Below are 227,992 nucleotides of genomic sequence, written 5' to 3'. Positions count from 1 at the left end.
AGAAGATTCGGCCCTTCACGCTCGACATCGAAACGGACTCGACGATCACCCCCGACGAGAACGCCCAGAAGAAGCGCGCTACGGAATTCACCGCCGCGGTCGGCGGCATCCTTGCCCAGGCGGTGCCGGCTGTGAAGGAGGTTCCCCAGATCGCGCCGCTGATGGCTGAAACACTGAAGTACGTGGCCAGCCAGTACCGCGCCGGCCGCCAGCTCGATGCCGTCATCGACGAGTTTGCCGAGCAGATGAAGCAGATCGCGTCGCAACCCCAGGCGAACCCGGAGGGGGACGCAGCGCAGAAGACCGCTCAGGCCGACATGCAGGCGAAGGCGCTGGACGCCAAGATCAAGCAGGACACGTTTGCGCGCGACACCGACATCAAGGGCAAGCTCGCAGATCACGACGCCAAGATGCGCAGTTATGAGGCGTCCGAAAAGGTGAAGGCCATCCAGGTCGAAAGCCAGCTACGGGCCGAGAAGCACGCTCAGGACATGGAGCTTGGTCGCCTCGATGTCGAGAAGAAACGGCTGGAAGTCGCCAAGCTCGGAGGCCAGATCGACGCCCAGGGCCAGGCGGCGGAGATACACGCGGCCGAAGCCGCCCAGCGCATGACCGAACGCGCGATGGAACCCGTAGGAGCCGAGGAATGAGAGAGCGCCTGTGCCGCGTTTGCGGAGGCTGGCACGACGTTGATGCCTGGCCGCATAACTGCATGCCGGAGCGCAGTCCCGCTGCCTCTGACCTGCCGGTGCCTAACTACATTTCGGACGGCCTGAACGGCGTGCAGTCGATGCTGGACGGAAGGATCTACGACAGCAAGTCCAAACTCCGGGCGACCTACAAGGCGGCCGGGGTTGTCGAAGTGGGCAATGACCCGGCGCGCTTGCGTCCACGTCAGAAGCCGAAGCCGGACCGGAAGGCAATCCGGGATTCGGTCGAGAAGGCCGCCGCCCGGTTTAGCCGCGGCGAGCGCACATCCCCTCAATAAGCAATCCCTCAGACGGAGAATAGAAGATGTCGGACATCAATACCGGCGCAGCACCCGCTGCCGCTGAGCCCGCCCCTGTATCCGCCGAACAGGCTGTTCAAACCCCGAACCCGGTTCGTACCGATCCGCAGCCGCAGGCGAAAGCGGAGCCGGAGAAGAAGGAAGCAGACGCTCCCAAGCCATCGGCCCGCGAGGCCATCGCCAAGGCGCGCGAGAAGGTCAACGAGCAGGAGAAGGCGGAAGGCGCCAAACCGGTCAAGTCGGACGCGAAAGCCTCTGATCCTGCAAAGCCGGATACCAAGGACCAGGCGAAGAACGACGCCAGGGCCGACGCCACCAAACAGGCGGCCGACAATCGCGACGAGCGCGGTCAGTACAAGGCGAAAGACGCCGCGGCAGACGCTCAACAGCAGGCCGGCAAGGTTGCCGCGACCGATCAGCAGCAAGCGGCACAGAAGTCGCGCTATGAGGCGCCGAAGCGGTTTTCGTCAGACGTCGCGGCGACGGCCGACTGGGAGAAAGTGCCGGAAACGGTGCAGGCGGCTGTCCATCGGGTCCATCGCGAGATGGAAGAAGGCATCGCCAAATACAAATCCTCGCACGACCGGTATGAGCCGATCCGCGAGTTCGACGAGATCGCCAAGAAGAACGGCCATGAGCTTCGCGAGTCTCTCGGCAAGGTCGTCGAGATCGAGCAGGCCTTTGCCCGCAATCCAGTCGAAGGCTTCCAGAAGATCTGCGATCATTTCGGCATCAATAGCCGAAAGCTTGCAGCGCATATCGCCGGCATGAAGCCTGAGGACGTGCAGGTCCAGCAGGAAGGCACGATCAGCGACCTAAAGCGCGAGGTGGCCAGCCTCAAACAGCAGATTTCCGGCGTGAGCGACGGCTTTCAGAAGCAGCAAAGCGCTGCGACATCGAAGGAAGTCGAAGCATTCGCCGCCGATAACCCCCGTTTCTACGACCTCATGGGTGATGTCGCCTTCTTCCTGAAGAGCGACAAGGTCGACAAGGACCTTGAACCCCTGGCTCGTTTGAAAGCAGCCTACGAGCTTGCGGAACGGCTCAATCCCGATCCGAACTCCAAGACTGCAACTACCGCAACGGCCTCAGACGCCGACGCAGCAAAGGCCTCAGACGCCAACTCCGAAGCTCTCGCGGTTCAGACCCGCAAGGGCGAGAAGTCCATCTCAGGCGCTCCCACCGCTGGCTCAGACCCGGCGCACCGCGAGCCCTCCACCTCGATCAAGGACAGCCTGAAGCGCGCGTTCGCTCAAGCCGGCTGATCCATTTTCCCAAAAGGAGGGGCGTATGGCCCTAACATCTGTTGAAAAGAACCAGGAGATTTTGTCTCTGGCGCTCGAAGACCGTTCTTCGGGTTACCAGGACCTGGTCTCCAACTCGAAAGCCCTTCTCGCGGTCCTGAAGCGCAAGGGCAATTGGAAGTCCTATAGCGGCCCTCGTATCCGCGAACGCCTGCTCTATGCCAAGACCGGTTCGGCCGTCTGGTATAACGGCTTCGACTTCCTGAACCCGGTGCCGGCGGAGCTCTTCAACGACGCCGAATGGACGCCGAAGATGTGCGCCGTCGCCGTCACCCTGAGCAACGAGGAAATCCTCAATAACGAGGGTGAAAATCAGCTCATGGACGCGATGGAGGCCCACATTTCGGCGGCCGAAAGCGAATTGGAAGACGAAGTCGACCTTTCGCTACATGGCAACGGCACCCGCTTCGGCGGCAAGGAGCTCGGCGGCCTGCAGCTGGCGGTTCCAACCGTCGTCAACTCCGGTGTCTACGGCGGTATCGACCGCACGAATGCCATTTGGCGAACCTCGGCATTCGACGCGAACTCGTTCGCAACGGATATCGGCACCCAGGTGACCGCGACGACTGTCCGGCCGTTCCTGAACCGCATCATGACGCAGCGCTCCCGCAACAAGAAGGCAGCCGATCTGCTGCTGATGTCGCCGGAGCATTATGCTGCCTATGACGCGGCCACCATCGCGATCCAGCGCATCAACGACGAGACGGGCCTTGGCAAGCTCGGCTTTCAGACGCTGAAATACTTCGGCGCCGGTCGCCAGGCTGAAATCGTCCAGGAAGGTGGCATCGGCTCGAACATGCCGGCGAACACGACCTACGGGCTCGACACCGAGAACCTGCGCCTTCGCTACCACCCGGAACGAAACTTCAACAAGATCGGCCGCGCACTGATGCCGATCAACCAGGACGCCGTCGTCCAGTACATCGGCTTCATGGGCGAGCTCACGCAGACCAATCCGCTGTTCCAGTGGAAGCTCTACGACTCCAACCCGGCCGCGTAAGGAGGAACCTTCATGGCTTTCGTTTTCCACAATGTGAACCTCGGGCATCCTCCGATCGCCTCTCACCTTCCGGCCTCCACAGCGGCCGGACGGTCCACTCCCGGTCCATGGCTTGGCGATATCGCGACGGCCCAGGACCCGGACTACGGCACGGGCGAATTCATCTACCTCAAGGGTGTCGCCAGCACCACGCGCGGTTCGTGGGTCACCTACAATGCCGACGACTTCTCGACCACGCTGCTCGCTGCCAATGCGATCGGGCCGGTGGCGATTGCCATGGCTGATACCGTCGCCAACGAATTCGGCTGGTACCAGATCCAGGGCAAGGCGATCGGCAAGGTGCTTGCCGGTTTTGTCGACGATGCGAACGTCTACGCTACGGCTACGGCCGGTTCCGTTGACGATGCTGTCGTCGCCGGTGACCGCGTCCAGGGCGCCAAGGGTGCGTCTGCGATCGGCACGCCCTCCGCCGGCCTCGCCGAGTTCGAGATCAGCCGTCCGTTCGTCAACGACGCCCTAGCCGACTAAGGCCATTCAGCAGGACATGAGAAAGGCGGGGCTTCGGCTCCGCCTGTTTCTTTGCAACCTCTCAGACAGGAGTCTCGACGATGAGCGAGAACAATTCATCCCTGACCTATCCGGTCTTCAAGATGCTCAGCACGCAGAACGACATCGAAACTCGCAAGAAGGGCCGCCCGGTCTATGACGATCAGGAAGTCTGCGAGATCCGGTTCTCTGGCAACAAGCAGACTGTCGGCGTCTTCCCCGCGCATGAAATGTGCGAATGGGCCGACGATCCGCTGACGCAGGAGCGGACCCGGATCACCTATGCGCAGAAGTTCAATGAGCAGTACATGCGGTTCAAGAACGGCGAGGCCCAGGCCGCGCACGGGACGCCGCTCGAAGAGCTGGCATTCCTGACCCAGGGCAAGCGCCTCGAACTGAAGGCGCTGAACATCCACACAGCCGAAGCGCTGGCTGCTCTCGATGGCAACCCGCTGAAGATGCTCGGCATGAATGGGCGGGAGCTCAAGACACAGGCGCAGCTCTATCTCGACAGCGCCACCCGCCAAAACGACGCCATGTCGATCGCGGCCGAGAACGCCAGGCTGAAGAAGCGCTTGGCAGAGCTCGAAGGCAAGTCGAACACCCCGAAGAAGGGCAGCACCCCGAAGAAGACCGAAAAGGTAGCTGAAGAGGCCGCCGAGGCAGACGGCTCTGGCGGTGATGAAGCCGACAAGCCAGCCGAAACCGAGAACCCGTTCAGCGATTGGGACGCCGAAGATCTGGCAGCCTGGATCGTCGATGCCGAGCCCGGCTACGAGATCGATGGCCGTTGGGGCAGAGAGACCCTTGCCGAGAAGGCTAAGGAGCTCAACGACAAGATTGCCGCCGCGAAAGCCAAGAGCTGATCCATGACCATCCTGAGTGCCTGCCAGTCAGCGGCCATCCGGCTCGTCGGTCGCAAACCCACGACGATTTTCAGTTCGCAGAAGGCTTTCGAGCTGGAGCTTTCTGATCTCGTCCAGGAAGCGGCCGTCGATATCGCCAAGGCTTTCGAATGGCAGGCGCTTATGGTTCTGGCCGAGCATCAGGGCGACGGAACGACCACTGCATTCGACTTCCCGGCTGCATACGACCGCATGCCGGTGAAGGGCAATATCCATTCGGCGACCTGGCAGCAGTCGGGATATCGGCCGGCGCGCGACCGCGACCACTGGATCAACCTGCAGACCTATCTTTCGGCTGGTACGCCTGGCTTTTGGATCGTCCTCGACAAGAAGATGCAGATTTTCCCGCCGATGGGGCCGAGCGAGAAGGCCCAGTACTATTTCATCACCAGCGAGATCGCGAAAAGCGCTGCGGGTGACGGCAAAACGGTGATCAGCGCCGATGACGATGTCTTCAAGCTCGACGAACGCCTTCTAACCCTGGCGCTCATCTGGCGCTGGAAAGAGATGAAGGGCCTCGAATATTCGGAATCCATGGCAAATTACGAACGTGCATTGGCGCAGATCGGCGGCGCGGACAAGGGCAGGCGCATCCTGTCGGTCGGAACGCGCCGCACTTCGATCGATGCAGACCTCGCATTCCCCGGGACGATCATCCCATGAGAAAGCCCGCACCAAAGGTAAAGCCCCGTCGCGTCCGTCCCAAGAGTTTTCCAGCGGCAGTCGCCGGCTGGATCGCAAACCAGAACATCGCAAGGCCTGATCCGAATGCGCCGCAGGGGGCATGGGTCTACGAGAACATCCTGCCCACTGCGACCGGCGGCGAGATGCGCCGCGGCAACGACATATTCTCGACCATGCCGACCACCGCCAAGCCGGTACTGTCACTGTTCTCCTACAAGAGCGGCAATCTGCAGGCGCTGTTCGCCGCGAACGAGAACGAGATCGCGGACATCACCAGCGCGCCGACGAACAAGCTCACCGGCCTGACCAGTGGGGATTGGAGCGTCGTCCAGTTCGTGAATACGAACGGGCAGGCCTTCCTTCGTGGCGTCAACGGCAGCGACACGCCGTTCGTCTATGACGGTTCGACCTTCTCGACCACGCCCGCTTTGACCTTTGCCGTCGGCGTGACTGTGACAGCAAACCAGATGGCGCGCGTCTGGACCTACAAGAACCGCCTGTTCTTCATCCAGAAGGACAGCATGGATGCATGGTATCTGCCCGTGAACGTCATGGGCGGCGAGCTTGTGAAGCTGCCGTTGGCGGGTGTGTTCAATCGCGGCGGATCGCTTCTCTTCGGTTCCTCCTGGTCGATCGAGAGCGGCGACGGCCCGAACGAGTATTGCGCGTTCGTCACGACCGAGGGCGAAGTCGCGGTATTTGCCGGTGCAAATCCAGGGGATGCTGATACCTGGCAGAAGATCGGCGTTTACCGGATCGGAAAGCCGCTTGGCGCCAAGGCTTTCTTCCGCGGCGGCGGTGATCTGATCATTTCAACGTCGATCGGCGTGGTTCCGCTTTCACAGGCAATGCAGCGGGACTATGCGGCTCTTTCGTCTACCGCCATCTCCTACAACATCGAAACGGCCTGGAATTCGACCGTAGCTGAGCGGGATAGCGCCCCGTGGTGCTGCGAAATCTGGCCGGAGAAACAGATTGCGGTGATCGCGCTTCCGACGCTGACGGGTACCGCCCCGCAGATGTTCGTCGTCAATACTCGGACCGGCGCGTGGTCGAACTGGACAGCATGGGACGGTAACTGTCTGGAGGTCTTCAACGGCCGGCTCTTCTTCGGGTCGAAAAACGGGAAGATCGTGGAAGGTTTTACCGGCGGTACCGACCAGGGCATGCCCTACACCTCCACCTATATTCCGCTCTTCGAGGACATGGGCAATCCTCTGTCGAAGAAGATCATCCGCATGGCGCGGGCTGTTCTGAGAACAGCGATCAGCACCGACGTGCAGCTCACGATACAGGCCGATTATATCGTCAATCTGCCGGTGGCGCCGTCCGCTCCCTTGATCCCGGCCCTGAACGAGTGGGGCGCCGCGGTCTGGGGGCAGAGCGTCTGGGGCGAGGGTAGGGTCAAGGAGATACAGCAGGATTGGGAATCCGTACCAGGGGAGGGATGCGCTATCGCCCCTTGCGCGCGGATCACCAGCGGCTCGTCCATCCCGCTCGACACCGAGATCGTCCGCATCGACCTCACCTACGAGGAAACGGACATCGTCGCATGAACATCGTCACGGATGCTCGCGTCGCAGTTTTCGTCTCGCGGCTTGTCGAGAGGGCTTTCGTGCCGCCGTTCACAGCAATGGGCATTGAGCGGGACGGGGAGGTCGTTGGCGGGGTTATCTTCAACGTGTTTGAGGGCGCCGACATTCACGTCAGCGTGGCTGGTCGAGGCTTCTCGCGGGAGTTCGTGACGAGCGTCGGCGAATACGTCTTCCGCCAACTCGCGTGCGAGCGAATGACCGTCATCACTGAACAGCCCCGCGTGGTCCGGATCGCTGAAAAGCTCGGCGGCGAAATCGAAGGGCTCATCCGCAATCATTTCGGCCGGGACAGAGACGCAATTCTCGTCGGCATTCTCAAAGACGATTGGAAGTATTGATGGTCAGCACTCCCAAGGCTCCCGACCCGAAAGAGACAGCCGCCGCCCAGGCCGGCATGAATGTCGACACTGCCCAGGCGCAGCAGCTGACAAACATGATCGACCAGGTCGGCCCGGACGGTTCGCTCACCTATACCGCGAATGGGACGAACTCATTCGTCAACTCCCAAGGCCAGACCGTCCCTATTCCAAAGTACACGGCGACGACCACTCTTTCGGCAGCGCAACAGGCGATCAAGGACCAGACGGACAGCGCCAGCCTCAACCTCGGCACCATCGCCAACCAGCAGAGCGACTTCCTCAAGGATTACCTCTCGAAGCCATTCAAGGCCGACACCAGTGAGGCGGAAGCTCGTCTTGCTGAACTCGGTTCTGCTCGCCTCGATCCGCAGTTTGCGAAGCAGGAGGAGGCGCTTCGCACCAGGCTTGCCAATCAGGGGATCCAGGAGGGCTCCGAGGCCTGGAAATCGGCCATGGGGGATTTCAGCCAGGGCCGGAACGACGCCTACAACAACCTCTTTCTAACCGGACGCTCTCAGGCCATGAGCGAAGCGTATGCCGAGCGAAACCAGCCATTGCAGGAAATCGGCGCGCTCCTTTCCGGCTCTCAGGTCCAGAGCCCCCAGTTCGTCAACACCCCACAGGCAAGCGTGGGCGGCGTCGATTATGCGGGGATGGTCTCCGACAAATACAAATCAGACACCGCGGCGGCCCAATCGAAAATGGGCGGGCTTTTTGGTCTGCTTTCCGCGCCGTTCGGCATGTTCAGCTTCGGAGCTTGATAGATGGCAATTTCGAAAGCATTCGTCTGGGGCGAGGGCGGGGCGCAGCTCACGCCTGAACAGATTGCCAAGCAGCGCGAGATCGAGGACGCACTCCTGCAGCGTGGGGTCGATACGTCACCTGTCGGCAGCGCCTACGAAGGCTTGGCACGTGTTGCTAACGCTGCAGCAGGCTCGTTCCGCCGCGGTCGGCTGGCCCGGGCAGAGAACGAGAACAAAGCTTACGATGCCGCGGCGTTCAACAATATCGTCGGCCTTATGAACGGCGGCGGTGCAGCAGCGTCCCCATCGGCATCTGGTGCGGCGGTCACGCTTCCCGGCTCCGGCATTGCCAGTGAAATCAAGGCTACCGATCCGTCGATTGATGTTGCCGACAATGACATCTACTCGCCGTTCATCGATACAGTGAAGGCAGGCGGTCTCAGCAACCCCTATGGCCTGGCTGCCGTTGCCGCGACTGGCAAGGCGGAGAGCGGATGGTCTCCGAAGAATGCAAATCGCTCCTGGTCTGATCCCAGCGAGAACGGGCAGGGCGGGACGGCGGGTGGCGTCATGTCCTGGCGCGCGGAGCGGCTGCAGAACCTTTACAACTACGCTGCCTCGAAGGGCGAGAAGCCGGGAGCGATCAGCCCACAGACGCAGGCGGAGTTCTTTCTGAAGGAAGATCCGCGGCTTATCGCCAAGCTGAACGCCGCCCAATCACCGGACGAAGCAGCCGGCCTGATGGCGAATGCCTGGAAGTTTGCCGGATATGATCGACCGGGGGGCGAAGCCGCCCGCCGCCGCAGCTACGTGAATGCATATCTGCCGAAATTCCAGGGCGGCAACGAGGTGGCGAGCCTAGACCCGTCCGCAGGCATGGCGCCGGCCGCTGCCGCAATCGAACGACAAGCACCTGCGTCGGGCTATGTTGATCCCGTGATTTCCGCCCCCAACTATCGGCCGCCAGCCGCCGCGTCTCAGCCTGAACAGGCCGACGCAGTGCTTCCACCGCTGCCGAGCCGGGATATTGCGCCAGCGCCAGCCGTGGCTTCGGTTCCTCCCGTCCAGGTCGCTCAGGCGGCCCCGCCCGCTGTTACTGCGCCGAATGGAGCACCTATTCCCCCGGAGATCCTGCAGGTGCTCGGCGATCCGCGCGTAAGCCAGAGAACCCGCGGTATCGCGACCCTACTCCTTCAGCAGCAGCAGGCGCGCAACCAGGCGATCCTTGAGCAGCGATTGAAGCAGGCCGATCCCGGTTACCAGGCCGATCTGCGTCTCAAAACGATTCAGGCAGATCAGCTCGCCAACCCGAAGATCTCGCCGGCCGAACAGGCGCGCATCGACATGGACAAGGAGAAATTCGGCTACGAGAAACAGAGCGGTAGCGACAAGCTCGCCCTTGATCGCGAGAAGTTCAATGCCGATCGCGAAAACAACCGACTGACGCCAGACATCAAGGAATATGACGCCTACGCCGCTGACGAACGGGCGGCTGGGCGGACGCCGATCGGCCGGCTTGATTACCAGCAGGCCGTCAAAAAGGCGGGCTCGTCGTCAACCAACGTCACCGTCGGTGAGGGGGACAGCTTTTACAAGGAACTGGACAAGAAGAACGCCGAAACCTTCAGCACGCTTTCCCAGTCGGGCATGGAGGCCAGAGGCAAACTCGCACGGATCGATCGTCTCGAAGGCTTGATGTCGAATGCTCCGCAGGGTGCAATAGGCGCACTGAAGCAGGCGGCCGGCGAGTGGGGCATCCCGACCGAGGGCCTGAGCGATATCCAGGCCGCGAGCGCTCTGCTGGAAAAGATGGTTCCGGAACAGCGCCTGCCCGGTTCCGGCACGATGTCCGACGGCGATATCAAGATGTTTCGGGCATCTCTTCCTCGCATCATCAACCAGCCAGGCGGCAACCAGCTTATCTTCCAGACCATGCGCGGGATTGCGCAGTATGAACAGCAGATGGGTGAAATCGCCGATCGGGTCGCCAATCGCGAAATCAATCCCGCCGAGGGGCGCCGCCAGATCCAGGCTCTGGCCAACCCGCTCGCTGACTTCAAGATCCCGTCTGGCCCAACGCCGAATGAAGGCTTTCAGGACCGGCCAGACCTGGGGCCCGGTGTTCGTATCAGAAAGAAGGCTGACTGATGCCAACCTATGAAGTCGATCTCAACGGACAGACATTTGAAATCGAAGCGCCGGACGAGGCGTCGCTTTCCGTTGCCGTGAAGAAACTGCAGTCGAACGGGGGGGCGGCGGGCAAGGACAATGACCCCGGAGCATGGAGCGTCGACAATGTCGCGAGATCTCTTGGCCGCGGGGTCTTGGGTGTCGGATCGTATCTGGATGAGGCCAACGCCGCGACCAATGCCACCCTGGCGCCGATCGTCGACCCGCTGTTGCCGGACAGCTTTAAGAAGCTCCCCGGTGACACCTGGGGCGAGCGATATAATCAGGCGCTCGATATCCAGCGCGGCAAGGATGACGCTTTCGACGCTCAGCACCCCATTGCGTCTACCGGGTTGAAAATTGCCGGCGGCGTAGGCTCGGGCATAGGTCTCGTGAAAGCGGCCCCAGTCATTGGGAATATGGTGCTCGGCAATGGCGGCCGGTCTTTGCCTGCAAAAGTGGCGGCTGCTGTTGGCGCGGGAGGCAGCACAGGTTTCGTCCAAGGCTTCGGTGCAGGCGAAGACGGAGTTGCCAATCGTCTCAGACAGGCCGGCTTGGAGTCTGTAACTGGTGCCGGCACTGGCCTTGTCATGATGCCCGTCGCAGCCGGCGTGAACGCGGGGGTCAAAGCCGCGGCCAGAGGCCTGATCGGTGAAAGTGATGATGCGCTCTCGTCGATGACGCGTGAGGGACGCAACTACGTTACTAAGGAACTTGCAGATCCTGAACAGGTCGGCTGGTATCGCACTGAACTTGATCGCCTTGGACCGGATGCGATGCTCGCTGATGTCTCGCCCGACTGGCAGGGCGTTGCCCGTGGCGCTGCTGCCCGACCCGGAACACGCGGCATGATCGTCGATCCGCTGAACGAGCGCTCGGCGACGGCGAATACACGTCTCCGGGGTGATGTGGAGGCCAACCTCGGCCCAGATCCGATCCCATCAGCCATTGATCGGGAAATCGGCCAGAGCCAGGAGCAGGTTGGACGACAGTATGCGCCGATCTTTGCCGAGCGGTCGCCTTTCGATTTTACCCCGATCACCGACGATCTTGATCGGCAGATCACGACCTTGCGCGGCGATGCACAGCGCCAGCTTCAGCGCGTCCGCGGCATGCTGAACGAGTTTGGCGGCGAGGGCGTTACCAGCGATCCTTCCGTTGCCTTCCAAACACGCCAGGCGATCGATGGTGTATTGGCGACGGAACAGAACCCGAAGGTCATCAACGCGCTCACGGATGCGCGCCAGATGATCGACGACGCGCTCACCCGGTCTGTTCCTCGCATCAAGGAGGTGGACGCCAGCTTCTCCGAACTCGCCCGCCAGCGGGAGGCATTGGCGACCGGCCGGCCGATCCTCAACAATGAGGCTTCGGCAATGCGGCCAGTCGAGCTTCAGGAGGCATTGGTGCAGGGCGCGCAGCCCCAAGGCATGCAAGTCGGCCCGTCGGCCGTCCCGACCCGCATGCGGCAGGCCGCACTTGGCGAGGTACACCGGGCGATCGGCACCAAGGCCAACGACACCACAGCGTTGCGCAACATCGTTCGGGGTGAGGGTGACTGGAACCGGGAAAAGCTCGGGCTTCTCTTCGGTCAAGACAACGCCGATCGCGCCCTCGCTGCCATCGATCGGGAGACGGTATTCGGTGACACCGCCAATCGCGTTACGCGTGGTTCGGATACGGCAATGGGTACCCGTTTTACAAAGTTTCTCGACGATATCGAGAACGCGCAGGATATACCGGGCGACACGACGCTGACCGGCCTTGGCACGAAGGCAGCCCGCAGCATCATTCGCTCCCTCACGCAGGCCAAAGCAAGTGCGGACACCGGGAAAGTTGCTGAGGAAGTGGGGCGCTTAAGCGTTGCTCAGGCGAACGCGCGCGATGAGATCATTGAAGCGCTGATGAAACGCGGCAAGGAGAACCACCTGGATCAGCAGAGATTGGGCGTGATTAACGCGATCCTTCAGAGCGGCGGCCGGTCGGCCTATCCGTCTTTGGGGGTGCGCTGATTGCGGGCAGCATCCCAGCGCCCGATAAAAAAGCAGATCGGACCAGCGAGGACGGCGCCAGCAAAAAGCATCGTCAGCTCGGTTGGCAGCTGTTCAACTGCCCAACGGGTACTGAAGACGACAGGAATGGCGATTGCGACAATCAAAGCAGTCGCCACCAAGGCAACGATTTTGATCGCCCTGTGAGAAAGCTCGTTTTTGTCATGATCGATCTGCATGCGCTCACAATGGCGATAGACTTCTATTTTGTCCAGAAGCACCGGAGAGGACGACAGGAGCAATCGCCTGCTTCAATGCGCCGACCGTTGGTTCAATACCCACCCGGACGGATCATCGCCGCGCGATTTCCGCACAAAGTGCCATCTGCTGCGCGATCATAGTAGGAATAGCAGTTGCCGGGATACCTCGGCCCGCCGTAGCCACCCCCTCCGCAGTTGTGGTTTGCGCAGTATGCGACCGCTGCGCCACCAACAGCAATCACCGCCAGCGCCGCGCCTGCCTGATCCTGCTTCTGGACCATGCTCGGGCATTCGTATGGGTTGACGTTTCTGCGGGTCAGTTCGGCTACCATTTCGCGCGCGAAGTTGGGGTCCTGCGTTTGTAGGAGCGTCCGACAAATGTCGACCTTTGGAACACCTTTTGGATTTTGTCTGAAGGCTTCCTGAGAAGTGGTCGAGCAGCCCGCCAAAGCAAGCGAAAGCGATGCGGCTACGACCAGCCGCGTTGAAATTGCGATGTTCAAGATGTCCCCCTGATTGCTCACGGACATCTTCGCACAACCAGAGAAATAGTCGAATCCGAACCGCCAATATCGTTAAAGCGCCTCGCAATCGCGGGGCTGCTTCCGCTTGGAGATCCTGAATGCCCTATGATAGCAACGGCAACTACACGCTGCCTGGGAGCTATTTCGTCGAGAACGGCGATACGGTCCTGCCTGTTCAGCACAACCCGCCACTGGAAGACATCCAGGCCGCGCTCAGCAGCGTCATCTTGCGCTCGGGCGTTGCCCCGATGAGTGGCGATCTCAAAATGGGCTCAAAGAAAATCACAGGCATGGCCGCCGGCACAGCCGCGACCGACGCCGTCAACAAGGGCCAGCTCGATCAGGTTTCTTTTCGCTATTCGGTGAAGACCGGCAACTATAAGGGCCTGGTTACCGATAACGGTGCGCTTCTATGGTTCACCGGCGCCACCCCGACACTGACGCTCGACCCGGCGGCCACGCTTGGCGCCAACTGGAACGTGATGGTCAAAGCGGCTGGTGGTGACCTCATCATCGATCCGAATCTCGCAGAGCTCGTTAACGGTGTCGCGACCGTCACCATCAAGAACGGCACGCTTGGTCTCCTGATCTGCGACGGCACGGCTTTCAAGCTTCACACTGATCTGTCGACCAGCGGTGGCCTGATGTCCGGCGACGTCGACATGGGCGGCTACAACCTTACGAACGTGGTGCTGGGTGGATCTATCGGAGGCCCGCAGCTTCAAGGGTATTTCACCGGGCTTGCCGTCACCACCAATGCCAGCGACGCAACGAATGACTTCGATATCGCTATAGGCGCGGCCTCGGCGGACACCAGCCCATACTACCTCATGCAGCTCACCAGCGCGCTCACCAAACGCTCCGATGCTTCGTGGGCGGTTGGAAACAATCAAGGCGCGTTGGACACCGGCACGATCGGCAACAACACCTACTATATCCACGAGATCCAGCGACCAGATACCGGCGTCACCGATGCGCTCATCTCTCTCTCGTTGACCGCGCCCACGATGCCGACCGGCTACACGCGGAAACGACCGATCGCGACATTCACTCGCACCGCCGGCGTGAACGGACCTCCCAGGTCTTTGATTGACGTGGTGTCTACGCTGGGCGTCGGGCAGACGTATCAAACGTTCACGACGACTGGTGGTGTTGGTCGGCAGAACACCACGGGCAAGCCTATCCTGGTTTTCCTGCTGTATGGTGCCGGAACCACAGGTACATTTTCCGTTTCAACGGATGGCGGCACGTACAATCAGCTCTACGACCATTCGGGCGGTGCATCGCGCGCATCGACCTCAGTCATCATCCCGAATGGACAATTCTATCGAACGAACGTCGCGCAGATTGTATGGGAGCTGAGATGATGTCGGAAATCTGCTATTTCTCGCCATCCACCAATAACGCGTGGATGGTTGTCGAACCGCCTTCCGCCGAATTCCTGGCGGCGCATCCGTGGCCGGAAGATACTATGGAAGTACCGATGCCGCCGCCGGATGGGGGTGAGCCGCGATATATCGGCGGCGTGTTCGAATGGCAAGCCGTTGAGCCCGTTGAGGTTATCCCTGACGCTGTGACTGCCCGCCAGTTCAAGCTTCAGCTTCTCGCTGCTGGCCTTCTCGATCAAGTAGATGCTTGGATTTCCACGCAAGACCGGGCCACGCAGGTTGCTTATGAGTACAGCGGCACATTCGTTCGGAATGAACAGATGATGCAAGCGGGCTTCGAAGCCATGGGCTTCACCCCTCAGCAGGTCAGTGCCTTTTTCGTCGCAGCCTCAAAGCTATGAGGTGCCGACCGTTGCGCGGCGGGTGATTTCTAAAGAACTTGTGTCACGATCCAGGCGGGTATCCCCGCAATGATCACGCCGGCTAGCAGAGCCGAAATCATCTTGATCACATTGGCACGTCGCGCTCGCCGTGCGTCCCACTCATAAACCATCAATCCGCCCTCACGCCCTCGCTGTGCCAAATTGAAACACCGCTCGACCAAGGTGTCGAGTGGTTATTTAGGACATGGTAAAATTCGTGGATTGGATCATTGGCCAACAAGGGCCCGCACTGGTCCGCCAGGGTGAAGGCCCTCAACCCGACGCAGAACAAACAGGTTCCGAAAGAAGAGGGCTCGACCCGTTTTCCCCGTTCGAGCCCTCAATAGTCTCTTGGCGGTGGGAACATCGCACAGCTTATAGGATAGCGCATCACCCAAACAGGGTACACCGTGTGAGCTAGGCTCGCGCGCTGGATGCGCCTCTCTAACTCAACCCCAAAGGACATCACCATGAGCGTCATCACCGCCGCGCAAATCCGCGCGGCCGCAAAATCGCGCGTCAATGAAGGCAACATGAACTCCGTCCTGGTCGCGATCGACAAGTTTGGGCTGGATCTGGGGCTCAACCGCCCGCACCGCGTCGCGCATTACCTTGCGCAGCTGATGCACGAGAGCGGCGCCTTCCGCTTCGATCAGGAGGTGTGGGGACCGACGCCGGCACAGGCCCGGTATGACACCCGCACCGATCTCGGCAACACGCCACAAGCTGACGGCGACGGGTACCTCTACCGCGGCCGCGCCGGCATCCAGGTCACCGGCAGGGCGAATTATCAGGCCTTCCGCGATTGGTGCCGAGAGATGGGTTATAATCCGCCGGATTTCGTTGCCCAGCCGGATCTCGTCAACACCGATCCGTGGGAGGGGCTGGCGCCGCTATGGTACTGGTCGACCCGGAACCTGAACGCCTATGCCGATCGCAACGACATCGAGACGATCACCAAGAAGATCAACGGCGGTAAGAACGGCCTGGTCGACCGCATCGACTACTATGGCCGGATCTCGCTAGTTCTGCTGGGCTACCAGCCGACCGAGACGGACATCCGCCGCTACCAGTCCGAACGCGGTCTCGACATCGACGGCGACGTCGGGCCGAAGACACGCGCGGCCTTGCACAAGGATCTGCTCGCCCTGTCGGGAGCATCGGTGCAGATGGCGGCCTTCTCCGCCTCGCCTGTGATCGAAGAGAAGGCCGTGGTGCCGGCCGCCGTCGAGGCGCAGGTCAAACGCAAGTTCAGCCTGTTCGGTCTTTTTGGCGGCGGCGGATCGTTCGGTGGCCTTGGCCTGGCTGCCTTGGCCGGAATGGATTGGCAGGTGGTTGCGGTGCTCGCAATCGTCATCCTGATCACGCTGATCCTTGGCCTCTTGCTCCAGAACTCCGTCGTCTCAGCGGTCGGCAAGATCAAAGCTGCGGTGGAAGCATGATCACCGACAAGATCAGCATGGCGATCGGTGTGGCCGGCGGACTGGTGCTCGGCTTCGCCGTCTTCACCACCATCAACGCGGTCTGGTGGCTACCAGACGCGAAGGAGGAGGCGCGCGCCGTCGAGCGCGCCTCCATGCAGGCAGCAACCGACAAAGCAGTAGGAGAACTGAGCAATGAAGCTGACAAGGCTCGCTTTAACCGTCGCATGTGCCGTGAGCGCGGCGGCGTGTACCTCAACTCAACAGGTCAGTGCCTCGAAGGAGCAACTGTCCCGCACGGCTAGGGCAATTGTCGGCACGGCACTGATCGGCGCCAAAGGCGCAACACCAGTTGACCAGGAGGCCATCGATGACACGGTTGCCGGCGTGTGTGGGGCGGGTGTCTGGACGCCTGGGGAATGCCTGGCGCATGACCAGAAGACGGCCGGTAAGTATCCGGTCAATTGACCTTCTTGCCCGCCAAGTGGGTTACTGATCTGAAAATCTGCGAATAGTCGGGCGGCTTATCCCATGCGAGCTCTGATGAGCAACGGGGGCAGGGCATGCCCGCAGCGCCACAGCCGCAGCAGCGCGTTCCACTCCAAGCTTTTGTTGGATGAGCCTCGCAGACCCAGCCGGTATCCTGACATGATTTGCATTGTCGCATTCACGCGCCTCCTTTTCGCATCGGGGAAATGGAGTCGCCTGCCTCATGGTCAACGGGATCGAAACCAGAACAAACAAGCCAACTCAGACTGACGCATTGAAAAGGGCAGCGGGAATAATGACAGGGATTGATGATATGCAGCTTCCGAGAAAAGCAGCCAAACTAGAATGGAACCTTAATACGATCATCAACCTGATGACGTTGATCGGGATGCTAGCGGGCGGAATCTATATCTGGACGAACACGACCCGCGACATCGAAGACCTGAAGAAATGGCGGCTATCCCATGAGGACTATCACAAGGAGCGCCTCGCGGAGACCCGGGCACGAGAGGCCAGCTTCAACGAGCGCCTTCGCGCCGAGGAGGTCCGCGGCAATGATGTTGACCGAAAGATCGACAATCTCACCTATCGCGTTACGGTTGCCGAACAGTCTGCCGTCAGCATCACGTCATCCATCAAGGACCTCCAGACCGGCTTCAACAAGCAGGCGTCCGATATCCAGGTGGTGAAAGAGATTTTGCAGAGGATGGAGGCCGCGCAACAGGGCAGGACTTCGCGGTAGCCGTTCCCCATTACCACAAATCAATGAAGTCGGGGAGTGATGAGGTCCTAGCTAGGTCTAAAAGACAAACGCGAACGGGGAAATGGCGGAGATCCACGACGGTACAATTTTCTTCAATGTCCCGGAAACAAGCGCCAGGACCTGGACCGGGGTAACGCCGACATAGGTACAGTCACGCCCGCTTCGATATTTGAGGCGAAGTTCGCGTGCCGCTACATCATAGACCAAGCAGGCTACCCGCCTTCCAAACAAGTAAAAGTACTGCTTGTTGCTTTCCATCCCGCAATCCCCACGCTGTGCACAGCTACTACATCTATCAATTGTGACAAAAAATCGTCCACTGTAAAAGCAGAAATTTAGAAAGCCCAGCCTCGCAGACCCGCAGCGGGGCCCCCGCCGCGCGAGGAGGTTTCGAAAGCGGAATTTCACGCATCTTAACACCACCAAACCGAAAAATGCCGCGGGATTCGGCGACGGCCGAAGGGCCATCGTGCCGTCGAAGCGAGCCACATAAGTCGGTTCGCATCTCGTGGGAACCTGGGCTTTCAGGACCAGCAGCGTGACATCGACGAGGTGAAGACCGCACAAGGCAGCGTCTACGGCCAGCGGGATATTATCCTGGATCTTCGAGAGCGGCTTGATCGTGTCGAGAGGCAGCGGGCCGGCTCATCAGGAACTTAGCTAGTAGAGCCCGATTCGGTTCCGCTCGTAGATTATTGTCCGCGCCGCCATTTTCAGAGCCGCTGCGGCTGATCTAACCTCTCCGACGCGGGCAATATCCGCCGAGCGGTCCTTTACGTCAAAATTGCCACCACTGGCAGCTCGACGGAAATTCAGGTGAGCCGAGTCGATTCTGAGACCGGCAGTGGACACCCGTTGTTTAACAAACGAGATGAGGCCAGATATATCGTGTAACAGGCAGATAGTCTCCGAAACTTCAGGAGCCTCCGGGTTCCCAACTCTGCTCCAGACCTGAGAGGACGCCTTAGCACATTCGTTTGTCAGCTCTTCAAGTTCTTTGAGTGTAGCGTCAATGAGCTTCCGATTGTCGGTATAACGCTGCGTAAGAGCTAAGCCGAAAAGGCCGGTGATGCCCGTCGCCAGGCCACCTATAATGGAGACAAAAAGTGTCTGGAAGATATCAGGCATTCGTCGTCTGGTCGACGTAGGTCCTGATATCCTGTACATATATATCAAAGTTTGAGGATGCTATGAGCTTTATCCGGGACAGGAACTCTGTTGAGCTTATTTTGAGTTCCCGAATTGCTCCGCCGAATGCCTCCTCCAAAAAAGAGGAGGGATAACCCCGAGTGCCATCGAGTTCGATGACAACGGTTTCATAGTCCCTGAGCGCCGGAAGCAGAATTTTTTCGCGGAATTCTTGGCCAGACGCGGGGCCGTCAGAATAATAGCGGCCGCCCGGAGTACGCGAAAACTCCTTAGCTACGTTGATGATCTTCTCAGCCATCGATTTGAGCCCGCCCATCATTGTTCAATGCTCCACTCAATCAATGTGCCGCCGAGAGATTCGTGGTGGCTAGTCGCTTGAATGGTTTTTGTCAAGCTATCATACATCGCTTCCCCCCGGCCACTCACGATTCGAAGATAGCCCTTGTGATGGTCCAAAAGGCGCATGATTATGGGGAGGCCTCGGCCACGCTCCTTGAGGGTCGTTCGAGTCCTGCCATATTCCATAGCTGCTGCAATCATATTTCCATCGTCGGACTTCAACCCCAAACTCAGAAGGGGCCGCAGGTGTTCCCAGATGCCTGATCGAGGAAGGGTATGCGGAATACCTACTCCCAAATCCAAAACCGCGGCAGTAAGTCTTTTCTTTGATCTATCGTACGAACCTGTCATGAACCATGTGCCTTGCTCGACACCAAACCACTGGCCCTTTTCTGAATATGCGTGATGCTTTGAGTTTTTCAACGCTTCAATGAGGCCATCGTAAATGAAATTCTCGGCTGGTATGATGCCTGCTATTTCCGATAGGCAGTCGAGCAAGTGCCCGCACTTCTCCCCTGTTACCTCGGTATCGACGCTGAACTTTATTATATCGACGTCATCTTCCCTCGGGGGTAGGAATGATCGCTGAACATTGGGTGTGGCGAGCAGATCAAAAAGACCTAGTTCATGCAGCAGTTTCCGAACGGAAGGATTCCATTCATCCTGCCTTACAGCTGAGAACCGCAGACCCAAGAAACGCTGAATTCGATACAGTTCACCAGCCAACATCAATGCGGCGCCCGGTGCCAGAGATTTGAGCGCCGAAAACTCGATCCCAAAAGGTTGCCGGGAGAAAATCAGATCATTGTAAACCAGTGAGCGAAGATGACTGAAAAATCCAGCAACTTGATCGTAGTTCTGCCGAAGTGAAAAGTTGGACGGCGGCACAATAAACTCGTGTGGAGCATGGCTGCCGGGGGCAATGATGCGTGCTGGTGCGATTAAACTAAGCGGGCGAGCAACCCGGTTTAGTGGCTTATGCTGAGGGCGAACAGGCGCCCGAGGCTTCGACAAACTCAAAAATGAGTTCGTCGGCCGTGATTGAATGCGGCGGAGCTGCCTTCGAGCGCGACGAATGTGCCGGAGAATTGCCCGAGTGGTTAATTTTTTCAATGTGGCGCCTCGTTACAAAGGGGACCATATTCGCTACGGTCGTAAAAAGTCACGTCCATAATCGGTTGGTCGGCGCATTGGCCAGTTAGTGGTCCACTAATCTTTGTATCGGCCGGTATGAGGTCATGGATCATTCTTATGTCCGGCCCCAATCTGGATCTCCGTCCCCGTATCAAGCACGATATGCAGGTCCCGGATTATGCCGGCGGCATCGAGCAATGCGGCCTTGACCTGATCAGGCGATCGATTGCCCAACCCCAAGGCCACGGCTGTCGTCTGCAGGTCGATCACAGCGTCGGCCGCGGTATGGCCCCCGGGTATGCCGATTGTCTCCCGCATATCGCGGATCGTTGTTATCGCGCGATTGAGTAGCTGGCGCGCTTCATCACCGCGCAGCTTTTCGACCTCGTTCGCGGCCCGGACCAGCTCTGAAATGAAGTCGGTGGTCGAACTCATCAGCCATTGCCTTTGTAGGTCGCTGCACCCCGCCAAAGATTTAAAGCCTGCGACCACGTCCTACCCTTGGTCTCAATGCGCTGGCCCATGTATTGCCCTACGGCGTGCCATACGCTCTTTGAGCTTTGATGGAGGCTGACTGTGACTTCTTGATCCCAAATCTTTACGATTTTGTCCATTTTGCCCTCCCGCGACTATTCTACGAGTGCCGTCCCGGCTGATCAATGTAGCGCGTTCCCCGTTATCTTGCCGGAATGAAGCGCGGCGCCCGACTTTCATCGCTCAAAGCAAAGTCGGGACCTCTTCAATCGGACTGGTCGGCGGCTCCACGATCACCAGCATGTTTCCCGGTAGCGGCCGCTGCAGATGCTTGGCCTCCTCCCATGGTGCCGTAAGCCACAGGTCGACCTCTGCCGGCGTCGTGAGGATCGCCGGCATTGCCTTCTGATGGATCGGAGAAACGACCTCGTTGGGCTCAGTCGTCAGGAACCCGAACAGCTCATATTCCCGCTCTCCGTCTCGAACCTTGCGAATACCCCGCCACGGCGTCCAGAAACCGGCGAAGAACATCAAGGGGCGATCCTCGCTGCCGGCGAACCAGGCGTTCGGCACGCGGCCGCCCATGACCTTCCTGGCAGGGTCCGGTTCCGCGAAAGACGTGAACGGGACCACGCAGCGGCTGGTCGGGCCGAGCCAGCGTCTCCAGTGCGGCGAGCTGACGTTGCGGATGTTGGTGACGCCGGGGTCGTAGTTTTTCACGAAGGCCGGCGGCGATGGCATCCCCCATGTCAGGCTGGCGATTTCCCGCTGCCCGTCCTCTCCGACGCGGACGACCGGCGCCTGGTAGCCGGGATAGACATCAAGCGAGGGCTGGTTCCAACCGGCCTTGTCCCGGAAGGATTTGGTGAACTGCAGGACAGCCTCGCGGCTCGTGGTGACATTGTAGAGGTTGCACATTCGCTCTCACCGTTACAATTTGATATCGCGCCAAACCGGCCGCTTCACGGTCCTGATCTCGACGAGTTCCCGAACAGGAAATCCCTTGATCCTATCGCCAATGACCATTTCGAAGGACACTTCCATATAATCGTTCCTTCTGCATTTTTCGCAACGGAAGCGATGTTGAAGTTCCATCACGTGGCGGTCGCCGACAAGCTTCGCGATGTCCATGGGACGATAATTTCTTGTAATCTGGGGACGGCACCATTTGCAGGTCACCTTGACGAATTGCCCGTTCTGGTGGGCATCGAGCAACCGGGGGATCTTGGCTTCAGAATAGGGATGGGCACCGCCTTTGTATTCTACGCTGGGCACAGATCACCGCTCATAACGCGGCCGCCAGCCGCGGGCGAACCCTCGGCTTCCCGCGAACTCCGCCAACGCCAATTGCTTCCGCAAATGCCTGTTATCCTCCAGCAATGTCGCGATTGCCGCTCTGGCGTCGTCATCGTGCCAGGCGAGCACCGCCTCAACTTCCCATTGGATGTCGATCTCGGATTGCGTCTGCGGTTCGGGCTGCATGGTCGTCATCTGTCCACATTGAGCATAAGCGGAGCGTTGTCGGCATCGACCGCTTCGGCCACCCGCGGCTTCTTGGGCGCAGCGGGACGGCGCTTCGCCGGTTTCCTCGGCGGCAGATCGGACGAAAGCACCAGGGGTGCGGGAATGGAACAAGCATTACCGTCCGCCTCGACCGAGATCGCATCGGGTACGGGCTCAACCTCGACCGCAGAATTTGGCGGCAAGGACCGCGCCGGTTCGCTGGGAGAGCTGGCCGCTGGGTTTGGCTTGAACTCTATCATTTATGGCCCTTTTGCAGTTCTGAATTGAAGTCGAAGCCGATGATCCTGGGAGCATCTCGATAGCCCCGCACGCCGTCGCGAACCCGCTCGACGCTGCAAACTCCGAGCATTGGCCGGCCTTCGTTCTTCATCTGGTGGGTGAGCTGCTTCAGGGCATCCTCCGGGCCCGTACCGTTGCCCCAGTCGGTGAGCAGATTGTCTGGGAGTTCCGGAGTCGGCCCCACGCCGCTTTTCCAGAGTATGCGGAAGTCACCCGTCGACTTGCCAAAGCCCACCTCCAGCCAGGACATCGTGGGCCATTCGTCGTCAGGCAAAGTTCCGTATATATCGGCTCGGAAATACTCAAACGACTCGTCGCGCCGCTCTACCAGCCCTGCCAGCAGTTCCTTGCTGGGGTCATCGATCGGCCGAATAAATGCCCACATGTATTCAAGTTCATCTGCGGTGCCGTCGGACGGCGACGGTGAGATTGTTTCAGACATGGCTAGTCCTTCACGCCGAAGCGTGCTGAAGCTGTGGATAATATGTGGATAGCAACCCCAGTGGGCGGCTTGGATGTTCTAATTATGTTCTCATCTCGGGATGAGTCAACAGGGATTCGTTCTACGATTTTGCTGATGTGATACGGGGCTGGGAAACGCCCGCGAAAATTCCCAATATCTATCTAGCGTCGGGATATCTGGATAGACGATGGCGGCGCCCGCCCGCCGACATGGTCACGCCATGTGAGCTGTTTTTCGAGCCGCGTACTCGCTAGGAAGGGCGGAGTTTTCCTACAGCAATCTTTGAAACCGGACCGGCGGTATCCACTTGTACGCCCACAAACGGGATCGTATGCATATGGTGAACCTTAGTCACCGAGAACCCATTTCTCTTAAGAAGTTCGAGGATTTCACTAGCTAGCTGCTGCGAATCCAAATCGCCTACTACGCCGCCCAACTCGACCGGTCGTTCTTTTGGAAGGTTGGCGAGTAGCTGTCTTTTCACGCTAGCGATCGATAAAGCCAAAAGAATCTTTGCTGCTATGCCAGTTAGCAGACTGGATATTCCCAAAATGATAGCCGTCCAGCCTAGGAGAAAATCCCCGGCTGGAAACGTGTCTGGATAGGCTTGGCCTATTCCTGATAAGATGCCGGCAACGATACTGCCGACGGTGAGAACGCGAGTTATCATAGTTACTCAACCGTGTTGGTACCGCGATCTCTCGATCATCTTTGTAATTGGAACGTCCCCTTCGGAGTCAAATCCGGCAATAGATTACGAGCGCTCAGTCGCCCACAACACCTACACGCTTGCGATCGACAACAATGGTGTCAAGGAGCGAAGTCTTCTCGTTCAGGACCGCAAGCAGCCCTTCGGTATCGGGCCAAGCCAAAGTGAAGCGATATATGGCCATGGCCCCCAAAGGCTCTAGATCCGGGTCATGCCGCCTAAGTTCTTCACGCTCCGCCACGGCTTCGCGTTGGCAGTCCTCTAGAGAAGCCTCGAATCCCAAAGAGTCGTCACTGCCCGGTACGATCTGATACCCATATACAACCAGTTCCATTCCGTCTTCCTCGGCAAATCACCCGCATAGGTATAGCTTTCTACGAGGGTGGTGGAACTCTCAAAATTGAGGGTATCGGCTTGCTCTAGGTATCTGCGGTAAAACCGCGTTGAGGCGAGAGAGCAGCTTTGGCAGGGGACGGTTGGTGATGGCAACCCCAGTCACCGCCCAAGCGTCGTCACCGGCTCAATGCGGTATCTCTTCTGGAATTCCAGGAGAACCATTTCGAGCGTCGCCTCGAAAGCGCTCACGTCAAACTTCTTCGTTGTCGTTGGCTCGTGCAGATAGCGCCAGTCGATGAAGGCATCCTTGTGCTGACACAGCATGTGACGAATGTTGTAGTCGATGAAGACATGGTTGGGGTGGTACGGGACCACCGCCCTCTTGAACTCGGCGTCGAGTTTCGCTTGGCTTTCGGGCTTCAGGCGCTCGAACAGCTTTAGCAGGTCGTGCGATTTGGCAAATTTGGGATTGTCGTAGTCGAAAACGAACCACGCTTTGAGCGCCAATTCCATCGAGAGCGCCAAAAGCATCGGCTCAACGCCAATATGGTTGCTTTCGCTTAGGTCCGAATAATTTCCGAATCCCCGGTCTGGAAAAGTCCGAGTTTTCCTGAGTATCGCCCTAGCGGCATCTCCGATTCTGATGGCCGTCGAAAGGCGCGCACTCATGAGGGGTCCAGTGGGTTGATGTAGGCTGGGCTTAAACTTAACGACAACAAGGCGACGACCGCAATGGGCTAAGCGGACCAAGCGCCTAGTTCCGTCGTACGTCTATTCCAGCTTCCGTTTCAGCGCCTTCAGGAGAGCGTCCAGCTCTGCATTCGAGCCATGCGCCAACATGAGGTTGTCAGCCACCTCAATGATCGCCGTCAGAACCTCCGGCTCGTCCCATCCGGCCTTCACTGCGGCGTGGATCAAATCCTGCAGAGGGATCTCGATCGCCATCTGGCAGAACAGGTGCCTATTCTCATCTTTAACGGGGACGGTTGGTGAAGGAATGTCGATCATCGAGACGAAATAGAGCCCCAACGGCGTCGGCAAGCGGAATGGGAGACCGACCAAGCATCCAAGGGGAGGGTGTCGCGAGAGCGTGTTCGTGGGCGACGAACGATCTAATGAGGGACGGGGGATTAGCTCTCGCGACGGCAATAGAACTGGCTGCAGGCGCATTGGTTCCAGCACCAGCTACCTGACGCGCTACAGGGCAAAATCGTCGGGCAGGTCCTTCGTCGACTTTCGTTTCTGTCGGCCGGCCTCCCATCGCGCCAACGCTGCTTCAGCCTCTTCCTCACGCGAATGATTGTGCTGTTTGTACTGCGTGGCCGTGAAGGGCATCACGCGGGCGATGGTGCCGTCGCGTTCCAGCTCTACGGTGACGCCTTCGGAGTTGGCAATCTGGGCCATCCTTTTTAGTTCGGCAGCGGTGAAGAGCGTGCTCTTGGTCACAGCCTTATCTCCTCCACTTCCTCGTCACAGCTTTCAGGGCCGCCCGCAGCAAAGCCGGACTGCAGGTAAGTGCCGTTACCAGGCATAGCAAACACGGTAACGGCGAGGGTAAGAGGATCGATTTTTACCATCGAGCCAGACTTCTTGGCTGCCCGAAAGATCCGCTCTAGGTCGGCTTGACGGAAGGATGCTCTGGTTATTCGTACAGGGGGCAGATCAGGTCTGTTGCCCATCATCCGTTCTCCTAGGTTTGACAGCGGCCTGCGCTTCGAAATCCTCGACGTCTTGCCGGCGTATACGAAGCAACTTACCGCCGAGCTTGAAATTAGGTAGTTCACCCGAGGCGCAAAGGTTTCTGACATGACGTTCGGAGCACAGCCAGCGCTTTGCCAATGCCGCCGGCCCGTAGGCGTTCGGGAGGTGAGCAGGGACCGGCTTCTCGGCCTTCTGCAGTACCTTATCTGCGGGCAGCGCAGAAAACGCTATATCGAGTCCGAGCTTGTCCCAAACGCGGCACCCGTCGATTTGCTTCGGTCCCGGCATGCGGGCATCGCCGACCATCTTCTCGAACTGGACGACGTCTACGCCGATGTATCGCGCCGCTTCGTCGCGTGCCATGCCTCGCGGCGGATATAAAAAAGCTTCACCCCCCTTTGCCATAGCCAAGTCACTCCCAACTTCTAAAAAACTGAGATGGAGAAGGTCGAACCCGTGAAGGCTAGAAGCGTGCAATCTACTACAGAACACCGGCGCAAGCGATGGTCGCCGACCCTAATCCGATTGGCTGCCGATGTTGCCAGGGAAAAGGGCGTTGCAGTTCGACTTGAACCCGATGGCTCAATTGTCGTCGCGCCCGTGGACACGTCGGCGATCGATGTCGAGCCTAATAACGGGTTGAAGGATTGGTAGAATTATCTGGATTCGCGGTAAGCGCTTTTTCGCGAGCGAGCTGACGATCGGCTCCGCCGTCAACTCCAGCCAGTCATCACGCGGGGTGGTCGTACGCCTTTTGAAGTTTCCACAGCCGCCGCCCCTCCGCTGTGAGGGAGACCAGTTCATTTTTATCGGGAGTGCCGTCATCACTGGTCGCAGAAATAAGACCCCGCTCGGCGAGCTTCTTCTTCGTGCTCGGTCCAAACCCGGGGATCGCTTTGATAGGCACTTTCAATCCAGCCTTACGCGAAGCAAGCCAGCTTATCGCAGACCTCTCCAAAGAATTTAGTGGCGGTTGAATCGGCCCGTCTGCCCCTCGCAGGGCCGCAAGAAGTTTTTCAACCTTTTCCTCTTCCTCTCGCTTATCTTCGGCCTCGTGTTCGTCCCACAAGTCGTCATCAATATACCATTCCTTCAAAAGCGCCTGAACCGGCGGGGCGTTATCCACCGGTCGCAAGATGATAGCCCAGCCCTGGTGCCCATCGCGGTTATCGACAAAATAGCGGCGTTGCACCGAGAAGTTTTCCGGATCTCTGTGTCTCCAAGAAAAGCAAAGGGTATCGCCTACATTTGGGCAAGCCCCATAGCCCGAGAGAGGCGATTCCGAATGTGACAAAAGCGAGCCGTCCGGTTGCAGCACGTAAAGTCTGACGGTTGTCATTATTCCACACCCGCGATCTCTATTTAGGCTTCGCCAGCCGAACGCCAGCACCGCCGCCATTCTGAGCGATGAAGACAATCCCAGCCTCCACAAGCGTGGCTTCGATCGCGAGAATTGTGGTTTGGTGGCCTGACAGGTCCCCTTCCATTGCCTCTAGCCGCTTGATTGTCGGGACTGACACTTTGCACCGCTCGGATAGGTCTGCCTGCGACCAACGCAACAGTGCCCTCGCTGCCCGTACCTGCTCTGCTCTCACAAATGATCCTTTTTAGATTAAATGATACGATTGGGCTTGCAGCAATAACCCTAATGTATTAAATAATCTCTAAGGGATCAAATAGCAAGGAGAGACCGACGATGTTCAACATCAGCGCTAGCCGCGTCGGCGGGATCAGGTTCTTGAAGGTCGGAAGACTGACGTTCGCGTTCAGCGTCTCACGCGCTTATCGCCCCATCGGAGCCCGCTAAAGCGAAGTGGATCGGGAGGGAGCTCGAACTCCTCCCCGACCCAAGATCTCAACGAAACCCCTCGTGAAGGTAACGAAAATGACCATCAGCAAATCTACCACAGTCGCCGCCAGCCTGGAACCCACGATAAACCGCCGCAGCCTGCTTACCGGCATCGCCGCCGCGTCGGCTTCCGCCGCCGTCGTCGCAACACCTGCCCCGGCGAAGGCTGCAGCCGCTTCCACCGCCGAGAACCCCGCACTGCTGCAGGCTCACGGTGAACTGCTGGCAGCTCGCGCCGAGCATGAACAGGCAAAGACGGCGCTGGAATGGCTTGTCGCCGAATGGCGGCACCTGTGGCCGCTCGCGCCCGAAGACCTTTTGGGCGGCGCCAACGCACATTCGCCATACGGAAGCGGCGGCAATCCCGAGCGCGATATAGCCGGCCGGTTCTTGTTGCGGGACACGAGCGTCCTGACCAAACGTTTCAACGCCAAGCGGCGCGCCAAGGCCGAGGAAACATGTTTCCATGTCATCACTTCAGAGGACGCTCTGGAGAGCCTTGCATCTTGGGAGAAATGCAACCCGGTCGGCCGGACTGAAAAGTCTCTCGATCGCAACCGTGCCTACCGCGAAGATATGATCCGCAGATATCGGTCATTGATTCCGGTAGCTAAAGTCTATGAGGCGGAGACGGCACGGCTCAGGGCTGCATCGGGCGTCGATGCCGTGAAAGAGCGGATTTCAAACAGTGGCGTGAAGGCGGACAGCGCGGCTTCCAAAATCTCGCGCATTCCCGCCTTCACGCCCGCCGGCCTCGCGATCAAAGCAGAGATCCTTGCCGCCAGCCCCGTTTTCGCGTCGGAGATCGGGAACCGTGGGTTCCTCGGAGACACCGCCCGCTTGATCCAGGCAGTCATAGACATGGCAGGGAGGGCATGACGATGAAGACCAGGGAAGCCATCACGTCGGCTGACGTTGAGCGCAGCTATCTCATCCTTGCCTTGCTGGAGGTCACTCGCGGCGCTGCTGATTACATCAGTGATCAGGGCGAGACAGAGGGGAGTATGGGAAGCATCGTCGAGACGCTACGACATATCAGCCACCTGCAGGGTGAATTGCACGACGCGTTAGAGCGCGCCACCCGCGAAAGCGATGGAGAAGGCGAATGAGCATCACCCTCAAGAAGCGCAAGCAGCTCGACCAGTTCATGAGCCGCATCATGGAGCCCCTTCCCCAGGGGGCTCTAACGGATCTGGAATATAACCGGCTGCTTCGGGACGCGCGCCGGACGGCATGGCACAAGGGCGAAGCCACTCTGAGGCTCCATCATGCGCGCCTCGAAATCAATGACGCCATGCTGATCTTCGATCGCGTCGTGGCCGAGCAGCATCTAACGGCAGAGGATGAGGATGCGATCTACAGCAAGCGCGATCGGATGCTTGCCAACATGAAAGCGGCGACCGAGAGACAGATCAGGACGCCCGCGCCAGATCAGGCCGCTATTGAATGGAAGCGGCGGAGGATGGCAGACCTGTATTCGACCGCTCGAATCAGTCGGGAGGAGATTGCCGAGTTGATCGCAGCCGACGAGGCTTTCCTTTCGGCCCATCCAATCAAGAAGGGCCGAGCCTCCTAAGCAAATCGCAGTTCCCTGCCCTGCCCGCTTCGCGAATGGAGCGGGGTTTTTTGTGCCCGTATTTTGCCAATCACGGGAACGTGATCGAGCATTTTTGGGTGGATAGGCGAGGGGATCGGGTAAAAACGGGAATGGCTTATGTACTTGAAACTAATGCGAATATTGGTGGATAACTGGTGCCGCTTGCAGGACTCGAACCTGCGACCCCATCATTACGAATGATGTGCTCTACCACCTGAGCTAAAGCGGCACGGGCAGCGACCGGTTTTGCCGGGGCTGCGAGTGATGCGGCTGATACAGGCAATGACCTGCGATTTCAAGCGGGCTTTTTGGCTTCGCGACGATTTTCCTGGAAAGACGGTTATTATCCAGCCCTTAGTTTAAACTGCGAGGCGCTCGCGCGCCGCCCGGTATTCGTTTTCCAGCCGATCGACGAGTTCCGCGACCGGAACCACCGCCTTGACCGCGCCGACACCCTGGCCTGCCCCCCAAATCTCCTTCCAGGCCTTCGGTCCGCTGACCGCCTGGTCGAAATCCATCTTGGACGGATCGGCGACCGGAAGGGCGTCCGGGTCCATGCCGGTGGCGGTGATCGAACCCTTGAGGTAGTTGCCGTGGATGCCGGTGAAATAGTTGGAATAGACGACGTCGGCGGCATTCGAGTCGACGATCATCCGCTTGTAGCCCTCGACGGCGCGCGCCTCCTTGGTGGCGATGAAGGGCGAGCCGATATAGGCCATGTCGGCGCCCATGGCCTCGGCCGCCAGGATGCCGCCGCCGGTGGCGATCGCGCCGGCGAGCAGCAACGGCCCGTTGAACCATTCCCGGATTTCTTGCACCAGCGCGAAAGGCGACAGCGTGCCGGCATGCCCGCCGGCGCCGGCGGCGACCGCGATCAGTCCGTCCGCACCTTTGCGGATCGCCGAATTGGCGTGGCGGTTGTTGATGATGTCGTGCAACACGATGCCGCCATAGGAATGCACGGCGGCATTCACCTCCGGCACGGCGCCCAGCGAGGAGATGACGATCGGCACCTTGTATTTCACGCACATCATCAGGTCGTGCTCCAGGCGCTTGTTGGATGTATGAACGATCTGGTTGACGGCAAAGGGAGCGGCAGGCCTGTCGGGATTGGCGGCGTTATGGGTGGCGAGATCCTCGGTGATCATGGCCAGCCACTCGTCGAGCTGGCTTTCGGGCCGCGCATTGAGCGCCGGGAAGGCGCCGACGACGCCGGCCTTGCATTGCGCCAGCGTTAGTTCCGGGTGGGAAATGATGAACAGCGGCGACGCGATCACGGGCAGGCGAAGCCTGTCCTTGAGGACTGCTGGAAGCATGGATCAAAAACCTCCCGATTGACCTTTACGCAAACGTAAATCCGTCTACCAGATCGCGGAGGCCCCGAAAAGCCGGTGGAAAGATTTTCGAAGCAGATCGCCGGGAGGCCCGGCAAAGGCACCCGACATATCCTGTCCTTATTTTTGGCCATGGTGCAGTCGAATGCGGTGCTTGCAGTTCGGCGGCGGAGAGGTTACCGAAACGTAAACTCCCGCGCAGTGGGTAAGAGTATGAAGAAGGACCGGCAGTGAGCGGTTTGGAAACGGCCATCAGGAACGCACTGGATCGCTCGAACCGGGCGGACCGGGAGATCAGGGCGCGTATTTATCAGTCGGCGCGTCAGGCGCTGGACGCCGGCCTTCGCAAGCAGGGCGTTACCGACCGGCTGATCATCATGCAGCAGCATGAACTTCTGGAGCGGAAGATCCACGAGATCGAAATGAGTGAAGTCGAGCGCCTGGCCGAACCGGTGCCGGGCCCCGCCGTCGAGCTCGAACCGGAATTGCCATATGCGGCAGAACCGATGGCGGTGGAGTCTCCGGTCATGGAGGCTCGCCCGCGGCCGGAAACACAGCAACGGTCGGCGCCGCCGTCCGTCGCGCCGCCTGTCGATACTGTTTCTGGTGGGACGCGCGCGCCAGCTGCCGCGGCCATGTCTCCCGGCGATCTCGGCGGCGTCAGCCCCGCGCGCGGCGAGCGGATCGAAGCCGAGCCATTCGAACCGGCACCTCAGGCGAAAGCGGCAAAGCCAGGCAGGACGAACAGGAACGCCCGCCCGCCATCCGATAGCGGACTGGGCGTCCCCCCGGAGCGGGCCGCCAAACCGCGAAAGCGTCGCGGTTTCCTGTCGCATCTCCTGACCTGGGTCATCACCCTCGGCGTGGTTGGCGGCGCCTGCTGGTGGTTCTATCAATCCGGCCTTGTGCAATCGATCATCGAGGAAGCCACGAAGTCGGCGGACCGCTCGGTCGCCGGCCAGGGATCGGGAGGCCCGGTCGCCTTCGATCCGCGCCGCGGCTTCTCGGATGAATGGGTGGAAATCTTCGTGCCCTCCAAGGCGGCGGAAATGAAAGCCGGCGGCCAGGCGAAAATCGAGACGGTCGCCGCCTCGGAAGGGCAGGCCGTCCGCATCGCATCGGCAACGTCAGGCGAGGGCGGCGATGTCTCTGTCGAAGTACCACCGGAAGTGCTGCGCGAAATGGCCGGGAAGAGCTCGACGGTGGCGCTGACCCTGCAGTCGGGACAGAACAGTTCCGCGCAGCTGTCGGTCCGCTGCGATTTCGGAAGCCTCGGCAGCTGCAGTCGCCATCGCTTTACGGCAACGCAGGAGAAGCTGGAGGCCCTCTTCCGGGTAACCTTCGAGCGGTCGCTCGCGCCCAACCGGCCCGGTCGCCTGATCTTCAACAGCGGCATCGACGGCGCGGACCGGGCGGTGCTGCTCTATTCGGTGCGCATCCTGCCCGGTCAATGAGGTCTATTTCAGGAATTTCGGGCCGAAACCGAAGATCTTGTCGTCGATCTCGCCGACAGCGTCCTTGTCCTTGCCCTCATAGTCGAGCGATAGCAGGATGTGGCGGATGACGTTGAGGCGGGCGCGGCGTTTGTCGTTGGCCCGCACGACGGCCCACGGCGTCTCCTTGTTGTGGGTTTTTTCGAGCATCGCGTCGCGCTTCTCGGTATAGGCGTCCCACTTGTTGAATGCGGCGATATCCATCGGCGACAGTTTCCAGATCTTGAGCGGATCGCGGCGCCGGTCATGAAAACGCTTGAGCTGCATCTCGCGGCCGATATCCAGCCAGAATTTGAAGAAGATGATGCCTTCGTCGGAAATCGTGTCTTCGAAGCGCGGCACCGCCTTCATGAAATCCTTGTACTGCTCCGGCGTGCAGAAGCCCATCACCGGCTCGACGCCGGCCCGGTTATACCAGGAGCGGTCGAAGAGCACGATCTCCCCTGAGGTCGGGAAATGCGAGATGTAGCGCTGGAAATACCACTGGCCGGCCTCGGTCTCCGTCGGCTTGTTGAGCGCCACCACGCGGGCCGAACGCGGATTGAGATAGGCATTGATCGAAAAGATCGTGCCGCCCTTGCCGGCCGCATCGCGGCCCTCGAACAGCGCCATCATGCGCTTGCCGGTCGCCTTCAGCCAGAACTGCACCTTGACGAGCTCGACCTGCAGCTTTTCAAGCTGCTTTGCGTATTTGTCCTTGTCCAGCTTATCGTCATGGGGATATCCGCCGGAGCCAAGAGCACGTTCCTCGATCCAGGCCGGTAACACCGGGTCATCGATATCGAACCGCTTGAGCTTGCCGTTGATGTCGATATTGACTGCCCGGCTTTCGGTCTCATCCGCCATGATAATGCTCCCTCCGATCGATCCGCCGCATGGGGGCGGTAGCCGATATGTAACGCAAGTTGGAAATTCCGCTACAGTCCGGATAGCGTCATTTTTGCGATGCGCACTCGGAAGCGATGTATATCTGTCATGCAGGGGATATATGAGCGCGTGTTCAACCTGTGAAAGCTGCGAGTCTGTCTGTGGGGTCGGTACTGGAGAAATGGCGTCGGGGTCTGGGCACGCTTGCTGCGAGGGCTCGGCAGGAGCGACCGCTGTTGCTGCTTCTGACCCTTCTGGCAACGATCGCGTTCCTGGTCGGAATGGATTGGGTGGGCGTGCTCGTCGGCTGGCTGCTGCTGGTGCTGGTCGTTGTCGGGCGCAAGCCCGTCGTCCTTCCGCCGCCGGTCCCGGAGATCGTCGAGGAAGAGCAGCCGGATTTCCAGCCGCTGCCTCAGGTGGCCGCAACGCTCAGTGCGCTCGATATTCCGGCTTTCGTGCTGGGCGAGGATATAACCGTCCTCTACCAGAACAAGGCGGCCGAGAAGGCCTTTGGCACCCTTTCCCCCGGATCGCATCTTTCGGCCCGGCTGCGGTCGCCCGGCATTCTCGACATGGTGCGCGAAACCATTGCCACCGACGAGCCGAACCAGATCGAGCATTCCGAGCGGCTGCCCTCCGAGCGTGTCTATACCCTGCGCATCGCACCCATCGATCTCGGTCGGCCGATGCAGCAAAGCTCGGAAGCCGTGGTGCAGAAGCTCTATCTCCTCTCCTTCCGGGACATTTCGGAGTTGCGCCGCATCGACCGGATGCGCTCCGATTTCGTGGCCAACGCCAGCCATGAACTGCGCACCCCGCTTGCCTCGTTGCGAGGGTTCATCGAGACCCTGCAGGGGCCGGCGCGCTCCGATCCGGCCGCGCACGAGCGGTTCCTCGCCATCATGTTCGACCAAGCGACGCGCATGAGCCGCCTTGTCGACGATCTCATGTCGCTGTCTCGCCTGGAGCTCAAATCCCATATCGCTCCGGACCAGTCGATCGACCTGAAGCCGCTGATCGGTCATGTGCGGGATGCGCTCGTACCACTCGCCGACGATCTCGGGGTAGAGATCCGCACGCACCTGCCGGAAGGCAAGGTGGAGGTTCTGGGTGATCGCGACGAACTGGTCCAGGTTTTCGAAAACCTGATCGAGAACGCCTGCAAATACGGCCAGGAAGGCAAGTTCGTGGACGTCTATCTGCGCAACGGCGCCTCCGATCCGGTGGAAGTGACCGTTGTCGACCAGGGGCCGGGCATTCCGGCCGAGCACGTTCCGCGGCTTACCGAGCGCTTCTACCGCGTCAGCGTGGCCGATAGCCGTTCCAAAAAAGGCACGGGCCTCGGCCTCGCAATCGTCAAGCACATCCTCACCCGCCACAGAGCACGTCTGATCGTGAAGTCGGAAGTCGGCAAGGGAAGCGAGTTCACCGTCAGATTCTGACATAAAGCGCTCTCCCTGCAAAGCTGTGCACCGAATTTCCCCATAAATATCAGCGGCTTGATATGTCACAAATGTTTCACCGAACTGACATAAAAGAGAGGTGCTACAGCGGCTAAGACAAGCGGGCCGAGCGTTGGCGAGAGCGAGAGCCAGCGCCGTCCGCATTCACACAAGCCCATGACGGGAGATTCCTCATGAACATCCTTAAACTCTCTGCAGCTGCCTTGGTGGCCTCCGTTGCGTTTGCCGGCGCCGCCGCTGCACGCGACCAGGTCCAGGTTGCCGGGTCCTCCACCGTTCTTCCCTATGCGAAGATCGTCGCCGAATCCTTCGGTGAAGCCTTCCCGAAGTTCAAGACCCCGATCGTCGAGTCGGGCGGCACCGGCGCCGGTCTCAAGGAATTCTGCAAGGGCGTTGGCGAAGCCACGATCGACGTTGCAAACGCTTCTCGCCCGATCAACAAGTCTGAAGCCGAAGCCTGCAAGGCAGCCGGCGTCACCGACATCCAGGAAATCCGCATCGGTTACGACGGTATCGTTTTCGCGACCGCCAGCAGCAACGGCGACATGAAACTCGAGCCGAAGGACCTCTACAAGGCTCTCGCCGCTCAGGTCGTTGTTGACGGCAAACTCGTCGCCAACCCCTACAAGAACTGGTCGGACATCAATCCGACGCTTCCGAAGGGTCCGATCGCCGCCTACATCCCGGGCGAAAAGCACGGCACCCGCGAAGTTTTCGAACTGAACGTTCTGGCCGCAGGCTGCAAGGATGCCGGCGCAACCGACGTCATCGCCAAGGAAATCGCTGACAAGGCTGCCCAGGCCAAAGCCTGCGTTGCTGTTCGCAAGGACGGCGTTGCCGTGGACATCGACGGCGACTACACCGAGACCCTCGCTCGTATCGCTGCCAACAAGACCGGCGTCGGCGTATTCGGCCTCGCTTTCTACGAAAACAATGCCGACAAGCTGAAGGTCGCCACCATGCGCGGCATCAAGCCGACCTCGGCCACCATCGCCGACGGTACCTACCCGGTTTCCCGTCCGCTTTTCTTCTACGTGAAGAAGGCTCACCTGGGCGTCGTTCCGGGCCTCAAGGAATACGTCGAGTTCTTCCTTTCCGACGACATGATCGGCCCTGACTCGCCGCTCATCGAGTACGGCCTGGTTGCTGCTCCTGACGCACAGCGCGAACAGGGCCGCAAGGACTTTGCCGCTGGCAAGACCATGTAATCCAAAGACCGGCGCCGCTTTTGGCGGCGCCGTTTTCTCTTCCGATCGATGGCCTTTGCATCGGCGGAATCGTCGGTTTTGTGGCGATGGTGTTGCGCAGTGCGCGATGGCGAATGCGATCGGTTCCGATGAACGGAGCTGGGCGGTGATGGGTTGCCGCCGAAAGCGGTACGCCGGGGGATTATGATGAACACATCACTAATATTATTGATTTTGGCAATAATCGGCATAGCCGGTTACGTCACTGGTGCCCGGTATTCAATGGCACTGGTCGGAGGGATTTCCTCCAAACTTCATTCACGGCCCGGATATTACGGTTCTTTTGTCGCTGTCTGGGCGATCCTGCCGGCCGTCGTCATTCTCTTTGTCTGGCTGGTCGCCAGCCCGATCTATATCAGCTCCTCGGTCCGCGGTGCGTTTCCTGAAGAGGTGAAAACCCAATCGCAGGCCGAGCAGGGCCTGAGCTACGGCATGATCACTTCGATCGCCCGAGGCATGAATGCGCTGACCGGCGACGAGATTGCCCGCGTCGAGAATAATCCGGTCGAGCTGCGTGCTGCGCTTGGGGCCAAGGGCGTTCCGCTTGCGGGCGATCCCCAGCCCTTCATGGTCAAGGCCGCCGCTGTCCTGAACAGGATGACCTTCGTCAGCCGCATCCTCATGACGATCGTCGTATTGGCGGCTTCCGTCGGCGGGGCGTTCTTCGCCTATCGTCAGATTGCGCCGCGCTTCCGCGCCCGCAACCGAGTGGAAAAGGTGGTTCTCGGCAGCCTCGTCGTCGCCTCCTCGATCGCCATTCTGACCACGATCGGCATCGTCGCCTCGATGCTGACCGAAGCGGCCCACTTCTTCACCGCTATTCCCGCCTGGGAATTCTTCTTCGGCACGGTATGGGATCCGCGTTTTGCTGCTGCCGGTTCTGGCGGCTCCGAAGGTCAGTTCGGCCTTATTCCGCTGCTGCTCGGTACGCTCTATATCGGTTTCGTCGCGATGCTCTTTGCGGTTCCGATCGGTCTCTTTTCGGCAATCTACATGTCGGAATACGCCTCGCCGAAGGTCCGCTCGGTTGCGAAGCCTTTGCTCGAAGTGCTCGCCGGCATTCCGACCATCGTCTACGGCTTCTTCGCCTTGACGACCATCGGACCGTTCCTGCGCGATATCTCTTCGCAGCTGAACGGCCTCGTCACCGGCGACTATGCCAACTTCATTCAGGCACAGAGCGTTCTGACCGCCGGCTTCGTCATGGGCATCATGCTGATCCCCTACGTCTCCTCGCTGTCCGACGATATCATCACGGCGGTGCCGCGTGCCCTGCGTGACGGCTCGCTCGGCCTCGGCGCCACCCGTTCGGAAACCATCAAGAAGGTCGTCCTGCCGGCCGCTCTGCCGGGCATCGTCGGCGCGCTCCTGATGACCGCATCGCGCGCCGTCGGCGAGACGATGATCGTCGTGCTTGCGGCCGGTGTTGCCGCCCGCCTGCAGATCAACCCTTTCGAGCCAATGACGACCGTGACCGTCAAGATCGTCAATCAGCTGACGGGTGACCTTGAGTTCACCTCGCCGCAGACCCTGGTTGCCTTCGCGCTGGGCATCACGCTTTTCGCCATCACGCTTTGCCTCAACATCTACGCGCTTTATATCGTGCGCAAATACCGGGAGCAGTACGAATGACCGATGTGGTTTCTCCCGCCGCCGGCATCTCCACGGCCAAGTCCGTCCGTCGCGATATCGGCATCAAGCGCCGTTACGCCGCCGAGCGTCGCTTCCGTGCCTATGGCATCGCCGCGCTTTCCTTCGGCATCATCTTCCTGATGCTTCTCCTGTGGTCGGTGGTCTCCAAGGGTTACACCGCCTTCCAGCAGACCATGATCACCATGCCGGTCGAGTTCTCGCAGCAGATCATCGACCCGCAGAACGAACGTGCCACCAATCCGCAGAAGCTGATGACGGCCAACTATCCGGTCGTCGCCCGCAATGCTCTCGCCAAGCTGCTCAACGTCAGCGTCGACGACCGTGTCGCCGCCCGCGCGGTCGGCCAGATGCTGTCCGATGGTGTCCGCGTTCAGCTGCGTGACCTGGTCATAGCCAATCCGGCGATCATCGGCACGACGCAGACGGTAAGACTGCTCGCTTCCGGCGATATCGACTCGGCCTACAAGGGCCAGATCGACCTCGACGTCAGCCAGGAAAACCGCAAGATCAACGACCAGCAGCTCGGCTGGATGAAGCAGCTCTCTGACAGCGGAGCCCTTGCCAAGCACTTTAACGGCGGCATTTTCGTCAACGGCGCATCGAGCCGTCCGGAAGCAGCTGGCGTCGGCGTCGCGCTCATCGGCTCGTTCTACATGATGCTGATCGTGCTTGTCCTGGCGCTACCGATCGGCGTCGCCGCTTCGATCTATCTCGAGGAATTTGCCCCGAAGAACAAGTTCACCGATCTGATCGAGGTGAACATCAACAATCTCGCGGCCGTTCCCTCGATCGTCTACGGTCTGCTCGGTCTGGCGGTGTTCGTCAACTTCATGGGCCTGCCGCGTTCCGCCTCCTTCGTCGGTGGTCTGGTGCTCACCCTCATGACGCTGCCGACGATCATCATCGCGACCCGCGCGGCACTGAAGGCAGTGCCGCCATCGATCCGTGCTGCCGCCCTCGGGCTCGGCGCCTCGAAGATGCAGACGATCTTCCACCATGTCCTGCCGCTTGCCATGCCGGGCATCCTGACCGGCACCATCATCGGCCTCGCCCATGCCCTTGGCGAAACCGCACCGCTGCTCCTGATCGGCATGGTGGCCTTCGTCGCCAACTATCCGACCACGCCGCTCGACCCGTCGACGGCGCTGCCGGTCCAGATCTACATGTGGGCGAACGAAGCTGAGCGCGCGTTCGTCGAGCGTACCTCGGGAGCAATCATCATCCTGCTCCTGTTTCTCATCCTAATGAATGTTGGCGCAATTCTCTTGCGGCGTCGCTTCGAGCGGCGCTGGTAGAAGGAGTATGACAATGAATATGATGTCAGAATCGGCAGTAGAAAAGGCGCTGGACCAAAAGATGAGCGATGCTTCCCACAAGATGATCGGTAAGGACGTTTCTGTTTATTACGGCGAAAAGCGTGCGCTTTTCGACGTGAACCTCAACGTCCGCGAAAACACTGTGACGGCTCTCATCGGTCCTTCCGGTTGCGGCAAGTCCACCTTCCTGCGCTGCCTCAACCGCATGAACGACACGATCGAGAATTGCCGCGTCACCGGCAAGATCACCCTCGACACGGACGATATCTACGACAATAACATCGACGTCGTGGAACTTCGCGCCCGCGTCGGCATGGTTTTCCAGAAGCCGAACCCGTTCCCGAAGACCATCTACGAAAACATTTCCTACGGTCCGCGCATCCACGGTCTTTCCAAGAACAAGGCCGACATGGATCAGATCGTCGAGGCGAGCCTGCAGCGCGCCGGCCTCTGGACCGAAGTCAAGGATCGCCTGCATGAATCCGGCACCGGCCTCTCCGGCGGTCAGCAGCAGCGTCTGTGCATCGCCCGCGCGATCGCCGTGTCGCCGGAAGTCATCCTCATGGACGAACCCTGCTCGGCTCTCGATCCGATCGCGACCGCCAAGGTTGAAGAACTCATCCATGAACTTCGTGCCAACTACACGATCGTCATCGTGACGCACTCGATGCAGCAGGCTGCCCGCGTCTCGCAGCGCACCGCCATGTTCCATCTCGGCCAGCTCGTCGAGGAGAACGACACCGACAAGATGTTCACCAATCCCGACGACCAGCGCACCCAGGATTACATCATGGGCCGTTTCGGCTGATCCAGTCGACTGTGCCGCCTGAAAATCAATTTTGAGGACTAGAAGATGGCATCGACCCATATCCTGTCGGCTTATGACGACGAACTGAAATACCTGAGCCGCCGTATCTCCGAAATGGGCGGCCTCGCCGAGCAGATGTGCTCGGACGCCGTGCGCGCGCTGGTCAATTCCGATGCCGCACTCGCCCAGAAGGTCATCTCCGACGACGTGATCCTCGATCACGCCGAGCGCGAGATCGGCGACAAGGCGATCATCACGATCGCCCGCCGCCAGCCGGTCGCAGCCGACCTTCGCGAGATCGTCGGTTCGCTGCGCATCGCCTCCGATCTGGAGCGCGTCGGCGACCTTGGCAAGAACACCGCCAAGCGCGTCATCGCGGTTCAGGGCACCGGCGTTCCGCGCAAGCTCGCCCGCGGCCTGGAGCATCTCTCCGATCTCGCCCTCGTGCAGCTCAAGGACGTCCTCGACGTCTATTCGACGCGTTCGGCGGAAAAGGCCGAGGCGATCCGCAGCCGCGACGAGGAAATCGACGCGATGTACACCTCGCTGTTCCGCGAGCTCCTCACCTACATGATGGAGGATCCGCGCAACATCACCACCTGCACGCATCTGCTGTTCTGCGCCAAGAATATCGAGCGTATCGGCGACCACGCCACCAACATCGCCGAGACCATCTACTACATGACGACGGGCGCCCAGCCGGAAGGCGACCGTCCGAAGGACGACTCGTCGAACACGCTCGGCGCGATCACCGAATAGAACTGACGGAGCAGGCCAAGAATGCTGCCGAAAATCGCTGTCGTAGAAGACGAAGAAGCGCTGAGCGTGCTTCTTCGTTACAATCTGGAAGCCGAGGGTTATGAGGTCGATACCGTTTTGCGGGGCGACGAAGCCGAAATTCGGCTTCAGGAGCGGGTACCGGACCTCCTGATCCTGGACTGGATGCTGCCCGGCGTTTCCGGCATCGAACTCTGCCGCCGGCTGCGCATGCGCCCGGAAACGGAGCGCCTGCCGATCATCATGCTGACGGCCCGCGGCGAGGAGAGCGAACGTGTTCGCGGCCTCGCCACCGGTGCCGACGACTATGTGGTGAAGCCCTTCTCGACGCCTGAACTGATGGCCCGCGTCAAGGCGATGCTTCGCCGCGCCCGTCCCGAGGTGCTCTCCAGCGTTCTCCGCTGCGGCGATATCGAACTCGACCGGGAAACTCATCGCGTTCACCGCAAGAGCCGCGAAGTGCGCCTTGGCCCGACCGAGTTCCGCCTGCTGGAATTCCTGATGGCCTCGCCCGGCCGCGTCTTTTCGCGGTCGCAGCTTCTGGACGGCGTCTGGGGTCACGACATCTATGTCGACGAACGCACCGTCGACGTGCATGTCGGGCGTCTCAGGAAGGCGCTCAACTTCTCCAATATGCAGGATGTCATCCGCACCGTCCGCGGCGCGGGTTATTCAATGGAATCCTGAGAGGCGGCTTTAAGCCGCCTCGGTCTGCCGCTGCCATTCCGGCAGCGGAAAAATCCGGTCGTAGGCCCAGTTGAACACGAAGGCATAGACCACGTAGAAGACCGCGAACGACACGTCCATCGTCAGCGCATGGACGAGGCTTATACCGAGATACCAGGCGATCAGCGGCAGAAGCGTGATCAGCAGTCCAAGTTCGAACAGCACCGCATGCGCCACGCGTATGGCGGTGTTTTTCTGCGTGCCGCCGGTAAAGCGCTGCATCAGGTGGTCGAAGCCGAGATTGTAGAGATAGTTCCAGCCAGTGGCGATCGTCGCGCTGCCGATGCCGACCACGCCGATATCGGCGGCCGGCATGCCGAAGGCGAAGGAGCCGAGTGGTGTGATGAGAGCAAGCCCGATCAGTTCGAAGCTGATGGCATGGCGGATACGGTCGCGTGTCGTGCGCATGATGACCTCCTGGGGTGCTTTCCGGGCCGTCCCGGAGTTTCTGCCCGAATGGGGGAGGTCGTCCTCACTGTCTTTCAGATAGGTGGAATGCCGATCCGGAGCAAGGCTTGGCCGGCATATCTGCCATACACAACAAAAAGCGGGCCTGAGCCCGCCTTCGATTTCGCCTCGTGTCGCGCCGCCGCTCAGACCCGAGCGGCAACCTTGCGGCGCTCGTTGACCGGCTGGTAGGCAAGCTTTGCGTGGTAACCGCAATAGGGCGATGCATCCGGGGATTCACAGCCGCAGAAGTGGAAGTCTTCCTTGAGCGGGTCGCCGACCGGCCATTTGCAGGTGCGCTCGGTGAGTTCCGTCAATGCAAGGCGGCGGGAGATCGGCACGACTACGTTGGAGGCGGGACGATATTCCATCTCCTGGTAGGGTTCGATCTCGATCTCTTCCTTGACCATCGTCGCGCCGACGGCGCGGGTAACGGTCCGGGTCGTGACCCGCGACGCATAGTTCGGAGCCCGCGGCGCCGATGTCGTGCGCTTGGCAGCCGATGCGCGGCCGGTCGCAACCGTACCGCCAGCTTTCGCCCGGCCCGGCAGGCTGAGACGATGCACCTTGCCGATCACGGCATTTCGGCTTACGCCACCAAGTTGTGCTGCGATCTGGCTGGCGCTCAGGCCCTCCGACCACAATCTTTTGAGCTTCTCGACACGCTCGTCTGTCCAGTTCATGCCCGTTCTCCGCCTTTGAACGTTGCTGGCATGCAGAATCCTTCCACCTTTGCTGCGAAAATCATTTCGCAGCACCCACTATATCTATGCTTGAGGTGACTAGTTCCGCCGCATGCAGTCTAGTAATTGATCATTAACCTAGTGTGAGGCTGACTCCGTGGCAAGAGTCGGAGGAATCTGCGGGATTCGATTTCGTGGTTTTCCCCAACTTGCTGTGATGGAGAGTCTTTTTTGTCACAGAAGCCAGCGCCTGTCGGGTTCCGGTCGTAACGCGCCTAAAACACCGAGCTTTGTTGACATTGACGGCCTAAACCCCGATAGTGCCCCCGCCGCCCAGTGGGCGGCATTTTTGGTTTTTCTGGCCGGTTTTGTCGGCCTTTTTTGACTGCCTAGAGGAGTGATGTCGCCATGGCTGAAGCCGCGCTTTTCGACACGTTTGCCCGGGCTCCGCTGCGTTTTGAACGCGGCGAGGGCGTATGGCTTGTGACGGAAAGTGGAGAGCGATATCTCGACTTCGGCGCGGGCATCGCCGTCAATTCGCTCGGTTATGGCCACCCGCATCTCGTCGGCGCGCTGAAGGCGCAGGCCGACAAGGTCTGGCACACGTCCAACCTCTTCGAGCAGCCCGGCCAGGAGACGCTGTCGCGCCGCCTCGCCGACAACTCTTTCGCGGATAAGGTGTTTTTCACCAATTCCGGTGCGGAGGCGCTCGAATGCGCCATCAAGACCGCGCGCCGCTACCAGTTCGTGAAGGGCCATCCGGAACGCTTCCACATCGTCACCTTCGAGGGCGCCTTCCATGGCCGCACGTTGGCGACCATCGCTGCGGGCGGCCAGGCGAAATATCTCGAAGGTTTCGGCCCCAAGGTCGAAGGCTTCGATCAGGTGCCGTTCGGCGATATGGACGCTTTGAAGGCTGCGATCACCGATGCGACCGCGGCGATCCTCATCGAGCCGATCCAGGGCGAGGGCGGCATCCGGCCGGTTCCAAAGGAATTCTTGGCTGCGCTGCGGCAGATCTGCGACGACAACGGCCTGCTGTTGATCTTCGACGAGGTCCAGACCGGCGTCGGCCGCACCGGCAAACTGTTCGCCTATGAATGGACGGGCGTTTCGCCCGACATCATGGCGCTCGCCAAGGGCATCGGCGGCGGGTTCCCGCTCGGGGCCTGCCTTGCCACGGCGGAAGCTGCGTCCGGTATGACAGCCGGCACCCACGGCACCACCTACGGCGGCAACCCTCTGGCCATGGCGGTCGGCAATGCCGTGCTCGACGTGATCCTGGGGGACGGCTTCCTGGAAAATGTCCGCGACGTCACGTTGGTCTTGCGGCAGGGGCTAGCCAGCCTAAAGGATCGTTTCCCCAGCGTCATCGAGGATATCCGCGGCGAAGGCCTGCTGCTCGGCGTGAAGGCCAAGGTGCCGGCGGGCGACTTGGTTGCCGCCATGCGCGGCGAACATATGCTGGCCGTTCCGGCCGGTGACAACGTGGTGCGTCTCCTGCCACCGCTCACAGTCACGGCGGAGGAAGCTCGCGAGGGTCTCTCCCGCATCGAGAAAGCGGCGGAAAAGCTCTCCGCCTCGGAAATGAAGAAATCGGCCTGAGCGGGCAAAAAGGGGGATGCCGTTGTAGGTTTCCCACGTCACAGGGAACATCACATGGCATCTCCCAAGCATTTCCTCGATCTTTCCGCCGTTTCCCCGGCTGATCTGCGCAGCATTCTCGACGACGCGAAAATCCGCAAGCAGGCCACCAAGGCCGGGACGGCGGAAAAGCCGCTGGCCGGCAAGATGCTGGCGATGATCTTTGAAAAGCCTTCCACCCGCACCCGCGTATCCTTCGATGTCGGCATGCGCCAACTCGGTGGCGAGACGCTGTTCCTGTCGGGCACCGAAATGCAGCTCGGCCGCGCCGAGACGATCGGCGACACCGCCAAGGTTCTGTCGCGTTACGTCGATGCCATCATGATCCGCACCACGGATCACGCCCGTATGCTGGAGCTTGCCGAACACGCGACCGTACCGGTTATCAATGCCCTGACCGACGACACGCATCCCTGCCAGATCATGGCCGACATCATGACTTTCGAAGAGCATCGCGGACCGATCGCCGGCAAGACGGTTGCCTGGACCGGCGACGGCAATAACGTGCTGCATTCCTTCGTCGAAGGTGCTGCCCGTTTCGGCTATCGGATGAACATGGCTGTGCCGATGGGTTCGGAACCCGCCGACAAGTTCCTCAACTGGGCGCGCAACAACAGTGGCAACATCATGCTTTGCCATGATGCCGAAAAGGCGGTTGCCGGCGCCGATTGCGTCGTCACCGACACCTGGGTCTCGATGAACCAGGAGCACAAGGCGCGCGGCCACAACGTCTTCCAGCCCTTCCAGGTCAATGCCGACCTGATGAAGCGGGCCGACAAGGAGGCGCTGTTCATGCACTGCCTGCCGGCTCATCGCGGTGAGGAAGTCACCGACGAGGTCATCGACGGCCCGCAGTCGGTGGTCTTCGACGAGGCTGAGAATCGCCTGCACGCGCAGAAATCCATTCTCGCCTGGTGCTTCGGCGCGGTCTGAACGCAATGTCCCGGACGGTGCGGATGTGAAGAGCGGCGGCGATCGAACCTTGATTTCCGCCCCGCAATCCCCCATCTGTCGGCTTTCAACAATACGCCGTCTTCTGGACTGGCGTTTCAACACACATCGTCGACGTCTTTTCCTCCGGCCAGCGGTTCCGCTCGGGCTGGCGCTTGTGTAAAGGTTTTTGGGTCGGCGCGAAGGAGTGAAGGCATGGCGGAAGCGACTGTGGAACTCAACGAACTCGACTTTGCCGGAGATGACCGGGTCGTTCCATTTCAGGTGGACGGTCTCGACGTGCGTGGCCGGGCGGTCCAGCTCGGGCCGCTGCTCAACTCCATCCTTAGCCGCCATGATTATCCAGGCCCGGTCGCGCGGCTGCTTGCCGAGGCGATCGTCCTGACTGCTCTGCTCGGCACATCGCTGAAATTCGATGGCAAGTTCACGGTGCAGACCAAGGGCGACGGTCCCGTCGACCTGTTGGTCGCGGATTTCTCGACGCCCGACAGTCTTCGCGCCTACGCTCGATATGACGAGGAAGCTCTGGCCGCCGCCGTCACGGAAGGCAAGACTTCGCCGGCCGACCTCCTGGGGCACGGCGTACTTGCCTTCACCATCGACCAGGGCCGCGGCATGCAGCCCTATCAGGGCATCGTGCCGATGGACGGCTCATCGCTGGAGGAGATCGCCGGCGTCTATTTCCGCCAGTCGGAGCAAATCCCGACCAGGGTGCGCCTCGGCGTTGCCGAGCTCTTCGATCGCGATGCCGATGGTAAGCCGCGTCACAACTGGCGGGCAGGTGGTCTGGTCGCGCAGTTCCTGCCGCAGGCACCCGAGCGCATGCGGCAGCCGGACCTGCATGGCGGCGACGGCGATGAGCGCGATTTCGAATTCCCCGAGGACGATTCCTGGGCCGAAGCCCGCACGCTGGTGGAAACGATCGACACCGACGAGCTGACCGACCCGCGGGTTGCGATCGAGCGTCTGTTGTTCCGCCTTTTCCACGAGCGCGGCGTCCGGGTTTACGCGCCGCACCCGGTGTTCGACCGCTGCAGCTGTTCGCGCGACAAGATCAAGGGCGTCCTCTCGGGTTTTTCCGCCGAGGAGATTGAGGCAAGCGAGGAAGACGGCGAGATCGCCGTCACCTGCGAGTTCTGCTCGACCACCTATCGCTACAAGGCGGATGAATTCGCTGCAGCCTGAAAATCAGATGGCGGGAGTTTCCTCCCGCCGTTTTCGTTTCAGGGTATCTTGCATTCGAAGTTCGCTCCATCCTTCACATCGCCGTTGCCGGAGTATTTGGCCGATTGCGGGTAGGGGCAGAGCGGCCGGGTCGTCGCCTGTTTGCCATCTTTGATCTGGCTTGCCTGGATCACCGTCGGCGCTTTTCCGTTTTCCACCCAGTCCATCAGCGGCGTGAAGGCGTCGAAGACATCGGTGCCGTAGCCCGCGGTGCAATGGAACATGCCGGGCACCATGAACAGCCGGTAGAATTCCGCGGTCCGATCGGCACCCATCTGCTTGCGGACGGCTTCATAATAGTTCACGCCCATCATCGGGTTCAGCGCCGGATCCGACCAGCCGAAATAGGTGATCATCCGCCCGCCGCGTTTTTGGAACTCGCTGAGGTCGGGATTGGTCGCGTCGACGATCTCTCGGATCGCGCCGATCTTCGGATATTCGGCATCGAAGTCGAAGGTTTTCCAGTCGATCGCCTTTCCGGAGGCGGGCAGCATCGCCATGTTCTTGACGAAGGTCTCGCCATAGGCCAGCTGCCGGCTTGGTCCCTGTTCGGACACCATCCACATGTCCCAGCCGCTGACCCCGCTCGGATCGACACCCTCGGTGCCGAACTGCACGCCGGGGAAAATCGTCTCTCCCTTGATCTTCACACCGCCCGCCAGCGCCTTCAGCGTGTCCACCTGCGCAGGCGTGAAGCAGTCCGAACCGCCGGCCTCGCAGGTCTTCAGGTCCTTGGCCGGATCGAAATTGCATTGGCGCGGATCGGCGATCAGCCCATCCTTGGCACCGTCGATCGCATCGCATTTGTCCATAACCGCCTTGGCGAGCACCGGAAGCTGGGCGCGGCTGATCGGCGCCTTGAGGAGCGCTCGCGCATTCCAGACGCCCCAGATCTGCGTATTGGTGAGATCGAGGACCGGCGCTCCAGCGAGAATGCCATCGAAATCGCCCGGATAGCGTTGCGCCGCCATCAGCCCCTGGCGTCCGCCGGTCGAGCAGCCGTCCCAATAGGAGAAGGAGGGATGCCGGTCATAATAGCGCGCGGCGATCGCCTTGGCCGTGTCGACCGTCACATGCACGGCTCGTGAACCGTAGTCGATCAAGAGGCCGAGGTCCTGTGCAAAATCCCCGAGCTTATAGGTGACCGCATCATGGCCGGTATTCTGCTGGACGGTGAGAAAGCCTTTCGTAAGTGCGGCATTGCGGGTGGTGATCCGCGACGCTGCGGCAAGGTCTTCGCCGGCATATCCGCCATTGCCGAACATGTAGAGCCGGCGGTTCCAGTTGTCCGGAAGGGTGATTTCGAAACGGACCTGCGGCCGGATATAGCCCGTCACCTGGCAATGGCCTGGCACGTTACCGACACCCGCGACATGCGTGGCTTTCAGCGTCGCGACCTCGGCAAAGGATTGGCTGTTCAACATACCGCAGGCGATCTGCGGCGAGACCGTGGCGGAAGCGAAATCCGGCCGGTCCTTCTGGTCGATGAAACTGCTTTTGTTTTGTGCGAGCGCCGGCGTAAAGGCCGTAAGCGTCGTGAACGCGCAGGACGCCAGCAGAATGACCGGCAAAGCGGAACGTGCCATCAAGTACTCCTCCCAAAGACCGTTTGACGGTGCCAAGATGCCGCAGGAGGAAAGGGGTAACAAATAGAAAAACCGCCGCCACCCATAACCTGTAGGTTGTCGGCAGCGCGGTCTAGTTGAGGACGCGCATCAGGCCTGGTGAATCCAGCGAGAAAGCCGGGATCGTCACCTCGAAGGTTTCGCCGTCGTCGGTCTGCATGTCGTAGTGGCCGAACATCAGGCCGGACGGGGTGTCGAGCGGACATCCTGAAGAATACTCGTAGCTGTCGCCGGGCTTCAGCCGCGGCTGTTCACCGATGACACCAGGCCCGTCCACTTCGTCGACGATTCCGTTCTGGTCGGTAATGTTCCAGTAGCGATGCACGAGCTGCACAGTGAGCGTCGAATGGTTTTCGATGACGATACGATAGCCCCAGACATAACGGCTCTCTTCCGGATTGGATTGCTCCTCCAGATAATAGGGCTCGACGGCGACATCGATATCTCTTGTCCGGGCGCGATACATGCGACACCTCAACAAATCCAACTTGGTTCGATATTGTACAGAGGCGCCGCAACGTCAAGAATTCTCGCGGTTTGAACAACCGAGTGTGGGCATTAGTTGAAGTTAAGGATAACCGGGATGGTGAATATCTGGTCGATCCACCACCCCGAAAAGCCAAGGCTACATGCCGGCCTTTGAAAGCGCCCGCGCGAAATCCTCGATCAGGTCGTCGGTATCCTCGATGCCGGCCGACAGACGCACGGTGCCGGGCGAAATGCCGAGTTCGGCACGGGCCTCGTCCGTCAGGTTCTTGTGCGTCGTCGTCGCCGGATGGGTGATCAGGCTCTTGGAATCGCCGAGATTGTTGGAAATCCTGACGATCTCCAGCGCGTTCTGCAGCTTGAAGGCTGCGTCCTTGCCGCCCTTTAGTTCGAAGCAGACGAGCGTCGAGCCGGCCTTCATCTGCCGGGCGATGATATCGGCCTGCGGATGGTCCTTGCGGCCAGGATAAATGACCTTTGCGACCTGCTTCTGGTCGGCGAGGAAGTCGGCGATCTTCGAGGCGCTCTCGGTCTGCTGCTTGACGCGCAGCGGCAGGGTTTCGATGCCCTTCAGCAGCGTCCAGGCATTGAACGGCGACATGGCCGGGCCCGTATGGCGGAAATAGTCGTGCAGGTTCTCGTCGATCCAGGCCTTATCGGAGAGCACGACGCCGCCGAGGCAGCGGCCCTGGCCGTCGATATGCTTGGTGGCCGAATAGACGACGATATGCGCGCCGAGTTCCAACGGCTTCTGGTAGAGCGGGGTCGCAAACACGTTGTCGACGACGACCTTGGCGCCGATCTGGTTGGCGAGCTTGGCGACACCGGCAATGTCGACCACTTCGAGCGTCGGGTTGGTCGGGCTTTCCAGGAAGAACACCTTGGTCTTCGGCGTGATCGCCTTTTCCCAGTTTTCGAGGAAGCGGCCGTCGACCAGCGTGCATTCGATGCCATATTTCGGAGCCAGCGTCTCGACCACCCAGCGGCAGGAGCCGAACAGGGCGCGGGCCGCGACGATATGGTCGCCGGCCTTCAGCTGGCAGAGGATCGCGGCGGTAACGGCAGCCATGCCGGATGCTGTGGCGCGCGCATCTTCGGCGCCTTCCAGCATGCACATACGCTTTTCGAACATGTCGTTGGTAGGGCTGCCGTAACGGGCGTAGATGAAGCCGTCGGTCTCGCCCTTGAAGCGGGCTTCCGCCGCTTCCGAGGTGTCATAGACGAAACCTTGGGTCAGGAAGATCGCTTCCGACGTTTCGCCATATTGCGAGCGCAGCGTGCCGCCGTGTACAAGTTGAGTTGCCGGGCGCCAATTCTTAGTCATGCGTGTTCCCCATTCAGAACAAAAAAACCGGTCGCATAAGCAGACCGGTTTCGCACCCGGTCTTTTTAGCCACTTATTTAACGTGGCTGCAAGCCGACCGGCCAAATCACCACGGGATAAGAGTGGCATAGCGCCGCGCCCCGCTTGCGTCAATGGCTCGCATTTGGTTTTGTCGCCTCGTAAACTTGAGAGAGACATGATGGCTCGCGAAACAGGAATTTTGGCGGACCGCGCGATCGCGGCGCTTTTCGACAGTGGACGGCTGATTTCCGAACGTGAGCTGGACCGGGACCAGGTCCAGCCGGCAAGCCTGGACCTGCGCTTGAGTGCCAAGGCTTTTCGCGTCCGCGCCAGCTTCATGCCGGGCCCGACGAGCCTGGTCTCCGATAAGCTCGATCGGCTGAAGCTGCACGTCATCGACCTTTCCGAAGGTGCGGTCTTGGAAACCGGCTGCGTCTACATCGTGCCGCTGATGGAACGGCTCGATCTGCCGGCCAATATGTCTGCCTCCGCCAATCCGAAAAGCTCCACCGGCCGGCTCGACATCTTCACCCGCGTCATCACCGATTACGCGCAGGAGTTCGACAAGATCCCGACCGGTTATTCCGGGCCACTCTATCTCGAAATCTCGCCTCGTACCTTCCCGATCGTGGTGCGCCGCGGTTCGCGTCTGTCGCAGATCCGCTTCCGGGTCGGCAATGCGCTGCTGAGCGAGCCCGACCTCGTGCAACTCCACAACGACGAAACCCTGGTCGCATCCGCCAAGCCAAATGTCTCGGGCGGCGGCATCGCCCTGTCGATCGATCTGTCCGGCGATAGCGTCGGCCTGATCGGTTATCGCGGCAAACACCACACGGCCGTCGTCGACGTCGACAAGAAGGCGCAGCACGACATCTTCGATTTCTGGGAGCCGCTTTACAGCCGCGGCCGCAACGAACTGATCCTCGATCCGGACGAATTCTATATCCTCGTCTCGCGCGAAGCGGTGCACGTGCCGCCGCTCTATGCCGCCGAGATGACGCCCTTCGATCCGCTGGTCGGCGAGTTCCGCGTCCATTATGCCGGTTTCTTCGATCCGGGCTTCGGCCACGAGGCGGCGGGGGGGCGCGGCAGTCGCGCGGTGCTCGAAGTGCGCAGCCACGAGGTGCCCTTCATCCTCGAAGATGGCCAGATCGTCGGCCGCCTTGTCTATGAACACATGATGGACAAGCCGGAAGGCATGTACGGCACGGGCCTCGGCTCCAACTATCAGGCCCAGGGCCTGAAACTGTCCAAGCATTTTCGCGCCTGACCCCACCTCCGGCTTGACAGGCGAAGCCGTCTGTTGGAAGTCTGAAATCTGACGCGGGTGTAGCTCAATGGTAGAGCAGCAGCTTCCCAAGCTGAATACGAGGGTTCGATTCCCTTCACCCGCTCCAGCTACCCCTTTGTCTTAACCGTAGGCGTCCAGCGATTTTCCCGTGGCTTGGTGGTGGTGCCGGAAGCACGCATCACCAGCCTCCATGTCGCGGAGGCACGGTCGATGGCCGAGGCATGGAGGCGATTTTCGCGAAGGCGTGTCTGGCGCGGAGGCGAGCGGGGCCTATCGGATTGTGTACCGGAGCTTTACGCGAGCACCGGAGCTTTCACGCGAGCCAGGCATTTTGCAGTCGGTGGTCGCCGGGCGCCTTGAGCGCCCGGCGAACCGGCTTACTTCTTGGTGTCAGCCCAGCTCTTTACGAGTTCGTCGTAGTTGACGGTAACGGGCTTTTCCTTCTCGGCTGCGATCTTGAGCTGCGGAGCGAGGTTGCCTTTCGCGGCGGCATCCTTGTTCCAGTATGCGAGATCGTGTTCCTCGGCGAGCTTCGGTCCGATGTCGCCCTGGACCTTGGCGCGCTCCAGGCGCTGCAGGACCTTTTCCTGCTCGGAGCAAAGCGAGTCCATGGCCGCCTGGGCGGTCTTGGCGCCCGACGACGCATCGCCGATTGCCTGCCACCAGAGCTGCGCGAGCTTCGGATAGTCAGGCACGTTCGTGCCGGTCGGCGACCACTGGACGCGGGCCGGGGAACGGTAGAACTCGATCAGACCACCGAGTTTAGGCGCACGATCCGTGAAGCTCTTGTGGCGGATGGTGCTCTCGCGGATCAATGTCAGGCCGACATGGCTCTTCTTGACGTCCACCGTCTTCGAGGTGACGAACTGGGCATAGAGCCAGGCCGCCTTGGCGCGGTTGGTGGGCGTGGACTTCATCAGCGTCCAGGAGCCGACGTCCTGATAGCCGAGCTTCATGCCGTCCTTCCAGTAGACCCCGTGCGGAGACGGAGCGAAACGCCATTTTGGCGTGCCGTCCTGGTTCATGACAGGCAGGCCTGCCTTGACCATGTCGGCGGTGAAGGCCGTGTACATGAACATCTGCTGGGCAATCTCGCCCTGAGCCGGCACCGGTCCGGATTCCGAGAAGGTCATGCCCTGGGCGGCGGCCGGTGCATAGGCCTTCAGCCAGTCGAGGTATTTCTGGATGGAGTAGACCGCGGCCGGGCCGTTCGTATCGCCGCCGCGGGCGACGCAGGAGCCGACCGGACGGGATTTCTCGTCGACCTTGATGCCCCATTCGTCGACGGGCAGGCCGTTCGGCAAGCCTTTGTCGCCGTTGCCCGCCATGGACAGCCACGCATCGGTGAAGCGCCATCCGAGCGAGGGGTCCTTCTTGCCGTAGTCCATGTGACCATAGACCTTCTTGCCTCCGACCTCGCGGCCGGTGAAGAAGGCGGCGATGTCCTCATAGGCGGACCAGTTCACCGGAACACCGAGATCGTAGCCGTATTTCGCCTTGAAATCGGCCTTGTTCTTCTCGTCGTTGAACCAGTCGTAGCGGAACCAGTAGAGGTTCGCGAACTGCTGGTCCGGCAGCTGGTAGAGTTTCTTGTCCGGCGCCGTGGTGAACTTGAGGCCGATGAAGTCCTCAAGATCGAGGCCGGGATTGGTAACGTCCTTGCCTTCTCCCGCCATCCAGTCGGTGAGCGAGCGGGCCTGCTGATAACGCCAATGCGTGCCGATCAGGTCGGAGTCGTTGACATAGGCGTCGTAGATGTTCTCGCCCGACTGCATCTGCGTTTGCAGCTTTTCGACGACGTCGCCTTCGCCGATCAGGTCGTGGCTGACCTTGATGCCGGTGATTGCGGCAAAGGCTTGCGCCAGAACCTTCGATTCATACTCGTGCGTCGTCAGGGTTTCGGAAACGACCTTGATGTCCATGCCGGCAAAAGGTTTCGCCGCATCGATGAACCACTGCATTTCCTTTTCTTGTTCGGCACGGGAAAGCGTCGAGAGTTCGCCGACTTCTTTGTCCAGGAATTGCTTTGCCTCATCCATGCCGGCATAGGCGGAACCGGTCAGAGCCAGCAGCATTGCCGCTGTCGTTGTCATAAGATGCCGTCGCATTTTATCCTCCCAGAGTTTTGCGATTGCAATTTCCGTATCGGGCGGCGGTTTTCCCGCCACCTTTTCAGCTTGCCTTAAACGAAGCGGAAGACGCCGATGGCGTAGACCACTGCAAGGGCAAGAGCCCACCACAGGTTGGGGCCAATCAGCCCCAGCCATGCAAGATGAATGAATGCCGCACCGAGCAGCGAGATGAAGAGCCGATCTCCCCGCGTCGTCTCGAAACGCAGGATGCCGATCCTGGGCGAACCGCCCGGCGCAAAATATTCCCAGACGCTCATGCCGACGAGCAGGGCGAGGATCGTCAGAAAGAACAGCGCCGTGGGAAGCGTCCAGGCCATCCATGAAAAGTTCATGCGTGGTTCCTCCTTGTCAGACCCGGCCGAGGGCAAAGCCCTTGGCGATGTAGTTGCGGACGAAATAGATGACGAGGGCGCCAGGAACGATCGTCAGCACGCCGGCCGCTGCCAGCACGCCCCAGTCCATGCCGGAGGCAGAAACGGTGCGCGTCATGATGGCGGAAATGGGCTTGGCGGCAGTCGTCGTCAGCGTCCGGGCGAGCAGCAGTTCCACCCAGGAAAACATGAAGCAGAAGAAGGCGGCGACCCCGATGCCCGAGGCGATCAGCGGCATGAAGATCTTCACGAAGAACCGCGGGAACGAATAGCCATCGATATAGGCGGTCTCGTCGATTTCCTTCGGTACGCCCGACATGAAGCCTTCCAGGATCCAGACGGCAAGCGGCACGTTGAAGAGGCAATGGGCGAGGGCGACCGCGATATGCGTGTCGATGAGACCGAAGGCGGAATAGAGCTGGAAGAAGGGTAGGGCGAAGACGGCAGGCGGCGCCATGCGGTTGGTGAGCAGCCAGAAGAACAGATGTTTGTCGCCGAGGAACCGATAGCGCGAAAAGGCATAAGCAGCCGGCAATGCCGCCAGCACCGAGATCAAGGTGTTCAGCACCACATAAATGATGGAGTTGATATAGCCGTTGTACCAGGAAGGATCGGTGAAGATCACCATGTAGTTCCTGAGCGTCGGGTTCTGCGGCCAGAGCGAAAATGCGCCGGTGATCTCGGCATTCTCCTTGAAGCTCATGTTGACGAGCCAGTAGATCGGCAGCAGCAGGAAGATGATGTAGATCGTCGAGACCAGCCAGGAGAAATTGCCTGCAGGCTTGTATTTGATTGTCTTCGCCATGGTTTTCCTCCCTCCTTCAGGTGTCTGCGTCGCTGCTGGTCATCACAGTGTAGAATATCCATGACAGCAGCAGGATGATGAGGAAGTAGACGATCGACATGGCAGCGGCCGGCCCGAGGTCGAACTGCCCGACCGCCGTCTTGACGAGATCGATCGACAGGAAGGTCGTCGAGTTTCCCGGGCCGCCGCCGGTCACCACGAAAGGCTCCGTATAAATCATGAAACTATCCATGAAACGCAACAAGACGGCGATCAGCAGCACTCGCTTCATCTTCGGAAGCTGGATGTAGCGGAACACCGACCACCTGGATGCACCATCGATCTTGGCCGCCTGATAATAGGCATCCGGAATGGAGACGAGGCCGGCGTAGCACAAGAGCACGACGAGGCTCGTCCAGTGCCAGACGTCCATGACGATGACCGTGATCCAGGCATCGAGAGGATCGCGCACGTAATTGTAGTCTACGCCGAGCGCCGCCAGCGTGTGGCCGAGGAGCCCGATATCGACGCGGCCGAAAACCTGCCAGATCGTGCCGACGACGTTCCACGGGATGAGAAGCGGAAGAGCCATCAGCACCAGGCAGACCGGAACGCCAAGACCCTTCTTCGGCATGTTCAGGGCAATGAAGATGCCGAGCGGAATTTCGAGCGCCAGGATGATGAAGGAGAAAAGCAGATTGCGCTGCAGAGCTTCCCAGAAACGGGCAGAATGCAGGATTTGGTCGAACCAGTCGGTGCCGGCCCAGAAGAACGCGTTGTTGCCGAACGTATCCTGGACCGAATAATTCACCACGGTCATCAGCGGAATGGCCGCCGAAAAGGCGACGAGCAGGAGCACGGGAAGCACCAGAAACCAGGCCTTGTTGTTCCACGTCTTTTCCATGGTTCAGGCCTCCCCGCCAACGCGCCATGAATTGGCATAGATATTCAGCGCAGCGGGATCGAAGGTGACGCGAGCCTCAGCCGGTATCTCCGCATCCTCGGAAACGACAATCGCAATCGGTTGCCCCGCAAGGCTCGCGCGGACGATCCTGCGCCGGCCGATATCTTCGATGCGTGTTATCGTGATAGGCATTCCATCTCGGCCGATGCGAATGAATTCCGGTCGAATGCCGAGCTCGACCCGGTCGCCCGCAGTAATCTTTGGTGCATGGTCGAGGGCGATTGTCTCGCCCCCGAGCGTGATCGTGCTGCCATGGACCTTGGCGGGCATCACGTTCATGCCAGGGGAGCCGATGAAATAACCAACGAACGTATGGCTCGGTCTCTCGAAGAGCTCGGCCGGCGTTCCGATCTGAACGATCTGTCCGTCGTACATCACGACAACTTTGTCCGCGAAGGTGAGCGCCTCCGTCTGGTCATGGGTGACATAGACCATGGTGAAGCCGAATTGCTTGTGGAAGCGCTTCAACTGGGAGCGGAGCACCCATTTCATGTGCGGATCGATGACCGTCAGGGGTTCATCGAAAAGGATCGCGTTGACGTCGTTGCGGACGAGACCTCTCCCGAGCGAAATCTTTTGTTTCTGATCGGCCGTGAGCCGCTGGGCCTTGCGGTTCGACCAGTCGGAGAGATCGATGATGTCAAGCATTTCACGGACGCGGCGATCGACATCCGGTTCGGCGATGCCCCGGTTGCGCAAGGGAAATGCCAGGTTGTCGTAAACGGTCATCGTGTCGTAGATCACCGGAAACTGGAAAACCTGGGCGATGTTGCGTTCCTGCGTGGAAAGATTGGTGACGTCGTTTCCATCGAAGAGGATACGACCGTGGGACGGCTGCAGCAGGCCGGAAATGATGTTCAGCAGGGTGGTCTTGCCGCAGCCGGAGGGGCCGAGCAGGGCGTAGGCACCACCATCGGCCCATTCGTGATCGACTTCGCGCAGCGCGTAGGCCGCGTCGGATTTCGGATTGGGACCGTAGGCGTGGCGGATGTGATCGAGCGTGATGCGTGCCATGTTCCCCTCCTTCAAGCCGCCGCCGCGATGGCGCGGCCGTCTGTTCCGAAAGCCATCAGATGACGGGTATCCAGGAAGAGCTCGATTTCGGTGTCCGGGTCGATGTCGTGGATGCCGGGAGCGAGCATGACCCAGCGCACTCCGTTATAGTGCATATGCACGAAGCTTTCGGAGCCGGTGATTTCCGAGATTTGCGTTTGAGCCTTGAGCTTCGCTGCGTTGCCTGTCTGCGCCGTGAGCCCCAGGTGATGGGGATGAAAGGCGATCGTCACTGGGCCGTCCGGCACACTGGAGAGATGCGACGGCACGGCAAGGCTGTCTGTTCCCTGATACTGGAATGAGCCGCCGGACTTGACCACATCGATGAAGTTGAGTGGGGGATCGGCAAATGTCTTGGCCGTCACGAGGTCTGCCGGGCGACGATAGACCTCGATGGTCGGCCCGAATTGCGTGATCCGTCCTTCCGAGAGCGTCGCCGTATTGCCGCCGAGCAGCAAGGCTTCGGACGGTTCGGTCGTTGCATAAACGAAGATGGCACCGGATTGCGCGAAGATCTTCGGTAATTCCTCACGCAATTCTTCGCGAAGTTTATAGTCGAGATTGGCCAGCGGCTCGTCCATCAGCACCAGGCTGGCACTCTTGACGAGGGCGCGGGCAAGCGCCGTACGCTGTTGCTGCCCACCCGAAAGATTAAGCGGCGTCCGATCGAGATAAGGCGTCAATCTCAGCAATTCTGCCGCCTTGCGGACTTCCCGGTCGATCATCGTCGCGTCCTTGCCGGCGATCCGCATCGGCGAGGCGATGTTCTCGTAGACGGTCAGGGCCGGATAATTGATGAACTGCTGATAGACCATCGCGACATTGCGCTTTTGCACCGCAACCCCAGTGACGTCGGCGCCGTCGAAATACACGGAGCCGCTGGTGGGACGGTCGAGCCCAGCCATCAAACGCATGAGTGACGTCTTGCCCGAGAGCGTCGGGCCAAGCAATACGTTCAGCGAGCCGCGATCCAGTGCAAGATTGGTCGGATGAATATGATATTCACCACCCACCATCTTGGCGACGTTGCGCATTTCCAGCATTCGAGTTCCCGTGCCTCCTCACACCGGGAACACATGCCGCTTATCCGGCCATTTTTGCCGGTATAGCGGCCATGTACTCCTCCAGATACTCTTTCTCAGTTTCGCTTAGCCGCAAACCGTCCTTGGTTCTCCTCCAGAGCACGTCCTGCGCACTCATGGCCCATTCACGGTCGATAAGATATTTGACCTCGGCCTCGTAGAGATCGCCGCCGAAGTGGTGACCAAGATCCTCCATCTTGGTCGCCCTGTCGAGGATCATCCCGGCGCGGGTTCCATACCGGCGCACCAGTCGCCGCGCATGCCGTTCCTCCAGAAATGGATAGCGGGCCTTGAGTTTCGCTACTTCTCCCTCGTAACCCTGGGCCGCAAAATCGCCGCCCGGCAGGTGGCTTTTCGCCGTCCAGGGCCGGCCCTTTGCTCCGATCGCTTCGGCGATCTTCTCGAGCGCATGTTCAGAAAGCCGGCGATAGGTCGTCAGCTTGCCGCCGAACACGTTGAGCAACGGCGCGCCCTGGGTGTCGTCGAGCTTCAGCACATAGTCGCGCGTTGCTTCCTGCGCCTTTGAGGCACCGTCGTCGAAAAGCGGGCGAACCGCCGAATAGGTCCAGACGATGTCTGCCGGCCGCACCGGCTCCCGAAAATACTCGCTCGCTGCATTGCAGAGATAGGTCGTCTCCTCTTCGGAGATTTTCACGTCTCTCGGATTGCCGGAATAGTCCCGGTCGGTCGTACCGATAAGGGTGAAGTCGTTTTCGTAAGGGATCGCGAAAATGATGCGATTGTCCCGGTTCTGAAAGAAATAGGCCCGGGATCCTTCGAACTTCTTTTTCACCACGATATGGCTGCCCTGGACAAGGCGGACATGACGGGCGTCATTGTCGTCGAGCGCTTCGCGGATTACCTGATCCACCCAGGGGCCTGCGGCATTCACCAGCATGCGGGCCTTGTAGGTCTCTGTCCTTCCCGTGCGGGCGCCGACGGTCTCGATCATCCAGAGGCCGCCTTCCCGACGGGCGGCAACCACGCGGGTGCGCGGCAGGATCAAAGCGCCGCGATCGGCCGCATCCCGAGCGTTCAGCACCACCATCCGGGCATCGTCGACCCAGCCGTCGGAATATTCGAATGCCTTGGTAAAAAGCGGCTTCAGAGGCTTTCCGGCCGGATCGGTACGCATGTCGAGCACGGCCGTCGGCGGCAGCAGCTTTCGACCGCCGAGATGATCGTAGAGAAACAGGCCGAGCCGGATCAGCCAAGCCGGGCGGATACCGCCCTTGTGGTATGGCAGGACGAAGCGCAGCGGCCAGATGATGTGCGGTGCCATCGCCCAGAGGGTTTCGCGCTCCATCAGCGATTCCCGCACCAGCCTGAATTCGTAATGTTCGAGATAACGCAGGCCGCCATGGATGAGTTTGGTGGCGCCAGAAGAGGTGCCCGAGGCAAAATCGTCCATCTCCGCAAGTGCCACGGAATAACCGCGCCCGGCCGCATCACGTGCAATGCCGCAGCCATTGATGCCGCCGCCGATCACGAAGATGTCGTGGATTTCATCGCCCATCATTCCCCTCGCTGAACCGAAATGGACAGCAATCCACAAACGTTGTGAACCTAAAGTGGATTAAATCGAAAATATTCCGAATGTCAAATGAAACACCGGGGCTATAAATCCAATTCCTCGTCTTTCGAAGTTTCCACGAGGGCCACACCGTTCACGAGGCATACATCTCGGATCGACGGCGAAGGGCAATGGTCGGTGATAAAGGTTTGGACTTGCGAGATCTGTCCGATGCGTACGGGCGCAGTGCGCTCGAATTTTGTCGAGTCGGCGACCAGGATCACGTGTCTCGCATTGGCGATGATTGCCTGGGCAACTTTCACTTCGCGAAAATCATAATCGAGAAGGGCACCATCCGGATCAATCGCAGAAACGCCGATAATCGCATAGTCGACCTTGAACTGGCGAATGAAGTCGACTGCGGCTTCACCTACAATGCCACCGTCTGACTGACGAACGACACCACCGGCAATGACCACCTCGATTTCGTCCAGAAGGCGCAACCTGTTGGCAACGTTGATGTTGTTGGTAATCACCATCAGTTCTCGATGATTGACCAGCGCCTCGCTGACCGCCTCCGTGGTGGTGCCGATATTGATAAAGAGCGAGGCGTTGTCCGGAATAAGATTGGCGGCGGCGACGCCGATCGCCTGCTTTTCCGCCGCCGCGATCTGCCGGCGCGCATCGTAACGGACATTCTCGTTGCTGCGGGGAAGAGTGGCGCCCCCGTGAATACGCGTCAGGATTTGCTTGTCGCATAGATCATTCAGATCTTTGCGGATCGTCTGCGAGGTTACCGAAAACGTTGCTGCCAAGTCGTCGACGAGGACCCGACCCGCAGTTTTCGCGCGTTCGACAATTTTCGCCTGGCGGTCCGTAATAAACATCCGACCCCTCCGCTTCGCTTTTCTTTCACTTCTAACGAAAGCGCGCGTGAAGGCAAAGGCCGTAGACCGATTTTTCGGGGTCGGATGCGAGTGCTGTCTGAAGTCTTCAGTCGGCGCGGACGCCGGATACGCCTTCGAGTTCCGTCATCACGGCGTCCGACAACTGCAGTTCAGCCGCGGCGAGATTTTCACGCAGGTGGGCCACGGACGAGGTTCCGGGAATCAGCAGAATATTCGGTGCCCGGCGCAGCAACCAGGCAAGTGCGACCTGCATCGACGTCGCGCCCAGGCGCCGGGCAACGTCCGACAGGATCGACGACTGGAGCGGACTGAAGCCTCCGAGCGGGAAGAACGGCACATAGGCGATGCCATCGCGGGCGAGATCGTCGATCATGGCATCGTCTTGCCGATGGGCGAGATTATACTGGTTCTGCACACAGACGATCTTGGCGATCCGCTGACCCTCGGCTACCTGCGTCGGCGTGACGTTGCTGAGCCCGATATGGCGAACAAGCCCCTTGCGCTGCAGTTCGGCCAGAGCCGTCAGGGGCGCTTCGATCGAGCCTTCTGCCGGGCCGTGGACATCGAACATGATACGCAGGTTGACGACGTCCATGGCGTCGAGACCAAGATTGCGCAGGTTGTCGTGGACGGCCTGAGTCAGCTGGTCGGCTGAAAATGCCGGGTTCCATGAACCGTCATCCCCGCGCACGGCGCCGATTTTGGTCACGATCACCAGGTCATCGGGATACGGATGAAGCGCCTCCCGGATGATTTGATTGGTCACATGCGGACCATAAAAATCGCTGGTATCGATATGATCGACCCCAGCCGCAACCGCCTCGCGAAGTACCGCCACTGCTGCGTCGTGATCTTTCGGCGGCCCGAACACACCCTTGCCCGCAAGCTGCATGGCGCCATAGCCGAGCCGTTTCACATTGCGGTCGCCGAGGATAAATGTGCCTGCCTGATCAATATTCGACATGGGAATATCTCCTGTTCAAGATGATGTGGATATAGGCCTTGAGAGGCCGCACGAAAATCCGGTACAATCGGCACAGGCCGTGCGGAATTTCGAACGATGAAAATCGACCTAGGTGATCTGAATGCTTTTGTGGCGGTGGCGCGCGCTGGTGGGTTTCGCGAGGGCGCGCGTGCCACAGGCAGCAGCGCATCAGGATTGAGCGAGGCGGTGCGGCGGGTCGAGGCGCAACTGGGGGTGCGGCTCCTCAATCGCACGACACGCAGCGTGGTGCCGACGGAGGCAGGCGCCGGCCTGCTGGCTCGGCTGACCCCAGCGCTTACCGAGGTCGACGCTGCCCTCGACGTCATTAACAGGTTTCGCGACAAGCCTGCCGGCGCGTTGCGTCTCAATGTACCGGTCAGCGCCGCCCGATTGGTGCTCCCAGCGATCATCCCGGCGTTCCTCGCGGCCTATCCCGACATACGGCTCGAAATCGTCGCCGATGACAATTTCGTCGACGTGCTGGCTGCCGGATGCGACGCCGGCATCCGCTACGACGAGCGGTTGGAGCAGGACATGATTGCGGTGCCGATCGGTCCGCGGCTGCAGCGCTTCGCGGCCGCGGCATCCCCGGCATATCTCGATCGCCATGGCCGCCCCGATCATCCCCGCGATCTGCTTGGCCATGCCTGTATCCGCGGGCGTTTTGCAAGCGGCGCAATGATACTCTGGGAATTCGAGCGGGACGGCGAAGTGGTGCGGGTCGATCCGACAGGACCGCTGATCGTGCAGGTGGGTGCGGCAACCGATCTTGCCGTCGATGCAGCGATCGCCGGCACCGGTATCATGTCGCTGTTCGAGGACTGGCTGCGGCCCCATCTCGACAACGGCTCACTCGAACCCGTGCTTGAGCCATGGTGGCAGCAATTCTCCGGTCCATTTCTCTATTACCCCGGTCGGCGGCTCGTACCGGCGCCGCTGCGGGCCTTCATCGATTTCATTAAGGTTTCCAATCAACGGTGACGGGCGGGGCGCGTATTTAGCGTCAATCGCCGACGTCGAATCTCCATCCGCCGGGATCAGATCCTGCTGCCGGTCGCCGATAGGAACCACGTTTCCTACCGGGCGTTGAGGAGGCACGGAGAACGAAATGGTTGGTAATTGGATTCATCTTTGCATCGACATGCAGCGGATGTTCGCTGAAGACACCCCATGGCACGTCCCCTGGATGCGCGAAGTATCGCCGCAGATCCAGGAGCTATCCGGCCGCCATCCCGAGAATACTATCTTTACGAGGTTCGTGACGCCGACGCGCCCCGAGATGATGGAGGGTATGTGGCGTGTGTACTATGAAAAGTGGCGGATGATGACGCGCGAGCATCTCGATCCGGGCCTTGTCGACCTGATCCCCTCATTGAAGCTCCTTGTCCCTCCTGCGGGCATATTTGACAAGGTGACTTATTCTCCCTGGATAAGTGGAGAGCTGCACCGAATGCTGCTGAAGAAGGGTATCGAAACCGTGGTCCTGACCGGCGGCGAGACCGACGTTTGCGTCCTCGCTACAGCACTTGGCGCCATCGATCTTGGGTACCGCGTGGTCGTGCTGAAGGATGCCGTCTGCAGCGGAGCCGACGACACACATGATGCGTCGCTCGAACTTCTGGGAGACCGCTTCTCCGTTCAGCTGCGCATTGCAACCACCGAACAATTCCTGCGAGAGCTGTAGAGTGCTGGTCCGCCTTGGGATTGTTCGTAGGATGAGGGTTCGCTCTGCGGAACTCCCGTCCTGCCATGCTGATCGCCCTGCCCCATTTCGTTACCCAGGTTGAGTTCTCTGTCGAGAGATTAACGAGGTGTTGACTAAGTGCTTTAGCGATTTTTAATATTCGTACATGCTATTGAATCCGTGCAGCGCAATGCGGACATGACGTCTTCTGCAGCCTTGGGCAATTCAATAAAGCTGGGATCTGTCATGCTCGCACGCCGACCGAAGGAGAGCCGTGAAGGCTACTCCGTTTTCATTGCCACCTCGCTACTCCTTCTTGTCGCCGTGATCCTTGGCGGCATGGGTGCTCATGTCGTTGACCGCATGCGCAGTTCCGCAAATGCGCTCGATGACAACAGAGCCATATTGGCGGCAGAGGCTGCCGTCTCGTCCTTCAAGGGGAAACTTGCAGCAACGGTGCGGGACAATGCCGTTTGGGACGAGGCCTACAAGGCGATAACGCAAGGGGATCGCGACACTTGGACTTATGAGAATTGGGGCAAGACCAGCGCGGACTACGCGCTCTATGACGGGGTCGTGCTGACAGCCCCGGCAGGCGGTAAGAGCATCGCCTATCTTAAAGCCAATATAATAGATCCGAACGAATATCTTGGTGCAAAATTTCGTGGGCAAACGGAATCAGCCGCTCGGCCCGGCATGGACCCTACCGTCAACTTCTTCAGAAACGGCGACGATATCATTGTAGTGGCGTCGGAGGCGGTTCAGCCGTTCGGATCGAAGGTTGAGGATTCGCAGTACTATGTCCTCAGCTTCTTCAAGACCCTGACTTCCGAAGTCGTGGCTGAAATGGCCAAGGATCATCAGCTCCCGGAACTCCACATAACCTACGGTCCGGCAGCCAATCTCCTGAATTCGCCGCTCATGGATGCCGATGGAGTTGAAGTTGCGCGTTTGGCTTGGCCAAGTGCCGCTCCCGGGAATACGATTTTTGATGAGGTTCGCCCCTTTATTGCCGCCGCTATCGCAGTCCTTGGTGTTTATTTGGTGGGCGTTCTGTATGCAGGCTGGTCGGAAACGCGTCGCTTGAAGAGTTTGGCCGATCGCGCCCGGCATGAGGCCACGCACGATAGTCTCAGCGGTCTTTTGAACAGGCTCGGTCTGATCGAGGGACTGGACCGGCTGATGCAGGCCAACAAGAGCCAGATGCTGGTTTTGCACCTTATCGATCTCGACGGCTTCAAGGCCGTCAACGATGCCTGGGGGCATGCGATCGGCGATCAGCTGATCAGGCTGGTGGCGGAAGCCCTGCGTGACATTCATCCCGACACGGCTGGTGTCGCGCGGTTGGGCGGCGATGAATTCGCTCTTATCCAGCTGGGCTCCGCCAACCTTGCCGAACTTGACGATGAACTTCTTGAACGTCTCAAAAAGCCGTTTTTCATCGAAGGCCGCACGATCGAAATCGGGGCGAGCATCGGGGTTGCTTCCCGTGACGACGCAGAGGATGCGCATGAACTCCTTCGTCGGGCGGACATGGCCCTTTATGAAGCGAAGGAAACGGGCAGGGGATGCGCGGTCACCTATCATCCGGATCTTGACCGCCAGCGCGAGAAGATCGCGGCGTTGGAAAGTGAGCTTCGGCGCGCACTTCAGAAGGATGAGATCCAGCCGGTCTTCCAGCCCCTGGCTTCGGCTGCCTCCGGAGACATCACAGGCGTGGAGGCGCTGGCAAGATGGAGGCGCGCGGAAGGAGCAATCGGCCCGGACGCCTTCATACCGTTGGCGGAGAAATGTGGATTGATCGATATCCTCGGCCTCCAGATGCTTCGAAAGTCCATCGTGGCGTCGAAGGCGTGGGCTCCGCTTTCCTTGTCGGTCAATGTCTCTCCGATCCAGCTGTGCAACCCGAACTTTGCGGGGGACGTGCTCGCCGTTCTGGAAGAGGAAGGGTTTGACCCTTCCCGACTGACACTGGAGATCACCGAAGCGGTTCTGATGTCGAACCCTGAGCAGGCGCGGCGCTCCATCACCGCCCTGAAATCGGCCGGCATCCGTTTTGCCCTCGATGATTTTGGTGCAGGTTACGCCAGTATCGGCACGCTACGTGAATTCGGCTTCGACCGGATGAAGATCGATCGCTCGCTGGTTCAAGCCATGGATGACGGCAGCACTGGCCGGAACGTCCTGACGGCCACGATCTCCTTGGCTATGGCGCTCGGAATTCCGGTCACGGCGGAAGGCATCGAATCCGCCGACCAGGCGGACGCCCTTCGAGTTGCCGGTTGCGATCAGCTGCAAGGCTACCTGGTGGGCAGACCCATGGGACGGGACGAACTTGTATCCTGGCTTGCTTCATCGATTGCCGCGTAAAGGGCTCTTCCCGTGACGCGAAGCCCTACGCCGACTGCTGTTGCCTGACTTCTTCGAACGGCAGATCGACCGTGAAGGTCGTGCCTCGGCCCAGAATGCTCCGGACTGAGATCGACCCTCCGTGCAACTCGACAATTTCCTTGACGATATTGAGACCGATCCCCGTTCCCGCGATTCCGGTGGCGCTGCGGGCGCGAAAGTAAGGTTCGAACAGTTTCGGCAGGTCGTCGGCATCCATGCCGATGCCGGAGTCGGTGACGCCGACAATAACTCGCCCACCGTCCTTCCATCCGCTGACATGAATGTTGGAACCGGCAGGTGAATATTTGACCGCGTTCGACAACAGATTGGAAAAGACCCGCTCTATCGCGTCCCTGTCGATCATCTGCAGCGCTGGAATTGCATCGAGATTGTGGCTGATCGTGTGACTTTTGCTGAGCTCGGCTCGGCTTGCGATGCATTGACGAAGTATAGCGCTGAGCGAACTGGCTTGTTTGTTGATGGCAATGGTCCCGGTCTCCAACCGCCCGGCGGCGAGGATGCTTTCCATCAGCTCGACCATACGGGCAACTGCGCCCTTGATTTGCAAGGCCTTGCCCTCCAGGAACTGCGGGGTCACAGCCGTCTTTGTCCGCGTCAGCCGCTGGGCCGCTCCGTCGATCACGGCCAAAGGCGTCCTGAATTCGTGCGATATCATCCCGACGAAACGGCGCTGCAGCGCATTGATACCCCGTTCGTGCTGGAGAAGGCGGTCCAGCTCAATATTCTTTTCCTGAACTTCCGCCGTTCGGTCCAGGACGATCTTTTCGAGCTCGTCTCGATGCTGGCGCAGTCTCCGCTCGCTGGACTGAAGCGCCTTGAGGGCAAGTTGCCGGTCATGGACGTCCTCAAGGAGCCCATACCAGCGGACGACCCCGCCGTTACCGTCGAGCCGAGCTGCCGCGCGGTTCCGGTACCACCGATACCGCCCTCTCGCTGTGCCGATCCTGTAGATCATGTCGAACGGTGCGCCGGTCTTGACCGAGGACTCCCATTTGGCAATGACCTCAGGCAGGTCCTTCGGGTGCAAGGTCTTCTCCCATCCGCGCCCCAGGGCTTCGCCGACTTCCCGTCCGGAGGCGTTCTGCCACCCTGGGCCGACCTCGACGACATTCCCCAGCGCATCGGCTAACCACGGTGTCTGGGGATGCAGCTCAATGAGAGAGCGATAATGTTCCTCACTTGCCCGCAGGACCTTCTCGGCATGGCGGAGCTCCGTAATGTCGGAAATAACGACAATCAGAACCGGCTTCTTCCCCGCAGCCGTTGGCATGAAGGACCGCCGCTTGTGCGTCAGAAGCGTCCGGGCCGAACCATCCGGACCGGTGACTTTCTCCTCGAACAGCCGCTCCTCACCGGTCGCCAGCACGCCCGCATCCATCTCTCGGATCCGTTCGGCTTCGCCTGCAGGCAAGAAGTCACGGTCGGTGCGGCCAAGTATGTCGCCGAGGCCGACGCCGAACATCCCGCACGCCTTGCTGTTGAGAAACAGGAAGCGTGACTCTTCGTCCTTGATGATCGTGGGTCTCGGGGCGCCTTCGAAAAGGTCTTCCAAAAGTTCGCGATGAGATGTGTGCAGATCAGGTCCGATGGCGGAGTCTTGGTTCATTCGCAAGGGTCCAGATCTACTCGCGTAATTTGATCGGTGCCTAATGTACAATCGGAGCGTTACCGAATGCTGAAACCAAGGGGGGCTGTTTTAGCCGAAGAGAAATCGAAGAGAGACCTGAATATGGCGGTTTTTCACCCATGCCGAATTGCTGAGGATGTGCTTGTCGTGGGCCCCAAAATCATTCCTCGACCCAATAGGAAGTCGTATTCTCGATAACTTTTTTGATCTTGCGGTTGTCTCTCCATTCTCGTCCGGTGTCCCGGATGACCGGTGTCTGCCGGGGAGAAAAAATATAGTTCTTATGCGGCGCCGCCAACCGCTCCAGTTCTGCGTTGACGCCGGAATAGAATTGTTTTTCCGGATCTCGCGAGGCGTCCATCAGGCCGGAAGCCTGCCGGGCGAAAGAACCGCGAAGAATGGAAGGTGACGTCGTGAATTTCGGAAAAGTCCGAAACAGCGGGATTTTTATGCCGAGAAACCGTGCATATTCGTTTCTCTCGTGAAGATGGCCGTCTTTCGCGATGCTCCAGTTCTGGTCAGCCGTGTGAAAGGATACCTGCATTACGGCGGGATCTGCAAACGGGGCAAAAATCTCCTCGCCGAGATCCGTCAGCGCGATCCAGTCGTCTTCGAGGTGGAACACGTAATCCGACTGCGTATTGGACCAGAGACGCTTGACCGCAGCGCCAAATCCAGGCTCGCTGGGTCTAAAGAAGGAAGCTGACGGAAGGTAGTTCGAGACGACCCGCAGGCACTCGGCCTCATCCTCTTCGGTTCCGAAGATCGGATCCATGTTGACGAGGACATTCGAGACGGAGAAATGAGCAAAGCAGCGCTTTGAAAAACTTTCCAATGTCTGCTCAAGCAAATCCGGCCTTCTGCCGGCAACGATGCACAAATCCAGACTAAAATTCGCCAACGCAGCATATCCCACTGAAACCGGAGCTCTTTAGAGTTCGGTTCAAATACCATAGTGGCAGCAAGGTCGCCACCTTCTGGGGACATGCAGCCCTCTCGCCCACAACGGTGTGGGTTACGACGCAAACTTTATCTCGCAGCGCGTGGCCGCCGCGGTCAAAATGGATCGACAAGGGCCGCACCGGCCGCCTCGTTCTTTCAGGACGCAGCGTCAACCCTCGGCCGTTCCCGCAACGGCAAGCGGCAACGCCGAGGTATCGGGCAATCGCCCGGCAAGGCGCAGTCTGATCGTGTTCGACGAAGCGACAAGGCTACCTTCTGAAGAAAGAAGCCAGGTAAGCAAGGGGGCCGCTGGATCTGCGGGTGGCGATGGACCGCACCTGATGGGCGACTGTGCTTGCGCTCACATGCGCTCCGAAGTGGCAGAAGCAGACCAGTTTGTGAATCTGTCGGTCTGACAGTTCAAAAAACCGCCTGGCTTCCCCATAGGTGTCGTCTCTCATCCCCGCGGCGCGCAGCACGGGATCCCCGAACGCGACGGCAATCGCCGTTCCGTCGCCGCGCATGGCGGCCCTTATTTCATCCGGCTGATATTCGGTTTCCCGAAATGTCGAAAGGGATCGGTCGGGGTTGAGCTCAAGAATCTCGGCCCACCGTTCGAGCCGTTCGCTGCTGGACATCTGGAAGTCGGGATAGCTGCGGTTTATCCTGGCGATAGTCTTCAGCTGATCGACTGCACGTTGCTCCATTACGGCCTCCTATTTGAACAAAATAGATGCCCGTCGCCCAAGTGTTATTTTGATCCTGACCGCTTTTGATGTCCAATCACGATTGTCCATCGGCAGGAACTCCGGCCGCTCCTGTAATCAAAGTTGATGAGCGGGGATCAACGTCGCCATGGCGTCCTGCCAGGCTTGGAGTTGCCGGATCGGCAGAGACCTGCCTCGTGCGCTGTCGTCAGGAGAAAAGGTCACCCTTATGAAGGATTTCGCGGGGATGGGCGGCATGTTCCTTCACCACCTTCTCGGCGCTGTCGATTTCCTGCAGCATGACGTCGTATCCCCACAGATCTGCCAGATGTTGCAGAACCTGCCGGGTCTCGCTGTCCTCGAGAACCCAGTCGTTCGGCGCCCGGTGCTGCAGGAGAAGGCGGCGGTCGCCGGCGAGATCGACATCGATGATGTCGATCCTCGGATCGGTCCAGCCGATATCGTATTCGCGCGCCAGCTGGCGGCGGACGCGCTTGTAGCCGCGCTCGTCGTGGATCGCCGAAACCAGGATCCCTTCGCTCATCTGCGGATCGTCGTAGAGCTGGAAAAGGCGCCACTTGCGGATCAGGTGCGGGCTCAGGAACTGGCTGATAAAGCTCTCGTCGCGGTAGTCGGCCCAGATGCCGCGCAGGACCTGCATCGGATCTCCGCGGCCGGCAATATCCGGGAACCATTCGCGATCCTCGTCGGTAGGCTTGGTCACGATCCGCTCGATATCCTGCATCATGGCGAAGCCGATGGCATAGGGATTGAAGCCGGAGAAACGCCGATCGTCATAGGTCGGCTGGAACACGACATTGGTATGTGATTTCAGGAATTCGAAATAGTTGCCGTCGCTGATCTGCCCGCGGTCGTGCAGCCTTTCCATGATCTGGTAATGGACATAGGTCGCCGTCCCCTCGTTCATCACCTTGGTCTGGCGCTGCGGATGGAAATATTGTGCGACGTGGCGGACGATGCGCAGGATTTCCCGTTGCCATGGTTGCAGCCGGGGCGAGGACTTTTCCAGGAAGTAGAGCAGATTGTCCTGCGGCAGGCCGAGCGCTGCGCGCCGTCTTTCGAGATCGACATCGGCCGCATCGCGTTTGCGGCCCGTCGGCACCGTGCGCCAGAGATCGTTGAACATCTGCTCTTCATGGGCGCGCCGTTCCAGCTGGCGTTTTTCCTCCTGGCGCAGGTCGAGTCTCGTCTTGCCCGCATAACGGTGTACGCCATGTGACATCAGCGCATGAGCGGCATCGAGGGTCCGTTCGACCGCCGTTTCGCCGTAACGTTCTTCGCAGCGGGCGATATAGCTCTTGGCGAAATCGAGATAGTCGAGAATGCCCTCGGCATCCGTCCACAGCTTGAAGAGATAGTTGTTCTTGAAGAAATGGTTATGACCGAAGGCCGCATGGGCGATCACCAGGGTCTGCATCGTCGCGGTGTTCTCCTCCATCAGGTAGGAGATGCAGGGCGACGAGTTGATGACGATCTCATAGGCGAGATCGCGCATGCCGCGGCGGTAGAAGGCTTCGTGATGGGCGAAATGTTTGCCGAACGACCAGTGCCGGTAAAACAGCGGCATGCCCGTCGAAGAATAGGCATCCAGCATCTGTTCGGCGGTGATCACCTCGATCTGGTTCGGATAGACGTCGAGCCCGAGTTCCCCGATCGCGATTTCCTCGCAGGCATCGTGGATACGCTGGAGCGTCGTGAAATCCCAGTCCGCGCCTTCGAAGAGCAGTCGATCCTTCTGCATAGCCGCCTGAGTCATGGCATCGCCTTCGTCTGTGTCGAACGCTTCTGGAAGAGATCGTGGAAGACCGGAAAAATCTCGTTCTTGCGGCAGACCTTGCGCATCGCAAGCGTTGCCGAACCGGACCGGATGCTTTCATAAAGGCGCCAGAGAGGGGAATTCGATACCGAGGAATCGCCACCCTCTTCATCGACCTCAATATAGGCGAAGTACTGGCAGAGCGGCAAAATCTCGTGTCTCAGCAGATGGCCGGCCGGAGCTTCGTCCCGATAGGAGTTGTCGCCATCCGAGGCCTGCGCGGCATAGATGTTCCATTCGGTGGGGTCGAAGCGTGAAGCGATAATGGAGCGCATCGCCGCAAGCGCGCTCGATACCAGCGTGCCGCCGGTCGCCTGACCGTAGAAGAAGGTCTCCTCGTCGACCTCCTCGGCCTTCTCGGTGTGGCGGATGAAGACGATCTCGACCTTCTCGTAACGCTGGGAGAGGAACAGATAGAGCAGCAGGTAGAAGCGCTTGGCCAGATCCTTCATGTGCTCCGACATCGATCCGGAGACGTCCATCAGGCAGAACATCACCGCCTTAGCAACCGGCTTCGGCTCGTTGTCGAAACGACGATAGCGAACGTCGAGCGGATCGACATAGGGAATGCGCCGGATCCTGTCCGTCAGCGACTTGAGTTCCGCCTCCAGCGACAGGCGCGTCTCCTCGTTCTCAGATTCGTTGATCTGGCGCTGCAGCGCCTCGATCTCGGCAGGCTTGGGGCGCTTGAGAGCGATGCGTCGCATCATCGCGAGCCGCGTCGTCCGGTCGATGGAGAGATTGGAAGGGGAGCCCGAAATGGAGTAGCCGGCCCGCACTGGGCTCATCTCCTCGGTCTCGCTGAGCCGTCGCTTGGCGAGTTCGGGCAGTTCGAGGTCATCCAGAAAAACCGAGAGGAATTCTTCGCGCGTCAGAACGAAGCGGAAGCCGTCTTCACCATCGCCCTGGCCGGCCTCCTTGGGTCTGCCGGCACCCTGGCCGGGTGGGCGGGGAATGATATCGCCTTCGACGAAGGCCCGGTTGCCGGGCAGGACATGATCCGTAATCCCGCCTTCGGCCCGGCGAAAACTCGGCTCGCCCATGCCGCCGATCGGGAGGCTGACTTCGCCGCCATCGAGTACATCACGGATACTGCGGCTTTGCAGGGATCGCCTGACTGCTTGCTGCACGGCGTCCTTTGCGCGCCGCAGAAACCGCTGTCGATTTTCCAAACTTTTACCGCGCGGGTTCAGCCGCCGGTCGATGATGTGCATGTTGGCTCCTGCATGAGCATTAGGGTCTGTACTCAACTAGGTTTCGGACGCCGCACAACCCAGTATGCCACAATCCTACGTCCTGTCGTCACACACAATGATGGAGATGACGTCCACCTTTGTGTGTTTAAGGAACTGAACGGTTTTCTTGCATGCTGCGTTCCAAATCCTAATTGAGTACAGACGCTAACCTGCCTGTTTGACCCGCATGTACCACTCCACCAGACGGCGAACCTGTCTTTCGGTGTAGCCGCGCCCCGTCATGCGCGACACGAACTCGCTGTGTTTCTTTTCTGTTTCGCCGTCCTTCTTCGACCCGAAGGAGATCACCGGCAGGAGATCCTCCACCTGGGAGAACATTCTTTTCTCGATCACTTCCCGGATCTTCTCGTAGCTCGCCCAGGACGGGTTCTTGCCGCCGTTATTGGCGCGCGAGCGGAGGCAGAACTTGACGATCTCGTTGCGGAAATCCTTCGGATTGGCGATGCCCGCCGGCTTTTCGATCTTGGTCAATTCCTGGTTCAGGAGTTCGCGATCGAGAAGCTGCCCGGTATCCGGATCCTTGAAGTCGACGTCCTCGATCCAGGCGTCGGCATAGTCGACATAACGATCGAAAAGATTCTGACCGTAATCGGAATAGGATTCCAGATAGGCCTTCTGGATCTCGTTGCCGATGAACTCCGCGTACCGAGGAGCAAGGTCTGCCTTGATGAACTCGATATACCGCTTTTCGGTTTCCTCCTGAAACTGTTCGCGGCGGATGGCCTGTTCCAGCACATACATCAGGTGAACCGGATCGGCGCCGATATCCGTCGTATCGTGATTGAAGGTCGAGGCTAGAACCTTAAAGGCAAAACGTGTCGATATTCCGTCCATGCCTTCGTCGACGCCGGCCGCGTCCCGATATTCCTGAACACTGCGGGCGCGCGGATCGGTTTCCTTGAGGCTCTCGCCGTCATAGGCACGCATCTTGGAGAAGAAGGTCGAATTCTCGTGCTTGCGTAGCCGCGAGAGCACGGAAAACCGGGCCAGCATCTCAAGTGTCGCCGGCGCGCAGGAGGCATCCGCAAGCTCCGAACCTTCGATCAGCTTTTCATAGATATGCTGTTCTTCCGTCACCCGCAGGCAATAAGGAACCTTGATGACGCAGATGCGGTCAATGAACGCCTCGTTGTTCTTGTTCGCCTTGAAGCTCTGCCATTCCGCCTCGTTCGAGTGGGCAAGGATGACGCCGGAGAAAGGGATGGCGCCGATATTCTCGGTGCCCATGTAATTGCCTTCCTGCGTCGCCGTCAGCAGCGGATGCAGCATCTTGATCGGCGCCTTGAACATCTCGACGAATTCGAGCACGCCCTGGTTGGCGCGGTTGAGCCCGCCGGAATAGCTGTAGGCATCCGAGTCGTTCTGGGAATAGTTTTCGAGCTTGCGGATGTCGACCTTGCCGACCAGCGACGAGACGTCCTGATTGTTCTCGTCGCCCGGTTCGGTCTTGGCGATGCCGATCTGGCGCAGTCGCGAGGGCTGCAACCGCACCACCCGGAAACGAGTTATATCGCCTCCGAACTCATCGAGCCGCTTCAGGCACCAGGGGCTCATCAGCCCGCTGAGACGCCGGGTCGGAACGCCGTATTGCTCAAGCAGCATCGGGCCCATGGCGACCGGATCGAAGAGGTTGAGCGGGCTTTCGAAGACCGGACTGATATCGTCGCCGGCCTTCAGCACGTAGATCGGATTGGCTTCCATCAGCAGCTTCAGCCGCTCGGCAAGCGACGACTTGCCGCCACCGACCGGACCGAGCAGGTAGAGGATCTGCTTTCGCTCCTCGAGCCCCTGCGCGGCATGCCGGAAGAAGGAAACGATCCGCTCGATCGTCTCTTCCATGCCGAAGAAACCGGAGAAAGCCGGATAGGCCCGGATGGTGCGGTTCATGAAAATCCGGCCGAGCCTGGCATCCTTGGCCGTGTCGACCATCTGCGGCTCGCCGATCGCCGCCAGCAGCCGCTCGGCCGCGTTGGCATAGGCCATCGGATCTTTTTTACAAATCGCCAGATATTCGGCGACAGACATGTCTGTCTCGCGCCGCGCTTCGTAGTTCCTGGTGAAGGCATCGAACAAGGATTCACTCGGCATAGGCTACTCCAGTCAGGGTTGCGCTACTGCTCGACTGCCGCAAAGATTGAAAACGCTGCGGCAATCTATTGAGAATCAAGATGTTTCTAAACCTAATACGACACCCGGAGCGTTTTCATGGCAATGCACAAAAATGTGCGTCCACAAATCCGTGCTGACTTGGCAAACAGCAAGTCGGGGCCTGTTGCATCCCCACCACAACGTCTGCGCAACGCTTCGGGTCTTCCGGGAAGTCGCGTCGTCGGCGGGGAAGACAAGCCCTGCTTCGCCGTCTATGGATGCAACCGGCAGCGAGACGGGCGTTTCTTATGGACCAGCAGTTTTTCGATAGAGGCTCCGTTGAGGTGGCGCGTGATCTGATCGGCGTCGAACTCGATGTCTCCGGCGCAGGCGGCGTGATCGTCGAAACGGAAGCTTATGAGCCGGACGAGCCGGCCTCCCACAGTTTTCGCGGGCCCACGCAGAGAAACGCGGTGATGTTCGGGCCGCCGGGACACGCTTATGTCTACCGTTCCTACGGCATTCACTGGTGTCTGAATTTTGTCTGCCGGCCCGGTAGCGCCGTGCTGATCAGGGCGTTGCAGCCGGTCAGGGGCCTTCAGGAAATGGAGAAAAGGCGCGGTCTTGCCGATCCGCTGCTCCTCTGCTCCGGTCCGGGCCGACTCTGCCAGGCGCTCGGCATCACCATCGAGCACAACGGCCTGCCGCTGTTTGCGCCACCGTTCGAGTTCACTTTGCCGAAAACACCACCCCTGATCGTCACCGGTCGGCGGATCGGCATCTCCCAGGCCATCGATCTGCCCTGGCGTTTCGGTCTTTCCGGCTCGTTGCATGTCAGCAAGAAGTTCACCGGCAAGGGTGGCATGGCGCTTTGAGTTAAAGCTATCCGTTGCAGCCGCTCGCCGATATGGGAGACAAGGCGGGTTGGCCGACGTTCAAGCGGCCAATTGAGAAAAACCGTAACCACCGAGCAATGCCGAATCGAATACCCTGATAGCGGGTAATATGCGCCTGCCTGAAGCAAAACAGGCATGCTTCTACCTTCCATTAACCTTCAGGCAAGGAATTAACCATACATATTAGAGACCACGGCGAAATGGGATGACTGCGGTCCCCCACCAGGCATGAAGCCGCAAAGCCGTACCGGTCCAATCCGGTATCCGCTCATGAAAATCCAGCAAAGCCCGTGGTGACCGCGTTGCCCATGCCCGACGGATATCGATCCGGTCTGGCGAGCATCCCCCGTTCATCCAGGCGCTGGCTGACAGCAGCTTGCATGCCGCTGATCCTCTCCGGGGATTGGCTTGAATAATTTTGGGGACGGTTTTGGTGCAGGAAATGCCATCGGATCAGGCGCGACGTGGCCAGGCAGGCAGCCTGGGCGAGAGACTGGCATTTGCCGGCCTCGACGGCGAACTGCGCGATCTGCTGCGCCGCTGCCGCCCGCAGCTCGACCGGCATCTGAAGACCGGCCTGCGCGATCTCTTCCACCGCTTTCAATCCTTTCCGGAAGCCGCCCGCAATTTCGAGAGCGAGCAGCAGATCGAACGGCTGCACGACCTGCAGGCCTCCCATTGGGGCGTGTTGACCGATGCCCGCTTCGACGCGCTTTATGCCGAGCGGGTGAAGGTTCTGTCCGATGCCGAGAGCCGGATGGGTCTCGACCCACGCTGGCACGTCGCCGGCCACGCGGTCATGCTCGAACATCTGATCGCCGGCGCGATCGTCGACCTTGCTCCGAAGTCGCTGCTGCCGGGCGGCCGTAAACGGGAGCAGGAACTGCTCGATCTCGTTGGCGCGATCACTCGCCTGGTGATGGTCGATGTCGAGATTGCCGTCTCGCTCCGCTTCAACGAACAGCGCCAGAAGCACCAGCGCGCGCTCGCCGAGCAGCGCGAAGCCGATCATGCGCAGGCGATCGAAACTTTTACCGACGTCATCACGGCACTCGCCGACCGCGATCTGACGGCAGGTCTTGCCGACGACGTGCCGGATGCCTACCGCGAACTCGCCGATCTGCTCAATCAGGCAGTCGCCGGCATGCGCTCGTCGGTCGAGACGGTCGATGGCCATGGTCAGAAGGCCGGGACGCTGACGCAGGCGCTCACCGAGGGCACTCGCTCCTTTGCCGCCGCTTCGGAAGAACAGTCCACCCGCCTCAGGGAGGCGGCACGCGTGCTCCTCGACGTAACCGCCAGGGTTAAGGGCAGCGCTGCTGAGACGGCCGCCGCCGAAAAGGCCGCCGCCGAGACGCGTCGTTCGGTTGAGGCAAGCGGCGAGGTTGTCGGTCGCGCGATCAACGCCATGGCGGATATCGAATCCTCGGCTGAAAAGATCGGTGAGATCATCGGCGTCATCGACGACATCGCGTTCCAGACCAATCTGCTGGCGCTGAACGCCGGTATCGAAGCGGCCCGTGCCGGGGAGACCGGCCGCGGATTTGCCGTCGTTGCCCAGGAAGTGCGCGCGCTCGCCCAGCGCTCCGCCGACGCAGCACGCGAGATCAAGACGCTCGTCAACGGCACCAAGGCCCAGGTGGATGCCGGGGTCGACATGGTTCACCGCACCCAGGACGCGATCGGCGGCATCGTTCGCCAGGTGTCCGACATCAACGACGCGATCGCCGGTATTGCCCGCGACACCGGCGAACAGGCCGTCGGCCTCGACCGGTTGACCGCCGAGATCGGTTCGGTCAGCGAACACGTCGCCTTGAACGCCAGCCTCGCGTTCCGCGCGAGCGAGGGCGCCGACGAACTCCATACCGTTATCCTGGAACTCGGCCGCACGGTCCGCGAGTTCCGGATCGAGCGGCAGAACCGCTATGCGGATGCGCGCCGACCTGCAGCTCCAAGACCTCAGCCGACTTTGGTCCCGATCGCGCCGATGGCGACTGAGCGGGCGGATGACGGCGAATACCTCTTTCAGAAACGACAAGGAATAAGCTGATGGCAGCAAAGAAGGCTGGAGCTGGAAGTTTGAAGCTGGCCGCAGTGTTGGACCTCAACGAGGCCTCGAACCTGCATGGCAAGCTGGTCTCCATGCGGGGCAGCGATCTCAAGATCGACGCCTCGGGCGTCGAGCGGGTCGGTGTCCAGTGCGCCCAGGTTCTGGTCGCCGGCGTCAAGGCTTGGGAAGAAGACAAGAAGTCCTTTCTCGTCGAGAAGGCTTCGGATGCATTTCAGAAGACGATGCAACTCATCGGCATTAATAACGAAAATTTGGTTGCTAAGGAGATCTAGCAATGAAGAAGAAAGTACTGACCGTGGATGACTCACGGACGATCCGGAACATGCTTCTGGTGACCCTGAATAACGCAGGCTTTGAGACAATTCAGGCGGAAGACGGCATTGAGGGCCTCGAAGTCCTCGAGGGCTGCAATCCGGACGTCATCGTCACGGATATCAACATGCCGCGCCTCGATGGCTTCGGTTTCATCGAAGGTGTTCGCCGCAACGAAAAATATCGCGCCGTTCCGATCCTCGTCCTGACGACGGAAAGCGATGCCGAGAAGAAGAACCGGGCCCGGCAGGCCGGCGCGACGGGCTGGATCGTCAAGCCCTTCGATCCTGCCAAACTGATTGATGCGATCGAGCGTGTAACCGCCTGAGCCAGGAATTCCCCCGATGGATATGAACGAAATCAAAGAGATCTTCTTTCAGGAATGCGAAGAGCAGCTCGCAGAACTGGAGTCGGGTCTTCTCAAGCTGAACGACGGGGATCGCGACCCCGAAACGGTGAACGCCGTTTTCCGTGCCGTTCATTCCATCAAGGGAGGTGCTGGCGCCTTCGGTCTGGACGACCTGGTTTCCTTCGCCCACGTCTTCGAGACGACGCTCGATTGCGTACGCTCCAACAAGCTCGAGCCGACGCAGGACGTCCTAAAGGTCATGCTCAAGTCGGCAGACGTGCTGGCCGATCTCGTCAGCGCATCGCGTGACGGCGGCGGCGTCGACGAATCGAGAAGCCGCAGCCTCGTCAAGGAACTTGAGGCGCTCGCCCATGGCGGGTCGCCCTCTTCCTCCGGCCACGACGCCCCGAAACCGGCCGCAAAGGCTGCCCCGGCTCCCGTGGCGAAAGTTGATCTTCCCAAACCGAGCGACGACAGCGGCTTTCAGCCGGTCCCCTTTTCGTTCGACGGCTTCGGCGAGGACGATGAGCCGGCAATTGAAGGCTCGGTCTACGAAGTCTCGTTCAAGCCGCGTCGCGAACTCTATTCCAAGGGCAACGAGGCAGCGCTCCTGCTGCGCGATCTGTCCCGTCTGGGAGAGATGAGCATCAATTGCGACACGGACGCTCTGCCGACCCTCGACAAGATGGATCCGGAGGCCTCCTATTTCAGCTGGAAGATCTCGATCCGGACCACCAGGAGCGAAGACGATATCCGTGCCGTCTTCGAATTCGCGGAATGGGATTGCGACCTCGAAGTGAAGCTTGCCGAAGAGGCATCTTCCAACGAGGAACTGCCGATGGTCCCGGTTCCGTTCGATCTGTCGATCCTTGATGACTCCGCTGGTGGAGAAGACGAGGAAAAGACCGCCGAACGGGGCGTTTCGGAAGAAACCGTCGCTGCGGCCGTATCCGCTGCCGAGACCGCAAGCAACGTCTCGAGGACGGCCCGTGCCGCCGAGAGGAAGGAATCGGCTGCCGCGGCAGCTGCCGCCCAGAACAATGCCGCTGCCGCGGCAGCCGGCGCTGGCCAGACGATCCGCGTTGATCTCGACCGCGTCGACCGTCTCATCAACCTCGTCGGCGAACTCGTCATCAACCAGGCGATGCTCTCCCAGAGTGTCGTCGAGAACGACGCGACCGGTACATCGGCCGTCAACATGGGCCTCGAAGAGCTGCAGCAGCTCACCCGCGAGATCCAGGACTCGGTCATGGCGATCCGCGCACAGCCGGTAAAGCCGGTCTTCCAGCGCATGTCGCGTATCGTCCGCGAAGTGGCCGACATGGTCGGCAAGTCGATCCGCCTAGTCACCGAAGGTGAAAACACCGAAGTCGACAAGACGGTCATCGACAAGATCGCCGAACCGCTGACCCACATGATCCGTAACGCCGTCGACCACGGCATCGAGTCGCCCGAAAAGCGCGAGGCCGCCGGCAAGGATCCGGAAGGCACGATCAAGCTGACCGCAAAACATCGTTCGGGCCGCATCCTGATCGAACTTGCCGACGACGGCGCCGGCATCAACCGTGAGCGCGTCCGCCAGAAGGCGATCGACAACGACATCATCGCAGCCGACGCCAACCTGTCGGATGACGAGATCGACAACCTGATCTTCATGGCGGGTTTCTCGACCGCCGATAAGATCTCCGACATTTCCGGTCGCGGCGTCGGCATGGACGTCGTCAAGCGCTCGATCCAGGCGCTCGGCGGCCGCATCTCGATCTCATCGCGGCCGGGCTTCGGCTCGACCTTCACCATGAGCCTGCCGCTGACACTTGCCGTTCTGGACGGAATGGTCGTCACGGTCGCCGGCCAGACGTTGGTGGTGCCGCTGACCGCCATCGTCGAGACGCTGCAGCCGGAGGCCGCCGCCATCCATTCCTTCGGCGCCAATCAGCGGCTTATCTCGATCCGCAACTCGTTCTGCCCGCTGGTCGACGTGGGCCGGGTCCTCAACTACCGCGCCACCCAGGCCAATCCGGTCGAAGGTGTTGCACTGCTGGTCGAATCGGAAGGCGGCGGCCAGCGCGCCTTGATGGTCGATGCCATTCAGGGCCAGCGCCAGGTCGTCATCAAGTCGCTCGAGGCAAACTACACGCACGTTCCGGGCATCGCCGCAGCCACCATTCTCGGTGACGGCCGCGTCGCTCTCATCCTCGACGTCGATGCGGTCGTCGCAGCGTCGCGAGGCCAGTCCATGAAACCTGAAATGTCGTTAGCCGCCACGGGTTGAGTTGTTATGTCGTATGCCGTGAAAAATCTGGTCCCGGGAAGCAAGGAGCTGATCGCTTTTCGCATCAGCGATCAGGAATTTTGCGTGAACATCATGTCCGTCCGCGAGATTCGCGGATGGACCCAGGCAACCCCGCTGCCGCATGCGCCCGCCTATGTCATGGGTGTTATCAATCTGCGCGGCGCGGTCCTGCCGATTGTCGATCTTTCGGCCCGGCTTGGCATGAAGGATGCCGAGCCGACGGTACGCCATGTGATTATCGTGGCGCAGATGAAGGCCAAGATTGTTGGTCTCCTCGTCGAGGCCGTTTCCGATATCCTTACGATTACCGACGAGAATATCCAGCCAGTACCGGAAGTCTCCTCCGATCTGGAGAGACAATATGCCCGGGGGATTCTCGCCATCGATAAGCGGATGATCTGCATGATCGAGTTGGACGCCCTCTTCCCCGACCAGGAAAGCGACGCTGCATGAAGCCCTTGGGCGCCATCGAAAGCCGACAATCACCGGATGAGGTGCTCGCAAGCGGAGAATATCCGCTGACGCGCCGCGACCTCACCGACATTTCGGCGATGATCTACTCGGATGCCGGAATCTATCTCAACGATTCCAAGGCCTCGCTCGTCTATTCCCGCCTTTCCAAGCATATCCGGGCCTTGGGTCTGCGCGGCTTCAAGGATTATTGCGTTCTGGTGGCCTCGCCCGAAGGCGCTGCCGCCCGCCGCGAGATGCTGTCGCATCTGACGACCAACTTCACCCGCTTCTTCCGCGAAAACCATCATTTCGAGCACCTGCGCGACGAGGTTCTGCCGGGTCTTATCAACCGCGCCAAGAGTGGCGGCCGCGTGCGCATCTGGTCGGCCGCCTGTTCGGATGGGCAGGAGCCCTATTCGATTGCGCTGACCGTATTGTCGCTGCTTCCCAACGCGGCCGATCTCGATTTCCGTATCCTGGCGACCGATATCGACCCGAAGATCCTGGCCGCGGCCCGTGCCGGCCTCTACGACGAGAACGCGCTCGAAACCATGACGCCGGCCATGCGCAAGCAATGGTTCCGCGAGGTCGATGCCGGCGGGCGCCGTAGGTTCCAGATCGACGACCGCGTCAAGAAACTGATTACCTTCAACGAATTGAACCTGATGGCGCAGTGGCCCTTCAAGGGCAATTTCGACATCATCTTTTGCCGCAACGTCGTTATCTACTTCGACGAACCGACGCAGGTGAAAATCTGGTCCCGCTTTGCTTCGCTCCTGCCCGAAGGCGGACATCTCTATATCGGCCATTCCGAGCGTGTTTCCGGCGACGCCAAAAACCTGTTCGATAATATCGGTATCACCACCTATCGTTATACCGGTAAGGGCGCGGGGAGAAAAGCATGAGCGCTCCGGCACGAGTCCTGGTCGTTGACGATTCACCCACCATGCGCGGGCTGATTACGGCCATCCTGAATTCCGACCCGGAAGTGAATGTCGTTGGCCAGGCTGGCGATGCGCTGGAAGCACGCGTCGCGATCAAGCAGCTCAACCCCGATGTCGTTACCCTTGATATCGAGATGCCCAACATGAATGGGCTGGAATTTCTCGAAAAGATCATGCGCCTGCGTCCAATGCCGGTCATCATGGTCTCGGCAATGACCCATCAGGGTGCCAATGCGACGTTGGCTGCTCTTGAGATCGGCGCCTTCGATTGCGTCGGCAAACCGGCTCCCGGCGATGTCCGCCCGTTCATGGATCTTGCCGAAAAGGTGAAGGCTGCAGCCCGGTCCGGACCCCGCCGGAATGGGCCGACGCCGTTCATCGCCGCCTCTCCCGCTGCGGAATACCGGGTGGGTCGGAAGGTTGTGGCTATAGGATCGTCAACTGGAGGTGTTGAAGCTCTTATCGCGGTATTGCAAAAGTTCCCGCAAAATTGTCCGCCGACCGTAATTACTCAACATATGCCTTCCACGTTTACCAAAAGTTTTGCCGAACGCCTTAATCGTATCTGCGCTCCTGTGGTGCAGGAAGCCACCGATGGCGCGCGGCTGGAGATCGGCAGGATCTATCTGGCGCCCGGTGGCGAACGACACTTGCAGGTGGTCAATCCGTCGGCGCCATGTTGCCGGCTGATCGAAAAGGAGCCGGTAAACGGTCACAGGCCCTCAGTGGACGTCCTTTTCGACTCGGTCGCCGACCTGGCAGGTCGCAATGCGGTCGGGGTCATCCTGACCGGCATGGGCCGCGATGGAGCTGCAGGTTTGCTCAGAATGCGTAGCGCGGGCGCACGCACGATCGGGCAGAACGAAAAGACCTGTGTGGTCTACGGCATGCCGAGGGTTGCCCATGAAATGGGGGCTGTCGAGCAACAACTGCCGTTAGGCTCCATAGGAGAAGAAGTGTTGAAGTTAACTGCTGCCCGAAAAGAAGGTACCGAATAAATGTCTATCGCTGAAAAAATCAAAGTTCTGATCGTCGACGATCAGGTCACCAGCCGCCTGCTGCTCAGCGACGCCCTGACACAGCTCGGCTTCAAACAGATCACTTCTGCCGGCGATGGCGAGCAGGGCATGAAGATCATGGCCGAGCAGCCGCACCATCTCGTCATTTCGGATTTCAACATGCCGAAAATGGACGGTATCGGTTTCCTTCAGGCCGTTCGCGCCAATCCGAACACGAAGAAGGCCGCATTCATCATCCTGACGGCCCAGGGCGACCGTGCCCTGGTTCAGAAGGCTGCATCGCTCGGCGCCAACAACGTTCTCGCCAAGCCGTTCACGATCGAAAAGATGAAGGCCGCTATCGAGGCGGTGTTTGGAGCATTGAAATGAATGACGCCGCTGCAGTCAGGCGTGTCCATATTATCCAGGGGGAATTTAAGGTCCTGAACGACCCGAATGCTGTTCTCTCCACGATTCTGGGCTCATGCGTGGCTGCGTGTCTTCGCGATCCTGTCGCCGGTATCGGCGGCATGAACCACTTCCTGCTTCCGGGATCCGCCGGTTCCATGGCCTCGGGCGGCGATGCGACGCGTTACGGCGTGCATCTGATGGAACTGTTGATCAATGGTCTTTTGAAGCAGGGAGCCCGGCGAGACCGGTTGGAAGCGAAGATTTTTGGCGGCGCCAAGACAATTGCCAGCTTTTCGAATGTCGGCGAACAGAATGCCGCATTCGCTATGGAATTTCTAAAGGACGAAGGTATTCCGGTGGTCGGCTCCTCAACGGGCGGGGAGCACGGGCGCAAGCTGGAGTTCTGGCCGGTAAGCGGTCGGGCTCGTCAGTATCCGCTGACCGGCGCCGAAACTCAACGGACCGTGGCGATGGAGCAGCGTCCGGTACGCATGCCGGCGAAGCCGGTCGAGAGCTCAATCGAGTTCTTCTAAAAAAATCATTTCTCGGGGCGAAGATAGCCATGAACGACATCGTCAAGACGCCAATCGCTCCGTTTGAGGAATCTCTTCCAGAAGTCCTGATGCGCCTGGTCTCGGAGCTTCATGACGTGGCATACCTGATCGAACGGGTCGAGCCGCAGCTTCTGGAACTCGGCGGAGAAACAATCCTGCAATCGCCGGACAGCCTGAAAGTCCTGCAGGGCATCGACCTTGCCGTGCAGAAGACGCGCGGCCTTGCGGAATTCGTCGACACGATCACCGGCGGCATTCCGAGCGAATGGATGGTCGATGTCTCGACCGCGCTCAATCTCGTCAAGCTTGCCGACATGCAGAAGGCGCTGACCAACGGCATGCGCCACGGCCATTCCCAGCCTTTGAGCAAGGCAGCCGGCGATTTCGATTTCTTCTGATCGCCAGCCCTGACATGCATGTTTCGGCCATGATGGCCGATTACCCAGCCAGCCCTCCATAGTCGCCAGAATCCCTGCGCTCGCGAAACGCTCGCACAAGCTTCGCTTTCTAAGGTGCGACTGGGCATGGGCTCGAATACCTAGTTGGCGATGTGGGAACAGAATGAATCTGTTGGCTCAATTTTCACAAGTCTTTAGAAATCTGGCCGGTTTAGGCCAGACGAGACTTATTGCTTTAGGCGCTGTCGGCGTCATTTCAGTTGCGATCGTTATTGCGGCGGCCCTCTTCGTTAACAAGCCGGCTTACGAAACGCTCTATGTCGGGCTTGATAAGGCCGACCTCAACCAGGTGAGTATTGCGCTGGCAGAGGCTAACATGCCTTTCCAGGTCGGTACGGACGGTTCGAGCCTTCAGGTTCCGGCCGGCTCGACGAGCAAGGCGCGGCTTCTGCTGGCCGAGCGCGGTCTACCGAACAGCTCCAACGCCGGTTATGAACTCTTCGACAACGTCGGCTCGCTCGGCCTGACCTCCTTCATGCAGGAAGTCACCCGCGTTCGGGCCTTGGAAGGCGAGATCGGCCGGTCGATCCAGCAGATCAACGGCGTCAACGCCGCTCGCGTCCATATCGTGATGCCGGATGTCGGCAACTTCCGCAGGGGTGAACAGAAGCCGACCGCATCGGTGATGATCCGAGCCAGCTCGACGACGGGCCGCAAGGCGACTTCGTCCATTCGTCACCTTGTCGCTTCCGCAGTCCCGGGCCTCGACGTCGATGACGTGACAATTCTCGACTCCACCGGTCAGTTGCTCGCATCGGGCGACGAATACGGCGGCAGCGAAATGAACAAATCGCTGAGCATCGTCCAGAACGTTCAGCAGGAAATCGAGAACAATATCGACAAGGCGCTGGCGCCTTTCCTCGGCATGGACAATTTCCGTTCGAGCGTCACGGCGTCTTTGAACACGGACAGCCAGCAGATCAACGAGACGGTCTTCGATCCGAACTCCCGCGTCGAACGTTCGGTCCGGACCACCAAGGAAGCGTCCAAGTCGCAGCAGACCCAGGACGACAACGCCACGACCGTCGAGCAGAACGTGCCGCAGGCCGCTCCGCCTCCGGGTGGTGCCAATGGTCCGAAATCGACTGATCAGTCCGACAAGAAGGAAGAACAGACCAACTACGAAATCAATCAGAAGACGGTCGCCACGACGCGCAACAGCTATCAGATCGAGAAAGTCTCGGTCGCGGTGGTCGTCAACAAGGGCCGCGTCGCCAAAATGATCGGCGAGCCGGCCGACCAGGCCAAGGTCGATGCCTATCTCGCCGAGATGCAGAAGATCGTGGCATCCGCGGCAGGCATCAATTCGGGCCGCGGCGATGTCGTCACCCTGACGGCCATGGACTTCCTGGAGAACCAGCTTCTGAGCGAGGCCTCCAGCGGTCCGGGCATGATGGACATGCTGAGCCGGAATGTCGGAGGCATCATCAACTCGCTCGCCTTCGTCCTGGTTGCTTTCCTGGTGGTCTGGCTCGGTCTTCGCCCGCTCATCCGCACCGTCAGCGGCACCAATGTCGCCGGCGAAGCGGCAGAGGGTGCAGGTCTCGAACTTCCCGACTTCTCGCCTACGACCGGCAGCCCGGCGCTCATGGACGGCTTCGGTTCCGATTTCGGTTTCGACAGCTCGAACGACATGCTGGGCGGTGGCGACGACGAGGGCTTCAACCGCCGCGTCAAGGAAGGCCCCGAAAAGCGGCTTGCCCGGATGGTCGAAATCTCCGAAGAGCGCGCCGCGAAGATTCTCCGCAAGTGGGCGCTCGAAAAGGCAGCGTGACAAGGTATCACGAAAATATGATTGCGATGGGCCGGACCTTGTCCGGCCCATTTCTTTTCAGCCCCGCCGCACACTTGGCGGATTTATCCATTAGCGAATCAGTGAACAATATGGCGCAACTGGGGAAATCCGGTGTCGAGGCGATGGTAATTCGTAATGCGTCTCCTACAATGGCCTTGATTCGTACAATGGCTTCCGAGGTCCCGTGGAGGGTGGGGCTGGCTGGAAATTCCGGTGTGGACGACGAGTGAGAGCGGCTACCAACAGTATTCCTTGAAGAATTCGTCTAACTCGGGATCGTTTCGGCCCAAGAGGGGTTGTATGAAATCGCAGCATGCCGCGGCGCGCGCATTCATGATGGATGCGCCACGTGGCGGGGAGCAGATCGCGAATGGAGTTGTCGGGGGTAGAAATGATGACGGAGGGGCGCTCCTATACGGAGTCTGCCGGCTCCCGGGGACTATCGCGTGAGCAATTGGTTCGCCGTCTTTCTGTTCTGGCGGGATCCAACAACGTTCAGGCAGTCATGCGCCTGCTTGCCGATTACGTCGGCGCTTCTCATTTTCTGCTGGCCCGCTACGACCTTATCCAGGAGCAGGGCCTCGATTTTATCGTAGCGTCCAACTGGCCGTTCGATCTCGTCCGGCGCCTAGGCTCGGAGCTTGCGAGCGGTTACGCCCGTTCCACCGAACTCGAAAAATGTCTCTCGCTGCTGACCCCGAGCTTTGCGCTGTTGCCGGACGACATCGTGCCGCCGGACGACATCAGCCGGCAGTATTGCGCGCTGACGTTCTGTGTCGGCCGGACGCGCTTCTCGCTGATGCTGCTGTTTCTGGACGGCATCATCCTGTCGCAGGAACGGTTGAGGGAAGTAGGGCTGTTCGCCGCCTACGGCTCCAGTTTCGGAGAGAATGCGGATGCCAGGACGGAACGTGATTTCGAACTGACCGAACGCGAGCTGGAATGTCTCTTCTGGATTGCCGAGGGCAAGACCAGCGACGAGATCGCCGTGATCCTCGGCATATCTCGCAACACGATCAACAATTACATTACCAGCGTGATGCGCAAGACGGCAACCAAGACTCGTTCCGAGGCGATTGCCTACGCCGTTCGCAACAATCTAGTTTAGGAAAATAATTTCAATGGGTTATTCGCGCAGCGGCACGGCAGATGGACCTGGAAGCATCCAGTATCTGCGCCTCCAGCGCGCATCGAGCCGGTCGGACATCTTCCCGAAGCTCATCGCCATGCAGAAGAACCTGAAGGCGCGGAATTTTGCGGTTTTCCGCATCGCAGGCGCCGGGTTGCCCAACAAGCGCAAGCTCGTATGCGAGCTTGAAAACTGGGGAGCAGGCGCACTCGAAAGCAGCAACCAGCTCATCAGCGCTTATGGCGAGGCGCTGCTGGACCATATCGAGACGTCACTCCTGCCGCTGATCTGGAATGGTTCGGAAAACACGAGTTTTGCCGATGCCGGCGAATTTTCGCCATTGACGCATCGTCTGGATGCCGGCGCCGTTCCCTTTTCGGGGATAGCATTCCCCGTACGCCTTGGCGCCCTCGGCAATGGTTATGTTGCTTTCTTCGGGACATCGATGGAACTGGTGAGCGATGTCATCATCGACCAGCACGTTAAAAGCTGCCAGGTGGTCATGGACCTGCTGGCACTCGACGAACGCCGGAGCGTACCGGCGGAATCACTGAGCGAACGCGAGATAGCCTGCCTTCAACTGGCCGGCGACGGTCGCATCAGCGAAGAGATCGCCGAAAAACTCGGCCTCTCCGTCCACACCGTCAACGCCTATCTCGGCTCTGCTACCGTCAAGCTGGATTCAGTCAACCGCATCCAGGCGATCGCCAAGGCGATCAGGCTCGGTTATATCCACTGACCGAACCGACCGGGAACGCGTCTCTTACGCTTCGGCGGTAGCCTCACATCTGCGAGTTGCTGGTCTTTACGAATTTGGCTTCCTGAAGGCTTTTTGCGAGGAATGCGGTGTTGTCGTGCGGGTCCTCAAACGGGGCCTGGAACGCAATATGGTCGATCTCAAGCGCCGCCAGCTGGTCCGCCAGTGTCAGGCGCGCATAGACCGAAACGCCACGCGGCTTGATTTCGAGGTCGAGGACGACTTCCGGCTTGCCGTTCCATTCGAGCTTGTAATCGCCGCCAGCGCCGAAACTCACGGTCCCGGGGTGGAAATAAAGCTCCGCTGCCGAAGATACGAGGTCGGCGAGGCTGCTGTGGCACTCTAGACGGAGAAGCGAGATGAGGTCACCGGCATCGAGCAGGCGAAGTTCCGAAGCCAGCGGGCTGATTGCTTGTGCGACGATTTCTTCTCGTTCGGTGGAGTAGGTGCATTTCTTCATGACGCTCAGCGTGTCCGTTTTTTTTGCGACCGGGAGGCGTAGACCCGGTGCACGAGTTCCGCCACAGCCTTATAAAAGACTGGCGGAATGACACTATCCACTGAGACTTGCGCAAACATGGAGCGTGCCATGGGCGGATCTTCAAAAACGGGGATGCCGTTTTCCTCTGCAATTTCGCGGATCTTGAGCGCAATCAGGTCCTGGCCCTTGGCGACGACGACCGGGGCGTCGTTTTCTTCGCGCACGTATCGCAGCGCCACCGCAAAGTGAGTCGGGTTGGCGATCACCAGCGTCGCACGGGGGACGTTGTTGATCATGCGCCGGCGGGCACGGTCGCGCGCCACCGATTTCTGGCGCTGCTTGACGATCGGGTCGCCCTGCGCCTGCTTGTATTCGTCCTTGACCTCCTGCTTGGTCATCTTCAGTTCGTTGTACCAGTGATACCGCGTCCAGAGGACGTCGACGACGGCAAGGATGCCCGCCGACATGACGACAACGATCACCATTCGGCGGATAATTGCGTCCAGTTTGACGAGAATGATCTGGGGATCCGAGAACATTGCGTCGAGTGAGGCGAAATATTCGCTGCGCAGCGCGAAATACATGATCACTGCCACGATCAGGATCTTGAAGATCGACTTTGCGAATTCGACGAAGCCGGGGACGCTGTAAATCCGTCCAAAGCCCTTGGTCGGTGAAACACGGGCAATTTGCGGCCGCACGCGTTCGAGGACCAGCGACGGCATGTTCTGCGCGAACGAGGAGCCAAGCCCGAAAATGATGAAGAGCAGCATCACCGGAACGAGGAATGCGGCGATGGCCCAGCCAAGATGGACGCTCAGCGAGACGACATCCGTCGAATTTTCGAGCCGCCACTGATCCGGCTGCTCGAAAAGGTCTTTCAGCGTCTCGGCCATCTTTGCGATGCCGGAGGGAAGGAAGAAGACGAGATACACATAGAAAGCCAGGATCGAGGCAAAAAGCGGCACTTCGCGGGAGACCGGGACGTTACCCCTGTCTGCCGCTTCCGACATTCGTTTGGCGGTCGGGTTTTCTGTTTTACTGTCTTTATCGTCGTCGGACACGGCTTTGAACCAATCGGTCTTCCGGTTGCGAGGACGTGGCTCAAACGAATCGGCCGCCGCCGCTCGCGATGTTACCGCATCGCCTGCTAGCCGCTAATCGAGTCAACAAAAAGACTGTGGGTGGCCGGAGAATAACGGCGAAAGGTGGCTTGAAACGAAAACGGAGCGAGATGTTTCCCGCTCCGCTTCTTTTGTGGTGTCTCAATAGGCAGCTCAGGCGGCCTCGGCCGGCTTGTCGCCATCCTTCTTTTCTTCCTTGAGGAAGATTTGGCCGGAATTGGCGAGCCGGATCGCTTCCTGTGCGATCGCGCGGCGGGCAATCGCCACTTCGCGCGGATTGAGGTTCATGTTCTGGACCGCCAGATCGCTTTCGATCATGCGGCGCTGGCGCGGGCTGATCGCCGAGAGGACACATTCCTTGATCTCGTTGGTCGCACCGCGCAGCGCCATCGTGAGGATGTCGCCTGCGACGTCGTTGAGCAGCATGACGCGGCTGCGCTGCGGCATGAACATGAGGTCTTCGAAGAGGAAGATCTTCGGACGGACCTTGTTGACAGACTCCTTGCTGATCGTCTCGAGGGAGCTGAGCAGGGTATCGACCTGGTTCTTGTCGAGCTCGTTCATAAGCTCGGCGACCTTGTTCGAGCCGTTGGAGTTGCGTTCGGCTTCGATTGCCGCAATCAGTTCCATTACCCGGTTCTCGATGATCTGGGCTGCCTTGGGGCTGACTTCCTTCATGTTGACGGCGCGGTTCATGATATCGGCGCGGCGGCTGTCGGGAAGCTGAAGCAGGACCTTCGCACCGAAGATCGACGGCATCTGCGAAAGAATGTAGGCGACGGTCTGAGGATGTTCACGCGACAGGAATTTGCCCACGAATGCCGGATCGGCATCCTGCAGGCGGTCCCAGATATTGGCCTGGTAATCGTCGAACGCGGTGCGGCGGCCGAGCAGGCCGTCGACTTCTTCCGGTGTCAGGCCCGCTTCGAGAATGCCCTCGATCGCTGCGGCATTGTCCATAAGGCCGGTGCCCTCGGTGAACAGGTCCTCGAACTCGTTGACGAGTTCGAGGAGTTCGTCCGGCGGGATCGCGCGCAGCGTCTGAGCACAGGCAATGATATTCTGCAGCTCGCTCTGGGTGAAATACTTGAGAAGCTTGCCAGCGACGCCCTTGCCCATAGCCAGGAGCACTGCCGCGGCCTTTTCGGCCTTGGACAACGGTTTCGTAGATAAGGCGCTGCCACCGAAATCCTCAAAGTCCATCATGGTCTTCCTTTTCTGTCCCAAACAGGGATCAGGTTCTTCTCGTGCTCAGTACTTCCGTCAGTCTCACACCGAAGCGCGTGTCGTCATTTTCCAGCACGGTGATCTCACCCTTGCCGATGCGGCGTCCGTTGACCACGATCTCAACCGGCTCGCCGATCTTCTTGTCGAGCGCGATCGTTGCACCTTCCTCGAGCGTCATCAGGCCCGAAACCTGCATGCGGCTGGTTCCGAGCACGATCTCGACGTCGATCGGGATATCCATGATCAGGTCGAGATTGGCATTGAGCGCGCTGCCCGGCTCCTGATAGGCGGCACTGCTGGATGTCGAGCTGCCGAAATCGTTGCCGCCGAAGCTTTTTGCACCGCCAAGGCCAGCGCTACCGCCGCCGAAGCTTCCGCCGCCGCCGAACGTATCGGCCGGGGCTTCGAAGCCGCCTCCGAACGATGGGGCGTCGGACGAAAAGTCGCTGGTTGCGGATGCGCCGAAATCAGCATCGAAGCCAGGCACGCCGCCGTCGGCGTCCGTCTTCAAGACGCCGCGCAGATCGTCGATAGCCTGATCCAGATCGACATCATTGCCGAGGGGCATCAGTGAATCGTCATCGGTGAGAGGTGTCTTCTTCGTAGCCATGCGGTGATTATTCCCGTTGAAACTTGCGTCAGCCTGCCTTTGCGAAAACGCCGGCGGCAGGCTCGCCGCGGATCTAGCCTATCAGGTGTTGGAGGATCTCGTCGTCCGTGCTGATGTTATCCTTTACGCGGACTGTATACCGCTCGCCGGACCGCCCGAATTCGCAAGAATACATATCCCGGCCATTGGCACTGACCTGAACCTGGACATCGCGCTTGTCCTGGAAAGCAATCACGTCGCCGGCGGCTAGCCGCGAGATCGTCCCGAGTGTCAGCTTCTGCAGCCGGATACGGGCCTCGAGGGTCACATGCGAACGGCGGACCTGGTCATTCATGCGGTCCGTCCATTCTTGCTTGGCCTTGACTTGAGCCTTCGCCCGCGGAGCGGTGACTTTGGTCTTCAGGAAGGCACGTTGAGGGATGACCAGGGCAAATTCGGACATGACCGAGCCGAGCTCGAATGCCATGCGGATGGAGACCCCGAATTCCGGGCGTGCCAGATCATCCGATTTCGGCCTGTCCTCGGCGTTATGGGGTCGTTCAAGGTTTGCTTCGAACCCTCCCTGCGAATTGACGCCGGAGCGCAGCACGTTGGCGATCCGCTCGAAAACCATCGCTGCGAGGTCGAGCTCGATATCCGAGAGCGGACGTTCGATCGGCTGCATGATCGTGTCGGCTGCCGAGCCCAGCATCAATTCCATGAGTGCAATCACGAAGCTGTTGCCGCAACCGAGCACGAAATTCGGGGACCAGTTGCGCAAGGATCCGTCAGAAAGCGCAAACCCATCGCCCAGATCGGTGATGAGGTCGGTCATCAGGCCGGATGTGCAGCTCACATAAGAGACGCCGATCCGGATGCCCGTTTCGCTGTGGAAGACGTCTGGCAGGAATTCCGCGTAGAGTTGCGCGAATTCGCTGCTGATCTTCTCGACGGTTTTCTTGTCGCCGAGACCCCCGGTCAGTTTTGCGAGGAGCGCCAGGTCCATGCCCGACGCCGGTGATTGGTTTGCTTGGTTCGACGTCATCATGCCGCCTTTTCTCCACCAGGATTCATCATTTCCTGCTCGACCGAGTCGATCGAGGGCCGTTCTTTGTTGGAAATAGTCTTACGTCCGTATTCGAGCGCAACCTGCGGCACGGAGCCGTTCATGTAGGCAAGCAGGGTCTGCTTGACGATGATGTACAGGCGGTGCTGCTTGGTGCGGACGATCTTGATCTGCGAGGTCAAAGGGTTGCAGACCGAATAGGACAGGAAGATGCCGAGCATGGTGCCGACGAGAGCCGCACCGATGAGGCCACCGAGAACTTCCGGCGATTCGTTGATCTTGCCCATCGCCTTGATAACCCCGAGAACGGCGGCGACGATACCGATGGCCGGGAAGGAGTCCCCCATCGCGGTGATCGCGTGATAAGGCTTCATCTTGTCGGAGAACATCGTGTTGAGTTCTTCGTCCATCAGCGCCTCGATCTCGTGGGAGCGGGCGTTGCCGATGATGATGAGGCGCACGTAGTCGCAGATGAAGGCGGTCAGTTCCTTGTTCTTCAGGACCGTCGGAGCAGTCTGGAAGATCGGCGATTCATCCGGATTGTCGATATGGGCTTCGATTTCGTTGCGCGACTTGGTTCTGAGGTCGCGCATCAGCGAATAGAGCACGCCGAGAACGTCGAGGTAGTTGCGCTCCTTCGGTACGGCATTCTTGAAGGCTTCTCCAAGCGCCTTGCCGCTATCCTTCACCACCTTCATCGGGTTGGCCATGATGAAGCCGCCAAGACCGGCGCCGCCGATGATCATCAGCTCGAAAGGCTGGATGAGAACGTTGATATGGCCACCCATGGCCATGAAGCCGCCGAGAATACAGCCAACGGTGATGACAAAGCCGATAATAATATTCATCGCGTACCTGTGCCCGATCGTTTTCGTTTGTCTTGGGGATAAGGCTTCTGGCTTGCGTGAGGCTGGCTGTGAAGACGCTAATAAAAGCGGGTGCCGAACAGTTTCGCACAAGTCTTCGGGGCTAGTTCTGCCTACGATCGGACCGGATTGCCGGCTCCGCAGCGACGTTCGCCGCTTCCGCGGACTTAGGTAGAGCTACCGTGATCACGACTTACACCAGCTACGCAATGATCAGTCGCGACATGTCGAAGTCGCTGGAGCGTGTCGCCGAAAAGCCGGAAGTTGCGCGCGAGACCGAATATTATCTGTCGAAGATCGGCAGCATCAAGAATATCGACGACTTCATGGCCGATACGCGTCTCTATAACTACGCGCTGAAGGCACATGGTCTCGAGGATATGGGCTACGCCAAGGCCTTGATCCGCAAGGTCCTGACGGAAGGCACCGACAACAAGGCCGATTTCGCCAACCAGCTGTCCGACAGCCGTTATGCGCAACTGGTCGAATCCCTGAATTTCGCAGCTTTCGGTGCGACCGCCACGTCGTTCGATAAGGCCCAGAAAGGCGTTGTCGACAAGTTCCAGCGCCAGACGCTGGAAGAGGATGCTGGTGCCGACAATATGGGCGTTCGGCTGGCTCTCTATTTTGAGCGCACTGCGCCGACGATCAAGTCCGGCATGGAAGTCCTGGCCGACGACGCGCTTTCGGAAGTCATGCGCACCGCGCTTGGCATGCCGGATGAGATGATTGGTGCCGACCTCGATCGTCAGGCCAAGTACATCGAAGACATGGTCAAGATCGAGGATTTCCAGGATCCGACCAAGGTCAACAAGTTCCTCGAGCGGTTCACCGCCATGTGGGAGATCAGCAATCCCACCGACACTTATGACCCGCTCGCCGTCTTCAATTCCCCCGCGTCGAGCGGGATTTCAACAGATCTTCTGATCTCGATCAACAATCTGAAACTCGGAGGCAAATGATATGCAGTCCGGACTTTACGTCGGCATCTCTTCCCAGATCGCGCTTGAGCGTCGCTTGAACACGATCGCCGACAACATGGCCAACATGAACACGGTCGGCTTCCGCTCCACGGAGGTCAAGTTCGACGAGGTTCTGAGTAAGACCCAGAACGATATCGGCGCAAAGGTCGCGTTCGTCACCCAGGGCAACGACTACCTGTCGACGCGTACGGGTGAAATGCAGCGCACGGGCAACCCGCTCGACTTTGCGATCAAGGGCGACGCCTGGTTCGCGATCGACACGCCTGCCGGCAAGGTATTGACCCGTGACGGCCGTTTCACCATGGATGAGCTCGGCCAGCTCCGCTCGATCCGCGGTTATGCGGTCCTCGACGCAGGCGGAGCGCCGATCCAGCTCAACCGTGACGGCGGTCCTCCGACCGTCGGCTCCGACGGCATCATTCGTCAGAACGAACAACCGGTGGCCAGCCTCGGTCTGTTCACGGCTGATGTCACCAAGGGCTTCGTGCGCCACGATAACTCCGGCGTCATCACCGTCGACACCCCGCAGCCGGTTCTCGAGGGCATCAAGAATTCCGTCGTCCAGGGCTACATCGAAGGGGCCAACGTCAACGGTATCAGCGAGATGACCCAGCTCATCCAGGTCAATCGCGCTTTTGAAAGCATTTCGTCGCTGATGCGCGACAGCGAGACTTCGCTGGACGCTGCGATCAAGACGCTCGGTGGTTCCAACGCTTAAACGATAGGAAAGAGGGCCCACCATGATGGAAGCGGCTATCCTCGATGCAATCAACGGCGGCAAGCTGGGCCAGCTTGCCGGGCTTTCGGCGCGTTACGCCGATCCGGCCTTCTCCGTCGCCCATGGTGGTCATGTCAGGACCATTGCTGCAGGACATTATACGGTCGCGGGCTTGTCGAAACATGTGCGGCTCGGCGAATTCGTCGCCCATCGCAGCGCGACCGGCATCCATCTCGGCGAAGTGGTTCGCGTCGAGCCGGACATCATCTATGTCTGCCCCATCGAACCCGGCGAGCCGATCGGCATCGGCGATACCGTTATTCGCAAGGGCGCCTTTCGTGTCGCGCCCGACGAGAGCTGGTGCGGGCGCACGATCAATTCGCTCGGCGAGCCGATCGACGGCAAGGGACCGATCGCGCGCGGCCTTCATCCCCGTTCGATCGCCAATACGGCGCCACCGTCCATGACGCGCAGCCGCGTTGAAAAGGGTTTCAGGACCGGCGTCCGGGCAATCGACATCTTCTCGCCGCTCTGCCTCGGCCAGCGTCTCGGCATTTTCGCCGGTTCCGGCGTCGGCAAATCCACGCTTCTGTCGATGCTCGCCAGAGCCGACGCGTTCGACAAGGTGGTAATCGCGCTGGTCGGCGAACGCGGCCGTGAGGTGCGCGAATTCATCGAGGATACGCTCGGCGAGCACATGTCGAAGTCAATCGCTATCGTCGCGACCAGCGACGAAAGCCCGATGCTCCGCAAGATGGCGCCATTGGTGGCGATCACCGTCGCCGAACATTTCCGCGACCAGGGCGACAACGTCCTGTTCATTGCCGACAGCGTCACCCGTTTTGCCCATGCGATCCGCGAGGTCGCTGTCGCGGCCGGAGAACCGCCGATCGCACGTGGTTATCCGGCATCCGTCTTCACCGAACTGCCGCGCCTGCTTGAGCGCGCCGGTCCGGGCGTCGAGGGCACGGGCACGATCACCGCGATCATCTCGATCCTGGTCGACGGCGACAACCACAACGATCCGATCGCCGACTCGACCCGCGGCATTCTCGACGGTCATATCGTTCTCGACCGTTCGCTTGCCGAAGAGGGCCGTTATCCGCCGATCAATCCGCTCGCCTCGATCTCGCGTCTCGCCCGCAAGGCCTGGACCGAGGATCAGGAAAAGCTGGTCTCGCGCTTGAAATCACTGGTGCACCGCTACGAAGAAACCCGCGATCTGCGCCTGATCGGCGGTTATCGCGCCGGCAGCGATCCGGATCTCGACATGGCGATCAAGCAGGTGCCGGTCATCTACGAAGTCCTGAAGCAGACGCCGGGAGAAAAGCCGACGCTTGATGCCTACGCGGACCTGGCCAATGCGCTCCGGGCGGCGGCGGGGCAGGGCAATCCGCAGTCGGCCATAGCAAGAAGGTGATTATTCGATGAGCGACAAGAACAATCAGGACGCGGCGGCTCAATCGAAGTCGGAGGAGGCACAGTCGCGACTGGGGGACAAGATCCTCGTCGCGACGGGCATCACGCTGGCCGCCGCCTCCGCCTTCTTTCCCTGGTACGTCTTCTTGAATGCCGACAAGTTCGGCATCCGCACGGAAGCACTCGGCCGCACCCGCGATCTGCCTCCCGGCGTCGCTCGCTCGGTCGTCACCGTATCGCCTCTCGCCATGACCGACAGTTCGAAGGACGACTGGCCGAAGCCCGTCGAGCCGACAGACGCCCTGACCACCGCCACCACCTCGTCGCTCGGCGAGACCCGCAACACCGGTAGTGTCCGGGAAGAGCAACCCTTTCCGGGCAAAGGCAATTTCCGGCTGCTTCATGTCGCCAATGGCCGCGCGCTCATCGAAGACGGTTCCGGGATGTACATGGTCCGGGTAGGCTCGATCCTGCCCAACAACAGCAGGCTCGCCACGCTCGAACAACGGGACGGCAAGTGGGTGATCATTACTTCGAGCGGAGAAGTTTATCGTGACACGGGCGTCAGCGCGCGCCCGTAAGTCCGACGCAAGCTTACTGGCATAGTCTCCAGACAGAAGATGGAGACAACCCTATGCAACCGATTCAATTGTTCGAAATGGCATCCCGGCAGGCCGATTGGCTCTCGGTGCGTCAGGAAGTTGTTGCGGGCAATATCGCGAATGCCAATACGCCGAAGTTCAAGGCGAAGGATATCACGCCTTTCAACTCGGTGCTGGACCGCACGCATGTTCCGATGGCTCGCACCAATCCGGGCCATTTCGCGAGCAACGACCTCAGCGATGAGATCGACATCAAGCCATCGGAACTGAACGACGAAATCGGCGTCCAGGAATCCGGCAATACCGTCTCGCTGGCCGACGAGCTGACGAAGACGGGTGAAATCAAACGCCAATACGAATTGAGCACAGGACTAGTGAAATCGTTTCACAGCATGATGCTGACGTTAGTGAAGAGGTAAGCAAATGGATCCGCTTTCAGCCTCCTTGAAGATCGCTGGATCGGGAATGGAGGCGCAGTCGACACGTCTGCGCATCGTTTCCGAAAACATTGCCAACGCCCGCTCTACCGGCGACACGCCCGGCGCGGACCCCTATCGCCGCAAGACGATTACCTTCGGCTCCGAGCTCGACAGGGCGAGCGGCGTAGACGTGGTGCAGGTGAAGAAGCTCGGCAACGACAGCTCGAAGTTCATCGAGGAGTATGATCCGGACCATCCGGCGGCCGACGCGAAGGGCATGGTCAAGCTGCCCAACGTCAACATGCTGATCGAAATGGCCGACATGCGTGAAGCCAATCGCTCCTATGACGCGAACATCCAGACCATCAAACAGACGCGCGAACTGATCGCTGCGACGATTGACCTTCTGAAGGCCGGACAATGATCGATAAAATTCAAAACGTTAGTTCTCTGTCGCTGTCGAACGGCATCGACGAGGTCGGTTCCACGAACAGCTCCGTGCTCGCCGGCGGCATCGCAACGACGCCCGGCCAGAACACCGGAATGGATTTCGGCAGCGTCATGGCCAACATGGCGACGGACACGATGAACAGCCTGAAGGGCGCGGAATCGATGTCGTTCAAGGCCATCCAGGGCAAGGCCAACACCCGTGAAGTCGTAGATGCGGTCCTTGAAGCGCAGCAGTCGCTCCAGACCGCCATGGCGCTGCGCGACAAGATCGTGTCCGCCTATCTCGAAGTCACGAAAATGCAGATCTAGAGTTTGAGGACGAAGACATGAGAGCGCTTTCCGTCGCAGCAACGGGCATGGATGCCCAGCAGACCAATCTCGAAGTCATCGCGAACAATATCGCGAACATCAACACGACAGGTTACAAGCGCGCCCGCGCCGAGTTTTCCGATCTGCTCTATCAGAGCGAGCGTGCCCAGGGCGTGCCGAACCGGGCCAACCAGGCGATCGTGCCGGAAGGTGCCAATATCGGCCTCGGCGTTCAGACGTCCGCCGTGCGCAACATCCATACGCAGGGTGAACTGACCCACACCGAGAACGATCTCGACGTCGCGATCGTCGGACGCGGCTGGTATCAGATCCAGACGCCGGATGGCCAGACGCTCTATAGCCGCGCCGGCGCCTTCAACAAGAATGCCCAGGGCCAGCTGGTCACGATCGACGGCTATGCGGTCGTGCCGAACATCACCTTCCCGGCGGATGTCAGCGAAACGCAGATCACCCGCACCGGCCAGGTCATGGTCCGCGTTGGCAAATCTGCGGATTTCACCGAAATCGGCCAGCTCACCACGGCCAACTTCGTCAACGAAGCCGGCCTGCAGCCGCTCGGCGACAACCTGTTTGCGCAGACCGCCGCATCCGGCGAGCCGATCGTCGCAGCCCCCGAGGATCCGGGCTTTGGTTACCTGAAGCAGGGCTATCTGGAAAGTTCCAACGTCGACGCCGTCCGCGAGATTACCGATCTGATCTCCGCCCAGCGCGCCTACGAAATGAACTCCAAGGTCATCACCACTGCCGATGAGATGGCTACGATCGTCAGCAAGAACCTGAAATAATAAACAGGAGACGGGCAGACATGAAGTTTCGCCGGAAAAATGCGATTGGCGCCAGGCTGGCCTTGCGGCTCCTGGCAGCTCTTCTCGCCGCAACGGGCTCGCCGGTCCTGGCCGGCATGGGGACGGCCGTCGTGCCGACCCAGACGATCTATCCCGGCGAAGAGATCACCGAGGGCAAGGTCGAAGAAGTCCAGGTGACCAATCCGAATCTGGCCGGCGACTATGCCCGCAAGACCAGGGAAGTCGTGGGCATGGTGGCAAAGCGCACGCTGCTGGCCGGGCGTACCGTTCCGGTCTCGGCGCTTCGCGAAGCCTTCGCGGTCACCCGCGGCAAGGCGGTTCGCCTGACCTTCACCATCGGCAGCATGACGATTTCGGCCTCCGGCTCGCCGCTTGAGAATGCGGCAGTGGGGGACGTCATTCGCGCACGCAACATCGATTCAGGTGTCACGGTCAGCGGCACCGTCATGGCTGATGGGACAATCCAGGTGATGGCGAAATGAGAACCCGTTTCTTCCTCGCGACGCTCGCCGTGATCGTCTCCCTGCTGGGAAGCGCGCCGGCGTCCGCCGATGGGCCCTACATCGTCTCCGCCCGCATCAAGGATATCGCGTCACTGCAGGCAGGCCGCGACAACCAGCTGATCGGCTACGGCCTCGTCGTCGGCCTCCAGGGCACGGGCGACAGCCTGCGCTCGTCTCCCTTCACCGACCAGTCCATGAAAGCGATGCTGCAGAACCTCGGCATCTCGACCCAGGGCAGCCAGTCCAATGCCAAGAACGTCGCGGCCGTCATGGTCACGGCCAACCTGCCGCCCTTCGCAAGCCCCGGCAGCCGCATCGACGTCACGACCAGCTCGCTCGGCGACGCGACCTCGCTGCGCGGCGGCACGCTGGTGATGACCTCGCTTTCCGGCGCTGACGGCCAGATCTATGCCGTGGCCCAGGGCGCGCTGGTCGTATCCGGTTTTTCGGCCCAGGGTCAGGCGGCGACGCTGACCGAAGGCGTAACGACTGCGGCGCGGGTGCCGAACGGTGCAATTATCGAGCGCGAGCTGCCGTCCAAGTTCAAGGATTCGGTGAACCTCGTCCTGCAGCTCCGCAATCCGGATTTCTCGACCGCGGTGCGCGTCTCGGACATCGTCAACAGTTTCGCGGCACGCCGTTACGGTGGTCCGATCGCCGAGCCCCGCGATAGCCAGGAAGTGGTGATCGAGAAGCCGAAGAGCGCCGATCTGACGCGGCTGATGGCCGAGATCGAGAACCTCGTGGTTGAAACCGACACGCCGGCCAAGGTTGTCGTCAACGAACGGACCGGGACGATCGTCATCGGTGCGGATGTGAAGATCTCGCGTGTCGCGGTCAGCTACGGTACGCTCACGGTGCAGGTTACCGAGACCCCGCAGGTGATCCAGCCAGAACCGTTCTCGCGTGGCGAGACGGCGGTTCAGCCCCAGACGGACATCATGGCGATGAAGAACGGCGGCCAGGTCGCGCTCCTCAACGGTCCGGATCTCAGGACCCTGGTCGCCGGCCTCAACAGCATCGGCGTCAAGCCGGACGGCATCATCGCCATCCTGCAAGGCATCAAGTCCGCCGGTGCCCTTCAAGCGGAGCTCGTCCTGCAATGACCGAGACCCTGTTCACCATTTCCATATCGAAGAAGCTGGCGCGTCGGGTGCTTGCCGCCGCTGCTGTCCTGACGCTGGTTTCCCAGGTCGGAGCGCAGCAGCCGGCTCCGGTCAACGAAGCGTCGACCAGCGACGAAATCCAGAAGTTCTGCACCAATATCGCCGATGCCGCGCGGGACCAGCGTTATCTCCTGCAGAAGCAGGAGCTTGAAAAACTGCAGGCGGACGTCGACGATCGCATCAAGGCCCTCCAGGATCGGACCACCGAATACCAGGACTGGTTGAAGCGCCGCAACGACTTCCTGGCGCGTGCCCAGGCCGGCCTGGTCGACATCTTCAAGACGATGAAGCCGGATGCGGCCGCGCCGCAGCTGGGAGAAATGAACATGGAGGTCGCGGCCGCGATCATCATGCAGCTTCCGGCCCGTCAATCGGCCCTTTTCCTCGCGGAAATGGATCCGCATAAGGCCGGCATGATCTCGACGATCATCTCTAGCGCTTCCGACCCGCATACGTCGAAAGCACGCGCTCCCAATGTTCCGAAAGTACCCTCATGACGAAACGCATTCCCGCAATCCTCGCCGTTCTCCTTCTGGCCGGTTGTTCCAGCCAGACGATCAAGGAAATCGGCAATGCGCCGGCGATGAGCCCGATCGGCAGCGGCCTGCAATATGCGCAGGCGCCGCAGATGTCGTCCTATCCGAAGCAGCCGCGGCAGATGGCCAGCGGCTATTCGCTGTGGAGCGACAACCAGGCCGCGCTTTTCAAGGATTCGCGTGCCCTCAACGTCGGCGACATCCTGACCGTCGACATCAAGATCAACGACAAGGCGTCGTTCGACAACCAGACGGAACGCAACCGTAAGAATTCGACCAGCCTGACCTGGGGCGCTAGCTTGAGCAATCTGTTCGGCTGGACGCCCAAGGCGGGGACGACCGGCGATCTGGGCACGGATTCGAATACGGACACGCAGGGCAAGGGAACGATCAAGCGTGCCGAAAGCCTGAAGCTGCTCGTGGCTGCCGTCGTCACCGGGATTCTCGAAAACGGTAATCTCCTGATCAGCGGATCACAGGAAGTGCGCGTCAACCACGAAATCCGCATCCTCAACGTTGCCGGTATCGTCCGGCCGCAGGATGTCGATTCCACCAATATCATTTCTTATGACAAGATTGCCGAGGCCCGCATTTCCTACGGTGGTCGCGGCCGCCTGATGGAAGTCCAGCAGCCTCCGGTCGGTCAGCAGGTCGTCGATCTGTTCTCGCCCTTCTGACGGACCCGGGCGAAGGTCTCTTGATGTGAAGGTTTGAAGATCATGGCGGATGAAGCACAGGCGGCCGACGCTAAGAAAAAGAAGAATGGCACCATCATGGTCATTGCGGGCGTCGCGATCCTGACCGTGATCGGCGCCGGTGGCGGCTGGGTCGTCGGCGGCATGATCGCGCCGAAGGATCCGAACGCGCAGGCGCATCAGGCCGAGCCCGCGGCCGGCGAACACGGCGAAGCCGGCAAGAAGGAAGAGGGCCTTCCCCATATCTCAACCCAGGCCAATGGCGTCATTCTCCTCGAACCGATTACCACCAATCTCGCCTATCCGTCCGAGAACTGGATCCGGCTCGAAGTGGCGCTTTCGTTCAAGGGGCCGCCGGAACTGGCACTCGCGGAAAGTATCCATCAGGATATTCTCGCCTATATGCGCACGGTCTCGCTGCAGCAGATCGAGGGGCCGCGGGGCTTCCAGTATCTCAAGGACGACATTAAGGAGCGCGTCGATCTTCGCTCGCAGGGCAAGGTCGCCAAGGTGATGTTCCGCTCCTTCGTGATCGAATAGCGGCAGACTTCAAATACAATGCATGAAAAAAGCGGCCGCAAATGGCCGCTTTTTTGTTTGATCGAATCGCTATGCGGTCGGGACGCTCCTTTCAGCTCTGCCGGAAGGAGCGTCCTTTCGTTTAGTGGACCCGCTTCAGGAAGCCATCCGGGGCGACGGTAATCAGCAGCTTGTTCTCGACCGACTTGTCGATCTCGAATTCCGGATGCGTCTTCAGATATTCGAAGACGGCCGTTTTCGGATTGTCGCCTGGTCCCCAGGGGCGATTGCCGGCCAGTTCCTTCGGAAGGTCCTCGACGACGGTGTCGAACACGACGCAATAGCTGCCGACGCTGGTGAGCGGGGCATAGAGCTTGAGTTCCTCGAGAACGTGCTCGTGCGTATGGTTGCTGTCGAGGCTGATCAGGATGCGCGAATAACCGGCAGCGACCTTGCGGACCTGATCCATGATCTCGGGCGCGATGCTGGAGCCTTGGATCATCTCGATCCGCGACGCCATCGGGTGGGCCTCGATCGCGTCCTTGTTATGGGGGCGGATGTCGATGTCGATGCCGAGAACCTTGCGCTTCGGCTTGGCCGGATCGACGACTTCGCCCTTTTCCGCCGCTTCCGACAGTTCCAGCAGCGCCAGCATCGAGGCGCTGAGGATGAGGGAGCCGCCATGGGCGATGCCGGTCTCGATGATCAGGTCGGGTTTTACCGTCCAGATCAGCTCCTGCATGGCGACCATATCCTGCGGATACTGGATGATCGGTCGGCCGAGCCAGAAATAGTTGTAGGAATATTGCGAGGCGATCGACGTGCGCATGAACTGCGCGGCGCTGTCGGTAAGTTCCTTGTTTCCAGGGACGGCAGCGACGCGGGCTTCAACTTCCTTGGTGAAATCACTCATTGTCGATCCCCACATAGGTATAGGCATTGTGAGACAGCATTCGAATTTCCTCGAGATAATTGGAGTTCATGACGTAGATGGTCGAACCGTGGGGAAGTTTCGCCAGGGCCTGGTCCGGCGATTGCACCATCAGGCCGGTTGCGGGCAGGAATTTGCCCTGTTTGGCGGGATTGATGTCGATGACCATGTCGACCGGCTGCCCCTGACGGGATTTCAACAGCGAGAAGGTCACCCCCTTCGACGCGCCGCCCCAGATCGCCGAACTGTCGCCCGCTGCAATTCGATCGCCCAGCGTGCGGGTGAAGTCGGCGGGAAACGCGACGCGATCGGTTTCTTCACGCACCGGCGGCCGCAACGAGTCCAGCTCAGCCACAACATAAAGGTACTGCCCGCCGAAAACTCGACCGCTCTCGATGACATTGCCGAAGATCCGATGAAAGTCAGACAGGCGGAAATAATTGACGTGCTCGTAGAACACGTCGAACCAGGCGCGGTGTTCCATGATCCAGTCGAAGCAGGGCACTTCGATATAGATGCGGCCCTTGCCGCCGTTCGCCTTGCAGAGCTCGACGAGGAAATCATACGGGTCCTGGATATGCTCCAGCACGTGGCGAAGGATCAGCCCTTCGGCTTGGACGTCGACGCCGGCCTCGAAATAATGCCGCTTCACGCGCGGGTTCGTGCCCTCGTAGGTGGGGTCGAAGCCGGTGAGGTCGAAACCTTTTTCAAGCAGCATCTCGAGGAAGAGGCCCTTGCCGCAGCCGACCTCGACCAGGTTCTCACGGCCCATTGTCCGCTCGACGATACCGGCCACCATTTCCAGATGCTGGTGGAAATGCCGGCTGACGCCCTGTTCGTTATTGTAATTGCCGTCGTAGTCCATGAGCTTGGGGTCGAACGCATCGTTGTAGATGAGGCCCGTCGTCATGTCCTGCACCAGGCGGATATCGCCCTTGGCGCAGCCTTTGGCTTCCGCTGCCGTGGGATAAACGCGGTTCTGGAAGGTCGGCAACTGCGGCTGTTCGTAAAGCAGCAGGGTATCTTTCGTCGTCATGTCATCACCTCGTTAATCCTACAACGCAGGGAGGATCCACCAGATTGTCGGGGCGGGCGCCGAATCGCAGGAGATCGCGTCGACCATACTCGTCGGCCAACCGCTCGGCTATCTGCCGCACCGTGACCGGAATTCCGGAACAGATATTGGCTGCTCCCGTTCTGTCGCCAAGTCCGATATCGGCGATCTGCCTTCCCGCTTCGCGAACGTCCAGGAAGTCGCGGATCTGGTTGCCGCTGGTCAAATCCACCGGTTTGCCTGCGGCGAGCTGCGCGCGAAGATAGGGAAACAGCCGTCGCTCGTCTTCACCTTCGCCGAAAAGATAAAAGAGCCGGCACCAGGCAAAGCTGATCCGGTGTAGCGGCAGCCATTGCGACAGGGCCATAAATACTGCGGCTTTCGCGCCGGCATAGGGGCTGATCGGGCGCAGCGGCGTGTCGGTGGCGAGCATGCCCACCGAGACGTCATATTCGAAACACGTGCCCACGCCGACGAACCGTTTGACGCCGGCGATAGCCGCACCCTGCGCCATCCGCAACGTGCCTTCGAGGCAGACGATGTTTTCTGGTGACTGCAAATATTTGCCGGGTTCGGCGTACCAGGCGACATGTGCGACCGTATCGACGCCGTCTAGGGCCTTCGCCCACCACTCGACCGGCTCGCGGAACAGGTCCGCCGTCCGCACGATGCTCTCGACAGCGGAGAGATCGCTAAGCCGGCTTTCCGCTGTTCCTTCGCGTAAAATCACCCGGACGCGCGCACCGGATTCTGTCAGCGCCCGCAGCACCTGCCGGCCGACAAAACCTGTTCCCCCGGTAAGCAGGACGAGTGGCGTCATATGATCTTCAATTCCGGCACGGCGGTTACGAACCTGGTGCCCTGATCGGCAAGCGAGGCCAGCTGCTGACGGACCTCGGTCGCGATGTTCCAGGGCAGGATCATCACATAGTCGGGCCGGCGCGCGACGATCTCGTCCGGGTGCAGGATCGGGATATGGCTGCCGGGCATGAACTTGTTCTGCTTGGCCGCTGCGGCATCGCAGACATAGGGGAGGAGATCCGGTTTGACACCGGCAAAATTCAGAAGCGTATTGCCCTTGGCTGCGGCGCCATAGGCTGCGACCGTCTTGCCCTCGCGCTTTGCGTCCAGCAGGAAGGCGAGCGCGTCGTTCTTGACCTTTTCGGCCTTGGCCTGGAAGTCGGCATAGGTGGCCGCTGTCTGAAGACCGCGGCGCTGTTCTTCGCCGAGAAGTGCGGTAACCGCCTCCGTCGTCCGGCGTGAATCATCTGCATGGCATCCGTAGACGCGCAGGCTGCCGCCATGGGTCGGCAATTCCTCGACGTCGAAGACGCGCAGGCCCGCCGCGTCGAAGATCTTTCCGACCGTGAAGAGGGAAAGATAGGAGAAGTGCTCGTGATAGACCGTATCGAACTGGTTGTGCTCGATGAGCCGCATCACATGCGGAAATTCGAGCGTCACCGTGCCGCCGGCTTTCAGCACCGCCTTCAGGCCGCGCGTGAAATCGTTGATATCGGGCACATGGGCATAGACATTGTTGCCGAGGATGAGATCGGCAGCCTTGCCTTCGCCGGCCAATTGCTTGCCCAGCGCCTCGCCGAAGAATTCCCGGCGGACCGGAATGCCGAGCGCCTCGGCAGCTTCGGCGGTGCTCGCCGTCGGCTCCACGCCGAGGCAGGGTATGCCGGCCTTGACGAAGTTCTTCAGGAGATAACCGTCGTTCGAGGCGACCTCGATGACCATGCTGTCCTTGCCGAGGCCGAGACGGGAGGTGATCATCTCGACATAACGGGCTGCATGGGCAAGCCAGCTCGTCGAGGCACTGGAGAAATAGGCATATTCGGCACTGAAGAGTGATTCGGCCGAGGCATAATCCTCGGTCTGGACCAGCCAGCATTCCTCGCAGACCTGTAGCCTCAAGGGAAAATAGACTTCCGGCTTGGCCAGATCCTCGGCGGTCAGATAGGCGTTGGATGGCGGCGCGAAGCCGAGGTCCAGGAAATCGCAGCGAAGTGCGGTCCCGCAGTGGCGGCAGTTCATGGCGTCAGTCCCGTGAATTGTGATGTCAGGAAGGAATGGCCGCGATCACGATCCGACATTTCGGTGATCTCCAGCGGCCAACTGATGTCGAATGCAGGATCCTGGGAGTTCAAGGCACCTTCCGAACCGGACGCATAGGGCATCGAATGGAAATAGAGGAGCTCACAGTCGTCGGTCAGCGTCTGGAAACCGTGCGCAAACCCTTCCGGGATCAGCAGCGATCGGCGGTTCTCGGAGGAAAGCTCCTGGGCATGCCATTTCAGGAAGGTCGGAGAATCCTGTCTGAGATCCACCGCAACGTCGAAGACCGCGCCGCGCAGGCAATTGACCAGTTTCATCTCGGCATGGGGAGGGCGTTGGAAATGCATGCCGCGCACGGTGCCTTGGCGGGCCGTCATCGTTAGGTTGATCTGGGCGATCGGCTTTGCCCAGCCCGCCGGCGCCAGTTCGTCTGCGCAGAACATGCGCGACAGGAAGCCGCGCGAATCACCGAGATTTTGACGTTCGACGAGCTTCAGGCCGGCAAGCGGCAGATCGGTGACGGTGAAGCGGCTCAAGGGCGTGCCTCGTATTCGTCGATCTCGGCTTCGCAAAGGGCGCGGGCGTCGGCGCCGTCATTCTGCGCACGATACCATCTCATCGTCCGGTCGACAGCCTCCGCCAGCGACCAGCGCGGTTCGATGCCCAGCATATGCCGCGCCTTGGCCGTTTCCAAGGCAAGCCAGCCCGCTTCGTGCGGCCCTTCGGTGCCGTCGCCATATTCCACATCGCCACGGCCGTAGGAAGCGCGGGCGATCTCGATCACCTGGCGCACCGGTGCGGCTTCATGGGTGATCGGGCCGAAATTGAAGGCATCGCCAATCGCGGGATCGCTCCACAGACGTTCGGCAAGCACGAGATAGGCCGAGAGCGGTTCGAGCACGTGCTGCCACGGGCGCTTGGCTTCCGGCCGCCTGACGCTGAGGGTATTGCCGGACTGCCAGGCGCGGACCGCGTCCGGCAGCAGACGGTCGGCCGACCAGTCACCGCCGCCGATCACATTGCCGGCCCGGGCGCTGGCAACCGCCACGCCTTTTTCGCGCAGAAACGAATCGCGGTAGCTCGCAATGATAATCTCGGATGCGGCCTTGCTGGCGCTGTAGGGATCGTGCCCGCCGAGATGGTCCGTCTCCCGGTAAGGGAAGGCATGTTCGAGGTTGCGGTAGACCTTGTCCGTGGTGATCGCGACGACCACGCGCGCAGACGGCACCGACCTGACCGCCTCCAGCAGATTGGCGGTCCCGAGCACGTTGGTCGCGAACGTGCCAAGCGGATCTTGGTAGCTCGGGCGCACCAGGGCCTGAGCGCCGAGATGCATGACGATGTCGGGGGAGGCGGAGCGCACCAGTTCGGCGAGCCTGGCCGCATCGCGGATATCCTGGAAATGACTTTCCTTGAGACCGGGCCGCGCAAGCGCAAAGAGGCTGGGCTGCGTTTCGGGCGGCAGAGCAATGCCGGTGACTTCGGCGCCGAGGCGACCGAGCCAGATCGAAAGCCACGCTCCCTTGAAGCCGGTATGCCCTGTCAGAACAACGCGTTTACCCGCCCAGAAACGGCGGTCCGGACGAGCCCCTCCGCTCACGGCCAGATTTTCCATGGCGCTTTTCCGGAAGCCCAGAGGTCTTCGAGCAGGTTCTTTTCGCGCAGCGTGTCCATCGGCTGCCAGAAGCCTTCGTGCTCGTAGGCCATCAGTTCGCCCATCGTGGCAAGGTCCGCCATCGGCGCGGATTCCCACGGAATGTTGTCGCCCTCGATGAGGTCGATGCATTTCGGCGAAAGCACGAAGAAACCGCCATTGATCATGCCGCCGTCGCCGCGTGGCTTTTCCACGAAGCCGGTAACCTGATTGCCGGAGCGTTCGAGCGCGCCGTAGCGGCCCGGCGGATGGACCGCGGTAACCGTTGCGTTCCTGCCGTGCGAACGATGGAACTTGACGAGCTCGGTGATATTCACGTCGCTCAGACCGTCGCCATAGGTAAAGCAGAAGCTTTCCTCGTTGCGCAGGTATTCGGAGACGCGCTTCAGGCGGCCGCCGGTCATCGTCGCTTCGCCGGTATCGATCAGCGTGACTTTCCAAGGCTCGGCGGTGCGGCGATGGACCTGCTTTTCGTTATAGGCCATGTCGAAGGTGACGTCCGACATATGCAGGAAGTAATTCGCAAAATACTCCTTGATGACGTAGCCTTTGTATCCGCAGCAGATGATGAACTCGTTCACGCCGTGGGCGGAATAGAGTTTCATGATGTGCCAGAGGATCGGCCGTCCGCCGATCTCGATCATCGGCTTCGGCTTGAGATGCGTCTCCTCGGAGATACGGGTTCCCAATCCACCGGCGAGAATTACAGCTTTCAATTCCGTCTCTCCGTAACTGACGCGCTATCCATTGAAACGACGACCGTCAGCAAGCCATGCAAGGGAGGCTTTCAAGCGATCGGGCTAAACGCCTTCGTCCGTTAGAGCAAAATGGTCTTGATCAGATCGTCCTGGCTGAACACGAGGTTCGGCAGGTAGCCCATTTCCACGAAACGGTCGCGCTCTTCCGGCAGGTGCACGAGGACTGCCGTATTATCAAGTTGCCGCGGCGTGGGGGCGGCCGGCTCGTCGATCATCTGCAGCCGCAAGGGGAAATCGACCCTGAAAAGCCGTTCCTTGATGGTGTCGATGTCATGAAACCCGTGAATGACGAGATTTTCGATGCCGGCAGTGACACTCACCTGCCACACGAGGATCTGCAGCGCCGTTGCCAGCAATCCGCCATCCTTGAAGGACTGAACTTCCGGATGCTCGTCGAAGCCTCCGAAGACCATCCTGGTATAGACTTCGTACGCCTTCACGAATTCGCGCATGCCGACGAGCAGTCGCATCGAGACGGCCATTCGCTGCAGCGTGAAGTTTCTGCAAAGATGCTCCTGGGTCGCGCGCTCGTCGGGCGAAGTGCCGACCTTGCCGCGTTTGGATGCGAAATAGAGGAAATATTCCAGACCGCCGCGGTACTGGTCCCATCCGGTTGCCGCGATCTGAGCGCCTCCCTGGACGCGATCGCGTTCGACGCCGGATACGATGACCTGGCGATAGAAGGGCGTCTTGCGGAAAGCGATGTCGCCCTGGTCCAGGAAGTGGGCAAGCATGGGGAACGGATAGAAGCAGATATCTCTCGGAACCCAAGCGGCCCGGAAAGCGCTGCTGCGATAGATGCCGATCTCAGGGAAGATGTGGCCCCTGAACATATAGTTGAAGACTTCGGCGAAGCTTTTCTGCGGGAAGACCTTGTCCTCGTTGACCGTGTAGAACAGCCCGCCCTCTACCTCGTTGATGCCGTCATACATCGCCCATGGTGCATGGCAGACCGTGATGTTCGGGTTTTCGTCGAGATAGGCGACGATATTGGCGACTTCCTGCGGGATCAGGCGATCGTCGTCCGCGAGATAGAGCATGTATTCGCCACGCCCCAGCCTGAGCGCGCTGTTCATGTTGGGGATCATCCCGACATTCTGCGCACCCCTGACGTAGCGGATCGGCATCCCCCGCTCGATGAACTCCTTGGCAACCGCACCCGTATTGTCTGTGGAGGCGTTGTCGGAAATGACGATTTCATAGGGGAAATCGAAGCGGAAATCGCGATGGCACCGTTCCAGGCAATCGTGCAGGTGTTTTTCACGGTTGTAGGTCGGAATGCAGATGCTGAGTTTAATGGAAGACACCGAATTTCCTCGATCTGATTTACTCGAACAAGCCCTTCCGGCTCGCCGCAGACGATTGACGTTCCGAAGCACCGGTGACTTGCCGAAGTGAGGAGCCCTCACATTGCTGTTGGGCCTCTTTGCGGCTTTGAGCCATTCATAAGCTCACGCTATTCAACCAGACTTGCGCCAAGCTGAATGAAGGCCGCGTTCGGAAACCCAGGCCTTGTCGTTTGGTCAGGCTGATGCGGCTTTCTGTGCACGAGCTTCGGGATGCGGCCTTGAGGTGTTGACCTGCGTTGGTCAGGGTGACTATCGAAGGTGACGCAAAGGACCTTCGTGATCGCATGATTCGGCTGATCTTCCTGTTCGTCGCTCTGATCGCGGCACCCGGGCTCGCGCTCGCCCAGCAATCGCCCGCGGATCTTCTCAATCTGCCGGTCGATGGTTCCGCAGCCGCGTGGATCATCCGAACCTTCGGGTTGTTGACGGTTCTTTCCGTCGCCCCCGGCATTCTGATCATGGTCACGAGCTTTCCGCGGTTCGTGATCGCCTTTTCGATCCTGCGCTCCGGCATGGGTCTGTCGACCGCGCCGTCGAACATGATATTGGTCTCGATGGCGCTGTTCATGACGTTTTATGTGATGTCGCCCACCTTCGACAGGGCCTGGAACGAGGGCGTCCAGCCGCTTCTTCAGAACAGGGTCACGGAGGCTGAGGCGGTTCAGCGGATCGCGGAACCGTTCCGGGTTTTCATGTCGGCCAATACGCGCGACAAGGATCTGCAGCTTTTCGTCGAAATCGCCCGGGAACGAAACCAGTCGGTCGGCACGCCGCAGGCGATCGACTACCGCGTCCTCGTCCCCGCCTTCATGCTCTCGGAAATCAGGCGCGGTTTCGAGATCGGCTTCCTGATCATCCTGCCGTTTCTGGTCATCGATATGATCGTCGCGGCAATCACCATGGCGATGGGCATGATGATGCTGCCGCCGACGTCGATCTCGCTGCCCTTCAAGATCCTTTTCTTTGTCCTGATCGATGGCTGGAATCTGCTGGTCGGCAGCCTGGTTCGTTCCTTCAATTAACTGGCAGCAGGGCTGCGGAAATGGAAACGGCGGGGGATCCCCGCCGTTTCCATTCGCATATCAATTCTTGCGTGAGCTGAAGGGGCCTTCCCGCGGCGGGAGGGCCGGAACGCTGAAGTGGTCGGGCTTGATCTTGGCCTTCGCCTTCTCGGCCATCATCGTGTAGGCGGTTTCGAGATGCCGGCAATACCGTTCGGCGTCGAACAGCGGGTGCGTGAAGCGGTTTGCCTCGAGCCGTTTCCGGACCTCTTTGAGCTCCTCGCGGTTGTTGTAGTAATGGACCGCACGGCGAACGAAATCATCCTGATCGTCGGCGACCATTTCCGGCAGGCCGAGCGCATTCAGCAGGCTTTCGCTGACCCGGGATGCAAAATTCTTGCCCTTGTGGGTCAGCATCGGAAGTCCGGCCCACAGCTTTTCGGAGGTCGTCGTATGGCCGTTATACGGATAGGTGTCGAGACCGAGATCCGTCAGGCCGATACGGTTGATATAGGCCGCATAGTTGTTGACGCGATCGCCGAACATCAGGCGGCTCTCGGGGATTCCCGCTTCCGCAAAGGCCTTGATCAGGTTCTTTCGAGCACCGAACCGTTCGCGGCAGATCAGGAATAGATAGCTCTCCGGCGTTTCCTTGAGGACGCGGACCCAGAGGTCGATGGTTGCTGGCGTGAATTTCCAGTGGCTGTGGAAACACGAGAAGATGAAGGCGTCCTGTGGCATGTCGCAGAGTGCCCGATCGATCGGCTGCGGCATCGGGCGGTGGACCGCTTCGTTCGGGAAGAACGTCTCTGGCATCCAGCAGATCTTCTCGTAATAATGCGGGAAGGAGCTTTCCGGCACCACCGTGCTGTCTGCGATGAGATAGTCGATATCCACGTTGACGACAGTGCCCGGATAGCCGAGCCAGGTCGCATGTACGGGCGCAGCTGGCCGGTTCATCACGAATACCCTGTTTTCTGCAGTGTGCCCCTGCAGGTCGACCAGGATGTCGATGTTTTCGGCCTTGATAGCCTCGGCGGCTTCGTCGTCCGTCATGTTGCGAACCCTGACGACCCTGCCCCATTCCTCGCGGATGGCGTTGTTGTCGTTACGCAGGCGTTCGGGAGGGGCGTTGCAGAAGAGGGTGATTTCGAAACGGCTTCTGTCGTGCGATTCCAGTATGCCCCGCAGCGCCTTCATGACGGCGTGTTCCGTCCAAAGGTCGGCCGAGAGATAGCCTATGCGCAGTTTGCTGCCCCAGCGATGCGGCATGTTGTGCCTTTTCGAGGCGGCGTTTTTGGGCTTTCTCTCGCCCATTCTGGAGCCCGCGATGGCGTTCGTCTTTTCATCGTCGCACCAGCGCAGATTGAAGAGAGATACTTCGTCTGCGATCGCTTCGAATTCGCCCCGGGCAATTTCCTCTAGCTGGATCGGCTCGTATTTCCGCAGCACATCGTAGTCGAGGCTGTCCCGCATCGCCGAAAGGTAGAAATTGCGCACGATGCGGTCTTCGGGATCTCTTTCAAAGATCTCGAGAATGCACTTGTTCTCTTCGTCGCTGCGTTCCTGAAGCTTGATCGAGCGGGCAGCAAGGTGCCGGTGTGTCGGTTCGTCGCTTCTTGCAAGTGTATTGCGAAATGCTTGGGCGCCGTCCAGTTCCTGGCGCATGAGAGCGCCGGACATCAGAACTGCCATATCGGGATCAGCGATCGCCTCTTTGAGAATGCGTGCGCCGAGGCGAAGGACGCTGATGTCGTCGTTATTGGAAAAATGAAGCCGCATGGCTTCGCGCAGATATTTGAGCTTATGGGGGGATTCCATGCCCCCGGCAAGTTGGAACGCCTGGGCTGCCTCGGTCTTCATCTTGAGCTTCAACAGAGTTGCGCCCAGAAGTGCGTAGTGCCTCGGATCCTTGTGAACATCCAGCAGCTTGTTCAGGATGCCCAATACATCGTGATATTCTTTTTTGTCGAAGTGATTTTGCGCTGCGACGTATTGCCGTTGTATCTTCAGGGGTCTCAAGGCTTCCCGCTCCAGTAAAGTTGTGCCGGCGTCCCGGCAAATCGGCTTCACCGCGCATCGTGGCAAGCCAAGCTTGCATGAAGCCGACCTCGCAGAAGCGGAATTTTTGTCAATCTTTCGTTAATCATATCGGTCGAACGCCTTTTAGCTCCCCTCGTTGTTTAAAGAACTTAGAAAGGAAATGCTGCGAGATTTGCCTCACACGACGGGTTTGGTGTTCCTTCAGATTGAAGAGACCGAGTTGGCATGATGCCGGACCGAAGTGCCGGTAAAATATACAGTCCGGTATGTCCCCCTCCAGGTATTTCGTTCAAAGGGACAATCAACTATGGCTAGCATTCTCACCAACGTGTCGGCGATGGCCGCGCTTCAGACGCTGCGCGGCATCAGCAACGACATGGAATCCACGCAGAGCCGAGTTTCCTCGGGCCTGCGCGTCGGCTCTGCTTCCGACAACGCTGCCTATTGGTCGATCGCGACCACCATGCGGTCCGACAAGGGCTCGCTCTCCACGGTCCAGGACGCCCTCGGCCTCGGCGCTGCCAAGGTCGATACTGCCTATTCCGCCATGGAATCGGCAATCGATGTCGTCAAGGAAATCAAGAACAAGCTGGTTGCCGCCGCTGAACCGGGCGTCGACAAGTCCAAGGTCCAGGAAGAAATCACCCAGCTGCAGAGCCAGCTGAAGAGCATCGCTTCCTCCGCGTCGTTCTCCGGCGAAAACTGGCTGCAGGCCGAAATCGGCGGTTCGCAGAGCGCCACCACGGGCGTCATCTACGCCTCGAGCGAAATCACCAAGCAGCTGGTTGGCTCGTTCGTTCGCGACAGCGACGGCAACGTCTCGGTTAAGACCGTCAACGTTGTTCTCGACGAGCAGAACGTCCTGTTCGACCTGAGCGGTGGCCGCGGCGGTCTTCTCGACGCCAACGCCCTCAACGGTTTCCGCGCCATCAACTTCGACGACGGCACGACCAACCACAAGGAATACTTCGGCAAGATCAATACGTCTTCCTACTATGCAACCAACGCTGTCTGGAAGGACATCGGCGGCGGCGTCTTCATGAAGGGCGATACCAACGGCGTCTATTCGTCGGGTTCCAACGGTACCTACCTGATGAAGGTCGGCGGCGCTTACATCGATGCCGTCTACACCACCAAGGGCTACGACTTCTCGGCTGGTGCGACTGCAACGAGCGGCATCAAGTATGGAGCGGACGTCTCGGTTTCCGACCTCGACATCACCAAGCTCAAGGACTATCGCGACTCCAACGGGGCGAGCTACCTCGGTCTCGGTACAAAGGCCAGCGATGAAGACCTCATGGCTGCACTGACCTCGTTCGTCGACGGTCAGCTGGAATCGATGAGCAGCGCGGCTGCCAAGCTCGGTGCGGTATCGAAGCGTATCGATATGCAGTCCGACTTCGTCTCGAAGCTGACGGACTCGATCGACAAGGGTATCGGCCGACTGGTGGATGCGGACATGAACGAAGAGTCGACCAAGCTCAAGGCACTGCAGACCCAGCAGCAGCTGGCAATCCAGTCGCTTTCGATCGCCAACTCCGACTCGCAGAACATCCTGTCGCTCTTCCGTTAATCGGAACTGGAAATATGGCGCGGAGGCTAACCGCGCCATTGACCTCAGAAAAAGGGCCGCGTCCGAATTCGGGCGCGGCCCTTTTGTTTTTCCGGTTCGCTTCAATGTTCCTTAATCATATTGCGGTTATCTTGAGCCATCGAAACGGTGAGTTAACCAAGAAAATTAAATGGTTAACAAGCATGACGCTGTCCGCTGTTCCCGGTGAATTCCGGAATGTCCCTTCCTGCAAGTAGCCATTCAAGGGGCAATCAATATGACTAGCATTCTTACCAACATTGCGGCGATGGCCGCGCTTCAGACTCTGCGTGGTATCGGTTCCGACATGGAATCCACCCAGAGCCGGGTTTCCTCGGGCCTGCGCGTCGGCTCTGCTTCCGACAACGCTGCCTACTGGTCGATCGCGACCACCATGCGGTCCGACAAGGGCGCTCTTTCGACGGTTCAAGACGCACTCGGCCTCGGCGCTGCCAAGGTCGATACCGCCTATTCCGCCATGGAATCGGCAATCGATGTCGTCAAGGAAATCAAGAACAAGCTGGTTGCAGCTTCCGAACCGGGCGTCGACAAGTCCAAGGTCCAGGAAGAAATCACCCAGCTACAGAGCCAGCTGAAGAGCATCGCTTCCTCCGCTTCGTTCTCCGGCGAAAACTGGCTGCAGGCCGAAATCGGCGGTTCGCAGAGCGCCACCACGGGCGTCATCTACGCTTCCAGCGAAATCACCAAGCAGCTGGTTGGCTCGTTCGTTCGTGACGGCGACGGCAACGTCTCGGTCAAGACCATCAACGTTGTTCTCGACGAGCAGAACGTTCTGTTCGACTTGAGCGGCGGCCACGGCGGTCTTCTCGACGCCAACGCCCTCAACGGTTTCCGCGCCATCAACTTCGACGACGGCACGACCAACCACAAGGAATATTTCGGCAAGATCAACACGTCTTCCTACTACGCAACCAACGCTGTCTGGAAGGACATCGGCGGCGGCGTCTTCATGAAGGGCGATACCAACGGCGTCTATTCGTCGGGTTCCAACGGTACCTACCTGATGAAGGTCGGCGGCGCGTACATCGATGCCGTCTACACCACCAAGGGCTACGACTTCTCGGCTGGTGCGACTGCAACGGCCGGCATCAAGTACGGGACGGACATCTCGGTTTCCGACCTCGACATCACCAAGCTCAAGGACTATCGCGACTCCAGCGGCGTCAGCTACCTTGGCCTCGGTACCAGAGCCAGCGACGAAGACCTCATGGCTGCACTGACCTCGTTCGTCGACGGTCAGCTGGAAGCAATGAACAGCGCGACTGCCAAGCTCGGTGCGGTATCGAAGCGTCTTGATCTGCAGACGGACTTCGTCTCGAAGCTGACGGACTCCATCGACAAGGGTGTCGGCCGACTGGTGGATGCCGACATGAACGAAGAGTCGACCAAGCTCAAGGCACTGCAGACCCAGCAGCAGCTGGCAATCCAGTCGCTTTCGATCGCCAACTCCGACTCGCAGAACATCCTGTCGCTCTTCCGTTAATCGGAACTGGAAATATGGCGCGGAGGCTGACCGCGCCATGGATCCAAAAAGAAGCCGCGTCCGAATTCGGACGCGGCTTTTTCATTTTCTTAATTCGCTTCAATCTTCATTAACCATATTGGGTTTACCTAGGATCATCGAAACAGTGAGTTAACCAAGAAAATTAAATGGTTAACAAGCATGAAGCTGTGCGCTGTTCCCGGTGAAATCCGGGATGTCCCTTTTCGTAATCAGCCACTCAAGGGGCACCTAAAATGACTAGTATTCTTACCAACATTGCAGCTATGTCTGCTCTCCAAACTTTGCGCGGCATCGCGTCCGACATGGAATCCACGCAGAGCCGGGTCTCCTCGGGCCTGCGCGTCGGAACCGCATCTGACAACGCTGCCTACTGGTCGATCGCGACCACCATGCGTTCCGACAATGGTGCGCTCTCGGCAGTTCAAGACGCACTCGGCCTCGGCGCTGCCAAGGTCGACACTGCCTATTCCGCCATGGAATCGGCAATCGACGTCGTCAAGGAAATCAAGAACAAGCTGGTTGCAGCTTCCGAACCGGGCGTCGACAAGTCGAAGGTCCAGGAAGAAATCACCCAGCTGCAGAGCCAGCTGAAGAGCATCGCTTCCTCCGCTTCGTTCTCCGGCGAAAACTGGCTGCAGGCCGAAATCGGCGGTTCGCAGAGCGCCACCACGGGCGTCATCTACGCCTCGAGCGAAATCACCAAGCAGCTGGTCGGTTCGTTCGTTCGCGACGGCGACGGCAACGTCTCGGTCAAGACCGTCAACGTTGTTCTCGACGAGCAGAACGTTCTGTTCGACCTGAGCGGCGGTCGCGGAGGTCTTCTCGACGCCAACGCCCTCAACGGTTTCCGCGCCATCAACTTCGACGACGGCACGACAAACCACAAGGAATATTTCGGCAAGATCAACACGTCTTCCTACTACGCGACCAACGCTGTCTGGAAGGACATCGGCGGCGGCGTCTTCATGAAGGGCGATACCAACGGCGTCTATTCGTCGGGTTCCAACGGTACCTACCTGATCAAGGTCGGCGGTGCTTACATCGATGCCGTCTACACCACCAAGGGTTACGACTTCTCGGCTGGCGCGACTGCTACCGGCGGCATCAAGTACGGAACTGACGTCTCGGTTTCCGACCTCGACATCACCAAGCTCAAGGATTATCGCGACTCCAGCGGCGTCAGCTACCTTGGCCTCGGTACGAAGGCGACTGACGAAGACCTCATGGCCGCGCTGACCTCGTTCGTCGACGGTCAGCTGGAATCGATGGCGAGTGCGGCTGCCAAGCTCGGGGCTGTTTCGAAGCGCCTCGAGATGCAGACGGACTTCGTCTCCAAGCTGACGGACTCGATCGACAAGGGTGTCGGCCGACTGGTGGATGCCGACATGAACGAAGAGTCGACCAGGCTCAAGGCACTGCAGACCCAGCAGCAGCTGGCGATCCAGTCGCTTTCGATCGCCAACTCCGACTCGCAGAACATCCTGTCGCTCTTCCGTCAGTAAGACGCGCAGATATCGCATCAAGGAGCCGCGCCCTTCCCGGGCGCGGCTTTTTTTATGCCCCGGTAGTTTTTGTTAACTTTCGTAAATACCGTTTAACCTTTGTTAACCATTTCCACCTTAACTGAGCTCATCGAAACGATGGGTTAACCAAGACGAAGAAGAGGTTAACAGGCATCAGGCCAAGCCAACGTTCACCGGTGTGATCCCGGAAATGTCCCTTCCATCTAGCCAATCAAGGGGCAATCAAATGACCAGCATTCTTACCAATGTAGCAGCCATGGCTGCACTCCAGACTCTGCGCAATCTCGATGGTCAGATGCAGACCACCCAGAGCCGGGTTTCCTCCGGCCTGCGCGTCGGTACCGCGTCCGACAACGCTGCCTACTGGTCGATCGCGACCACCATGCGTTCCGACAACGGTGCGCTTTCCGCTGTGCAGGACGCACTCGGTCTCGGCGCTGCCAAGGTCGATACGGCCTATTCCGCAATGGAAAGCGTTGTCGACGTCGTCAAGGAAATCAAGAACAAGCTCGTTACCGCCTCTGAAGCAGGCGTCGACAAGTCGAAGATCCAGGCAGAAATCTCGCAGCTCCAGGATCAGCTGAAAAGCATCACATCCTCCGCCTCGTTCTCCGGTGAAAACTGGCTGCAGGCAGAAGTCGGTGGCGCCACGAACGCCACTACAGGCCTCATTTATGCGGCCAACCCGGTCGTCAAGCAGGTTGTCAGCTCGTTCATCCGTGATCCGGACGGCAATGTTGCGGTCAAATCGGTGGATGTCGTCCTGAACGAAACGAATGTTCTGTTCGACTTGAGCGGCGGCCATGCCGGTCTGCTCGACGGCAATTCCTACAGCGGCTTCCGCTCGATCAACTACGACGACGGCACGACCAATCACAAGGAATACTTCGGCAAGATCAATACAGCCGCGATATACGCAACGGACGCGATCTGGAAGGATGTTGGCGGCGGCGTCTACATGAAGGGCGATACCAACGGCGTCTATACCTCGGGTTCCAGCGGCACCTACCTCATCAAGATCGGTGGCGCCTATATCGACGCCATCTACACCACCAAGGGCTACGACTACTCGGCCGGTGCGACCGCAACGGGCGGTATCAAATACGCCGCCAACGTTTCGATCTCCGAACTGAATATCACCAAGCTGGACGATTACCGCAATTCCAACGGTGTCAGTTACCTCGGCATGGGGACCAAGGCCACCGACGCGGACCTCATGGGGGCCCTCAACTCCTTCGTCGACGGCCAGCTCGAAGCGCTTATCAGCGCTACCGCAAAACTCGGGTCGATCTCCAAGCGTATTGATATGCAGTCCGACTTCGTCTCCAAGCTGACCGACTCCATCGACAAGGGTATCGGCCGATTGGTGGATGCGGACATGAGCGAAGAGTCGACCAAGCTCAAGGCACTGCAGACCCAGCAGCAGCTGGCGATCCAGTCGCTTTCGATCGCCAACTCCAGTTCCGAGAATATTCTGTCGCTGTTCCGTCAGTAAGCGGCGCTCTAGGCTAGGAGCGGTTCGTCCCGCTCTGACGTGGCAGCAAGTATTCCGGAAAAGAAGACCGCGTCTCGAAAGGGACGCGGTTTTTCCGCATTTTGGCGCGTGGCTTGCGCGAAACCTGCACGGTTGTCGGATACCGCCGTTAAGACTTCATTAACATCTTGCCAATCCACAATTGCCTTTGCTAACTGTCGACTTAACGATTTGTTAAGAACGACAGACCGCCCGCATTCTGTGATGCTGAGTGGCGGTACGCATGATGCCTCTCGTCGTTTCCGGTGAAAATACCCCGGATTTCCAGAATATTTGACCGAGGCACGGCCTATGACCAGTATCCTGACCAATCCCGCCGCTATGGCTGCCCTGCAGACGCTGCGCTCGATCGACCGCAGTATGGAAGTGACCCAGGCGCGGGTTTCCTCGGGCATGCGTGTCCAGACGGCAGCCGACAATGCCGCCTATTGGTCGATCGCAACGACGATGCGGTCGGACAATCACGCGCTTTCGACGATCCAGGACGCGCTTGGTCTCGGGGCCGCCAAGGTCGATACGGCCTACACGGCGATGGAAAGTGCGATCGACACCGTCGTCGAAATCAAGTCCAAGATCGTTGCTGCCTATGGCGTCGGCGCCAATCGCGGCAAGATCCAGGAAGAAATCGCCCAGCTCCAGGAACAGCTGAAGAGCATCTCGGACTCAGCGACCTTCTCCGGCGAGAACTGGCTTCAGGATTATATCAGCGACGGCGGTACGAACGCCCAGGAACGGCCGGTCATCAAACAGGTCGTCGCGTCGTTCACCCGCACCGCTTCCGGCGATGTCGCGGTCAAGACCGTCGATTATACGCTCGATTCCAAAACCGTCCTTTTCGACCTCAATGGCGGCAATCTCGGGATCTTGGATTCGTCCGTCAAGTTCGTTGCCGAGAGCGAGACGCCCGTCGATATTGCCACGAGCAACGGCACGATGGGCGCGACCAACGCATCCTACGCCGTCTCGTTCCTGACGGAAAGCCAGCTGACGGCACTCGGTGCCGACACGAATACAATCGATACGAGCATCTATGCCGTCGGCGGTAATTTCTATCTGAAGGTCGCCGAAGGCAAATGGGCACAAGTCACGACGACCGATCCGGCGACGGCGCCCGCGGTAACCACGCCGGCACATGATGACGGCACGACAAAATATTACTTCGTCGTCACTGCCGCGAACAATCTCAACAATCGAAAACTTGGGATGTCCGTCACCAATCTCGACATCAACAAGCTGAATGATCTCGTGGTGAAGATGAACACGATGGTCCCTGGCTCGGCGCCGAACACGGATGCCGTGCTCGATATGATGGAGCGGTTCCTCGACAAACAGCTTTTGGCCATGACCAGTGCTGCTTCGAGCCTTGGTTCGATCCAGAAGCGCATCGATTTGCAGGAGAGCTTTGTGGCCTCGCTGACGGACGTGATCGACAAGGGTGTCGGCCGGTTGGTCGATGCGGACATGAACGAAGAGTCGACCCGTCTGAAGGCGCTCCAGACCCAGCAGCAACTCGGCATTCAGTCGCTTCAGATCGCCAACAGCAACGCCGAAAACATCCTGCAGTTGTTCCGGCAGGGGTAAGATTGAGCGGCGCCGGTCACTCCGTCGCCCGATAATACTCGGCCGGACCTGTCCGCGAGGTTCGAGGCGATACGGCATCTTCATCCTCGCGCAAGTTTAACTTCCTACCGTTCCGTTAAAGTCCGGCGAAGTGTCTTGTGTCGCCGAGGACAGATGAATGGCAACCTTGTCGGGATGATACGATGATTGCAGCGGTGACGATTTGCGCTTTCGGGAGGCTCATGACGAGCCCCGCACGAAAGGCGACGGCAGGGCGGGGGGGCTCACGATGAGTGCTTCGATCGCCCGCTATCTGAAGGATTTCAGCGAGCCGCAGACCCTGCCTTTATCCCTGTCGGCCGAGGGTTTCGGCGATGGTCTCGAAGACGATCTGGCATTTCCCGCCATGGTCGAAGAACCAATCGATATTGAAGCCGAGCGCACCGAGGCTTATGCGAAGGGTCACGAGGCAGCGTCGGAGGAACTTCAGCAGCGTTTTGACGAAGAGCGGCAAGCGCTTTTGGCCGCACATGCGCAGGAAATCGCAGCGCTGCACGAAAAATATGAGACCGAAGTGGCTACGACGATCTCGATGGGCCTTCAGGACATTGCCGGGCTGACGGCGCAGGCCGTCAGCGACCAGACGGCACGGATCCTGTCGCCCCTCCTCGACGAAGCGCTGGTCGCCAAGGCGATCTCCGACATGGCCGACATCATCCGCAGCGCCATGCTCGAGGGCGACGTCGGCACATTGACGGTTCGCGGTCCGGTGCATCTGTTCGAAAAACTGAAAACTGCGCTTGGAGCGCCCACCCAACTCCTGCGCCATATCGAAGCGCCTGACCTCGATATTGCGGTCGACATCGGCGAAACCGCCCTTGTGACCCGCATGTCTGCGTGGTTGGCGGGTCTGAAGAAGGTATTGGGATGAGCGAAGGCGAAAACCATCACCACGGCAAGAACGAGGTCGTCATCGTCAAGCGACATGGCGGCGCACACGACGAAGGCGTCCATGGTGGCGCCTGGAAGATCGCCTATGCCGACTTCATGACCGCGATGATGGCGTTTTTCCTCGTCATGTGGCTGGTCAACGCCGCCAACGAGGAGACGAAGGCCTCGATGGCGAGCTATTTCAACCCGATCAAGCTTTCCGACGAGACCCCGGCCTCGAAGGGATTGGAAAAGCCGGTCGATGCGGCCGAGGGTCAGGAGAAGGGCGAGAAGTCGAAGGTCAAGGCGGAAGGTGACGTTCAGGGCTCCGCGGCAGCGACCGGCGAGGACATGACCTCGACGTCCGGCGACGAACCCAATTATTCCGAAGCGGATTTCTTCGAAAATCCCTATTCCGTTCTTGCCGAAATTGCCCAGCAGGTTGGCCAGCAGGCCAATGTCAGCGCCAAGGGCGAGGGCGGCGCAAGTGACTCGGGCCCCGCGACCGGTGCCGACGGCGGTCAGGCCTATCGCGATCCGTTCGATCCGGACTTTTGGACCAAACAGATGCAGGTGACCCGCGCCGACGGACCTGAAAAAGCCGTCAAGACCACGGCGAGCGACGATCCATTGGCCCAGATGGGGCAGGCGCCGCAATATCAGCAGGCCCCGCAGTCCACGGAAGCCAAGACACAGCTGCAACAGACCCAGATGGCCGTCGCCATCCCGACTCCGCGCCCGGATCCGACCCAGCTGGACAAGCCTCAGACGCCGTCGGGCGCCGAGGCCGTGAAACCGGCCAATCTCAAGGGCCAGAAGCCGGAGGATGGCGCGAAGGCGGAACAAGTGGCCGAGCTGAAGGCTGCCGACGAGCTGAAGAAGGAAATCCAGCAGCAGATTTCCGGCATTGCCGGCAAGCTGGCGGAAGGTCTCGTCGTAACGCCTGCAGAAGGCGGTCTGCTCGTCTCGATTTCGGACCAGACCGACGACCCGATGTTCAATATCGGTTCGGCCGTACCGCGTCGCGAAATGGTGCTGGCAATGGAGAAGATCGGCCAGATCCTTAAGGACCGCAAGGGCAGTATCGTCCTGCGCGGACACACCGACGGCCGTCAGTTCAAGGGCACCGAGAACGACAACTGGCGTCTTTCCATGTCCCGCGCTCACAGCGCCTACTACATGCTGGTGCATGGCGGCCTGGCGGAGAATCGTATCAAGCAGGTTTCCGGCTTCGCCGACAGGCGCCTGCAGGTCCCGGCGGATCCGCTCGCCGCTGGCAATCGGCGTATCGAAATCCTGATCGGGGCGGACGAGGGATAGTGATGGCTGTGGGCATAAAGTCCTTAGTTGCGGCTGGCCTCGTGCTCGGGGTTGCGCTCGCGCCTGCGGCATCGGCTCAGGATCGTGCGGACCTTGCGCCCTATGCGATGCTCAGGTCCCTGCAGTTCGTGCAGGATTCCGTTGTGCTCGGCGACCACTCGGCCGCCGAAATGCAACGCTTCATGCTGGAAACGATCGATCAGCGCCTGCGGACTGCCGACCCGTCGGTCTTCGAGGATCCGCGCAATGTCGACGCTGCGTTGGTCTATGCCATGAGCGGCGGCAATCCCGCGACGCTCGAATATCTCGCCTCGCGCGACGTTGCAGGCAATTTCGACAATCGCGTTGCCGATGGGCTGAGAAAGTATCTCGGCGGCCGCGGGACGCTGATCGAAAAAAGTCTGAGCGAAATGGCCAAGGAATATCGCGACGAGAAGATCGGCCCCTACCTTTCGCTCGTCAGCGGAAACGTGATGGTCGCCAAGGATCCGAAGGGCGCTTTGGTCTTTTATGACTGGGCGCGCTTGACCGCGCCGGGCACGATCATCGAGGAAGCCGCTTTGCGCCGATCGGTCGCGATCACCGTCGATGCCAACATGGTGGCCCAGGCGCTCTCCTATTCACGCAAATACGCGCGGCGTTTCATCCATTCGCCCTATGCCAGCCAATTCGCCGATTTCTTCGTGCAGCTGGTCGTCGGCCACTTCGGTGAGATCACGCAGGACGATATCGACGGAGCGGTGGAATTCATGGACGCCGACCGGCGGCGCGAGATTTTCCTGCGCATCGCTCGCTCGGCGGCAATCGCCGGCAAGAACGATCTTGCGCGCCTCGCCTCCGCAAAGGCCGAAACACTCGCCAAAAGTCCGACGCCCGAGGCGCTCGCGAAGCTTTACGGCGGATTTGCCAATATCCCTACCAAGGACATCGGGCAGGCCATCCAGGCGATAGCCGACGTTCCCGAGGAAACTCTTTCGCCGCGTGACCGCGCATTGAGGCAGGCGGCAAAAACAGTGGCAGAGCAGGTCGTTAGCCGGCCCGTCGCCGACAGCCTCGCACAAGATAAAGCTATCAAACTGACTAATACAGAAGACGCGAAATCTCCAGTCGCGTTGCCCAGGAATGAGATCGCTGGGCCTGCCTCCGCCACGGAACGTCCGATGGCCGGCACCGCTGCCAAATTCGATCCGGCCTTCCAGACATTCGTCGATAGCGGTCGTTCGAAATTGAGTGCTATCGACGCAATGCTGAAGGAGGAGAACGCTTCCAAATGATTACAGACATTCTTGGTGGTGGTAAGACTGGCGCGGCCGATGCGGCTTCGTCCACGAAGCAGGGTGTTGCCGGTCGCAAAGGCGCCGATGGTTCCTCTGGGTTCTCCGACGCTCTTTCCGGTTTTGACCGCGATGCATCTCCGAACAATAAGGACGTACCGGAGGAGGGCGCTCGCGCGTCTTCTGCGGAAGAGCGCATGGCCGGCGATGTGAAGCATGGCAAGCCAAAGCCGATCATCGACATCAAACCGGAATCACTCCGTCGCCCGATCGAGGAGACGGAAGAAAACGCAGGCGCTCTGAAGCAGGCCGCGGCGAACGAGCACAAGGAAAAGCAGGTGACCCCTGCCGAGAAAAAGCTTCGCGAGGCCCTGGAGGCCGCGAAAGCCGTCGCGCGGAAGTCGGACGAGGTTCAGGGCAAGCGCGCCGCCAGATCCGAAAAGGCTGCGGCGACGGAGACGGACGGCAGCGAAGATCTCGACCTCTCCATGCTGGTCGCAGACGATGCCAAGATCACCGACATGCTCTCGCTTTTGACGAGCGGCGAAACGAGCGTCGGCGAGATCAGCGCGATGATATCGAAGAATGCGCCCGGGCAGCAGCCGAACAAGCGGGCAAAAGGTCAGGACGGTAGCGGGCACGAAGGCGATGCTCTTGCCGTCAAGGATGCCAAGCACGCCGGCGTGCGGAGTGAGGCGGACGGTGATCCGCTTTCGACGCCGGTGGATACCGACACGAGCGCTCCCGGCACCCGTGTCTTCCGTTTCAGCAATGCACGTGGCGACCAGCATGTCGATATGACTGTCGGTGGTCGAGGCGAGCGCGGCGCCATGGAGCCCAGAGTGCCGTCGAACGGGGTCGCGGAAAACGTTACCGTGCTCGACGCGCGCCGGTTCCTCGGGCTCGCAGCGAATTCGAACGGCGCCAATCTCACGGCGATGTTGTCGGGTGACCCGGAATGGGCCGGCGCCATGAGCCCCAGTTCGGCTCTTTCGAATGCCGCTGCGCAAAGCAGCACCGGCACTGTCGTGAATACTCTGAAGCTGCAGATGAACCCGCACGATCTCGGCGCGGTGACGGCCATGCTGCGGCTTCACGGCGAGGAGCTGAATGTTCATCTCACCGTCGAGACGCGGGCGGCCTACAGGCAGCTCAGCGAGGACAGCGGCGGTATTCTCGATGCGCTGCGTGCGCAGGGCTTTGCCGTCGACCAGGTGACCATCAGCATCGCGCCGACGGCAGATTCCGACGGTACCAGCAGCCAGCAGGGGCAACCCGGCCAGACGGGCCAGCAGGCCATGGCCGAAGGTGGGCGCCAAGGCCAGGCTGCCGGTCGTGGCCAGCAGCAGAATGGGGAGCGCCAGGCCGCCGATCAGGGGACGAGGAATGCAAATGACGCGGCATCGGACAATGTGGCGGGGACCGCTCCTGGCGGCGCTCGTCCTGGTCAGCTCTACCTTTGACGTCGACGCCGGGTCGCTCTTCAGTTCTGGAGGTTGGGGAACGCAGCAGGGCGCAGCTGCGCCCGCCGCACCTCCGAGCCGAGCTGCCATCACGCGCCGCGCGCCCGTCAGAACGCCGGCTAGCAGCGCGCCGGCCACAAGTTCATCTGTCAATTCCGGCGTCTGCGAACGGGAAATACAGGCAGCCGCGGCAAAATACGGCGTACCGGAAGGTATTCTCTATTCTGTCGGTCTGACCGAAACCGGCCGCAAGGGCAGCCTCAGCGCCTATGCCATGAATGTCGAGGGAAAGGCCTTTTTTCCACCCTCGCAGCAGGCGGCGATGACGACCTTTTACGACGCCAAGCGGCAGGGCATGAAGCTCATCGACATCGGCTGCATGCAGATCAACCACTACTTCCACGGCGAAAATTTTTCGTCCCCGGAAGAGATGTTCGACCCGAAACGCAATGTTGAATACGCGGCAAAGTTCCTCCGGAACCTGCACGACAAACACGAAACTTGGACGATGGCGGTGGCGCGATACCACGCCGGACCGAATAACAATCCCGCTCAGAAGCAATATGTCTGCCGGGTGATCAGCAATCTCGTCGCCACAGGCTACGGAGAGTGGACCTCCAACGCTTCCCGGTTCTGCGCCAGCTAAGCAATCTGTAGTTGAATCGTTAAAATAAAGAATCGCAAAATTGCAGCGGTTTGCATTTATGGCAAAAATGGCCATGCAAGCCTTCTTTTACGATGCGTTAATTTTTCCACCGGAAACTTGTGTTCAAAATCGGTACACCCACTACATCTAGTGCAAATCGCGGTGCAGTTATTAATCAACTATTAATTTGTTTGGTTAACTTCACACAGCTTGTCTCGGATTCCGCCGATTCGTACCCATAGACATATTGAAGCACCACAAGTGATTCGGAGGCGGACGAATGATCGTAGTGGTTGATGAGCGTGAGCTCGTGAAAGACGGATACACATCTCTTTTTGGACGCGAAGGAATTCCGTCCCAGGGGTTCGATCCAAAAGAATTCGGCGAATGGGTGAGCACGGCGGCTGATTCGGACATCGCCGCGGTCGAAGCCTTCCTGATCGGTCAGGGCGAGCGGACGCTCGAACTGCCGCGGGCTATCCGGGACCGGTCCATGGCACCGGTGATCGCAGTCAGCGATCAGCCCTCCCTGGAGGCGACCCTTGCCTTCTTCGACAGCGGCGTGGACGACGTGGTGCGCAAGCCCATCCATCCCCGCGAGATCCTGGCGCGTGCCGCGGCGATCCGTCGTCGGCTGAAGGCAATCTCGAATTTCACCGATATCGGTTCGATCCGGGTATTCTCCGACGGTCGTGATCCGGAAATCGACGGCGACGTCTTCGCGTTGCCGCGCCGCGAGCGCCGCATCCTCGAATACCTGGTCTCCAACCGCGGTCGTCGCGTTTCCAAGACCCAGATCTTCAACGCCATCTACGGCATCTTCGACGAGGAAGTCGAAGAGAACGTCGTCGAAAGCCACATCAGCAAGCTGCGCAAGAAGCTGCGCAAGAAGCTCGGCTTCGACCCGGTCGATTCCAAGCGTTTCCTTGGTTATTGCATCGACTGGAACTGATTTTCCAAAAGGGCCTTGCCGCATATTTTCGGCGGGAACCGTAAGCAGACAGCTTCACGCAAGGCCCGCCACTTACTCTCTCCATCAGACAAAAAGGAGATTTCCTATGAGTATTTTCGGCACGATGAAAACGGCCGTCTCGGGCATGAACGCTCAGGCAAACCGTCTCGGTACTGTTGGCGATAACATCGCGAATTCGAGCACCGTCGGTTACAAGCGTTCTTCCACGGCGTTCTCCACGCTGGTCCTGCCCTCGACCCAGGGTTCGTATTCTTCCGGCGGTGTCGAAACCAACGTTCGCTACAGCATCGCAGACCAGGGTGGCATCCAGTACACCACCTCCTCGACCGATCTTGCCATCCAGGGCGAAGGCTTCTTCATCGTCAGCGATCCGAACGGTACTCCTTACCTGACCCGCGCCGGTGCCTTCGTGAAGGATGCGACGGGCTTCCTCAAGAACACTGCCGGCTTCAACCTGATGGGTTATCCCTACGGCTCGAACCCGCCGGCAGCCGTCGTCAACGGCTTCAACGGTCTCGAAGAAATCAACATCAACGACTTCGGGATGGTCTCTTCGCCGTCCAGCACGGGCAGCTTCCCTGCCAACCTGGACAAGGGAGCGGCCGTTGTGCCTGCCGGCACTCGTCCGAGCGACAACGTCGCAGGCAGTGTCATCACCAACAAGAGCTCGCTGACGGCCTACGACCATGCCGGTAGCAAAGTGCTCTACGACTTCTACTACACCAAGACCGGTACCGGTCCCGATACATGGGAAGTGTCGGTCTATCGCCAGGATCAGTCGACCAACGGCGGTTTCCCCTACGTGGCGGTTCCGGCTGCAAACCTCGTCAAGCAGACGGCAAATCTCGTGTTCGACCCGAACACGAACAAGCTGCAGACGGCCGCTTATTCCGCTGGTCCTCCGCCGACAGGTTCCGACAAGTCCATCACCTTCGTCGACCCGACCGACGGCGCAACTCCCTCGCAGGCGATCAAGATCGACCTTTCGGAAATGACGCAGTTCGCAGCCGCCTTCACGCCGGGCAAGGGTATCATTGATGGCAACGCGCCGAGCCCGATCACCGATGTCGAAATCGGCGGCGACGGTCTGGTCACGGCGGTCTACCAGGATGGCGGCCGTCGCCCTATCTACCAGGTCGCGCTTGCAACGGTTCCGAGCATCGACAAGCTGCTTCCGCAGAACGGCAACGTCTTCCTGCCGACCAATGACTCGGGCGTCGTCACCATCGGCTTCCCGCAGTCCGGCGCCTTCGGCCAGGTCTATTCCGGCGCGCTTGAAAGCTCCAACGTCGATATCGCCAGCGAGCTCACTGAAATGATCGAATCGCAGCGCGTCTACACCGCGAATTCAAAGGTCTTCCAGACCGGTTCGGACCTGATGGACGTCCTGATCAATCTGAAGAGATAATCGGACCGACGATCGAGAGAATAAGTCTCAAGAGGTTAGTAAAAAATGTCGCTCGCATCAGCATTGTCTACGGCACAATCGATCTTCACCAACTCCGGCACCCAGTCGGCGGTATCGGCGAAGAACATCGCTAATGCACAAAACCCCGATTACAGCCGCCGATCCGCGATGGTCGTGACCGGCGGCAACGGGGCCATGATCGGCGACATTACACGGTCCCAGAACGAGCCGCTCCTGCGCCAGACGATCGCAAGCTCGTCGATCGCAAGCGGCCAGCGGACGGTGCTGGACGGCCTCCAGGAGATCAAGAACCTGATGGGGGGGAACGACAACGAGCTCTCCCCCGCCAAGCTGATCGCGGCCTTCCGCAACAACCTCGATGCCTTCGCCGGAAAGGCGAACGATACCGGCATCGGCATCTCCTTCATTTCGAGCGCGCGGGACGTAGCGGCCGGCCTCAATATCGCTTCCGACAAGCTTCAGCAGATCCGCAAGGACGCGGACGATCAGATCAAGCAGAATGTCATCGATCTGAACGCGCTGCTTGCGAAGTTCGAGACCGTCAACAACCAGGTCAAGAACGCGGTCTCCAGCGGCGCCGACCCGAACGACTCTCTCGACGAGCGCGATGGCCTCGTCAAGAAGATCTCGGAAATCGTCGGCGTCACGTCTTATACGCGCGGCGGCAACGACATGGTACTCTACACCACGGACGGCACGACGCTGTTCGAGGCGGTACCGCGCAAGGTGACATTCCAGCAGACAGCCGCTTTCGATGCATCGACCTCCGGTAACGGTGTTTATATCGACGGCGTGGCGCTCAAGCCCGGAGATTCGGGCAACACCACCGCCAAGGGCTCCATTCAGGCCCATATGCAGATCCGCGACAAGATCGCACCGACCTTCCAGAGCCAGCTCGACGAAATCGCCCGTGGTCTGATCACCTCGTTTGCAGAAACCGGGCCGACCGGCGCCTTGACGCCGATGACGGGTCTCTTCACATACAAAGATGGCGCCGGCGTCCAGCAGACGGCCATTCCCGCTGCCGGCACGATCGTTCCGGGCCTCGCCTCCAAGATCTTCGTCAATCCGGTGGTCGTTCCGCCGGCCGGCACGCCGGACAAGGTGCGCGACGGCGGCATCAACGGCGCGACCTACATCGTCAACACGGGCGGCAGCAGCTATGGGGACCTCCTCGACAAGTACAACCAAAACCTGACCAGCCCGATGGCCTTCGATACGGACACGGAAATCGCCGATGCGCCGGACGTGCTGTCTTTCGCGGCCGATTCCATGGGCTGGCTCGAGCAGCTTCGCAGCACGGCGACCGCCGCAGACGAGACGAAGACGGCCATGCTGTCGCGCAGTCTTGAAGCATTTTCCAGCAATACGGGCGTCAGCCTCGACGAAGAACTGTCGCTGCTTCTCGATATCGAGCAGTCCTACAAGGCGGGAGCCAAGCTCATGTCGACGGTCGACGATATGATGAAAGCCCTCTTGGATATTGCGAGCTGATCATGAAGACCTCTTTCATTTCCACATTGTCGATCCAGACCACGATGCGAAACTCCATCTCGAACGTTCAACGCGAGATGGTGAAGGCGAACCAGGAGGCGGTGAGCCAGAAACACGCCGATCTCGGCGTCGCCCTCGGAGCCAATACGTCGCGCGCTCTCGATCTTTCCCGCGACATCAGCCGCACCGACTCGCTTCTGACAACCGCAGCACTCGCGACACAGCGTCTCCAAACCGCTGAGCTTTCGCTCAAGAGCATGAACGAACAGGGCTTGAAGATTCAGAGCGCGATCCTGACGCTTGGAAGCTCGGCCGACGAAACAAGCCTGGCGACGGCGCGCATGGCGATGTCCGACGCGCTCGATGCATTCACGAACTTTGCCAATACCGCGGTCCAGGGCGAGTATATCTTCTCCGGCATCAATTCCGACGTGAAGCCGATGGAGGATTATTTCGCACCCGGATCGCCGGCCAAGGCCGCCGTCGCCGCCGAGCTCACGCAATATCTTTCCGCTAATGCGATTCCGAGCAAGGAGCAGATGACGAAGGCCCAGATGGACGGCTTTCTGGATAATCTGCAAGCCAAGTTCGACGGCTCCGCGCCGCTGACAAGCCCGCCCCATCCGGCGGCCGTCGCCGGCCAGGACTTCTGGAAAACCTTCTTCTCCGATGCCAGCGACGAAAACATGAAGAGCCGCATCAGCCCGACCGAGGTGGTCGAAAGCTCGACCAACGCCAACAGTCAGGGCATGCGCAATTTCGCTTTCGCGTCGATCATCTCGATGGAATACCTGCAGACCGGGATGGACAAGGATGCCCGGGCCGCGGTCGCCACTCGCACCACAAGCCTCATCAACAAGGCGATGAACAGCGACGGCAGCATCAATCAGCAGCGGACGTCGATCGGTATCTATACCGAACGCGTCTCCAAGGCTGAGGAAAGGTTGCAGGCGCAGAAAGATATTCTGACGACCAGTCTCGGATCGATGGAGAACGTCGATCCGGAGGAGGCCGCGACCCGTCTCAATACGATGAAGACGCTTCTCGAAACCGCATATACAGTAACGGCAAAGATACAGCAGCTGAGCCTGGCCAACTTCCTTTGATGAATAAAGGAAGGCTCGTGACGAAGGATACATGAATGTACCAATTTTCATATGCCGAGATCATGGAGGACGGCGTTGCCAACGCCAAGGATCGCGAGCGGCAGGCCCTGGATCGCTCTATCGAGCTTCTGATCGCCGCGCGCGATGAGAAAGCCTATACGCGCACCACGGTTGAGGCGTTGTTCTATACCCGGCGTGTCTGGATCCGTTTCGTCGAGGATCTGAAACATCCGGACAACGAGTTAGCCAACGAACTTCGAGCGGATCTGATCTCGATCGCAATCTGGATACTGAAGGAATGCGAGAAGATCCGAAACCGTGAATCGACCAACTTCCAGGGCATTATTGAAGTGACCACCATCATCAGGGATGGACTTAAATGAAAAGTACGCTTCGCATCTCTTTGAAATCCGGCGAGCGGATATTCATCAACGGCGCGGTTCTGCGCGTTGATCGCAAGGTCGCGCTGGAATTTCTCAACGACGTCACGTTCCTGCTGGAGAACCACGTTCTTCAGCCGGAAGATGCGACAACGCCGCTTCGGCAGCTCTATTTCATCGCCCAGATGATGCTCATCAATCCGGATGGCAAGGAACAGTCGAACGCGCTGTTCCGCAAGTCGGTCGCCATGCTGCTGACCTGCTTTACCGATGATGAGATGCTGGCCGAACTGAAGCGCATCGACGGTATGGTTGCATCGGGTCGCGCCTTCGACGCTCTGAAGGCGATCCGCGCGCTCTACTCCATCGAAGACCGTATCCTCAACAATCGGGAAATCGCGCCGGCGACAGTCGAGCGGATTCGCAAGGAGATCGCACCGTGGCGGTAGACTCGATCAATACCAAGAACCCCTACGCCGCCGGCGACGGCAAGGCGGCATCGTCCGACAAGTCGGCCGCAGGCCTGAACTACGACAACTTCCTGAAGCTGCTTATCGCGCAGATGAAGTATCAGGATCCGACCGATCCGATGGATGCGAGCCAGCAGATTTCCCAGCTCGCAACCTTCTCGCAAGTCGAGCAGTCGGTGAAGATGAACTCGAACCTGCAGTCGCTGATCCAGGCGTCCTCGTTCTCGCAGGCTGCCGACATGATCGGCAAGACGATCACCAGCGCCGACGACAAGACCACCGGTGTCATCAAACAGGTGGAAATCTATTCCGACGGTCTGGTGGCGATCACCGAGAAGGGTGATAAGGTTCTCATCCAGCCGGGGATCGTTCTTTCGAATCAGCCTGCAGCGAGTAGCTGAGATCGGGAATACCTCGGCATGACGCCGAAACTTTAAAGCAGACGGAGCCGGCGCAATGAATGAGGCCGATGCCCTTGATATCATGCAGGCGGCGATCTGGACGATCCTGATCGCCTCCGGTCCCGCGGTCCTTGTGGCGATGGTCGTGGGTGTCGTTATTGCATTTCTCCAGGCTCTGACGCAGATCCAGGAAATGACGCTGACGTTCGTGCCGAAAATCGTCGCCATCATGATCACGATCGGCATTACTGCGCCTTTTATCGGCGGCCAGATCAATCTTTTTGCTCATCTGGTATTTTCGCGGGTGCAATCGGGGTTCTGACCCGGTTGTGGCCCGCCTGATCTTTTTCGCTTACCCACCTTCGCGCAAGCTTCGCCCTTTAGGCAGGACATGAACTGGCAGGAGTACTTCTTGCCGCCATCTCATGAAGAGACGGGAAAGTCATGGCGCAACCACCTTCACTATCCATTCCGAAAGTAGCCCCGAGCGGTCGCGATCTCGGATTTGCGGGCGGCATCGTCGCCATCCTCTGTATCCTCTTCCTGCCGATCCCGCCGTTTCTGATCGACCTTGGCCTTGCCTTCTCGATCGCGTTCTCGGTGTTGATCCTGATGGTGGCGCTGTGGATCCAGAGGCCGCTGGACTTCTCGTCCTTCCCGACCATCCTGCTGATTGCCACCATGATACGGTTGTCGCTCAACATCGCGACGACGCGCGTGATCCTGTCGCACGGCAACGAGGGCCATGGCGCGGCCGGCAACGTGATCCAGGGCTTCGCGGGCCTCGTCATGTCCGGCGACTTCGTGATCGGTGTGATCGTCTTCATGATCCTCGTCACGGTGAACTTCATCGTCATCACCAAGGGTGCCACCCGTATCGCGGAAGTCGGCGCCCGCTTCACTCTCGATGCCATCCCCGGCAAACAGATGTCGATCGATGCGGACCTTTCGGCCGGCATCATCGACGAGAAGGAAGCGCAACGCCGCCGCTCCGAGCTCGAAGAAGAAAGCTCCTTCTTTGGGGCCATGGATGGTGCATCGAAATTCGTGCGCGGCGACGCGATCGCCGGTCTCATCATCACCGCCATCAACATCTTCGGCGGCATCATCATCGGTTACTTCCGCCACGGCATGCAGATCGGCGAAGCCGCCGATGTCTTCGTGAAGCTGTCCGTCGGTGACGGTATCGTCACGCAGATCCCGGCTCTCATCGTTTCGCTCGCCGCCGGCCTCCTAGTCACCCGCGGCGGCACCGCCGGCTCCACCGACAAGGCCGTCATCGACCAGCTGAGCGGCTATCCGCGCGCTCTTTCGATGTCGGCTGGTCTGATGGCTCTTCTGGCGATCATCCCTGGACTGCCGTTCCTGCCCTTTATGACACTCGGCGGCCTGATGGGTTTCGGCGCCTGGCTCGTTCCGCGCCGTATCGAGGCGGAGAACAAGGCGCGTCGCGAAGACGAAGAGCAGAAGGTCGTTCAGACCAAGGAAGCGGAGAAGGACTCGGTCAAATCGGTCCTCAAGACCTCCGAAATCGAGCTCGCTCTCGGCAAGCAGGTCTCCACCCGGTTGCTTGGTGCCCACCAGGAACTTGCCTTCCGTGTCGGCAAGATGCGCAAAAAGTTCGCGACGCAATACGGTTTCGTGGTCCCGGAAATCAAGGTTACCGACGACATCTCGATCCAGGAAAAGTCCTACCAGATCCGCATCCACGGCACGACGATCGCTTCGAACGCTCTGCGGGTCGGCGACGTCCTCGTGGTGACCGGATCCGGCCGCAAGCCGAGCATCCCGGGCGACGAGATCCGCGAACCCGCCTTCGGCATGCCGGCGGTGTCGATCCTCGAAACCTTCGCCGAAGACTTGAAGCGTGAAGGCTTCCACCCGATCGACAACGTCTCCGTCGTGCTGACCCACCTGTCGGAAGTCATCCGCAACAACCTTCCGCAGCTTCTGTCCTATAAGGACGTCAAGATCCTGATCGAGCGTCTCGATCCGGAGTACAAGAAGCTCGCCGACGAGATCTGCTCGTCGCATATGTCCTATTCCGGCCTGCAGGCGGTGCTGAAGCTTCTGCTTGCCGAGCGCGTGTCGATCCGCAACCTGCATCTCATCCTGGAAGCGGTAGCCGAGCTTGCTCCGCATGTCCGCAAGACGGAGCAGATCGTCGAACATGTGCGCGTGCGCATGTCGCAGCAGCTCTGTGGCGACCTGGCCGACAACGGCGTGCTGCGTGTGCTCCGTCTCGGCAACAAATGGGACATGCTGTTCCACCAGGCGCTGAAGCGGGACGGCAAGGGCGAAGTGGTCGAATTCGACATCGATCCGCGCACGCTCGAAGAATTCAGCGAACAGGCGACCAAGGTCATCCGTGAATTCATGGACCGCGGCCTGCCTTTCGTGCTCGTCACCTCGCCGGAAACGCGCTCCTACGTCCGCATGATCATCGAGCGGCTGTTCGCGACCCTGCCCGTTCTTTCCCATGTAGAACTCGCCAAGGGTCTCGAAATCAAAATACTCGGCGCCATTTCGTGATAGGCTGTCCGCAAAGGACGATTCTCGCATGATTACCGACCCGCAGGGGACCATTCTCGCACTTTTCCTTGCGTTCTGCCGTATGGGGACGTGCGTGATGGTTCTCCCGGGGCTGGGAAGCGGTCGCGTTCCGGTGCAGGTGCGGTTGTTTGTGGCCGTCGCCCTGTCGATGGCCGTGCTGCCGGTTCTCTGGGATCAGATCTACCCGAAAGCGTCGGAACCGACGGCCACCTATCTTGGCCTGATCTTCACCGAAGCCGCGATCGGCACCGTTTATGGATTGATCGCCCGGCTTTATACACTCGGCATGCAGTTTGCCGGCACGGTCCTGACCCTCTCGATCGGTTTCACGGCGCCTGGCGGCCACGACGTTTTCGAAGACTCGCAGGAAAACTCGCTGACTATCCTGCTGACGCTGAGCGGGCTGCTGCTCCTGTTCATGATGGATTTCCATCACATCGTGTTCCGCGCGCTGGTCGATTCTTACACGGCAACGCCGGTCGGTGCGGTGATCGATCCGCAGAAGATACTGATCACCCTGACGGATACCCTGAGAGCGTCGACCGTCATCATGCTGCGGCTTGCAAGCCCATTCCTGATCTTTGGCCTGATGTTCAACGTGGCGATCGGCCTCATCAACAAGATGGCGCCGCAGATCCCGATCTTCTTCATCTCGACGCCCTTCATATTGATGGGGGGGCTTTTCCTTCTCTATCTGTCGATCGCCGCCTTCATTCGCCAGTATGCGGATGGTTTCGCGCCGATCTTCAGGTCCTTCTAGGAGGCGCCAATGGCAGGCCCAGTCAAGCGGTCGGACAAGCTCAAGCGTCTCGTTGCGGTCCAGCGGCATCTCGAGACGATGGCCGAACACGAGCTTGCGGCCACCACCCGCTATCGCGCGGAGGTCAATCAGTCGATGGAGGAAGTCATAGATGCGATCGGCTCGATGAACCCGGTCCATCGACAGTTCTCGCAGCATTATTCCGAGCGGTTCGGTCGCCTGACGACGAAGGAACGCCAGCTTGCCGGCGTTCAGCAGATCCAGGAAATGAAGGTTCTCAAGGAGCGCACCAAGGCAGACCGCCTGGAAGAGAACATGAAGGACGCCCGTGATCATGAAGATCGCGAAGCCGCGGACGACTCGATCTATGAGCTCATCGATATCACGCTTGCCCTCGATCGGGTCAAATAGACTGGCCAGCCTCCAGCAAGCTTCGAACGTCATAGTCTCGTCATTGCACTGATTGCCGGCTCGAATCGAGATCGGCGGGATCACGTGCCATTTCAAACTGTTGCTGCGCTCGGGCACCTTTAGGGATGCGGTCCGCAGCAGTCATGAAGGGAGCTGACGTGGCGATTTCACCTCCGAGCGATCTGGTCATGGACGTCGTCCGCGCTGCGGACCCGACTGCCGTTCAGGAAGCGCAGGCCAAGCTGAAGGCGAATAAGGCGGCCTTTGCCGCGACTAGCCTTGCCGAAGTTGGCAAGGGTTTTGGTGCAGCCATGAAATTCATCGACACACCCGGCACGGCGGCGGGTCTCGGCAATCCGGAGGCGCCGAACAAGGTTGCCGAAATGCCGGAGGAATATCGCAAGTTCGAAGCCTCGGTGCTTTCGACCTTCGTGAATTCCATGCTCCCGAAGGAGACCGAGGACGTTTACGGCAAGGGCTCTGCCGGGGAATTCTGGAAGAGCATGATGGCTGAGAAGATTGCCGACGAGATGTCGAAAAAGGGCGGCGTCGGTATTGCCGAGCAGATGTATTCGCAGGCGGTCGCCCGTGCGGAACGTCAGGCCACGGTCAATCCGACCACCAATGAAACTGATCGTAGCCGCGCAATAAGCATGATCACCGATTTCGAGCGGCAGGTTCTCGGCGTCGGCAAGAAGAGTGAGGCCTGATATGCATCAGACTGGGGCAGAAAATATGGAAGTCGTTTCGAATGATTATCGCATCAAGACCGTGCTTGGCCGGTTGGAGCTGATAATCGACAACGAAAATCAGCGGATCGGCCGCGATCCGGAATTCGACCTGAAAGTGTCGAACGCGCACAAAAGCCGCTGCCTCTACGAATTGACCATGCTGTTCCGCGGCACCGACCCGAAGCAGCTCGCCACCGGCCATATCGATCAGATGCACGGATTGAAGAGCAAGCTGGCCCTCAATGCCCGCCGGGTCGAGGCGCATCTCCACGCCGTCCGCGCCGTCGCGGATCTTCTGAAGAACGCTGCCCGTGACGCGGACGACGACGGTACCTACACCCAAGAACAGTTCACCTACGGCGAGGCCTGATGGTCAAGCTCCTTCTCACCGGTCTATGGGTCTGCATCGTCACGCTTGCGGCGGTGTATTTCTCCGTGCAGATGTCCGCAGCGCCGGCGCCGGTCGATGAAGCGGCCAGGCGCAAGGAGCTTCAGACGCTGGTGCGCGGGGAATCCATCACCATTCCGATGATCGCGGACGGCGCGATCACCGGTTATTTCCTGGGCCGCGTCTCGTTCATGATGGACAAGGAAAAGATCAAGAACACCAAGCTTCCGATCACCGAACTGACGACCGACGAGCTTTTCACGCTGCTGATCGGCAACCAGATGGTCGATCTCAGCAAGCCCGGCGCTTTCAATATCGAGAAGTTCCGCACGGCCATCAAGGATGACTTCAACAAGAAGCTCGGCGACGGGCTGGTGGCAGAGGTCCTGGTCGAGCAGCTCGACTATCTCTCGAAGGAAGACATCCGCAACAATGCCTCGCGCGGCAACAAGAACCCGAACCCGGGCAAGAAGATTGTCGAGGGTGTGAAGATCGACGATCCGAAAGCCGCGCCCGCGGGTCACTGACGTGCACCGAGGCATCGCGGCGGCGGTCACGATAGAGCATAACGGCCGGCCGCGATGGTCGGCCTTATACATTGAGAGGCCGGAACATTGTTATGATGTTCCGGCCTCGTTTGTCATTGGGGTGATGCAACACCGCAATGGCGGCGCAAAGCGGTTGGGCTTGCGGCCCTGAACTTTCGTTCGCAAAAAAGCAGAACCCTTTGCGTCTATCGAGGCTTCGTCGAACCGTTGAGAGAGCTCCGCGCTCGCGTATAAGGGAGACATGGCCTCATGACTTATACTAGCCGTTTTGTCGGCATCCACATATCGAAATCGTCTTTCGACATCTGCATCCTGCCCGATGGCCAATCGGCGACCTTCGACAACACGGCTGTCGGAATTACCGAATTCATGACCTTTGTCGCGTCATTGGAGGAGGTCGAGCGATTTCTTGTCGAGCCGACCGGCGGCTATGAGCGCCGCGTCGTCGATGCGCTGCTGGTCGCGCGGATGCCGGTGGCACGGGTGAATGCCAGACAGATCCGGCAGTTCGCCGGCGCCTGCGGCCAGCTCTCCAAGACCGACAGGATCGACGCCTTCATCCTGGCCGATTATGGCCGGCGCATGCAGACGAGGCTCCTGTCTCCCGCTTCCACCGCCCAGACGGTTCTGGCCGATCTGGTGGCGCGCTACAGGCAGTTGTCGCACATGATCGTGCAGGAGAAGAACCGCCGGGAAAAGCAGAGCCGCCAGGCCGACGGCCGAATGCGCGCATGGATCGAGGAGACGCTGGCGTTCCTGCTCGACCAGCGCCAGGCGGTCGTCGACGAGATGGTGGCCTGCCTCGGATCGGATGCCGAACTGGCAAACAAGGCTGATGTCCTGATGTCGCTCAAGGGCATCGGTCTGCGCACCGCCTGCTTTCTCTTGGCCGGACTTCCGGAACTGGGCCTCATGGGCAAGGGGCAGATCGCCAAACTGGTCGGCGTTGCGCCACTCAACCGCGACAGCGGCCTGATGCGCGGCAAGCGCATGATCGCCGGCGGACGAAAACCGGTACGGGATGCCCTCTACATCGCCGCCCTACCGGCCATCCGCTTCGATCCGCACATGAAGGCGTTCTATGCCAAGCTCAGAGCCAGCGGAAAACCCGGAAAAGTCGCACTCGTTGCCGTCATGCGCAAAATGATCATCATCCTAAACGCAAGAATGCGAGACTATCGAGCAACGGCGATTGAAACTTAACACCGTTGCTTTTTGTTGTGAAGCCCCGAAAATACGGGCATCGCTTGCATTTTACCGATCGATTTAAAGGCGATTTCAGAGCGCGCTGTTAGACCTTGGGGGAGAATTGGTCTTGCCCCATGGGGAGCGCATTGATGAACGCATCCGGAGACTTCCTGGCATCCGCGTCACCCCGGACCCTGTTCGGTTTGCGTGTCTGCGATCTCGGATGGAACGCCACGCTCGGCCTCGTGGAAAGCCTGATCGCCTTGCGCGGCAACCGCTCCACCCTCGGCTTCCTGGATGAACGGACGACTCTCCGCCAGATGGTCGATCCCGCCTACCGCAGTCAGCTGGGCCGCAGGGTGCTTCTGCCGGGCGGCGGCCGTGCTTTCAGCCTCCTCACCAAGGCGCGGCATGAGAAGCCCGCACCGGTGCGTTTTTCGGCCACGACCTTCGTGCCGGCCCTGCTGAGCTTCATGGAAAAGAGCCACTGCATCGGCATAGCCGGCGAGGATACGGGACGTGTCGAAGCGCTTCGCGAGCATTTCGCCCGCCATGCGCCCTGGCATGACGTGGCGGTGGTCGCGCTGGACCCGGAGATCTCGCAGCGCTTCGACCTCGTCCTCGTCGATGCGGCAAGCCTTGCTCAGGAACGGCGTATCGAACGCCGGCTCGCTTTGGTCCGCACCGGATTGGTGGTCATGACCGGGGCAGGACTGTCCACCTTCATCGAAGGCAAACCTGTGCGTGTGGTGCCAAAGGCGGATGTTCCTTCGCCGCAACCGTCTTTCGCCTGACAAGTTAACCCTTTCTTTGCCATGAAATTTTAGACTGCCTTAATCAGAGGGCTGCCTGCGGGATGTCGGCAGCACCAGATCAGCGCGGTCATCCCATGTATCAGTCGGCGAAAATCGAAGACGACCGAAACCCCAAACCGGCAGCATCGCTCGCCGGCGCCGGTTCCGTGTCGACCGGATTACGATCCGCCGTCCTCAAGGTCGGCGCCCTCACGCTGGTTGGCGCCTTCTTGCCGCTGCTGTTCATTGATACGTTTCCGCATAAATTCAACGTTGAAACCAGGCTGAAGATCGAAACGGCGAGCGAGGCGGCGGTCAATACAGCTGCCGCCTCATTGCGCTCGAAGGCCAGCCTCGACAATGTCATCCGTGCCCTGAACCTTGGCCGCGACAGTGAATTCTCTGCCGACCGTCCGAGTGTCGTCAGGATCGTGTCCGATATCGTATCCGGCGAGACGATGACGGTATCGGAGGCTGAAAACAGGTTACGCGCGCGACTTTCCCAGGCGATTGCCACGAGCTACGACCGCCGCACCGGCCGGCTTGTGATTTCCGTTACGGCGGAAGAGCCGGGCGAGGCGGCGCGCATCGCGAACATGCTCGGCAACACTTTCCACGACGAGATCGCCTTCTCCGGCACAGCGTCGTCCGCGCCGGTGGCGGAGAAGCTGCGCCAGACGCTCGAGCATGCAGAAGCAGCCCTTGCCGGTTTCGTCGCCGAGACGGATGCGCAGAAGCTTGCCGAACTGCGCCGGACCGAGGACAACGGGCAGCAGCTTGTCGCAGAGATAAACGAGGCGACGGCTCAGCTGGGCGACCTGAGACAAAAGGCGGCACAGGCCTCCGCCATGAAGCTCTCGGACGTGCTGAACAAGCCTCTGCCGGACAGTCTCGAATATACCGGCCTCGATTATCAGCGACAGCGGCATGTCGAGGCAAAGCTTGCCGTCGACCAGCTTTCGAGTGATCTCGGCCCGCGCCACCCGCGGCTTGCCGCGGCTCAGGCAGCTCTGGCGGATGTCAAAAACGACATTCAGGACGCGCTGAAACAGCTTGGCGCCTCGCTTCGCCAGCAGGAGGCGGCAGCCGCCAGACATTTGGCCGATCTAAAGGCGAAGCAGGTAAAGAAGCCTGACGACAAGGAAATTACCGAATCCGCGGCGCGGCTGACGGCGCTCGAGGCTGCGGTCGACGAGGCGCGGCGGAATTATCTCGACGCGCTTCACGGCACCGAGACGAAGGCATCAACGGCCAAGGTGACCGTGCTGGTTCCGGCTGAGGCAGCAGCGGCGGCAGCCCTTGGCCCCTCATTGGCCGAGGTTTCGGGCATCGGTGCGCTGATCGGTTTCTCCCTCGGCATCGGGCTCGCCTTCATGACCCGGGGCAGGAGCTTCTCCACGCCTTCGGCAATCTCGACGGAGGAACTGGATCTCACCGACGAGCCCGCGCTGATGATCGATCGGCACCTGCTGGCGGAGCATCTGGACGAGCAGGACTTTTTTTCCGAGGAAGACGACCCGGCCAACGATCAGCCTGGCTACGATTGGCCAGCTTATGAGCCGCAGCGGCCCTGGCGCCCGCGCCATCCGGCGCCGGCCAATGACAGCCCGCTTGCTGATCATATCCGCGGGATGCTGATGGCCAATCGTCGCCCCGCAGCGGAGGCTGAGCTTCCGCCGCTGGTTGCGGCCGTCATGGCCGGCCGTCTTGCCGATGCCCCATCCTATGGCGCAGCCCATCGTCCGGTTCCCTCGCCGGAGGAGGTCCGCAAGGCCGAAGAACTTCGCGAGCTTCGCCGCGACATGGCGGAATTGCGCGAACGAGTGCAGGTCTATTCTGCGCGCCGGAATACCTCCCGGGGATAAGACCTGCGACATCGAATCCGCTTGCATTTGCTGTCTGCGACCAGCATAGGGCGTTGGCGGGCAAATTCAGAACATGCTCCATGTATACATTGGTGGCGGTTTCAAGCGGGAGGTACGCATGGCTGTGGTGATCGATGGTAAAGAAGCGGCGGCATCCGTTATCGATGCCGTGACCCAGGCGTCGGGCTCTCTCGAACACGAAACCGGCCTCAAGCCAGGCCTCGCAGTCGTCATCGTCGGCGACGATCCGGCAAGCCATGCCTATGTCAATTCCAAGAGCAAGATGGCCAAGCAGTGTGGGTTCAACTCGATCCAGCACAGCCTGCCTGAAGACACCACCCAGGAGACGCTGGAACAGCTGGTGGCCGAGCTCAACGCCGATCCGGCCATCAACGGCATCCTCGTCCAGCTGCCGCTGCCGAAACATCTGAACGCAGAGCCTGTCATCCTGTCGATCTCGCCGGGAAAGGACGTCGATGGCCTGCACGTCGTCAACGCCGGCAAGATCGCCACAGGCGACCTGGAGACCGGCTTGATCTCCTGCACCCCTGCCGGTGCGATGCTGCTGGTCAACCGTATACATGGCCGTGACCTGTCGGGCCTCAACGCCGTCGTCATCGGTCGTTCCAACCTGTTCGGCAAGCCGATGGGCCTGCTGCTCTTGGCAGCCAACGCGACCGTTACCATGGCGCATTCGAAAACGAAGGATCTCGCAGGCGTCTGCCGCAATGCCGATATCCTGGTCGCCGCCGTCGGCCGCCCGCAGATGGTCAAGGCCGACTGGGTGAAGCCCGGGGCAACCGTCATTGATGTCGGCATCAACCGCGTTGCCGCCCCCGACAAGGGCGAGGGCAAGTCCCGGCTGGTTGGCGACGTGGCCTATGCGGAAGCCGCTGAGATCGCCGGCGCCATCACTCCGGTCCCCGGCGGCGTCGGCCCGATGACCATCGCCATGCTGATGGCCAACACCGTCATCGCGGCCTATCGCGCGGCCGGCAAAACCGCACCCAGATTCTGATCCTGCGGGGACAGATTTTTTCATTTGTTCCACGCCGCCTGCGCAGGGGTTGACTCCTCCGCGAGAGCGTTAAATCTCTCCCATGTTGTAAACTCCCGGCAAGGTAGCAAAAGTCGGGACAACGGGAGGATTATTTCATGAAGGCATCATTTTGGATCGGCACGGCGCTGGCAGCGCTCGTGGCCGGCGGCGCAGTCGCCCAGGAGCTGAAATTCGCGCCCGGCCAGGATTCGAAATTTAACTGGAAGAGCTATGAGGATTTCAAGGCTGCCCACGCCAATCTCAAAGGGCAGAACCTGACGCTCTTTGGTCCCTGGCGCGGCGAGGACGAGGTGCTGTTCAACAGCGTTCTGGCCTATTTCAATGCCGCGACCGGCATCAACGGCCGCTATTCCTCCTCGGAAAATTACGAACAGCAGATCGTCATCGACACTCAGGCCGGTTCTCCGCCGAACATCGCCATCATTCCGCAGCCCGGCCTTCTGGCCGATCTCGCAGCCAAGGGGTTCCTGACCTCGCTCGGCCAGGAGAACTCCGACTGGGTCAAGACCAACTACGGCTCTGGCGGGGACTGGATCCGTTATGGCACCTATAAGGGCAAGGACGGCAAGGAGGCCTATTTCGGCTTCCCCTTTAAGGCCGATTTCAAATCAATGGTCTGGTATGTGCCCGAAAACTTCGAGGAAGCGGGTTACGAAGTTCCGAAGACCATGGAGGACCTGATCAAGCTCAGCGACCAGATCGTCAAGGACGGCGGGGTACCGTGGTGCATCGGTCTCGGCTCCGGCGGCGCGACGGGCTGGCCGGCGACCGACTGGGTCGAGGACATGATGCTGCGGACCCAGAAGCCGGAAGTCTACGACAAGTGGGTGAGCAACGAAGTCAAGTTCAATGATCCGGCCGTTGTTGGCGCGATCGATGAATTCGGCAAGTTCGCCAAGAATCCCAAATATGTCAGCGGCGGCGTCGCGGCCGTTTCCTCCACCGACTTCCGCGACAGCCCGAAGGGCCTCTTCGGCATTCCGCCGAAATGCTACCTGCATCACCAGGCATCCTTCGTTCCGTCCTTCTTCCCGCCGGATACCAAGCTCGGCACCGATGCCGACTTCTTCTACCTGCCGACCTACGCTTCGAAGCCGGAGCTCGGAACGCCGGTCCTCGGCGCCGGCACGATGTTTGCCATCACCAAGGATTCGCCTGCCGCCAAGGCGTTCATCGAATTCCTGAAGACGCCGATCGCCCACGAGGTCTGGATGGCGCAGTCATCTTTCCTGACGCCGTTCAAGGGGGCCAATCCGAATGCCTATGCCAATGATGTCCTGAAGAAGCAGGGCGAACTTCTGACCACCGCCACGACCTTCCGCTTCGACGCCTCCGACCTGATGCCCGGCAAGATCGGCGCCGGCGCGTTCTGGACCGGCATGGTCGACTATGTCGGCGGCAAGGACGCAAAGACTGTCGCGACCGACATCCAGAAGGCTTGGGACGGTCTGAAATAAGCCTCCCCCAGTAGGCTCTCAAATACGACCGCGCCGGATGCCGGCGCGGTACAATAAAAAGCTACGCATAAAACGGTGAAAAGGGGAGAGCCATGATATCGCAGATCGTTTCAGCCGTCGGCGTCGTGATCGCCGGCGTTTTCGTCTGTGCCTTATATTACTGGCTCTCCGATAAGATCCTGCAGATCGTCTTTCCCGTGCCGGTGGACAATGTCCGCGCCGCTTCCGTCAACCTCAACCGCCGCGCCATGGTGCGTCCCTGGTTGTTTCTCGGCCCGGCGCTGCTCCTGCTGGTCGTTTATCTCGTTTATCCGGTCGTCGCGACCTTCTTCCTTTCCTTCTACGACCGGTCGGGCGGCAATTTCGTCGGCCTTGCGAACTATCGCTGGGCCATCCAGGATGCGCAGTTCCGCCAGTCCATCTTCAACAACATCCTCTGGCTGGCCGTGGTGCCCGCAGCATGTACCTTCTTCGGCCTCGTCATCGCCGTGCTGACCGACCGCATCTGGTGGGGCAATCTCGCCAAAAGCCTGATCTTCATGCCGATGGCGATTTCCTTCGTCGGCGCTTCGGTCATCTGGAAGTTCATTTACGAATATCGTGGTGGTAGCGAAACGCAGATTGGCCTGCTTAACGCCATCGTGCAGGCCATTGGCGGCTCTCCGCAGGTGTGGATCTCGCTTCCCTTCTGGAACAACTTTTTCCTGATGGCGATCCTCATCTGGATCCAGACGGGCTTTGCCATGGTCATCCTCTCGGCCGCGCTTCGTGGCATCCCCGAGGAGACGATCGAGGCGGCAGTGATCGACGGCGCCAATGGCTGGCAGATCTTCTGGAAGATCATGGTGCCGCAGATCTGGGGCACGATCGCCGTCGTCTGGACCACCATCACCATCCTCGTTCTGAAGGTCTTCGACATCGTGCTGACCATGACCAACGGCCAGTGGAACACCATGGTTCTGGCGAACCTGATGTTCGACTGGATGTTCCGCGGCGGGGGCGACAGTGGCAGAAGTGCGGTCATCGCGCTGGTCATCATGGCCGCTGTCACCCCGATCATGATCTGGAACATCCGCCAGGCGAACAAGGAAATGGGAGGCCATTGAGATGAGCGCAGTTGTAAGCCTTCGCCGTATCGGTCTTCCACGCCTCATCGTCCACGCCTCCGTCCTCGTCATCTGCTTCATCTGGCTGATCCCGACGCTCGGCATCCTCGTCACCTCCTTTCGCGAGGCGGGCCAAATCACCGCGTCGGGCTGGTGGACGGCCTTCACCGGTGCCGCCGAGACGAGCGCTGCACGCCTCGGCGAACCTTCGACAGCCAAGCAGAATGGCGCGACTTATGTTATTTCGGGTTCGGTCTTCGAAGGCGGGAAGGGGGGCAGCGTGCGCGCCTTCGGCACCCGCGTCGCCGCTCCAACGGAGTTTGCAGCAGGAAAGCCGGCCGATATCGGCGACGGCGAGACGCTGACCATCAATGAAGACGGCAGTTATACCTATTCCAAGAATGCGCCGTTCGAGAGCGGGCGTGGCAAACGCGTCTACCTCTCCGTCGCGACGCCGCCATCCTTCACCACCGAAAATTACCGCACGGTGCTGACCTCTCAAGGGATCGGCCAGTCCTTCGTCAACTCGCTGACGGTCGCGGTTCCCGCAACGATCATTCCCATCCTGATCGCAGCCTTTGCGGCCTACGCTCTGTCCTGGATGGAATTTCCCGGGCGCGCCCTCATCATCGCCCTGGTGGTCGGGCTGATCGTCGTGCCCCTGCAGATGTCGCTCATTCCGCTTCTGAAGATGTACAACGAGATCGGCAATTTCTTCGGCGTGCCGTCTCGCAGTTATGCGGGCATCTGGCTTGCGCACTCCGCCTTCGGCATGCCGCTCGCGATCTATCTTTTGCGCAACTACATCTCCGGTCTGCCGCGGGAAATCATCGAATCCGCCCGCGTCGACGGCGCCAGCGATTTCGAAATCTTCGTCAAGATCATCCTGCCGCTGTCATTTCCGGCGCTCGCATCCTTCTCGATCTTCCAGTTCCTGTGGACCTGGAACGACCTCCTCGTCGCCATGGTCTTCCTCGGAACCGGTAAGGATCAGTTGGTCCTCACCGGCGCTCTGAACGCACTTCTGGGCTCAATGGGTGGAAAGTGGGAAATCCTGACGGCTTCGGCCTTCATAACAATCGTCGTGCCGATTATCGTCTTTTTCGCCCTTCAGAGATATCTCGTCCGCGGACTGCTTGCCGGCTCCGTCAAGGGCGGCTGATCAACATCGAACGACAACAGGATATTGAATGAGCGTTTCAGCCGAAGCCCCCGCAGCACCGGACAAGGACTGGTGGCGTGGGGCCGTTATTTATCAGATTTACCCGCGCTCCTATCAGGACTCGAACGGCGACGGCATCGGCGATCTGAAGGGCATCACCGCCCGTCTGCCACATGTGGCAGCACTTGGCGCAGATGCCATCTGGATCTCGCCCTTCTTTCCGTCGCCGATGCGGGATTTCGGCTATGACGTCTCGAACTATACGGATGTCGATCCGATGTTCGGCTCGCTGTCGGATTTCGACGGTCTGATTTCCGAAGCGCACCGGCTCGGCATCAAGGTGATGATCGATCTCGTGATGTCGCACAGCTCCGACCAGCACCACTGGTTCATCGAGAGCCGGTCGAGCCGCGTCAACCCCAAGTCGGACTGGTATGTCTGGGCCGACGCCAAACCGGATGGCACGCCACCCAACAACTGGCTATCGATCTTCGGCGGGTCGGCCTGGCATTGGGACCCGACGCGCATGCAATATTACATGCACAACTTCCTGACCTCGCAGCCGGATCTCAATCTGCACAATGCCGAAGTCCAGGATGCGCTGCTCGACATGACCCGCTTCTGGCTGAAGCGCGGCGTAGACGGGTTCCGGCTCGACACGATCAACTTCTATTTCCACGACAAGGACCTGCGCGATAACCCGGCGCTCGATCCCTCGCGCCGTAACGCCTCCACCGCGCCGGCCGTGAACCCCTATAATTTCCAGGAGCATCTCTACGACAAGAACCGCCCGGAGAACCTGGAATTCCTGCGGCGTTTCCGCGCCGTGCTCGACGAGTTTCCGGCGATCGCCGCCGTCGGCGAGGTCGGTGACAGCCAACGGGGCCTGGAGATCGTCGGCGAGTATACGTCCGGCAACGACAAGATGCAGATGTGCTACGCGTTCGAATTCCTGGCGCCCGATCCGCTGACGCCGGCGCGTGTCTCCGAGGTGCAAAAGGCATTCTCTATCGCTGCACCGGATGGCTGGGCCTGCTGGGCCTTTTCCAACCACGATGTGGTCCGCCATGTCAGCAGATGGGGCCATGACGTTCTCGATCGCGACAGTTACGCAAAGATGGCGTCTGCCATCCTGATGTCTCAGCGCGGCTCGGTCTGCATCTATCAGGGCGAGGAACTGGGATTGACCGAGGCCGACATTGCCTATGCCGATCTTCAGGACCCCTACGGCATCCAGTTCTGGCCGGAGTTCAAGGGCCGCGACGGTTGCCGTACGCCGATGGTCTGGGACAGCCAGGCACTGCAGGCTGGCTTCTCCACGGCGGAGAAAACCTGGCTGCCTATCCCGGTCGAGCATCAGCTTCGGGCCGTCGGCGCTCAGTACGGCGATCCAGCATCTGTTCTGGAACAGTACCGACGGTTCCTCGCCTTCCGCAAGCAGCGCCCGGCTTTTGCCAAGGGCGAGATCGAATTCCTGGCCGAGGACGGCGCCGTTCTCGGCTACAAGCGCCAATACGGCAACGAGACGGTGCTCTGCCTGTTCAACATGAGCGCGGCGGAAACGGCAACCGAGCTGCCGGCCGGCGATTGGGAAGTGCTGACCGGCCACGGCTTCGAAAGCCGGCTTGAAGGCAGGCGTGTCGAATTACCGGCTTGGGGGGCGTTCTTCGCCCATCACGCGTAACGAGAACAAAGGGGAGGAAAAAATGGCTGGTGTCGTTCTGAAGGATATCCGCAAGGCCTATGGCCAGGTGAAGGTGCTGCATGGCATCGACCTGGAGATCACCCAGGGCGAGTTCGTGGTCTTCGTCGGCCCGTCCGGCTGTGGCAAGTCCACGCTGCTGCGGATGATCTCCGGCCTTGAAAGCATCACCGCCGGCGAGATGTTCATCGACGGCCAGGTCGTCAATGACGTGCCGCCGTCGAGGCGCGGCATCGCCATGGTCTTCCAATCCTACGCGCTTTATCCGCATATGACGGTCTATGACAACATGGCCTTCGGCATGCGGATCGCCAAGGAAAGCCGTAACGAGATCGACCGCCGGGTGCGCGCGGCGGCCGATATCCTCCAACTCACGCCCTATCTCGACCGCCTGCCGAAGGCGCTGTCCGGCGGCCAGCGCCAGCGCGTCGCCATCGGTCGCGCCATCTGCCGCGATCCGAAGGTGTTTCTGTTCGACGAACCGCTTTCCAATCTCGACGCCGCACTGCGCGTCGCCACCCGCATCGAGATCGCCAAGCTGAAGGATTCAATGCCGGATACGACGATGGTCTACGTGACGCACGACCAGGTCGAGGCGATGACGCTCGCCGACCGTATCGTCGTGCTCTCGGCCGGTCGTATCGAACAGGTCGGCGCGCCGCTCGAACTCTACGAGCGGCCGCAGAACCTCTTCGTCGCCCGCTTCATAGGCTCGCCGGCGATGAACATCATCCCGGCTACGGTGACGGAAACCGGCGAGATGACCACGGTTGCGCTGAAGGGTGGAAAATCGGTGCGCATGCCGGTGCCGACAGCGGCTTCGGAAAAGGGCAAGACCGCCAGTTTCGGGGTACGGCCGGAAGATTTGTCGATTGCCTCGGGCGAGGACTACCTCTTCGAAGGCCAGATTGGGATTATCGAGGCGCTCGGCGAGGTGACGCTGCTTTACATCGAAGGATTGGCTGATCAGGAGCCGATCATCGCCAAGATCCCCGGCATTCTGCAGGTGAAGAAGGGCGAGACGATGCGCTTCTCAGCAGACCTCAAGAAACTGCACCTTTTCGATGCAGAAGGTAAGGCCTACCGCATCTAGGAGTAACCATCCGTTTACCGTGATCTTGCGATATGCAATTGGAGTTGTTCTGATTTGGGACTTCAAAACTCTCTGTTAAATTTCGCCGGCTAGGCTTCTCCTGTAAAGCAATGGAGGGATGTCGTGAGCGCGGCTCCAAGTAACAAAAATCACTTTTTGAACAAGGAAGAGTCTTTCATGTACGACCGGGAAGCCCGGTTCAAAATGGAAGACACGATGAATGCGGCGCGGATCGAATATACCGAAAATGGCGTGATGAACATGGCGCAGCGTCGCTGCGACGTCATCCGGATCTCGATGAGCGGCGCCGTTCTCGGCATCCTGACCCAATATAATCTGCCGAAGCAGTTTTATCTCGACATTCCCGACGCGCGCATTTCCAAGGTCGGTTGCCTGCTGATGCGCACCAACGCCAACAACACGATCGAGGTTCGTTTCCTGTCTCTTCTCACCAAGAAGGAGCTTGATCGCATCTTCATATTCTCGACGCATCCGAACCATCGCGACCGGACGATGGATATCCGCTCCTGGTAACGCGGCTCGTGGCCTGACATGGAAACGGCGGCTCCAGGGCCGCCGTTTTCGTTTCTACCGGAAATCGGCCGTTTACACAAACACGCTGGCACCCATGTCCGCGGTGCCGACATGGCGGCGGAAGGGGGCGAAGAGTTCGCGGCCCATGCCGAACTCATTGTCGGAAAGGTCGACGACGACCGGTGTGCGAGCCTCAAACTCCGCGGCGTCCACCAGCACTTCCAGTGTGCCTGCGACAGCGTCGAGGCGGATCATGTCGCCGTCCTTGATCTTGGCGATCGGGCCGCCATCGCAGGCTTCCGGGGTGATGTGGATTGCCGCCGGCACCTTGCCGGAGGCGCCGGACATGCGCCCGTCGGTCACCAGCGCCACCTTGAAACCGCGGTCCTGCAGCACGCCGAGCGGCGGGGTGAGGCGGTGCAGTTCCGGCATGCCGTTCGCCTTCGGTCCCTGGAAGCGCACGACGGCGATGAAATCCTTGTTGAGCTCGCCGCGCTTGAACGCTTCCTGCAGCCCATGTTGGTCGTGGAAGACGATCGCCGGCGCTTGGATGATGTGGCGTTCCGGCTTGACGGCGGAAATCTTGATGACCGCCTTGCCGAGGTTGCCCTTCAGCATCTTGAGGCCACCATTTGACTGGAAGGGGGTCTCGATCGGCGCCAGGACTTTCAGATCGCCGCTCTGATCCGGGATCGCTTCGCGGGTGACCTGACCGTTGGCGTCCAACTTCGCCTCGACCGTATAGGCTTCCAGCCCATGGCCGAAGACCGTGCGCACGTCGTCATGCACCATGCCAGTCTTCAGGAGCTGTTTGATCAGGAAGCCCATTCCGCCGGCGGCATGAAAATGGTTCACGTCGGCAAGCCCGTTCGGATAGACGCGCGCAAGCAGCGGAACGACATCGGAGAGCTCGGAAATATCCTGCCAGGTGAGCAGGATGCCGGCCGCACGCGCCATGGCGACGAGGTGGAGGGTGTGGTTGGTCGAGCCGCCGGTCGCATGCAGGCCGACGACGCCGTTGACCACGGAGCGCTCGTCGATCATCTCGCCGGCCGGGGTGAATTCATTGCCGAGTGCCGTAATCGCCAGCGCCCGCTTGGCGGCCTCGCGGGTCAGCGCTTCGCGCAGCGGCGTGCCCGGATTGACGAAGGAGGCGCCGGGCATGTGGAAGCCCATGATCTCCATCAGCATCTGGTTGGAATTGGCGGTGCCGTAGAAGGTGCAGGTGCCGGGGCCGTGATAGGATTTGGATTCCGCCTCGAGCAGTTCGGCGCGGCCTACCTTGCCCTCCGCATAGAGCTGGCGGATGCGCGACTTCTCGTCGTTCGGTAGCCCTGTTGTCATCGGGCCGGCCGGAATGAACACGGAGGGAAGATGCCCGAAGCTCAGCGCCGCGATGACCAGGCCCGGCACGATCTTGTCGCAGATGCCGAGGAAGACGGCTGCATCGAACATGTTGTGCGACAGGCCGATGCCGGCCGCCATGGCGATCGCATCGCGCGAGAACAGCGATAGTTCCATGCCCGGCTGCCCTTGGGTGACGCCGTCGCACATGGCCGGCACGCCACCGGCGACCTGCGCTATGCCGCCGGCTTCCCGTGCCGCCTCGCGAATGATCGGCGGGAACGTCTCATAGGGCTGATGCGCCGAGAGCATGTCGTTATAGGCGGTTATGATGCCGAGGTTCGGGATGACGTCTCCTGCAAGCGCGTCCTTCTCGGCGGGGGAACAGACCGCAAAGCCATGGGCGAGATTGCCGCAGGAGAGCGTCGACCTGTGCGGACCCTGCGTGGCCGCCCGCCGCACCCGGTCGAGATAGGCTTCACGATGGGGTTTCGAGCGTTCGACGATACGGGCAGTGATTGCCTCGATGCTGGAATGAGCGGCCATGGTCTTGTCCTCTTGTGCTCAACCCCGGCTTGGGAGGGACAGGACCTTCGGGAGGGCCCTAAGCCACCGGGATTGCTCGCGTTGAAAAGTCGGCGCTTTAGGGCGCCCAGAAAATCTGCAGCGGCGAAGCGGCTCGATTGAGCACGGCGCGGATCGGCATGTCCGTTTCGTCGGAGCCGGCCTTTGCCGCTTCGAGCACGTCCTTCTTGCCCTGGCCTTCGATATGCAGCGCCAGGAACCGGGCGTCCGAAAGGCTGGCGAACGAGAGGGTCAGTCGCTCTTCGCCGGCACCTTCCGCCTGCATCGTCAGAACGCCGCGCGGCCCGGAAAGATCGAGTGCTCGGGCAAGATTATTCCCATGCGGGAAAAAGGATGCCGTGTGGCCGTCGCCGCCCATGCCGAGGATCGCCACGTCGAAAGGATGGCCGATACCGGCGGTCTTTTCGGTCGCGATCACGGCCGCTTCATCGATCGACGGCGCCTCGTAGTAGAGCGGGATGAAATGCGCCGCCGCCGCCTTGTCCTTCAGAAGATGCGTCGACACCAGGAGGTGGTTGGAACGCGGGCTGTCGGCGGGCACGAACCGTTCGTCGACCAGCGTCACCGAAACCTTGCCCCAGTCGATATCACGGGTCGCCAGTGCCTCGAAGAACTTCTTCGGCGTCGAACCGCCCGAAACCGCGATCGAGGCGGTGCCCCGGTCGCGGATAGCGGTTTCAAGCTGTGCCGTTACCTCGTCCGCCAGGCTGGCGGCGAGGGCTGCGGCATCCGCAAATTCATGCATCTTCGCGGTCATGACCCTCAACCCTCATGCCATGTCCGGCCGTCGCGCTCGATGAGGGCGATGGCCTGGCTCGGTCCCCAGGTGCCGGCAGTATAACCCTGCACCTGCTGGCCGGCCGCTTCCCAGCCTTTGAGGATCGGATCCACCCAGCGCCATGCGGCTTCGACTTCGTCGCGGCGCATGAACAGCGTCTGGTTGGAGCGGATCGTGTCGGTGAGCAGGCGCTCGTAGGCGTCCGGATTGCGCACCGAAAAGGCTTCCGCAAAGCTCATGTCGAGCGACACATTGCGCAGCCGCATGCCGCCCGGGCCCGGATCCTTAATCATCAGCGACTGCTTGACGCCTTCGTCCGGCTGCAGGCGGATGATCAGCTGGTTGGCCGAAATGCGACCGGCAGCCGCGTCGAAGATATTGTGCGGGATCGGCTTGAAGGTGATGACGATCTCGGACATGCGCGCTGCAAGCCGCTTGCCGGTGCGGATGTAGAAGGGAACGCCGGCCCAGCGCCAGTTGCCGATCTCGGCCTTGATGGCGACGAAGGTCTCGGTGTTGGAAACGCCGCCTTCGAGTTCATCGAGATAACCCTTGACCGGACCGCCCGCGGATGCGCCGGCGCGGTACTGGCCTCGCACCGTCATCTGCTCGACATTGGCCTCGGTGATCGGCTTCAGGGCGCGCAGCACCTTGAGCTTTTCGTCACGCACCGATTCCGAATTCATCGAGGAGGGCACTTCCATGGCGACAAGGCAGAGGAGCTGCAGGATATGGTTCTGCACCATGTCACGCAGCGCACCCGCCGTGTCGTAATAACCGGCGCGGCCTTCGAGGCCGACGGCTTCGGCGACCGTGATCTGCACGTGGTCGATATGGTCGGCGTTCCACAGCGGCTCATAAAGCGCGTTGGCGAAGCGCAGCGCCATCAGGTTCTGCACCGTCTCCTTGCCGAGATAGTGGTCGATGCGGAAAATCTGGTCTTCGTGGAAGGCCTTGCCGATCATGTCGTTGAGCTGCAGCGCCGATGCGAGGTCGCGGCCGATCGGCTTTTCGACGACGATGCGGGTCGACCTGGTGATCAGCTTGTGGTCACGGATCTTTTCGGAAATCGGGCCGAAAATGCCCGGCGCCACGGCCAGATAGAAGACGCGGATACGCTCCTTGCCGTCGTCGAGCAGCTTCTTGAGCTCGGCCCAGCCACCTTCGGCCTTCGCGTCGACCGAGATGTAATAGATCCGCTGGAGGAATTTCTGGACTTCCGCTTCGTCGTATTCGCCCTGCTTCAGATGCTCTTTCAGGGCATCCTGGGCGAACTTGCGGTAATCCTCGTGCGAAAGCGCGCTGCGCGAGGCGCCGATGATGCGGGTTGGCTCGGTGAACTGCCCCTCGATCTGCCGGTGGTAGAGGGCCGGAAGGAGCTTGCGTTCCGCAAGATCGCCGGTACCGCCGAACACGATACAATCAAAGGGTTCAACTGGGATGATCTGGCTGCTCATCGCTGTTCTTTCGTCCTGCATGGTTGGGTGCATACTTATTCTAATCGATTTAAAAACGCTAGCCCGAATTGGCTTCCGAAGTGTGTTGCGGACCCCGCTTGTCAGAGCCTGTCGCGCAGCGCAAACCACGTGAGGGCGAGGAAAAGCAGTGGGGTCCGCATGTGACGCCCGCCTGGGAAGGCGGGAATTTTGAGTGCGGCGAGGTGGTCGAGATCCGTCGCCTTGCCGCCGACCATATCAGCATAAAGTTTGCCACAATAGTTTGACAGCATCACACCATGGCCTGAATAACCGCCGATCGAGGTGACGCCGGGCATGACTTCGCGCACGAAAGGCTGGCGCGGCATGGTGATCCCGACATTTCCGCCCCAGGCATGGGTGATTTCAACGTCCTTCAGCGCCGGGTAGGTGTCGACGATCTGCCTGCGGATGGCGGTCGCAGTGTCCGCCGGATTGCTTGAGGTATAGACCTCGCGACCGCCGAACAGCAGCCGATTGTCCCGGCTCTTGCGGAAATACCGCACCACGAACCGCGAATCAGCAACGGCCTCGCCACCGGGAAGGACGCCCGGAAAATCGTCGAGCGGCGCGGTCGCGGCGATGAAGGAGCCGATCGGCATGATATGCGCGGATGTAACCGGTTCGAGATCGCCGATATAGGCATTGGTGGCGATCAGCACCCGGTCGGCAGTCAGCGTGCCCCTGGGCGTCCGGACCAGGATCTTGCCGCCCGGTCCATTTCTGGTTTTTTCGATGCCCGTGGCGCGGGTCATCTCGAAAATCTGCGCGCCGGCCGCCTGCGCCACCCCGGCAAGTCCGACCAGCAGCTTCAGCGGCTGGATATGGCCGGTGCCGGTATCGCGCACCCCGCAATAATAATCTTTCGTGCCGAGCCGCTCGGCGGTCTCCCGGCCATCCATGAAGGAGATGTGCGGATAACCGTAACGCTCCGCGGCGATCTCGGCGGTCGCCCGATAATCCTTCTCGTGGCCCCGTTTGTGGGAAACGTTCATCTGTCCCGGCATGTACTCCATGTCGATGCCGTGGATATCGGCAAAGTCGAGGAGATGCCGCTTGGCGTTTTCGGCCATGTCGAACAGCGCCCTGGAGCGCTCGTAGCCGATCTCCTTTTCAAGATCCTCCGGCCACCAGCGCTGTCCGGTTCCCATCTGGCCGCCATTGCGGCCGGAGGCGCCGTCGCCGAACCGGCTGGCCTCGATCAGTGCGACGGAGATGCCGGCCTTTGCCAGATTGTAGGCTGCCTGCAGGCCGGTATAGCCGCCGCCGATGACCGCCACGTCGACCGTCTTCGATCCGTCGAGCGCCGGATAGGTCGGCCGCTCGCGGACTGTTGCCTGATACCAGGAAATCCCCGGTGCGATCGGGCTCTGCCATTCATCCAAGGAGCAGCCCTCACACGTTGAGAAGCAGGAATTCCCGCTCCCAGGGGCTGATAACCTGCATGAAGGTCTCGAATTCGCCGCGCTTGACGCCCGCATAGAGGCCGATGAATTCCGAGCTGAAGACGCTGGCAAGCGCCGGATCGGACTCGAGCAGCGACACGGCTTCGAGCAGGCCGCGCGGCAGTTCGATCGACCCCTCGTTGGCTGTATCCTCGGTCGGCGGTCCCGGCTCGATCGCGTTTATGATGCCGAGCAGGCCGCAGCCGAGCGAGGCCGCAAGCGCCAGATAGGGATTGGCGTCCGAGCTTGGCAGGCGGTTTTCCACGCGGCGGGCATTCGCATCCGAGACCGGCACGCGGAAGGCGGTGGTCCGGTTGTCGTAACCCCAGGCATTGTTGACCGGCGCCGACATGTCGGGCGTCAGGCGGCGGTAGGAGTTTACATAGGGCGCCATCATGGCGAGCGTCTTCGGCACATAGGTCTGCATGCCGCCGATGAAGTGGAAAAATTCCTTGGAAGCCGAGCCGTCCGGGTTCGAGAAGACGTTCTTGCCAGTCTTGATGTCGACCACCGACTGGTGGATGTGCATTGCCGAGCCCGCCTGGCCCTGCATGGGCTTCGCCATGAACGTGGCGTAGATGCCGTGTTTCATGGCCGCCTCGCGGATGGTGCGCTTGAACATGAACACCTGGTCGGCGAGTTCGATAGGATCGCCATGGCGCAGGTTGATTTCGAGCTGCGCCGGGCCTTCCTCGTGGATCAGCGTATCGATCTCGAGGCCCTGCTTTTCCGAGAAATGGTAGATGTCGTCGATCAGCTCGTCGAATTCGTTGATGCCGGCGATCGAATAACCCTGGCCGCCGAGGATGGAGCGGCCGGACCGGCCTTTCGGCGGATGCAGCGGATAGTCCGGGTCGTCGTTCTTGGCGACGAGATAAAATTCAATTTCCGGCGCCACGACCGGCTTCCAGCCCCGCTCCTCATAGAGTTTGAGGATGTTCTTCAGCACGTTGCGCGGCGTGTAGGGAACCGCCTTGCCCTCGGTATCGACGATGTCGCAGATCACCTGTGCGGTCGGGTCGGTCTCCCAGGGCACCACCGAAAGCGTCGAAAGATCCGGCACCAGCTTCAAATCGCTGTCGCGCGGTTCGTAGCGGAAGGTGCCGGTCTCTTCCGGGTATTCGCCGGAAATGGTGTGCCGGTAGAGGGCGGACGGCAGCGCCAGCGAGGTATTCGAGGTGAACTTCGAGGACGGCATCATCTTGCCGCGCGGCACGCCGGCGAGATCGGGCGTGATGCACTCGATATCCTCTATCCCCCGTGCCCGAAGCCACGCGGCGGCCTCCCGCCAGTCCGCGACACCTCTGAGCGAAGTGAGCGTCGGCTGGGCAGTCGCGGCTTTCGCCACGGTGCCGGTTGCGAGGGCGGGAGCGTTTTTTTTGCGCGGCATGACACATCGGGGTGAGGTTGATCGGATGTTCCATCATAACCACGGATTGGCGAATGGCGAGGGGGAGACGCCATTGACTTTGAGTTGCCGATCGAAAACAGCAGATATCGAAACAAGGAGCATGCGGTGACGCGGAAATTCGATGTGGTGGTTTTGGGCGCCGGCGGGGCGGGCATGATGTGCGCCATTCGCGCAGGCGGGCGCGGCCGTTCGGTGCTCGTGCTAGACCACGCCAAGGCGCCGGGCGAGAAGATCCGCATCTCGGGCGGCGGGCGCTGCAACTTCACCAATATCCGCGCGACCGCCAAGAACTACCTCTCCGCCAACTCGCATTTCGCCAAGTCGGCGCTGGCGCGTTACACGCCGCGCGATTTTCTGGACATGGTCGAACGCCACGGTATCGCCTGGCACGAAAAGACGCTCGGCCAGCTCTTCTGCGACGACAGCGCCAAGGACATCATCCGCATGCTGCTGTCCGAGATGAAGGCGGCGAATGTCGTGCTCGAACTGCAGAAACAGGTCACATCGATCGAAAAGACGCCAGACGGTTTCCGCATCGGCACGTCCGATGGGCCGGTGGAGGCGGCATCCCTGGTGGTTGCGACCGGCGGCAAATCGATCCCCAAGATGGGCGCCACCGGTTTTGCCTACGATATCGCCCGGCAGTTTGGCCTGAAGATCGTCGAGACGCGGCCGGCGCTTGTGCCGCTGACGCTCGATCCGAACCTGCTCGAAAAGCTCTCACCGCTTTCCGGTATCGCGGTGCCGGCCGAGGTCCGTCACGGCAAGACAGCGTTTCGCGAGGCGCTGCTCTTTACGCATCGTGGCTTGAGCGGGCCGTCGATCCTGCAGATCTCCTCCTATTGGCGGGAAGGCGACGACGTGACGCTGATTATCGAGCCCGATCTTGATATCGCAGCGATGCTCAAGGCAGCCCGCAAGATCAACGGTCGCCAGGCGGCGCAGACGGTGCTGGCGGGGGTGCTGCCGAAACGGCTGGCGCAGTTCTTCGTCGAGGCGCGCGGCCTGACAGCCCATCTCGCCGATCTTCCCGACAAGGCGATCGAGGGCCTGGCCGCCTCGATCCAGACCTGGCCCATCCGGCCCGCCGGCTCCGAAGGTTACCGGACGGCCGAGGTGACGCTCGGCGGCATCGATACGTCCGAACTGGACTCGAAGACAATGCAGGCAAAGGCAATGCCTGGCCTTTATTTCATCGGCGAATGCGTGGATGTGACCGGCTGGCTCGGCGGCTACAATTTCCAATGGGCCTGGGCTTCGGGCCATGTTTGTGGGGACGCATTGTAGTATAAGTTGATTCAGCAGTTGTTAATGTGAGCGCCCCATCCTGCCTTAATGCCAGCCAATTCCTGTGGTTTAAGGCAGGCATGCGCTTCCTGCCGGTGGCGGCTGGAGCGCCAGAGCAACTTGCCTTGGAGTGCCGTTTCCATGCAGAGACCCAGCCGTGCCCGCGCAATCGCAATCGCTAAGGTTCAGGATAACCAGAAGCTCATTCGCCTGCGTTTTCTCGCGATCGCCATCGGTGCAACGGCCGCGCTCCTCGCGCTTCCGACGCTTTTCTTCTAAGAGCTTCCGCTCTTCGATCTCATCGCGCGCCTGAATGGCGGCGGTCTCAAGCCACGCTCGCGGAGCGCTGGCGTCTTGTTTTGCGCATTTCCGACCTACGGTTTGCGTCAGCTCCGCACCTCGGCGGCCTCTTTAATTCAATACATTCAAATTTAGTAATTTTTCACTTCCGCCAGCGATATTCGGTCAGTTCATAGTTTTGTGGGGAAGCTGGCCTTTTATGATCAAAATCCTGCCGTCATCCGTGGTATCGCGGATCGTTCTTCTCTGCCTCTTGATGATCTTCCTCGCGGTGATGGCCGTTGGCGGTCTCACCTATGCCTACCTGCGCGGCGATATCATGGATACGGCGAGAGGAGATGCGCGCAAGGCGATACGCACCATGAGCCTGCTTTACGATCTTGAACTGGATGGCGCCAAAAGCGAGATCCGCGACGGCGCGGTCATCCGTGTCAGCCAAGGCGAGGGGACGGTGAAAGATCATGACATGGTCGATCGTACGGCAACTGCCATCGGCGGCGTCGCAACCCTGTTCGAAAAGAAGGGTACTGACTATGTCCGGATATCGACCAATGTGAAGACGGAAAAGGGCGAGCGGGCGGTCGGTACCAAGCTTGCCGCGGAGCACCCAGCGCAGCCGTTTCTGGCGCGCGGAGAGGCTTATTTCGGTCCCGCAGTGTTGTTCGGCAAGGATTTCATGACGGGTTATTTCCCGATCACCAATGCTTCGAACGGCGTCACCGGTCTGCTTTTCATCGGCATTCCGATGGAAGTCTATTTCGCCCATATCGCTACCGCGGGCTATGTCGTCATCGGCACGTCGCTCGCCGCTCTCCTCGTCGTCGGCATTGCAAGCCTGTTCGCCCTTCGTATGCTGCTCCGGCCGCTCGGCGTGCTGACCGGCACTGTACATGCGCTTGCCCAAGGCAATGACGCCACCGAAATACCCTATGCTGAACGCCGCAACGAATTCGGCAATATCGCCCGCGCCTTGGAAGTCTTCCGGGAAGCGGCGCGTGAGAAGCAACAGATGGAAAGCCGCAGTGCCGAGGATCGCGCCGAAGCGGAGGCCGAACGCCTTCGCAACGATGCCGAAAAACAACGTGTCGACCGTCAGATCGACACGGCAGTCAGCGAATTGGGTGCGGCTTTGGCCCGCCTAGCTGATGGCGATCTGTCGAGCACGATCGAGACGCAGTTCTCCGGTCGGCTGGAACAACTTCGCACCGACTTCAACGGTTCTATCGTCCGGTTGCGCGATACGCTTTCTCACATCCGCCAAAGCACGCTCTCCATCCAGAAGAGCAGCGCCGATCTCAGCCATTCCTCAGAAGAGCTTTCGCGCCGTACCGAAACCCAGGCAGCTTCCCTCGAAGAGACGGCCGCCGCCGTTGATGAGATCACCGCAACGGTCCGTTCTTCGGCCGAACGCGCCCACGAGGCCAACCGCGCCGTTTCGCTCACCAAGAAAAGTGCCGACAGTTCCGGCACGGTGGTGAGCAATGCGGTCGGCGCCATGGGACGCATCGAGGAGGCTTCGGGAAAGATCGAGTTGATCATCGAGGTGATCGACGACATCGCTTTCCAGACCAACCTGCTGGCGCTCAATGCCGGCATCGAGGCAGCCCGTGCCGGCGAGGCCGGCAAGGGTTTTGCCGTCGTAGCGCAGGAAGTTCGCGAACTGGCGCAACGTTCCGCCAGTGCCGCCAAGGAAATCAAGGACCTGATCACCCAGTCGAGCCGGGAGGTCGGCTCTGGTGCCGGCCTGGTGCAGGAGGCGGGCGAAGTGCTGGCGGCGATCAGCCAGCAGATCACCGGCGTCAGCCAGCATGTGGAGATGATCGCGACCGCCAGCCAGGATCAGTCGGCCGCATTGCAGGACATCAACAACTCCGTCAACCGCATGGACCAGATGACCCAGCAGAACGGCGCGATGGTCGGCGAAACCACGGAAGCGAGCCGACGCCTTGCAAGCGAAGCGGATGCCCTGCTTGAACTGGTAGAGCAGTTCCGCATCGATACGAGCAGTCGTTCCCGTTATTCTCGCGCTGCGTAATATTTGCGGGTGTCAAAGTAGGGGTGACGCCGCCTTTACGTCTGCTCTTGAGCCGCAGCAGGTCAGCGAACCAGTGCGGATAGGGCTGGGCGTAACGTTCGTAGAAATCGTTTTCCGCGGCTATATCACGACGGATGGACTTTGTTCCGAAGGGGTAGGAAAAGGCGGCTGCGACGATATTCTCATACATCGGAATTCCTCCGTTTGTGGAAATCGTCTCCTTTACTAAACCCAAAAAATTGCTTCTTGTATCGCATAATCCCCGCTATGCTTTTCACTGATGAAAAACGTCAACTGGGATGCCTACGAGCTTTTTATGCAGGTTGCGCGCCTCGGCGGATTGTCCGGGGCCTCGGGCGTTACCGGTCTCAGCCCTGCGACGGTCGGTCGGCGGATGCTCGATCTCGAAGAGGCGATCGGGCGCCCCTTGTTCCTGCGCAGCCGTACCGGCTATCAGCTGACCGCCGATGGATCTGCCTTGTTTGCCCAGATCCTGGAGATGGAAGGCGCTGCCCGGCGCATCGAAAGCTGGAAACGGGAAGGCGCCGGTTTCACGCTGGTAAGGGTTGCCTGCGGCACTTGGCTCGCCTGGATGTTCACGCGTAATCTATCGCTCATCCGCACCGAACGGGACGATTTCCGCCTCGATTTCTATATTGCCGAGCGACGAGCGAGCCTTGCGCATCGGGAAAGTGACATCGGCATACGTGCCTTTGAGCCCGAAGAGCCGAACCTTGCGGCAACGAGGCTCGGGGAAGTCGCCTATGCGGCCTATCGTGCCCGCAACGCCCATCCCTCGGCTGCCGAACGCTGGCTTGCGGTCTCGGAGGAGGATGCGATTTCCGCCTATCTGCGTTGGCCGCATCAGGAACGGGGAGGTCACGTGGTCGTCACCGTCAACCGCCCGCGTTCCCTGCGCGATTTGGCGCTTGGCGGTGCCGGGACCGCGGTCTTGCCCTGTTTCGTCGGCGACCAGGACATGCGGCTGGAGCGCGTCGGCGGCGAGATCGAGAGCCTTCGGCACAGCCAGTGGATCGTCATGAACAACGACGATCGCCACCGCCGGGATATCCGCGCGGTGGTCGATCGGATGGTGAAGTTCGTCCGCGGCCACGGCCCGCTTTTCGCAGGCCGCCAGCCTTAAACCTGTCTTTCGATCACTGCATCCGGTTGGTGACGACGACCGGGATCATCAGGTCGCCCCAATGACCGCCGCCGCCATGGTGCCGGGCGGAACGGACGAGCTCCACCGAAACCCCGGCCTCGACCGCCTTCATGATTGCATGGTTGAGGCGGTGCAGATCGTTGGCAAGCGTGCGGATCGCTGCCTGCTGGTCGGGCGTCATCGCCGTCGACTGCTCTTCTGCGCGTTCCTTGACGTGGGTCTGGATGTTCATGTCGGTTCTCCTCCTTGTGATGGGGTTCAGGCTTATTCCGCAGCCGGCCGGAATTGGTCGTGTTCCGTGGATTCCTTCATTGCGGTGGTGGACGAAAGTCCGCCGGTGATGGCGACGGAGACGGCGTCGAAATAGCCGGTGCCGACCTCGCGCTGATGTTTGGTGGCGGTATAACCGTTGATCTCGGCGGCGAATTCCGCCTCCTGCAGCTCCGAATAGGCCGCCATCTGGCGGTCCTTGTAGCCACGGGCGAGCTCGAACATGCCAAAATTCAGCTGGTGGAAACCGGCGAGCGTGATGAACTGGAACTTGTAGCCCATCGCACCCAGTTCCCGCTGGAACTTGGCGATCGTCGCGTCGTCGAGGTTCTTTTTCCAATTGAACGACGGCGAGCAGTTATAGGCGAGCATCTTGCCGGGATGCGCCTTGTGGACCCCTTCCGCAAACCGACGGGCCTGTTCGAGATCCGGCTTCGAGGTTTCGCACCAGATGAGATCGCAATAGGGCGCATAGGCGACGGCGCGGGCGATGCAGGGTTCGAGCCCGTTCGTGACCTGGTAGAAGCCCTCCACTGTCCGGCCGGCATCGTAGTCGACGAAGGGCTGGTCGCGCTCGTCGATATCCGAGGTGAGCAGCTTGGCCGCTTCTGCATCGGTGCGGGCAATCACCAGCGTCGGCGTGCCCATGACGTCGGCGGCAAGCCGCGCGGCTGTCAGGTTGCGAATATGTGCGGCGGTCGGGATCAGCACCTTGCCGCCGAGATGGCCGCACTTCTTTTCCGATGCGAGCTGGTCTTCGTAATGGACGCCGGCGGCGCCCGCCTCGATGAATGCCTTCATGATCTCGAAGGCGTTGAGCGGCCCGCCGAACCCGGCTTCCGCATCCGCAACGATCGGCGCGAACCAGGTCTCGACCGAAAGACCCTTGCCTTCGGCGGTCTCAATCTGGTCGGCACGTTGCAGGGTGCGGTTGATGCGCCGCGCCAGTTCCGGTGCCGCATTGGCCGGATAGAGCGACTGGTCCGGATACATGGCGGATGCGGTATTGGCGTCGGCCGCGACCTGCCACCCGGAGAGGTAGATTGCCTTCAGCCCGGCGCGGACCTGCTGCATGGCCTGGTTGCCGGTCATCGCGCCGAGCGCGTTGACGAAGTCTTCGCGGTGCAGCAGCGACCACAGCCGGTTGGCGCCCATCTCGGCAAGCGAATAACGGATCTCGGCCGAACCGCGCAGCCGCTTCACGTCCTCGGCGGAGTAAGGGCGTTCGACGCCCTCGAAACGCCCTTTTTGAGCGCTTGGAACCAGCGTGTAAAAATCTGTCATTGCTTTCCTCCTATGTAAATCGGCGAGCCAAGATATGGCGCTTTTGATGTGACTGAATTTACAGAAAAGAATGCTGCACTGCCAGAAAAGATACAAAAATGCGGGTATGAAAGGGGTTAGGTTGTCTTGTCTTTCACAAATGGTTCTGTGAAGATGTCATAATGGTAAATGCGGCGGGCTGGCCGATTTTGTAAAAGCGGTGACAAAAGTGGCGGAGCGAAAGATTTTTGCCGGCCCGCGGGTACGGCGGGTGCGATTGGGGCTTGGGCTCACCCAGACGGCAATGGCCGAAGCGCTCGGCATTTCGCCCTCCTATCTCAACCTCATCGAGCGCAACCAGCGGCCGCTCACGGTCCAGCTCCTCTTGAAGCTTGCCTCGGTCTACAAGGTCGATCTCGATACGCTGCAGGGGGAAGGTGGCGGCCTTGCGGGGCGGCTGCGCGAGGTGTTCGCCGATCCGCTGCTGGCGGGCGAGATCCCGGGGGATCAGGAAATCATCGAGGTGGCGGAAGCCGCCCCCAACGCGGCGCTGGGGCTGATGAAGCTCTATCGCGCTTATCGCGAGCAAGCGGCCCGGCTTTCCGATCTTTCCGATCTGCTGGCCCGCGAGGGTCACGAGACCTCGATCGCCGGCACGCGCCTGCCGATCGACGAGGTGCGCGAGACGCTGCAGCGCCGCCCCAACTTTTTCGCGCGTATCGAGGACGCGGCCGAAACCTTTGTGGTCAGGCTCGGGACCGGCGACGAACTGCCTGGCGCCTTGAAGGTCTGGGCGAAGAACGAGCACGGCATCGTGGTGCGTACGCTGCCGGTTCATGCCATGCCGAACCTGCGCCGGCGGTACGACCGCCATTCCATGCGGCTGTTTCTGTCAGAACGGCTCTCGCCCTTCGACCGGACGCGCGAGCTTGCCATGGAAGTGGCGCTGCTTGCATTGGGCCAGGAGATCGCCGCCGAACTCGACGACCTAAACCTCTCCACCAACGAGGCGCGCCGCATCGGCCGCTTCGAGCTCGCCCGTTATGCCGCCCATGCGCTGATGATGCCTTATGGGGCTTTTCTCACGGCGGCTCAGCGTGCCCGATACGACCTCGACGTATTGCGCTCCCGTTTCGACGTGTCGTTTGAGCAGGCCGCCAACCGGCTCACGTCGCTTGCCCGGACCGGCACGCCGGGCATTCCGTTTTTCCTGATGGAAGTCGATCACGCCGGTAACGCCATCCGCCGCGCCGGTGCGCAGGGGTTTCCGCAGGCTCGTTTCGGCGGACTCTGTCCGAAGCTCGGCCTTCATGCCGCCTTCCTTCAGCCGGGGCAGGTTCTCGTCGATCGGGTCGAGATGCCGGATAGCGCCGCATTCCTGACGCTGTCGCGCACGCTCGAAGGTCCGCAATCGGGATTCGGCGAGCGTATCCGCCGCACGGCAATTCTTCTCGGCTGCGATCTGTCGAGCGGCGGCGACACCGTCTATGGCGAGGCACTGCCGGGGGCCGTCGGAACGGTGCTTGCCGGCACCGCCTGCCGGCTCTGCGAAAGGCAGGGTTGCCTCTCCCGCGCCGAGCCTCCGGTCACGAGACCGCTCGGTCTAGACGAAATGGTGACCGGTCTCAGTGCCTTCGATTTCCAATGAGTTTTGCGGCGGCGCACATTCCCCCTTGTGGGGTGTAAAATTACTTTTTACTCTCGCCGAAAAATATAAGGGAATTAGGCGCGATTTGACGATTGCGCAGACAAAACTGGAACAGGAGAGATCATGAAAAGTCATTTGCTCAGCCTTGCCGCCGCAGTTGCCGCGGCGGCTTTCGCCGCGACGGCTGCTCTGGCCCAGGAGCGTGAAGTCCGCGTCTACAACTGGTCGGACTATATCGATGAATCGATCCTGGGGGATTTCACCAAGGAGACCGGCATCAAGGTCATCTACGACGTGTTCGACAACAACGAGATGCTGGAGACCAAGCTTCTGGCTGGCGGTTCCGGTTACGATGTCGTCGTGCCGACCGGCCCGTTCCTGGCCCGCCAGATCCAGGCCAAGGTGTTCCAGAAGCTCGACAAGTCGAAACTGCCCAACCTTTCCAACATGTGGCCGGTGGTTACCGAGCGGCTGGCGAAATACGATCCCGGCAATCTGTATGCCGTCAACTACATGTGGGGCACCACCGGCATCGGCTATAACGTCGACAAGGTGAAGGCCGCACTCGGCGACGTGCCGATCGACAGCTGGAATGTTCTCTTCAAGCCGGAAAACGCCGCAAAACTGAAGTCCTGCGGCATCAACATCCTCGACGCATCCGACGAGACTTTTGCGATCGCGCTGAACTATCTCGGCAAGAATCCCGACAGCAAGGACACCAAGGACCTCGAAGCCGGCGGCGCCGTCTACTCGAAAATTCGCAAGTCGGTGAAGACCTTCAATTCGTCGGCCTATATCGATGAACTCGCCAATGGCGACAGCTGCATCACCATCGGCTGGTCGGGCGACGTGTTGCAGGCCAAGACCCGCGCCGAGGAAGCCAAGAACGGCGTCAAGATCCGGTTCGTCATTCCCAAGGAAGGCACGTATATGTGGTTCGACAACCTCGCGATCCCTGCGGACGCGAAGCATGTCGATGAGGCGCATGCCTTCATCAACTACCTGATGAAGCCGGAAGTCATCGCCAAGGCTTCCAACTTCGTTCAATACGCCAACGGCAACCTGGCTTCGCAGAAGTTCATCGACAAGGAAGTCTTGGAAAATCCCTCCGCCTATCCACCGGAAGACGTCGTCAAGAAGCTCTTCACCATTTCGCCATACGGGCCGCGCGAGCAGCGGGTCCTGAACCGGGTCTGGACGCAGATCAAGACCGGTAGCTGATCAAGGGCGGGGCAGGCGGAAACGTCTGCCCCGATTACTTTCGGGCGGCCATCGGGGCGAAATGGGGTAAGGCATGGCGAAATCTCTTGGGCCAGTTAAACGCAAATTTTCTCCCTGGGCTGATCCTTCAGCGGTTCCGTTCATCCGTTTCGAAAACATCACCAAGCGGTTCGGCACCTTCACCGCCGTGGATAACCTGACGCTCGATATCTACGAGCGGGAGTTCTTCTCGCTGCTCGGGCCGTCCGGTTGCGGCAAGACGACGTTGATGCGCATGCTCGCCGGCTTCGAGGAGCCGACCGAAGGCCGCATTCTGCTGCAGGGCAAGGATATTTCCGGTGTGCCACCCTATCGCCGGCCCACCAACATGATGTTCCAGTCCTACGCGCTCTTCCCGCATATGACGGTCGAAAAGAATGTCGCCTTCGGCCTGGAGCAGGACAATCTTCCGAAGGGTGAGGTCGCCGCCCGTGTCGAGGAGATGCTGAAGCTCGTCAAGCTGGAGCAGTTCGCCAAACGCAAGCCGAACCAGCTTTCCGGCGGTCAGCGCCAGCGCGTCGCGCTCGCCCGGTCTCTCGCCAAGCGCCCCAAGGTGCTGCTGCTCGACGAACCGCTCGGTGCGCTCGACAAGAAGCTGCGCGAAGAGACGCAGTTCGAGCTGATGGACCTGCAGACCAAGCTTGGCCTCACCTTCCTGATCGTCACCCACGACCAGGAAGAGGCGATGACCGTGTCCGATCGTATCGCGGTCATGGACAAGGGCCTGATCATGCAGGTGGCGACGCCGGCTGAGATCTACGAAGCGCCGAACAGCCGCTATGTTGCGGATTTCATCGGCGACATCAATATCCTCGAAGGCACTGTCATTTCGACCGACAGCGCGCTCGGCGCACCGGGCTCGGTCAGGATCGACTGCGACGGCATCGCCGTCTCCGTCGAGCAGGAATGCCAGGCGGTGAAGGGTGACAAGGTCGCCTTCGCGGTGCGGCCGGAAAAGGTGCGTATCTCGCCCGATCAGCCGGCCGATATCTCGGCCAATGCGGTTTACGGCGAAGTCTGGGACATCGGTTATCTCGGCGACTTCTCGGTTTTCCTCGTCAGGCTCGCGGATGGCCGGGTGGTGCGTGCGGCGCAGGCCAACGTCTCCCGCCTCGTCGACCGGCCGATCACCTTCGGCGACATGGTGTGGCTCACCTGGCCGCTCGATGCCGGCCTCGTGTTGACGCGCTGAGTGGGGGACAGGAGATGGCAAGCGTTTCCGAAACCCACCCCGCCAACAAACCCAATCCCGCCCGCTGGCTGGTGGTCGCAGTACCCTATGTCTGGCTGCTGCTGTTCTTCGCTGCGCCCTTCCTGATCATCTTCAAGATCTCGTTGTCGGAGACGACGATCGCCATGCCGCCCTATACGCCGCTCTTTGAAGGGTTCGGCGCATTCGGCGACTTCGTCTCGGAACTCGACTTCGACAACTACCTCTTCCTGACCGGCGATCCGCTTTATATCGAGTCCTACCTGTCTTCGCTGCGCATCGCGGTGATCTCCACCTTCCTGCTGCTGCTGATCGGTTATCCGATGGCACTCGCCATGGCCCGCGCGCCGACAATGCTGCGGCCGACGTTGGTCATGCTGGTCATCCTGCCGTTCTGGACGTCGTTCCTGATCCGCGTCTATGCCTGGATCGGCATCCTGAAACCCGATGGACTGCTGACGCTGCTGTTCCGGTCGGTCGGCCTGCTCGGCGTAGACGATCAGGTGCAGATCTTGCGCACCGATTATGCGGTCTTCATCGGCATCGTCTATTCCTACCTGCCCTTCATGGTCCTGCCGCTCTATTCGGCACTGGAGAAGATGGACAATACGTTGTTGGAGGCCGCAAGCGATCTCGGCTGCCCGCCCTGGAAAGCGTTCTGGAAGATCACCTTCCCGCTGTCGCTGCCTGGCGTTATTGCCGGTTCGATGATCTGCTTCATTCCGATCACCGGCGAGTTCGTCATTCCGGATCTGCTCGGCGGCGCCGATACGCTGATGATCGGCAAGACGCTGTGGACGGAGTTCTTCGGGAACCGCGACTGGCCTCTGGCCTCGGCCGTGGCGGTCATTCTGCTGATCATGCTGGTGGTCCCGATCGTGATTTTCCAGAACCAGCAGAAGAAGGTGGCTTGAGATGAAATCCTCCCGCTTCGACGCCACCGTCCTGACCCTCGGTTTCGCATTCCTCTACATCCCGATCATCATCCTGGTGGTCTATTCCTTCAATGCTTCCAAGCTCGTCACCGTCTGGGGCGGCTTTTCGCTGCAGTGGTACCGCACCATGTGGTCGAACCAGGGCCTCATGGATGCCGCCTGGGTGACCGCCCGCGTTGGCGTCATCAGCGCCACGATCGGCACGGTGCTGGGCACGCTTGCGGCGCTTGCCCTGGTGCGGTTCACGCGCTTTCACGGCCGGATGCTATTTTCCGGGATGATCTATGCGCCGCTCGTCATGCCGGAAGTGATTACCGGCCTGTCGCTGCTGTTGCTGTTCGTCGCCGTCGGTATCGATCGCGGTTTCTGGACGGTCGTTATCGCGCATACGACATTCACCATGTGCTACGTGGCGATCGTCGTGCAGTCGCGGCTGCTGACCTTCGACCTCAGCCTGGAGGAGGCGGCGCTCGATCTCGGCTGTCCGCCAGTCAAGACTTTCTTCAAGATCACCCTGCCGCTGATCTTCCCCGCCGTGATCGCCGGCTGGATGCTGGCTTTCACCCTGTCGCTGGACGACCTCGTCATCGCGAGCTTCACGACCGGTCCGGGTGCCACGACGCTGCCGATCAAGATCTACAGTCAGGTGCGCCTGGGCGTGACACCGGAAATCAATGCGATCTGCACCATCCTGATCGGACTGGTGACGATCGGCGTCATCATCGCCTCGATCAGCACCAAACAGACGGAAATGCGCCGCATCCGCGACGAGCATGTCGCCGCTCGCGGCACGACCTGACGATCATTCGCCCCGCGGCGGCAGGAAGATATAGATGAGCAGCCACGCCGGCAGCACGATCACGGCGCCGAGCACGATGCGTGGCACCGACCAGATATAGGCGTTTTCGAGCCCGACCCTGATATCGTCCGGCGTCAGATGCAGGAGCGCCAGTAGCGTCGGCATGGTGATGCCGAAGAAGCTGAGCACTGCGCCCATGATGAGGCAGGCGAGCAGCGCCTTGCATAGACTGATCAGGAATCTCGACACCAGATAACCCCCATCCGGTTGATTCGGTTCATTGTAGGGGCTTCGCCGGAGTTTGCGAAACAGGCCAGATGACGGGGTTCGGCCAGGAGCCACCGATGAAGACCATCAGCGGCGCGACATTGGTGCCCTGCGCAATCGGCTCGATGGTTGCGGAGAGCGCGAGGCTGCTGTTGATATAGGGAACAACGCCGGAAAGCGTTAGGTTCTCGGAAGGGCCGGTGATCTTTCCCTCACGGATATCCGCCGAGCCATCCGCGAGGTTGGCAGAGATGTCGATATGGTCGAACTCCAGGCTGCCGCTGCCGGCATCGCTCAAGGGAAAATAGGGTTTTTGGGCTGCAAGCTGCCGGACACCGGCAAGGTTGACGCCGGAAAGCGAGCCGCGGTCCGTCCGAAAGCGTAGGGTGCCTTTCGCATTGCGCCAGGCTTCCGGTTCCAGCGGCCGATCGACGTCGAGTGCCAGATCCAGCGACCCGCGCGCCGCCGGAAGCGGGCCGGCGAGGCCAAGTTCCTTGACGATATTGCCGAAATCCGCGTCCTGGATGGCAAGGCGCAGCGCCACGGCTCCGGCCGTCCCGCCCTTCACCGTAGCGATGCGGCCGGTCAGTCGGCCGGTCTCGAAATCGCTGTCGGCGATGTCGATGCGCGATTGCTCGCCGACGTTCATGATACTTACGGCGGCTTCCGAAAGCTGGAAAGGCCCGAGCGTCGCCTGCTGGGCGGAAAGCCTCAGGTCGAGTTCCAGGCCGGCGAGCTGGCTATTGCCCCGACTGGTGTCACCCATGGCGCGCGGCGCGATGGCGGCAAGCGCTGCGGAAAGGTCCATCCGGTCGAAGGCGAGCGTTCCGGTGAGCCTCGCCGGCCGGTCAGGCGGCAGCACGAGATCGAGTATGCCGGTCGCCTTGGCGTCGTTCAGCCCGAGGGACAGGTTGTCCAAACGCAGGGTGTCTTCGTTGGTGACGAGCCGGGTATTCAACGAGAAGCTCTTCAGGCGTTCGACACCGGCAAAGTTCAGCCCGGCCCAGCGCATTGCCGTCGAAAGGTCGGGAACCGTCAGTTCTGCATCGCCGGAAAGAAACGCATGCGCGGCCAGATTGGCGACGCCGCGGAATTGGCCATGAAAGAGAGCGGACGCCATCGTGCCGGAGATATTGCCGCTTTTGCCTGAGAGCAGCAGCAGCGGCTGCGTCGAGTTCATGTCCAGCGTCAGCGCCTGGCCGTTGAGATAGGCATCTGCCTTCAGTTCCAGGCCCCGTGAGAGCCAGGGCCAGTCGAGCGTGCCGTTGATCGACTGGAACCGCGTGACCCGGCCACTGGCGACGTCGGAGATCTCGAATGTCCCGTTGCTGATGCGGACATCGCCCATCCGCGCATCGTCATCCGTCGCCAGTGCCTGACTGCTGCCGTCCGGCCGTGCATCGCGCACGGCGCGGCTGAGCAGCCCGTCATTCGCCCAGTCGAGCCTGCCGTCGGCCTCCCTGAGGACATAGATCTCCGGGTTCGTCAGGCGAAAATCCTTGAACTCCGGCCGTCCGAGCAGAGCCTGCAGAAGATCGAAGGAGGCCGAAAGCCGCGAGACCCGGCCGAGCACCCGCTCGCCACCCTCCGCCTGCTTGCGGATGGTGATCTCCCTGAGCGTGATCCTGGGCTCCGGCCAGAAGCGGATATCCGGCGTCCCCTCAATCGTCACATCGTGGCCGGTCCATTCGGCGACCGCCCGCTCCATGCTTTCGCGCACCACGGTCGATGAAACCAGGAACGGCGCGATGAGCTGGAAAAGCGAAAAGAGGCACACTGCGATGATGGCGCCGATCAGAACGCGGCGCGACCGCCGGCCCAGCGGGCGGCTCAGGTTCTTCCGCAGATGTCCGAACGGGTTGGTGAGCATGATCACACGCGCATTATAGGAAATGCTGGGTTCGCGCAAATCCGGGAAACTTCCCTGGCGGTCTCCTTTATAATGCGGTGCAACATGCTATAAAAACCGATACGCTGCGACCTCGCAGGATCTGGCGTGGATGGAGATGGGGCAGAACCCTGGTTCCGATGTCGGGGTGGGGTTCTCCGAGGGTGGAGGAATGGGAATGGGCAATGAACAGCCGCTCTGGAGCCCCTCGGCGGAAGTACAGCAGAAAACCCCGCTTTATCATTTCATCAGCTGGTGCGCCGAGCGCTTTGGCAAAGTCTTCCTCGACTATGATGCGTTCTACGCGTGGTCGATCGGCGAGCGCGCCGATTTCTGGTCCGCGGTCTGGGAATTCTGCGGCGTCAAGGGCGAGCGCGGCGACCGAGTGCTGATCAACGGCGAAGACATGCTTGCCGCCCGCTTTTTCCCCGATGCCACGCTGAATTTCGCAGAAAATCTACTTTCCGGAACAGGCGCCGGAGACGCGCTGATCTTCCGCGGCGAGGACAAGGTGAACTATCGCTGGTCCTGGGATAGGCTTCGCGCCGAAGTCTCCCGCCTGCAGCAGGCCTTCAGGGGGCTTGGCATCGAGAAGGGCGACCGCATTGCCGCGATGATGCCCAATATGCCGGAAACGATTGCCTGCATGCTGGCCGCCGCCTCGATCGGTGCCATCTGGTCTTCCTGTTCACCTGATTTCGGCGAACAGGGCGTGCTCGACCGTTTCAGCCAGATCGGCCCGAAACTGTTCATCGCCTGCGACGGCTACTGGTACAACGGCAAGCTTCAGGACGTCGCCGCCAAGGTGAGGGCAGTTTCCGAGGTGCTGAAGACGCCGGTTCTGGTCGTGCCTTATGCGGGCGACGCGCCGACACTGGCCGCATCGCTTGACGATGGCCGCATGCTTGCGGATTTCACGGCGCCTTACGAGGCGCGGTCGATCGAGTTCGCGCCGTTGCCATTCTCCCATCCGCTCTACGTTCTCTTTTCGTCCGGCACGACCGGGGTGCCGAAATGCATCGTCCATTCGGCCGGCGGCACGCTACTACAGCATCTCAAGGAACATCGCTTCCATTGCGGCCTCGAGCCCGGCGAAAAGCTGTTTTATTTCACCACCTGCGGCTGGATGATGTGGAATTGGCTGGCGTCAGGCCTTGCAGCCGGCGCCACGCTCTGCCTGTTCGACGGTTCGCCGTTTGCGCCGGATGGCAACGTCCTGTTCGACTATGCCGAAGCTGAAAAGTTCGCGGTGTTCGGCACCTCGGCAAAATATATCGACGCGGTCCGCAAGGGCGGCATCGCACCGAAGCAGAGCCACGATCTGGCCGCGCTCAGGCTGGTCATCTCCACCGGTTCGCCGCTCTCGCCGGAAGGTTTTTCCTTTGTCTACGAAGGCATCAAATCCGACGTGCATCTGGCCTCGATTTCGGGCGGTACCGACATCGTTTCCACCTTCGTGCTCGGCAATCCCCTGAAGCCGGTCTGGCGTGGCGAGATCCAGGGGCCAGGCCTGGGGCTTGCCGTCGACGTCTGGAACGACGACGGCAAGCCGGTGCGCCGGGAAAAGGGCGAGCTCGTCTGCACCAAGGCCTTCCCGTGCATGCCGCTCATGTTCTGGAACGATCCCGGAGGCCAGAAATATCGCGCCGCCTATTTCGAGCGCTTCGAGAATGTCTGGTGCCACGGCGATTTCGCCGAATGGACCGAACATGACGGCATCGTCATCCACGGCCGTTCGGACGCGACGCTCAATCCGGGCGGCGTGCGGATCGGCACCGCCGAGATCTACAATCAGGTGGAGCAGATGGAGGAGGTCGTGGAAGCCATCTGCATCGGCCAGGACTGGGACGACGACGTCCGCGTCATCCTCTTCGTCCGCCTCGCGAACGGCCTGACGCTGAGTGACGATCTCGCCAAGGCGATCAAGGCCCGCATCCGCACCGGCGCATCGCCGCGCCACGTGCCGGCCAAGGTCATTCAGATCGCCGATATCCCCCGCACCAAGTCCGGTAAGATTGTCGAACTCGCAGTCCGCGACGTCGTGCACGGCCGGGCGGTCAGGAACAAGGAGACGCTCGCCAACCCGGAAGCGCTTGATCTGTTCGACGGCCTTGCCGAGTTGAAAAGCTGAATGGCCGGGTATCCCCGACGAGGCGAGATGTATCGATACGGTACATCTCCAGCATAAATTCCAGAAATGGAGCGCCGTTAACGCGCTATTAAGCCGCTTTGATCAAAAGTGGAGCAACATGGTTTCGTCTCGTGTATGAAATACGCCTAGCCGCGAGCTTTCATAGACATGACGTCTCCACCGACCCTCGTTGGACAGCATTAAACTTCAAAGGCAGCTTCGGCTGCCTTTCTTTTCACGTCATGCTCAACTCTGGGGCGCTGAAATATCAGATCGCAACCGTGTCCCGTTGGCGAGAAACAGGGTATTATCTGCGGCATGCCAAACCCGGTTACAATCTCCTGATCAATTCGCAAGCACCCGCGGCGAAGGGAAGGTGATCTCCACCAGCGTGCCCTCGTTCGGCGCCGAAGTGATCGCGAAGGCGGCGCGATTTGCGTCGACCATCGCCTTTGTCAGCGGCAAGCCAAGACCGGTACCGTCGCCGCGCTTGTGCGAGGCGCTCGACACCTGGCGGAACGGCTTCATGGCAAGCTCCAGCTCCGAGCGGGTCATGCCGATGCCGGTATCGCGGACACGAAGTACCACGTTTCCATTGGTCTCGTAGGCGGTGGAGACGACGATCTGGCCGCCCGAGGGCGTGAAGCGGATGGCGTTCGACAGGATGTTCAGCACGATCTGCTTGATCGAGCGCGGATCGGCGACCACCTGCGGCACGGCATGCGAGAGCGCCGTGCGGATGATGACGCGCTGGCCGTTTGCCTGCGGCTGCACCAGCGAGACGGCTTCCGACACCGCCTCGTTGAGGCCGACGGCGACGAAGTCGAGCTCCATCTCGCCCGCCTCGATCTTGGAAATGTCGAGGAGGTCGTTGACGATATCGAGCACATGCCGGCCGGAGCGGCTGATGTCGTTGGCATATTCGACATAACGCGCATGGCCGATCTGGCCGAAGCGCTCGCTCGCCATCATGTCGGCAAAGCCGATGATCGCGTTGAGCGGCGTGCGGATTTCATGGCTCACATGGGCGAGGAATTCGCTCTTATGGGCATTTGCGGTCTCGGCGGCGCGCTTGGCAGTGCGCAGCTCGTCTTCGGTGCGCTTCCACTGGGTGATGTCGCGGATGACGGCGCAATAACCGTTCGAGGAGGTCAGCTTGCCGATCGTCATGAACAGCGGCAGGAAGCCGCCGGAAGCTTCCCGGCCGATCACTTCGCGGCCGTCGTTGAGGACGCTGGCGACGCCGTGGCCGGCAAGGCCTGCGAGATAATCGAGGATCGCCCGCTGGCTCTCATGCGCAAACAGCGTGACGAAGGGTTTGCCGCTGATCTCTTCATTGTCGTAGTTGAAGAGCGCGCTCGCCGCCCGGTTCAGTGAGCGAATGTCGCCATCCGCGCCGATGATGACCACGCCGTCGGTGGCCGTTTCCAGGATCGCACGCAGCTCGGTTACCTCGACCTGCAGCTTGGCCAGCTGGTCGGCAGCGCGGGGGGCACGCAGCGGAATGACCTCCGCCGCGTCGCCATCCTCGGTGGAGCTCTGTACCTCGGCCACGACCGGCATCAGCGCCAACATGAGGACGGTCGAATTGTCCCAGCGGACGGATTGCAGGCGTGCCGTCACCGGCACCAGTTCATCGTCGGCGCGCACCACGACCATGCCGCCGGCCTCAGCCGTCTTGCCTTCGAGATCCTGGCGCTGCAGCAGCGCATCGAGACCGCCGACTTCCGCCAGTTCGCCGATCGAAGCATAACCGGTCAGCCGCAGGAATTCCGGATTTCCGTGGATCAAAAGGTCGCCACTGTGCACGAGAAGCGCCACCGGCATCTGGTCGACGATTTCCGCGGAAAGACCGATCCGCTCGCGGACCGGGATCATCTGGCTCAACAGTTCACGATCGGACAGCTCCGGATGCGGGTCGGCGGGCGCCTCTGCGGCATCTTCCACCTCTTCAGTGGGCTCGATCGGCGCGTCGGCAAAAGCCTCGTTCGCCTCTTCGGCGAATGCGACCGCCTCTTCCTCGGAAATCTCTTCTGAAACGGGGGCGACAGGTTCCTCGCGCACAGTCTCATGTTCGAGCTGGGTGAGCTCTATCGCGGTCGGCTCGTTCGGTTCGACAGCGGGTACCTCCGCCTCGGTCGAGGTCTCCGGCTTCTTTTCCTCGTTGCGGCGGCCGACGAAATTGTCGAGCTGGCGGGCGATCTCGCGGAAAGCAGCCTGTTCGACGGGGGTCAGCCCGTCGCGGCGGTTGGAGCGACGCTCCTCGAGCTGGATGACCTTGTCGGAATGGCGGCGGCCGGCGTTTTCGACGATCCGGAGCGCCGGGCGTTCGCCGGCCGGCCAGTCGAGCAGCGAAGGGATCTGCCGGCCGGACATGGACGGCTGCGGCCTGTCCTCCGGGGCAGGCTCCAACGGCAGGTCTTTCGCAAGCAAGTCTTCGGATGGTGTCGCATCGGCGGATATGTCTTCGGCGACCGCAGGCTGCTCGGCATCTTCCGCGAGTTCCGGCTCTTCGAACGCGGCGTGCTCCTCGGCCGCAGAAGTCTCTGCAGCCGGTTCTGCACTCGCGGAGCTTTCAGCGTTTGCGTCTTCGGCCGAGCCTATCCCAGCTGGCGCATCGATGGCTTCGTCCTGCCCGACGGCCAGATCGTCTACTGGCGCCAAGTCCGCTGCATCGGCGGGCATCTCATAGGCTTCGGAAACAGTCTCAGCTTCCGGTTCTGCCACATCCTCCGGCACGGCGCGGGTCAGCGTCAGGCCAACTGCGTTCGGATCCTCGGCTGCATCGCCGATGCGCACGATGCCGAAACCGCGAAAACCGTCGAACTCGCGGGTACGGGTATAGGTCGGCAGCGCGGCGAGATCGACCGGTACCATCAAAGACGTGCCCTCGACCGGCCACCAGATCGTCTTGCCGGACCAGGTATCGCGCTTGTTGAGCAGTTCGGTGATCTTGCCCTCGGGGTCAAGGTAGAAGAGCGCGGCGAGATCGGTAAAGGCCATGCCGTTGATATCGGCGGCATGCGGGCCGACAGCGTCGGCAAATTCGCTCGAAACTTCCCTGAACCGGCCCTCGGCATCGATCTTCCAGACGAAACGGGTCGCGCGCCCGTCGCGGCGGAAAACGAAACCGTCCGGTTCCGGCGCGGCAATTTCGGCGGCTGCGGGTTCGGCTGCAGGCGCTGCCTCCACCATCTCAGGCTCGCCAGCCACGGTTTCCTCGGTGGCGGTTTCGGAAACGACCTCTTCGGCCGCCCCGATCGTTGCTGCCGAGGAAACGGCATCGATTTCCGCGTTCGGCGCCTCTTCAGGCGCGACCTGTTCAATCGGTTCTTCGGAAGCAGCGGCGTGGACGAGAGCAAAATTTTCGCTGGGTTCCAGCAAAATTTCTTCTTCAGGCTCTTCCGTATCGACGATCTCCGACACGGCGGCAATCACATCGGCAAAACCGTCGGCAGGCGCGGGCTCGGCCGCGAAGTCCGCGGTGTCATCACTTGCGGCAAATTCGGCCACGGCTTCTTCGACGGCTTCGGCATTCGCCGGCGCATCATCGCGCGGCTCGTAGCCGTTCGCGGCGGTGGCCCGGCCCTGTTCGGTCTCGACCGTGAATAGGAGATGCAGGGCCGGTTCGTTGGAAAGCTTGCCGATCGCAGCCGGCAGGTAGCCCTTGGAGGTGGGGATGGGGCGCTTGACGAGGCGGCTCGGATCGGCGCCCGCCATGGTCGTCATCATCTTGGCGGTGTGGGTGGAAACGCCGAGCCCCGCGAACTCGGCCGAGGCGGCGAGCACCTCGCCGTTTTCGTCGATCACCGCCATATGCGTATCGGGATCGTCGAAGCCTTCGATCATCCGGGCCGCAGAGGCCGAGGGTGAGAGCCTGCCTCGTTCCACCGGCGCGCTGAACAGTACCGCCGCTTCGCCCTGAACCTGAACAAGTTCGCAGACCGCCTGCACGGGAATGCGCTGGAAACCGGAAGCGACGCGGATCGTCAGGTTGCGGATGTCGCCGACTTCGCCGAGCTGGCGCGCAGCCGCTTCGATCTGGCGGAAGGCGATATCGACGCGGTTCGGACCCTGGTCGAGAAAATCGTAGATGGAGCCGAAGCCGAAAAGATCGGCGCCGCGCCCGTTCGCCCAGAGAGGGCTTTGCATGTCCGGAGAAAACAGCACGATCGCTTCGCCCGCCGCAAAACGATCGCGGACGCGCTCATGCACGGCAATATCGATGAACGGGTATTGGACTGCAGACATAGGCAAAACCTACAGGACGTTTGTGACCGGATTTCTACGTAGTTTAACGGATTGTTAATAACCTTCCCCTGCCTTCGGGTCGAGAGCGGCGCTATCCAAACCTCCGACAGGGTTAATTCCGGGATTCATTTTATTGTGCACCGCACAATGATATTGCAATGCACAACGAGATGGTCTATATAAGAGGCATGACATCTTCGGTTCTGCCGAAGAAATCGCCAACGAGGACCTGAAACGATGGCATACAAGACCGACGATATCTTTTCCTTCTCCGCTTTCGATCCGTCCAAGATGACCGAAGGCTTCCGCGACTTCGCTGAAAAGGGTGCCACCCAGTCTCGCGAAGCTTATGCTAAGATGAAATCCGCTGCCGAGGAAGCCACCAAGACGGTGGAATCCACAATGCAGTCGGCCCAGGCTGGCTCTGTCGAACTCGGCCTCAAGGCGATCGACGCGCTGCGTACCAATGCTGAAAACTCGCTGACCCATATGGAATCGCTGCTCGGCGTGAAGTCCTTTGCCGAACTGATCGAACTGCAGACCGGTTTCATCCGCAAGCAGGCTGAAATCACGGTTGAGCAGGCCAAGTCCATGCAGGACACCGCCCGCAAGATCGTCGAAGACGTGACGAAGCCCGGCAAGGAAGCCGCTGAAAAGGTCATGACGACCTTCAAGGCTGCCTAATTTTTAGAGCCTGATTTGAAGGAGAAGGCCGGAGCATGCTCCGGCCTCTTCTATTTGCGGGAAAGGACTTTCTATTTGCCGGATAGGACTTGCAAAAAAAGTCCGATCGCCGTATGTGACCCCCCAACGGCGCCCAAGGGCGCTTGTGCGGTTGTAGCTCAGTTGGTTAGAGCGCAGGTTTGTGGCACCTGAGGTCGGAGGTTCGAGACCCCCCAACCGTACCATTTCTTCTCTCAATGAAATCAGAGAGATAGAGAAAGCCACAAAAATCGGTATAGTGCCAAAATCAGAAGTTATACCCGATCTCGCGTCTGCGCGAGAGGATAGGCGACAGCAAAATCGCATGGTTTGCGAGGCACCTAACCCAGGGGTACCCTTCTGCGGTTCGATTCGTTGCGCGGATTTGCCTACAGCCGAACAGCTACCGGGCCGGAACCTGCGATGATATCGAGAGCTTGGTTGACGTGAGCATCTGTCAGAACCACTTCATGATACCAGTCTGTCTGTTCGTCTGGCTCGAAAGCTGGAGGAAGGACTTCTGGCCACGATTTGAGCAGTTGAAGGCCCGGCTCTGAATTGTTGTGTTTGAGCGTATTGATGAGATGCCTGACTTTGTTGAGTTCGGGTTGAACGTTGATGTTATTGGCGGCCGCCTCGCTCAGAAGCTTCGTGTGAACGCGCCCGTGATATCCAGTGTCTTTCCGAGTAGCGCGCTCCCAGTGATGGTAGAGAGCAACTACAAAGGCCTTGCGAGCCTCAACGACAGCTGCTTTGCAGACCTCCTCGTCCATTTCCAGCAGGCGTTCGCGATCCCATAAGAGGAAGCCGTCCTCGTCCCTTTCCTCGTCCGGCTCCCCTCCGTCGACGAGGTACTGCCTGTACTCCAGTAGCTCGGTGCCAATCGCATCAGACTTCTGTTCGAGCGCGAGAATCGCAGAGCTGTACCCTTCTTTCAGGACACGTAGACCTCGCTCGAAGTCGTAACCGATCATGTTGAAATTCATCTCGACCATGTTGCCGCTCGTCCCTGGAGATTACGAAGGCTCCCACTAGGAGCCTTACTGCTGTGCAACCTCAACCTATCCACGTATTCTGTTAAATTGCAACGCATAAGGTAAAGCCTTAGTTTTGTGGCAACTTATCGGAATTTGGCGGCGCAGGCGTTGCGCCCGTTTGTGCGGATTCGGAAGTTTGCCGCCGGCTCACCAGCGCAGCAGGCGCGGTCCCAGAAGTGAGCCGGCAATGCCGGTCAGCAGGATGCCGAGCGAATACCAGATGAGCACGAAGGGCATGCCGTTCTCGGTGCAGAACCAGGAATAGACCCAGGCGCCGGCAGCACCCGCCGCGATCCCGGCGATAAAGCTGGTCAGCTTCAGATCGGTCGGTGCGCCATGGCGCAGGACCCACACGTTTCCTGCAAACACCGGAAGCGCGAAGAGGAAGATCAGCAGCGGGCAATGCAGCGCCGACGATCCGATGATCATTTTGGAATAGTTTTCGGCCGGCGACATCATCAGTTGGATCACGGCGACCACAGCCATGATCGCGACGATCGCCGCCGCGGCCTGGAAGAACCGTCCTCTGGAACCATCGGGCCGTGCCAGATGATAGGCGGCGAGGAAAGCGGCGATCGCCAGCAGCGCATTGTAGGCGGACTTGATCCAGAACACCGGCAGCATCAGCGCTTCGGCCATGTCGATGCGCAGACCGAGGATAGCCAGCATCAGTACCAGCGACACGACGAGCGCCGGCAGGACGCCGAGCACGAAGCGGCGCGCCAGCGCATGCCGCGGCACCGGCTTCAGGTCGCCTACCAGGCTGTCGATGATGTCGTCCGTCTTTCTCACTTTCCGCCTCGCAGTTTCTCCGCCAGTGCCTTGAGCCCTCGGTGAATGCCGACCTTGACCGCCGATTCCGACTGACCGGTCCGGCTCGCCGTGTCGGCCACCGACTGGCCTTCGAGCTTCACCTGACGGATCAATTCCCGCTGTTTCGCCGGCAGGCTTTCCAGAAGCCGCTCGACATCCATCCGCGCGGAGATCGCTTCCTCATGGTCGTCGCTCTCGAAATCCTCGCCGAGCTCCGTTTCCGCCATCATCCGGCCGCCACGGCCGCGATGGTGGTCGATCAGCTTGTAGCGGGCGATCGAGAAGAACCATGCCGTGAACGGTCGCTCGCGATCGTAGGTCTCCCGGCGCGAATGCAATGCCAGCAATGTCTCCTGGACAAGATCTTCCATGTCCGCTTTCGTTGCAGCAGCCATCCGGCGGCTGTAATATCCGACTAGCAGGACACGCACCGCGTTGAGCAAACGCCGATAGGCTGCCTCGTCCCCATCGAGGGACAGAAGCATCATAGCCTTCAGGGCTTCTTCCGAATGGGCGCTCGTCATGCTGTTTCAATGATCATTCGGAAAAGCACGTAAACGGTTACAGGTGGAATGGAAAATATTTCGAATGCTTTCGGCCTATCACATAACCGTGAAGCTGTAACGACTTTCTGCGTCGGTCGAATTGATGGTTGTGAGCCCTCGGCAGGCAGCCGGCGGACACATCGATTGATCCAGGAGGACATCCCATGACCAAGCTTCTTTCCAGCCTTGCAGCCTGCACCTTCGTCGTCGGCCTTTCGCTTGCCGGCGCGGCGAACGCCCAGAGCAGCACGAGCACCGACACGATGAAGAAGGACACCATGAAAACCGACACCATGAAGCAGAATTCGATGAAGAAGGATTCCATGGCGACCGGCACCAAGACCGACTGCATGCACAAGGCCGGCATGGAAAAGAACACGATGAAGAAGTCCGAGATGATGAAGGCCTGCGACGCAATGAAATAATGCCGTGAAATGATCTGACCGCGGCCGCTGAAACTTTTTGTCCGGCGGCCGCGTCTATCTGCTGGAGCCCACTTCCCGCATTCGGAGGAAATACCATGGCCACGATCGATGCCGGCGTTGCGACCGGCCGGACGGTCATTTACCGCCACAGCCTGCTGGTGCGCCTCTCGCACTGGGTGAATGTGCTCTGCATGACCGTGCTGCTGTTCAGCGGCCTGCAGATATTCAATGCCCATCCGGCGCTCTATTGGGGCCAGTATGGTGCCGATAACGATCCGTCCTTCATTTCCATGGAGGCGGTCGAGGATGGCGACAAGGCCAAGGGCGTGACCCGCGTCGGTTCGCTGTCCTTCAACACGACCGGGGTTCTCGGCCTCTCGCAGGTCGACGGCGAGGCGACCGCGCGCGGTTTCCCCGAATGGCTGACGATCCCGAGCTATCAGGACCTCGCGACCGGCCGGCGCTGGCATTTCTTCTTTGCGTGGCTGTTCGTGATCAACGGTTTCATCTATCTCGCCTACGGGCTGCTGAGCCGGCATTTCCGCCGCGATCTCTTACCCGCTGGAAATGAACTGACGCCCGCCCACATCGGCCATGAAATCGTCAATCACGCCCGGCTGCGGTTTCCGAAAGGGCCGGAAGCGCGGCATTACAACACGCTGCAGAAGCTAACCTATGTTGCGGTTATCTTCCTGCTCCTGCCGTTGATGATCCTCACGGGGCTAACCATGTCGCCCGGCTTCGACGCTGTGGCGCCCTGGCTGCTCGATATATTCGGCGGCAGGCAGTCAGCCCGCACGATCCACTTCCTGACGGCCTTTTCCCTCACCGCCTTCGTGGTCGTCCACGTCGCGATGGTGATCCTGTCGGGCGTCTTCAACAATCTGCGTTCGATGATCACCGGTTACTACGCCATAGACCATGGGGACATAAAGGGAGACAAGCTATGAGCCGCATCATCACCCGCCGCCGCTTCCTGATCGGCGCGACCATGACGGCTTCGGCGCTCGGCCTGAGCGGCTGCGACGCGATTGTCGAAAGCGACCGGACGAAATCCGTCCTCAAGATCGCCGAAGGGTTCTCGATGAAGACCCAGCGCTTCCTGCTCGGCGACGACGCGCTGGCGCGCGAGTTCACTGAGGCGGATCTCTCGCCGGTGTTTCGCGCCAACGGCACCAGCATGCCGGACAATCCGCAATATCTCGACTGGATGAACCAGCAGTTCTCGACCTGGAAGCTGGATGTTGGCGGTCTGGTCGACAAGCCGATGCAGTTGTCGCTTGCTGACCTGAAGGCGCTGCCGGCCCGCACCCAGATCACCCGGCACGATTGCGTCGAAGGCTGGAGCGCCATCGGCAAATGGACCGGCGTGCCGCTGGGTGCGCTGCTCAAGACGGTCGGCCTGAAGCCGGAAGCTCGCTACATCGTCTTCCATTGTGCCGACGAATACGAAAAGACGCTCGATGGCACCGGCTGGTACTACGAGAGCATCGATCTGGTGGATGCCTTCCATCCGCAGACCATCCTTGCCCACACGATGAACGGCCGCGACCTTGAAGTTGCCCATGGCGCGCCGCTGCGGCTGCGTGTCGAGCGCCAGCTTGGCTATAAACAGGCGAAATATCTGACACGCATCGAGGCGGTTGCCGATCTCGGCCGTCTTTACGGAGGCAGCGGCGGTTTCTGGGAGGATCGCGGTTACGAATGGTATGCCGGGATCTGAGGAAGCTCTCAGGTTTCCGCCCGTGCCGGAGCAACCCTCGGAAGCCGGATGATGAACCGGGTGCCGCGGGCCCTGCCGGTCGGCGGGCTCTCGACGGTGATCGATCCGCCGAGTACTTCGGTGACGATCTGGTGGACGATATGCAGCCCGAGGCCCGTGCCGCCGCTGTGACGGGCCGTGGAAAAGAACGGTTCGAATATCTTCTGGATGTCCGTCTCGTTGATCCCGCGCCCGTTATCTGTGAATTCGATGAGGACCTGCTCCCCTACTCTCCGGACATCGATGATGATCATGCCGGGTTTGCCCGCATCGAAGGCATGCAGCAGCGAGTTGTTGAGGAGGTTCGACAGGACCTGGGCAAACGGTCCCGGATAGGTGGTGATCGCCAGATCGTCAGGCACGTTCACCGTCAGGCTGACGCCGGCGGTGGCGTCCCATTTGCGCAGGCGCGGGTCGGCATCGGGAATGAATGCGGCAAGATCGATATCCCGTCGCTCCAGCGTCGCGCGGTCGACCGCAACCTGTTTGAACCGTTGAACCAGCGCGGTGCATCGATGAATGGCGTCGCGCACCAGGTCGAGGCTGGTATCGCTGTCTGCGATATAGAGGTCGAGATCCGAGCGGCGCAGCCCCGCTGCAATCCGTTCCTTGAAAAGCCTGAGATCCTTGGCGGCCTTGCTGAGCACGAGTGCCGCACTTCCAAGCGGCGTGTTCATCTCGTGGGCGACGCCGGCAACCATCAGGCCCAGCGACGACAGCCGTTCGGCTCGCGCAAGTTCCCGCTGGGTCACGTTCAGTTTTTCATTGGTCTCGCGCAGCGCCTTGTTCGTGTCCTCCATTTGCCGCGCCCATTCCGCCTCGGCCTCCATGCCGTTGGCCAGGCGGCCGGTGACCGCAAGCGCCACCATGGCGAGGATTGCCGCGACCGCGCCGAGAATGAGTTTCCCCCTCGTTTCCTGGTCGTTGATCGCGGCCGCCGAGTCACGGGCGAGCAGATAGAGGTCGGCACCCGCGGCACGTCTTTCCGCGACTTCGCCAGTTGCCAGCAAGCTCGCAACGGGCTGGAAGCGACGGTAGTTCCAAACGCCGTCCCTGCTGCCGAAAAGCCCTCTGTCCCCCTTGCCGATCGCCCGCAACATCTCCGCCTCAGCCGGGCCGGGCGTTGAGGCCCCAAGCTGCCAGCCCCAGTTCGCATCCGCATTTGGACCTTGGAGCCAGTATCCGGCCTGGTTCATCAGATAGAGCTCGACGCTCCTGTCGAGCCGCTTCAGGCGTTCAAGCAATCGCGTGGCGCGGTAGTTGATGACGATGATGCCCTGCTTGATCCCGTTGCGGAAGACAGGACTTGCAACGCGCAATGTCGGCAGATGGGGGACCTCGACCACGCCGTTTTCGATATTCAGATCGAGGGCAGAGAAATAGAGGCCGTTCAGCGGCAACTGAATCGTATCGCGGAAATAGGGCCGGTCCGCCTTGTTCTGCAGCTGCTCGCTGCTCACGACGACCGGTTCCGCGCCGCTGCGGCGGTTGACTCGCAGCCGCTCATTGCCGTCATTATCCAGCCACCGTACCTGATCGTAATCCGGCGAGCTGGCGGCGAAACTCTGGAAGATTTCAGCGCTTAGCGGAGCAAGCCGAGTGGTCGTTTCGCCGAAGCGTGATTGCAGGTCGGCGAGAAACAGGGCGTCGCGGCCCAGCCGGTCCAGGGCCCGACCGAGAATGTCATAGCCTTGCGACAGGGTCTCCTCCCTGTTGCGGATCTGAGGTTCCCTCGCGTTCGCGCCGATCTGATGCCAGAGCAACGGAACGCCGATACCAAGTCCCACGACCCAGGGTACCACGAAGATAGCGAGCCGCCTGCGATGGCGATAAACGGCCCGGAGCGACGGAAACATGCGAGTTGCGGACGAGCGGATCATAGGCATTTACACAGTCTTGACGGGCGAATTCCGCAGCCTGGCCAGGAACTGCTCGAACGGCTCAGGACGGGCGTAGAGAAAGCCCTGCGCCAGGATGCATCGCCTCGACTGCAGCCATTCCGCCTGCTGCTCTGTTTCGACACCCTCGGCGAGGACACGCATGTTCATGCGCTCGCCAAGCCGAATGATCATCTCGACGATCGTCTCGTTCTGGCCGGCACCGCCGAGACCGGCAATGAAGGACCGGTCGATCTTGAGTGTGGCAGCCTCCAGGGAGCGGAGCTTTGCCAAGGAAGAATAACCCGTGCCGAAATCATCGATGGCGATGGCAAATCCTTTGCGTCTGAGAATGGAAAGGACGTCGTCAGCATGTTGCTGCTCTTCCATAGCGACCGTCTCGGTAATCTCCAATTCCAGCCGATCCGGCGACAAGCCATAGCGGCGGATGGTCGCGATCAGTTCGTCTATGAACTCCTTTCGTCCAAGCTGCACCGGCGAGACATTGACGCCGAGGGTGATCCCCGGAAATCCGGCTTCGTCGATGGAGCGGAGCGCGCTGCAGGCCTGTTCCAGGATCTGCTGACCCAGGGGCACGATCAGCCCGTTCGCCTCCGCGAGCGGAATGAAATCCGCCGGAAAGATCGTCGATCCATCCGGGCGCGTCCAGCGCGCCAGAATCTCCGCGCCGACAATCCGATTGTCGGTCAGGTCGATCTGCGGCTGGAAAACGACAGTGATTTCCCGGTTTAGCACAGCCTTGTAGAGCTGCTGCGAAAGAGCGAACCGGCGGCGCGTTTCCTCTTCGACATTCGGATCGTATTCGATGAGTTGGCCGCTCGTCCCCTTCAGTCCGGCCTTCTTCAGGAGTAGAAGTCCTGTCGCGATGACGGTTTGAGCCGACGTGAAGTGATTGAGATCAAGAGACGCCGCCTCCGCGCCGAAAAACAGCGCTTCCGGGGTTTGGGCTCCCGCTTCGAGGCGGTTTACATAGTCGATCCGCACCAGATATTCCGGGCCGAGCACGGCAAATACGTCTTCATGCAAGCGGGCGATCATGCAGGGCGGCGGAAAGGCCGCCGCCAGGCGCTTCACGAAGGCGCGCAGCAGATGATCGCCCTGTTCGACGCCGAGGGAGACGCAGCTTCTCGCATATTGGTTGAGTTCGATGAACAGGACCTTCCGCCTGCGGGGTGGAGGAATCTCGAGTGCTGCCTGAATGCCACGCTTCAGGGCGTTGCCGTTCGCGATCTCGAGCAGGCTGTCTTCGTAGGCGATCCGATCGAGCTGGCTCGTCAGCGCGACATTGATCAGGCCGGTGCCGATATTGGTCGCGAAGACCCGCAGCAACTCCCGCTCGGTATCGTCGATGAGCCTGTTTGTCGCTATGTAGGCTGCCGCAGCAGGCGCGACCGCCTGGCCCGGAAAAAACAGAACCTGCGCCTTCTCCGTCTCGATGTTCGCCTGTTCGTCCAGCGAGCGTTGGATCAATTCCCGAATCGATTGGTCGTTGATGGTGTCGAGGGTCTGGTTGATGGCCGAAGCGAACCGCCCCGCCGAGCCGATGATCCTCGGCGGATGTTCGTGGTCACTCCCGCGGACGCAGACGATGCCGTCCTCGCTGACGCCGAGAAGTGCTGCCAGTTCGTGGATCATCCGCCGGGAGAAATCCTCAAATCCCGAGGATTTCGCCAGGCTGTTGCTCGCCTCGACAATGCTCTGAAGGCCTCGGCGGGCACGGTTCAGTACATCGATCTGCTCGAAGGTCCTGAGGTTTGCGGTAAGAATGCTGTGAAGCCGCTCGTTGGTCAGGTCGGTCTTCAGCCAATAATCTGCGATATCATAGGTTTCGAGCGAGGACTGCATCGGCGCGATGCCTGGCTGTCCCGTGAGAAGCACGATACGCAGCTGCGAGTTGCCGAGAACTTCGCGAATCGTGCGGACCAGTCGGAGCCCCGCATCGTCCGTCTCCATCACCACATCGAGCAGCAGGACCGCGATCGAAGGCGTTTCGAGCAGAAGCTTGGCCGCCTCGTTGGCAGAACTGGCAGTCAGTATACGCGGGGCGACGCCGCGATAGGTGTAGCCCGAAAGCGAGAGCTTGAGGGAGTTCTGGAACATCGCGTCGTCATCGACGCTCAAGATGGTGAAATCACGCATCTCCGCCTCGAATTGGTCGGGCGAGGCCGCCGTCCCAGCGGCGGGCTCCGGGTGAAATTCGAAGAGATCCTGAGATTGCGTTTCTTGTTCGATATCGCCCACGGACACATCCCCCGATTGTCGCGCAAGAGCAGGACCCTTGCATTTCCGCGAATCCATTAATTCATCCAAAAACCTAGCATGTCTCGCAAAAAATGAGCGCAGGGCGAGATTTTGGTCTCAACTGCGGATCGAGGCCCGTTGCGGGTGGGAATGGTTGGCCGTAAAAGGCGGGATATCTCAAGCTTCGCTTGACCTGCGGCCGGGCGAAAGGCCGGCATCGAAACTTTTATCCTTTCTGACATGCCGCTGCTTGAGGAAGCCTATCGCTTCGGCGAAAAGGTATTGCCGCGTCTCGATGTTGCCCGCGAGGTGTCGGCATCGCGTCATTTCACCGGATCGACGCTCTTCGATCGTGGTCTCTCCACGGTCAAGACCGCCTGATCCTCCTGCAAAGGTAAGAACCCGTGGCAGCCAGCCCATCCGATTTTCTCGAGCAGACAGCAATCCCCGGCGACGGTATCGCAGCGAGGGTGCTGAAGGGCGTCGAGACTGTCCTTGGTGTCATCGCGGCACTGATCCTCGCCGTTCTGCTGACGGTGGTGCTGGTCAGCGTCTGCCTGCGCTATTTCTTCAACACTGGTTTCATCGGCGCCGAGGATCTCGGCATCTGGCTGCATGTGGCGCTGATCTCGATCGGCGCGCCGCTCAGCCTCAACAGCGCGCTGGCGATGCGGCTCGACGTTTTCGTGCGTTTGGCTCCCGCCCGGCTGCTGCCGGTAACCCAGGTGCTGGCGGACGTGTTCACGGTGCTTGCGGCGCTGATCCTGCTGTTTGGCGGTTCCGAAATCATGGCCATGCTCGGCGGTATTTCTCCGACGCTTGGCGTTCCGGAGTGGATACGCTTCGGTTTTCTCGGCGCTGGCGGCGTGCTGATCGTCATCGTCCTTGCACTGCAGCGGGCAGTGGAGGGCAGGGCGCTGCCCGTTCTGGTGTCGTTCGCCCTTGGATTGGCGCTCTATTTCGGCATCCCAGAAATCTTCATCGATAGCGACCTTCCGCCGAGCCTTTTCCTGGCATTGGTCGCAGCACTTGGCTTAGTGCTGGCGGCACCGCTGGCGCATGCGTTCCTGACCGCCGCCTATGTGGCGATTGCCTTCGGCAGCAGCCTGCCGGAGCCAGCGATCGTCTCCTCGACGGTGACGGGCATGTCGAAATTCCTGCTGCTCGCCATTCCCTTCTTCCTGCTCGCCGGTGGGCTGCTGACCTCTTCGGGCGTCGCGAACCAACTCGTCCGTTTCGCCGCATCCATGGTGGGCCATCGCCGGGCGGGGCTGGCGCAGACGACGCTGCTGACAAGCGTGTTGTTTTCCGGCGCATCAGGCTCTTCCGTTGCCAATGCCGCCTTCGGGGCTTCGACCTTCCAGCCGGAGCTGGTGAAGCACGGTTATCCTCCGGCCCAGGCGGGTGCGATCATTGCCGCGACATCGGTACTCGACAACGTCATTCCGCCGTCGATCGCCTTCCTGATCCTGGCGACTGCCACCAATCTGTCGGTCGGTTCGCTGCTGGTCGGCGGTTTCTTCGCCGGCGGCCTGATGGCGATCTGCCTCGCGGTGGCAATCCATCTGTCCGTCCGCGAGCAGGTCGCCCTGCCGCGGGCCTCGGGTCGCGAACGCCGGCGGGCGGCGATCTCCGCCATCCCCGCCTTCGGCCTTGGCATCATCGTCGTGGTCGGCATCCGCATCGGTATCGTCACCACCACCGAGGCGGCGGCTCTTGCGGCACTCTATACGATTATCCTCGCCGTCTGGGGCAAGGTCGGAGCCGGTTCGCTGCTCGCCTCGTTCCGACAGGCGGCGACGGAATCCGCGGCGATCGGCCTCTTGATCGGCACGGCCGGACCCTTCGCCTTCCTGCTTGCGGTCGACAATGTCTCCGGCCTCGTCTCGGAGTTCGTGACGATGCTCGGCGGCAGCGCGCTGGCGGTGATCGTCCTCTCCAACGTCATCCTTCTTGTCGTCGGGCTGGTGCTCGATATCGGCGCGGCGATTCTGCTGTTCGGGCCGATCCTGCTGCCGGCCGCCGTAGCCGCGGGGATCGATCCGATCCATTTCGGCGTCATCATCGTCGTCAACCTGATGATCCACGGCCTGACGCCGCCACTCGGCATGCTGATCTTCGTGGTCAGCGGCGTCACCCGCATCCCCGCGGCCGCGCTGTTCAAGGCGGTCGTGCCCTATCTGCTCGCACTTCTGGTTTCCCTGGCGATCCTTTGCGCCTGGGCGATCATCTTTTAACCGCTTCACATCTCTAGGGACCTTGAGACATGGACAATATCAACCGCCGAACCCTTCTGAAGACTGCCGCAGCAACCGGCGTGGCGCTTGCCGCGCCCGTCTTCGTGCGCAGCGCCGCCGCCCGCACCACGACGATCACCACCGCCTCGCTGCTTGGCGACGACAAGCCGGAATCGAAGATCTGGGTGAAGATCGGCGAGCTGGTGGAAGCCAAGCTGCCGGGCCAGTTCAAGTTCAACGTCGTCAAGAACGGTGCGCTCGGCGGCGAGAAGGAAGTGGCAGAAGGGGCCCGTCTCGGTTCCGTGCAGGCGAGCCTTTCGACCGTCTCGTCACTGTCCGGCTGGGTGCCGGAACTGCAGGTCCTCGATTTGCCGTTCCTCTTCCGTGACGCAGCCCATGTCCGCAAGACGGTCGATGGCAGCGTCGGCGCCGACCTCAAGCAGAAGCTCGCTACCCAGAATTTTGTGATCGGCGATTTCATCAACTACGGCGCCCGCCATCTGCTCACGAAGGAGCCGGTCACCCGTCCGGAACAGCTGAAGGGCAAGAAGATCCGTGTGATCCAGAGCCCGCTGCACACCAAGCTGTGGGCCGCCTTCGGCACCGCCCCGGTCGGCATTCCGATCACCGAGACCTACAATGCGCTGGCGACCGGCGTTGCCGACGCCATGGACCTCACCAAATCCGCTTATGCCGGCTTCAAGCTCTATGAAGTCGTGCCCTACATGACCGAAACAGGCCATATCTGGGCGTCCGGCGTCATCTATTATTCCGCCAGCTTCTGGAACCAGTTGAACCCCGAGCAAAAGACAGTCTTCCAGGACGCCTCGAGGCAAGGGGCTGCCTATTTCAATCAGCTGATCGTCGATGACGAGGCGGCATCCGTTGCCGTGTCGCTCAAGAATGGCGGCAAATTGCTGAAGCCGGAAGCCTTCGAGGAGTGGCAGAAAGGTGCACAAGGCGTCTGGCAGGATTTCGCCGCGATCGTCGGCGGCATCGACAGGATCAAGTCGATCCAGTCCGCCTGATGGCGTTTTCCGAAGGTTAAGAAAATTTAATGTGGCACCGCAAACGCGGTGCCATTTCTGTTTTTTCAGCTCGATTTAAGGCAAAAATGCCCGATTCCAGCCGTTTTAAGCGAGTTGGGTAAATGGATGCCGCCTTCTTTCGACCTGAAAGCGAACACATTTTTGTGCACTGCAGTAACCGCCCTTGTCTCGGTCGTCAGCATGCCTATGTTTGCGGCAGCCGGTGCCTAATTTTTTAGACTCCTGCGTCTCGGGCATTCGTCCCCCTTCACCTGACCGGTTTTCGGCAGGCCATTCTAGAAGGAGCATACAATGACAATTTCGATCAATAATTTCGCATCCGCCAATGGAGCGAAGCTTTCTCCGCAGCACATTGCCTCAGCCGTCGCCGAAACGCGTCGTTCTGTCGGCTACAGCATTGAAGAGCTTGCCATCACGACCGGCCTCGTCAACGACGAGATCGTTCGCATTGAAAACGGCACCGATGCCGATCCGGCCAAGCTGAAGCGCATTGCCGCGGCACTCAAGGTTCCGGTTACGACCTTCCTGCCTTCTTGATACAAGGTTTTCCGGCCGCTTCGGCGGCCGGACCCTGTTTGGGTCTTCTTCTTTTCCCCATGAAGACCGTCCTATCCGTCACACAAAAATGTGGCTTTCCCCATCGACCAGTTCCTTCAGAAACTCCACCACCGTCCTCAGCCGCATCAGGTCGCGGGTCGTTTCGTGATAGGTGGTCCAGTAGGACCGCCGAATAACGGTCCCGGGCAGCACCCGCACCAGTTCCGGATATTGTCGCGCGACATAGTCGTGAAGGATGCCGATGCCCGCGCCGGAACGGACCGCCTCGGTCTGGCCGATAGCGCTTGAAATCTCGAAGCTGGCATCCCAGTCCCGCATCACCTCGCCGGTGAAATTCAAGGACGGCGAAAAAATCAGGTCCTCCACATAACCGATGCGCGGATGGCTCTTCAGCGCCTCCACCGTCTGCGGCGTTCCTGCCTGATCGAGATAGGTCTTCGAGGCGTAGAGGCCGAGCGTATAATCGGTCAGTTTCGAAGAGATGAGCCGACCCTGTTCCGGGCGTTCGATGGTGATGGCGATATCCGCCTCCCGCTGGGACAGCGAGAAGGATCGCGGCACGGGCACCAGCTGCAGCTTAAGTTCCGGATGGCGGCGCGTCAGCCGCCCGAGCCGTGAGGCAAGAAAGGAAACGCCAAAACCGTCGGGCGCCCCGATCCTGACCGTACCGGCGATCGCCGCGTCGATCCGCCCGGTGCTCGCCTGCGCCGCCAGCATCTCCGTTTCCATCCGCTCGGCCGCCCGAAAGAACACCTCGCCTTCGGCGGTCAGTTCGCAGCCATTGGTCCGGCGGATGAGGAGGCGAGTACGCAAATCCTCTTCCAGCGCCGTCACCCGCCGCCCGAGCGTCGCATGGTTGACGCCGAGCCGCCGCGAAGCAGCCAGGATCTGGCCGGCGCGGGCTACCGCCAGAAACATGCGGACATCGTCCCAGTTCATCGTTGGTTGTCTTTCAATGCCTGCTGCTTATTTTGCCCGCATCATCACCGGATCGACGTCGATCAGCCTGAGAGACTTCACCATGTCCGCCGTATGTTCCTTATATTTCAGGAAATGCGGCGTCCGGAGATGCGCCTCGTAAGCATTTTGGTCAGCATATACCTCCAGGATACGGATTTGCTCAGGCCGTTCCTTTTCAGCGACGGCATGCAACATCAGCACGCCCGGCTCATTGTCCACCGATGCCTCGATTTCCTCGGCAAGGAGGGCTCGATAGGGGTCGATTTGTGCGGGATGAATTTCCAGTTCCGCGATCCTGACGATCTTGCCAGACATGACAGCCTCGGTCTTGCTTCAATTTCTGCACAACGGATGCTTATTCCACTCCATTGCTTTGTGCAAATCGAAGTGTAGACTCCCGCCACGTACCAAAAATGGAGGAGCATACCATGCGTGAGATCGGGCATTTCATCGGCGGCAAGCATGTCGCCGGCACCAGCGGCCGCACGGCTGACGTCTTCAATCCGGCAACTGGCGAAGTCCAGGCGAAGGTTTCGCTTGCCAGCGTTTCAGAAATCCGCGCTGCCGTCGAAAGCGCCAAGCAGGCCCAGCCGAAATGGGCTGCCACCAATCCACAGCGCCGCGCCCGTGTCTTCATGAAGTTCGTCGACCTGCTCAACCAGAACATGGATGAACTCGCCGAGATGCTGTCGAAGGAACACGGCAAGACGGTTGAGGATTCCAAGGGCGACGTCATTCGCGGCCTGGAAGTCTGCGAATTCGTGATCGGCATCCCGCATCTGTCGAAGGGCGAGTTTACCGAAGGCGCCGGCCCGCAGATCGACATGTATTCGATGCGCCAGCCGGTCGGCATCGGCGCCGGCATTACCCCGTTCAATTTCCCGGGCATGATCCCGATGTGGATGTTCGCCCCCGCGATTGCTTGCGGCAATGCCTTCATCCTGAAGCCGTCGGAGCGTGACCCGTCCCTGCCGATCCGCCTCGCCGAACTGATGATCGAAGCGGGCCTGCCTGCCGGCATCCTGAACGTCGTCAACGGCGACAAGGCAGCCGTCGACGCGATCCTCACCGATCCGGATATCGGCGCCATCTCCTTCGTCGGCTCGACCCCGATCGCCCGTTACGTCTATGGCACGGCTGCGATGAACGGCAAGCGCGCGCAGTGCTTCGGCGGCGCCAAGAACCACATGATCATCATGCCGGACGCGGATCTCGACCAGGCCGTCAACGCGCTGATGGGGGCCGGCTACGGTTCCGCCGGCGAGCGCTGCATGGCGGTTTCGGTCGCGGTCCCGGTCGGCGAGGAAACCGCCAACCGCCTCGTTGAAAAGCTGATCCCGAAGATCGAGTCCCTGCGTATCGGTCCCTACACGGACGAAAAGGCCGACATGGGACCGGTCGTCACCAAGGAAGCACACGCCCGCATCAACGGGCTGATCAACCGCGGCGTCGAGGAAGGCGCCAAGCTTCTCGTCGATGGCCGCGGCTTCAAGCTGCAGGGTTACGAGAACGGCTATTTCGTCGGCGGCACGCTGTTCGACAATGTCACGCCCGAGATGGACATCTACAAGCAGGAAATCTTCGGTCCTGTCCTCTCGGTCGTCCGCGCCCATAACTATGAAGAAGCGCTCGATCTGCCGATGAAGCACGAATACGGCAACGGCGTTGCGATCTACACCCGCGACGGCGATGCCGCCCGTGACTTCGCCAGCCGCATCAATATCGGCATGATCGGCATCAACGTTCCGATCCCGGTTCCGCTCGCCTATCACTCGTTCGGCGGCTGGAAGGCTTCGAGCTTCGGCGATCTCAACCAGCACGGCACGGATTCGATCAAGTTCTGGACCAAGACCAAGACGATCACCGCCCGCTGGCCGTCCGGCATCAAGGATGGTGCCGAATTCGTCATGCCGACGATGAAGTAAGCAGAAACTCGGTCGAAATTATCAGGCGGGCCTCTTCGGGGCCCGTTTTTTGTTGGCGTCATATCCGGTTTACCAAGCAATTTAATCCCGCTTTATCCGTGAATACTGGCCAAATCGTCAGTGGTTCTCGTTTATACGAATGACGGTAAAGTAACAAAAAGGGGACGGGCATGGCTAAAAAGGTAATGATGAAGAACGACAGCATCGGTCTGACCAAGAAGGGTTTCCACGGTTTTTCCTGGACCTACCTTTTCTTCGGCTGGCTGGTTCCGGTTGTACGCGGTGAAATCTCCATCGGTGCCCTGCATCTGGTGATCTCGGTGTTCACCGCGGGCATCTCGCAACTCATTTTCTCCTTTCTCTACAACAAGCAGTATACGCACCGGCTGATCGAAAAAGGTTATCGGTTCGCCGACACGCCGGAGAACAACGCTGCTGCGGCCCAAGCGCTCGGCGCCGATCTCCCTGCCGGGACGCCGGCACACGCCTGAGGGCCCAATCGAGAAATGAGCAAAACGGGTCTCGCAGGAGGCCCGTTTTTGTTTTGGCGACCCAGAATCTGATTACGTGTCGCGCGAACAATTGAAATGACATATCCAGGCCCTACAATCATGCGGGGAATCGGGCAGGCAGCCGTCTCGACGGTATTCGGCAAGGGGATATGACATCATGGCAATGGCAGAGACGACGCCTCGGGCGGCGGCGGGGCAGTATTTTGAGCGCGCATCCTTCACCGGCAGCGCCAGCGAATATTTCGGTATCTGGATCGTCAACGTTCTGCTGACGATCGTCACCCTCGGCATCTATTCGGCCTGGGCCAAGGTGCGGCGCATGCGATACTTCTACGGCAACACGGTCATTCTCGACCGCGCCTTCGAATATCACGCGACCGGCAAGCAGATCTTCATCGGCCGGCTGATCGTCATTGCGTTCCTGATCGTGATCAACATCAGCACGGCGATTTTTCCGCCGCTCGGCATCCTTACTCCGATCGTGATCCTGGTTGCTCTTCCGTGGCTCATCAAGCGCAGCCTGCGCTTCAACGCCCGGGTGACGAGCTACCGCAATGTGCGTTTCGATTTCGTCGGCACCGCGGGCGGCGCTTTCGTTGCGATCCTGCTCGGCAGTTTTGTCGCCTTCATTTCCTTCGGCATCCTGGCGCCACTCGCGAGCCGCTGGACCTGGCGATACATCTTCAACAACCTGCGGTACGGAGACCGGCCGTTTTCCAGCGATCCGCAGCTCGGCCAACTTTATCGCGTCTGGATCCTGCCGGCATTGATCGTGTTCCTGGGCAGCATCGTCTTCGGTTTCATTGCCTTCGTCGTGATCATCGGTGCTGCGACCGTCATGCGCGAGAGCGCCGAATTGACGAGCACGCAGATGACCGTGCTGAGCATCGCCGGTCTCTATGCCGGGGTCTTCATCTATTTCATCCTCTATGGTGTTGCTGGTCTCTTCTATCGGGCGGGTGTGCGCAACGTCGCCTGGTCGGCGGCGGAACTTGACGGTCGCCATCAGCTGGTCAGCGATATCTCCCGGCTGCGTTATGCCTGGATCGCAATCAGCAACGTGATCGTCACCGTGCTGACGCTCGGACTGATGCGCCCCTGGGCGGCGGTCCGGATGGCGCGGTATGTGAACGAGCATTCCGGCATCCGCATTAACGGCGATCCGGGCGAAATCCTCTCCTCGATCGAGGCGACCGGTGCTGCAATCAGTGCCGAATACATGGATATGGAAGGGTTCGACTTTGGCTTCTGACGGAGCGGTCATCGCTAAAGGCGAATGGCATCCGGCCAATTCCAGCCGCGCAATCCCGGCCGTTCTGCGCGAGGATGGCAGTCTCCTCGTCGCGGCGGAAGAGGGGCAGGTCCTCGCCTCTGCCGTGCCGGAGCGGGTCGAGGTCAGTTCGCGGGTCGGCTCTATTCCGCGGCGAGTGAGTTTCCCGGATGGTTCCGTGTTCGAAACGCGCGACAACGAGGGCATCGACACCTATCTCCGCGCCAAGCGAGGCGCTCGCAGCGGCCTGATCCATCGGCTGGAGCGATTCCATCCGCGGCTGATCGTCATGACGATCGCCGTCATCCTGCTTGCGGCTTCGATCTATCGGTTTGCGGTACCCGTGCTGGTGGAGGTTGCCGTCCTGGTAACGCCGCCGTTCGTGCCGGAACTGATCGGCTCCGGCACGCTCGCCTCGCTCGATCGGACGATCCTGAAACCCTCCGAATTGCCGGAAGGCGAACGGCAGGCGATCTCCGAGGGCTTCTCGAAACTGGCCGAACATTCGAAGGGCGGACAGAAGGCCTATCGGCTTTATTTCCGGGATGGCGGCGTGATTGGCCCGAATGCCTTCGCACTCCCCGACGGCAGCCTGATCCTCACCGACGATCTGGTGAAGCTCGCCAACAGCGACCGGGAAATGATCCTCGGCGTGCTCGGCCACGAGATTGCCCATGTCGAGGGCAAGCACAGCCTGCGGCAGCTCTATCGCGCAGCCGGCGTTGCCGCGCTGGTCATGCTGATTGCCGGCGATGTCGGCTCGGGCGTCGAGGATATCCTCACCCAGGGCGGTGCACTGGTGGCATTGTCCTATTCACGGGCCGCGGAAGCGGAGGCGGATCGCCGTTCGGTCGAGCTGATGCGGGCTGCCGGTTACGATCCCGCCGCACTTGCCCGCTTCTTCGTGGTCCTCGAAGAAAAGCTCGGAGACCATGGCGACGCGAGCATCCTGTCGAGCCATCCGGGCACCCCGCAACGTCAGCAGGACATCCGCAATTATGCCGCCGAGCTGGAAGGTCGGCCTCAGGCAAGGTAGCCATGATCGATAGCCACCATTGACGTATCCGCAGACTATCCTAATTTAGCTTGCGGAGTAGGAGTGGGGATGTATGTCCATGGTGTACGAGTGGGATGCGAAGCGTGCCCGCCGCGCGTATCTGGCGAGGATCGGCCTTAGCCTGCTGGCTGCAATGGTGGTGGTTGCTATCCCCACCTGGGTTGCGCTCGCGATGACCGGTTGATCAGCCGGAACTTTTCAGTCGAACCGTCGCCGATCCTGAACCGGCTTTGTGCAGGTCCACCAAAACTTACGCAGGTCGCGAGATATTGTCGGCTGTTCTTGCGCGGCCTGCTGGGGGGGCGTCCGCACGTCGTCCTTGGGCCGAGCGCCGAAGGCCCGCTCCGGCGTGCCCCGGCCTTCCGGTCATCGTTTGTGTGGATGAGCAATTCATCGCTTGCATTCCGCTCCGACGGAGGCACGCTGTCTCGCGTCGGAAACTTGATGACGATTTTCTTATTTTGGAATTGTTCAAAACTAGGGAAGTCTTTATATAGGGCGGGTACCAGTCTCGGGAGACCAGCATGCGCTTGACCAAACAGACGAATTACGCAGTACGGATGCTGATGTATTGTGCCGCCAACGAAGGCCATCTCAGCCGCATCCCCGAGATTGCAAGGGCATACGGCGTTTCCGAACTGTTCCTCTTCAAGATCCTCCAGCCGCTCACGAAGGCAGGTCTGGTGGAGACCGTGCGTGGTCGCAATGGCGGCGTCAGGCTTGGTCGTGCTGCTGAGCGCATCACCCTGTTCGACGTCATCAAGGTGACAGAAGATAGTTTCGCCATGGCGGAATGCTTCGAAGAGGGCGTTGCGGAATGTCCCCTTGTTGACAGCTGTGGGCTGAACGCCGCGCTTCGCAAGGCCCTCAATGCTTTCTTCGATGTGCTCGCCGAATACACGATCGACGACCTCGTCAAGGCGCGCCCGCAGATCAATTTCCTGCTGGGCATCGATATGCTGCATCTGCCGAAGGCCATCCCGAAGGTCGTCGCGCCGGCCGCTTGATCTTGCCCGTTGACGTTTCTTGAAGGCGCCGCCGTTGAGGTTGGCGCCTTTTGCTATCCCCCGTATGCTGTAGAAGAGGTTGACCTCGCGCGCATTTGCAATAGAAGGGGACGAGGCGTTTTGCTGGCTTTTGTCAGTTTTCCTTCCTGTGGCGCCTTCAGGATCAAGCCATGCCCCTTTCGGAATTGCGCGTATTCGCGCTGACTGCGCTGATCGGCACTGCCGGTGCGCTGGTCGCAATTCTCATTGCTTTTCCAGCTCCTTACCTCATTGGTCCGGCAATCGCGATCACCATTGCGGGGCTTGCCGGGCTGAACCTGGCGGTGCCGGCGCAGGTCCGCAACGTCTGTTTCATCGTCGTCGGCGTGTCGATGGGGGCGACTGTTACGCCGGAGGTGATCGTCGCGGCGCGCACTTGGCCTCTGAGTTTCGTCATGGTGCTCGTGGCGGTCGTCATCCTGCTCTATGTGAGTTCGTGGGTGCTGCAGCGGTTCTTCCACTATGACCGGATCACCGCGCTGCTCGCCTCCTCCCCCGGGCACCTGAGCTATGTGCTGAGCCTCGCCGCCGAAACCCGCTGCGACCTGCGCGCCGTCAGCGTCGGCCAGAGCGTGCGCGTGCTGGCGCTGACGATTACGGTCCCGCTGATCGTGGAGGTCTTCGATCTCGTCGGCACCGACCCGGTTCTGGTGCCTTTGGTGATGAGCGCGCCTGTTCTCATCGCCATGCTTATCGTCTCAGCGCTGTTCGGCGTGGTGTTCATGCGCTGGAATTTTCCGGCGGCGCTGCTGCTCGGCGGCGTCGTGGTATCGATCGCCACGCATGTGACCGGCTTCATCAACGGCGGAGTTCCGAACTGGCTGCTGGTTCCGACCTATGTCATCCTCGGTTCGGTCATCGGCACGCGTTTCTGCGGCGTGTCGATCCGCGAATTGCGCACCGCCTTCGTGGCCGGCGGCGTGGTGACCGTGGTCGTCATCGTGCTGGCAGCGGCGATTGCCGGCGGCGTTTCCTATCTGACCGGCGTGCCGCTCGATGCGGCATTGATCGCCTTTGCGCCGGGCGGGTTGGAAACCATGTCGGCGATGGCGGTGATGCTGCATGCCGACCCCACCTATGTCGGCGCCCATCACGTGCTTCGGCTGATGTTCCTGTCGGTGCTCATGCCCGTCGTGCTCGGCAAGGAAGCCCGGCAGCGTTGAGCGTCAGTTGACGAGGCGCACCGATGTAATTTCAGAGCCTGTCCCGCTGTCAGCCCCCGTATAGGGTTCGATCTGCCAGTTGGCGGAGTTCATGATCATCGTATTGACCACCAGCGTAATCAGGTTCGACTGATTGGTGGTCGAGTTGTAGACGACGTCACGGTTCGGAAGATGGATGACTCCCTTGAGCGTCTCGCCATTGGAGCCGTTGAAGATATACTGTTGCTTGCGGCCGTTGTTGGCGACATCGCTGGTCTTTTCGAACATCAGGATGCCCTTGTAGGTGCCGCTGGTCGGCGCCGATGCGGTGAAGCTCAGGGCGCCATTGGCGCGGATTTCGCTGTCGGTATCGGGGAAATAGAAGGTCACCCCGTCCGCGACGACCGTCGAACCGGAGTTGATGATCATCCGGCCCTTGATGATATGGAGGCCGGGTTTGAACGTGATCTTCGGTGATCCGTTGAAGGTGGTGCCGCAATGGACGCCTGGGGCCATGTCCTGCACTGCTCCGTCCCTTGTGCCGCTGGTGGTGCAGGTCGAGGAGACGGTCGGCTCGGCGATGCCGACGGCATAGGGGTCGCCGGAGACCTTGCAGCCGGGTTTCAGGTTGCTGAGCGTCCCGCCGTTCTTGATGTATTGGGTGCCGGCAACGCAGAAGCTGGGCGTATCGATCGTCGCGCCGCTGTTCATGATGAAGGCCGGGTTCTGGCTCGAACTGACCTCCACGCCGCATTTCTCCGAATGCACGTTGGCGCCCGAATTGATCAGGACGGCCTGCGCCGTGTTGCCGAGCACGTAGATGCATGCGCCTGAAGGCTTCGGGTTCCTGTTCGCGATCGCGGTGGATTGGACCTTGACGTCGATGGTGTGGATGCCGAGCAGACCGAGGAAATTGGTCGGCACGCCTTGGGCATAGGTGCCCGTCAGGCTGCCATCCGCATTTCCGGCGACGATGAGCGCGGTGTCGAGGTCGGTGTCTTCCGGTACCGTATCGGTCAGAAAGCGCAGCGCTTCCCGGCGCTGACTTGCAATATCGGGTTTCGCAACGGCGCTGAGCAAAGCCGCATCAAGGGCGCCCTGCAGCCGGCCGCGCTCGAACGAGGCCTGGGCAAAATCGATCGCACCACCGGCGGTCGTGACGAGGAGCGGCATCGCCAGGGCGGTGGCTATCGCAAAATTGCCGCCTGTATCGCGTAGGATATGATAAAGGCGTAACGCAATATTGTCGATGAGTCGCCGCATGATCGTGGGTTCCCGGTTGAGCTCGGTGAGTGCAGAATGCGCTTCAAGGTCAGCCCTTTTATCGCAGCCCCTCTAAAGTTCCCGTAAGAGAATTGGAAAACCTGAAGTTAACCTCGGCTCCTGTATTTCGGTTTTCCCGCCCCTGAACATGGTCCCAATGGAAGTTAATCATGCCCCCGATCGAACCCTCGTTTCCTCTCGCAATCGTCGTCATGGGTGTCAGCGGATCGGGGAAGACATCGGTGGGCGAACATCTCGCCGCGCGTCTCGGCTGCGCGTTCGTGGAGGGTGATCGCCTGCATCCGGAGGCGAATGTCGCCAAGATGGCGAAGGGCATTCCGCTGACCGACGACGACCGCTGGCCCTGGCTCGATCTCGTCGGCAACGAACTGGCCACGGCAAGGGGGCGCGGCCAAAGCGTGGTCGTCTCGTGTTCGGCGCTCAAACAAACCTATCGAGATCGTTTGCGGCGGGAGGCCGGCGGCACGCTCTATTTCGTCTTTCTCACGGGCGACCCCAAGGTTCTTGAACAACGGATGGGCGCGCGTACCGGCCATTTCATGCCGACATCATTGCTTCAGAGCCAGCTCGCAACCCTTGAAAGCCCCGAGCATGAGGCCGGGGTGATAACGGTCGACGTCGACGCAAGTGTCGATACCATCGTCAGCAAGGCTTTCGATGGTATTACCAGGCTCATTTGAGGATAGATAATAGGATTTAGCCTCTCGTTTTCTCCGATGTTCTGTCTTGTGCATCGCCGTGGAAAGTATTCTAAAAATTACCAGTCATTGTGATCCGATGCTCTTCGGGCGCCGTATAAGTAACAGTTTTGCGTTCAAGCAATTCCGCCTGACTTGCCGGGAATTTTCCCGGCGACGGCAGGGAGCAGTTGACAGGTGTTTGAGGAGACGGTTTGCGGATGCCAGATTCGACGAAAGGATCCGGGCGGGGTTCCCTTCGCCGGGTGCCGAAACAGGAGCGGAGCCGCGAGCGTATCGATGAGATCCTGAAAGTGTCGATGCAGCTGATCGGCCAGAAGGGCATAGACGCAGTGACCATGAAGGAGATAGCTGCCCTTTCCGGGGGGCCTATCGCATCGGTCTATCAGTATTTCCCGAACAAGTCCGCCATCATCGCAACGCTCTACGAGCGTTACGTCGAAGAGGTTCGCTCTTTTGTCGCAGAGCAGATCGGAAAGATCGCCACGGCCGAAGACGCTTTGCAGGCCCCGGCCGCACTTTTCGATTTATACTACTATAACATGCGGGAAAGGCCATCGCTCCAGGATCTCCTGAATGCCATCCAGGCGGACAAAGCGCTTGCTGATCTGGATATTGCCGAGACCCGCTTTCAGGCTGATGTATTCTACAAGGCCACCGAGCCCTTCGTGGAAGAACCGCTTCGCGAAAACTATGCTCAGGCGCTTCTGGTGATGTTTCACCTGTCGGGCGCTACTATGCGGCTTGCCCTCATGGTTCCGGAAGACGAAGCCGCTGCGACCGTGGCGCAGTTCAAGTCGATCATTCGCGCCCAGGCGACCTATTATTTCACCGGCAGCTTCCCGGTTTCTCTCTGATCCCTTGATCAGAGGCCCAGTCGGTCGCGCAACCCATACCACCAGGCACCGAGCACCGTGAGCGGCACCCGGAACGTCTGCCCGCCCGGAAAGGGAAGGTTGGGCAGCGACGACCAGATATCGAAGCGTTCCGCATGGCCGGCGACTGCCTCGCCGAGGATCTTGCCGAGCAGATGCGTGGTGGTCACCCCGTGGCCGCTGTCGCCGTGCGAGAAATAGACCTTGTCCGACAGTTTTCCCATATGCGGGATACGCGTCAGGGTAAGCGCAAAATTGCCGCTCCAGGCATAGTCGATCTTGACGCCCTTCAACTGCGGAAACGTCTTCAGCATATTGGGGCGGATGACGCCCGTGAGATCGCTCGGGTCGTTTCCGCCGTAACCAATGCCGCCGCCATAGAGCAGCCGGTTGTCGGCAGTCCGCCGGTAATAGTCGAGAATGTAATTGGCGTCTTCGACGCAGTAATTCGCCGGCAGCAGGCTTTCGATCAGGCTCGCGTCGAGCGGTTCCGTCGCCATCACCTGACTGGAAACCGGCATCATCCGGCCGCTGATCTCTTGAAACTGCGGGGAGAGATAGGCATTGCCGCAGACAAGCACATACGAGGCCTTTACCGAACCCCTCGCGGTTCGCGTCACCGGTTTTTCGCCAGCATCTAAGCCGGTCACGCGCGAACCTTCGAAGACGCGTCCACCAAGGCTTTCGAACGCTGCCGCCTCGCCGATCACGAGATTGAGCGGATGGATGTGGCCGCCGAGCCTGTCGATCATGCCGCCGGCATACCTGTCGGTCTTTACATACCGTCCGACCTCGGCTTTCGAAACCATTTCCAGCCCGCCATGGCCGTATCTTTCCCAATCGGCTTTGTGATGCGCCATCTCGCGGATCTGCTTGTCCGTGAAGGCCGCGAAGAAGCCGCCATCCACCAGGTCGCAGTCGATCCCGTATTTCGCCACCCGGCTGCGGATGATTTCGCCGCCTTCGAGCGACATCGCCCCGAGCTGCACCGCCTTGTCGCGGCCATACCGTCCGGCGATGGTATCGAGGTCGCGGCTGTAGCCGTTGACGATCTGGCCGCCATTGCGGCCGGACGCGCCGAAGCCGATGCGCTCCGCCTCCAGCACCACGACGGAATATCCGCGCTCTGCAAGTTCCAGCGCCGCGGAAATACCCGTGAAGCCCGCGCCGACGACGCAGACATCCGTCTCTATCTCTCCGTCAAGGGCAGGGCGGACACGCTTGTCCTTTGCCGAAGCCGCGTACCAGGAATTCGTGTGGCGGGGATTGTCTGCGGGTCTAAAGGCCATGTTACACCGTCCGAATATAGGCGCCGCATTCGACATCGATCCCGCACAGGGCAGGCTCCGACAGTCCGTGCCCCTTCAAGACCAATCGAACAGAGCTAGGCGTTGAAGCGCTCTGGCCTATAAGCCGAGATGTCGATCAATGTCTTCTGCCCCGTGATCGCCTCGGCAATCACCTGACCGGTCACCGGACCCAGCGTCAGGCCGTGATGCGCATGACCGAAGGCGAACCACAGGCCGTCGTGCCGGGGCGCCTTGCCGATGACGGGCATCATGTCCGGCGTGCAGGGGCGGGCGCCCATCCACGGCTCTTGGTCGAGCCGCTCAGCGAGTGGGAAGATGCTGCGCGCCACCGCTTCGGCGCGTTCCAGCTGAACAGGTGTCTTCGGCGCGTCGCGGCGGGCGAATTCCGCGCCCGTCGTCAACCGGATGCCCTGGTTCATCGGGGCCAGGAAATAGCCGCGCTCCGCATCCATGGTCCAGCCGTTGAGCTTGGCATTGCCCTTGGCCAAATAGTGCATGTGGTAGCCGCGCTTGACGCCGACCAGGAAATTGTAGCCGAGCGGCTTTGTGACCGTATCGGACCAGGGGCCAAGCGCCACCACCACGTCCTTGGCTTCCACCGTGCCTTCGCCGGCGACGATCCGCCAGCCGGTCTTGGTCTGCGACAGGCTCTTCGCATCGCCCTTCAGCACCCGGCCGCCGAGGCTTTCGAACAGTTTTACATAGGCTCGCGTCAGCGCCAGCGGATCCTTGACCGACCAAGGGTCTTCCCAGCGCAGGCCACCGACGAAATCGGTGGAAAGATTGGGTTCCTGCTCGGCGATATCGGCCGGCGAAAGTTCCTTGAAGGCGACGCCATACTCCTTGCGAAGCCGCTCGGCCTCGCCGATCTCGCCGTCATGCTTGCCGCGGGTGCGGAACACCTCCGTCCAGCCGTTCTTGGCGATCAGCTCCTGGGCTCCGGCTTCCTCGATCAGCTCGTTATGGGTCGCGATCGAGTGCTCGATCAGCGGCGCATAGGCGCGGGCGATCAGCTGGTGGCGGGTCATGTTCGAATGCCACCAGTATTTCGCCAGGAACGACGTGACCGACGGAATGGCCTTCCAGTGGAAATGCGCGTCGATGCGGTTGTTCATGGCATAGCGCAGGATCAGGCCGAACTGCTGGGGAAAGCCATAGGGCACGACGCCCTCGCGCTGGATCAGGCCGGCATTGCCGTAGGATGTCTCCATGCCGGGTTCTTTCCGGTCGACGAGCACCACCGATTTGCCGCGCCGGGCGAGCTGCAATGCCGTCGAAACGCCGACAATGCCGGCTCCCAGCACGATCGCATCTGCTGTCATGATCTGAATTCCATTTCCCAAGTCTTTTATCGTTCGAAGATTTCAACATGCCGCCCGGAATGCTGCGGCGCAAACGAAAAATCACGGTTGCTTATATGGATTCCCTATTTCTTCGTCTGCCGCATCCAATCGAAAGCCTATGCGGCCGTCGCTACCTTTCGGGTCGTCGTGCATCGGTTTCGATGCGGGCTCCGCGCGAACAATGCCGCGGGCCGATCCCAACAAGGAGTGACTGAAATGTTTGGTCGTTTGGGGAGCGTCTACTTCCTGCATCTTGCTGAAGCCAAAGCCCGGCAGCGCCGGCTGTTGCAGCCAAATCGCCCGGTCGACGCGAACCTCGGCGTTTTCCTGAGGCTCCTCGGCGTCATCGGCCTCGGCCTTTGCGCCGCGGGCCTTGTTTCCATGATGGCTGCGTGAGGGGATCGTCATGGGTAAGGCAATGCCGAAAGTCGAGCCTCCCTCGCGAGGCGTGCGTTTCATGGTGGGCCGCGATGTCGGCGGCCGTTGGGTCGTCTCCGACCGCGATGGGCTCGTCGGCGGATTGTTCACCGATCGGGCGTCGGCGGTGCATTTCGCCATGTTCGAAAGTGATCGCACGCCGGGTGCCGTCTGCTGCCTCCCGGAAGGCGTCACCTTGAGCTTGGGGCCGATTTTCGAGACCCTGGTGAAGGCCCCCGAGGCGATCGATCCCCGCATGAAGATCGTCGGACGGGCATGAGGAGAACGCCGATGTCCAAGGCCGTTCACCACATGCGCCAACACGTATATCCGCGCTCCCGTAATTTCGGGAATCCGGACCATCTGCGTGCATCGAGCATCATTCTCGGCATGCTCGCGGTGATGCTGATGGCGCTCGTTTTCGCCTATGCCATAACCTTTACCGCCGCTTCCTGAGGGCAGCCGCCGCCGGAAAGAACGAAATTCCTATAGGATTTTTATTTCTTTCCCCTGAGCCCCGTCTCGAACCCCTATGCGGTCGCGCCGCATATTAGGGTCCGAGAGATCGCTAAAGATCATCTCCAAAGCCGCAAAGCATCAAAGTGCCGTCTTTCGGGGACGGCATCCCTTGCCTTGTCCGGCCTCGCCTTAACAACAGGAGTCCAGATCGATGTTGGACGTCATTCTACTCGGCACCGCAGTCGTCTTCTTCGGTCTCTGCCTTGCCTATACCCGCGCCTGCGACAGGCTTTGAAGGGAGAAGCTCCGATGATCCTCGATTATGTCTTGAGCGGCGGCGTGACCGTGTTCCTCACCGTCTACCTCACCTACGCTCTCATTCGCCCAGAACGCTTCTGAAAAGAACGCTTTTAAAGAGAACCGGCGCCGTTCGTCAGCTGCCGGGTATTGAAAGTTAACCCCAAATGACCCTCAACGGATGGCTTCAGATCCTGCTTTATTGCGGGATCATCATCGCGCTCGTCAAACCGCTCGGCGGTTACATGACGCGTGTCTTTTCAGGCGAGCGCACTTTTCTGTCACCCGTCCTCGTTCCGATCGAACGGGGACTTTATGCCGTGGCCGGCACCAGCGAACGCGAAGACCAGCATTGGACCTCCTATGCCTTCTCGCTGTTGATGTTCAACCTGTTCGGCGTCGTCGTGCTCTATGCGATGATGCGGCTGCAGGCCGGCCTGCCCTATAATCCGGCCGGCATGGCTGCGGTGCCGCCCGAGCTTTCCTTCAACACCGCCGTCAGTTTCGTTAGCAACACCAACTGGCAGAACTACGGCGGTGAAAGCACCATGTCCTATCTGACCCAGATGATGGGTCTCAACGTGCAGAATTTCGCCTCCGCCGCGACCGGCATGGCTATCGCCATTGGCCTGATCCGCGCCTTTTCGCGCGCTTCCGGCAAGGCGATCGGCAATTTCTGGGTCGATATGACCCGCGCCACGCTCTATATCCTGCTGCCGATCTGCATCGTGCTGACGCTGGTCTACGTCTGGCTCGGCGTGCCGCAGACGCTCGGACCTTATGTCGAGGCGACGACCCTCGAGGGCGCCAAGCAGACCATCGCGCTCGGCCCGGTCGCCTCGCAGCTTGCCATCAAGATGCTCGGCACCAATGGCGGCGGTTTCTTCAACGCCAACTCCGCCCACCCGTTCGAAAATCCGGATGCAATATCCAACCTCATCCAGATGGTGTCGATCTTTGCGATCGGTGCCGCCCTGACCAACGTTTTCGGCCGTATGGTCGGCAACCAGCGCCAGGGCTGGGCGATCCTCGCCTCGATGGGCATCCTGTTCATCGCCGGCGTCGGCATCACCTACTGGGCGGAAGCGGCCGGAAATCCGCTGATGCATGCCTTCGGTCTTGAAGGCGGCAACATGGAAGGCAAGGAAGTCCGCTTCGGCGTCACCCTGTCGTCGCTGTTTGCGGTCATCACCACGGCGGCCTCCTGCGGCGCGGTCAATGCCATGCATGGCTCGTTCACGGCACTCGGCGGCCTGATCCCGCTCATCAACATGCAACTCGGCGAAGTCATCGTCGGCGGCGTCGGCGCGGGTTTCTACGGCATCATCCTCTTCATCATCGTCGCAGTCTTCGTGGCCGGGCTTATGGTCGGCCGCACGCCGGAATATCTCGGCAAAAAGATCGAGGCGAAGGAGATGAAGATGGCCGTGCTCGCCGTTCTCTGCCTGCCGCTCGCCATGCTGGTCTTTACGGCGATCGCCACGGTGCTGCCGTCCGCGGTCGCCTCGATCGGCACCGCCGGCCCGCATGGCTTCTCCGAAATCCTCTACGCCTATACCTCGGCAGCGGCCAATAACGGCTCGGCCTTCGGCGGGCTTTCGGGCAACACGCCCTGGTACAACGTGACGCTTGGGCTCGGCATGCTGATGGGCCGCTTCCTGGTCATCATTCCGGCGCTCGCCATCGCAGGCTCGCTGGTCGCCAAGAAGACGGTTCCGGCGTCTGCCGGCACCTTCCCGACCGACGGCCCGCTCTTCGTCGGCCTGCTGGTCGGCACCATCCTGATCGTCGGCGGCCTCACCTTCATGCCCGCTCTGGCGCTCGGCCCCGTCGTCGAACACCTGGTCATGATCGCCGGCCAGACGTTTTGAGGTACCAAGGGGAGCAATGCCATGAGCATCCGCAAAGCCCTCCGCAGACAGTCCACCCTTGCCTCGCAAAAGCGAGGCAAGGGTAAGCAGAGCCCCTACGGATCCTATGCAATTTTTATCATGACGGCGGTCATTCTTGCCGTTGTCCTCGTGATCGAAGTCTTGCGCGGCTGATCGACCCTTCGTCGCCTCGATTGACAAGCCAACTCATTTTCAAAGCTGGAGTCTCTTATGAGCCAGGCAAAATCCGCGAGCATCATGGATACTCGCATACTCATTCCGGCCGCAGGCGATGCTTTCAAGAAGCTCAACCCACGGACCCTTGCCCGGAACCCCGTCATGTTCGTCGTGGCCACGGTCTCGGTCCTCACCACCGTGCTTTTCCTCCGCGACCTCGCGGTCGGCAACGGCAATCTCGGTTTCTCCTTCCAGATCAACATCTGGCTCTGGTTCACCGTCTTGTTCGCCAATTTCGCCGAAGCGGTCGCCGAAGGCCGCGGCAAGGCGCAGGCGGATTCGCTGCGCAAGGCCCGCACCGAAACCCAGGCCAAGCTGCTCTCGGGCAGCGACCGCACCCAGTACAAGATGGTTGCCGGTACGAGCCTCAAGGTCGGCGACGTCGTGCTCGTCGAGCCAGGCGACATCATTCCGTCAGATGGCGAAGTCATCGAGGGGGTCGCCTCCGTCAACGAAGCCGCGATCACCGGCGAGAGCGCTCCCGTCATCCGCGAATCCGGCGGCGACCGCTCGGCTGTGACCGGCGGCACGCAGGTGCTCTCCGACTGGATCCGCGTCCGTATCACCGCCGCTGCCGGCTCGACCTTCCTCGACCGGATGATCTCGCTCGTCGAGGGCGCCGAGCGCCAGAAGACGCCGAACGAGATCGCGCTCAACATCCTGCTCGCCGGCATGACGCTGATCTTCGTGCTCGCCACCGCAACGATCCCGAGCTTCGCGATCTATGCCGGCGGCTCGATCCCGATCATCATCCTTGTCGCCCTGTTCGTGACGCTGATCCCGACGACGATCGGCGCGCTGCTGTCGGCGATCGGCATTGCGGGCATGGACCGCCTCGTCCGCTTCAACGTGCTCGCGATGTCCGGTCGCGCCGTCGAAGCTGCCGGCGACGTCGACACGCTGCTGCTCGACAAGACCGGCACGATTACGCTCGGCAACCGCCAGGCCACCTCGTTCCGCCCGGTCCGCGGCGTCTCCGAACAAGATCTCGCCGATGCCGCCCAGCTCGCCTCGCTTGCCGACGAAACGCCGGAAGGCCGCTCGATCGTCGTGCTTGCCAAGGAAAAGTACGCTATCCGCGGCCGCGACATGGCGAGCCTGAAGGCGAGTTTCGTCCCCTTTACCGCCCAGACCCGCATGAGCGGCGTCGATCTCGACGGTTCGCAAATCCGCAAGGGTGCGGTCGATGCGGTACTCGCCTATGTCCGTGCCGGTTCGCTTCCGGTCTCCGGCAACGCTGCGATCGCCGCCAGCTCGCAATCCGATATCGTGCGCGAGCTGCAGGCGATCGCCGACGAAATCGCCAAGGCCGGCGGTACGCCGCTTGCCGTTGCCCGTGACGGCAAGCTGCTCGGCGTCGTCCAGCTGAAGGACATCGTTAAGGGCGGCATCCGCGAGCGTTTCGCTGAACTGCGCCGCATGGGCATCCGCACCGTGATGATCACCGGCGACAACCCGATGACGGCCGCAGCGATTGCCGCCGAAGCGGGTGTCGACGACTTCCTTGCCCAGGCGACGCCTGAGAACAAGCTGACGCTGATCCGCGAGGAACAGGCCAAGGGCAAGCTCGTCGCGATGTGCGGCGACGGTACCAACGATGCGCCGGCACTCGCCCAGGCCGATGTCGGCGTCGCCATGAACACCGGCACGGTCGCCGCCCGCGAGGCCGGCAACATGGTCGACCTCGACTCGGACCCGACGAAACTCATCGAGATCGTCGAGATCGGCAAGCAGCTGCTGATGACCCGTGGCGCGCTGACCACCTTTTCCATCGCCAACGATATCGCCAAGTATTTCGCCATCATCCCGGCGATGTTCCTGACCTTCTACCCGCAGCTCGGCGTGCTGAACATCATGGGGCTCGCCACGCCGCAAAGCGCCATCCTGTCGGCGATCATCTTCAACGCACTGATCATCATCGCGTTGATCCCGCTGTCGCTGAAGGGCGTCAAATACCGGGCTATCGGCGCCGGCGCGCTGCTTTCCCGCAACCTGCTCGTCTATGGTCTCGGCGGCATCCTCGTTCCCTTCATCGGCATCAAAGCGATCGACATGATCATCACCGCGATCGGTCTCGCTTAAATTTTACGCGGTTTCTTCACGCGAACCGGCATCCACTTCGCTTGAAAACGCTTTTTGGAGAAATGACAATGTTCAAGCAACTTCGCCCTGCGATCGTCATGATCGTCGCTACCACGGCCATTACCGGCCTGATCTACCCCTTCGCCATGACCGGCATCGCCCAGGCCGTTTTCCCAGTCCAGGCAAATGGCAGCCTGGTCGAGAAGGACGGAACTGTTGTCGGCTCGGCGCTGATCGGCCAGGCATTCACCGGCGACCAGTACTTCCAGGGTCGTCCGTCGGCTGCCGGCGACGGTTACAACGCCGCCTCGTCCTCCGGCTCCAACCTCGGCCCGACCAGCGCCAAGCTGATCGACCGGGTGAAGACGGACTACGAAGCCGCCAGGGCGACCAACCCGAACGCGGAGGTGCCGATCGACCTCGTCACGGCCTCCGGCAGCGGCCTCGACCCACATATCTCGCCGGAAGCCGCGCTCTTCCAGGTGCCGCGCGTCGCCAAGGCCCGCAACATGGATGAGGCTGCGGTCCGCGCGCTCGTCGAGGCTCATGTCGAAAGCCGCGAACTCGGTTTTCTCGGCGAACCTGTGGTCAATGTGCTTGCGTTGAATATGGCGATTGATGCTCCTATGACTCGATGAAGTAGCAAGCTGCGTCGCCCCCTCATCCGACCCTTCGGGCCACCTTCTCCCCGCCGGGGAGAAGAAAGTTATGCCGCGGCGTTTCCGGTCCTCCTCTCCCCTCGGGGAGAGGGTGGCCGAGCGTAGCGGAGGCCGGGTGAGGGGGTGTCACCCACCGACACGAAAGACCAAACCGCATGCCCGACGACAGTCGCGAGAGTGAGAACAGGCCTTCGCCGGATGCGCTTCTGGAGCATGCCGAGCGTGAGGCGCGCGGGCGGCTGAAGATTTTCCTGGGCGCTGCGCCCGGCGTCGGCAAGACCTACGAGATGCTGATGTCCGGCCGCGCCCGCAGGGCGGACGGTCTCGACGTGGTGATCGGCGTGGTCGAAACCCATGGCCGCCAGGAGACCGAGGCGCTGGTCGAGGGCTTCGAGATCGTGCCCCGCAAGGCGATCGATTATCGTGGCCAGCAGCTCGATGAAATGGACCTCGACGCTATTCTCGCGCGCCGTCCGGCGCTCGTTCTGGTCGACGAACTTGCTCATACCAACGCCGCCGGCAGCCGCCATCCGAAGCGCTACATGGATGTGCAGGAAATCCTCAGCCAAGGTATCGACGTCTATTCGACGCTCAACATCCAGCATGTCGAGAGCCTGAACGACGTGGTGGCACAGATCACCCGTGTCCGGGTGCGCGAGACGGTGCCGGACAGCATCATCGACCGGGCCGACGACGTCGAGATCATCGATATTACCCCCGACGACCTCATCAAGCGGCTGAACGACGGCAAGGTCTATGTGCCGCAGACGGCGCGGCGTGCCATCGAGAACTACTTTTCGCCCGGCAACCTGACGGCGCTGCGCGAACTGGCGCTCCGTCGCACCGCCCAGCGGGTCGACGAGCAACTCCTCAACCACATGCAGGCGCATGCCATTTCCGGCCCCTGGGCGGCGGGCGACCGGGTGCTCGTGTGTCTCGACCACGGCAGGAACGGCGCGAGCCTGGTGCGGTACGCCCGCCGCCAGGCCGATCGCCTGCGCGCGCCCTGGGCGGCGCTGCATCTGGAAACGCCGCAGTCGGTCAATCTGCCCGAACAGGACAAGGACCGGCTGGCGGCCAACATGCGGCTGGCCGAACAGCTCGGCGGCGAGACCGTGACGCTACCGGCGCTGCAGCCGTCGCGCGAGATCATTGCTTATGCGAATGCCAACAACTTCACCCATATCGTCGTCGGACGCCCGGCCAGACCGCGCTGGCGGCAGATCTTGCAGGGGTCGGTTACCTATGACCTGATCCGCTACGCGGGCGATATCAGCGTCCATGTCATCTCCGGCGACACCAAGGAAGGCGAACCGAAACGCGGCCTGAAGGCGGCGCAGCTGCCCAAGGCCTTCCGCTTCAAGCCCTATGTCAAAAGTACGATCTTCGTGGCTCTCGCGATCATCGCCGGTGCTGCGCTCGACCAGACGCTCGACGTCCGCAACCTTGCCCTCGTTTTCCTGATGGCGGTGTTGGCGGCCGCGGTGCGCGGCGGGCTGGGGCCGGGCCTGTTCGCCTCGGTGGCCGGGGCGCTCTCCTTCAACTTCTTTTTTCTCGAACCGCGCTACACGTTTACGGTCCGGGATCCGGAAAGCCTGGTGGCGCTGTTCTTTTATCTTGGCGTCGCGGTCGTTGCTTCAAACCTGACGGCGGCCGTGCAGCGCCAGGCGGCGGCGGCCCGCCAGCGGGCGCGCACCACCGAAGACCTCTATCTCTTCTCGAAGAAACTCGCCGGTACCGGCACGCTGGACGATGTGCTCTGGGCGACCGCCTTCCAGATAGCCTCAATGCTGAAAGTCCGCGTCGTCATCCTGCTGCCGGAGAATGGCTCGATCGCCGTCAAGGCCGGTTACCCGCCGGACGACACGCTGGTGGATGCGGATATCGCCGCCGCCAAATGGGCCTGGGAGCATAATCGCCCGGCCGGCCGCGCCGCCGACACGCTGCCGGGAGCCAAACGTCTTTACCTGCCGATGCGCACCGGCCGCGAAGCGGTCGGCGTCATCGGTCTCGACAACGATAAGCAGGGACCGTTGCTCACCCCTGAACAGCAGCGGCTGTTCGATGCGCTGACAGATCAGGCAGCGCTGGCGATCGAGCGCATCCAGCTTGTCTCCGACGTCGACAAGGCCAAGCTCGCCGCCGAGACCGACCGCCTGCGCACCGCGCTGCTCACCTCGATCTCGCACGACCTGAAGACGCCGCTTGCCGCGATCATGGGGTCGGCGGGCACGCTCAAGGATTTTGGCGCCGACATTCCGGAAGAGGCGCGTGCCGAACTGCTGACCAGCGTCGTCGACGAGTCCGAGCGGCTGAACCGTTTCATCTCCAACCTGCTCGATATGACCCGCATCGGCTCCGGTGCCATGGAGCCGAACTACGCCTTTCATTTCGCCGGCGATATCGTTGGCACGGCCTTGAGCCGGACCGCGAAGATTGTCTCCGCCCACAAGCTCAATGTCCGCATTCCCGCCGACATGCCGATGCTGAAGGTCGATCCGGTCCTGTTCGAGCAGGTCCTGTTCAACCTCATCGACAATGCCGCCAAGTACGCGCCGGAAGACACAGTCATCGATATCCGTGGCTGGCAGGATGGCGGTTCAATCCTTATCTCGGTGATGGACGAGGGACCTGGCATCCCGCCCGACGATCTGGAGCGGATCTTCGACAGTTTCTACAGGGTGCGGAAGGGTGACCATGTGCGGGCAGGCACGGGGCTCGGCCTTTCCATCTGCCGCGGCTTCATCGAGGCCATGGGCGGTACAATCCGGGCGTCCAACCGGTCCGATCGCCCGGGTGCGATCTTCACGATCCGGATGCCGGTGCCGACTGAAATGCCCATTATGGGAGAACAGGAATGACCAATACCGCGGTGCGCGTCCTGATCGTCGATGACGAGCCGCCGATCCGCAAGCTCTTGCGCGTGGGCCTCTCCACCCAGGGTTATGCCGTCAGCGAGGCGATGAATGCCAAGGTCGCGATCGATCTCGTAAGATCAGAAAAGCCGGACCTGATCATCCTCGATCTCGGCCTGCCGGATATGCCGGGTCACGATCTGCTGGCCAGATGGCGGGGCGAGGGGCTGGATCTGCCGATCGTCATCCTCTCCAGTCGCACCGACGAGGCCGGCATCGTCAAGGCGCTCGAACTCGGCGCCGACGACTATGTGGCGAAACCCTTCGGCATGAACGAACTCGTCGCCCGCATCCGGGTGGCACTGCGCCATCGGCTGCAGACACAGGGCGAAAAACCCGTCTTCCAGACCGGTGAGCTTTCGGTCGACCTCGTCAAGCGCATCGTCAAGGTTGCCGACAAGGAGATCAAGCTGTCGCCGAAGGAATACGACATCCTGCGTATCCTGGTGCAGCATGCGGGCAAGGTCCTGACCCACCGGTTCCTCCTCGAACATGTCTGGGACGGCCTGACCGACGTGCAATACCTGCGCGTCTATGTGCGCCAGCTTCGCCAGAAGATCGAGAAAGCGCCCGATCAGCCGCAATATATCCTGACCGAAACCGGCGTCGGTTATCGGCTGCAGGAAGGCCAATAGGCGCTGCTATTTTCATCAATGGACATGACCCCCATGAAACTTCGGGATTATCTCCCGCCGGAGAATATCGTGCTGGATCTGGCGCCGCCGTCGAAGGCGATCCTGATCCGGCAACTCGCCGCGCTGGCCGCCGAAAGGCTGGCGCTCGATGCCGGCGAGATCGTCCGGGTGCTGACCAACCGCGAAGCCCTGGGTTCGACAGGGATCGGTGCCGGCATTGCCATTCCGCATGCAAACGTGCAGGGCCTCGATCGGCATTTCTGCCTTTTCGCGCGGCTGGCGAAGCCGGTCGATTTCGAGGCGGTGGACGACGAGCCGGTCGATCTCGTATTCCTGCTTCTCAATCCGCAGAACCGTTCGGACCACTTGAATATTCTGTCCTGCATCGCGCGGCGCGTGCGTGAGGAGGAGGTGGCTGCAGCCATTCGGCGAGCTGCCGGCGTCCAGGACGTTCATTCGCGTCTTTGCCCAGCAAATCTATGATTAAAATGCGGGTAAGTTGGATTAGGCGAACGTAAACGACTTCTTCCTAATGTCCTTGACCGGCGGATCGCAACTCCTGGGGCGCCCTGTTGCGTCGGTTTGGGAGAGAGAGATGATAGGTGCAATCAAATTCCTGCCCGCCAGGACGTTTGCTGCCGTTGCATTTGCTGTCTCCGGCTTCGTCGGCCTGATCGCCTGGGGAGAATATTCCAGCTGGAGGTCCCAGGTCGCCGGCATCGAGGCGGGCTTGGCCCAGACGGCCAAGGCGCTGGTGCAGCATGCCGACGACACGGTCGACATGGCGAGGTTTCCGCTGGCGGCCCTGATCACCCGCATCGAGCAGGAACGCGACGTGGTGGACATGCCGGCAAAGATCACGCAGGTGATGAAACGACAGGTCGAGACCACCCCTTGGCTCGACGCCCTCGCCGTCTTCGATGCTGATGGCAGAATGGTCGCGACATCGTCTTCGATCGACGCCAGCGGCATGAATTTTTCGGATAGGGAGTATTTTGTATTCCACCAATCCTCAGACACGCGCGAGCCCGTATTGGGCAGGCCGTTGAAGAACAAGTTGAACGGTCAGTGGATATTGCCGGTCACGCAGAGGATCAGCAATCCGGACGGAAGTTTCGGCGGCGTTGCGCTGGCGGCATTCATCCTCACCGAATTGACCAACTTCTTTCAGGGCTTCAGCCTGGGCAGCGAGGGCTCGTTCCTGTTGGTTCGCCGCGACGGCGTCGTGCTGGCGCGTGCGCCATTCCTCCAGACGCTGCTTGGATCGAGCATCTCGTCCTACGATCTGTTCACGGACCATCTCCGCCAACGGCATTCCGGCTCCTATCACTACGTCTCCCCGATTGATGGCCTGCAACGCATAGGCGGCTTTTATCAGAGCGAGCGCAGCGGCCTGGTCGGACTTGCTGCGGTATCCCAGTCCGAAGCGCTGGCGACCTGGATGAAGGGCGCGCGGATACGATGGGTCGCGTGCCTTATCCTGGTGGCGATCACCGGCTTCCTGGTTTGGCGCTGGCGGCGCCAGGTGATGTTGCGGCGGGCGAGCGAAGCACTGCTGGTGGCGCGCGAAGCGGAATTCCGGCTGCTTGCGGAAGGTTCGGGCGACCTGATTCAACGCTTCAACGGCCATGGGATCAGGGAATATCTCTCGCCATCGGTCAGGGAGATACTCGGTGTCGACGCCGAGGCGATGCTTGGCACTCATATTCTCGAGAACCTGCATGAGGACGATCACGGTGCCGTCACCGAGGTCATGGCCCGGCTGCGGGAAGGGTCGACCAGGGAAAATATGATCGTCCGGCGCAAACGGGCCGACGGCAAGCAGATCTGGCTCGAGACCACTTTGAACAGGCTGCCGGGCGGCACCGGCGGTACCGATATTCGCATTGTTGCCGTCACACGCGACGTCACGCGTCAGAAGAGCCTCCAGGAAGAGCTGGATGCGCTCGCCAATACCGACGAACTTACCCAACTCGCCAATCGCCGCTCCTTCAATATCCATTTCGAGGACATGGTGTTGCAGGCGGCACAGCAATACGCGCCGCTCTCTCTTCTGATGATCGACGCGGACCACTTCAAGCTGTTCAACGATACCTATGGCCACGCCTCCGGCGACGACTGTCTGCGAGCGATTGCCACTGTCGTGCGCGGTTCGATCCGTCGGTCGAAGGATCTTGCCGCCCGTTATGGCGGCGAGGAACTTGCGGTCCTGTTGCCGGATACGAATGGCGCCGGTGCGTTGAAGGCGGCGGAAAACATCCGCCAGCGCGTCGCCGGCCTTCAATTGCCGCATGAGAAGAACCTTCCCTGGGGGCACGTGACGATCAGCATAGGCACCGCGACCTTCTATCCCGCAGCAGGCGCCAAGCTGACGACCGCGGAACTGTTCGAGCGCGCCGACCATGCGCTCTACCGGGCGAAAAACAACGGTCGCAATCAGGTCGCGGCTGGCGGGGATGAGGCGGCCAGGACCACCGTTCGGCCGGAAATCAAGTCCGTCTGACCGCCTGCCACGCTCATTGGCCCGTTATATCCTTGATAAATGCCAGATTTCGCGCTTGACGTCGGCCCGGAGGGGAATACTAAGAAACATCCCCCACCGACGGCCGTTTGACCGCCGAACATCCATCCCTATCGTGTTCGCCCCGCGGCGTTCCCAGGTGAACCCATGACCAATCCAAGCTCCAACCGGGCGCTCGTCATTGCGGCCGTCATGGCAAGCATGGCGATGATCGCAATCGAGGCGACGATCGTCTCGACGGCCATGCCGCAGATCGCCGCCCAGCTCGGTCAATTAAACCTCTATAGCTGGGTCTTCTCCTCCTTCCTGCTGGCACAGACCGCGATGACCGTGGTGTTCGGCAAGCTTTCCGACATCTACGGCCGCAAGCCGATCATCCTGTTCGGTACGGCGATTTTCCTGATCGCCTCGGTTCTGGCAGGTTTCGCCTGGTCGATGCCGTCGATGATCGCCTTCCGGCTGTTGCAGGGCATCGGCGCCGGTGCGATCCAGCCGGTCATCATGACGGTCGTCGGCGATCTGTATCCGGGCGCGGAACGTGGCAAGGTCCAGGGATATCTCGCCAGCGTCTGGGCGCTTTCTGCGGTCGTCGGGCCGTTGCTCGGCAGCATTATCGTCCACAGCCTGCCTTGGGCCTGGGTGTTCTGGATCAACGTGCCGATCGGCATCATGTCGGCGATTGGCTTCATCGTGTACCTGCACGAAGAAAAGCAGACCCGGACGGCATCAATCGACTTTCTGGGGGCAGGCCTCTTCGCCGTGGCCATTTCCGCGCTGATGATCGCGCTCACCGAAACCGAAGGTGCCACCGGCTATCTGTTCGTTTCGTTGGCGATCTTCCTCGTCAGCTTCCTGCTGTTCATCTGGCAGGAGCGGCGCGCCTCGGCTCCGATGGTTTCGTTGGAACTCTGGCTGAAGCGGCCGATCGCTTTTGCCAATACGGCGGTCTTTCTCTCCAGCATGGCGATCATGGGGCTGACGACCTTCCTGCCGATGTACGTGCAGACGGTGCTCAACCGCTCGCCGCTGGTGGCCGGGTTCACGCTGACCATGCTGCTGGTCGGCTGGCCGAGCGGCGGGACCTTCGCCTCGCGGATGTTCCCGCGCTTCGGACTGCGGCCGCTGATGATCGCCGGCAGCCTCTTCGTTCCGGTCGGGGCGTTTCTCCTGGTGCTGCTGACGCCGGAAAGCTCACCCGTCCAGGCAGGCGCCGGCTCGCTGCTGATGGGCTTCGGCATGGGCCTGCTCAATATCTCCGGCCTGGTGATCATCCAGGACAATGTCGGCTGGTCCGAACGCGGCAGCGCGACGGCCTCCAACGTCTTTTCCCGCAATCTCGGCAGCACGCTCGGTGCAGCGCTTCTCGGCGCCGTCCTGACCTACGGGCTTGCCAATTCCATTACGGGGCCGATCACGTCCGATCAGTTGCGCGATCTGCTGCAGGGCGTCGGCGGCGGACTTGCGGCCGGTTCGCCCATCAGGTCCGCGCTTCAGCACGCGCTGCACATGACCTTCATCGCGATGTTCCTGATCACTGCGCTCATCATCGTCGCCTGCCTCTGCGTTCCGGGTGTTGCACGGCGCACCGAGGCGGCGCAGGAAGGCTGAGGCCTTCGAGACGGCCGATATCGCCGGACGGGCGGCGATATCGTTTGGGCTAAAGCAGTGCGGGAGCCGTATGTTACGGGCTCAGTTGCCTATGCCGGCCTGTGCGACCAGGACCGGCTTGTCGCGGTAATCGCTCGGGAACAGCTTCTTCAGGTTCTCGATCTTCGGCAGGTCGTTATAGACGATATAGGGATAGGTCGGGTTCTGGGTCAGGAAGTCCTGATGGTAGGCTTCCGCCGGATAGAAGGCCTTGCCCGGCTCGATCGTCGTGGCAATCGCCGCATGGAAGATTTTGGCCTTGTTGAGCTGGTCGATATAGGCCTTGGCGACGCGGGCCTGATCCTCGCTGGTCGGGAAGACCGTCGAGCGATACTGCGTACCCGTATCCGGCCCCTGGCGGTTGAGCTGGGTCGGATCATGCGCGACCGAGAAATAGATCTGCAGCAGGTGCCCGTAGGTGACCTTTTTCGGATCGAAGGTGACCCGGACCGATTCCGCATGGCCCGTCTTGCCGTAACCGACCGTCTCGTAGGCGGCGGTATCCTTGGCGCCGCCGGCATATCCGGAGACGGCGTTCTTGACGCCTTCGACATGCTGGAACACGCCCTGGACACCCCAGAAACAGCCGCCGGCGAAGATGGCGGTTTCGGTCGCAGCCGTGCTCGCCGCCTGGTCGATCGCGGGAGCGGGGATGGCAATTCCTTCCTCGGCCGTAGCGCTGCTGGCCGCGCCAAACGTCAGGCCTGCCAAAACCAGCGCAGTGCCGGCAAAGGCGGTGAGGGTATAGGGTGTTTTCGTTCTGTTTTTCATGGCGGTCTCCTCAACCGAAGTGAATGAAGGATAGGGCGGCGGATCAGGCCGATACGGCACGGAATTTCATGACTGCGCCATTCATGCAGTAGCGCAGACCGGTCGGCTTCGGTCCGTCGTCGAAGACATGGCCGAGATGGCCACCACAACGGGCGCAATGAACCGCGACGCGGACCATGCCGAGCGTCGTGTCGCTCACCGTGCCGACGGCGTCCTTGAGAGGTGCCCAGAAGCTCGGCCAGCCGGTGCCACTTTCGAATTTCGTCTCCGACGAGAAAAGCGCCTGGTCACAGCCGACGCAGGCGAACGTGCCCTTGCGGTGTTCATTGAGGAGCGCGCTGCTGCCGGGATATTCGGTGCCTTCCTCGCGCAGGATATTGTACTGCTCCGGCGTCAAAAGCTTGCGCCATTCGTCGGCCGTATGGGTCACGGGGAAACTGTTTCCGACCGCCGCGAACGTCGAGCGGATGCTCGCGGCCAGAGGGACTACGGCCAGCGTCAGCGCGCTGCCGGCCAGGAATATACGTCTGTTCATCATGGCGGAACCTCCCGGTCCATAATCTGCTTTCCTGCATGATTACGGAAGAGGCGTGCGGTTGGTTACACACATCGCCGGGAAACACCGAAACGTGATCTCGCGTCGAGTTTCCCGACCTGGGTGAAGGCCCTGGCCCGGAGGCTAGGACCTTCGCGGATACGGCATCAGCGCGCCGGCCATTTCCATTTCTGGATTTCCGGCATGTCCTCGCCATGTTCGCGGACATAACGCGTGTGCTCGCCAAGCTTGCTCTTCAGCATGTCGACCACATCAGCCGCCTTTTCCTTCAGTCCGGGAACGCGCGCGATTGCCTCGATAGCGAGGTGGAACCGGTCGAGTTCGTTCAGCACCGTCATGTCGAAGGGCGTTGTCGTCGTGCCTTCCTCGATGAAGCCGCGCACATGGATGTTCTGGTGATTGGTGCGTTTGTAGGTCAGCCGGTGGATGAGGTAGGGATAGCCGTGATAGGCGAAGATCACCGGCCGGTCGGTGGTGAACAGCCGGTCGAATTCCTCGTCCGGCAGTCCGTGCGGATGCTGGTCCTGAGATTGCAGGGCGAGCAGGTCGACGACATTGACGACGCGGATCCTCAAGTCGGGGATCGCTTCGCGCAACAGGGAGACTGCCGCAAGCGTCGCCAGGGTCGGCACGTCGCCGGCGCAGGCCATCACCACGTCCGGCTCGACCGCGCCGCTCTCGTTGCCTGCCCAGTCCCAGATGCCGATGCCGGCTTCGCAATGCCGGATCGCCTCGTCCATCGTCAGCCATTGCGGCTCCGGCTGTTTGCCGGCGACGATGACGTTGACGCGGTCCCATGTCTTCAGGCAGTGGTCGCCGATCCATAGAAGCGTATTGGCATCCGGCGGCAGGTAGATGCGCACGATATCCGCCTTCTTGTTGGCGACGAGGTCGACGAAGCCGGGGTCCTGGTGGGAAAAGCCATTATGGTCCTGCCGCCAGACATGCGAGGTCAGCAGATAGTTGAGGGAGGAAACGGGCTTCCGCCACGGCAGTTCGCGCGACACCTTCAGCCACTTGGCATGCTGGTTGAACATCGAGTCGACGATGTGGATGAAGGCCTCGTAGCATGAGAAGAAACCGTGCCGGCCGGTCAGCAGATAACCTTCCAGCCAGCCCTGGCAGAGATGCTCGGAAAGCACCTCCATCACCCGGCCGTCGCGCGACAGGTGCACGTCGTAGGGCTCGATCCGTTCCATCCAGACGCGGGAGGTGGCCTCGAAGATATTGCCGAGCCGGTTCGATTCCGTTTCGTCAGGGCCGAAGATCCGGAAGTTGGAATTAATGTCGTTGAGCTTCATCACGTCGCGCAGATATTTGCCGAGGATTTCCGTCGTCTGGACCATCTCGGCACCCGGCGTGTTGACGGGCACCGCATAGTTGCGGATGTCGGGCACGACGAGTTCCTTGCGAATGAGGCCGCCATTGGCACGCGGGTTAGCCCCCATGCGGCGTTCTCCCCGGGGCGAGAGCGCGCGCAATTCCTCCTTCAGGCGCCCATTGCCGTCGAAAAGGTCTTCCGGGTCGTAGCTCCGCATCCAGTCCTCGAGGATCTTGCGGTGACCGTCATCCTCGCGGCAGCCCGAGACCGGCACCTGATGGGCGCGCCAGAAACCTTCGACCTTCTTGCCGTCGACTTCTTTCGGGCCGGTCCAGCCTTTCGGGCTGCGCAGCACGATCATCGGCCAGCGTGGGCAGGTATCTGGTGCCTTGCCTTCGCGCGCCTGAGCCTGGATCGTGCGGATGCGATCGAAGACGGCGTCGAAGGTCGAAGCCATCTGCCGGTGCATCTTCTCCGGCTCGTGGCCCTCCACGAAGAACGGTTCGTAGCCGTAGCCGCGGAAAAGATGGTCGATATCCTCGTCAGCCATGCGGCCGAGCAGCGTCGGGTTGGCGATCTTATAACCGTTGAGATGCAGGATCGGCAGCACGGCACCGTCGCGGGCGGGGTTGAGGAACTTGTTCGAATGCCAGCTTGCGGCAAGCGGACCGGTTTCGGCCTCGCCATCGCCGACGACGCAGGCGACCACCAGATCCGGATTGTCGAAGGCCGCGCCGAAGGCGTGCACCAGCGCATAGCCAAGTTCGCCGCCTTCATGGATGGAGCCGGGCGTTTCCGGTGCCGCGTGGCTCGGAATGCCGCCGGGGAAGGAGAACTGCCGGAACAGCTTTCGCATGCCGGCCGCATCCTCGCCGATCTCGGGATAAATCTCGCTATAGGTGCCTTCGAGATAGGTGCTGGCGACCATGCCCGGCCCCCCGTGGCCGGGACCGCAGACGTAGATCATGCTGAGATCGCGGTTGCGGATGATCCGGTTGAGATGCGCATAGATGAAGTTGAGGCCGGGGGTGGTGCCCCAGTGGCCGAGCAGCCGCGGCTTGATATGCTCCGGCTTCAGCGGCTCCTTCAAGAGCGGGTTGTCAAGCAGATAGATCTGCCCGACGGAGAGATAGTTCGCCGCCCGCCAGTAGCGGTCGATGAGCGCCAGTTCCTCCGCCGTCGTCTCATGGTTTTCCGGCTCGATGGTCTTGAGTTGCATCTCATTCTCCTTCGATAGGTCGACCACATCTACCGCGGGCGTCCGCCCGGGCTCATGACATGGATCAAGGCTGCGAATTGAGGATGGCGAGGCATTCCTCGGCGATCATCCGTTCCTCGTCGGTCGGGATGACATAAACCGCGACGCGGGCCGCGGGCGTGCTGATCTTCAGGGCGTTGCTGTGGTTTGCCGCCGTATCCAGTTCGACGCCGAGCCAGAGCAGGCGTTCGGCGATGCGCTTCCGGACCTCCGGCTGGTTCTCCCCGATGCCGGCGGTGAAGACCAGCGCATCGAGACCGCCGACCGTCGAGGCAAGCCTTCCGACCTCGCCGGCGATCCTGAGCGCGAAGAGATCGATTGCCTCCCGGGCCTGGCTGCCGCCGTCCGCGATCAGTTCGCGGGTATCGCCGCTGAGGCCCGAGACGCCGAGCAGGCCGGACTTGTGGTAGAGCATGTCCTCCACCTCCTCGACCGATTTCCCGAGCGGACCCAGGAAATGCAAGAGCACGCCGGGATCGAGCCAGCCCGGCCTCGTCGCCATCGGAATGCCGTCGAGCGTCGAGAAGCCCATGCTGGAATCGCGGCTCTCTCCCTTCTCGATGGCGCAGAGGCTGGCGCCGCTGCCGAGATGGGCGATGACGACTTTGCCGTTCGCGATGTCCGGGGCCTCCCGGACGAGTGCACCAGCCACATACCGGTAGGAAAGTCCGTGGAAGCCGTACCGTTTGATGCCTTGGTCGTGATAGGCGCGGGGGATGGCGAGACGCCGTACGAGATCCGCCTGCGTGGCATGGAAGGTGGTGTCGAAGGAGCCGGTCTGGAAAAGCGCCGGCCGCAGGTGCCTGACCGCCCTGATCATCCGTAGCGCCTGCGGCTGGTGAAGCGGCGCCAGTTCCGTCAACGACTGGACCTTGGCGATCGTCTCGGCGGTCAGTTCCACCGGGCCGTCGAAGACGTCGCCGCCATGGACGATCCGGTGGCCGGCGGACGTGACGGCGTCGAGGTCGAAATGCTTGTCGAGTTCCCGGAACACCTCGTCCATCAGTTCGGCCAGATCGTCGCTGGCTTCGCCCTCCAGCGGCAGATCGAACTGCTCCGGGCCTTCCTTCAGATGCAGCGTCAGCGGGTAGGTTCCGAAATCGACGACGGCCTTGCCGATCCGTTCCGGCCTGTCGCCGTCCACCTTGAAGATGCCGATCTTCACCGTCGAAGAGCCGGCATTGAACGTCAGGAGAAGGTTGTCCGTCATAGAGGCATCCTTGCTTCAAGTCGTTTCGCAGCGGTGAGCCTCGCAAGAGCGGCCGACGCGGTTCGAACCTTGGCCGGGTCTGCGCGGCTTGTCAGTATGATAGGAACCCGGGCGCCGAGGACCAGTCCTGCGGCGTCTGCACCGGCGAAATAAATGAGCTGCTTGGCGAGCATATTGCCGGCTTCGAGATCGGGAACCAGCAGGATATCCGCCCGGCCGGCGACCGGAGAGGCGATACATTTTGCCTGCGCGGCCTCGACGCTGATTGCATTGTCGAAGGCGAGCGGACCGTCGACGACCGCCCCTTCGATCTGCCCGCGCGCCGCCATGACGGTCAAAGCCGCCGCGTCCAGCGTCGAGGGCATCTTGCTGTTGACGGTCTCGACGGCGGCCAGCACCGCCACAAGCGGCTTTGCGACGCCGAGAAGGTGCATGAGATCGACAGCATTCTGGCAGATGTCGCGCTTCTGATCGAGGTCCGGCTGGATGTTGATTGCCGCGTCGGTGACGATCAGCAGCTTGTCATAGGCCGGAATGTCCATGACGTAGACATGGCTCATGCGCCGCCCGGTCTTCAGTTTCGAGGCCGGCGCGACCACTGCCGAAAGCAATTCGTCGCTGTGCAGGCTGCCTTTCATCAGGGCAGCGACCTTGCCCGTGGAGGCGAGTTCGACGCTTCGCTCGGCCGCCGCATGGCTGTGCTCAACGGGCTCGATGTCGATGCCGGCAAGCGAAAGTTCGGCGGCGTCCGCGATGGCCCTGATCTTGTGCTCCGGGCCGACCAGGATCGGATCGAGAAGGCCCTGTTCCTTGAGTTCCACGGCAGACCGCAGGGTCTCGGTCGAACATGGATGGACAACCGCCGTCCGCATCGCCGGCAGCGAAATCGCTTGGCGGATGATGGCCTCGTATCGGCCGTGATGTCTGAGCATGATGTCCACGGGAATCGACCTGTTCCTCTCGCTGAGAGCGCATGAGGGGGCGCCTACGGTGACCTGTGTCGCCCGGAACGGAGCCGCTTTCCTTGACACAGCTCAATGTGCCGACGCCGCGATCCGTGGACTGTCGAGCCGGTGCCGTTCAGCATAAGGTGCAGCCATGATGACAGAAGATCAGAGCAAGACGGCAGCCTTTCTGGCCAACCCGGCATCCTATGGGATCGCAGTCCCCGTCGAGCGGATGGAGACGCATATCTCGTTGATTTTCCTCGTCGGCGACCGGGTCTACAAGCTGAAGAAAGCGCTCAAACTTCCCTATCTCGATTTCTCGACTGCCGCGATCCGTGAGGATGCCTGCCGCAAGGAGGTCGCGCTGAACAGCGAGACTGCTCCCGGTCTCTATATCGGCGCGCGGCGGATCACCCGTTCGGACGCCGGCACTTTGGAGTTCGACGGCGACGGGCCGCTCGTCGATGCCGTCGTCGGAATGACCCGGTTCGAACAGGGCCAGCTCTTCGACCGGATGGCGATCGCTGGCCATCTGACGCAGGAGCTGATGACGCAGACCGCCCGGATGATAGCGTTCTATCATCGCCGTGCACCGGCTGTTTCGAAAGGAGGCGGGGCGGCCAATATCGAAGCTGTCCTCGACATCAACGATGCCGGGTTTGCGACCGGCCATGTCTTCGGTGCGGGAGAGGTGGCGAAACTGAGCGAGATCTTCCGGTCCCGGCTCGTGCAACACAGCGAGCTTCTCGACCGGCGGGCGCTGGCGGGCAAGGTTCGCCGTTGCCATGGTGATCTTCACTTGCGCAACATCTGCCTGCTGGGCGGCAAGCCTTGCCTGTTCGACTGCATCGAATTCAATCTCGGGATCGCCACCGTCGATGTCCTCTATGACCTTGCCTTTCTGCTGATGGATCTCTGGCACCGCGGTTTCCCCGATCTCGCCAATCTGGTGATGAACCGCTATCTCGATGAAACAGACGACGAGGGTGGGTTCTGCCTCCTGCCGTTCCTGATGGCGATCAGGGCCGCGGTCCGCGCGCATGTGACGGCGACCCAGGCCGAAGAGCCAGGCCAGGATGCCGCCAGGCTGGGGCAGGAAGCGAAGTCCTATTTCGATCTCGCCCATGGTCTCCTGAGGGAAACGTCGCCGCGCCTGATCGCGATCGGCGGCCTCAGCGGTTCCGGTAAGACGACGGTCGCGGATTGCTTGGCCGCCAAGGTCGGCGCGCCGCCGGGAGCGAGGATCGTCGAAAGCGATCGTATCCGGAAAGCCCTGCATGGCGTCTCGGCCGAGACAAGACTTCCGATCTCGGCCTATCAACCCGATGTATCGAGGAAGGTCTATCACGCAATGGCGAGGCATGCGGAACTGATCCTCACCCAGGGAGGATCCGTCGTCGCCGACGCAGTCTTCGACGATCCGGACAATCGGCACCTCATGGAGGCTGCGGCTGCAAAGACCGATGCCAGCTTCCAGGGTATCTGGCTCGAGGCAGATCCGGAACTGCTCTGGCAGCGGGTCCGCGAACGGGCCGGAGGCCCCTCGGATGCCACCACCGACGTGCTGTCCGGGCAATTGGCCCGCAAGCCTGCGGATATAACCTGGCGGCATCTCGATGCGTCGAAAGAGCCCGATGCCATTGCCGCCGCGATCCTGCACGAATGATTTCAGCGCCGGACGTGTATCGCCCGACGCTGAATGATCACAAGGGTACTTACGAAAAATCCAGCACCATACGTCCGTCAATCTTGCCGTCCTTCAGGCGTGCGAAGATGTCGTTGATGTCCTCGAGCGGTGCCTTGTGGATCTCCGCCTTGACCTTGCCTTCCGTAGCAAAGGCGATCGCCTCGTCGAGATCGCGTCGTGTCCCGACAATCGAGCCGCGCACCGTGATACGTTTGAGTACGACGTCAAAGATCGGCGTCGGGAACTCGCCGGGCGGTAGGCCGACCAGGCTGACAGTTCCCTTGCGTCTCACCATCCGGATCGCCTGGGAGAAAGCCGGCGGCGAGACGGCGGGGACCAGAACGCCATGCGCGCCGCCGCCGGTCGCACTGATAACCTCTTCGACAGCGGTAAGCCTGCGGGCATCCACCATCAGGTCGGCGCCGAGGCTGCGGGCAAGTTCCAGCTTATCGGCACTGACGTCGAGTGCTACCACATGAAAACCCATTGCCTTGGCATATTGGATAGCGACATGGCCAAGCCCGCCGATACCGGAAATCGCCACCCATTCGCCGGGCCTCGCTTCGGTCTCCTTCAGGCCTTTGTAGGTGGTCACGCCGGCGCAGAGGATCGGCGAAATTGCCGCAAAGTCAACATTCTGCGGCAGTCTTGCGGCAAAGGCGGCGGATGCGATGACATATTCGGCAAATCCGCCATTGCAGCTATAGCCAGTATTGTGCTGGTGCTCGCAGAGCGTCTCCCAGCCGGTCTCGCAATATTCACAGGCAAGGCATGCGTCGTGCAGCCAGGCAACGCCGACGGCGTCGCCTTCTTTCAATCCTGTCACGCCCGGGCCGAGCTCGACGACGATGCCGGCCGCCTCGTGTCCGGGGATGAACGGCGGATTGGGCTTGACGGGCCAGTCGCCATCGGCGGCGTGAAGGTCGGTATGGCAGACGCCGCAGGCCATGACCTTGACGAGGATTTCGCCTGGACCCGGCACGGGCACCGGGACGCATTCGATCGCAAGTGGCTTGCCGAATTGGTGCACGACAGCGGCTTTCATCGTTCGCGTCATGTTCGTCTCCTTGTTGTGGGAAGCATGAATGCCGCAACGATTATCTCTGACGCGGGCCGCTTCATTGACCCAGCGCAAGCGCGGGGCTGACGGTTCAGCCCTGCGCCCGTTGATGCGCGTCAATGTTCATGGCGCCGATAGCACTCAGAAATAGAGTTTGGAGAGCCGGCCCGGCGATCTGCATGGGCCTTCCTGGAGCGAGGATATGGAGATGGATTACGACGTGGGTGTCCTCAACGCTGCGGATGTCTATCGCGCTTACGCGGTCGTCCAACTGGTCATGTCAGGGCTGGATCTGCAGCGATGGAAGCGGCTGACCGCTTCGGCGTCATTGCGCCGTGATTGGCTGGCGGTGACGGATGCGCAAGGGTATGTTCGCGGCCTTTGCCACGTCTTCGCCCGCGAGCACCCGGTCTACGGGCGCCAGCTCGAAATCCCTCTCTTTGCATCCGTCAGCCTTCTCGATGACCAGCGCGTTGCAAGACATCTTTTCGAGTTCGCCAAGCTAAGGGCAAAACTGGACGGGTGTGAGAAGGTCCATTTCTGGTCCTCCGCATCGAGAGACTGGGGCAGCCTCGATACACTCAGGGACGCGGGACCTTGGGACGATGGATTGGTCTATGATATGGGCACTGACCGGGCCACGGTTCATTGACCGCGTTGAGCGCCCGGAGCCTCGAAGGCAGCGGGCCGCCTCTCGGTAGGCGATCAGATTTCCATCCGAATTAGCCGAGATCGGCCGCCGTCAGCGTATAGGTAGTGCCGCGATTGGGGCGATATGCTCTCATTGCAGCATCCTGGATGCTGGATCTGGCCGCATCAAAGGCCTGGAGGTAATCGTTCTCCGACATGCCTGTCGCCGTTCTGCTGGCGAGTGCTTCGGCTTCCACGAAAAACCTGACCTCGAACATGCCGTCATAGCCCAGGAAACGAACGACCTTGCGCGCTTCGTCGAAACTGCGGCTTCTATTCGGAAATATCAGGGTCATGGCGGTTTCAATTCGAGATAGAACGCGTTCTCTGGGGGGCGGCGTTCCGGGTTTCTGATGATGCGTATGCCAAGTCAGAATAGGTCGCGAAGCAGGATGAAGAGAATGAATGCCATGCAAACAGCCGGCACCGCGATGCGGAACAGGTGTGCATAACCTACCCGATGTAACTGCGGGCCTGTCTGGGAAGAAGGTTGGATTCGCCTGATGGAAGACATGCCGTCCTCCTCCTTGGGGCCAGGGCTCGCGCCCTTGATCGCAGCGCCCGTTCTGAATCTGCTACCTGCGGCTAATATGGGTCGAAAACGGACAAATACAAGGGTATTTCTCTCTGCTCCTCAAGAGAAGAGAGATCTGCTGCAGCCGTATTTCACTTGATCCGGCTGCTGCATATCGCACGGTATGACCGCATATCGGTTATTTGTTCTTCAGAAGCCATATCTTGCCGGCCATGGTGATTCCATGCGCCGATTCTTCCACCGAGACGTCCTCGTTGAGGACACGCAGAAGGCCGTGTTCCCGCAGTTCGTTCAGCGTCGTCGTCGTCAGGAACTTGATCTTCTGCGGCCGTTCCTTGAACCGGTCGTTCCGCGCGTAAGTCACGACCGCGTTCAGATGCGTCCACTTCTTGGCTTCCTGCGGGAACAGGTCACCATCCTTCGCCAGCTTGAGGCCCCTGACCTGGGTCGGCGTCAGCTCGACAGTCAGCGCATGCGCCGCCGGCGTCGGGGCGGTGGTCGTTTTGGTGTTCTCGGTCGTGTTCAATGTACAGTCCTTGATCGGTAGGGAGGTAGTCTTTGTGCATCGGTGCTCAGGCGGTGGTTTCAGCCTCGCCGATTGCAGCGGTTAAGAAGTCTTCGCCGCCTTGGCGGCATCGCGAAACGACAGGAGCTTTCGGCTCTTTTCGTCCCAGAGCACGAGTTTGACGCATTGGATGCTCTGCCAAAGCGTTATGCGGCCGATGCCGGCCAGTTCGGGGTGATCGCGCAACACCTCGGGCAGCCGGTAGTAGGGTATCCTGCTCGAAAGGTGATGGACGTGGTGGATGCCGATATTGCCGGTCAGCCAGCGAAGCACCAGCGGCAGGTCGTAATGGGAGGCGCCGTGAAGGGCGGCCTCCGGAAACTGCCAGTCCTCGGTCTTCGACCAATGGGTCTCCTCGAACTGGTGCTGAACATAGAAAAGCCAGACGCCGGCGGCCCCTGCGATCAGCACGATCGGCAGGTGGACCAGCAGAAAGGGCACCAGCCCGATCGCCCATATCATCAAGGCCGCAAGAACAGCGATCGCGAGATTGGTCGCCATCGTGGAAATCCAGGGCAGGGCGCCGGACCCCATCATTCCAAAGGGCAGGCGCTGTTTGAAGAGGAAAAGCCAGGCGGGTCCGATGCCGAACATTACCAGCGGATGGCGGTAAAGGCGATAGGC

223 protein-coding genes, 3 tRNA genes, 1 pseudogene and 1 riboswitch (2 of these 228 cut by a window edge) are annotated in these 227,992 nt (G+C 60.4%); of the genes and pseudogenes, 140 read left to right on the top strand and 87 right to left on the bottom strand.

The genetic code is table 11. The features are described 5' to 3' along the window. The 12 genes from AC1DLT_RS06225 to AC1DLT_RS06170 all read left to right on the top strand — a co-directional run. Positions 1-650 carry the final stretch of a hypothetical protein gene (locus AC1DLT_RS06225; RefSeq protein ID WP_477486201.1) on the top strand. 1,609 nt of this gene lie to the left of the window's left edge, so only the last 650 of its 2,259 coding nucleotides appear in the window; its start codon lies beyond the left edge, outside the window; the stop codon is at positions 648-650. Then, positions 647-988, top strand: coding sequence for a hypothetical protein (locus tag AC1DLT_RS06220; RefSeq protein ID WP_477486200.1), 342 nt, complete (start codon positions 647-649; stop codon positions 986-988). Before AC1DLT_RS06225 ends, AC1DLT_RS06220 begins: the two co-directional genes overlap by 4 nt. Before the next feature lie 26 nt (positions 989-1,014). Further along, positions 1,015-2,274: a hypothetical protein gene (locus tag AC1DLT_RS06215; RefSeq protein WP_477486199.1), complete on the top strand. Its 1,260-nt coding sequence runs from the start codon at positions 1,015-1,017 to the stop codon at positions 2,272-2,274. Between the two features lie 25 nt (positions 2,275-2,299). Beyond that, positions 2,300-3,313 (top strand): phage major capsid protein, encoded by a 1,014-nt coding sequence (locus tag AC1DLT_RS06210; protein ID WP_477486198.1) that lies wholly within the window; start codon positions 2,300-2,302, stop codon positions 3,311-3,313. 12 nt (positions 3,314-3,325) lie between these two features. Next, positions 3,326-3,841, top strand: a complete 516-nt coding sequence (locus AC1DLT_RS06205) for a hypothetical protein (protein WP_477486197.1) — start codon at positions 3,326-3,328, stop codon at positions 3,839-3,841. Positions 3,842-3,921: 80 nt separating this feature from the next. Continuing rightward, complete coding sequence (locus AC1DLT_RS06200) at positions 3,922-4,725, top strand: hypothetical protein (RefSeq protein WP_477486196.1); 804 nt, start codon at positions 3,922-3,924, stop codon at positions 4,723-4,725. 3 nt (positions 4,726-4,728) lie between these two features. Beyond that, complete coding sequence (locus AC1DLT_RS06195; RefSeq protein ID WP_477486195.1) at positions 4,729-5,427, top strand: phage adaptor protein; 699 nt, start codon at positions 4,729-4,731, stop codon at positions 5,425-5,427. Beyond that, positions 5,424-7,004 carry a hypothetical protein gene (locus tag AC1DLT_RS06190; RefSeq protein ID WP_477486194.1) on the top strand — a complete coding sequence of 527 codons (1,581 nt, stop codon included), beginning with the start codon at positions 5,424-5,426 and terminating at the stop codon, positions 7,002-7,004. Before AC1DLT_RS06195 ends, AC1DLT_RS06190 begins: the two co-directional genes overlap by 4 nt. After that, entirely contained in the window at positions 7,001-7,381 is a 381-nt protein-coding gene (locus AC1DLT_RS06185) for a GNAT family N-acetyltransferase (RefSeq protein ID WP_477486193.1), read from the top strand. The genes AC1DLT_RS06190 and AC1DLT_RS06185 overlap by 4 nt, the downstream gene beginning before the upstream one ends. Further along, positions 7,381-8,163, top strand: a complete 783-nt coding sequence (locus AC1DLT_RS06180; protein ID WP_477486192.1) for a tail fiber domain-containing protein — start codon at positions 7,381-7,383, stop codon at positions 8,161-8,163. Before AC1DLT_RS06185 ends, AC1DLT_RS06180 begins: the two co-directional genes overlap by 1 nt. Positions 8,164-8,166: 3 nt before the next feature. Then, on the top strand, positions 8,167-10,293 hold the full coding sequence (locus AC1DLT_RS06175) for a phage tail tip lysozyme (RefSeq protein WP_477486191.1): 2,127 nt from the start codon (positions 8,167-8,169) through the stop codon (positions 10,291-10,293). Continuing rightward, the gene (locus AC1DLT_RS06170) at positions 10,293-12,326 is read left to right on the top strand and encodes a hypothetical protein (protein WP_477486190.1); all 2,034 of its coding nucleotides are present in this window, start codon (positions 10,293-10,295) and stop codon (positions 12,324-12,326) included. The genes AC1DLT_RS06175 and AC1DLT_RS06170 overlap by 1 nt, the downstream gene beginning before the upstream one ends. Here the strand turns inward: AC1DLT_RS06170 and AC1DLT_RS06165 are convergent. Further along, the gene (locus AC1DLT_RS06165; protein WP_477486189.1) at positions 12,302-12,544 is read right to left on the bottom strand and encodes a hypothetical protein; all 243 of its coding nucleotides are present in this window, start codon (positions 12,542-12,544) and stop codon (positions 12,302-12,304) included. The two genes, AC1DLT_RS06170 and AC1DLT_RS06165, sit on opposite strands and share 25 nt — an antisense overlap. A 92-nt stretch (positions 12,545-12,636) precedes the next feature. Further along, positions 12,637-13,068: a hypothetical protein gene (locus tag AC1DLT_RS06160; RefSeq protein WP_477486188.1), complete on the bottom strand. Its 432-nt coding sequence runs from the start codon at positions 13,066-13,068 to the stop codon at positions 12,637-12,639. 119 nt (positions 13,069-13,187) lie between these two features. Between AC1DLT_RS06160 and AC1DLT_RS06155 the strand changes: the two genes are divergently transcribed. From AC1DLT_RS06155 to AC1DLT_RS06135, 5 genes are all read left to right on the top strand, one after another. Then, positions 13,188-14,456 carry a hypothetical protein gene (locus AC1DLT_RS06155; RefSeq protein WP_477486187.1) on the top strand — a complete coding sequence of 423 codons (1,269 nt, stop codon included), beginning with the start codon at positions 13,188-13,190 and terminating at the stop codon, positions 14,454-14,456. Continuing rightward, positions 14,453-14,878 (top strand): hypothetical protein, encoded by a 426-nt coding sequence (locus AC1DLT_RS06150; RefSeq protein WP_477486186.1) that lies wholly within the window; start codon positions 14,453-14,455, stop codon positions 14,876-14,878. The genes AC1DLT_RS06155 and AC1DLT_RS06150 overlap by 4 nt, the downstream gene beginning before the upstream one ends. Before the next feature lie 491 nt (positions 14,879-15,369). Continuing rightward, entirely contained in the window at positions 15,370-16,341 is a 972-nt protein-coding gene (locus AC1DLT_RS06145) for a glycoside hydrolase family 19 protein (RefSeq protein WP_477486185.1), read from the top strand. Continuing rightward, positions 16,338-16,625: a hypothetical protein gene (locus tag AC1DLT_RS06140; protein WP_477486184.1), complete on the top strand. Its 288-nt coding sequence runs from the start codon at positions 16,338-16,340 to the stop codon at positions 16,623-16,625. Before AC1DLT_RS06145 ends, AC1DLT_RS06140 begins: the two co-directional genes overlap by 4 nt. Positions 16,626-17,032: 407 nt before the next feature. Then, positions 17,033-17,551 carry a hypothetical protein gene (locus tag AC1DLT_RS06135; protein WP_477486183.1) on the top strand — a complete coding sequence of 173 codons (519 nt, stop codon included), beginning with the start codon at positions 17,033-17,035 and terminating at the stop codon, positions 17,549-17,551. Between the two features lie 681 nt (positions 17,552-18,232). On the opposite strand, the gene AC1DLT_RS06130 is transcribed toward AC1DLT_RS06135, so the two are convergent. The 17 genes from AC1DLT_RS06130 to AC1DLT_RS06050 all read right to left on the bottom strand — a co-directional run bounded on the left by AC1DLT_RS06130 (position 18,233) and on the right by AC1DLT_RS06050 (position 27,275). After that, entirely contained in the window at positions 18,233-18,700 is a 468-nt protein-coding gene (locus AC1DLT_RS06130) for a hypothetical protein (RefSeq protein WP_477486182.1), read from the bottom strand. After that, a complete protein-coding gene (locus tag AC1DLT_RS06125) occupies positions 18,693-19,040 on the bottom strand; it encodes an STAS-like domain-containing protein (protein ID WP_477486181.1) in 348 nt (115 codons plus the stop codon). Before AC1DLT_RS06125 ends, AC1DLT_RS06130 begins: the two co-directional genes overlap by 8 nt. Continuing rightward, a complete protein-coding gene (locus AC1DLT_RS06120) occupies positions 19,037-20,173 on the bottom strand; it encodes a hypothetical protein (RefSeq protein WP_477486180.1) in 1,137 nt (378 codons plus the stop codon). Before AC1DLT_RS06120 ends, AC1DLT_RS06125 begins: the two co-directional genes overlap by 4 nt. 123 nt (positions 20,174-20,296) lie before the next feature. Continuing rightward, entirely contained in the window at positions 20,297-20,629 is a 333-nt protein-coding gene (locus AC1DLT_RS06115; protein ID WP_477486179.1) for a hypothetical protein, read from the bottom strand. Positions 20,630-20,911: 282 nt separating this feature from the next. Then, on the bottom strand, positions 20,912-21,586 hold the full coding sequence (locus AC1DLT_RS06110) for an SOS response-associated peptidase (protein ID WP_477486178.1): 675 nt from the start codon (positions 21,584-21,586) through the stop codon (positions 20,912-20,914). 12 nt (positions 21,587-21,598) lie between these two features. Further along, positions 21,599-21,943, bottom strand: coding sequence for a hypothetical protein (locus tag AC1DLT_RS06105; protein ID WP_477486177.1), 345 nt, complete (start codon positions 21,941-21,943; stop codon positions 21,599-21,601). A gap of 3 nt (positions 21,944-21,946) precedes the next feature. Further along, the gene (locus AC1DLT_RS06100) at positions 21,947-22,159 is read right to left on the bottom strand and encodes a hypothetical protein (RefSeq protein ID WP_477486176.1); all 213 of its coding nucleotides are present in this window, start codon (positions 22,157-22,159) and stop codon (positions 21,947-21,949) included. Between the two features lie 268 nt (positions 22,160-22,427). Next, positions 22,428-22,913: a hypothetical protein gene (locus AC1DLT_RS06095; protein ID WP_477486175.1), complete on the bottom strand. Its 486-nt coding sequence runs from the start codon at positions 22,911-22,913 to the stop codon at positions 22,428-22,430. A gap of 271 nt (positions 22,914-23,184) precedes the next feature. Beyond that, the gene (locus AC1DLT_RS06090; protein WP_477486174.1) at positions 23,185-23,604 is read right to left on the bottom strand and encodes a hypothetical protein; all 420 of its coding nucleotides are present in this window, start codon (positions 23,602-23,604) and stop codon (positions 23,185-23,187) included. 94 nt (positions 23,605-23,698) lie between these two features. Beyond that, the gene (locus AC1DLT_RS06085; protein WP_477486173.1) at positions 23,699-23,977 is read right to left on the bottom strand and encodes a hypothetical protein; all 279 of its coding nucleotides are present in this window, start codon (positions 23,975-23,977) and stop codon (positions 23,699-23,701) included. Positions 23,978-24,138: 161 nt separating this feature from the next. Continuing rightward, positions 24,139-24,648 (bottom strand): hypothetical protein, encoded by a 510-nt coding sequence (locus tag AC1DLT_RS06080; protein WP_477486172.1) that lies wholly within the window; start codon positions 24,646-24,648, stop codon positions 24,139-24,141. Between the two features lie 102 nt (positions 24,649-24,750). Further along, a complete protein-coding gene (locus AC1DLT_RS06075; protein WP_477486171.1) occupies positions 24,751-24,987 on the bottom strand; it encodes a hypothetical protein in 237 nt (78 codons plus the stop codon). 189 nt (positions 24,988-25,176) lie between these two features. After that, positions 25,177-25,425 (bottom strand): hypothetical protein, encoded by a 249-nt coding sequence (locus tag AC1DLT_RS06070; protein ID WP_477486170.1) that lies wholly within the window; start codon positions 25,423-25,425, stop codon positions 25,177-25,179. Then, a complete protein-coding gene (locus AC1DLT_RS06065; protein WP_477486169.1) occupies positions 25,422-25,556 on the bottom strand; it encodes a hypothetical protein in 135 nt (44 codons plus the stop codon). The genes AC1DLT_RS06070 and AC1DLT_RS06065 overlap by 4 nt, the downstream gene beginning before the upstream one ends. Positions 25,557-25,641: 85 nt before the next feature. Beyond that, a complete protein-coding gene (locus AC1DLT_RS06060; RefSeq protein ID WP_477486168.1) occupies positions 25,642-26,085 on the bottom strand; it encodes a helix-turn-helix domain-containing protein in 444 nt (147 codons plus the stop codon). Positions 26,086-26,410: 325 nt separating this feature from the next. Then, entirely contained in the window at positions 26,411-27,019 is a 609-nt protein-coding gene (locus AC1DLT_RS06055; protein WP_477486167.1) for a hypothetical protein, read from the bottom strand. A gap of 19 nt (positions 27,020-27,038) precedes the next feature. Next, the gene (locus tag AC1DLT_RS06050; protein ID WP_477486166.1) at positions 27,039-27,275 is read right to left on the bottom strand and encodes a helix-turn-helix domain-containing protein; all 237 of its coding nucleotides are present in this window, start codon (positions 27,273-27,275) and stop codon (positions 27,039-27,041) included. Positions 27,276-27,565: 290 nt separating this feature from the next. On the opposite strand from AC1DLT_RS06050, the gene AC1DLT_RS06045 reads away from it, so the two are divergent. Genes AC1DLT_RS06045 through AC1DLT_RS06035 form a run of 3 tightly spaced genes read left to right on the top strand, consistent with a single transcriptional unit; the run spans position 27,566 to position 29,105 of the window. Further along, complete coding sequence (locus tag AC1DLT_RS06045) at positions 27,566-28,408, top strand: hypothetical protein (protein ID WP_477486165.1); 843 nt, start codon at positions 27,566-27,568, stop codon at positions 28,406-28,408. Further along, a complete protein-coding gene (locus AC1DLT_RS06040; RefSeq protein WP_477486164.1) occupies positions 28,405-28,638 on the top strand; it encodes a hypothetical protein in 234 nt (77 codons plus the stop codon). Before AC1DLT_RS06045 ends, AC1DLT_RS06040 begins: the two co-directional genes overlap by 4 nt. After that, positions 28,635-29,105 carry a hypothetical protein gene (locus tag AC1DLT_RS06035; protein ID WP_477486163.1) on the top strand — a complete coding sequence of 157 codons (471 nt, stop codon included), beginning with the start codon at positions 28,635-28,637 and terminating at the stop codon, positions 29,103-29,105. The genes AC1DLT_RS06040 and AC1DLT_RS06035 overlap by 4 nt, the downstream gene beginning before the upstream one ends. A 174-nt stretch (positions 29,106-29,279) precedes the next feature. Here the strand turns inward: AC1DLT_RS06035 and AC1DLT_RS06030 are convergent. Beyond that, a tRNA-Thr gene (locus AC1DLT_RS06030) sits at positions 29,280-29,355 on the bottom strand. A gap of 130 nt (positions 29,356-29,485) precedes the next feature. Further along, positions 29,486-30,442, bottom strand: coding sequence for an NAD(P)H-dependent flavin oxidoreductase (locus tag AC1DLT_RS06025; RefSeq protein ID WP_477486162.1), 957 nt, complete (start codon positions 30,440-30,442; stop codon positions 29,486-29,488). Positions 30,443-30,690: 248 nt separating this feature from the next. Here AC1DLT_RS06025 and AC1DLT_RS06020 point away from each other — a divergent pair, with 248 nt between their 5' ends. After that, positions 30,691-31,914, top strand: coding sequence for a hypothetical protein (locus AC1DLT_RS06020; protein ID WP_477486161.1), 1,224 nt, complete (start codon positions 30,691-30,693; stop codon positions 31,912-31,914). 3 nt (positions 31,915-31,917) lie between these two features. On the opposite strand, the gene ppk2 is transcribed toward AC1DLT_RS06020, so the two are convergent. Further along, the gene (gene ppk2, locus AC1DLT_RS06015; protein WP_477486160.1) at positions 31,918-32,799 is read right to left on the bottom strand and encodes a polyphosphate kinase 2; all 882 of its coding nucleotides are present in this window, start codon (positions 32,797-32,799) and stop codon (positions 31,918-31,920) included. A gap of 194 nt (positions 32,800-32,993) precedes the next feature. Between ppk2 and phoR the strand changes: the two genes are divergently transcribed. The 7 genes from phoR to phoB all read left to right on the top strand — a co-directional run bounded on the left by phoR (position 32,994) and on the right by phoB (position 40,771). Beyond that, positions 32,994-34,262 carry a phosphate regulon sensor histidine kinase PhoR gene (gene phoR, locus AC1DLT_RS06010; protein WP_477486489.1) on the top strand — a complete coding sequence of 423 codons (1,269 nt, stop codon included), beginning with the start codon at positions 32,994-32,996 and terminating at the stop codon, positions 34,260-34,262. Positions 34,263-34,456: 194 nt separating this feature from the next. Next, positions 34,457-35,491, top strand: coding sequence for a substrate-binding domain-containing protein (locus AC1DLT_RS06005; RefSeq protein WP_038539421.1), 1,035 nt, complete (start codon positions 34,457-34,459; stop codon positions 35,489-35,491). 186 nt (positions 35,492-35,677) lie between these two features. Beyond that, complete coding sequence (pstC, locus tag AC1DLT_RS06000) at positions 35,678-37,162, top strand: phosphate ABC transporter permease subunit PstC (protein ID WP_477486159.1); 1,485 nt, start codon at positions 35,678-35,680, stop codon at positions 37,160-37,162. Beyond that, a complete protein-coding gene (gene pstA, locus AC1DLT_RS05995; RefSeq protein ID WP_477486158.1) occupies positions 37,159-38,478 on the top strand; it encodes a phosphate ABC transporter permease PstA in 1,320 nt (439 codons plus the stop codon). Before pstC ends, pstA begins: the two co-directional genes overlap by 4 nt. Before the next feature lie 13 nt (positions 38,479-38,491). Then, a complete protein-coding gene (gene pstB / locus AC1DLT_RS05990; RefSeq protein ID WP_038539427.1) occupies positions 38,492-39,307 on the top strand; it encodes a phosphate ABC transporter ATP-binding protein PstB in 816 nt (271 codons plus the stop codon). 45 nt (positions 39,308-39,352) lie between these two features. Beyond that, entirely contained in the window at positions 39,353-40,066 is a 714-nt protein-coding gene (gene phoU / locus AC1DLT_RS05985; protein ID WP_038539431.1) for a phosphate signaling complex protein PhoU, read from the top strand. A gap of 21 nt (positions 40,067-40,087) precedes the next feature. Further along, positions 40,088-40,771 carry a phosphate regulon transcriptional regulator PhoB gene (gene phoB, locus AC1DLT_RS05980; protein WP_038539434.1) on the top strand — a complete coding sequence of 228 codons (684 nt, stop codon included), beginning with the start codon at positions 40,088-40,090 and terminating at the stop codon, positions 40,769-40,771. Between the two features lie 9 nt (positions 40,772-40,780). Here the strand turns inward: phoB and AC1DLT_RS05975 are convergent, their stop codons facing one another. Continuing rightward, positions 40,781-41,218 carry a PACE efflux transporter gene (locus tag AC1DLT_RS05975; RefSeq protein WP_477486157.1) on the bottom strand — a complete coding sequence of 146 codons (438 nt, stop codon included), beginning with the start codon at positions 41,216-41,218 and terminating at the stop codon, positions 40,781-40,783. 185 nt (positions 41,219-41,403) lie between these two features. Continuing rightward, positions 41,404-41,940 carry a GcrA family cell cycle regulator gene (locus tag AC1DLT_RS05970; RefSeq protein ID WP_247034057.1) on the bottom strand — a complete coding sequence of 179 codons (537 nt, stop codon included), beginning with the start codon at positions 41,938-41,940 and terminating at the stop codon, positions 41,404-41,406. A 408-nt stretch (positions 41,941-42,348) separates the two neighbouring features. Between AC1DLT_RS05970 and AC1DLT_RS05965 the strand changes: the two genes are divergently transcribed. The 3 genes from AC1DLT_RS05965 to AC1DLT_RS05955 all read left to right on the top strand — a co-directional run bounded on the left by AC1DLT_RS05965 (position 42,349) and on the right by AC1DLT_RS05955 (position 45,720). Then, a complete protein-coding gene (locus tag AC1DLT_RS05965) occupies positions 42,349-43,545 on the top strand; it encodes an acetylornithine transaminase (RefSeq protein ID WP_477486156.1) in 1,197 nt (398 codons plus the stop codon). Positions 43,546-43,599: 54 nt separating this feature from the next. Next, complete coding sequence (gene argF / locus AC1DLT_RS05960) at positions 43,600-44,517, top strand: ornithine carbamoyltransferase (protein ID WP_477486155.1); 918 nt, start codon at positions 43,600-43,602, stop codon at positions 44,515-44,517. Positions 44,518-44,730: 213 nt separating this feature from the next. After that, complete coding sequence (locus tag AC1DLT_RS05955; RefSeq protein WP_247034060.1) at positions 44,731-45,720, top strand: Hsp33 family molecular chaperone; 990 nt, start codon at positions 44,731-44,733, stop codon at positions 45,718-45,720. Positions 45,721-45,758: 38 nt separating this feature from the next. Here AC1DLT_RS05955 and AC1DLT_RS05950 read toward each other — a convergent pair whose 3' ends face one another. The 3 genes from AC1DLT_RS05950 to AC1DLT_RS05940 form a co-directional block, all read right to left on the bottom strand. Beyond that, a complete protein-coding gene (locus AC1DLT_RS05950; RefSeq protein WP_477486154.1) occupies positions 45,759-47,345 on the bottom strand; it encodes a tannase/feruloyl esterase family alpha/beta hydrolase in 1,587 nt (528 codons plus the stop codon). Positions 47,346-47,457: 112 nt separating this feature from the next. Further along, positions 47,458-47,850: a Co2+/Mg2+ efflux protein ApaG gene (apaG, locus tag AC1DLT_RS05945; protein WP_038539456.1), complete on the bottom strand. Its 393-nt coding sequence runs from the start codon at positions 47,848-47,850 to the stop codon at positions 47,458-47,460. Positions 47,851-48,009: 159 nt separating this feature from the next. Further along, positions 48,010-49,194, bottom strand: coding sequence for an O-succinylhomoserine sulfhydrylase (locus tag AC1DLT_RS05940; protein ID WP_038583549.1), 1,185 nt, complete (start codon positions 49,192-49,194; stop codon positions 48,010-48,012). 44 nt (positions 49,195-49,238) lie between these two features. Further along, positions 49,239-49,317: riboswitch (SAM riboswitch) on the bottom strand. A gap of 73 nt (positions 49,318-49,390) precedes the next feature. Between AC1DLT_RS05940 and AC1DLT_RS05935 the strand changes: the two genes are divergently transcribed. Both AC1DLT_RS05935 and AC1DLT_RS05930 read left to right on the top strand, forming a co-directional pair. Continuing rightward, the gene (locus tag AC1DLT_RS05935) at positions 49,391-50,485 is read left to right on the top strand and encodes a 2'-deoxycytidine 5'-triphosphate deaminase (RefSeq protein ID WP_477486153.1); all 1,095 of its coding nucleotides are present in this window, start codon (positions 49,391-49,393) and stop codon (positions 50,483-50,485) included. A 53-nt stretch (positions 50,486-50,538) separates the two neighbouring features. Further along, positions 50,539-50,612 (top strand) — tRNA-Gly (locus tag AC1DLT_RS05930). Positions 50,613-50,883: 271 nt separating this feature from the next. Here AC1DLT_RS05930 and AC1DLT_RS05925 read toward each other — a convergent pair. From AC1DLT_RS05925 to AC1DLT_RS05885, 9 genes are all read right to left on the bottom strand, one after another. Next, positions 50,884-52,614, bottom strand: coding sequence for an ABC transporter substrate-binding protein (locus AC1DLT_RS05925; protein WP_038539613.1), 1,731 nt, complete (start codon positions 52,612-52,614; stop codon positions 50,884-50,886). 74 nt (positions 52,615-52,688) lie between these two features. Beyond that, entirely contained in the window at positions 52,689-52,970 is a 282-nt protein-coding gene (locus AC1DLT_RS05920) for a DUF2160 domain-containing protein (protein ID WP_038539616.1), read from the bottom strand. A gap of 16 nt (positions 52,971-52,986) precedes the next feature. Then, positions 52,987-53,814, bottom strand: coding sequence for a carbohydrate ABC transporter permease (locus tag AC1DLT_RS05915; RefSeq protein ID WP_247034063.1), 828 nt, complete (start codon positions 53,812-53,814; stop codon positions 52,987-52,989). Positions 53,815-53,830: 16 nt separating this feature from the next. Next, positions 53,831-54,697 carry a carbohydrate ABC transporter permease gene (locus AC1DLT_RS05910; RefSeq protein ID WP_477486152.1) on the bottom strand — a complete coding sequence of 289 codons (867 nt, stop codon included), beginning with the start codon at positions 54,695-54,697 and terminating at the stop codon, positions 53,831-53,833. 3 nt (positions 54,698-54,700) lie between these two features. After that, a complete protein-coding gene (locus AC1DLT_RS05905) occupies positions 54,701-55,771 on the bottom strand; it encodes an ABC transporter ATP-binding protein (RefSeq protein ID WP_477486151.1) in 1,071 nt (356 codons plus the stop codon). 11 nt (positions 55,772-55,782) lie between these two features. Further along, a complete protein-coding gene (locus AC1DLT_RS05900) occupies positions 55,783-56,853 on the bottom strand; it encodes an ABC transporter ATP-binding protein (protein WP_477486150.1) in 1,071 nt (356 codons plus the stop codon). A gap of 40 nt (positions 56,854-56,893) precedes the next feature. Continuing rightward, positions 56,894-58,408 carry a glycerol-3-phosphate dehydrogenase gene (gene glpD, locus AC1DLT_RS05895; RefSeq protein ID WP_477486149.1) on the bottom strand — a complete coding sequence of 505 codons (1,515 nt, stop codon included), beginning with the start codon at positions 58,406-58,408 and terminating at the stop codon, positions 56,894-56,896. Between the two features lie 101 nt (positions 58,409-58,509). After that, entirely contained in the window at positions 58,510-59,292 is a 783-nt protein-coding gene (locus tag AC1DLT_RS05890; RefSeq protein ID WP_477486148.1) for a DeoR/GlpR family DNA-binding transcription regulator, read from the bottom strand. A gap of 106 nt (positions 59,293-59,398) precedes the next feature. Then, on the bottom strand, positions 59,399-60,277 hold the full coding sequence (locus AC1DLT_RS05885; protein WP_477486147.1) for an aldo/keto reductase family oxidoreductase: 879 nt from the start codon (positions 60,275-60,277) through the stop codon (positions 59,399-59,401). Between the two features lie 96 nt (positions 60,278-60,373). On the opposite strand from AC1DLT_RS05885, the gene AC1DLT_RS05880 reads away from it, so the two are divergent. From AC1DLT_RS05880 to AC1DLT_RS05870, 3 genes are all read left to right on the top strand, one after another. Continuing rightward, the gene (locus AC1DLT_RS05880; RefSeq protein WP_477486146.1) at positions 60,374-61,279 is read left to right on the top strand and encodes a LysR family transcriptional regulator; all 906 of its coding nucleotides are present in this window, start codon (positions 60,374-60,376) and stop codon (positions 61,277-61,279) included. A 127-nt stretch (positions 61,280-61,406) separates the two neighbouring features. After that, the gene (locus AC1DLT_RS05875) at positions 61,407-61,982 is read left to right on the top strand and encodes a cysteine hydrolase family protein (protein WP_477486145.1); all 576 of its coding nucleotides are present in this window, start codon (positions 61,407-61,409) and stop codon (positions 61,980-61,982) included. Positions 61,983-62,228: 246 nt separating this feature from the next. Next, positions 62,229-64,352, top strand: coding sequence for a bifunctional diguanylate cyclase/phosphodiesterase (locus AC1DLT_RS05870; RefSeq protein ID WP_477486488.1), 2,124 nt, complete (start codon positions 62,229-62,231; stop codon positions 64,350-64,352). Positions 64,353-64,377: 25 nt separating this feature from the next. Here AC1DLT_RS05870 and AC1DLT_RS05865 read toward each other — a convergent pair whose 3' ends face one another. The 6 genes from AC1DLT_RS05865 to AC1DLT_RS05840 form a co-directional block, all read right to left on the bottom strand. Next, positions 64,378-66,000, bottom strand: a complete 1,623-nt coding sequence (locus AC1DLT_RS05865; protein WP_477486144.1) for a sensor histidine kinase — start codon at positions 65,998-66,000, stop codon at positions 64,378-64,380. A gap of 181 nt (positions 66,001-66,181) precedes the next feature. Next, complete coding sequence (locus AC1DLT_RS05860) at positions 66,182-66,937, bottom strand: glycosyltransferase family 2 protein (RefSeq protein WP_477486143.1); 756 nt, start codon at positions 66,935-66,937, stop codon at positions 66,182-66,184. 295 nt (positions 66,938-67,232) lie between these two features. Next, positions 67,233-67,670, bottom strand: a complete 438-nt coding sequence (locus AC1DLT_RS05855) for a hypothetical protein (protein ID WP_038539647.1) — start codon at positions 67,668-67,670, stop codon at positions 67,233-67,235. Between the two features lie 208 nt (positions 67,671-67,878). Then, a complete protein-coding gene (locus AC1DLT_RS05850) occupies positions 67,879-69,447 on the bottom strand; it encodes a SpoVR family protein (RefSeq protein ID WP_247135442.1) in 1,569 nt (522 codons plus the stop codon). Further along, entirely contained in the window at positions 69,444-70,721 is a 1,278-nt protein-coding gene (locus AC1DLT_RS05845; protein WP_477486142.1) for a YeaH/YhbH family protein, read from the bottom strand. The genes AC1DLT_RS05850 and AC1DLT_RS05845 overlap by 4 nt, the downstream gene beginning before the upstream one ends. 186 nt (positions 70,722-70,907) lie before the next feature. Continuing rightward, complete coding sequence (locus AC1DLT_RS05840; RefSeq protein ID WP_038539656.1) at positions 70,908-72,851, bottom strand: PrkA family serine protein kinase; 1,944 nt, start codon at positions 72,849-72,851, stop codon at positions 70,908-70,910. 308 nt (positions 72,852-73,159) lie between these two features. On the opposite strand from AC1DLT_RS05840, the gene AC1DLT_RS05835 reads away from it, so the two are divergent. From AC1DLT_RS05835 to visR, 14 genes are all read left to right on the top strand, one after another. After that, the gene (locus AC1DLT_RS05835) at positions 73,160-73,726 is read left to right on the top strand and encodes a DNA-3-methyladenine glycosylase (RefSeq protein WP_247135440.1); all 567 of its coding nucleotides are present in this window, start codon (positions 73,160-73,162) and stop codon (positions 73,724-73,726) included. A 463-nt stretch (positions 73,727-74,189) separates the two neighbouring features. After that, a complete protein-coding gene (locus AC1DLT_RS05830) occupies positions 74,190-75,797 on the top strand; it encodes a globin-coupled sensor protein (protein WP_477486141.1) in 1,608 nt (535 codons plus the stop codon). After that, entirely contained in the window at positions 75,797-76,090 is a 294-nt protein-coding gene (locus AC1DLT_RS05825; protein WP_038539662.1) for an STAS domain-containing protein, read from the top strand. Before AC1DLT_RS05830 ends, AC1DLT_RS05825 begins: the two co-directional genes overlap by 1 nt. A gap of 2 nt (positions 76,091-76,092) precedes the next feature. Continuing rightward, positions 76,093-76,458 (top strand): chemotaxis response regulator CheY1, encoded by a 366-nt coding sequence (cheY1, locus tag AC1DLT_RS05820; RefSeq protein ID WP_038539665.1) that lies wholly within the window; start codon positions 76,093-76,095, stop codon positions 76,456-76,458. Between the two features lie 16 nt (positions 76,459-76,474). After that, complete coding sequence (locus AC1DLT_RS05815; RefSeq protein ID WP_038539668.1) at positions 76,475-78,751, top strand: chemotaxis protein CheA; 2,277 nt, start codon at positions 76,475-76,477, stop codon at positions 78,749-78,751. Between the two features lie 6 nt (positions 78,752-78,757). Further along, positions 78,758-79,225 carry a chemotaxis protein CheW gene (locus tag AC1DLT_RS05810; protein ID WP_038539671.1) on the top strand — a complete coding sequence of 156 codons (468 nt, stop codon included), beginning with the start codon at positions 78,758-78,760 and terminating at the stop codon, positions 79,223-79,225. Next, a complete protein-coding gene (gene cheR / locus AC1DLT_RS05805) occupies positions 79,222-80,130 on the top strand; it encodes a protein-glutamate O-methyltransferase CheR (protein ID WP_038539673.1) in 909 nt (302 codons plus the stop codon). Before AC1DLT_RS05810 ends, cheR begins: the two co-directional genes overlap by 4 nt. Further along, positions 80,127-81,167, top strand: coding sequence for a protein-glutamate O-methylesterase CheB (gene cheB / locus AC1DLT_RS05800; RefSeq protein ID WP_038539676.1), 1,041 nt, complete (start codon positions 80,127-80,129; stop codon positions 81,165-81,167). The genes cheR and cheB overlap by 4 nt, the downstream gene beginning before the upstream one ends. After that, on the top strand, positions 81,168-81,557 hold the full coding sequence (locus AC1DLT_RS05795) for a response regulator (protein ID WP_007759259.1): 390 nt from the start codon (positions 81,168-81,170) through the stop codon (positions 81,555-81,557). Next, positions 81,554-82,111, top strand: a complete 558-nt coding sequence (cheD, locus tag AC1DLT_RS05790) for a chemoreceptor glutamine deamidase CheD (RefSeq protein ID WP_038539681.1) — start codon at positions 81,554-81,556, stop codon at positions 82,109-82,111. The genes AC1DLT_RS05795 and cheD overlap by 4 nt, the downstream gene beginning before the upstream one ends. A 29-nt stretch (positions 82,112-82,140) precedes the next feature. Beyond that, a complete protein-coding gene (gene cheT, locus AC1DLT_RS05785; RefSeq protein WP_038539684.1) occupies positions 82,141-82,530 on the top strand; it encodes a chemotaxis protein CheT in 390 nt (129 codons plus the stop codon). 163 nt (positions 82,531-82,693) lie between these two features. Beyond that, the gene (gene fliF / locus AC1DLT_RS05780) at positions 82,694-84,364 is read left to right on the top strand and encodes a flagellar basal-body MS-ring/collar protein FliF (RefSeq protein ID WP_038539686.1); all 1,671 of its coding nucleotides are present in this window, start codon (positions 82,694-82,696) and stop codon (positions 84,362-84,364) included. Positions 84,365-84,776: 412 nt separating this feature from the next. Continuing rightward, on the top strand, positions 84,777-85,493 hold the full coding sequence (visN, locus tag AC1DLT_RS05775) for a transcriptional regulator VisN (protein ID WP_244447468.1): 717 nt from the start codon (positions 84,777-84,779) through the stop codon (positions 85,491-85,493). A 13-nt stretch (positions 85,494-85,506) separates the two neighbouring features. After that, a complete protein-coding gene (gene visR, locus AC1DLT_RS05770; protein ID WP_051899639.1) occupies positions 85,507-86,253 on the top strand; it encodes a transcriptional regulator VisR in 747 nt (248 codons plus the stop codon). A 43-nt stretch (positions 86,254-86,296) separates the two neighbouring features. Here the strand turns inward: visR and AC1DLT_RS05765 are convergent, their stop codons facing one another. The 6 genes from AC1DLT_RS05765 to motA form a co-directional block, all read right to left on the bottom strand. Further along, positions 86,297-86,731: a hypothetical protein gene (locus AC1DLT_RS05765; RefSeq protein WP_477486140.1), complete on the bottom strand. Its 435-nt coding sequence runs from the start codon at positions 86,729-86,731 to the stop codon at positions 86,297-86,299. A gap of 5 nt (positions 86,732-86,736) precedes the next feature. Next, positions 86,737-87,816 carry a flagellar biosynthesis protein FlhB gene (flhB, locus tag AC1DLT_RS05760; protein WP_038539697.1) on the bottom strand — a complete coding sequence of 360 codons (1,080 nt, stop codon included), beginning with the start codon at positions 87,814-87,816 and terminating at the stop codon, positions 86,737-86,739. Positions 87,817-88,029: 213 nt separating this feature from the next. Then, the gene (gene fliG / locus AC1DLT_RS05755) at positions 88,030-89,082 is read right to left on the bottom strand and encodes a flagellar motor switch protein FliG (protein ID WP_038583628.1); all 1,053 of its coding nucleotides are present in this window, start codon (positions 89,080-89,082) and stop codon (positions 88,030-88,032) included. Positions 89,083-89,110: 28 nt separating this feature from the next. Then, the gene (fliN, locus tag AC1DLT_RS05750; RefSeq protein WP_477486139.1) at positions 89,111-89,713 is read right to left on the bottom strand and encodes a flagellar motor switch protein FliN; all 603 of its coding nucleotides are present in this window, start codon (positions 89,711-89,713) and stop codon (positions 89,111-89,113) included. A 73-nt stretch (positions 89,714-89,786) separates the two neighbouring features. After that, positions 89,787-90,737: a FliM/FliN family flagellar motor switch protein gene (locus tag AC1DLT_RS05745; protein WP_038592776.1), complete on the bottom strand. Its 951-nt coding sequence runs from the start codon at positions 90,735-90,737 to the stop codon at positions 89,787-89,789. Then, positions 90,737-91,606 (bottom strand): flagellar motor stator protein MotA, encoded by an 870-nt coding sequence (gene motA / locus AC1DLT_RS05740; protein ID WP_038539704.1) that lies wholly within the window; start codon positions 91,604-91,606, stop codon positions 90,737-90,739. The genes AC1DLT_RS05745 and motA overlap by 1 nt, the downstream gene beginning before the upstream one ends. Before the next feature lie 200 nt (positions 91,607-91,806). Between motA and AC1DLT_RS05735 the strand changes: the two genes are divergently transcribed. From AC1DLT_RS05735 to AC1DLT_RS05675, 13 genes are read left to right on the top strand one after another with little or no spacing between them, the layout of a single operon-like run. Next, positions 91,807-92,586: a DUF1217 domain-containing protein gene (locus AC1DLT_RS05735; protein ID WP_038539707.1), complete on the top strand. Its 780-nt coding sequence runs from the start codon at positions 91,807-91,809 to the stop codon at positions 92,584-92,586. Between the two features lies 1 nt (position 92,587). Next, positions 92,588-93,325 (top strand): flagellar basal-body rod protein FlgF, encoded by a 738-nt coding sequence (gene flgF, locus AC1DLT_RS05730; RefSeq protein ID WP_038539710.1) that lies wholly within the window; start codon positions 92,588-92,590, stop codon positions 93,323-93,325. Between the two features lie 22 nt (positions 93,326-93,347). Further along, on the top strand, positions 93,348-94,745 hold the full coding sequence (gene fliI, locus AC1DLT_RS05725) for a flagellar protein export ATPase FliI (RefSeq protein ID WP_437179040.1): 1,398 nt from the start codon (positions 93,348-93,350) through the stop codon (positions 94,743-94,745). A gap of 7 nt (positions 94,746-94,752) precedes the next feature. Then, a complete protein-coding gene (locus AC1DLT_RS05720) occupies positions 94,753-95,325 on the top strand; it encodes a hypothetical protein (RefSeq protein ID WP_038539713.1) in 573 nt (190 codons plus the stop codon). 53 nt (positions 95,326-95,378) lie between these two features. Next, entirely contained in the window at positions 95,379-95,765 is a 387-nt protein-coding gene (gene flgB / locus AC1DLT_RS05715) for a flagellar basal body rod protein FlgB (RefSeq protein ID WP_038539716.1), read from the top strand. A gap of 4 nt (positions 95,766-95,769) precedes the next feature. Beyond that, positions 95,770-96,189 carry a flagellar basal body rod protein FlgC gene (flgC, locus tag AC1DLT_RS05710; protein WP_038539720.1) on the top strand — a complete coding sequence of 140 codons (420 nt, stop codon included), beginning with the start codon at positions 95,770-95,772 and terminating at the stop codon, positions 96,187-96,189. After that, entirely contained in the window at positions 96,186-96,524 is a 339-nt protein-coding gene (gene fliE / locus AC1DLT_RS05705; protein WP_038583646.1) for a flagellar hook-basal body complex protein FliE, read from the top strand. Before flgC ends, fliE begins: the two co-directional genes overlap by 4 nt. Before the next feature lie 17 nt (positions 96,525-96,541). Then, a complete protein-coding gene (flgG, locus tag AC1DLT_RS05700; RefSeq protein ID WP_038539731.1) occupies positions 96,542-97,330 on the top strand; it encodes a flagellar basal-body rod protein FlgG in 789 nt (262 codons plus the stop codon). 20 nt (positions 97,331-97,350) lie between these two features. Continuing rightward, positions 97,351-97,833, top strand: coding sequence for a flagellar basal body P-ring formation chaperone FlgA (gene flgA / locus AC1DLT_RS05695; protein WP_038539734.1), 483 nt, complete (start codon positions 97,351-97,353; stop codon positions 97,831-97,833). Next, positions 97,830-98,960, top strand: coding sequence for a flagellar basal body P-ring protein FlgI (locus AC1DLT_RS05690; RefSeq protein ID WP_038539737.1), 1,131 nt, complete (start codon positions 97,830-97,832; stop codon positions 98,958-98,960). Before flgA ends, AC1DLT_RS05690 begins: the two co-directional genes overlap by 4 nt. After that, positions 98,957-99,517 carry a MotE family protein gene (locus tag AC1DLT_RS05685; protein ID WP_051899640.1) on the top strand — a complete coding sequence of 187 codons (561 nt, stop codon included), beginning with the start codon at positions 98,957-98,959 and terminating at the stop codon, positions 99,515-99,517. The genes AC1DLT_RS05690 and AC1DLT_RS05685 overlap by 4 nt, the downstream gene beginning before the upstream one ends. Continuing rightward, on the top strand, positions 99,514-100,233 hold the full coding sequence (flgH, locus tag AC1DLT_RS05680; RefSeq protein ID WP_038539740.1) for a flagellar basal body L-ring protein FlgH: 720 nt from the start codon (positions 99,514-99,516) through the stop codon (positions 100,231-100,233). Before AC1DLT_RS05685 ends, flgH begins: the two co-directional genes overlap by 4 nt. Before the next feature lie 42 nt (positions 100,234-100,275). After that, entirely contained in the window at positions 100,276-100,791 is a 516-nt protein-coding gene (locus tag AC1DLT_RS05675; protein ID WP_477486138.1) for a flagellar basal body-associated FliL family protein, read from the top strand. 121 nt (positions 100,792-100,912) lie between these two features. Here the strand turns inward: AC1DLT_RS05675 and AC1DLT_RS05670 are convergent, their stop codons facing one another. From AC1DLT_RS05670 to AC1DLT_RS05635, 8 genes are all read right to left on the bottom strand, one after another. Beyond that, complete coding sequence (locus tag AC1DLT_RS05670) at positions 100,913-101,683, bottom strand: cephalosporin hydroxylase family protein (protein ID WP_477486137.1); 771 nt, start codon at positions 101,681-101,683, stop codon at positions 100,913-100,915. Next, positions 101,676-102,737, bottom strand: coding sequence for a methyltransferase domain-containing protein (locus AC1DLT_RS05665; protein ID WP_477486136.1), 1,062 nt, complete (start codon positions 102,735-102,737; stop codon positions 101,676-101,678). The genes AC1DLT_RS05670 and AC1DLT_RS05665 overlap by 8 nt, the downstream gene beginning before the upstream one ends. Before the next feature lie 4 nt (positions 102,738-102,741). Beyond that, positions 102,742-103,575, bottom strand: coding sequence for an NAD-dependent epimerase/dehydratase family protein (locus tag AC1DLT_RS05660; RefSeq protein WP_477486135.1), 834 nt, complete (start codon positions 103,573-103,575; stop codon positions 102,742-102,744). Further along, entirely contained in the window at positions 103,572-104,795 is a 1,224-nt protein-coding gene (locus AC1DLT_RS05655; RefSeq protein ID WP_477486134.1) for a class I SAM-dependent methyltransferase, read from the bottom strand. The genes AC1DLT_RS05660 and AC1DLT_RS05655 overlap by 4 nt, the downstream gene beginning before the upstream one ends. Next, a complete protein-coding gene (locus tag AC1DLT_RS05650) occupies positions 104,792-105,352 on the bottom strand; it encodes a dTDP-4-dehydrorhamnose 3,5-epimerase family protein (protein WP_477486133.1) in 561 nt (186 codons plus the stop codon). The genes AC1DLT_RS05655 and AC1DLT_RS05650 overlap by 4 nt, the downstream gene beginning before the upstream one ends. Continuing rightward, a complete protein-coding gene (gene rfbG / locus AC1DLT_RS05645; RefSeq protein WP_477486132.1) occupies positions 105,349-106,431 on the bottom strand; it encodes a CDP-glucose 4,6-dehydratase in 1,083 nt (360 codons plus the stop codon). Before rfbG ends, AC1DLT_RS05650 begins: the two co-directional genes overlap by 4 nt. After that, positions 106,413-107,186 (bottom strand): glucose-1-phosphate cytidylyltransferase, encoded by a 774-nt coding sequence (gene rfbF, locus AC1DLT_RS05640; RefSeq protein WP_038539757.1) that lies wholly within the window; start codon positions 107,184-107,186, stop codon positions 106,413-106,415. The genes rfbG and rfbF overlap by 19 nt, the downstream gene beginning before the upstream one ends. A 101-nt stretch (positions 107,187-107,287) precedes the next feature. Next, positions 107,288-108,535: a glycosyltransferase family 2 protein gene (locus tag AC1DLT_RS05635; protein WP_038539760.1), complete on the bottom strand. Its 1,248-nt coding sequence runs from the start codon at positions 108,533-108,535 to the stop codon at positions 107,288-107,290. Positions 108,536-108,861: 326 nt separating this feature from the next. On the opposite strand from AC1DLT_RS05635, the gene fliP reads away from it, so the two are divergent. Then, positions 108,862-109,599, top strand: coding sequence for a flagellar type III secretion system pore protein FliP (gene fliP, locus AC1DLT_RS05630; protein WP_038548705.1), 738 nt, complete (start codon positions 108,862-108,864; stop codon positions 109,597-109,599). Positions 109,600-109,659: 60 nt separating this feature from the next. Here fliP and AC1DLT_RS05625 read toward each other — a convergent pair whose 3' ends face one another. Beyond that, complete coding sequence (locus tag AC1DLT_RS05625) at positions 109,660-111,525, bottom strand: O-linked N-acetylglucosamine transferase, SPINDLY family protein (RefSeq protein ID WP_477486131.1); 1,866 nt, start codon at positions 111,523-111,525, stop codon at positions 109,660-109,662. A 403-nt stretch (positions 111,526-111,928) separates the two neighbouring features. Here AC1DLT_RS05625 and AC1DLT_RS05620 point away from each other — a divergent pair, with 403 nt between their 5' ends. The 34 genes from AC1DLT_RS05620 (at position 111,929) to AC1DLT_RS05455 (ending at position 148,592) form a co-directional block, all read left to right on the top strand. Beyond that, complete coding sequence (locus AC1DLT_RS05620) at positions 111,929-113,194, top strand: flagellin N-terminal helical domain-containing protein (protein ID WP_477486130.1); 1,266 nt, start codon at positions 111,929-111,931, stop codon at positions 113,192-113,194. 256 nt (positions 113,195-113,450) lie between these two features. Beyond that, entirely contained in the window at positions 113,451-114,716 is a 1,266-nt protein-coding gene (locus AC1DLT_RS05615) for a flagellin N-terminal helical domain-containing protein (protein WP_038539765.1), read from the top strand. A 254-nt stretch (positions 114,717-114,970) separates the two neighbouring features. Beyond that, positions 114,971-116,239 (top strand): flagellin N-terminal helical domain-containing protein, encoded by a 1,269-nt coding sequence (locus AC1DLT_RS05610; protein ID WP_038539769.1) that lies wholly within the window; start codon positions 114,971-114,973, stop codon positions 116,237-116,239. Between the two features lie 247 nt (positions 116,240-116,486). Then, positions 116,487-117,755, top strand: a complete 1,269-nt coding sequence (locus AC1DLT_RS05605) for a flagellin N-terminal helical domain-containing protein (RefSeq protein ID WP_038539771.1) — start codon at positions 116,487-116,489, stop codon at positions 117,753-117,755. Positions 117,756-118,085: 330 nt separating this feature from the next. Further along, positions 118,086-119,375, top strand: coding sequence for a flagellin N-terminal helical domain-containing protein (locus AC1DLT_RS05600; protein ID WP_038539774.1), 1,290 nt, complete (start codon positions 118,086-118,088; stop codon positions 119,373-119,375). Between the two features lie 268 nt (positions 119,376-119,643). Then, complete coding sequence (locus AC1DLT_RS05595; RefSeq protein ID WP_247137826.1) at positions 119,644-120,285, top strand: hypothetical protein; 642 nt, start codon at positions 119,644-119,646, stop codon at positions 120,283-120,285. After that, positions 120,282-121,604: a MotB family protein gene (locus AC1DLT_RS05590; RefSeq protein WP_477486129.1), complete on the top strand. Its 1,323-nt coding sequence runs from the start codon at positions 120,282-120,284 to the stop codon at positions 121,602-121,604. Before AC1DLT_RS05595 ends, AC1DLT_RS05590 begins: the two co-directional genes overlap by 4 nt. Positions 121,605-121,606: 2 nt before the next feature. Further along, a complete protein-coding gene (gene motC, locus AC1DLT_RS05585; RefSeq protein WP_477483714.1) occupies positions 121,607-122,878 on the top strand; it encodes a chemotaxis protein MotC in 1,272 nt (423 codons plus the stop codon). Further along, complete coding sequence (gene fliK / locus AC1DLT_RS05580) at positions 122,875-124,341, top strand: flagellar hook-length control protein FliK (RefSeq protein ID WP_477486128.1); 1,467 nt, start codon at positions 122,875-122,877, stop codon at positions 124,339-124,341. Before motC ends, fliK begins: the two co-directional genes overlap by 4 nt. Positions 124,342-124,429: 88 nt before the next feature. Further along, a complete protein-coding gene (locus tag AC1DLT_RS05575; RefSeq protein WP_477486487.1) occupies positions 124,430-124,987 on the top strand; it encodes a transglycosylase SLT domain-containing protein in 558 nt (185 codons plus the stop codon). 280 nt (positions 124,988-125,267) lie between these two features. After that, positions 125,268-125,939 carry a transcriptional activator Rem gene (gene rem, locus AC1DLT_RS05570; RefSeq protein ID WP_037085198.1) on the top strand — a complete coding sequence of 224 codons (672 nt, stop codon included), beginning with the start codon at positions 125,268-125,270 and terminating at the stop codon, positions 125,937-125,939. A gap of 106 nt (positions 125,940-126,045) precedes the next feature. Further along, the gene (locus tag AC1DLT_RS05565) at positions 126,046-127,368 is read left to right on the top strand and encodes a flagellar hook protein FlgE (RefSeq protein ID WP_038539787.1); all 1,323 of its coding nucleotides are present in this window, start codon (positions 126,046-126,048) and stop codon (positions 127,366-127,368) included. Between the two features lie 45 nt (positions 127,369-127,413). After that, positions 127,414-128,883 carry a flagellar hook-associated protein FlgK gene (flgK, locus tag AC1DLT_RS05560; protein WP_477483716.1) on the top strand — a complete coding sequence of 490 codons (1,470 nt, stop codon included), beginning with the start codon at positions 127,414-127,416 and terminating at the stop codon, positions 128,881-128,883. 2 nt (positions 128,884-128,885) lie between these two features. Continuing rightward, a complete protein-coding gene (locus tag AC1DLT_RS05555; RefSeq protein ID WP_038539793.1) occupies positions 128,886-129,989 on the top strand; it encodes a flagellar hook-associated family protein in 1,104 nt (367 codons plus the stop codon). A gap of 35 nt (positions 129,990-130,024) precedes the next feature. Further along, on the top strand, positions 130,025-130,372 hold the full coding sequence (gene flaF / locus AC1DLT_RS05550) for a flagellar biosynthesis regulator FlaF (RefSeq protein ID WP_038539795.1): 348 nt from the start codon (positions 130,025-130,027) through the stop codon (positions 130,370-130,372). Further along, the gene (gene flbT / locus AC1DLT_RS05545) at positions 130,369-130,818 is read left to right on the top strand and encodes a flagellar biosynthesis repressor FlbT (protein WP_038539798.1); all 450 of its coding nucleotides are present in this window, start codon (positions 130,369-130,371) and stop codon (positions 130,816-130,818) included. The genes flaF and flbT overlap by 4 nt, the downstream gene beginning before the upstream one ends. Next, entirely contained in the window at positions 130,809-131,240 is a 432-nt protein-coding gene (flgD, locus tag AC1DLT_RS05540) for a flagellar hook assembly protein FlgD (protein WP_038539801.1), read from the top strand. Before flbT ends, flgD begins: the two co-directional genes overlap by 10 nt. Before the next feature lie 55 nt (positions 131,241-131,295). Beyond that, positions 131,296-131,562, top strand: a complete 267-nt coding sequence (gene fliQ, locus AC1DLT_RS05535) for a flagellar biosynthesis protein FliQ (protein ID WP_038539804.1) — start codon at positions 131,296-131,298, stop codon at positions 131,560-131,562. Positions 131,563-131,684: 122 nt separating this feature from the next. Further along, entirely contained in the window at positions 131,685-133,772 is a 2,088-nt protein-coding gene (gene flhA / locus AC1DLT_RS05530) for a flagellar biosynthesis protein FlhA (RefSeq protein WP_038539807.1), read from the top strand. A 28-nt stretch (positions 133,773-133,800) separates the two neighbouring features. Beyond that, positions 133,801-134,553 (top strand): flagellar biosynthetic protein FliR, encoded by a 753-nt coding sequence (gene fliR, locus AC1DLT_RS05525; RefSeq protein ID WP_038539809.1) that lies wholly within the window; start codon positions 133,801-133,803, stop codon positions 134,551-134,553. Positions 134,554-134,562: 9 nt separating this feature from the next. After that, on the top strand, positions 134,563-134,964 hold the full coding sequence (locus tag AC1DLT_RS05520) for a hypothetical protein (protein WP_038539812.1): 402 nt from the start codon (positions 134,563-134,565) through the stop codon (positions 134,962-134,964). Between the two features lie 158 nt (positions 134,965-135,122). Next, a complete protein-coding gene (locus tag AC1DLT_RS05515; RefSeq protein WP_038548718.1) occupies positions 135,123-135,674 on the top strand; it encodes a rod-binding protein in 552 nt (183 codons plus the stop codon). A gap of 25 nt (positions 135,675-135,699) precedes the next feature. Then, on the top strand, positions 135,700-136,065 hold the full coding sequence (locus AC1DLT_RS05510) for a hypothetical protein (protein WP_038539815.1): 366 nt from the start codon (positions 135,700-135,702) through the stop codon (positions 136,063-136,065). Beyond that, entirely contained in the window at positions 136,065-136,610 is a 546-nt protein-coding gene (locus AC1DLT_RS05505) for a hypothetical protein (protein ID WP_038539817.1), read from the top strand. The genes AC1DLT_RS05510 and AC1DLT_RS05505 overlap by 1 nt, the downstream gene beginning before the upstream one ends. Positions 136,611-136,880: 270 nt before the next feature. Further along, positions 136,881-137,834 carry an IS110 family RNA-guided transposase gene (locus AC1DLT_RS05500; protein ID WP_477486127.1) on the top strand — a complete coding sequence of 318 codons (954 nt, stop codon included), beginning with the start codon at positions 136,881-136,883 and terminating at the stop codon, positions 137,832-137,834. A gap of 134 nt (positions 137,835-137,968) precedes the next feature. Continuing rightward, on the top strand, positions 137,969-138,613 hold the full coding sequence (locus AC1DLT_RS05495) for a hypothetical protein (protein ID WP_477486126.1): 645 nt from the start codon (positions 137,969-137,971) through the stop codon (positions 138,611-138,613). Positions 138,614-138,675: 62 nt separating this feature from the next. Continuing rightward, a complete protein-coding gene (locus AC1DLT_RS05490) occupies positions 138,676-140,478 on the top strand; it encodes a GumC domain-containing protein (RefSeq protein ID WP_477486125.1) in 1,803 nt (600 codons plus the stop codon). Positions 140,479-140,596: 118 nt separating this feature from the next. Beyond that, positions 140,597-141,496, top strand: a complete 900-nt coding sequence (folD, locus tag AC1DLT_RS05485; protein WP_477486124.1) for a bifunctional methylenetetrahydrofolate dehydrogenase/methenyltetrahydrofolate cyclohydrolase FolD — start codon at positions 140,597-140,599, stop codon at positions 141,494-141,496. 137 nt (positions 141,497-141,633) lie between these two features. Next, the gene (locus AC1DLT_RS05480; protein WP_477486123.1) at positions 141,634-142,995 is read left to right on the top strand and encodes an ABC transporter substrate-binding protein; all 1,362 of its coding nucleotides are present in this window, start codon (positions 141,634-141,636) and stop codon (positions 142,993-142,995) included. Positions 142,996-143,087: 92 nt separating this feature from the next. Beyond that, positions 143,088-144,101, top strand: a complete 1,014-nt coding sequence (locus AC1DLT_RS05475; protein WP_038539827.1) for a carbohydrate ABC transporter permease — start codon at positions 143,088-143,090, stop codon at positions 144,099-144,101. A 1-nt stretch (position 144,102) separates the two neighbouring features. Next, entirely contained in the window at positions 144,103-145,263 is a 1,161-nt protein-coding gene (locus tag AC1DLT_RS05470) for a carbohydrate ABC transporter permease (RefSeq protein WP_038539829.1), read from the top strand. A gap of 28 nt (positions 145,264-145,291) precedes the next feature. Beyond that, the gene (gene bglA, locus AC1DLT_RS05465; protein ID WP_477486122.1) at positions 145,292-146,947 is read left to right on the top strand and encodes a beta-galactosidase BglA; all 1,656 of its coding nucleotides are present in this window, start codon (positions 145,292-145,294) and stop codon (positions 146,945-146,947) included. Positions 146,948-146,969: 22 nt separating this feature from the next. After that, positions 146,970-148,058: an ABC transporter ATP-binding protein gene (locus tag AC1DLT_RS05460; protein WP_477486121.1), complete on the top strand. Its 1,089-nt coding sequence runs from the start codon at positions 146,970-146,972 to the stop codon at positions 148,056-148,058. Between the two features lie 177 nt (positions 148,059-148,235). After that, positions 148,236-148,592: a hypothetical protein gene (locus tag AC1DLT_RS05455; protein WP_038539838.1), complete on the top strand. Its 357-nt coding sequence runs from the start codon at positions 148,236-148,238 to the stop codon at positions 148,590-148,592. 72 nt (positions 148,593-148,664) lie between these two features. On the opposite strand, the gene edd is transcribed toward AC1DLT_RS05455, so the two are convergent. From edd to AC1DLT_RS05430, 5 genes are all read right to left on the bottom strand, one after another. Then, on the bottom strand, positions 148,665-150,482 hold the full coding sequence (gene edd, locus AC1DLT_RS05450) for a phosphogluconate dehydratase (protein WP_477486120.1): 1,818 nt from the start codon (positions 150,480-150,482) through the stop codon (positions 148,665-148,667). Positions 150,483-150,579: 97 nt separating this feature from the next. After that, on the bottom strand, positions 150,580-151,278 hold the full coding sequence (gene pgl, locus AC1DLT_RS05445; protein WP_477486119.1) for a 6-phosphogluconolactonase: 699 nt from the start codon (positions 151,276-151,278) through the stop codon (positions 150,580-150,582). A gap of 5 nt (positions 151,279-151,283) precedes the next feature. Then, complete coding sequence (zwf, locus tag AC1DLT_RS05440) at positions 151,284-152,756, bottom strand: glucose-6-phosphate dehydrogenase (RefSeq protein WP_038539846.1); 1,473 nt, start codon at positions 152,754-152,756, stop codon at positions 151,284-151,286. 101 nt (positions 152,757-152,857) lie between these two features. Continuing rightward, positions 152,858-154,159, bottom strand: a complete 1,302-nt coding sequence (locus AC1DLT_RS05435; protein WP_477486118.1) for an NAD(P)/FAD-dependent oxidoreductase — start codon at positions 154,157-154,159, stop codon at positions 152,858-152,860. Positions 154,160-154,169: 10 nt separating this feature from the next. Next, the gene (locus AC1DLT_RS05430; RefSeq protein ID WP_477486117.1) at positions 154,170-155,609 is read right to left on the bottom strand and encodes a glutamine synthetase family protein; all 1,440 of its coding nucleotides are present in this window, start codon (positions 155,607-155,609) and stop codon (positions 154,170-154,172) included. A gap of 126 nt (positions 155,610-155,735) precedes the next feature. On the opposite strand from AC1DLT_RS05430, the gene AC1DLT_RS05425 reads away from it, so the two are divergent. From AC1DLT_RS05425 to AC1DLT_RS05410, 4 genes are all read left to right on the top strand, one after another. Continuing rightward, positions 155,736-156,917, top strand: a complete 1,182-nt coding sequence (locus tag AC1DLT_RS05425) for a BaiN/RdsA family NAD(P)/FAD-dependent oxidoreductase (protein WP_477486116.1) — start codon at positions 155,736-155,738, stop codon at positions 156,915-156,917. A 141-nt stretch (positions 156,918-157,058) separates the two neighbouring features. After that, positions 157,059-157,196: a hypothetical protein gene (locus AC1DLT_RS05420; RefSeq protein WP_247033482.1), complete on the top strand. Its 138-nt coding sequence runs from the start codon at positions 157,059-157,061 to the stop codon at positions 157,194-157,196. Between the two features lie 220 nt (positions 157,197-157,416). Then, positions 157,417-159,252, top strand: a complete 1,836-nt coding sequence (locus AC1DLT_RS05415; RefSeq protein WP_477486115.1) for a methyl-accepting chemotaxis protein — start codon at positions 157,417-157,419, stop codon at positions 159,250-159,252. Positions 159,253-159,532: 280 nt separating this feature from the next. Beyond that, positions 159,533-160,396, top strand: a complete 864-nt coding sequence (locus tag AC1DLT_RS05410) for a LysR family transcriptional regulator (RefSeq protein ID WP_477486114.1) — start codon at positions 159,533-159,535, stop codon at positions 160,394-160,396. Between the two features lie 13 nt (positions 160,397-160,409). On the opposite strand, the gene AC1DLT_RS05405 is transcribed toward AC1DLT_RS05410, so the two are convergent. Both AC1DLT_RS05405 and aceA read right to left on the bottom strand, forming a co-directional pair. Then, on the bottom strand, positions 160,410-160,649 hold the full coding sequence (locus tag AC1DLT_RS05405) for an SMc00767 family acetate metabolism repressor (protein ID WP_038539861.1): 240 nt from the start codon (positions 160,647-160,649) through the stop codon (positions 160,410-160,412). Positions 160,650-160,681: 32 nt separating this feature from the next. Further along, a complete protein-coding gene (gene aceA, locus AC1DLT_RS05400) occupies positions 160,682-161,971 on the bottom strand; it encodes an isocitrate lyase (protein ID WP_477486113.1) in 1,290 nt (429 codons plus the stop codon). A gap of 208 nt (positions 161,972-162,179) precedes the next feature. Between aceA and AC1DLT_RS05395 the strand changes: the two genes are divergently transcribed. From AC1DLT_RS05395 to AC1DLT_RS05375, 5 genes are all read left to right on the top strand, one after another. Continuing rightward, complete coding sequence (locus tag AC1DLT_RS05395) at positions 162,180-163,598, top strand: helix-turn-helix domain-containing protein (protein WP_477486112.1); 1,419 nt, start codon at positions 162,180-162,182, stop codon at positions 163,596-163,598. A 123-nt stretch (positions 163,599-163,721) separates the two neighbouring features. Continuing rightward, positions 163,722-164,819, top strand: a complete 1,098-nt coding sequence (locus AC1DLT_RS05390) for a polyamine ABC transporter substrate-binding protein (RefSeq protein WP_038539870.1) — start codon at positions 163,722-163,724, stop codon at positions 164,817-164,819. A 73-nt stretch (positions 164,820-164,892) separates the two neighbouring features. Next, positions 164,893-166,050 carry an ABC transporter ATP-binding protein gene (locus tag AC1DLT_RS05385; protein WP_477486111.1) on the top strand — a complete coding sequence of 386 codons (1,158 nt, stop codon included), beginning with the start codon at positions 164,893-164,895 and terminating at the stop codon, positions 166,048-166,050. 14 nt (positions 166,051-166,064) lie between these two features. Next, complete coding sequence (locus AC1DLT_RS05380; RefSeq protein WP_477486110.1) at positions 166,065-166,982, top strand: ABC transporter permease subunit; 918 nt, start codon at positions 166,065-166,067, stop codon at positions 166,980-166,982. Position 166,983: 1 nt separating this feature from the next. After that, positions 166,984-167,802, top strand: a complete 819-nt coding sequence (locus AC1DLT_RS05375; protein ID WP_038539880.1) for an ABC transporter permease — start codon at positions 166,984-166,986, stop codon at positions 167,800-167,802. A gap of 3 nt (positions 167,803-167,805) precedes the next feature. Here AC1DLT_RS05375 and AC1DLT_RS05370 read toward each other — a convergent pair whose 3' ends face one another. Then, positions 167,806-168,051 (bottom strand): hypothetical protein, encoded by a 246-nt coding sequence (locus AC1DLT_RS05370; protein WP_038539882.1) that lies wholly within the window; start codon positions 168,049-168,051, stop codon positions 167,806-167,808. A gap of 28 nt (positions 168,052-168,079) precedes the next feature. Further along, positions 168,080-169,978: an AsmA family protein gene (locus AC1DLT_RS05365; RefSeq protein ID WP_477486109.1), complete on the bottom strand. Its 1,899-nt coding sequence runs from the start codon at positions 169,976-169,978 to the stop codon at positions 168,080-168,082. 157 nt (positions 169,979-170,135) lie between these two features. Between AC1DLT_RS05365 and AC1DLT_RS05360 the strand changes: the two genes are divergently transcribed. Beyond that, on the top strand, positions 170,136-172,088 hold the full coding sequence (locus tag AC1DLT_RS05360; RefSeq protein ID WP_477486108.1) for an acetoacetate--CoA ligase: 1,953 nt from the start codon (positions 170,136-170,138) through the stop codon (positions 172,086-172,088). 345 nt (positions 172,089-172,433) lie between these two features. Here AC1DLT_RS05360 and AC1DLT_RS05355 read toward each other — a convergent pair whose 3' ends face one another. After that, positions 172,434-176,339, bottom strand: coding sequence for an ATP-binding protein (locus AC1DLT_RS05355; protein WP_477486107.1), 3,906 nt, complete (start codon positions 176,337-176,339; stop codon positions 172,434-172,436). Positions 176,340-176,576: 237 nt separating this feature from the next. Here AC1DLT_RS05355 and AC1DLT_RS05350 point away from each other — a divergent pair, with 237 nt between their 5' ends. Then, entirely contained in the window at positions 176,577-177,023 is a 447-nt protein-coding gene (locus AC1DLT_RS05350) for a phasin (RefSeq protein WP_038539897.1), read from the top strand. Between the two features lie 147 nt (positions 177,024-177,170). Next, positions 177,171-177,247 (top strand) — tRNA-His (locus AC1DLT_RS05345). A 183-nt stretch (positions 177,248-177,430) separates the two neighbouring features. On the opposite strand, the gene AC1DLT_RS05340 is transcribed toward AC1DLT_RS05345, so the two are convergent. The 3 genes from AC1DLT_RS05340 to AC1DLT_RS05330 all read right to left on the bottom strand — a co-directional run bounded on the left by AC1DLT_RS05340 (position 177,431) and on the right by AC1DLT_RS05330 (position 179,415). Then, positions 177,431-178,036: a hypothetical protein gene (locus AC1DLT_RS05340; protein WP_477486106.1), complete on the bottom strand. Its 606-nt coding sequence runs from the start codon at positions 178,034-178,036 to the stop codon at positions 177,431-177,433. Positions 178,037-178,225: 189 nt separating this feature from the next. Then, positions 178,226-178,870, bottom strand: coding sequence for an NrsF family protein (locus tag AC1DLT_RS05335; RefSeq protein WP_477486105.1), 645 nt, complete (start codon positions 178,868-178,870; stop codon positions 178,226-178,228). Beyond that, the gene (locus AC1DLT_RS05330; RefSeq protein WP_038539905.1) at positions 178,867-179,415 is read right to left on the bottom strand and encodes a sigma-70 family RNA polymerase sigma factor; all 549 of its coding nucleotides are present in this window, start codon (positions 179,413-179,415) and stop codon (positions 178,867-178,869) included. Before AC1DLT_RS05330 ends, AC1DLT_RS05335 begins: the two co-directional genes overlap by 4 nt. Positions 179,416-179,600: 185 nt before the next feature. On the opposite strand from AC1DLT_RS05330, the gene AC1DLT_RS05325 reads away from it, so the two are divergent. The 3 genes from AC1DLT_RS05325 to AC1DLT_RS05315 all read left to right on the top strand — a co-directional run bounded on the left by AC1DLT_RS05325 (position 179,601) and on the right by AC1DLT_RS05315 (position 181,584). Continuing rightward, positions 179,601-179,861, top strand: coding sequence for a pentapeptide MXKDX repeat protein (locus AC1DLT_RS05325; protein ID WP_038539907.1), 261 nt, complete (start codon positions 179,601-179,603; stop codon positions 179,859-179,861). 95 nt (positions 179,862-179,956) lie between these two features. Continuing rightward, on the top strand, positions 179,957-180,811 hold the full coding sequence (locus AC1DLT_RS05320; protein ID WP_247033496.1) for a cytochrome b/b6 domain-containing protein: 855 nt from the start codon (positions 179,957-179,959) through the stop codon (positions 180,809-180,811). Next, a complete protein-coding gene (locus AC1DLT_RS05315) occupies positions 180,808-181,584 on the top strand; it encodes a molybdopterin-binding protein (RefSeq protein WP_477486104.1) in 777 nt (258 codons plus the stop codon). The genes AC1DLT_RS05320 and AC1DLT_RS05315 overlap by 4 nt, the downstream gene beginning before the upstream one ends. A gap of 8 nt (positions 181,585-181,592) precedes the next feature. Here the strand turns inward: AC1DLT_RS05315 and AC1DLT_RS05310 are convergent, their stop codons facing one another. Both AC1DLT_RS05310 and AC1DLT_RS05305 read right to left on the bottom strand, forming a co-directional pair. Continuing rightward, on the bottom strand, positions 181,593-183,509 hold the full coding sequence (locus AC1DLT_RS05310; RefSeq protein WP_477486103.1) for a sensor histidine kinase: 1,917 nt from the start codon (positions 183,507-183,509) through the stop codon (positions 181,593-181,595). Beyond that, positions 183,510-185,762 carry a putative bifunctional diguanylate cyclase/phosphodiesterase gene (locus AC1DLT_RS05305; protein WP_477486102.1) on the bottom strand — a complete coding sequence of 751 codons (2,253 nt, stop codon included), beginning with the start codon at positions 185,760-185,762 and terminating at the stop codon, positions 183,510-183,512. A gap of 198 nt (positions 185,763-185,960) precedes the next feature. Here AC1DLT_RS05305 and AC1DLT_RS05300 point away from each other — a divergent pair. The 4 genes and pseudogenes from AC1DLT_RS05300 to AC1DLT_RS05285 form a co-directional block, all read left to right on the top strand. Then, positions 185,961-186,143: pseudogene (locus AC1DLT_RS05300) on the top strand (alkanesulfonate monooxygenase); the annotation flags it as partial. Between the two features lie 23 nt (positions 186,144-186,166). Continuing rightward, positions 186,167-187,999, top strand: coding sequence for a TRAP transporter large permease (locus AC1DLT_RS05295; RefSeq protein ID WP_477486101.1), 1,833 nt, complete (start codon positions 186,167-186,169; stop codon positions 187,997-187,999). A gap of 29 nt (positions 188,000-188,028) precedes the next feature. Then, complete coding sequence (locus AC1DLT_RS05290) at positions 188,029-189,027, top strand: TRAP transporter substrate-binding protein (protein WP_247033501.1); 999 nt, start codon at positions 188,029-188,031, stop codon at positions 189,025-189,027. Between the two features lie 312 nt (positions 189,028-189,339). Next, positions 189,340-189,585: a helix-turn-helix domain-containing protein gene (locus AC1DLT_RS05285; RefSeq protein ID WP_038539927.1), complete on the top strand. Its 246-nt coding sequence runs from the start codon at positions 189,340-189,342 to the stop codon at positions 189,583-189,585. Between the two features lie 78 nt (positions 189,586-189,663). Here the strand turns inward: AC1DLT_RS05285 and AC1DLT_RS05280 are convergent, their stop codons facing one another. Beyond that, positions 189,664-190,545 carry a LysR family transcriptional regulator gene (locus AC1DLT_RS05280; RefSeq protein WP_038539930.1) on the bottom strand — a complete coding sequence of 294 codons (882 nt, stop codon included), beginning with the start codon at positions 190,543-190,545 and terminating at the stop codon, positions 189,664-189,666. Positions 190,546-190,572: 27 nt separating this feature from the next. Further along, entirely contained in the window at positions 190,573-190,881 is a 309-nt protein-coding gene (locus AC1DLT_RS05275) for a putative quinol monooxygenase (RefSeq protein ID WP_247136116.1), read from the bottom strand. Between the two features lie 113 nt (positions 190,882-190,994). On the opposite strand from AC1DLT_RS05275, the gene AC1DLT_RS05270 reads away from it, so the two are divergent. From AC1DLT_RS05270 to AC1DLT_RS05240, 7 genes are all read left to right on the top strand, one after another. After that, positions 190,995-192,491: a CoA-acylating methylmalonate-semialdehyde dehydrogenase gene (locus tag AC1DLT_RS05270; protein WP_477486100.1), complete on the top strand. Its 1,497-nt coding sequence runs from the start codon at positions 190,995-190,997 to the stop codon at positions 192,489-192,491. Positions 192,492-192,661: 170 nt separating this feature from the next. Further along, complete coding sequence (locus tag AC1DLT_RS05265) at positions 192,662-192,982, top strand: hypothetical protein (protein ID WP_247033506.1); 321 nt, start codon at positions 192,662-192,664, stop codon at positions 192,980-192,982. Between the two features lie 184 nt (positions 192,983-193,166). After that, entirely contained in the window at positions 193,167-194,255 is a 1,089-nt protein-coding gene (locus tag AC1DLT_RS05260; RefSeq protein WP_477486486.1) for a YjgN family protein, read from the top strand. Then, positions 194,245-195,309, top strand: a complete 1,065-nt coding sequence (locus AC1DLT_RS05255; protein WP_477486099.1) for a M48 family metallopeptidase — start codon at positions 194,245-194,247, stop codon at positions 195,307-195,309. The genes AC1DLT_RS05260 and AC1DLT_RS05255 overlap by 11 nt, the downstream gene beginning before the upstream one ends. A gap of 73 nt (positions 195,310-195,382) precedes the next feature. Beyond that, positions 195,383-195,514: a hypothetical protein gene (locus AC1DLT_RS05250; protein WP_477486098.1), complete on the top strand. Its 132-nt coding sequence runs from the start codon at positions 195,383-195,385 to the stop codon at positions 195,512-195,514. Positions 195,515-195,854: 340 nt separating this feature from the next. After that, positions 195,855-196,337, top strand: a complete 483-nt coding sequence (gene rirA, locus AC1DLT_RS05245; protein WP_038539948.1) for an iron-responsive transcriptional regulator RirA — start codon at positions 195,855-195,857, stop codon at positions 196,335-196,337. Between the two features lie 170 nt (positions 196,338-196,507). Next, on the top strand, positions 196,508-197,539 hold the full coding sequence (locus tag AC1DLT_RS05240; RefSeq protein ID WP_477486097.1) for an AbrB family transcriptional regulator: 1,032 nt from the start codon (positions 196,508-196,510) through the stop codon (positions 197,537-197,539). A 3-nt stretch (positions 197,540-197,542) separates the two neighbouring features. On the opposite strand, the gene AC1DLT_RS05235 is transcribed toward AC1DLT_RS05240, so the two are convergent. Further along, positions 197,543-198,781 carry a TadE/TadG family type IV pilus assembly protein gene (locus AC1DLT_RS05235; RefSeq protein ID WP_477486096.1) on the bottom strand — a complete coding sequence of 413 codons (1,239 nt, stop codon included), beginning with the start codon at positions 198,779-198,781 and terminating at the stop codon, positions 197,543-197,545. Positions 198,782-198,951: 170 nt separating this feature from the next. Between AC1DLT_RS05235 and AC1DLT_RS05230 the strand changes: the two genes are divergently transcribed. Both AC1DLT_RS05230 and AC1DLT_RS05225 read left to right on the top strand, forming a co-directional pair. Further along, the gene (locus tag AC1DLT_RS05230; RefSeq protein ID WP_477486095.1) at positions 198,952-199,482 is read left to right on the top strand and encodes a gluconokinase; all 531 of its coding nucleotides are present in this window, start codon (positions 198,952-198,954) and stop codon (positions 199,480-199,482) included. A gap of 218 nt (positions 199,483-199,700) precedes the next feature. Further along, positions 199,701-200,357, top strand: a complete 657-nt coding sequence (locus tag AC1DLT_RS05225) for a TetR/AcrR family transcriptional regulator (RefSeq protein WP_477483753.1) — start codon at positions 199,701-199,703, stop codon at positions 200,355-200,357. 8 nt (positions 200,358-200,365) lie between these two features. Here AC1DLT_RS05225 and AC1DLT_RS05220 read toward each other — a convergent pair whose 3' ends face one another. The 3 genes from AC1DLT_RS05220 to AC1DLT_RS05210 all read right to left on the bottom strand — a co-directional run bounded on the left by AC1DLT_RS05220 (position 200,366) and on the right by AC1DLT_RS05210 (position 203,436). Continuing rightward, the gene (locus AC1DLT_RS05220) at positions 200,366-201,664 is read right to left on the bottom strand and encodes an NAD(P)/FAD-dependent oxidoreductase (RefSeq protein WP_477486094.1); all 1,299 of its coding nucleotides are present in this window, start codon (positions 201,662-201,664) and stop codon (positions 200,366-200,368) included. A 95-nt stretch (positions 201,665-201,759) separates the two neighbouring features. Continuing rightward, positions 201,760-203,007: an NAD(P)/FAD-dependent oxidoreductase gene (locus tag AC1DLT_RS05215; RefSeq protein WP_477486093.1), complete on the bottom strand. Its 1,248-nt coding sequence runs from the start codon at positions 203,005-203,007 to the stop codon at positions 201,760-201,762. Positions 203,008-203,088: 81 nt separating this feature from the next. Further along, positions 203,089-203,436, bottom strand: a complete 348-nt coding sequence (locus AC1DLT_RS05210; protein ID WP_247033513.1) for a hypothetical protein — start codon at positions 203,434-203,436, stop codon at positions 203,089-203,091. Here AC1DLT_RS05210 and AC1DLT_RS05205 point away from each other — a divergent pair. The 12 genes from AC1DLT_RS05205 (at position 203,435) to AC1DLT_RS05150 (ending at position 216,729) form a co-directional block, all read left to right on the top strand. Then, complete coding sequence (locus AC1DLT_RS05205; RefSeq protein ID WP_477486092.1) at positions 203,435-203,725, top strand: hypothetical protein; 291 nt, start codon at positions 203,435-203,437, stop codon at positions 203,723-203,725. The two genes, AC1DLT_RS05210 and AC1DLT_RS05205, sit on opposite strands and share 2 nt — an antisense overlap. A gap of 11 nt (positions 203,726-203,736) precedes the next feature. Further along, positions 203,737-203,901, top strand: coding sequence for a hypothetical protein (locus AC1DLT_RS05200; protein ID WP_477486091.1), 165 nt, complete (start codon positions 203,737-203,739; stop codon positions 203,899-203,901). A 312-nt stretch (positions 203,902-204,213) separates the two neighbouring features. Next, complete coding sequence (gene kdpF / locus AC1DLT_RS05195) at positions 204,214-204,303, top strand: K(+)-transporting ATPase subunit F (RefSeq protein ID WP_038539975.1); 90 nt, start codon at positions 204,214-204,216, stop codon at positions 204,301-204,303. A gap of 65 nt (positions 204,304-204,368) precedes the next feature. Further along, the gene (gene kdpA / locus AC1DLT_RS05190) at positions 204,369-206,072 is read left to right on the top strand and encodes a potassium-transporting ATPase subunit KdpA (RefSeq protein WP_477486090.1); all 1,704 of its coding nucleotides are present in this window, start codon (positions 204,369-204,371) and stop codon (positions 206,070-206,072) included. Between the two features lie 21 nt (positions 206,073-206,093). After that, positions 206,094-206,246 carry a hypothetical protein gene (locus tag AC1DLT_RS05185; protein WP_172729778.1) on the top strand — a complete coding sequence of 51 codons (153 nt, stop codon included), beginning with the start codon at positions 206,094-206,096 and terminating at the stop codon, positions 206,244-206,246. 57 nt (positions 206,247-206,303) lie between these two features. Further along, positions 206,304-208,391: a potassium-transporting ATPase subunit KdpB gene (kdpB, locus tag AC1DLT_RS05180; protein ID WP_477486089.1), complete on the top strand. Its 2,088-nt coding sequence runs from the start codon at positions 206,304-206,306 to the stop codon at positions 208,389-208,391. Between the two features lie 68 nt (positions 208,392-208,459). Beyond that, complete coding sequence (gene kdpC, locus AC1DLT_RS05175) at positions 208,460-209,029, top strand: potassium-transporting ATPase subunit KdpC (RefSeq protein WP_477486088.1); 570 nt, start codon at positions 208,460-208,462, stop codon at positions 209,027-209,029. Between the two features lie 176 nt (positions 209,030-209,205). After that, positions 209,206-211,911: a DUF4118 domain-containing protein gene (locus AC1DLT_RS05170; RefSeq protein WP_477483760.1), complete on the top strand. Its 2,706-nt coding sequence runs from the start codon at positions 209,206-209,208 to the stop codon at positions 211,909-211,911. Next, the gene (locus tag AC1DLT_RS05165) at positions 211,908-212,600 is read left to right on the top strand and encodes a response regulator transcription factor (protein WP_038539990.1); all 693 of its coding nucleotides are present in this window, start codon (positions 211,908-211,910) and stop codon (positions 212,598-212,600) included. The genes AC1DLT_RS05170 and AC1DLT_RS05165 overlap by 4 nt, the downstream gene beginning before the upstream one ends. 33 nt (positions 212,601-212,633) lie before the next feature. Next, entirely contained in the window at positions 212,634-213,083 is a 450-nt protein-coding gene (locus AC1DLT_RS05160; RefSeq protein WP_477486087.1) for a PTS sugar transporter subunit IIA, read from the top strand. A 112-nt stretch (positions 213,084-213,195) separates the two neighbouring features. Further along, on the top strand, positions 213,196-215,103 hold the full coding sequence (locus AC1DLT_RS05155) for a sensor domain-containing diguanylate cyclase (protein ID WP_477486086.1): 1,908 nt from the start codon (positions 213,196-213,198) through the stop codon (positions 215,101-215,103). A gap of 165 nt (positions 215,104-215,268) precedes the next feature. Beyond that, positions 215,269-216,729, top strand: a complete 1,461-nt coding sequence (locus tag AC1DLT_RS05150; RefSeq protein ID WP_247037997.1) for an MFS transporter — start codon at positions 215,269-215,271, stop codon at positions 216,727-216,729. A gap of 81 nt (positions 216,730-216,810) precedes the next feature. On the opposite strand, the gene msrA is transcribed toward AC1DLT_RS05150, so the two are convergent. The 5 genes from msrA to AC1DLT_RS05125 all read right to left on the bottom strand — a co-directional run bounded on the left by msrA (position 216,811) and on the right by AC1DLT_RS05125 (position 222,915). Further along, positions 216,811-217,539, bottom strand: a complete 729-nt coding sequence (msrA, locus tag AC1DLT_RS05145; RefSeq protein WP_477486085.1) for a peptide-methionine (S)-S-oxide reductase MsrA — start codon at positions 217,537-217,539, stop codon at positions 216,811-216,813. Positions 217,540-217,582: 43 nt separating this feature from the next. Beyond that, positions 217,583-218,077 (bottom strand): peptide-methionine (R)-S-oxide reductase MsrB, encoded by a 495-nt coding sequence (msrB, locus tag AC1DLT_RS05140; protein WP_247037993.1) that lies wholly within the window; start codon positions 218,075-218,077, stop codon positions 217,583-217,585. Positions 218,078-218,241: 164 nt separating this feature from the next. Beyond that, the gene (locus AC1DLT_RS05135; RefSeq protein ID WP_477486084.1) at positions 218,242-220,635 is read right to left on the bottom strand and encodes a phosphoketolase family protein; all 2,394 of its coding nucleotides are present in this window, start codon (positions 220,633-220,635) and stop codon (positions 218,242-218,244) included. Positions 220,636-220,699: 64 nt separating this feature from the next. Beyond that, positions 220,700-221,884 carry an acetate/propionate family kinase gene (locus tag AC1DLT_RS05130; protein ID WP_477486083.1) on the bottom strand — a complete coding sequence of 395 codons (1,185 nt, stop codon included), beginning with the start codon at positions 221,882-221,884 and terminating at the stop codon, positions 220,700-220,702. Continuing rightward, positions 221,881-222,915 carry a bifunctional enoyl-CoA hydratase/phosphate acetyltransferase gene (locus tag AC1DLT_RS05125; protein ID WP_477486082.1) on the bottom strand — a complete coding sequence of 345 codons (1,035 nt, stop codon included), beginning with the start codon at positions 222,913-222,915 and terminating at the stop codon, positions 221,881-221,883. The genes AC1DLT_RS05130 and AC1DLT_RS05125 overlap by 4 nt, the downstream gene beginning before the upstream one ends. Before the next feature lie 67 nt (positions 222,916-222,982). On the opposite strand from AC1DLT_RS05125, the gene AC1DLT_RS05120 reads away from it, so the two are divergent. Continuing rightward, complete coding sequence (locus AC1DLT_RS05120) at positions 222,983-224,497, top strand: bifunctional aminoglycoside phosphotransferase/ATP-binding protein (protein ID WP_477486081.1); 1,515 nt, start codon at positions 222,983-222,985, stop codon at positions 224,495-224,497. A gap of 49 nt (positions 224,498-224,546) precedes the next feature. On the opposite strand, the gene adhP is transcribed toward AC1DLT_RS05120, so the two are convergent. Next, the gene (adhP, locus tag AC1DLT_RS05115; RefSeq protein WP_477486080.1) at positions 224,547-225,575 is read right to left on the bottom strand and encodes an alcohol dehydrogenase AdhP; all 1,029 of its coding nucleotides are present in this window, start codon (positions 225,573-225,575) and stop codon (positions 224,547-224,549) included. A 211-nt stretch (positions 225,576-225,786) separates the two neighbouring features. Between adhP and AC1DLT_RS05110 the strand changes: the two genes are divergently transcribed. Continuing rightward, positions 225,787-226,230: a hypothetical protein gene (locus tag AC1DLT_RS05110; RefSeq protein ID WP_477483770.1), complete on the top strand. Its 444-nt coding sequence runs from the start codon at positions 225,787-225,789 to the stop codon at positions 226,228-226,230. A 70-nt stretch (positions 226,231-226,300) separates the two neighbouring features. Here the strand turns inward: AC1DLT_RS05110 and AC1DLT_RS05105 are convergent, their stop codons facing one another. From AC1DLT_RS05105 to AC1DLT_RS05095, 3 genes are all read right to left on the bottom strand, one after another. Then, entirely contained in the window at positions 226,301-226,564 is a 264-nt protein-coding gene (locus tag AC1DLT_RS05105; RefSeq protein ID WP_038540019.1) for a DUF1488 family protein, read from the bottom strand. 417 nt (positions 226,565-226,981) lie between these two features. Beyond that, on the bottom strand, positions 226,982-227,272 hold the full coding sequence (locus tag AC1DLT_RS05100; RefSeq protein ID WP_038548735.1) for a hypothetical protein: 291 nt from the start codon (positions 227,270-227,272) through the stop codon (positions 226,982-226,984). Between the two features lie 138 nt (positions 227,273-227,410). Then, a protein-coding gene (locus AC1DLT_RS05095; protein ID WP_038540022.1) for a fatty acid desaturase crosses the window boundary here: on the bottom strand, positions 227,411-227,992 show its 3' portion. Its footprint extends 459 nt past the window's final position; 582 of the gene's 1,041 nt are visible here — the last part of the coding sequence; the start codon falls outside the window, past its right edge — the gene reads right to left on this strand; it ends in the stop codon at positions 227,411-227,413.

The sequence above is a fragment of the Neorhizobium sp. 05N33 genome, assembly GCF_056397445.1.
The sequence above is the reverse complement of the archived record's forward strand: the minus strand, read 5'-3'. Positions and strand labels throughout refer to the sequence as shown.

Bases quoted from the DNA above. Each gene is read 5' to 3' on its own strand.
- AC1DLT_RS06220 (WP_477486200.1), top strand. From the start codon at position 647: ATGAGAGAGCGCCTGTGCCGCGTTTGCGGAGGCTGGCACGACGTTGAT.
- AC1DLT_RS06215 (WP_477486199.1), top strand. From the start codon at position 1,015: ATGTCGGACATCAATACCGGCGCAGCACCCGCTGCCGCTGAGCCCGCC.
- AC1DLT_RS06210 (WP_477486198.1), top strand. From the start codon at position 2,300: ATGGCCCTAACATCTGTTGAAAAGAACCAGGAGATTTTGTCTCTGGCG.
- AC1DLT_RS06205 (WP_477486197.1), top strand. From the start codon at position 3,326: ATGGCTTTCGTTTTCCACAATGTGAACCTCGGGCATCCTCCGATCGCC.
- AC1DLT_RS06200 (WP_477486196.1), top strand. From the start codon at position 3,922: ATGAGCGAGAACAATTCATCCCTGACCTATCCGGTCTTCAAGATGCTC.
- AC1DLT_RS06195 (WP_477486195.1), top strand. From the start codon at position 4,729: ATGACCATCCTGAGTGCCTGCCAGTCAGCGGCCATCCGGCTCGTCGGT.
- AC1DLT_RS06190 (WP_477486194.1), top strand. From the start codon at position 5,424: ATGAGAAAGCCCGCACCAAAGGTAAAGCCCCGTCGCGTCCGTCCCAAG.
- AC1DLT_RS06185 (WP_477486193.1), top strand. From the start codon at position 7,001: ATGAACATCGTCACGGATGCTCGCGTCGCAGTTTTCGTCTCGCGGCTT.
- AC1DLT_RS06180 (WP_477486192.1), top strand. From the start codon at position 7,381: ATGGTCAGCACTCCCAAGGCTCCCGACCCGAAAGAGACAGCCGCCGCC.
- AC1DLT_RS06175 (WP_477486191.1), top strand. From the start codon at position 8,167: ATGGCAATTTCGAAAGCATTCGTCTGGGGCGAGGGCGGGGCGCAGCTC.
- AC1DLT_RS06170 (WP_477486190.1), top strand. From the start codon at position 10,293: ATGCCAACCTATGAAGTCGATCTCAACGGACAGACATTTGAAATCGAA.
- AC1DLT_RS06165 (WP_477486189.1), bottom strand. From the start codon at position 12,544: ATGCAGATCGATCATGACAAAAACGAGCTTTCTCACAGGGCGATCAAA.
- AC1DLT_RS06155 (WP_477486187.1), top strand. From the start codon at position 13,188: ATGCCCTATGATAGCAACGGCAACTACACGCTGCCTGGGAGCTATTTC.
- AC1DLT_RS06150 (WP_477486186.1), top strand. From the start codon at position 14,453: ATGATGTCGGAAATCTGCTATTTCTCGCCATCCACCAATAACGCGTGG.
- AC1DLT_RS06145 (WP_477486185.1), top strand. From the start codon at position 15,370: ATGAGCGTCATCACCGCCGCGCAAATCCGCGCGGCCGCAAAATCGCGC.
- AC1DLT_RS06140 (WP_477486184.1), top strand. From the start codon at position 16,338: ATGATCACCGACAAGATCAGCATGGCGATCGGTGTGGCCGGCGGACTG.
- AC1DLT_RS06135 (WP_477486183.1), top strand. From the start codon at position 17,033: ATGGTCAACGGGATCGAAACCAGAACAAACAAGCCAACTCAGACTGAC.
- AC1DLT_RS06130 (WP_477486182.1), bottom strand. From the start codon at position 18,700: ATGCCTGATATCTTCCAGACACTTTTTGTCTCCATTATAGGTGGCCTG.
- AC1DLT_RS06125 (WP_477486181.1), bottom strand. From the start codon at position 19,040: ATGATGGGCGGGCTCAAATCGATGGCTGAGAAGATCATCAACGTAGCT.
- AC1DLT_RS06115 (WP_477486179.1), bottom strand. From the start codon at position 20,629: ATGAGTTCGACCACCGACTTCATTTCAGAGCTGGTCCGGGCCGCGAAC.
- AC1DLT_RS06110 (WP_477486178.1), bottom strand. From the start codon at position 21,586: ATGTGCAACCTCTACAATGTCACCACGAGCCGCGAGGCTGTCCTGCAG.
- AC1DLT_RS06100 (WP_477486176.1), bottom strand. From the start codon at position 22,159: ATGACGACCATGCAGCCCGAACCGCAGACGCAATCCGAGATCGACATC.
- AC1DLT_RS06095 (WP_477486175.1), bottom strand. From the start codon at position 22,913: ATGTCTGAAACAATCTCACCGTCGCCGTCCGACGGCACCGCAGATGAA.
- AC1DLT_RS06090 (WP_477486174.1), bottom strand. From the start codon at position 23,604: ATGATAACTCGCGTTCTCACCGTCGGCAGTATCGTTGCCGGCATCTTA.
- AC1DLT_RS06085 (WP_477486173.1), bottom strand. From the start codon at position 23,977: ATGGAACTGGTTGTATATGGGTATCAGATCGTACCGGGCAGTGACGAC.
- AC1DLT_RS06080 (WP_477486172.1), bottom strand. From the start codon at position 24,648: ATGAGTGCGCGCCTTTCGACGGCCATCAGAATCGGAGATGCCGCTAGG.
- AC1DLT_RS06075 (WP_477486171.1), bottom strand. From the start codon at position 24,987: ATGATCGACATTCCTTCACCAACCGTCCCCGTTAAAGATGAGAATAGG.
- AC1DLT_RS06065 (WP_477486169.1), bottom strand. From the start codon at position 25,556: ATGGTAAAAATCGATCCTCTTACCCTCGCCGTTACCGTGTTTGCTATG.
- AC1DLT_RS06060 (WP_477486168.1), bottom strand. From the start codon at position 26,085: ATGGCAAAGGGGGGTGAAGCTTTTTTATATCCGCCGCGAGGCATGGCA.
- AC1DLT_RS06055 (WP_477486167.1), bottom strand. From the start codon at position 27,019: ATGACAACCGTCAGACTTTACGTGCTGCAACCGGACGGCTCGCTTTTG.
- AC1DLT_RS06045 (WP_477486165.1), top strand. From the start codon at position 27,566: ATGACCATCAGCAAATCTACCACAGTCGCCGCCAGCCTGGAACCCACG.
- AC1DLT_RS06040 (WP_477486164.1), top strand. From the start codon at position 28,405: ATGACGATGAAGACCAGGGAAGCCATCACGTCGGCTGACGTTGAGCGC.
- AC1DLT_RS06035 (WP_477486163.1), top strand. From the start codon at position 28,635: ATGAGCATCACCCTCAAGAAGCGCAAGCAGCTCGACCAGTTCATGAGC.
- AC1DLT_RS06025 (WP_477486162.1), bottom strand. From the start codon at position 30,442: ATGCTTCCAGCAGTCCTCAAGGACAGGCTTCGCCTGCCCGTGATCGCG.
- ppk2 (WP_477486160.1), bottom strand. From the start codon at position 32,799: ATGGCGGATGAGACCGAAAGCCGGGCAGTCAATATCGACATCAACGGC.
- AC1DLT_RS06005 (WP_038539421.1), top strand. From the start codon at position 34,457: ATGAACATCCTTAAACTCTCTGCAGCTGCCTTGGTGGCCTCCGTTGCG.
- pstC (WP_477486159.1), top strand. From the start codon at position 35,678: ATGAACACATCACTAATATTATTGATTTTGGCAATAATCGGCATAGCC.
- pstA (WP_477486158.1), top strand. From the start codon at position 37,159: ATGACCGATGTGGTTTCTCCCGCCGCCGGCATCTCCACGGCCAAGTCC.
- pstB (WP_038539427.1), top strand. From the start codon at position 38,492: ATGAATATGATGTCAGAATCGGCAGTAGAAAAGGCGCTGGACCAAAAG.
- phoU (WP_038539431.1), top strand. From the start codon at position 39,353: ATGGCATCGACCCATATCCTGTCGGCTTATGACGACGAACTGAAATAC.
- phoB (WP_038539434.1), top strand. From the start codon at position 40,088: ATGCTGCCGAAAATCGCTGTCGTAGAAGACGAAGAAGCGCTGAGCGTG.
- AC1DLT_RS05975 (WP_477486157.1), bottom strand. From the start codon at position 41,218: ATGCGCACGACACGCGACCGTATCCGCCATGCCATCAGCTTCGAACTG.
- AC1DLT_RS05970 (WP_247034057.1), bottom strand. From the start codon at position 41,940: ATGAACTGGACAGACGAGCGTGTCGAGAAGCTCAAAAGATTGTGGTCG.
- AC1DLT_RS05965 (WP_477486156.1), top strand. From the start codon at position 42,349: ATGGCTGAAGCCGCGCTTTTCGACACGTTTGCCCGGGCTCCGCTGCGT.
- argF (WP_477486155.1), top strand. From the start codon at position 43,600: ATGGCATCTCCCAAGCATTTCCTCGATCTTTCCGCCGTTTCCCCGGCT.
- AC1DLT_RS05955 (WP_247034060.1), top strand. From the start codon at position 44,731: ATGGCGGAAGCGACTGTGGAACTCAACGAACTCGACTTTGCCGGAGAT.
- AC1DLT_RS05950 (WP_477486154.1), bottom strand. From the start codon at position 47,345: ATGGCACGTTCCGCTTTGCCGGTCATTCTGCTGGCGTCCTGCGCGTTC.
- apaG (WP_038539456.1), bottom strand. From the start codon at position 47,850: ATGTATCGCGCCCGGACAAGAGATATCGATGTCGCCGTCGAGCCCTAT.
- AC1DLT_RS05940 (WP_038583549.1), bottom strand. From the start codon at position 49,194: ATGACTAAGAATTGGCGCCCGGCAACTCAACTTGTACACGGCGGCACG.
- AC1DLT_RS05935 (WP_477486153.1), top strand. From the start codon at position 49,391: ATGATGGCTCGCGAAACAGGAATTTTGGCGGACCGCGCGATCGCGGCG.
- AC1DLT_RS05925 (WP_038539613.1), bottom strand. From the start codon at position 52,614: ATGCGACGGCATCTTATGACAACGACAGCGGCAATGCTGCTGGCTCTG.
- AC1DLT_RS05920 (WP_038539616.1), bottom strand. From the start codon at position 52,970: ATGAACTTTTCATGGATGGCCTGGACGCTTCCCACGGCGCTGTTCTTT.
- AC1DLT_RS05915 (WP_247034063.1), bottom strand. From the start codon at position 53,814: ATGGCGAAGACAATCAAATACAAGCCTGCAGGCAATTTCTCCTGGCTG.
- AC1DLT_RS05910 (WP_477486152.1), bottom strand. From the start codon at position 54,697: ATGGAAAAGACGTGGAACAACAAGGCCTGGTTTCTGGTGCTTCCCGTG.
- AC1DLT_RS05905 (WP_477486151.1), bottom strand. From the start codon at position 55,771: ATGGCACGCATCACGCTCGATCACATCCGCCACGCCTACGGTCCCAAT.
- AC1DLT_RS05900 (WP_477486150.1), bottom strand. From the start codon at position 56,853: ATGCTGGAAATGCGCAACGTCGCCAAGATGGTGGGTGGTGAATATCAT.
- glpD (WP_477486149.1), bottom strand. From the start codon at position 58,408: ATGGGCGATGAAATCCACGACATCTTCGTGATCGGCGGCGGCATCAAT.
- AC1DLT_RS05890 (WP_477486148.1), bottom strand. From the start codon at position 59,292: ATGTTTATTACGGACCGCCAGGCGAAAATTGTCGAACGCGCGAAAACT.
- AC1DLT_RS05885 (WP_477486147.1), bottom strand. From the start codon at position 60,277: ATGTCGAATATTGATCAGGCAGGCACATTTATCCTCGGCGACCGCAAT.
- AC1DLT_RS05880 (WP_477486146.1), top strand. From the start codon at position 60,374: ATGAAAATCGACCTAGGTGATCTGAATGCTTTTGTGGCGGTGGCGCGC.
- AC1DLT_RS05875 (WP_477486145.1), top strand. From the start codon at position 61,407: ATGGTTGGTAATTGGATTCATCTTTGCATCGACATGCAGCGGATGTTC.
- AC1DLT_RS05870 (WP_477486488.1), top strand. From the start codon at position 62,229: ATGCTCGCACGCCGACCGAAGGAGAGCCGTGAAGGCTACTCCGTTTTC.
- AC1DLT_RS05865 (WP_477486144.1), bottom strand. From the start codon at position 66,000: ATGAACCAAGACTCCGCCATCGGACCTGATCTGCACACATCTCATCGC.
- AC1DLT_RS05855 (WP_038539647.1), bottom strand. From the start codon at position 67,670: ATGGAGCAACGTGCAGTCGATCAGCTGAAGACTATCGCCAGGATAAAC.
- AC1DLT_RS05850 (WP_247135442.1), bottom strand. From the start codon at position 69,447: ATGACTCAGGCGGCTATGCAGAAGGATCGACTGCTCTTCGAAGGCGCG.
- AC1DLT_RS05845 (WP_477486142.1), bottom strand. From the start codon at position 70,721: ATGCACATCATCGACCGGCGGCTGAACCCGCGCGGTAAAAGTTTGGAA.
- AC1DLT_RS05840 (WP_038539656.1), bottom strand. From the start codon at position 72,851: ATGCCGAGTGAATCCTTGTTCGATGCCTTCACCAGGAACTACGAAGCG.
- AC1DLT_RS05835 (WP_247135440.1), top strand. From the start codon at position 73,160: ATGGACCAGCAGTTTTTCGATAGAGGCTCCGTTGAGGTGGCGCGTGAT.
- AC1DLT_RS05830 (WP_477486141.1), top strand. From the start codon at position 74,190: ATGCCATCGGATCAGGCGCGACGTGGCCAGGCAGGCAGCCTGGGCGAG.
- AC1DLT_RS05825 (WP_038539662.1), top strand. From the start codon at position 75,797: ATGGCAGCAAAGAAGGCTGGAGCTGGAAGTTTGAAGCTGGCCGCAGTG.
- cheY1 (WP_038539665.1), top strand. From the start codon at position 76,093: ATGAAGAAGAAAGTACTGACCGTGGATGACTCACGGACGATCCGGAAC.
- AC1DLT_RS05815 (WP_038539668.1), top strand. From the start codon at position 76,475: ATGGATATGAACGAAATCAAAGAGATCTTCTTTCAGGAATGCGAAGAG.
- AC1DLT_RS05810 (WP_038539671.1), top strand. From the start codon at position 78,758: ATGTCGTATGCCGTGAAAAATCTGGTCCCGGGAAGCAAGGAGCTGATC.
- cheR (WP_038539673.1), top strand. From the start codon at position 79,222: ATGAAGCCCTTGGGCGCCATCGAAAGCCGACAATCACCGGATGAGGTG.
- cheB (WP_038539676.1), top strand. From the start codon at position 80,127: ATGAGCGCTCCGGCACGAGTCCTGGTCGTTGACGATTCACCCACCATG.
- AC1DLT_RS05795 (WP_007759259.1), top strand. From the start codon at position 81,168: ATGTCTATCGCTGAAAAAATCAAAGTTCTGATCGTCGACGATCAGGTC.
- cheD (WP_038539681.1), top strand. From the start codon at position 81,554: ATGAATGACGCCGCTGCAGTCAGGCGTGTCCATATTATCCAGGGGGAA.
- cheT (WP_038539684.1), top strand. From the start codon at position 82,141: ATGAACGACATCGTCAAGACGCCAATCGCTCCGTTTGAGGAATCTCTT.
- fliF (WP_038539686.1), top strand. From the start codon at position 82,694: ATGAATCTGTTGGCTCAATTTTCACAAGTCTTTAGAAATCTGGCCGGT.
- visN (WP_244447468.1), top strand. From the start codon at position 84,777: ATGATGACGGAGGGGCGCTCCTATACGGAGTCTGCCGGCTCCCGGGGA.
- visR (WP_051899639.1), top strand. From the start codon at position 85,507: ATGGGTTATTCGCGCAGCGGCACGGCAGATGGACCTGGAAGCATCCAG.
- AC1DLT_RS05765 (WP_477486140.1), bottom strand. From the start codon at position 86,731: ATGAAGAAATGCACCTACTCCACCGAACGAGAAGAAATCGTCGCACAA.
- fliG (WP_038583628.1), bottom strand. From the start codon at position 89,082: ATGATGGACTTTGAGGATTTCGGTGGCAGCGCCTTATCTACGAAACCG.
- fliN (WP_477486139.1), bottom strand. From the start codon at position 89,713: ATGGCTACGAAGAAGACACCTCTCACCGATGACGATTCACTGATGCCC.
- AC1DLT_RS05745 (WP_038592776.1), bottom strand. From the start codon at position 90,737: ATGACGTCGAACCAAGCAAACCAATCACCGGCGTCGGGCATGGACCTG.
- motA (WP_038539704.1), bottom strand. From the start codon at position 91,606: ATGAATATTATTATCGGCTTTGTCATCACCGTTGGCTGTATTCTCGGC.
- flgF (WP_038539710.1), top strand. From the start codon at position 92,588: ATGCAGTCCGGACTTTACGTCGGCATCTCTTCCCAGATCGCGCTTGAG.
- fliI (WP_437179040.1), top strand. From the start codon at position 93,348: ATGATGGAAGCGGCTATCCTCGATGCAATCAACGGCGGCAAGCTGGGC.
- AC1DLT_RS05720 (WP_038539713.1), top strand. From the start codon at position 94,753: ATGAGCGACAAGAACAATCAGGACGCGGCGGCTCAATCGAAGTCGGAG.
- flgB (WP_038539716.1), top strand. From the start codon at position 95,379: ATGCAACCGATTCAATTGTTCGAAATGGCATCCCGGCAGGCCGATTGG.
- flgC (WP_038539720.1), top strand. From the start codon at position 95,770: ATGGATCCGCTTTCAGCCTCCTTGAAGATCGCTGGATCGGGAATGGAG.
- fliE (WP_038583646.1), top strand. From the start codon at position 96,186: ATGATCGATAAAATTCAAAACGTTAGTTCTCTGTCGCTGTCGAACGGC.
- flgG (WP_038539731.1), top strand. From the start codon at position 96,542: ATGAGAGCGCTTTCCGTCGCAGCAACGGGCATGGATGCCCAGCAGACC.
- flgA (WP_038539734.1), top strand. From the start codon at position 97,351: ATGAAGTTTCGCCGGAAAAATGCGATTGGCGCCAGGCTGGCCTTGCGG.
- AC1DLT_RS05690 (WP_038539737.1), top strand. From the start codon at position 97,830: ATGAGAACCCGTTTCTTCCTCGCGACGCTCGCCGTGATCGTCTCCCTG.
- AC1DLT_RS05685 (WP_051899640.1), top strand. From the start codon at position 98,957: ATGACCGAGACCCTGTTCACCATTTCCATATCGAAGAAGCTGGCGCGT.
- flgH (WP_038539740.1), top strand. From the start codon at position 99,514: ATGACGAAACGCATTCCCGCAATCCTCGCCGTTCTCCTTCTGGCCGGT.
- AC1DLT_RS05675 (WP_477486138.1), top strand. From the start codon at position 100,276: ATGGCGGATGAAGCACAGGCGGCCGACGCTAAGAAAAAGAAGAATGGC.
- AC1DLT_RS05670 (WP_477486137.1), bottom strand. From the start codon at position 101,683: ATGAGTGATTTCACCAAGGAAGTTGAAGCCCGCGTCGCTGCCGTCCCT.
- AC1DLT_RS05665 (WP_477486136.1), bottom strand. From the start codon at position 102,737: ATGACGACGAAAGATACCCTGCTGCTTTACGAACAGCCGCAGTTGCCG.
- AC1DLT_RS05660 (WP_477486135.1), bottom strand. From the start codon at position 103,575: ATGACGCCACTCGTCCTGCTTACCGGGGGAACAGGTTTTGTCGGCCGG.
- AC1DLT_RS05655 (WP_477486134.1), bottom strand. From the start codon at position 104,795: ATGAACTGCCGCCACTGCGGGACCGCACTTCGCTGCGATTTCCTGGAC.
- rfbG (WP_477486132.1), bottom strand. From the start codon at position 106,431: ATGGAAAATCTGGCCGTGAGCGGAGGGGCTCGTCCGGACCGCCGTTTC.
- fliP (WP_038548705.1), top strand. From the start codon at position 108,862: ATGATTCGGCTGATCTTCCTGTTCGTCGCTCTGATCGCGGCACCCGGG.
- AC1DLT_RS05620 (WP_477486130.1), top strand. From the start codon at position 111,929: ATGGCTAGCATTCTCACCAACGTGTCGGCGATGGCCGCGCTTCAGACG.
- AC1DLT_RS05615 (WP_038539765.1), top strand. From the start codon at position 113,451: ATGACTAGCATTCTTACCAACATTGCGGCGATGGCCGCGCTTCAGACT.
- AC1DLT_RS05610 (WP_038539769.1), top strand. From the start codon at position 114,971: ATGACTAGTATTCTTACCAACATTGCAGCTATGTCTGCTCTCCAAACT.
- AC1DLT_RS05605 (WP_038539771.1), top strand. From the start codon at position 116,487: ATGACCAGCATTCTTACCAATGTAGCAGCCATGGCTGCACTCCAGACT.
- AC1DLT_RS05600 (WP_038539774.1), top strand. From the start codon at position 118,086: ATGACCAGTATCCTGACCAATCCCGCCGCTATGGCTGCCCTGCAGACG.
- AC1DLT_RS05595 (WP_247137826.1), top strand. From the start codon at position 119,644: ATGAGTGCTTCGATCGCCCGCTATCTGAAGGATTTCAGCGAGCCGCAG.
- AC1DLT_RS05590 (WP_477486129.1), top strand. From the start codon at position 120,282: ATGAGCGAAGGCGAAAACCATCACCACGGCAAGAACGAGGTCGTCATC.
- motC (WP_477483714.1), top strand. From the start codon at position 121,607: ATGGCTGTGGGCATAAAGTCCTTAGTTGCGGCTGGCCTCGTGCTCGGG.
- fliK (WP_477486128.1), top strand. From the start codon at position 122,875: ATGATTACAGACATTCTTGGTGGTGGTAAGACTGGCGCGGCCGATGCG.
- rem (WP_037085198.1), top strand. From the start codon at position 125,268: ATGATCGTAGTGGTTGATGAGCGTGAGCTCGTGAAAGACGGATACACA.
- AC1DLT_RS05565 (WP_038539787.1), top strand. From the start codon at position 126,046: ATGAGTATTTTCGGCACGATGAAAACGGCCGTCTCGGGCATGAACGCT.
- flgK (WP_477483716.1), top strand. From the start codon at position 127,414: ATGTCGCTCGCATCAGCATTGTCTACGGCACAATCGATCTTCACCAAC.
- AC1DLT_RS05555 (WP_038539793.1), top strand. From the start codon at position 128,886: ATGAAGACCTCTTTCATTTCCACATTGTCGATCCAGACCACGATGCGA.
- flaF (WP_038539795.1), top strand. From the start codon at position 130,025: ATGTACCAATTTTCATATGCCGAGATCATGGAGGACGGCGTTGCCAAC.
- flbT (WP_038539798.1), top strand. From the start codon at position 130,369: ATGAAAAGTACGCTTCGCATCTCTTTGAAATCCGGCGAGCGGATATTC.
- fliQ (WP_038539804.1), top strand. From the start codon at position 131,296: ATGAATGAGGCCGATGCCCTTGATATCATGCAGGCGGCGATCTGGACG.
- flhA (WP_038539807.1), top strand. From the start codon at position 131,685: ATGGCGCAACCACCTTCACTATCCATTCCGAAAGTAGCCCCGAGCGGT.
- fliR (WP_038539809.1), top strand. From the start codon at position 133,801: ATGATTACCGACCCGCAGGGGACCATTCTCGCACTTTTCCTTGCGTTC.
- AC1DLT_RS05520 (WP_038539812.1), top strand. From the start codon at position 134,563: ATGGCAGGCCCAGTCAAGCGGTCGGACAAGCTCAAGCGTCTCGTTGCG.
- AC1DLT_RS05510 (WP_038539815.1), top strand. From the start codon at position 135,700: ATGGAAGTCGTTTCGAATGATTATCGCATCAAGACCGTGCTTGGCCGG.
- AC1DLT_RS05505 (WP_038539817.1), top strand. From the start codon at position 136,065: ATGGTCAAGCTCCTTCTCACCGGTCTATGGGTCTGCATCGTCACGCTT.
- AC1DLT_RS05500 (WP_477486127.1), top strand. From the start codon at position 136,881: ATGACTTATACTAGCCGTTTTGTCGGCATCCACATATCGAAATCGTCT.
- AC1DLT_RS05495 (WP_477486126.1), top strand. From the start codon at position 137,969: ATGAACGCATCCGGAGACTTCCTGGCATCCGCGTCACCCCGGACCCTG.
- AC1DLT_RS05490 (WP_477486125.1), top strand. From the start codon at position 138,676: ATGTCGGCAGCACCAGATCAGCGCGGTCATCCCATGTATCAGTCGGCG.
- folD (WP_477486124.1), top strand. From the start codon at position 140,597: ATGGCTGTGGTGATCGATGGTAAAGAAGCGGCGGCATCCGTTATCGAT.
- AC1DLT_RS05480 (WP_477486123.1), top strand. From the start codon at position 141,634: ATGAAGGCATCATTTTGGATCGGCACGGCGCTGGCAGCGCTCGTGGCC.
- AC1DLT_RS05475 (WP_038539827.1), top strand. From the start codon at position 143,088: ATGATATCGCAGATCGTTTCAGCCGTCGGCGTCGTGATCGCCGGCGTT.
- AC1DLT_RS05470 (WP_038539829.1), top strand. From the start codon at position 144,103: ATGAGCGCAGTTGTAAGCCTTCGCCGTATCGGTCTTCCACGCCTCATC.
- bglA (WP_477486122.1), top strand. From the start codon at position 145,292: ATGAGCGTTTCAGCCGAAGCCCCCGCAGCACCGGACAAGGACTGGTGG.
- AC1DLT_RS05460 (WP_477486121.1), top strand. From the start codon at position 146,970: ATGGCTGGTGTCGTTCTGAAGGATATCCGCAAGGCCTATGGCCAGGTG.
- AC1DLT_RS05455 (WP_038539838.1), top strand. From the start codon at position 148,236: ATGTACGACCGGGAAGCCCGGTTCAAAATGGAAGACACGATGAATGCG.
- edd (WP_477486120.1), bottom strand. From the start codon at position 150,482: ATGGCCGCTCATTCCAGCATCGAGGCAATCACTGCCCGTATCGTCGAA.
- pgl (WP_477486119.1), bottom strand. From the start codon at position 151,278: ATGACCGCGAAGATGCATGAATTTGCGGATGCCGCAGCCCTCGCCGCC.
- zwf (WP_038539846.1), bottom strand. From the start codon at position 152,756: ATGAGCAGCCAGATCATCCCAGTTGAACCCTTTGATTGTATCGTGTTC.
- AC1DLT_RS05430 (WP_477486117.1), bottom strand. From the start codon at position 155,609: ATGCCGCGCAAAAAAAACGCTCCCGCCCTCGCAACCGGCACCGTGGCG.
- AC1DLT_RS05420 (WP_247033482.1), top strand. From the start codon at position 157,059: ATGCAGAGACCCAGCCGTGCCCGCGCAATCGCAATCGCTAAGGTTCAG.
- AC1DLT_RS05415 (WP_477486115.1), top strand. From the start codon at position 157,417: ATGATCAAAATCCTGCCGTCATCCGTGGTATCGCGGATCGTTCTTCTC.
- AC1DLT_RS05410 (WP_477486114.1), top strand. From the start codon at position 159,533: ATGAAAAACGTCAACTGGGATGCCTACGAGCTTTTTATGCAGGTTGCG.
- AC1DLT_RS05405 (WP_038539861.1), bottom strand. From the start codon at position 160,649: ATGAACATCCAGACCCACGTCAAGGAACGCGCAGAAGAGCAGTCGACG.
- aceA (WP_477486113.1), bottom strand. From the start codon at position 161,971: ATGACAGATTTTTACACGCTGGTTCCAAGCGCTCAAAAAGGGCGTTTC.
- AC1DLT_RS05390 (WP_038539870.1), top strand. From the start codon at position 163,722: ATGAAAAGTCATTTGCTCAGCCTTGCCGCCGCAGTTGCCGCGGCGGCT.
- AC1DLT_RS05385 (WP_477486111.1), top strand. From the start codon at position 164,893: ATGGCGAAATCTCTTGGGCCAGTTAAACGCAAATTTTCTCCCTGGGCT.
- AC1DLT_RS05380 (WP_477486110.1), top strand. From the start codon at position 166,065: ATGGCAAGCGTTTCCGAAACCCACCCCGCCAACAAACCCAATCCCGCC.
- AC1DLT_RS05375 (WP_038539880.1), top strand. From the start codon at position 166,984: ATGAAATCCTCCCGCTTCGACGCCACCGTCCTGACCCTCGGTTTCGCA.
- AC1DLT_RS05360 (WP_477486108.1), top strand. From the start codon at position 170,136: ATGGGCAATGAACAGCCGCTCTGGAGCCCCTCGGCGGAAGTACAGCAG.
- AC1DLT_RS05355 (WP_477486107.1), bottom strand. From the start codon at position 176,339: ATGTCTGCAGTCCAATACCCGTTCATCGATATTGCCGTGCATGAGCGC.
- AC1DLT_RS05350 (WP_038539897.1), top strand. From the start codon at position 176,577: ATGGCATACAAGACCGACGATATCTTTTCCTTCTCCGCTTTCGATCCG.
- AC1DLT_RS05340 (WP_477486106.1), bottom strand. From the start codon at position 178,036: ATGGTCGAGATGAATTTCAACATGATCGGTTACGACTTCGAGCGAGGT.
- AC1DLT_RS05330 (WP_038539905.1), bottom strand. From the start codon at position 179,415: ATGACGAGCGCCCATTCGGAAGAAGCCCTGAAGGCTATGATGCTTCTG.
- AC1DLT_RS05325 (WP_038539907.1), top strand. From the start codon at position 179,601: ATGACCAAGCTTCTTTCCAGCCTTGCAGCCTGCACCTTCGTCGTCGGC.
- AC1DLT_RS05320 (WP_247033496.1), top strand. From the start codon at position 179,957: ATGGCCACGATCGATGCCGGCGTTGCGACCGGCCGGACGGTCATTTAC.
- AC1DLT_RS05315 (WP_477486104.1), top strand. From the start codon at position 180,808: ATGAGCCGCATCATCACCCGCCGCCGCTTCCTGATCGGCGCGACCATG.
- AC1DLT_RS05310 (WP_477486103.1), bottom strand. From the start codon at position 183,509: ATGCCTATGATCCGCTCGTCCGCAACTCGCATGTTTCCGTCGCTCCGG.
- AC1DLT_RS05290 (WP_247033501.1), top strand. From the start codon at position 188,029: ATGGACAATATCAACCGCCGAACCCTTCTGAAGACTGCCGCAGCAACC.
- AC1DLT_RS05285 (WP_038539927.1), top strand. From the start codon at position 189,340: ATGACAATTTCGATCAATAATTTCGCATCCGCCAATGGAGCGAAGCTT.
- AC1DLT_RS05280 (WP_038539930.1), bottom strand. From the start codon at position 190,545: ATGAACTGGGACGATGTCCGCATGTTTCTGGCGGTAGCCCGCGCCGGC.
- AC1DLT_RS05275 (WP_247136116.1), bottom strand. From the start codon at position 190,881: ATGTCTGGCAAGATCGTCAGGATCGCGGAACTGGAAATTCATCCCGCA.
- AC1DLT_RS05270 (WP_477486100.1), top strand. From the start codon at position 190,995: ATGCGTGAGATCGGGCATTTCATCGGCGGCAAGCATGTCGCCGGCACC.
- AC1DLT_RS05265 (WP_247033506.1), top strand. From the start codon at position 192,662: ATGGCTAAAAAGGTAATGATGAAGAACGACAGCATCGGTCTGACCAAG.
- AC1DLT_RS05260 (WP_477486486.1), top strand. From the start codon at position 193,167: ATGGCAGAGACGACGCCTCGGGCGGCGGCGGGGCAGTATTTTGAGCGC.
- AC1DLT_RS05250 (WP_477486098.1), top strand. From the start codon at position 195,383: ATGTCCATGGTGTACGAGTGGGATGCGAAGCGTGCCCGCCGCGCGTAT.
- rirA (WP_038539948.1), top strand. From the start codon at position 195,855: ATGCGCTTGACCAAACAGACGAATTACGCAGTACGGATGCTGATGTAT.
- AC1DLT_RS05240 (WP_477486097.1), top strand. From the start codon at position 196,508: ATGCCCCTTTCGGAATTGCGCGTATTCGCGCTGACTGCGCTGATCGGC.
- AC1DLT_RS05235 (WP_477486096.1), bottom strand. From the start codon at position 198,781: ATGCGGCGACTCATCGACAATATTGCGTTACGCCTTTATCATATCCTA.
- AC1DLT_RS05230 (WP_477486095.1), top strand. From the start codon at position 198,952: ATGCCCCCGATCGAACCCTCGTTTCCTCTCGCAATCGTCGTCATGGGT.
- AC1DLT_RS05225 (WP_477483753.1), top strand. From the start codon at position 199,701: ATGCCAGATTCGACGAAAGGATCCGGGCGGGGTTCCCTTCGCCGGGTG.
- AC1DLT_RS05220 (WP_477486094.1), bottom strand. From the start codon at position 201,664: ATGGCCTTTAGACCCGCAGACAATCCCCGCCACACGAATTCCTGGTAC.
- AC1DLT_RS05215 (WP_477486093.1), bottom strand. From the start codon at position 203,007: ATGACAGCAGATGCGATCGTGCTGGGAGCCGGCATTGTCGGCGTTTCG.
- AC1DLT_RS05205 (WP_477486092.1), top strand. From the start codon at position 203,435: ATGGGTAAGGCAATGCCGAAAGTCGAGCCTCCCTCGCGAGGCGTGCGT.
- AC1DLT_RS05210 (WP_247033513.1), bottom strand. From the start codon at position 203,436: ATGACGATCCCCTCACGCAGCCATCATGGAAACAAGGCCCGCGGCGCA.
- AC1DLT_RS05200 (WP_477486091.1), top strand. From the start codon at position 203,737: ATGTCCAAGGCCGTTCACCACATGCGCCAACACGTATATCCGCGCTCC.
- kdpF (WP_038539975.1), top strand. From the start codon at position 204,214: ATGATCCTCGATTATGTCTTGAGCGGCGGCGTGACCGTGTTCCTCACC.
- kdpA (WP_477486090.1), top strand. From the start codon at position 204,369: ATGACCCTCAACGGATGGCTTCAGATCCTGCTTTATTGCGGGATCATC.
- AC1DLT_RS05185 (WP_172729778.1), top strand. From the start codon at position 206,094: ATGAGCATCCGCAAAGCCCTCCGCAGACAGTCCACCCTTGCCTCGCAA.
- kdpB (WP_477486089.1), top strand. From the start codon at position 206,304: ATGAGCCAGGCAAAATCCGCGAGCATCATGGATACTCGCATACTCATT.
- kdpC (WP_477486088.1), top strand. From the start codon at position 208,460: ATGTTCAAGCAACTTCGCCCTGCGATCGTCATGATCGTCGCTACCACG.
- AC1DLT_RS05170 (WP_477483760.1), top strand. From the start codon at position 209,206: ATGCCCGACGACAGTCGCGAGAGTGAGAACAGGCCTTCGCCGGATGCG.
- AC1DLT_RS05165 (WP_038539990.1), top strand. From the start codon at position 211,908: ATGACCAATACCGCGGTGCGCGTCCTGATCGTCGATGACGAGCCGCCG.
- AC1DLT_RS05160 (WP_477486087.1), top strand. From the start codon at position 212,634: ATGAAACTTCGGGATTATCTCCCGCCGGAGAATATCGTGCTGGATCTG.
- AC1DLT_RS05155 (WP_477486086.1), top strand. From the start codon at position 213,196: ATGATAGGTGCAATCAAATTCCTGCCCGCCAGGACGTTTGCTGCCGTT.
- AC1DLT_RS05150 (WP_247037997.1), top strand. From the start codon at position 215,269: ATGACCAATCCAAGCTCCAACCGGGCGCTCGTCATTGCGGCCGTCATG.
- msrA (WP_477486085.1), bottom strand. From the start codon at position 217,539: ATGAAAAACAGAACGAAAACACCCTATACCCTCACCGCCTTTGCCGGC.
- msrB (WP_247037993.1), bottom strand. From the start codon at position 218,077: ATGATGAACAGACGTATATTCCTGGCCGGCAGCGCGCTGACGCTGGCC.
- AC1DLT_RS05135 (WP_477486084.1), bottom strand. From the start codon at position 220,635: ATGCAACTCAAGACCATCGAGCCGGAAAACCATGAGACGACGGCGGAG.
- AC1DLT_RS05130 (WP_477486083.1), bottom strand. From the start codon at position 221,884: ATGACGGACAACCTTCTCCTGACGTTCAATGCCGGCTCTTCGACGGTG.
- AC1DLT_RS05120 (WP_477486081.1), top strand. From the start codon at position 222,983: ATGATGACAGAAGATCAGAGCAAGACGGCAGCCTTTCTGGCCAACCCG.
- adhP (WP_477486080.1), bottom strand. From the start codon at position 225,575: ATGACGCGAACGATGAAAGCCGCTGTCGTGCACCAATTCGGCAAGCCA.
- AC1DLT_RS05110 (WP_477483770.1), top strand. From the start codon at position 225,787: ATGGATTACGACGTGGGTGTCCTCAACGCTGCGGATGTCTATCGCGCT.
- AC1DLT_RS05105 (WP_038540019.1), bottom strand. From the start codon at position 226,564: ATGACCCTGATATTTCCGAATAGAAGCCGCAGTTTCGACGAAGCGCGC.